Here is a 230,686-nt window from a genome sequence, read left to right as displayed (position 1 = left end):
ATTGGGTTTAGTGTTGCCCTAATTGGTATTAGTATTCAAATACTTTGGGATATTCTTTTACTCAAAGTGATAGCTCCTGAACTCATAGATCAATTAATGAGCTTAAACAAAAATCAGGTACCAAATGAACCCTTAAATGAGAATTACATATCTGATAAAAAAAATAATTTTCTTTTTAACATATCCTTGGTAACTTTTATCGGGAATTCAATCTTAGGGTTCCTTATTTCCTTAATAGGAGGAGCTATCATGCAGAAAAACAGAGATGTTTTTTAATGTATATCCCTATTTATCTATTTATTACCCTAAAACTTACCTGTATTGTATCTAAAAATACCAGTAGACATTAGTGATGAATACTATAAATTTATTATCCATACCTGTAACAATTTACTATATTTGTGTACTTATGGTTTATAATAACCAAAACTATTTTATATATGGAAAATGATAAAGCATCAACCAAGAAAATTATAATCAACTACGGAGTAATTCTGGGGATTCTCTCTGTCTTAATGGGAGTAGTAGTCTATGTTATGGATGGATATGCTAAGCAAAACTGGGTACATTCTGTTATCGGTTTAGCAATTATGGTAGGTGTTACCGTATACGGGATAAAAGCCTATAAAGCTGCTAACGGTGGATTTCTTAAACTTGGTGAAGCCATAAAAATTGGCCTGGGTATTGCTCTTATTGGTGGTATCATAAGCGTTATCTGGACGATTCTGTTAATGAGCGTTATTGAGCCGGATATTGTAAACCAAATGAATGAAGTACAGCGCGAACAAATGATCGAGCGTTTTCCTGATATGCCAGAAGAACAACTAAATCAAAGTCTGGAGATGACTAAGAAATTTACAACTCCATATATGATTTCAGCATTTGCACTAATCTGGAGTTTATTTATAGGATTTATCATTTCCCTATTTGCAGGATTAGCCATGCAAAAGAAACAAGACTTATATTAATATATGAATATATCTGTGGTCATACCACTGCTTAATGAGCAGGAATCACTTAACGAATTATACAATTGGATTGCAAAAGTTATGCAATCCAATTCTTTTTCTTATGAAATTATCTTTATCGATGATGGTAGTACCGATGGATCATGGAATACCATCTCTGCGCTATCCACAAAAGATCCAAATGTAAAAGGAATTCGTTTTTTAAAAAACTTTGGTAAATCCCAGGCACTACACTCAGGATTCAAAGAAGCACAAGGTAATGTAGTGATCACTATGGATGCTGATTTACAGGACAATCCAGAAGAAATCCCAGAATTGTATGATATGATCACCAAAGAAGGATATGATCTTATTTCGGGATGGAAAAAGAAACGATACGATTCTGTTATTGCCAAAAATCTACCTTCAAAATTATTTAATGCAGCAGCCAGAAAAACATCTGGTGTTAAATTACATGATTTTAATTGTGGACTAAAGGCGTATAAAAATATCGTAATAAAAAACATAGATGTACATGGCGAGATGCATCGTTATATCCCGGTACTTGCCAAAAATGCCGGTTTTGCAAAAATCGGTGAGAAAGTAGTGCTACACCAAGCTCGAAAATATGGTAAAACCAAATTCGGGATGAGTCGTTTTATTAACGGTTTCCTAGATTTAATCACCATTTGGTTTATGTCGCGTTTTGGCAAAAGACCCATGCACTTTTTTGGCCTTATCGGTACCTTACTTTTTATCATAGGGTTTTGTTTTTCGTTATACCTGGGAATCGATAAACTTTTTATAGAAACCAAAGGGAGACTTATCGCACAACGCCCCGAGTTTTATGTAGCGTTAACCTCTATGATTTTAGGAACACAGTTCTTTCTGGCAGGGTTTCTAGGTGAAATTATCCTAACCAGTAAACGAAACAAAGAGCGATATAGCATTGCAGAAAAGATACATCTTTAATGTACCCTATTCATCTTCCAGATATAAAAAGTTAAGATGAATTAAATATCGAAGCAGTTTATGCGTATTTCAAAACTTTTTTCCCAAAATTAAATAGTATTTTTGCTCTAAAATCACAAGCATGCAAATCACAGATTCTGATATAAACCTAAGAGTTGACGAGTGGTTAACTCCGGTTTTTGATACCGCTACTCAAAAAGAAATTAAAAATTTACAGGATAACAATTCAGAAGAATTAAAAGAGAGTTTTTATAAAGATCTCGAATTTGGTACCGGAGGTATGCGTGGTATCATGGGCGTGGGAACCAATCGAATCAATAAATACACCCTGGGAAAAAGTACACAAGGGTTAAGTAATTATATGATCCAGCAATTTCCGGGAGAACAACCCAAAGCAGTAATCGCTTATGATTGTAGACACAATAGTGATACGCTTGCGCAAGTAGTTGCAGATGTGTTTTCTGCTAATGGAATTAAAGTCTATTTATTCTCTAGCCTTCGCCCTACCCCAGAATTATCTTTTGCCGTACGAGAATTAGGATGTCATTGTGGTATTGTACTTACTGCAAGTCATAATCCACCAGAATATAATGGCTACAAAGTATACTGGCAGGATGGCGGACAATTAGTTCCACCGCAGGATGGTGAGATTATTTCAGAAATAAATGCATTAAAATATTCAGATATTCAATTTGATACGAATCCTGATCTTATTCAAAAAATAGATCAGGAAATCGATACTGTTTTTATTGAACAAAGTGTAAAAAACGGAAGTTTTGCAGCTACCCAGGAAGCAAAAGACAATACAACCATTGTTTTTACTTCGTTACACGGTACTTCTATTACTGCTGTACCCGAGACTCTTGAAAAAGCAGGATACAAAAATGTACATATCGTAAAAGAACAGGCAGAACCCGATGGTAATTTTCCTACCGTAAAATCTCCTAACCCAGAAGAACCAGAAGCCTTAGCTATGGCTATGGAACTTGCTACCAAAGTTGATGCAGATATTGTAATCGGTACTGATCCTGATTGTGATCGATTAGGAATAGCTGTACGTAATGATCAGGGGGAATTACAGTTACTTAACGGAAACCAAACTATGATTGTAATGACCTGGTTTTTATTAGAAAACTATAAAAAACAAGGGTTTACAGGTAATGAATTTATTGCCTCTACCATAGTATCGACTCCGATGATGCAAAGTCTAGCCCAGGCCTACGGTGTAGAATACAAAGAAGTACTCACCGGTTTTAAATGGATAGCCAAATTAATCAAAGATTTCCCCGAGCAACACTTTATTGGTGGTGGCGAAGAAAGTTTTGGATTTATGGTTGGGGATTTTGTTAGAGATAAAGATGCCGTAACGTCTACCTTACTCGCTTGCGAGATTGTTGCTTTTGCGAAAGCTAATGGTAGTTCTTTTTATAGTACTTTATTAGATTTATATACAAAACATGGTTTTTATAAGGAGCATTTGGTTTCATTAGTAAAAAAAGGAATCGATGGTGCTGCAGAGATTAAGCAAACTATGGTGGATTTAAGAAATAATCCTCCAGAATCTCTAAATGAAGAAAAAGTAGTACTGATCGAGGATTATCAAACTGGTATTGCCAAAAACGTTCAGGATCATACCGAACATAGTATTGATATCCCAAAATCAAATGTTTTAATATTCTATACCGAAGCGGGAAGTAAAATTGCTGCCAGGCCAAGTGGTACAGAGCCGAAGATAAAATTTTATATCAGTGTACAGGAATCACTTCATACAAGTGAAGACTTTACTGCTGTGCAACAACAATTGGATGGTAAAATTGAAGCCATCAAAAAAGACTTACAATTAACTTAAACAACAGTGATAGCTGTTCAGTATATTTTTAATGAATTATTTTAAACAAATTCTTCGCTTTGCGAAACCCTATAAAGTATATGCTATATTAAATATAATTTCTAATATTTTTTATGCCCTTTTCGGAACACTATCTATGGTGTCTTTATTTCCTATGTTAAAGGTTCTTTTTGACAAAACTGAAAGGATTAGGGTTAAACCAAAATGGGAAGGCATATTAAAAGCTAAGGAATATGGTGAAGATTACCTTAATTATTTTGTAACACAAAAAGCCGATGAAGGTAATGAAGACGTTCTAATTTTTATGGTTGTCCTTGTGATTAGCATGTTCTTTCTTAAAAATATTTTTAATTATCTGGCAATGTATTTTATTACATTCCTAAGAAATGGTGTTTTAAAAGATGTACGTAATGAATTATACAAAAAGACAGTAGAATTACCACTGTCATATTTTTCAGAAAAAAGAAAGGGAGATACTATGGCGAGAATATCTACAGATGTTTTAGAAATACAACATTCCTTTTTATCTATATTAGAACTTATCGTAAGAGAACCTTTGATGATTCTATTTACGATATTGACCATGCTATTGATAAGTTTAAAACTTACCATTTTTGTCTTTATTTTTATTCCAATATCGGGTTTTTTGATTTCCTTAATTGGAAAGAAGTTGAAAAAACACTCTGATAAAGTACAACAGGAACAAGGTTTTTTTCTTTCTATTGTCGAGGAAACTCTTGGTGGATTAAAAGTAATTAAAGGGTTTAATGCTGAAAAAATATTTGGAAAAAAGTTCCAGGAGTCTACTTCTCGTTTCTATAATTTTTCGAATACGCTACTTAACAGGCAAAATCTTGCATCTCCAACAAGTGAATTTTTGGGTATAACTGTTATCTCTATTTTATTATGGTATGGAGGGCAAATGGTACTGGTCGAAAAATCTTTGGATCCAGGGCTTTTTATTGTGTATATGGGTCTTGCCTATAATATTCTTACGCCAGCAAAAGCCATTTCTAAGGCGAGTTATGGAGTAAAAAGAGGTAATGCAGCAGCAGAACGTGTACTCGAAATATTAAACACAACCTCTCCTCTACAAGATCATCCTGATGCAAAAGAGAAAAAAGAGTTTACCACTGATATTACTCTAGAGAATATCTCATTTAAATATGAAGATGAGTATGTGCTAAATGATTTTTCTTTAAAAGTACCTAAAGGTAGTTCTGTTGCACTAGTTGGTCAGTCTGGTAGTGGTAAATCCACTATCGCCAATCTGGTTACTCGTTTTTATGATGTAAATAAAGGAAACATAAAAATAGACGGTGTAGATATCAAAGATCTCACCAAACACTCCCTAAGAGATCTCATGGGATTGGTTACCCAGGATTCTATTTTATTTAACGAGTCTATAAAGAACAATTTACTGGTTGGAGATCCAACTGCATCTGACGAAGAAATTATAAAAGCCTTAAAAATTGCTAATGCCTGGGAATTTGTAAAAGATTTACCGGCTGGTATTGAAACCAATATAGGAGATAGCGGTAATAAAATTAGTGGCGGACAAAAGCAACGGTTATCTATAGCGCGTGCTGTATTAAAAAACCCTCCGATTATGATTTTGGATGAAGCAACCTCTGCTTTAGATACCGAAAGTGAACGTTTGGTACAATCTGCATTAGAGAACATGATGAGAAATAGAACAAGTATTGTAATTGCTCATAGGTTATCTACAATACAAAATTCAGATTTAATCGTTGTAATGCAAAAAGGAAAAATTGTTGAACAAGGAACACATGATGAGCTTATCTCTAAAGATGGTATTTATCAAAAGTTGGTTAATATGCAATCATTAGAATAGGTAAACCCTCGATAATAGCTACTATATAAATAAAAAAGAGTGCTTTCGCACTCTTTTTCTTCACACAAATCATCTTAATTTAGGGGCTTATTCTAAAATTAAAACTCACTCTTATTAATATCTTCCATCTTGGGGGGAATGGAAAGACTAACTTTCTTAAATTATGATGTAAATATAATACAAAAATCCGGTACACACAAATAAAAATTGAATTTTATCTATAAAAAACACTTTTTATCAGCATAAATCAAAAATTATAATAGCTTTTTGTAGTACAAAACCTACAATATTACTCATTAAATAAACAACAAATTTCCTTTAAGTAAAGGTTATCGAAAATATGAAACATAAAAAAGAGTGCTTTCGCACTCTTTCTCTTCACATAAATCATCTTAATTTAGGGGCTTATTCTAAAATTAAAACTCACTTTTATAAAAACTTTCATCTTGGGGGAAATGAAAGAACTCAATCATTATTACACTGTAAAGATAGCAATTATTTTTAATCTACCAAACAAAAAATGCATTTTATCTAACAATAGTGCTTTTTAGCATTGCTAAACAAACAAATATATCAACTTTGTAGTATTTAACCTACATATGTTAATTTGTAACAAAAAAATATAGAACAGAAAAAAGAGTGCTTTCGCACTCTTTCTCTTCACACAAATCATCTTAATTTAGGGGCTTACTCTAAAATTAAAACTCACTTTTATAAAAACTTTCATCTTGGGGGAAATGAAAGAACTCAATCATTATTACACTGTAAAGATAGTAATTATTTTTAATCCACCAAATAAAAAATGCATTTTAGCTAATAATTACGCTTTTTAGCTTTAAAAAGTTATCAATTATCATATTTTTGTAATCTTTTACTTACAAGTAAAAATTTTACCTATTTTGAAATAAAAAAGTATAAAACATAAAAAAGAGTGCTTTCGCACTCTTTCTCTTCACACAAATCATCTTAATTTAGGGGCTTACTCTAAAATTAAAACTCACTTTTATAAAAACTTTCATCTTGGGGGAAATGAAAGAACTCAATTATTAATTACACTGTAAAGATAGTAATTATTTTCAGATCACCAAACAAAAAATGCTTTTTATCTATAAAAAAAGTAAATAATCATGTTTATTAACATTTATTCCTACAAATTCTTACAAAAATATTATATCATCCTAATTAAACCTTTTTTATGTACATTAGTCATATAGTAGTATGTAAGATCAAATAATTGATCTTTTCAATAAAACTAATTTTACTTTTGAACACTCAGGAAGAACAAGACCTACTCATTGCCTTACAATCAGAAGAGCATATCAATATCGCTTTTGGTAAGCTTGTTGCTATATATCAACAGCGGCTTTATTGGCATATCAGGAATATGGTAAAAAATCATGATGACACAGATGATATATTACAGAATGTGTTTATTAAAGTATATAAGAATATAAAAAAATTTAAAGGAGATAGTAAATTATACTCATGGCTATATCGCATAGCGACAAATGAGTCTATTACTTTTCTTAATCAAAAAGCTAAAAAATATAATATTAGCAATGAAGAGTTAAGTTTACAATTAATTCAGAATCTCGAAGCAGATGTATATTATGAAGGAGATCAGATACAACTAATGTTGCAAAAGGCAATAGCTACCCTACCACAAAAACAACAACAGGTTTTTAATATGAAATATTTTCAGGAACTTAAATATCGGGAGATGTCAGAAATTCTAGAAACCAGTGAAGGAGCATTAAAAGCATCATATCATTTAGCTTCAAAAAAAATTGAAGAATTTTTAAAAAAAGATTAAACCTTTTTATATAAAAAAAGTCTTACTATCAGTGAAAAAAGATAAATCACATAAAAACAACGACGGCTTTAAAGTACCAAAAGGCTATTTTGAAAGTTTTGAAAACAAACTTTTTGAAAAAATAACTTCTGATACCGATAGCCAACTGAGTTCTAAAATGGATTCGGGTTTTAAAGTTCCCAAAGACTATTTTACGACTCTGGAAGATACTATATTGCAAAAAATTGATGATGATAAACCCAAAGGGAAACTTATCTCATTACGAACCAGAAGGAATATTTTGTACTTCTCTGGTATTGCCGCAATGATTGCTATTGTCATATCTATATCCATACCTAAAGAATCAAAAGTAAATTTCGATACTATTGAAGTTGCAGACATACATGCTTATTTTAATGAAGAAGATATTGAATTAAGTACTACAGAAATAGCAGCGCTATTAGATGATGATATTACATATTCTGAAACATTCGAAAAAGAATTAATCGATGATGAAACTTTATTAGAATATCTATCAGAAGAGGATTTAGATGATGATATTATATTTACAGAATAAAATAAACACATGAAAAAGATAGTTTTACTTATTTGCTTTACCTGTTTTTCTATAGGTGCTTTTGCTCAACATGGGTCAAGAGAAAAAATAAAGGCATTTAAAATCGCATATATTACTGAAAAATTAGATTTAACCAGTAAAGAAGCACAACAATTCTGGCCCGTTTATAATGCACATGAAGAGACCGTTGGAAAACTTAGACGCCGAGAGCGTAAATTAATTAGAAGTATAAAAGAAGCCAACGATAACCCTAACGGTTTAAGTGATAAGCAAGCCGAGGATGCTATAAACAGTTTTCTGGAGGTAGAAGAACAGAAATCGCAATCCCGAAAAAAATTAATCGTCGGTTTAAAGAAAGTCATGTCGAGTAAGAAAATTCTAAAGCTCATAAAAGCAGAAGCAGATTTTCACAAACGTATGCTGGCAAGAATTAAAGAACGAAGAAAAAGACACTAAAATTATTATAAGAAAACAGAAAAAGAGGTTGTTATAAATCTCTTTTTTTATTTAAAAACCAGTTTGGCAATTCTTCCTTTGCCTGCCGCTATAGCAACACTATCATTTATAAATCTTACCGTATAAAAGCCTTCTTTACTTAATTCTTTCCAGCTTCCTCCTAGATCATTCGAAATCGATATTCCTGTAAATCCAACAGCTACCATTTCTTTACCACCACCATTAGGTATATATCGTATACAACTCTTATACCCTGCTCCACTACCATCTGATACTAATTCCCAGGTTTTTCCTCCATCTTTTGTAATCGCCTTATTTGCCTCATTACCTTCTGGAGCTGTATAATCTCCTCCATAAACAAAACCGTTATTCTCGTCATAAAAATCAATAGAATACGCTCCCGTAGTTTCTTTTCCCTGAATGATAGGAGTATCATAAACCTCCCATGTTTTTCCTTTATCAGGAGAGAAAAACACCCTTGACTTCATCCCTCCGGTTGCAATCCATGTCTTATCGCCTATAATTGCAATGTTTCCATTACTAGCAGCAAATGCCGCTTCTCCAACAAAAGTTTTAGGTAGATCTTCGCAAGAAATCTTTTTCCAGGTGTCTCCCCCATCTCTTGTAATAAGTATAGACAAACACGTATCTGTAGGGTCTCCCATTGCAATTCCTTCGTTAACATTCCAAAATGCAATTGCATCATAGAACGCCTTTTCGTGCATTTCGGTATATACTATTTTCTCCTCTTTACTCTCTCTATCTATTTTTCTTAATCGTGCAGGAGAACTTACTCCTAAACTAAAAAACGACTTATCGGTAAAACCAACAGCGCGTTGTTCTGCAATCCAGTTTTTCTTTTTTTCTATAGTATCAGTTTCCGAAAACTCGATAATAGTCTTCTTTTTTGTAGCTAGATTTATAAAACCATATCCTTTATTATAACCAAAACCAATCAAAGTATCATTATATATAGCTAAAGCTCGTATACTTATAGAATCTTTTAAAATAGTTTCTATTTCAACTTTAGAAAAATGATGAGTAACCACTTTCTCTTCTGTAGTGCAAAAAACAAAAGTCAAAACAAATAATAAGGCATAGATTAGTTTCATAGGTTCTGATATCAATAATTATAGTCAAATATAATAGTATTTGATCACAAAGGTCTACCTTTGCACACCTTAAAAAATAATACAATGCGTTTACATAGAAATCTTGTCTTTGCTGTTATAGATGGATTACACGAAATATTTAATGAAGGAAGCTATGCAGATAAAGTGGTTCAGAAATTACTGAAACGAGATAAAAGATGGGGATCACGTGATCGTAGTTTTATTGCCGAGACCGTATATGAAATTGTACGATGGAAACGCCTATATACCGAAATAGCTGAAGTAAAAGAACCTTTCTCTAGGGAAAACTTATGGAGAGTCTTTGCCGTATGGGCTACACTAAGAGGGATTTCTTTACCCGATTGGAAACAAATTGCCCCCACACCTACTCGTCGTATCAAAGGACGTTTTGATGAATTAAGTAAAATAAGAAAATTTAAAGAATCTATTCCCGATTGGATGGATCAATTGGGAGAACAGGAACTAGGTAAACTATGGGATAAAGAAATTACTGCACTTAATGAGCAGGCTCCTGTAATTCTGCGTGCAAATACTTTAAAAACATCAAGAGAAAAACTTAGAAGTCTGCTAGAAGACGAAAAGATCGATACCGAATTTATTAAAGGATATCCAGACGCACTTAGGCTGATCGAAAGAACTAATGTATTTACTACAGAAGCATTCAAAAATGGATTATTTGAAGTACAAGATGCTTCTTCTCAGTTGGTAGCTGATTTTCTAGAAGTACAACCAGGGCAACGCGTTGTAGATACCTGTGCAGGTGCTGGTGGTAAAAGCCTCCATTTAGCAGCATTGATGCAAAATAAAGGGCAGGTTATTGCTATGGATATTTATGGTAACAAACTTAAAGAGCTTAAAAGAAGAGCTCGTAGAGATGGTGCACACAATATCGAAACCCGAGTGATCGAAAGCACAAAAGACATCAAAAAATTACATGGTAAAGCAGATCGCGTTCTTATCGATGCTCCTTGTAGTGGTTTGGGAGTTTTGCGACGAAATCCTGATGCCAAATGGAAATTACAACCAGAATTTTTAGATAAAATCAAACATACACAGGCCGAAATACTTGAGAGTTATTCTAAAATGGTAAAGCCAGGAGGAAAATTAGTGTATGCTACCTGTTCTATTTTACCTTCTGAGAATCAGGACCAGGTAAAGAATTTCCTTTCTAAAGAAACAGGAAATGATTTCACCTTAATCAAAGACAAGAAAGTACTTTCTCATAAATCAGGATATGACGGGTTCTATATGGCATTGCTTCAGAAGAAGTAATTTAACACATTACTACTAAAACCTTTACCACCTCAGAAAACTAGGAAAACTGTTTCACTGAAAACAGTGTGATATTCAGATGCTTTACGTATCATCTTTGCATTATATATACAATGCAAATGAAAAGTATCAATACACAAATTATAGTTGCTTTATGCACTCATTTATATGTCATATATTCTGCATGGTCAACATTTCAGACTTCCAGTAGTTTTATCATATTTGGGCTTCCAAAATTTGGAGCTAATATGTTCTTAATAGGTTGTGTTATGTTTTTCCCTATAGTTTTAATAGGGATTTATGGTTCTCAGAAGCTACTTAATACAATAAACAAAAACAAACTTCTGAATAATCAAAAACCTACCAAAGCATACCGCATGAACCCAGAAAAAGCATCAGGACTATTTTTATCTTCCGTACTACTAATTAGCATATATTATTTCTATTCGATTTCAATCTTATTACCAATAATAATAATCCTTGCTATTTCTTTTATCTTTAAGGTAGCCCAAGTACCAATTATAATCTATCCAGAATACATAGAAATAAAACTTAATTCATTCGGTCTTTCAAAATTCATAAAAAAAAGCCAAATCAGTACTTTAGACAAAAATAAAGAATATCTACGTCTTACTTTTTTAAATTCGCAAAACACTGAGCAATCCATAACATTTCAAAATCAAATACTTAACAAAGAAGATCTCAACCATTTTATTGAAGAAATAGAAAAATCTATTAAACAAAATAGAGCAAAATCATCGTAAGTAGGTTATTATAAAGATGATGTAGAGAATTCTAAACTATTATAATAATGAAAAAAACATTCATAATTCTGATTGCAACAGTTTTAGCATTATCATCCTGTAATACGCTTGATGAAACAAAACGTATTCAAAAAAACAACGAAAAGTATGAAATCATCACCACGCTTAATTATTATAAAAATGGAAGGCAAGTTCAAATAACGACAATTAAAGGAATCAATATTGATAATGCTATAAAACATCCTAATATTGATTATGATTCGGTTACTAAAAATCTTCAGGTTGTAAAAAAATATCGAGTACCCATAAAAGAAGATAAAAGGTAGTAAATAAAGTGAGTTTGATATAACGAAATTCACTTAATATATTTTCCCCCTACTGCAATTGTTCAAAATTCGGTGAATAACTCTGGGATTCTATCTTAGTTTTTTACCAAATTTTAGTAAGAAAGTAGTAAATTTGCAGCTTAATAAAAATCAACACAAATAATCGAAGTATGATTCATTTCTTCGGAAACCAAAACGAGAAAGTATTTGCAGTTCAAACCGCCAATGAAATCTCCCCTGAAACCATAAAAAAATTAACATGGTTATTTGGCAACCAACCTCAACTATCTGCGGCGTCTATTGACGCTTTTTTTGTTGGTCCTCGTGCCGCAATGATTACTCCATGGAGTACCAATGCCGTAGAGATCACTCAGAATATGGGTATAGAAGGAATTATACGAATAGAAGAATTTAATGGTGTTACAAAAGATTATACCGATTTTGATCCTATGCTCTCTCAAAAGTATAGCAAATTAGATCAGGATATCTATACCATAGATATAGAACCAGAATCGATTATAGAAATTGATGACATTGCTGCCTATAATATTGCCGAAGGTTTAGCGCTTAGTGATGACGAGGTTGAATACCTCGAAGGAGTGAGTAAAAAAATAGGGAGACAACTTACAGACTCAGAAGTTTTTGGATTTTCGCAAGTAAATTCTGAACACTGCCGTCATAAAATATTTAACGGGACTTTTGTGATTGATGGAGAAGAACAACCTACTTCACTTTTTAAATTAATCAAAAAGACATCAGAGACACATCCAAACGACATTGTTTCTGCTTATAAAGATAATGTAGCCTTTATAAAAGGGCCAAAAGTTACTCAGTTTGCCCCAAAAACTGCTGATAAGCCTGATTTTTATCAGGAAACCGAATTTAATAGTGTGATTTCGCTTAAAGCGGAAACACATAATTTCCCTACTACTGTAGAACCATTTAATGGAGCTGCAACAGGATCTGGAGGAGAAATCAGGGATCGTCTTGCCGGAGGAAAAGGATCTTTACCTCTTGCCGGAACCGCTGTATATATGACCTCATATTCGCGATTACAAGATAATCGACCATGGGAGAAAGCAATGGTAGAAAGAGATTGGCTATATCAAACTCCTATGGATATTTTGATAAAAGCCTCTAATGGAGCTTCTGATTTTGGAAATAAATTTGGGCAACCCCTTATCACAGGATCTGTACTTACTTTTGAGCATGAAGAAAACGCCCGAAAACTTGGTTTCGACAAAGTAATCATGCAGGCAGGCGGTATTGGATATGGTAAAGCCGAACAAGCTATCAAAGCCACTCCAGAAAAAGGAGATAAAATTGTAATCCTGGGAGGAGAAAATTATCGAATTGGTATGGGAGGTGCAGCCGTATCTTCTGCAGATACAGGAGAATTTAGTAGCGGTATCGAATTAAATGCGATACAGCGCTCTAATCCAGAAATGCAAAAGCGTGCTTCTAATGCAATTAGAGGTATGGTAGAAAGTGAAGAAAATACGATTGTATCAATACATGATCATGGTGCAGGAGGCCATCTTAACTGTCTTTCTGAATTGGTAGAAGAAACCGGAGGAAAAATCGATTTGGATAAACTACCTGTAGGTGATCCCACATTATCTGCAAAAGAAATTATCGGTAACGAATCCCAGGAACGTATGGGATTAGTGATCGGTCAACAAAATATAGATACGCTACAACGTATTGCAGAGCGCGAACGCTCACCCATGTATGAAGTAGGAGATGTTACCGGAGATCACCGTTTTACCTTTCAATCCAAGACCAAAGGAGATAAACCAATGGACCTGGCATTAGAAGATATGTTTGGTAGTTCTCCTAAAACCATAATGAACGACAAGACCATTGATCGTAAATATGATAACATTTCCTATAGTAAAGAAAATTTTGAAAACTACCTCAAACAAGTACTGCAGTTAGAAGCTGTTGCCTGTAAAGATTGGTTAACCAATAAGGTAGATCGGTGTGTAGGAGGAAAAGTTGCAAAACAACAATGTGCAGGGCCATTACAATTACCTTTAAATAATTGCGGAGTCATGGCTCTTGATTATAATGGTAAAGAAGGTATTGCAACTAGCATTGGGCACTCTCCCATCTCAGGGCTTATTGATCCAGAAGCTGGTAGTAAAAATTCTATTGCAGAAGCATTGACCAATATCATATGGGCTCCATTACATGAAGGTTTGAAATCTGTTTCTTTATCTGCAAACTGGATGTGGCCTTGCAAAAATGAAGGTGAAGATGCCAGATTATATAAAGCCGTAAAAGCAATTTCAGATTTTGCTATTGATTTAGGAATTAATGTGCCTACAGGTAAAGATTCACTATCGATGAAGCAAAAATATGCAAATGAAGAAGTTATAGCTCCCGGAACCGTAGTGATATCTGCAGCCGCACATTGTAACGACATCACCAGAGTTATTGAACCGGTTTTACAAAAAAATGGTGGTGACATCTATTATATCAATTTATCTAAAGATGAATTTAAACTTGGCGGCTCTTCTTTTGGTCAAATTGTAAATGCTATCGGAAACGAAGCTCCTACAATTATTGATAATGAATATTTTGCAACAGTATTCAATACCATTCAAAAACTAATTTCTTTAGATTTTATTTCAGCTGGGCACGATGTCAGTTCGGGTGGACTAATAACTACATTATTAGAGTTATGTTTTGCAGATCGTAACCTGGGAGCTGAGCTTGATCTTACCAAAATTGGGGAATCTGATTCTATCAAATTATTGTTTGCAGAAAATTCGGGAATCGTTTTTCAGAGTGCTTCAAATTCAGATATCGAATCTATACTCTCTAAAAACAATATTGAGTTTTTCAATATCGGTACGATAAAAGAAGAAGCTTCTTTAAGTATCAAAAATCAAAATGACTCCTTTGATCTTCCAATAGAAGAATTAAGAAATACTTGGTATACAACTTCTTTCTTATTAGATCAAAAACAAACTGCAAATGATTTAGCAAAAGATCGGTTCGAAAATTATGCGAACCAACCATTACAGTATTCTTTTCCAAAACACTTTGATGGTAAACGACCTTTGATTTCTAGTGAGCTTAAAAGACCAAAAGCAGCTATCATACGTGAAAAAGGAAGTAATTCTGAACGTGAAATGGCAAATGCCATGTATCTAGCTGGTTTTGATGTAAAGGATGTGCATATGACCGATTTGATTTCTGGTCGTGAAACATTAGAAGATATTCAGTTTATTGGAGCCGTAGGAGGCTTTTCTAATAGTGATGTTTTGGGATCTGCCAAAGGGTGGGCAGGTGCCTTTTTATATAACGAAAAAGCAAATACAGCCTTAAAAAATTTCTTCAAAAGAGAAGACACTTTATCTGTGGGTATTTGTAACGGTTGCCAGTTATTTATGGAACTAGAGGTTATTAATCCAGAACATAAAAAACATGGTAAACTAACCTATAATGATTCTCATAAGCATGAGAGTAATTTTACTTCTGTAAAAGTACAGGATAATAACTCTGTAATGCTATCTACTTTGGCAGGAAGTACACTGGGAGTATGGATTTCTCATGGCGAAGGAAAATTTGATTTACCTCTATCCGAAGATCAATATAACATTGTAGCAAAATATGGATATGAAGGATATCCCTCTAACCCTAACGGATCAGATTATAATACAGCTATGATGACAGATAAAACAGGTCGCCATTTGGTAATGATGCCTCATATTGAACGTTCGATCTTTCAATGGAACTGGGCTAACTATCCACAGAATAGACACGATGAAGTGTCCCCTTGGATCGAAGCCTTTGTAAATGCCCGAAAATGGTTAGAGAAAAGTGCTTCTGAATGAAAAACAGAAAAGCGCTCTTAGTAATTGATATGCAAAAGGGTTCTTTTACCTCTCAAACTCCACGATATGATACAAAAGGAGTTGTAAGTAGGATTAATACACTTGCGCAACTATTTAGAGCCTCTGATTTCCCTGTGTTTTTTGTTCAACACGATGGTACTAAAATGAATGAGTTTATACCAAATACAGTAGAGTGGGAATTACTAGATGATTTAGAAACTGAGACAACAGACATTTTTCTAAACAAGTATGCAAATGATATATTTTATAAATCTAAGCTTCAATCAAAATTAAACGACTTAAATATTAATGAGTTATTTATTACAGGTTGTGCAACCGATTTTTGTGTAGAATCTACTGTCCAATTTGCTTTAACAAAAGATTACAACATAACTGTAATAGCAGATGGTCATACGACTGGAGATCGCCCCCATTTGAGAGCTAAAAAAGTAATTGAGCATTATAATTGGGTTTGGCAAAATATGATTCTGACCAATGGAAAAATAGAAGTTAAAAATTTTGAGCAGATAAAAGACGAACTAATAAGACATTAAGTTTGTTTTTCTATAAATTGTTAACGTTGTTTTTAAGCTTTTAAACAATAAGTATTTTATTAAAAACGATAAAATATTGAGAAGTTAACAAATTACAGCCTCTTTTTTTTATATCTTAGAGTTGTGTATTATAAGATTTTTTATAATTTGCGAAACTATGCACGCATAATAGTTCTTTAAAGTTCTTAGGTAATGTTGTATTCTAAATTTGTTTATCTATAAATTTAATTATCCAATCACCTTAAAAACAACCATCTATAAAGAGCTTTAGAAGGCTACAAAAATTATTTTTAAACAACTTATGACAAAAATTACGAGATTATTTGATTTCCCACACTATCAATTAGAAAAATTTAATTTAGACAAGGCTTTAATAACTAAATATAATGGTGAATGGATTGCCACTTCTACTAAGGAATATGTAGAAAAAGCAAATCAAATTAGCCGTGGTTTGTTACGATTAGGAGTAAAACCCAATGATAAAATAGCAATTATATCTTCTAATAACAGAACAGAATGGAATATCACCGATATTGGTGTCCTTCAAATTGGAGCGCAAGATGTTCCTATTTACCCTACAATTTCTCAAGAAGATTATGAATACGTTTTAAATCATTCTGAATCAACGTACTGTTTTGTCTCTGATGAAGAAGTATTTGAAAAGGTTAAAAATATTAAGGCTAACGTACCTTCATTAAAAGAAGTCTATTCTTATGATGATATTTCGGGCTGCAAAAGCTGGAATGAAATTCTTGAATTAGGTAAAGACGATAGCAATCAATCAGAAGTAGAAGAAATTATGGCTTCTGTAAAAGAAGATGATCTTGCTACCTTAATATATACTTCAGGAACTACAGGAAGACCTAAAGGAGTTATGCTTAGTCATAAAAATGTAGTAAGCAATTCGATAAATAGTTCTTCCAGATTCCCTATCGTAGATGGAGAAACTAAAGCCTTAAGTTTTCTTCCCGTATGCCACATTTATGAAAGAATGTTAATGTATTTGTATCAATACCGTGGTGTGAGTATTTATTTTGCAGAATCTTTAGAAACTATTAGTGATAACCTAAAAGAGGTTAAACCCGAGGTTATGACTGCGGTACCTAGATTACTAGAAAAAGTATATGATAAAATTATCGCCAAAGGAGCTGATCTCACAGGGATTAAAAAGAAATTATTCTTTTGGGCAGTAGACCTGGGATTAAAATACGAACCCTATGGAGCAAATGGTTGGTGGTATGAGAAAAAATTAGGTCTTGCCCGAAAACTTATTTTTAGTAAATGGCAAGAAGCTCTGGGAGGTAATTTAAAACTAATTGCTTCTGGTAGTGCTGCACTACAACCAAGACTTGCACGAATATTTAATGCGGCAGGAATGGGAGTTATGGAAGGATATGGTCTTACCGAAACGTCACCTGTAATTTCTGTAAACGAAACAGGAAACAGAGGAATGAAAATAGGCACTGTAGGAAGAATGATCCCTGATACCGAAGTAAAAATAGCAGAAGATGGTGAGATTTTGGTAAAAGGTCCTCAAGTAATGTTAGGATATTATAAAGATGAAGAAAAAACCAAAGAGGTATTAAAAAATGGGTATTTCCATACCGGAGATATTGGCGAAGTTGATAGTGATGGTTTTTTGCGTATTACCGATCGTAAAAAAGAAATGTTTAAAACTTCTGGAGGTAAATATGTCGCTCCGCAATTAATAGAAAATGCCATGAAACAATCTCGTTTTATCGAGCAAATAATGGTAATTGGTGAAGGAGAGAAAATGCCTGCAGCATTTATACAACCTAACTTCGAATTTTTAAAAGAGTGGGCAGAGCGTAAAGGTATACAAATAGGCAACTCTATGTCAGAAGCCCTTAAAAATCAATCAATTATTGATCGTTACCAGGAAGAAGTCGACGAGCATAATAAAAAGTTCGGAAAATGGGAACGTGTGAAACGATTCGAACTTACATCGGATGAATGGAGTATTGATGCGGGTCACCTCACTCCTACTATGAAATTAAAAAGAAAAGTAATAAAAGAAAAATACAAAGATCTTTATTCTAAAATTTATGGCTAATTCAATTAACTGATTACAACGCAAAACATATGTAAGCTTTAACTGTTAATCAGTAAACTCCTCATTTTATGGGGAGTTTTTTTATTAATTCAACAAAAAAGTGTAAATTACATCAACTTTTCTCAATTTTTTACTTTATTTATTATGCACGCATAATAAATTTCCTTACCTTTACATTTATAATAATTTTTTTGAATGAGAGAAAAGACAATCGATTATGCACTTAGAGCCACTTGGATGGCGGTCGCTAAGATGTATAATGAAGAAGCCAGCAAAAAAGGAAGTACAATGGCTACTGGATTTGCATTACTAAGCATAGATCCAGAAAGCGGTACACCTTCAACTTCACTAGGTCCCAAAATGGGAATGGAAGCTACAAGTTTATCACGCACTTTGAAAACCATGGAAGAAAAAGGATTGATTTTCAGAAAGAAAAATCCTCAGGATGGGCGCGGTGTATTGATCTACCTCACTCCATTTGGCGTAGAAATGAGAAATTTCTCTAAAGAAGTCGTTTTTACTTTTGATACTATGGTAAGAAAACATGTCCCACAAGAGAAGTTAGACATTTTCTTAGAGGTGTTTCAAACCATAAATGATCTGATATCATCTAAAAAAATTTACTCAAAACAAGAATCTATAAAACCTTAACAACTCGAAGTTAAAAAATGAAAAGAATCATTAAAAAAGTTGCAGTTATCGGTTCAGGAATCATGGGATCCGGTATTGCATGTCATTTCGCTAATATTGGTGTCGAAGTACTATTACTAGATATAGTACCTAGAGAACTTAACGACAAAGAAAAAGCGAAAGGCCTTACTCTTGACAACAAAGTGGTGCGTAATCGATTAGTAAATGATTCACTTACCGCTGCTCTTAAATCTAAACCCTCTCCTATATACCATCAAAAATTTGCAAATCGAATCACTACAGGAAACCTGGAAGATGATATCGCAAAAGTTGCAGATGTAGATTGGATTATAGAAGTTGTTGTAGAAAGATTAGATATCAAAAAAATAGTTTTTGAGAATCTTGAAAAACACAGAACACCAGGTACATTAATTACTTCTAATACCTCTGGTATTCCTATTCATTTTATGAGTGAAGGAAGAAGTGAAGATTTCCAAAAACATTTCTGCGGAACTCATTTCTTTAACCCTGCTCGTTATCTTAAACTATTCGAAATCATTCCTGGTCCAAATACTTCTCAGGAAGTTTTGGATTTCCTTAATGGTTATGGAGAACAATACCTGGGAAAAACATCTGTAGTTGCAAAAGATACTCCTGCTTTTATTGGTAATAGAATAGGAATCTTTAGTATTATGAGTTTATTCCATATGGTAAAAGAAATGGGATTAACCATAGAAGAAGTTGATAAACTTACTGGTCCTGTAATCGGTCGTCCAAAATCGGCTACATTCCGTACAGTAGATGTGGTAGGTCTCGATACCTTAGTTCATGTGGCTAATGGTATTGCCGATAATTGCCCAGATGACGAACGTCATGAATTATTCAAACTTCCGGATTTCATCAACTCTATGATGGAAAACAAATGGTTAGGAAGTAAAACCAAGCAAGGGTTTTATAAAAAGAATGTTGGTGCCGACGGAAAAAGAGAAATCCTGTCTTTGGATTTAGATACGTTAGAATATAGAGAAAAGAAAAGAGCCTCTTTTGCTACGCTTGAAATGACAAAAACTATAGATAAAGTAGTTGATCGTTTTAAAGTATTAGTATCGGGTAAAGATAAAGCTGGAGAGTTCTATCGTAAAAATTTATCTGCATTATTCGCATATGTATCTAATCGTATTCCTGAAATTACAGATGATTTATATAAAATCGATGATGCAATGAAAGCTGGTTTTGGATGGGAGCATGGTCCTTTTCAGATCTGGGATGCTGTCGGAGTAGAAAAAGGAATCGAAATGATGCGTGCAGAAGGTTATGAACCTGCTTCATGGGTACTAGATATGATCGCCTCGGGAAGTACTTCCTTTTATACCATAAATAACGGAGCTACATTTTTCTATGATATTCCTAAAAAAGAACAAGTAAAAGTACCAGGACAAGATGCATTTATCATTCTGGATAATATTCGCAAATCTTCAGAAGTATTTAAAAATAGTGGAGTTGTAGTAGAAGATCTTGGTGATGGAATCCTAAATGTAGAATTTCAAAGTAAGATGAACACTATTGGTGGTGATGTGTTAGCTGGACTAAACAAAGCTATCGATATTGCCGAAAAAGATTTCCAAGGATTGGTTGTTGGTAATCAGGCTGCAAATTTCTCTGTAGGTGCAAATATCGGAATGATATTTATGATGGCTGTTGAGCAAGAATATGATGAGCTTAATATGGCAATTAAGTACTTTCAGGATTCTATGATGCGCATGCGTTATTCTGCGATCCCAACAATTGCTGCTCCTCATGGTATGACGCTTGGTGGCGGATGTGAGCTTTCTATGCATGCAGATAAAGTAGTTGCTGCTGCAGAAACATATATAGGGCTAGTAGAATTTGGTGTTGGTGTTATCCCCGGTGGTGGTGGATCCAAAGAAATGGCATTAAGAGCCTCAGATACTTTTAAGAAAAATGATGTAGAACTTAATGTACTACAAGAGCACTTCTTAACTATTGGTATGGCCAAAGTATCTACTTCTGCTTATGAAGCATACGATACCAACATCCTTCAAAAAGGAAAAGATATTGTAGTCGTTAATAAAGATCGCCAAATCGCTACAGCAAAAGCACATGCAAAATTAATGGCAGAACAAGGGTATACACAACCTGTAAAACGTAAGGATGTAAAAGTCTTGGGGAAACAAGCATTAGGTATGTTCTTGGTAGGAACTGACTCTATGGAAGCTAGTAAATATATTTCTGAGCATGATCATAAAATAGCTAACAAGCTAGGATATGTAATGGCTGGTGGAGACTTATCTGAACCAACATTGGTTACAGAGCAATACTTATTGGATCTGGAACGTGAAGCTTTCTTGTCACTTTGTACAGAACGTAAGACTCTTGAGCGTATCGAGCATATGCTTAAGAAAGGAAAACCTCTAAGAAACTAGAAAAAGAAAACAATGAAAACAGCATATATAGTAAAAGCATATAGAACAGCCGTAGGAAAAGCTCCTCGTGGGGTGTTCAGGTTTAAAAGAACAGATGAATTGGCAGCCGAAACCATAGCACATATGATGAAAGAGCTTCCTAACCTTGACAAAGCACGTATCGACGATGTAATCGTTGGTAATGCCATGCCCGAAGGGTCTCAAGGGTTAAATATGGCACGTTTAATCTCGTTAATGGGATTAAATTCTGTTGATGTTCCCGGAGTAACAGTAAATAGATTTTGTTCATCAGGAATAGAAACTATTGGTATTGCAACAGCCAAAATACAATCTGGAATGGCAGATTGCATTATTGCAGGTGGAGCAGAAAGCATGAGCGCAGTTCCTATGACAGGATATAAGACAGAACTTAATTATGACTTAGCCAAATCAGGGCATGAAGATTATTACTGGGGAATGGGTAATACTGCAGAAGCAGTTGCTCATCAATTTAAAGTATCTCGGGAAGATCAAGATGAATTTGCATACAACTCTCATATGAAGGCCTTAAAAGCACAAGCAGAAGAGCGTTTTCAGGATCAAATAGTTCCTATTAATGTAGAACAAATCTACGTTGATGAAAATGGAAAAAAAGCTACAAAATCATATACTGTATCTAAAGATGAAGGACCTCGTGCAGGAACCAGTAAAGAAGTGCTAGGTAAACTTAGACCTGTATTCGAAGCTGGAGGAAGCGTAACTGCTGGTAATTCTTCGCAAATGAGTGATGGTGCTGCTTTTGTGATGGTCATGAGTGAAGAAATGGTTAAAGAACTAAACCTTGAACCTATTGCAAGGCTTGTTAATTATGCCGCTGCCGGTGTAGAACCAAGAATCATGGGTATCGGACCAGTAAAAGCAATTCCGAAAGCTTTAAAACAAGCCGGATTAAAACAAGATGATATAGAACTGATAGAGCTTAATGAAGCCTTTGCTTCACAATCTCTTGCAGTAATGAGAGAATTAGGTCTTAATCAGGATATCGTAAATGTTAATGGAGGTGCAATTGCATTAGGACACCCACTAGGATGTACGGGAGCAAAACTTTCGGTTCAATTATTTGACGAAATGCGTAAACGCGATATGAAAGGTAAATACGGAATGGTAACCATGTGTGTAGGTACAGGACAAGGTGCTGCCGGTATTTATGAATTTTTAAATTAAAATTAGAATTGAGATCTAAGTATTAAAAAATTACATTTTTAATTGGCCTCGATACTAACTACTAAAACCTTACTAAAAAAATGAGTGATAAAACTATAAATAAAGATATTCTTAGAGGAGGACAATTCCTTGTTAAAGAAACTAAATGTGAAGATGTATTTACTCCAGAAGATTTTTCTGAGGAGCAAAGAATGATGCGTGATAGCGCTAGAGAGTTTGTAGACCGTGAGCTATGGGCTCATTGGGAGCGATTCGAAAGTAAAGACTATGCATATACAGAAGAGTGTATGCGTAAAGCTGGTGAACTTGGACTTTTAGGAGTTTCTGTACCCGAAGCATATGATGGTTTAGGAATGGGATTTGTATCTACAATGTTAGTTTGCGATTATATCTCTGGAGCTACTGGATCATTTAGTACTGCTTTTGGAGCTCATACTGGTATCGGTACCATGCCAATCACCTTGTATGGAAATGAAGAGCAAAAGAAAAAATATGTTCCTAAGCTTGCTACCGGTGAGTGGTTTGGAGCATACTGCTTAACAGAACCAGGTGCAGGATCAGATGCCAATTCTGGTAAAACAAAAGCTGTTCTTTCTGAGGATGGAACGCATTACTCGATTTCTGGTCAGAAAATGTGGATATCTAATGCCGGTTTCTGTAGTTTATTTATTGTTTTTGCTCGTATTGAAGACGATAAAAATATTACAGGATTTATTGTAGAAAATGATCCATCTAATGGGATTTCTCTCGGTGATGAAGAAAAGAAGTTAGGTATTCATTCCTCTTCTACTCGCCAAGTATTCTTTAGCGATACCAAAGTACCGGTAGAAAACATGCTATCAGAAAGAGGTAATGGGTTTAAAATTGCAATGAACGCATTAAATGTAGGCCGTATCAAACTTGCTGCTGCCTGTCTTGATGCGCAACGTCGTGTGATTGGCGAAGCTACCAAATACGCTAATGAACGTATCCAGTTCAAAACACCTATTATGAATTTTGGAGCTATTAAAGCTAAAATAGCAGAAATGGCGACCAATACATATGCCGATGAATCTGCTAGTTACAGAGCTGCAAAAAATATTGAAGATAGAATTGCTATCCGTCAAGCGGAAGGAAACACACATCAGGAAGCAGAACTAAAAGGTGTCGAAGAATATGCAATTGAGTGCTCTATTCTTAAAGTTGCCGTTTCTGAAGATGTACAAAGTTGTACTGATGAAGGTGTACAGATTTTTGGTGGTATGGGATTCTCTGCAGATACCCCAATGGAATCTGCATGGAGAGATGCTCGTATCTCCCGTATCTATGAAGGTACCAATGAGATCAACCGTATGCTTGCTGTAGGAATGTTAGTAAAGAAAGCAATGAAAGGTCATGTAGATCTTCTTGGACCTGCCATGAAAGTTGCAGATGAACTTACCGGGATCCCATCTTTTGATACTCCTGATTACTCAGTTTTATTTTCTGAAGAAAAAGAAATTATAGCTAAGCTAAAGAAAGTATTTTTGATGGTAGCAGGAGCTGCTGTTCAAAAATTTGGACCACAACTTGAGGATCACCAACAGTTATTACTAGCTGCTTCAGACATTTTAATTGAAATTTACATGGCAGAATCTGCAATCTTACGTACCGAGAAAAATGCAAAACGTTTTGGTGAAGAAGCTCAGGAAACTCAAATAGCAATGTCTCAATTATACTTATACAATGCGGTAGATATCATTATCAGAAAAGGAAAAGAAGGAATAGTTTCTTTTGCAGAAGGAGATGAACAACGAATGATGCTAATGGGACTTAAGCGTTTTACTAAATATGCGAATCAACCAAATGTAGTTGCATTAAGAACCAAAATTGCCGATAAAATTGCCAAAGAAAACGGATATTTTATTGGATAGTCAATTAAAATAAAAGAACACAAAACATTGTAATGTGTTTAATTTTATCATAAGAAACCGCCTTTTAAATAATTAGAAGGCGGTTTTTATATTTCCAAATTTAGCCTTGTTTTTAATTCTAGCTTTCCTTTTCCTGTTACCAAAATCTCTCTTGAATCTTTCTTTCTTCGTATCCAATCATTTTGCAACATCATCGTAAGAAAAGAAGCACCAAGTGCACCTGCCAAGTGATGTCTACGCTCACTCCAATCCAGACACAGATGAGCAAAAGATCGTTTTTGTAGCATTATATCATCGACATCAATACCAACATTTTGAAACCAACTCTTTCCTGTAGAAGTAACTTTATACATTCTTTCTACAATTTCTAACATCCCTTTATCAAGTAAAGCATCTGTAATTTTTACTCCAATTTCTCCTGCCAAATGATCATAACAGGTTCTGGCATATGTAATACCGTTAAGTTCTGGCTTTTTAGTTCTGGTATATTCATCGTTAATAGATACTAGCCCTGCCATAGATTCAATAACTTGAGCTACTTCTGAAGTCGCATACCTATAATACCGATGTCTTCCTTGTTTTTCTACTAGTAATATTTTAGCCTGAATTAATTTTTTTAAATGATTACTGGCTGATTGTGCAGAAATATTTGCACATATCGACAGCTCAAGAGCTGTATATGCTCTACCATCTAATAAACACCATAGCATGACAGATCGAGATTTATCCCCTAATAAAGAGGCGATCTCAGCAAATTTATTTTCAAACTCTTCCATTACCTATTATCACAATATGATCTGGTTTCAATACATAAAACTAATGCAATACTATTTGCGCCATGAATTTACTATAATATAACCGATATCATCATTTTTAATCCCATATTTTAGGCCTATTTACTCCAAGTGTTCTCAAATAATCAAGCATCTGTCCCATATGCACTGCTTCATGAAAAACAATTCTATTTAGATAGTCACCAAGTTTTTTGCTCTGCCCTACCTCTGTTCTTTCTATTCTTATGCTTTCGAGATCTGCCTCTGTTAACTCCTCTATCATATCAAGAAAATTCTTTCTATAACTCTTTGCTATCTCTAGCTCAAACTCCAGATCCTCATACTTCATTCCTTCCCATGGTGAATGGTAATCACCTAAGTTTCCTCTGTTGTCAATTATCTTATGAAATAAATGTTCGGTTTCTAACACATGTCTAATCATTTCGATAACAGAGAAAGCATTTTCATCTGGTTTCCAATCAAAATATTCTTCTGGTATTCCTTTCCATAATTTAACACTTCGCCTTCTTGTCTCTCTACAGTTTAACAAAATAATTTCTATCGAATTCATAATATGTGTTTTTAATATATTCCTCTACTCCAATTCTCTGAAACAACTTTGCCTTTTTCATAATCATCTACAACTAATATTAACTGATTATCGTGATCACTATATTGTGTTATTATATTAATATCATTTTTTTCCATCAAACGGCAAATTTTTCCTAACTGCCCAGGTACTTCCTGATCTAATTTTTGAATTAGCACTTTATTAATTGCAAAAACTTCGACACCAAAAGATTCTAATATTTTCTTTCCTTTTTCTGCATCATCTACCAAAAAATTGGCCACCCCTATATTGTTATGCACAAAAACACCTCCTCCTTCGAGGCTCACTCCTGCATTTCCTAAAACCTCTCCCATTTCTGCCAAAGCTCCTGGTTTATTGTCTAATTTGATTGCTAAATTTCTCATACTTTAATTTGATATTAGTTTAATTTGAATATTTGCTATAATAGAGTTCGCGATATAGCAATTAGAATGTGCCAGATTATGCATTTGCTCTATAGTTTTTATTGAAGGAGAGTTTCCTTTAAAAATCACCTTAGGAGATAATGTAATCGTCGTAATTGCTTTTTTTCCTTTTATTTCTTTTAACAATCCTACAGGATGATCTTCATAATGCTCTATAACGTATTTTTTCTTCGAAGCAATAGAAAGAAAAAATAGCATATGACAGCTCGAAACAGATGCTAAAAACGCTTCTTCAGGATCTACAGCAGATGCATCAGACATTGGAGTAGGAATTATGCCTGGAGAAGAAGAAGCTAGTACTTCTGCACCTCCATCAAAATGCCAGGCATGCACCCTGCTATATTTCCCATCTTTAAATATTTCATGTTGATTTTTCTTCCAAAATATTCTTGCCGAGTGTTTCATTCTACTTATTGGTTTCTGTGTAACGCAAAAGTAAAACAGCTATATATTTTTTATTTCATTCTAAAATGAAGTATGAAATTTTAATCTATAATTTCAAAAACAAGAGACATGACATGCATATTAACTTTTTAAAAGAAAATATTTTCTTATTGTATCTTTAGCAAGGTATACTACTAACACGATTAAACATGAAAACAACAATATTTTTTCTTCCTAAACAATAATAATCAAAAGCTCCTTTTATTATTTAGTACCTAAATTCTGTCTATATATCTTTTATGTCATTCTTTTAATACTAAGCAAAACCTAGTATTTTATTTTAAAATAAGGTATTAAGCTTTATTGAATCACTCATTAAAATCAAAACTCAACTTAATCCACCTTTTAACGTCATATGAATATAAAATATCTATTTCTGGTTATCCCGTAATCTACTGTTAGAAATACAAATGATTATTACTTATTTATATGCTACAACTAATTTTTAAATTTTGTTCACTACATTTATCATGATTATGTCACTAAATCTCATTATGAAAAGAATACTTTTATTATTCATTTTATTATTTATACTAAGCTGTAAAAAAAACCTTCCTAACTCGACTAACGACGAACTGGCAATCCTAGATCAAAAAGATTTACGAAAACAGAACGTTAAAATTGATCATCAAATCAGAAAAGTTAAAAAAGCAGTAATTGTTCCTAAGCTAGATGGCATAATGAATGACCCTATATGGAAAGAAGCTACCTGGTATGGTTTTGATCAAAAATGGTTAGGGGCACCTTATACCTTTAATGATTTTTTTGGAAGATACAAAGTGGTCTGGACTCCAGAAGCCTTATATGTATTAGTCGAAATCAAGGATGATGTTTTATTTGATCAAAACAAAGATCCGCTAAGTTTATGGTGGGATGATGATTGTGTAGAAATTTTTATTGACGCAGATAACTCTGGTGGGGATCATCAATATTCTAATAATGCATTTGCATATCATGTGGCATTAGATGGAAATGTGGTGGATCTGGATAAACATAAAAAACCTTTACTATATAATAATCATGTTAGTTCTAAACGTGTTACTAATGGTGATGTATCGGTATGGGAGTTTGAGATTATTGTATATGATGATACTTATGAAGAAGGAAAAGTTAATGACCCGATGATCCTAAAAAAAGATCAGAAACTAGGTTTCGCTATTGCTTATAATGATAATGATGGCAGCAAAGAAAGAGAAAATTTTATTGGTTCTGTTTTTATCCCGGGAGAAGAAAAAAACCTGGGATGGATTAATGCCGATATTTTTGGCACAATCATTTTAGAAGAATAACGTATTGAAATCAAAATTCTACATACTCCCGGTGATTATCATTTCGCAGTTTTTTTGTACTTCGCTATGGTTTGCTGGTAATGCTGTTATCGATGACCTTGCCTCTCAGTTTAATGTGGGATTTAATATCCTGGGGTATCTTTTATCTTTTGTGCAATTCGGGTTTATTGTAGGAACACTTACGTTTGCTTTATTAACATTAGCCGATCGGTTTTCTCCTTCTCGTATATTTATGATTTGTGCTTTTCTAGGAGGACTAAGTAACCTATCATTGCTTATTCCGGACATCACAGTTTTTAATTTACTTACAGCAAGATTTGGTACTGGTTTTTTCCTTGCCGGAATATACCCCATTGGTATGAAAATAGCTTCTGATTACTATAAAGATGGGCTCGGTAAAGCGCTTGGATATCTTGTAGGTGCTTTGGTGTTAGGAACAGCTTTTCCTCACTTAATTAATCAATTTTCCTGGAGTAGTGATTATAAAGCAGTAATTATTAGTACATCTATTTTAGCATTTGTTGGAGGATCAGCAATGTGGTTTTTGGTTCCGGATGGCCCATACAGAAAACTTGTTTCTAAGCTTCAGCTTGGGATAGTTACACAACTTTTTAACATCCCCAGTTTTAAAAAAGCTGCTTTTGGATATTTTGGGCATATGTGGGAACTCTATGCCTTTTGGGGATTTATCCCTATTATCCTTAAAACGTATTCTCGCTTACAATCTATACAACTACCAGTGCCATTTTGGTCTTTTATCATTATAGGCGTTGGTTTTATTTCTTGTATTCTGGGTGGTTTTATTTCATTAAAAACCGGGAGCAGAAAAGTAGCATATAATTCATTATTAATTTCCGGAATATTTTGCCTTGCTTCTCCCCTGCTTTTCCTATTACCACCCGAATTATTTTTAATTGCCTTATGTATTTGGGGAATGTTAGTCATTTCCGATTCTCCTCAATTCTCAACAATGGTAGCTGCCGCTGTACCTCCAGAATTAAGAGGTACTGCTCTTACAATTATCAATTGTATTGGATTTGCTATTACTATAATTAGTATTCAGCTATTATCTTTTTTAGCAGGAAAATTAGACAACACTATGCTTTACGTATTTTTAAGTATAGGGCCAATTTTAGGAATATATACGTTAAGAAAATAAGTATCTTAAGTACTAATGGGGTTGGGAGTATTCTTTTTAAGAAGAAATTTTCTAGTCAACAGGCTCTAGGGCTTCCTTAATTCTTGACATAGCTTTTGACATTTGAGCTTCAACAGTTTTTATCGAAATATCTAATTGTTCAGCTACTTCTTTATACTTAAATCCCTGAATTTTATTTAAAACAAATACCTCTTTACATTTTGGAGGAAGTTTTTCGATTTCGGCCTGAACAAGGTTTATTTTATTCTTGATAAAATCAGTATCCTCCTCTACAAAAACATCTAAAGTGTTTTTTTGTATTTGTTCTATATAACTTAACTCTTTTTTATTTTTATTATAAGTATCTATCAATTCATAATAACATGCTTTGTATAAATAACTCTTAATAGAAGTATTAATATTTAATTTTTTTTTATTCTTCCAAATCTTAAGCATTACGTTCTGAACAACGTCTTCTGCCTGTTGTTTATTCCTTGATAAACTATAGATATAGGAGCACAATTCGTTATAGTGCATTTCATACAAATGCCTGTATACAAATTCATTACCTTCCTTAAGTTCCTTTATTTGGGTCTCGTTCTTTATAATACTCTTTTTTTAACTCATTTTTAAACCCTCTCACAAAATAATTAACAAAAACTTTACATAAATAATAAAAAAAATAGTTTCAGAAGTAAGGGTTTTTTATTTTTTTCAAGTCTTAACTATAAATAAGCCAATAATTCGCATGAAAAAAAATAAAGATTTGGATATAAATCAAATACTTAAATACCTAAATAATGAGATGTCCGAACGAGAACTCACCGAGTTCAAAAAACTATTGAATGATGAAGAAAATTTAAACGAATTTAAAAAATATATTATCACCGATCATTACATCCAATTAGGTAAAAATGATTTTGATAACCAAAAAGCAGCATCATCATTCCAAAAACATATACAAAGTACAAAATCTCGTACTAAAATCCGCAAAAATAGAATCAATAATTATTTAAAATATGCTGCAGTTTTTGTAGGGCTTATAATTGGCAGTACTTTATACTACAACAATACTTTTTTTGATACTGATTCTACACTAAACGAAGTAACATTACAGTTAAGTGATGGCAGTCTTGAAACCATACAAGAGAATGAGTTATTTAAAGAAATTAAAAATAATGATGGTACTGTAGTAGGGGTTCAGGAAAAAGGTAAAATAGTATATCACAACGAAAAAAATAACATCGCAGAAGTTAAACCAAAGATCAATACGTTAAAAGTTCCTTATGGAAGGAAATTTAAGTTAGAATTATCTGATGGTACAACGGTTCATGTTAATGCAGGTTCTACATTAAAATTTCCTGTGCATTTTGTTGCCGGGCATGTTCGTGAAGTAGAATTATCTGGTGAAGCCTATTTTGAAGTTGCTAGAAATGAAGAAGCTCCGTTCGTAGTATCTACCAATGGTATTAAAACTGAAGTTTTAGGAACAAAATTTAATGTCTCTTCTTATGCAGATGATTCGTTTTCTGAAGTTGTTTTGGTAGAAGGTAGTGTAGGTGTATTTAAAAACAAAGAACGTTTTAATAAAGATACCGATCAAATACTTAAGCCAAATCAAAAGGCTAGTCTTTTAAAAACAGGACAGAATTTGGATATTTCTACAGTAAAAACAGAAAATTATACTGCTTGGGTTGATGGGATATTACTCTTTAAAAATGAAAGTTTTGAGAATATCATTAAGAAACTTGAGAGGTCTTATGACAAAAAGATAACAATTAATTATCAAAAAATAAAGAAAGAAAAATTTACAGGTCAGTTCGATGTAGAAAATATAGAAGATGTGCTAAAAACGTTTAAAAGCAACACCTTCTTTAATTTCACCATCAAAGAAAATGAAATAATTATTAACCCCTAAAGCAAAAAAAGTATGTTTCCAAAATGACTAGAAAACAAAAAAATCGAGAAATGCTGCAACATCTCCCGATTTAGAGTAAGCGTAATTTAACAATGGTTCAATCATTAAATCATATTAAAAATATGAAAATAATTAGACAAAACCACACAAATGGTGTGGCAAAATTAATATTTAATTTGAAAATGAGGCTAACAATACTATTAATTATATTGTCTCTATTTAGAATAAATGCAAATACGTATTCTCAAAACACCAAGATTTCACTAGATGTGAAAAACTTTACAATTGAGAGAGTATTTGATTTAATACAGCAAAAAACTGAATTTAAAGTATTTTTTAAAGATGCCGAAGTAAATACTAAAAGAAAGGTATCCTTTAAAGCTTCTAACAAAAGAGTAGAATATATTTTAGATAAAATATTTAGAAATACTAATGTTTCTTATAAAATAGTAGATAAGCAAATCGTATTGGTAAAAAAAGAAACTAATTCTAATATACCAACAATCAAAAAACGACAGTCTGCACTTGTTAAACCTCAAAAAGGTTTTGAAATTAGCGGGCAGGTAGTTGATAAAAACGGTCTCCCCATCCCCGGGTCTACTGTATCTATTCAAGGAACTACTCAAGGAGTAGTTACAGACTTTGATGGAAATTTCACGATGCGAGTTTCGGTATCAGATATACTTAAAATCGAAAACATAGGTTTCGAAACTCAAACTATTACGATTACAGATAAGAATACAACAACATTTAATATCGTATTAAAAGAAAACGTTGAAGGTCTCGAAGAAATAGTAATAACTGGTTATCAAAATATCCAGAAGAAATTTTTTACTGGAGCAGCTCAATCTTTGAAAGCCGAAGAAATAAAATTAGAAGGTGTACCAGATATTTCTAGATCTTTAGAGGGGCGTGCTGCAGGTGTTACCATACAAAATGTTACTGGAACTTTTGGTGCTACCCCTAGAATAACAATTAGAGGATCTTCATCTATTCTTGGAGACACCAAACCTATTTGGATTATCGATGGTGCTATACAAGAAGAAATAGTAAATGTATCATTAAATGATCTTGTTTCGGGAGACTCAAGTACGTTATTAAGTTCTGCTGTCGCAGGATTAAACGGTTCTGATATTGCTAGTATTGAAATCTTAAAAGATGCTTCTGCAACAGCATTATATGGTGCAAGAGCACTAAATGGTGTAGTAGTAATTACTACAAAATCAGGAAAGAGAAATGAAAAAACAAAGGTTAGCTACTCTGCAGAATATGCTGTAAGATCAAGACCAACCTATTCTCAATTTGATTTACTTAATTCTCAAGAAACTGTTTCTATCTATAGAGAACTAGAATCTAAAGGATATTTAAGTCTTGCATCAAGTTTACAAGGAAGATTTGGTGGTATTTATAACCAAATGTATAGAGCTATTAATAATTTTAATCCAGAAACTAACTCTTTTCAACTTGCAAATACTCCTGAAGCCAGAGCTCAATTTTTGCAACAATATGAATTAGCCAATACAGATTGGTTTAAAGAATTATTTAGAGAAAGTTTAACTCAGAATCATTCTATAAGTTTTTCTGGAGGTGGTGAAAGTTCTTCTCATTATTCTTCTATAGGATATTTTACTGATCCGGGATGGACAATCGCCGATCGTGTAAGAAGACTTACAGGAAATATCAGAAATACATACTACCTGGGAGACAGATATAAAGTAACTACTTTGGTACAAGGGTCTTATAGAGATCAGAATGCACCAGGTGCATTTGACAGGTTGTCTGATGTAGTTAATGGTGGGTTTGACAGAGATTTTGATATTAATCCTTTTAGTTATGCACTTAATACCAGTCGTGCACTTAGACCAAGAGATAATAATGGTGACCTAGAATATTTCAGATATAACTGGGCTCCATTTAATATTCTAAATGAAATTGAGAACAACACTACAGAATTAACGGTACTTGATTTAAAAGTTCAAGGAGAGCTTGAAGCCAAAATCAATGATAATTTAAAATATAACTTTTTAGGTACGGCAAGATATGCTACTTCTGCAAATGAACATAAAGCAACAGAAAACTCTAACGTTGCTGGAGCATACAGAGCTAATGAAACTACGATTGTTGAAAATGCAAATACTTTTCTATTCCAAGATCCGGATCAACCTAATTCAAGACCACAAGTAGTATTACCATTTGGGGGTATTTATACAAGAAGAGACAATAAGATTATCTCTTATAATTTCAGAAACACATTAGACTACACAAAAAACATAAGTGAAAGAAGTGATATTAGAGTATATCTAGGTCAGGAATATAGATTTACCAATAGAGAAGAAAGTTTTAGTCGAGGATTTGGATATCAATTCGATAAAGGTGGTACTCCATTCACAGATCCTAATATAATAGATAAAATAATATTAGATGGTGGTAACTATTTTGGTTTAGAACAGACCAGAGAAAGAGGAGCTACTTTCTTTGCTACGGCAACATATTCTTTTGATGATAAGTACGTTTTAAATGTAACAGGTAACTATGAAGGATCAAACAGAGCTGGTAAATCATCTAATGCAAGATGGTTACCAACATATAACATTGGTGCTAAATGGAATATTGATCAAGAGCCCGTTATTCAAAGAATAGATTGGATTTCAAAACTTGCATTGAGACCAAGTTATGGGTTAGTTGGATTACTTGCCGATAATGTAAGTAATAACTTGGCAATTTTCAGAAATGTGGTTACGGATCGTTTAAATCCTAATACACGTGAGAATGCTATAAACATTGCTGCTTTACAAAACACAGAATTAACCTGGGAAAAGACATTCGAACTTAACCTTGGTTTAGAAGCTGGTTTCTTTAATAATAGAATTTCTCTTGTTACAGATGTATATTTTAGAAAAGGAGAAGATCTAATCGATGAAATCAGAACCTCAGGGATTGGTGGACAATCGGTTAAGCTTGCCAATAATGCATCCATGAATACTAACGGTATAGAATTTCAATTAAATACACAAAACATTGTTAGTCCTAATTTTAAATGGGAAACAACAATTAATGTTGCGTATTTTGATCAGGAAATCACCGAATTACAACAAAGACCAAATGTGTTTGACTTAGTATCAAATACAGGAGGTAATGCAATTGGTTTTCCTAGAGGATCTTTATTTTCATTCCAATTTGACAAACTAGATGATAGAGGGTTACCAACTTATGTTTTTAATGATGATAGAGACCCTATCTCTGGTGTTGATTTCCAGGAAGTAGAAGACATTCAGGAATATCTTAAATTCGAAGGATCTGTTGAACCAAACTTAACAGGTGGATTTGCCAACAATTTTACTTATAAGAACTGGGATTTAAGTTTCTTTCTTACATTCTCTGCAGGAAACAAAATTAGATTAGACCCTTACTACTCATCTTTTTATAGTGACCTATCGGTTTTCCCAACAGAATTCACGAACAGATGGTTATTTCCAGGAGATGAAAACACTACCAATATCCCAGTTATACCGTCAAGAAGATTGGTAAATGAGGTTGGAACTAATGAAATCGCAAGAGCGTATAATGCATATAATTTCTCTACAGAAAGAATTGCTGATGGAGATTTCATAAGAATGAAGAATATTTCTTTATCCTATACTTTTCCTAAAGACGCTATTGATAGAATCGGATTATCAAATCTAAAAATGACGTTTCAGTCAACAAACCCTTTCTTAATTTATTCAGATGACGCATTAAACGGTCAGGATCCCGAATTCTTTAGAGCAGGAGGTGTTGCTTACCCAATTGCTAAACAATATACTGTATCATTAAATCTTGGATTTTAAAAAGAAATGATTATGAAAACAAACATCAAATTAATTGGTATAAGTCTATTAACATTATTTATGATATCTTCTTGTGAGGATTCATTAGATGAAATACCAGATAATAGAACACAAATTGATACTGCCGAAAAAATTGCAGAATTAATTACACTTGCTTACCCAGCAGGTACCTACGCACCTTTTTTAGCCCCAATGACTGATAATGCAGATGATAAAGGACCTACAGCAAATGAACAAAGAGTAAATACAGAAATGTATTTCTGGAGAGATGTAAATGATAACAATACAGATTTCCCAACTGATTATTGGAATGAGTGTTATGAAGCCATTTCGCAAGCTAATCACGCATTACAAGCTATCGAAGAGTTAGGAGGTGGTAGCGAGTTAGATTATCTAAAAGGAGAAGCTTTAATAGCTAGAGCATATACTCATTTTATGTTAGTGAATATTTGGTCTAAAACCTATGACCCTTCAACTGCAGGATCTGATTTAGGAATTCCTTATGTAACTGAACCAGAAAATATAGTAATTAAGGACTATACACGAGGAACTGTAAAAGAGGTTTATGAAAAAATCGAAGCCGATATCGTAGCAGGATTACCTTTAGTTACTAATTCTTATGATATTCCTAAATTTCATTTTACTAAAAGTGCAGCAAATGCTTTTGCTTCAAGATTCTATTTATTCAAAGGAGATTGGGAAAAAGTTGTACAATATAGTAACGAAGTATTAGGTGATGCTCCTGCAGATCTTTTAAGAGATTGGAATGGTAAATATAGAGGTTTTACTTTTGCTCAGATAGGTAATGAATATTCTTCGACAGCAGAGGTTGCAAACCTACTACTTGTATCAGGAAATTCACTATATGCAAGAAATTATGCAGGTTCCAGATATCAATTATCATCAGATTTAGCAACTAGCCTTTTCTTTAGTGGTTCTCAGGTTAATGGTAAAGGATGGGGGTACCGAGTATTTGGTAATGACTTATTCTTAAACCTTCCTAAATATGTTGAATATTTCAGAACAACCAATGCAGCTGCAAATATTGGATTTGCTTTTGTAAACTCTGTACTTCTTACTACAGACGAAGTCTTATTAAACAGAGCAGAAGCATATACTATGCTTGGTCAAACTGGTAATGCCGTAAACGATCTTAATGCTTTTTTATCTAAAAAAGTCAGAGATTATGATGCCGCTACCGATGTATTAACAGTAGATCAACTTAATACTATACATGCTGTTGCCGAAGGTATCTATACTCCTTTTTATACTATCGATACAGAAAAACTAGCCTTAATAAATGGTATTGTAGAATACAGAAGAAGAGAATTTCAGAATGAAGGATTACGTTGGTTTGACATAAAAAGATTTAATCTATCAGTCATTCATGAAGATTTCTTTGACAACGAAAGCATTCTTACTAAAACGGATAACAGAAAACAATTACAGATCCCTGTAGATGCGCAAAGTTTTGGTTTGCAACAAAATCCTAGATAATATTAAATAATTTTAAGAACATATAATTATGAAAAAAATAATAAAATGGATAACCATAGTTGCAATCACAGTAATAGTTATAAATTGCGACAAAGGTGATAGTATTGGGCCTTCTCAAATCAATACAGAAGCTCCACAGTTATCTAGTCTTGATTCTTGGATAAAAGAAAATTTTATTTCTCCTTATAATATAGCTATCCAATATAAGTGGAATGAAAATGAAGTGGATCTAAATAGATTTTTGTACCCTCCTACAGAAGAAAACGTTCAACCACTATTAGAAGTTGTTAAAGCTGTATGGATAGATCCGTATACACAATTGGGAGGAGAAGACTTTATTAAAAATATTTCTCCAAGACAATTCACTCTCGTTGGTGGTTTCAATTTTAATCAAACGGGAACAATTACTCTGGGTATTGCAGAAGCAGGAACTAAGATTACACTATTTAATGTTGATCAATTAGATTTAACAGATCTTACACTTACTAGAAGATACTTTAAAACTATTCAGCATGAATATGCACATATTTTAAATCAAACTAAACCATATGACCCTGATTATGGGCAAGTAAACCCACAGAATTATACCGCTCAATGGTTTAACAGGAGTATAGCAGAAGCCAGAGAATTAGGGTATATAACTGATTACGCTTCAAGTTCAGATACAGAGGATTTTGCAGAAATGGTAGCAACTATACTAACCACTTCAAAAACTGAATTTGATGCCATTGTTGATGGTATTACAAGTGCAGAAGGTAAAGCTTCTATAAGAACGAAAGAGCAATTTGTTGTTAAATATTTTAGTGATGAATTTAACATTGACTTATATGAGCTACAAGAATTGGTAAATCAAAATACCTTAGACATTGTTAATTAATAAAATAAAGAAAATGGTTATAAAAGCATTAAATAAAATATGGTTTTGGTCATTACTACTGATTTTTTTCTCTTGTAGCAATGATGACAATGAGGTATTATTCGAAGGAACACCAAGTAGTAGAATTGAACAGCGTGTAACAGAACTTCAAAATTTACTTTTGGCATCTCCTGATGGATATAAAGCTGTTTATTTCACGAAGAATGATGAATATGGTGGATTTACTTTTTATATGAAATTTAATAGTAATGGTACCGTAGAGATGACTTCTGATTTTGATTCAGAAACCGCAATTACTTCTAGTAGATATGAAGTTAAGATGGGATCTACTACAGAATTAGTTTTTTCTTCGCGTAATCACATTCATAAGGTATCGGATAGTAATATCCAAGGTCTTATCGGATCTGGATTTGAAGGAAATTCAAATTTCCAGTATATTAAAAATGAAGGTGGAAAAATTACATTTAAAGAACCTCGACATGATGCAATTTTAGTTTTCGAACCTGTAACTGCAGCAGAATGGGATAATGTTAATATTTCTTTGGGAAGAAGAGCTAGTCTTTTACCAACAATTACTACTTCAGTTTTTCAGGGGTTAACTATCGAAGATGGTTCTGGTAAAACATTTTATACGTTTAACTATGATAGTTTACGTCTTTTTGCTAATTCTCAAAACCAAGCTGACGATGGTACGGTTACAGAAGTCGCTTACGGTATAGCATATACACCAGAAGGACTTGTTGTTAGCCCTGCAATAGAAATAGGCGGAAATACATACGAAAACTTTGTTTTTGATACTGTATCAGAATCTTATATTTCTGGAGTAGATGGAAGTAAAGCAACAATTGGATTTATTAATCAACCTCCATTTATTAATAATGATATTTTCGATATCGGAACTGAATTCACAGATTTTGTATATATTCCAAGAGTATTTCCTCCTGATACTAGAACTTCTCTTGCATTTCAAGCATTGACAGAACAAGTTACTACCAACCTTGCAAATGGTGGTCTCGGTATCTTCATATTTGATCGATTAGAATTGAGATCAACTCGTACCGGTGATGCTAGAGATACTCAAATTTGGATAGGTTTTAGAAGAACAACAGATGATGCTTTATTCTGGGGTATCTACGACTATACATCATCAATAGTAGATAAGAAATTAGTACTGACATTTGTTGGAGTGAACGAGCCTGATACTTTTGGTAACTTTGCGTTCTTCCAACCTTTTGCTCAGCCATTATTAGACTTTTTTGGTAATCCTGAGGGTCTTTATTATGAAACAACTGGTAATTTCCAGAATTTCTCAAATAAAGCAGGAACATTTACCAGCGCGGCAGATCCTACATTAAGAGTGTATACTTTCTGGCGTAATCCATAAAATAAATACTCAACTTACGTTTAGATTCTCCGTGTATGGAATCTAATCTTATTAACAATATACACAATAAACTATTGTTCCCTCAATAGCCTTTCTAACTCAACTTTCGAAAACCCGGAGCATTTGCTCTGGGTTTTTTGATTAATTTCATTTTTTCTAAATACCAAGTATAGAATATCATTCTTATATTAAACTCATCCATCTTTTGGGTTTTAAATAAAAATTAAGCCTTTTTTAGTTCTGTTGCCCTGAACACTCGGGATTGAATTGCATAGCAGAACTACAGAAAGGAAAAAGGCAAAAACAGGACCGGAAACAACATTTTTTCAGCAAATCGAAAAAGCATAAATGAGTTCATTAACATTTACTTAAGAATAACGTCAATATTTCAATGTATTTTAGAAAACAAAAACAATGAAACACACAATTGTTCTTTTAGTATTACTCGCTGCAATCCCTGCTTTCTCACAAACCGACACCGAAGTATATCTTTTTGATATCATCAAAAAAGGAGAAACAATCAAACTTAACAACCAAAGAAACATATCTAACAACAAAGGATATGATAATCAACCTTCTATCTTTAATGATACCATGGTTTTGTTTTCCTCTACACGCAATAAACAAACAGATATAGCTGTATATAATAGTAAAAAAGCTAAAGTAGATTGGATTACAGAAACCAAAAATGGTAGTGAATACTCTCCTACTAAAATCCCAGGAAAAAATGAAATTTCTTCTATTCGTCTTGATCAAGATGGCAAACAACTCCTGTATCGTTATGATTATAAAACCGGAGAGTCTAAAGTTCTATTAGAAGGACTTAAAGTAGGGTATCATACCTGGTTTAATCAAGATATATTGGTTTCATCGGTACTCGAAGATAATGCAATGTCATTGGTAGTATCTAATATAAAAGAAAATACCAATCATACTTTTCAAAAAAAAGTAGGAAGATCGTTGCATAAAATACCAAATTCAAACCTAATTAGCTATATCAGTAAAGAAAACAAAAATTGGGAAATTAAATCGATTGATCCTATAACCGGAGCTACCAAAAAAATCATAAATACAATATCAGGATCCGAAGATCTGTGTTGGTTACCAGATGGTACTATCCTGATGGGGAAACAAAACCAGATTTTTAAGTTCAATCCAAAAACAGATTCTGGCTGGAAGACCTTTTATACTTTTATGGATAAAGAAATTGGTCATATTTCAAGAATAGCGACAAATACCACCGGAAACATGCTCACTGTAGTATCAGATGTATCTCCCGAACATATTGTTCAAAAACAATTAGACGCCTATAATGCCAGAGATATAGATGCTTTTTTAGCTACATATAATGACAATGTATTAATTTATGACTATCCAAATACAGTACGGTATAAAGGTAAAGAAGCTATGCGCCCATATTATGACAAAAAATTTAAGAATCAACCTAATTTATTTTGTGAAATAAAGCATCGTATTGTATTTGGTAACAAAGTAATCGACGAAGAATATGTTACTTATAGCGATCGAAAAGTAAGAGTTATTTCTATATATGAAATTAAAAACGGAAAGATTGCAAAAGTAACTTTTATTAAACCTCAATATGATAATGATCTTGAAAAAAGTACTTTAAACATTGTTGATAAACAACTCGATGCATACAACACCAGAGATATTGATGCTTTTGTTGCTACATATACCGAAGATATAAAAGTCTATAATTTCCCTTATGAATTCTTATATGAGGGTCATAAAAAAATCAAAGAGGGATATGCCAATTTCTTTAATAGCACACCTGATCTTAATTGCAAAATCAAAAACAGGATTGTTATGGGCAATGTCGTTATTGATGAAGAATTTCTAACCATCAATAAACAACACTATAGTGCTGTAGCGATTTATGAGGTAAATAATGAGAAAATAACTAAGGTTATTTTTATTCAGTGATATACCATCATCTTATAAATTTGTTAAGAGATCATCATTACTTGACTCTTTTCTTTACATTAGGCGATCAAATTCACACAAATGAAAACATTTTTTACCGCTACCTTACTTCTATTATCTACCATTTTAATTGCACAAACAGATCAACGTATTTATGATATCATTAATGCAGTCTCTGCAGATAGAATTGAAACTGATATCAAAAAATTAGCAAATTTCGGAACTCGCAATACATTTAGTGATACTATTTCTCAGACACGAGGTATTGGAGCAGCCCGAAGGTGGATCAAAACAGAATTTGAGAAAATCTCTACCGATTGTAAAAACTGTTTAGATGTATTTTATCAAAAAGATTTTGTAACCAAAGATATGGGATCCAGAGTACCTCATGATGCCTGGGTGGTAAATGTAGTAGCTGTACAAAAAGGAACAAAGTATCCTAACCGCTACATTATTATGAGTGGAGATATCGATTCTCGAGCCAGTGATACTATGGATTTTACTACCGATGCTCCCGGTGCAAATGATAATGCTAGCGGGATGGCAGGAACCATTGAAGCTGCAAGGGTATTATCAAAATACACTTTTGAGAACAGTATTATTTATGTTGGATTGTCTGGAGAAGAACAAGGTCTCTTTGGTGGTGGTGGATTAGCAAAATATGCTAAAAACAAAGGCTGGGACATTATAGGAATCCTTAATAATGATATGATTGGAAATATTAAAGGAGTAGACGGGGTTATCGATAATCGTGCGTTTAGAATATTTTCTGAACCTACCAATCTTACCGATGACGAAAAAACGGTAAGACGTAGACGTTTTTATGGTGGAGAGGTCGATGGAATTTCACGTCAATTGGCCCGATATGTGCATAAAAATGTAAAAGCCTATATGCCAGAGATGAACCCAATGATGATTTATCGATTAGATCGCTTTGGTCGTGGTGGGCATCACAGACCTTTTAATGATTTAGGCTACGCCGGAATTCGAATTATGGAAGCACATGAAAATTACACACAACAACATCAAAATATTCGTGAAGAAAACGGAATCAAATACGGAGATGTTGTAGAACATGTTAACTTTGATTATGCTGCAAAACTTACCGCAGTTAATGCTATAAATTTAGCAAGTATTGCCTGGGCTCCTCCTGCCCCATCCGAAGTAAAAATAGGCGGTATTGTAGAGCCTTCGGCAAAATTTAAATGGAAAAAAGCCAATGACTCAAATATTAAAGGTTACAAAATATACTGGCGAGATACCACTTCTCCTACCTGGAATCATAGCCGTTTTGTAGGAAATGTAGACAATTTTGTTCTAAATGGCATTGTTATTGACAATTTCTTCTTCGGAATAGCCACTGTCGGAATAAACGGTCATGAGAGTCCGGTTGTATTTCCATCAGAAACTTTTAGATAAATTACAGAAAAGAGTCTGCTAATAATTTCGAAACTAATACAAAAATGATTATTATGCGAATTCTACTGATCTAACAGTTAGACATTAGTATAATTATCGAGAAATAAACATACCATAGATGAAGACATTCTATACTATAGCCTTTAGCATTTTAAGCTTTACCCTACTATCTGCGCAAGAGTCACAATTTACCAGGCAAGATTCATTACGAGGATCGATAACTCCAGAAAGAGCATGGTGGGATTTAACCTATTACCATCTTGATATTGCTGTAGATCCCGATAAAAAAACTATTTCAGGAAAAAATACAATTCATTATAAAGTGTTGAAAGAGCATAACGTAATGCAAATCGATCTGCAACCACCTTTAAAAATAGAAAAAGTACTTCAGGATAATAAACCGTTACAAGTAACATCTGAAGGAAATGCTCATTTTATAACACTAGCAACAGCGCAAAAAGAAAATAGCAAAAATGCAATAGAAGTATACTATAGTGGTAAACCTCGTGAAGCCGTTCGGGCACCATGGGATGGTGGTATTTCATGGAAAAAAGATCAAAATGGGAAACATTTTGTAGCTTCCTCTTGCCAGGGATTAGGAGCTAGCGTTTGGTGGCCCAACAAAGATCATATGTATGATGAAGTAGATAGTTTACTAATTAGTGTTAATGTACCATCTACCCTTATGAATGTATCTAATGGCCGATTGCGTAAAACAGAAAAACATGACAATGATACTAAAACATATCATTGGTTCGTAAGTAATCCAATTAATAACTACGGTGTAAATATCAATATCGGAGATTATGTGCATTTTGGAGAACAATATGAAGGTGAAAAAGGTAAACTCGATATGGATTATTATGTATTAAGAGACAACCTGGAAAAAGCGAAAAAACAATTTAAAGATGCCCCAAAGATGATGAAAGCCTTTGAGCATTGGTTTGGCCCCTATCCATTTTATGAAGATAGCTTTAAACTGGTAGAAGTACCTTATCTAGGGATGGAACATCAAAGCTCTGTCACTTATGGAAACAAATATATAAATGGATACCTTGGTAATGATCTTTCTGGATCAGGATGGGGATTAAAATTTGATTTTATCATTATTCACGAATCTGGTCACGAATGGTTTGCTAATAACATCACCTATAAGGATGCTGCAGATATGTGGATTCATGAAGGTTTTACAGCGTATTCTGAAAGTCTTTTTCTTGATTATCATTATGGAAAAAAGGCCGCTGCAGAATATGTAATAGGTACCAGAAAAAAAATCCAAAATGATTCTCCAATCATCGGTACATATAATGTAAATAATGAAGGATCAAGTGATATGTATCTTAAGGGATCAAACATGTTACACACACTACGTCAACTTATAGAAGATGATGAAAAATGGAGATCTGTTCTTAGAGGGCTTAATGATACATTTTATCATAAAACAGTGACAACAAAACAGATCGAAGATTATATTAGCAAACAAACCAACATCGATTTAACTCAGTTTTTTGATCAATATCTAAGAACCGTAAAAGTACCCGTTCTCGAATATAATTTTAAAGACGGCAAATTAAAATATCGTTATAGCAATATCGTAGATAAATTTGATATGCCCGTACGTCTCTTTATAGATGATAATCCAGAATGGATACAGCCTAATGCCAATTGGCAGACAAAAGATCTTAAAGGAAATAAACTTACTGTAGATCCTAATTTTTATGTAAACATAAAAGAACTATAGTAATATAAAATGGCATCTTATCTTATTCCGTTTACCGCTGCTTTTATATTAGGTGTATCTAAATCGGGACTCAAAGGAATGGGGATTGTGGTCGTAACTCTAATGGCATTGGCACATGGTGCAAAAGCATCTACAGGAATACTACTACCTCTTCTAATTTTTGCAGACGTTTTGGCTGTACTCTATTATAACCGACATGCCCGTTGGAAATATCTCTTCCAATTTCTCCCATGGATGATTGGTGGAGTTCTAATAGCTGTTTTTGTAGGAAAAGATCTTCCTGAATATATATTTAAGAAAGGAATGGCCGTGATTATCATTAGTAGTGTTATCATTATGTTTTTTTGGGAACGATACGATAAGAAAAATATCCCTAATAAGCTTTGGTTTATTGGCAGTACTGGATTTGCAGCAGGTTTTACTACAATGATCGGGAACCTGGCAGGAGCCTTTACCAATATCTTTTTTATGGCAACTCGAATACCAAAAAATGAGTTTATTGGCACTGCAGCCTGGCTTTTTTTTATAATTAACCTATTTAAACTACCTTTTCATATTTTTAGTTGGAATACCATAAATACAAAGTCGTTAACCGTGGATTTATATTTAGTTCCAGGAGTTGTATTAGGATTCATTATTGGACTTAAAGTAGTAAAGCAATTTAAAGATCACCAATACCGAAAATTTATTTTAATCATGACAGCAATTGGAGGGTTAGTTATTTTATTCAAATAATTACAAGTGATATCAAATGATTTCTGGTGTAATTGTTTAAATACTTTAGGTTAAAACTTGGCAAAAATCACTGTTTTATTCAATAGCTACCAAAATGTAATTTCTTTTGAATATTTTTAGCCTTTATAAAAGTTTCAAAAAACGAAATTTACAATGTTTCCAGAACTACAAACCGAAAGATTATTCCTAAGACAATTAAAAGAAAGTGATGATCAAGTGATTCTCTTTTTACGATCTAATGAAATCGTTAATACATTTGTAAAAAGACCTAAAACAAATACAATTGAAGAAGCTATCAATTTCATCAACAAAATTAATAAAGGTATTGATGAGCAAAATTGGTTATTTTGGGGAATAACAGTAAAAGATAAACCCAAACTTATCGGTACTATCTGTCTGTGGAATTTCTCTGAAAACAAAAAAACAGCAGAAGTAGGGTATGATTTACACCCAAATTTTTATAGACAAGGGATTATGAATGAAGCACTAGTAAGTATCCTAGATTATGGGTTTAAAACTTTAGAACTAGATACTATAGAAGCGTTTACTCATAAAAACAATGAAGCTTCAAAAAAGCTACTCATAAGAAACAATTTCAATCATATTGAAGATAGAATAGATAGTGATAATCCAGATAATATTATTTTTTCTATTTCTAGTGATAAATAACATAAAAATACTCCTTAAAAAGTAAGCCAAAACTAGAAAAACTGATTTTGATATATCAAATGTTATTAAAATCAATAAGATCAAAAAAAGTAAAAAATGAGACTCTTAATAATAGTGAGTACCATAGCGGTTAGTATTATCATCATTCTTATTGTTCTTCTAAATAAGCGAAAACCAATATCCAATTGTATTCTTTATGAAAACTATATTTTAATAAGAGATTCACCATATTCTGATGCCCTAAGCGATTATGAAATTATAAAAGAAGAAGATAGTCTTAGATTTAGAACCAAGGAAGGTTACTCCTTATTTATCTTAAAAGTAAATTCTGAAGGGAACCAGGACGTAAAATTAATAGGGCTTGCCAGTTATGGGGCAAGAAATGTTGAATTTAATCGATACATATGTAATTTGGTTGATCAAATCAACAACAAAACAAATACCAATTAAACGCATAGTTCATACTTAGAGTTAGCAGTTTTTAATTGAAGTATCTCTACACTACCAATTTTCGCAATTTTATCTTCAAATAAAAGTACACATACGGTATATGTACCTTTCGTCCCCTATTATTCTTCATTTCCCAGATGATAGCATATACATTTGTCTTGTGAAAAAAATTCATTAATTAAAATTGAAAAACTATATGAAGCTTTTAAAAATCTCATTATTAACACTCTTTTTGACTGTTAATTTTACATCTCTGAATGCGCAATCAAAGACAATATCATATACCCTAAAAAAAGGGCACGTATTTGATATCATTTTTATAAATACCAAACCCGACACTAAACAAAAACTACAGAATTACTTTAAAACTGCATTTCCTGTTGCCGAAAAAATGGGGTACCATAGGTTACCTGGCGTTGCTATAAAAGGAAGTCCGACTCAAGGCAATTATCATCCCGAAAGTATGATTTTTGGATATTGGGATACCCTTAATGGGCGAGAGAAATTCTTACAGGATATTCAAAAAACAATGCCAGATTTTCATGAAGAGAGAAGAAATATCTGGTCTACATTTGGTCTTACTTATTACGAATTAAAACAAGATCTTTCTTTTAGTATTAATCCTGAGAAATTTAATATGGTTACTGCGTATTGGCATAAAGACAAGTCGTCTTTTCAAAAATTTAAACAAAGATGGATACAAAAAATGAAAAAAGCAGGCGGTCAAACACAAGTTGAATTTACAGAAGGTGCGTCTCCTTTTGGGTATAACTACAATCCAGATTATTTGGTGATTACTACCTGGGAAAACAAGGCCGCTTTTGAACAATTTTATAAAGAAAATCTAAAAATGGATCATAGTTCGGTGAAACATGTGAACCAATTTCAGATTTAGTAACTATTTTAGACCTATAAAAAGCAGGTTATTAAATAACCTGCTTAATACATCATTATGCAAACACTTTTAAATCAACTCGTATATTTTGGTTATTTCCAGAGTTTATTTTTACTCTGTATTTATTTTTTTTCGCCAAAAAACAGAAAAAACATTAATGGATATGTTGCTTTTTTGGTTTTGGTTCTTATGATTGGTTTATCGGGCCGAGTACTTTATATATCAGATATCTTTGGTAAAAACTTTCGGTTGATTGCATTTTCTGAGTTTGCAACACTCCTATTTGGATCCACAATTTACTTGTTTACCAAATCTTCATTATTAAACAAACGTTTTTCATATCAGGATTTGTTACACTACCTCCCTGGGATTTTCTATATCATCTTTGTTGTTTTTATGTTTATGCTTCCTACAGACGAAGTTATTGGAGCAAGAATTAAAAGTGGAGAATTATTTCGTACCATAACTATTTTTATTGGTATTGGTCTATTATTCAACATTACATATTGGGTAATGAGTCTTCAGTTATTTCTTTCTTTTAGGAAAGGGTTGCGCGATGAATTAAGTTACACCGTAAAGACACAGTTTTTCCTTAATTTTCTGATTGCAATTGGTATTTGCTTACTATGCTGGGTTATTGTGTATTTCATTAGTATTTTTGGATTTGAAACCATAGAAAGGACAGCAAGAGAAACAATTTGGTTAAGTATTGCATTAATCATTCTTTTTATTGCTTATTACGGTATGATTTCTCCTAACCTATTTAAAATCATCCCTGTCGGGGCTCAAAAAAAGTATGCGCAATCCAAATTATCTAAATCAGATCTAGATCAATTGCAAGCCAAATTAGATCAGTTAATGGTAGAGAAAAAACCGTATCTCAATAGAAAATTATTAAAAGCAGAACTTGCTGACATGCTGGGAGTAAGCAGTCCAGAAATAGCCCGATTATTGAACGAAAATATCGGCATGAATTTCTTTGAATATATTAATTATCATCGAATTAAAGAATTTGTAGAATTAGCACAAACAGATAAAGCAAAAAACTTCACTTTTTTCGGGCTGGCCCAGGAAGCTGGTTTTAATTCTAAAACTACATTTAATAAGTCTTTCAAAAAATTGATGGGAACGTCTCCAAAAGAATATTTTACTTCTCAGCAATAAAAAATAATATTTATTGCTCGTTAACATTTAAGAAAATTTTCAAATTAAATTATTAGATATCATATATTTTTAGAAGTGAAAATAAAAGGTCTTCATCATGAAATATATACTTAAAATTGTTTTGGTATCTGGTATTAGTTTATTGACGTATCAAACAAATGCACAATCCAAACAAGATTCTCTGGATATTAAACAAGTAGCTTTGGATTATCTAGAAGCCCAACACAATGTAAACCCCAAGCAATTTGAACGCGCTGCCCATCCTAGAATGGTAAAAAGGACTTTTTGGAAAAACAAAGCTACAAACAAAGAATACCTTCGAGAAACATTTACTGATTTTATGGTAATTCTCTCAGAGTTTTATAATAGTAACGGAGATAAGTTTCCCAAAAAACCAAAAAAAGAGGTTATTATATTAGATGTTTTTGACAAGACAGCTTCTGTAAAACTTATTGCCGATGAGTGGATTGATTATATGCATATTGTAAAAATAAACGGCACATGGAAAATTGTAAATGTCCTTTGGCAATTTAACGATTCGTCCAAACATTAATTACAACACCTTCTCTTATAGACAGTTCCTATCCAATAGCTTTAGCTATTCTATACTTTATTAGCTTGATTCTAACAAGTTATTTTTATTCGTTTTTATTTTTTTATCCCATGTGTAACAATTCACAACTTTCTGCATCAAAGGGGAAAATCAAAATAGAAATACAATAAAAATAAAGACATGAAAACATTTAGAATTACCTTATTAGTGCTAATTATTATAAACTTAGGATTTAGTCAAACATCAGCTATCAAAACTGAAATAGTTGGGCAAGGAAATCCTGTATTATTTTTACCTGGTTTTACCACTCCTGGATCGATATGGAACGAAACCGTTGAACATTTAACTACAAAAAGTGAAGCTCATCTTATTTCTTATGCTGGTTTTAATGGCAACCAGCCTATTGCGATGCCATGGTATGATACTATTAAAAAAGAATTGATCGTATATATCAAAAACAAAAATCTAACCAATGTAACTATTATAGGACATAGTATGGGTGGAAACTTAGCTATTGATCTTGCTGCAGCACTACCCGATACAATTACCCGGTTAGTTATTGTAGATTCTATCCCGTGTATGCGAGAATTAATGATGCCAGGAGTACCAGAAAGTCAAATACAATACGATAGCCCATATAACAAGCAAATGCTACAGGCAGAAGATACACAGTTTAAACAGACTGCTACCATGATGGCACAAAACATGACCAATAATAAAGATAAAGTAGATACTCTAATTAATTGGATTATGGAAGCTGATCGCGAAACCTATGTATATGGATATACCGATTTATTAAAACTGGATTTAAGAAAAATTCTAAACAAGGTAACTGCAAAAACTTTAATTCTGGGAGCATCATTTCCTTCTGTAGAGGTTGCAAAATCTAATTATGAAAAACAATATGCTACTTTAGCAAACAAATCTATCAAGATGGCTTCAAACAGTAAACACTTTATTATGTTTGATCAACCCCAATGGTTTTATACAACAGTAAACGCTTTCCTAGCAAATGAGTAAAAAAAATCAACAACTTTTTGAGACTGTATATCGTCAGTGTTACCCTATGGTTCAGCAAATGTGTCTCGGTTTTATGAAAGGAGATATAGATATGGCTAATGACCTTTCGCAAGAAGTATTCATTAATATCTGGAATGCTCTCGAAAACTTTAAAGGGCAATCTACTCATAAAACCTGGGTGTATAGAATCACGGTAAATACATGCTTGCAATACATAAGAAAAGAAAAAAATAAAAAGAGATTATCCTTTGATAAAATAGAACATGTACTGGTTGATGAGTCACAAAACCAAGATGCAGAACAAGAACAAGGATTGTATATAGCCATAGGCCAATTAGAAGAACTGGATAGGTTAATCATTATGATGGTGTTAGAAGGACAGGACTATGAAACTATATCACATGTTTTAGGTATTAAACCCACCAATGTTAGGGTGAAAATTCACAGAATAAAGAAACGACTTAAAAAAATATTAGATCATGAGTAATGAATTTGACGAATTGCAACGTAAGTGGCAAAAAAGAAAAAAAGATATTGAGAGTAATTCTGGAGTACTAGAAGAGACATTATCTTCTATTACTTCGAAGAAAAATTCTAATATCCGTTTTCACTACGGAAATATCATAATACTATCAATCACATTAATAGGAATATCTACCTTTTTCTATTATATAGCTCCAGTAAAAGAAATACTAAGTAGAATTGGAGTAGCGCTAATGATAGGAGGATTACTACTACGAATACTAATCGAATGTATTAGTGTCTTAAAATCAAAAAAGATCGATGTAATAGACAATGTCTTAAAAACAACCAATAATACAATAGCATTTTATAAGTTTAGAAAACGTATTCATGGGCCAATCACTATAACCATCATAGCATTGTACACTATTGGTTTTTATATGATCACTCCAGAATTTAGCTTATACTTTACTACATGGCAAATGGTAATGATCGACATTTCCTATGTTATTGGTGCTATTATCTTTATTAAGTTCGTTAGAAGTAGTATTCAAAAAGAAATACGAACCCTTTTAGAAATTATTGAGCTAAAAAATAAAATTATTGAAGAAAACGAAGCATAAAAGCCTTCTCTTTGCCCATTTAATAATATATAAATAATACTATTTATTAGTATTTTAGCTTAAAATCAGATTATCAAAAATATCATTTTTGTCATACCACCCAAAGTTCATTTATTAGATATTAATGGTCCAGCACATATCTTTTATGAAGCCAAAGAATATGGGGCTGATATCGATCTTCATTTTGTTACCATAAACAATGAAGAAGAAATAGAGAGCAGTGCTGGGCTGTATTTTGCTAAGCTTTCTAATTTTGAGAAATTTGAATTAACAGAGGGTGATTTTATTTTTATCCCTGGGATAGAATTTCAATTACTTTCTGATTCTGAATTTATACAAAAAAGTAAAGCATTTTTTGATTGGTTACATATTCAATATTCTAACGGAGTCAATATCTGTTCTGTATGTACGGGAAGTTTTTTACTTGCAGAATCAGGATTATTAGATGGGCATAAATGTACAACGCATTGGAAATATTTTAAAGAATTCACTAATAAGTTTCGCAAAGTTGATCTGGTTAATAATAGATTATTTGTTGTAGATAATCGTTTGTATTCTAGTGCAGGAGTCAGTTCTGGTATTGATCTTTCTTTATTTATTATCGAGCAATTATATGGCCCTAAGTTTGCTACAGATATAGCCAAAGAAGTAGTTATATATTTTCGTCGTAGCGAATCTGACCCTCAACTGAGTGTTTTCTTACAATATCGAAATCATCTGGACACTCGGATTCATGATGCCCAAGATTATATGACAAAACACCTCCATACTTCATTCACCCTAGAAAATATGGCTGATTATGTACATATGAGTAGTCGTAATCTTACGCGACTCTTTAAAAAAACAACGGGGATTACTATTGGTGCCTATCTCGAAAAACTTAGAATAGATAAAGCCATACATCTTTTGGCCGATGGTAATAAAGTTAGCTATGTTGCCAACCAATGTGGATTAAAAAGTACGAACCAATTAAGAGCCTTACTTAAAAAACATAAAGGTGTATTGCCTGTTAACTTCACATATATATAATATATCTGTCCTAATACTGCGCACACTTGTCCTTTTAAGGCACATAAAAGACATTTAATTTTGAAGAATTAATCATTACTCAAAAAAGAATGCAAAAGTTACTATTATTATTGTTGTTGATCAATATATCAGCTATATCACAATCTTCAGTAAATTCTAATGAAATTTATGTATGTCCTCCTTGCAATAGTAGTTGCGACACTTTAAAATTTAGCAAACCTGGAACCTGCCACCATTGTAATATGAAACTTACTACAAAAAAGGAACTTCAAAAACTAGCCAACAAAAAAATGACAATTGCCTTCTATTTACAACCTGGTATAGAAGTATTAGATTTTGCTGGACCTATGGAAGTATTTGCATATGCAAATTTTGAAGTTTTTACCGTTTCTAAAACCAAAGAACCTATTATCTCTCAGGGAATCCTGAAAATACTCCCGGATTACAGTATAGCCAATAGCCCTAATGCAGATATACTTGCTTTTTTTGGAGGAAACTCTTCCAGTGCTTTTAATGATCCGAAAGTAATTGAATGGATAAAAACACAACAAAACATCGAATACCATTTCTCGGTATGTACAGGAGTATTTGCATTAGCAAAAGCCGGAGTTCTTGATGGTAAATCAGCAACCACTTTTCATAACGCGTTGAATGGATTAGAAAGTAATTACCCAAATATAACAGTGATAAAAGATGCCCGATTTGTTGATAACGGACAAGTAATCACCACAGCTGGTATTTCTGCAGGTATTGATGGTGCCTTACATTTGGTAGCAAAACTTCAAGGGTTTAATGAAGCACGAAGAATAGCATACCATATGGAGTATGATAAGTGGGTACCAGGAGAAGGGGTAATTTTATCAGAAGATGATCCTTATAAAAATTATAGTGACAGAACAATTCTGGAAGCATACACCGGAACTTATGAATATCTGGATGGGGCTAAAGTAAAATTAAAAATCAACCCTAGAGAAAAAGCTCTTTATGCCATAGTAGATGATAGAAACTATCCGATTTTTCATGTACAAAATAATATTTTTAAGAACCTGGCTAATCATAAGATCACATTTATAAAGGATAAAAATAAAAAAGTTACAGGATACACATCTTCACAACATCCAAAAACAATATTTCATAAACTAAGTAATTAATACCAATCTATCTAACAGCACAGTTTAAAATCTCCCTTGTTCAACTTTTATTTCAATTTATAACGCAAAACTGTAACAATCTTTAAACAATAGTATCTTTAAAAAAGATGATGCTCTTTAGCCTCATCTTTTTTAAGGAATATAGCTATTTATTCACTTTTTAAATCAATCATTATGGATTTGCGTTTTAATTCTCTTACAGATACCATTCATCATCAATCCAACGAACGTCCAAATATTTCAAAAAGAGTAGTGTATATAGCACTACTCTTTTTTGTGTTTTTCAATACTGTATATAGTAATTCGATTGACATAAAAACAAAATTAGAAAATTTAATAGAGATGTCTAATGGTGCTATCGCATATGCATACCCTGTATCTTCTATAACTATTGATGGGAATACCCAAGATTGGCCAAAAGATTTTACTCGTTATCCTATCAATAAACTACCATATGGTGGTGGGCCTAAAGACAAAAATGATTTTGATGCTTATTTTCAGGTAGGATATAACCTCTCTGAAAAAGCGCTTTACATTATTGTTGTAATAACAGACGACTCTCATATTGTAGATACTACCGATGCATCAGAGTGGAATACACAAGATACCTTTAATTTCTATATCGACGAGCAACACTCTCCCGATGGCTCTGGTGTAGATTTATATCAGTATAGCGAAAATTATAAAGACACCAATAATCAATCTATAAGCTGGGATCCTACAAAGAAAAATACGAATTGGGATGCTATAGAGATCAAGTCCAAACGAAATAAAAACACCACTATTTATGAATGTAAAGTAAAACTGAATAGTACCATAACTACAGGTAAATCTATTGGAATCGATCATGTGTTCATAGATAAAGATGCCGACGATGATCAAAACTCTAATTCTTTTATTGCCTGGGGAAATAGTGGCGGTAAAAGTAGTGCCCCAGGAAGACTTGGTGATGTAATATTGATGAAAGAAAAAGAAAAAACAGGTACAATCAGTGGAAAATTAAAATGGAAAAATAGCGCTATAAAAGGCTATCCTAACCGAATTCGATTTACATCTACTCATAACCCTGCCCTTTGGACGCAAACCTCAGTAGATTCAACTGGAAATTACACCTTAGATCTCCCCTCTGGTGAGTATATCATTTCACCAGCATCAGGTTTATTTTACCAAGATGAAAGTCAATTTAGAGACAAAGAGCTTTTTAGAATACATACAAAAGATGCCAATATCAAAGTCACAGCGGTAGCAAATAAAAACATCACAGCGCCAACATTAGAATTATCTACTATTTCTAATCCAGATATAATCCCAAACAAAGGAGTTTTACACAATTTTGATATCAAAAAAGCTTCTATAATCGATACGTTTATTAAAACATATCAGGAACATTATCAAATCCCCGGAGTATCCCTTGCATTGATTAAAAATGGTAAAGTCGTCTATCATCAAACCTACGGAGTAAAGAACACACTCACAAAAAAGAAAGTAGATCACAATACCTTATTCGAAGCAGCTTCGATTACCAAACCTGTTTTTGGTTTTGCTGTAATGCGATTAGTAGAACGTGGTATTATTGATCTTGATAAACCATTATATGAATATTTGCCATTTGAAGCCATTGCTCATGATGATCGCTATAAACTTATAACAGCCCGACATGTAATGTCTCACAAAACAGGATTTCCAAACTGGGCTTGGATGAACGAAGATGGAAAGATTGATATTAAATTTACACCAGGTACCAAATATCAATATTCTGGCGAAGGTTTTGAATACTTAAAAAGAGTAGTTACCAAAGTAACAGGTAAGGATATCAATACTATACTAAAAGAAGAAGTACTTACACCATTAGGATTAGAAAACACCTATTTCTCTAAAAATGAATACCTGGTCAAAGTAGTATCTAATGGTCATTTTGATAACCTGCCATCACAGGCTTCATTACCAGAAAATCCGGGTATGGCCTGGAGTATGCATACAGAAGCTAAAACATTTACCAATTTCTTATTAGGATTACAGAACAAAAAAGGGCTAAAACCAGAAACCTATAAAGAAATGTTCAAAATACAAACCAGAATTCCTAAAGATAAAGAAGATCCTGTTCCAGAAGGATGGGAAAACTATTTTGGATTAAGTATCCATATGCAAAAAACACCATTTGGTCCTAGTTTTGGACATGGAGGTAATAATGGTGATTTTAGATGTGAAGCTATACTGTATAGTGATCTCAATATGGGATATGTTGTATTCACCAATAGTAATACAGGGGATAGTCTTAATACTGCTTTATTAGAGTTTTTAATTACTGGTAAGCAAAAGAAAGAGTAATAGTCAACTTTCCTATACACTACTAAAGCCCAAAAAACAATCAAGACAGGGAAGTTTTTTGGGCTTTTTCTTGCCTGTAATTCTCCTAACCATACTCACAACTTAGAAATTATAATTACCTTGGTGCTTATATTTAACGATTGTGCATAATACACAAGAAATGGAAGTAAGTAATATCATTAAACCTATTCAGGCATATTCAAACGCTTTAAGAAAAATTTATCCCGATTTAAACTCTGATGAAATACATTTTATAAGCAGTAAAGTTACAGTTACCAAGTTAAAGGCTAAAAAACTATATTTAACAGCTGGAGAAATTCAAGAAAGTTTAGGTTTTGCCTTTAAAGGTTTATTACGAAGTTTCTATATCAATGATAAGGGAGAAGAAATAACAATTTCTTTCATAAAAGAGAATAATTATGCAACAGATTATGGTGCTTTTATCAGTCAAACTCCTTCTAAGTATTACATTCAAACCTTAGAATCATGTTTATTAGTAAATGTTCCATTTACTTTAATACAAGAATGTTATTCTAAATATAAAAATTTCGAAAAATACGGTAGATTGATTGCTGAAAAACATTTAAATAGAAGACAAAATAGGATTGAAAGTTTTTTATTTGAGAATGCTGAGCAAAGATATATTAACTTTATTTCACAAAATAAAGACATTCTAAATCGTATTTCACTTACACATCTTTCTTCTTTTTTAGGCATTAAACGACAAACATTAACCCGAATTAGAAAAAGATTAACTCAATTTAATATTGACACAAATGTGTCATGTAATAAATTCTAAAATGATAGATTTTTGTAAGGTTATCAATAACCTATCAAATGAATTTAAAAAAAGCACTTAACATCTTACAGAAGATATCTCCAAGATTAACTGCACAAATAGCATTTAATTTTATTTCAAAACCCAAAAACAGGAAAATAAGAGCATTTGAAAAATCGATATTAGAAATTGCTACGGAAAGCATAATTCGGTTTAAAAAATTTAATATTAAGACCTATACATGGGGAAACGGAAATAAGAAAGCATTATTGATACATGGATGGGGAGGAAGAGCTTCTAATTTTGGAGCAATCATTCCTGAATTGACAAAAAACGGATACCAAGTTATAAGTTTTGATGGCCCTTGTCATGGAGCCAGTACAAAGAAGAAAACAAGTTTTTTTGAAATGTCTGATGTCGTAAAATTGTTTTTAGAAAAAGACAAATACGATTTAATAATTACACATTCAATGGGTTCTGTACTTGCCTTTACAGCTATGAGTACATTAAAATATAAAATAAACCAAATGATTATATTAACGACCCCTAGCAGGTTTTTAGAATTTATTGGACTTGCTGTTATTCAATTTGGTTTAACAACTGAGACCACTAAATTATTGATTAATAAAATAAAAAAAACGACAACAAAGTACGACCCTGTAACATTTAAAGTCGGTACTGTTATTAAAGATATAGAAATGAAAGATGTAACATTCATTCATGATAAATATGATAAAATAATCCCAATAGAAAAAACTAAATCGGTAAGTTCCTTATTTAAGAACTCTAAATTTATTGAAATAGAAGGGACTGGACATTTTAAAATGCTTTGGTCTAAAAAAGTAATTAAAATTATTGAACAACAAATTCTAAGTTACAATACACAACAAATATAATTAGTTAATACAGGGTGATTTTAAGGTAGATTTAAACTCTATTTTTTAACCTATTCATAATAAAAAACAATACATGAGAAAAATTGGAATACTCGGTCTTGGTGCAATAGGTTCTGTAATGTCACGGATATTAGTAGCACATCCCGAAAACGAAATATTCTATTATACCAGAACCCCTAAATCAAAAATCAAAATACAATTTCAAGATGAAAAAATAGAAATACCTATCAATTCTAAAAAAGAAAGATCAGAAGAACTAGATTGGTTACTTATATGCTTAAAAGAATATCATTTTGACACTGCTAATGATAAATTGGCACAATTAATTGGAACGAATACTAAAGTAGCTGTTATAAGAAACGGTATAGAATTAAAAGCACCTATTACGCCTTTTACCACAGATAAAAATATTTTGGAATGTATGATTGATTGTCCAACTCAACCTATAGAGGATAATTATTACTTACAATTTTCAAAACCAACACTTAAAGTCCAAAAAAGTGAATTAGCAAAACGATTTAGAGAGCTTTTCACCAAAAATGATGTGCAAATAATAGAAGTACTAGATTACAAAACTGAAAATTGGAAAAAATTAATAGAAAGTTCTGCACTGGGATCCATACTATGCTTAACCGGAAGAACATGTTCTGTTTTCGAAAATCAGGAAATCGTTGATCTCTTTAAAAATCTATTGAGAGAAGGAATTGAAGTAGCAAAGTCCGATGGGGCTATGATTGAAAGTAGTTTCGAGCCTGAAATATTACATAAAATAGCTACGTACTCTAAAACAAAAGGAAGCTCAATGCTATCAGATCGATTATTCGGAAACATCATAGAAGTTAATGCAAAAAACGGAGCGATTGAAAAGGTGGCTCTAAAAAATAAAATTGCGACACCAATTAACGATACTATTTGTAAATTACTCAGGCAAATAAATCAGAATTAATACCTAAAATAAATGAGTAAAATTGCTATACAAGGAATACAATTTGATAAAAAGTCCTCTTTTCAACAAGGTCCAGGACTTGCTCCCCCATTAATTAGAGAAGCATTACACTGTGGTTCGCTTAATTTATTTACCGAAAACGGAATCACAATCGAAGATTCCCGAATAACCGATAAAGGAGATTTTGATATTTCAGATTATTTTGAGATAGAGACCATAACTTCAAATCATTTAGCATCTGAAACAAAAGTTTTTACCTTGGGAGGGGATCATTCTATTACATTTCCTATTATTAAAGCATATCATAAAAAATATCCGAAATTAGATATTTTACATATCGACGCGCATTCTGATTTGTATGATAACTTTGAAGGTGACAAATACTCCCATGCTTGTCCTTTTGCAAGAATTATGGAAAATGGATTCGCCGCCAGGTTAGTTCAGGTGGGGATTAGAACATTAAATACCCATCAGGCAGAACAGGCAGAAAAATTTAATGTCGAAATTCATCAAATGAAAAACCTCGATGTAAACAAAATATCTCAATTTGATAATCCCATATATATCTCACTGGATATGGATGGTTTTGACCCGGCTTATGCGCCTGGAGTTTCGCATCATGAACCAGGAGGTCTATCATCTAGACAAGTAATTGATTTAATTCACAATATAAAAGGCGAAATTGTTGGTGCCGATATCGTAGAATACAATCCTAATAGGGATTTTCAGAATATGACAGCATTTCTGGCTGCCAAAATGATGAAAGAAATTTTAGGAAAAATGTTATAAAAATAATGTCGTAGAAAACAATTTCCAAACACTATCAAGAAGTTATCAACGTAATGATTTCACTGAAAACAAGGTACTATAAATTACTCATGATATCTATCTTTGATTCAAAGATGTTTGTAGTAATCAAGAAGTATATCAATTATTAATGTGAGAACGCATGAAAAAAATAGTTTTAATTCTTTTAGTATCCTTACCATTATTTTCTTTTTCGCAGAACGACTTAGATAAAATTCTGGTCGGTAATCACTATCTGTCTGTTCAATGGATTTCATGGGATTATTTTGGAACTACCAAAATCGAAAAAACGGATAAAGACAATGTGTACACAATAGAAGGCCATCAAAATAGCAAAGAAAATAGTGATTTCTTAAAAATTAAAGGTACCATTACTCCTGCCTCTGCAAAGCACCTTGTATTTAATGGGACTATTGAGACCCAGGTAGATTTTATAAACAACGGAAAACCTTGTAAAAGAGAAGGAGAATTCAATTTTAAAGTAAAGGGAAATAGAAAATACTGGAGACTCCAGGAAATGAGTAATCCTTGTAGTGAAGTAACTGATTATGTAGATATTTATTTTATTCAAAAAAAATGATATCCTACAAAATTTCACTTACCAAAACAAACATTTAGGAGCTATATTTCTAATTTTTATCTACTTAAATATTTTTTTTTCTATCTTTGTATAGATAGAAATACAGTAACAGTATGTTACACTCTTGTTTTTTAGCTTAAGGAAGAACATCGGAAAAGCAAGTGAATTTCTTACGGAAAACCTCCGTATACCTTAATCAACAAAAGTTGGTTTGGTGTACGGAGGTTTTTTTATTACATCTGGTATTAATTAACATATTACTATTATGAAAAAAGTTATCATCGCATTTGTGGCAATTATTATTATTTCTGTTGCCACTTTGTATTTCTTTCCTCAAATTTTATATACCACATCTTTTGGGCAAAAGATATTGATGAAAATGGAAGGCGATCAAGTAGCAGAATTCTATTTTAAAGAAAACCAAACTACAAAAGACACCCTATATATGAATGGTGTTATTTATTCTAATACGCTACATGATATTAAAGAAGTTCTGTTCGAAAATCCAAAAGTAACCACGTTGGTAATGGAGGAAGTTCCGGGATCTATAGACGATGAAATAAATCTTCTGGCTTCTCGTGAAATCAGGAAGCATCATATAAACACTTACATCCCCGAAAACGGAATGGTAGCTTCTGGCGGAACAGATATGTTTTTGGCTGGAGAAAAACGAAATATTCACGCTACAGCTAAACTGGGTGTGCATTCCTGGTCGGGAGAAGATAGTGTAGCACTAGATTTCCCTAAAGATCATCAAGAGCATAAAAAATATGTAGACTACTATATCGAAATGAATATTCCTACAGCTTTTTATTGGTATACATTAGAAGCAGCTCCTGCGGATAGTATTCACTGGATGACAGCTAACGAAATAAAAAAATATGATGTAGTAACGGATTCGGGAATAGAAACAACCGAATTATTAGATATTCAAAAACAAATATCATCAGATCAGTATTTGGGAAGAGGTACAGGAAATAATCAAAAAGCTCAAGATTTTATCAGGTCGTATTTTAAAAATATCGGTTTAGAAAAATTAGATCCCGATTACGATTCTCACTTTACTTTTAAAGATAGAAAAGCCAAAAAAGAGAGAGCAGGTACTAATTTTATAGGTTATGTAAAAGGAAAAACATATCCCAAGAAATATATTGTTATTGGTGCGCATTATGATCATCTTGGTATTATAAACGATACGATATACAATGGTGCAGATGATAATGCATCTGGTACTTCTGCCCTATTGATCTTAGCTAAATATTTTTCTAAAAACCAACCTCAGCATTCTATTCTTTTTGCTGCTTTTGATGCCGAAGAATTAGGGCTATTTGGTTCTAAACATTTTGTAGATAACCCACCGATTTTATTATCCGATATCAAACTCAATATCAATATGGATATGATTAGCCGTAATCCTAAAAACGAAATATATGTGGTTGGTACATACCCTTATCCACAGTTTAAACCTATAATCGAAAGTATTGCAAAAGATAGCCCGTTAACCGTTTCTTATGGGCATGATGATCCAGAGGATAAAACCAAAGACTATTGGATGTTTTCTTCTGACAATGGTCCTTTTTTCAGGAAAGGAATCCCTAATATCACTTTTAGTGAAGAAGACCACCCAGGTTATCACCAGGCAACCGATGATATCGAAGATACAAATCCAGAATACTATAAAAATGTAGCAAAATTAATCCAGAAATCTATTGAAGCGATAGATCAAAATTTTCCAAATTCAAAGTAATGATACATGCTACAGACATAATCGATGCTTACAAAATTAGCAAGCCTGATTTGAATAGAACACCTATGGCACATTCTCCGGAGTTAAGCAAAATATCTGGAGCAAATGTCTTTCTTAAAATGGAATTTTTGCAATACACGGGATCGTTTAAAATACGAGGGGTTCTTACTAAAATACGTAGTTTAGACAAAAGTATTTTTGACAAAACTTTTGTTGCAGCATCTACCGGAAATCATGCTGCAGCATTTGGGTATGCCTCAGAAAAATTTGGATTCAAAGGTGTTTTATTCCTTCCAAAGAAAACAAGTGACGCAAAAATAAAAGCTCTTGAGCAATATGGGATGAGAGTTATTTTCTATGGTGAAAATAGTCTGGAAACTGAGGAAAAAGCAACAGCCTATGCAAAAGACATCAACGGTGTTTTAATTCACCCCTATAATGACCTAGAAATTATTAAAGGGCAAGGTACTATCGCTGTTGAAATAGAAGAACAAGTACCAGAAGTAGATACTATTTTAACTCCTGTTGGTGGTGGTGGACTGGCATCTGGGGTAAGTACTTACTTTAGTACTAATGATAATGTTTCAGTCATTGGTTGTCAACCCAAAAATGCATCAGAAATGTATTTGTCCATAAAACAAAATGGTATCGTTCCTCCCAGTACTTTATCCACTATCGCAGATGCATCTGCTGGCGGAATTGAAAATAATGCCATCACTTATGATATTTGTAAAAAACACTTGTCGGGTTTTGAGATCATTGAAGAAGAAGATATTAAAAAAGCTGTGGCTTTTATGCTGAAATATCATAAAGTAGAAATTGAACCTACCGCTGCTTTGCCGGTAGCAGCACTATTACAAAACAAAGCGTATCATGGCAAAAATGTAGTTCTGGTACTAACAGGAAAAAAAATAGATAATCAATTATTAACTCAAATAATGGTAAAGTATGGCGACTATTATTAATCTAAAAGATATTAAAGAAAGTATACAATCATTAGATGTAGTTGCAGCTATGAAAGAAGGTTTTATACACTATAGTAATGAAAAAACGGTGGTTCCGCCTGTAGGTGAATTATTATTTGAAGATCCTCCCGGGGATGTACATATTAAATATGGATATATAAAAAATGATGATTTTTATGTCATCAAAATTGCTTCTGGTTTTTATAATAATTCAAAATTAGGGATCGCTTCCAGCCAGGGAATGATGCTCATATTTAGTCAGAAAACAGGGCAACCAGTAGCTATTTTATTAGATGAAGGATATCTTACTGATATTCGTACTGCAGCAGCAGGTGCTCTGGCAGCCACATATTTTGCTCCTGAAAAAATAAATGCTATTGGTATTATAGGTACCGGGATCCAGGCAAAACTACAGTTGCAATTCCTGCAGAAAAACAATCCTTGTAAAACCGTGTGGGTATGGGGAAGAACACCCGAAAATGCAGAGAAGTTTAGCACAGAATTGAGTACTGATTTTGATATTCATATTGCCAAAACTCCTGCAGAAGTAGCAAAAAACAGTACTTTAATTGTTACTACTACTCCATCTGAAGTCGCACTGCTTGACGCAAAAGATATCTTACCAGGTACTCATATCACAGCAGTAGGCTCTGACACTTCAGACAAACAAGAACTTGATAGTGAAGTGCTTCAAAAAGCAGATATCGTTATTGCAGATAGTATTCCGCAAAGTAAAAGTAGAGGCGAAATATATCGGGCTGTTAAAGATGGAGCAATTTCCGAAGAAAAAATCGTGGAGCTTGGTAGTGCAATTCAAGACCCTGCCTTACAACGCACCGATGATCAACAAATAACAATAGTAGACCTTACAGGAGTTGCAGTACAAGATATAATGATTGCAAAAGCTGTTTATAAAACATACATGAATATCAAAATATAAATAGAATGAATATTCCAATTTTTGAGCTCGAAAGAGTACAATCCTTATTTGAAAACACAGTAGATTATAATCTAACAGAAAGTGGTTTTCATCCCTACACTCTTAATGAGCTATTAGAGAAAGACCAGATAGATACACTTACCAATACTGTTTTAGGGTATGGGCAAACTAACGGTTCTATCCCATTGCGTAAAAGAATTAGTGCGATGTATAATGGCGCTAATGAGGAGAATGTATTGGTTACCAATGGCTCTTCTGAAGCGAATTTTATTGCTTGTCATACTCTGCTAGAAAAAGGAGATGAAGTGGTTATGATGGTCCCCAACTATATGCAGATCTGGGGTATTGCCGAAGAAATGGGGTGTATCCCCAAGGCATTTCATTTGCGTGAAGAAAACAAATGGAGGCCCGATATCGAAGAATTAAAATCTCTTGTCACTTCAAAAACAAAAATGATTGCGCTATGTAATCCCAATAACCCAACAGGATACACACTTTCTTCTGAAGAAATGCAGGAAATTGTAGCTATCGCAAAGCGTGTAGATGCCTGGGTATATTGTGATGAAGTATATCGTGGAGCCGAATTAAACGGAGAAATCATAGAAAGTTTTATTGGGATGTATGACAAAGTTATGGTTAACGGTGGACTATCTAAAGCCTATGCCCTACCCGGATTACGTTTAGGGTGGTTAATAGGTCCCGAAACACTGATTGCAGATACATGGGCATATCATGATTATACCTCTATTACTGCGGGCATAATGAGTCATTATATTGGTGAGATCGCATTAAGACCCGAAAAACGTATAGAAATACTAACTCGAAACAGAACCATGCTTAATGAAAACTTAATAGTAGTAAAGCAATGGCTCGATCAATATGGGGATTTATTTGAATATGTACCCCCAAAGAGTGGCGGAATGTTATTTATAAAATACAATTTAGATATTAATTCTACCGAACTGGCAGAATGGTTACGTACAGAAAAAAGTGTATTTATTTTGGCAGGAGATTGTTATGGGATGGACCATCATTTCAGAATAGGGATTGGAGAACGCAAAGAATATATCCTGGCGGGTTTAGAACGCGTTAAACAAGCTCTAAAAGAACGGTTTAATTTATCATAGCAGTCTGCCTGTCATAATTTTAAGCATTAAAATAATCAAAACAGGCTGTCTAAAAAGACAGCCTGTTTAATAAGGGTAATTTTTGTTTACATCAAATTTAGACTACTCTTATCTTACAAAGTAGTTTTTAGGTCCACTTGATTGAGTGGTGCATCCATTTTTAGATACAGAAAGGGTAACGGTAGATCCTCCTTTACGTAGCAAAACACTTCTTCCTGTTTTATAAGTGGCACGGCCGTTATGAACAACTTTCCACTTATACGTGTACTTGGTATCATAATTCTTGGCATCAAGAACAGAATTAAAAATTTGCTCTATCATTGTATGTCCACTGCTTGGGCATGGTGTTGAAGAATGATCTGGGGGAATAGCAACAAACTTTCTATGACTTGCCATGATACTATTATTTTCCATATATGTATAATAAATATTTCCCTCATTTTTATTGACTCTTTTGATTGTTACCTTTTGTTCTTCGTCAGACCCTACAATTTCAAAACAGCCGTCTACTAACCAAAAAAGAAAATTAGGGTGGTATCCTTCTGCAATTATATCAACACCTACTTCCGGAATAGTTTGTCCATTTTCAACAATAACTTTACCTGGTACGTATTTTAGAATTTTCCATAATTTAGAAGACTTGTTAACTGCAACATTTGTAGCTTTATTATTCTCATTTCCTTTATTTAAAACGGTTTCTGAAGGAACTTCCTTCATTTCTTGATCATATATATCAAGATTGCTATCTTCTTTTTCACAACTACCAATAAAGATGGTTAGCATTAGAATTGAAGCAATTTTAAAAATTGTTTTTTTCATGATTTGTTGTTTTATGAATTAGATGTGTAATTGTAAATAATTAGAATGCTCAATACAGGAGATAGCAAGCCATGGCTATACTGCATTAGGAATATCTAATTACTAATCAATTATTGAAATCAAAAATGTAGCTGTTTGAAGGTTTTAAAATACTTTCTTTACTGTGAAATAATACGTATATCGTTAGTATATTTATTAAAAGTTAGAAATTTAAACTACTCTACCTATTTGGATAGAATTGAGATTTTTTCATAAGCTTTTATAATAAAAAAGAGGTCTGAAAATGGTGTTTTCAATGTCAAGCAGAGCCCTTCGATAAACTAAGACTGACAATTTAGTCCTTGAATTACCTTTTCAGAAGCCTCTTTTTATTTTTTTAAACCGATCTCTGGTATTAATTATTAGGATTAGCATCGATAAAAAAGTTTTTTCGAACACTTGTTTGTGTAGCACAATCCTTCTTGGATACCGTAAGGGTTACATCCGAACTTCCAATACGTAATGTAATAGCCCTTCCTGTTTCATAATACGTATTTCCTCTATTAACGATAGTCCACTTGTAGGCATAATATCCCTTATAACTCTCTGCATAAAGGGTTCTTCTTCCTGTTCGTTTCATTTTGGTATGCTCACTAGTAGGGCATGGAGCTGTAGGGTCTGTGATATCAGGATAAATAAAAGCATCAAAAGTAAGAACAGAATAGCCGCCATTGCTGGTAATAAAAAAAAGCTTGCCTTCGTTCTTATTGATTCTTTTAACCCGTACTGTTCTTTTATTATGGGTATTATCAATAATTTTAAAACCTCCGGTAGCCTCCCAGACTCCATCACAATTTGCCTCGGCAATTGTGATCGTATTTACATAAGGATATACTTTTCGGGTCCTAAAATCCATCCACATAGGACCTTCATATCTTTTAATACTCCAGTTATGACAACTATTAGCTGCTTTTGTAGCAGATTTATCTATTGTAGAAGTCTCTACAGATATATTTTTTGATTCTCCTTCAAGACCATCAAGAGTACTATCATCTGTCTCGCAACTACTAATAAAAGTTGCCAGCATTACCATAGTGATTACTTTAAAAATTGTTTTTTTCATGATTTGTTGTTTTATGAATTAGATGTGTAATTGTAAATAATTAGGATACTCGATACAAAGCATAGTAAGTCATGGTCATATTACATTAGGTATACCTATTCTGTATGCTTATGACTCAAAGTTGAAGACAAGTCTACTGCCTAATTACCTTCCTATGTTCACATAAAAGTTTTGAGTTCTGGTTTGGGTAGTACAACCATCCTGGACAATCGTAAGCGTAACATTAAAATTTCCATAACCTTGTAGTCTGATACTACTTCCCGTTCCATGGTATGTATTTCCTTTATTAACTACTGTCCAGTTATATGTATATCTATCATCATAATTACTGGCCGCAGCATATTTAGAAAAACTTTGCCTCATTTTGGTATGTTCACTAGTAGGACATGGTGGTGGCGGTGGCGGTGGCGATACTACAGGAATCGCAATAAAATCATGTCCAACACTATTAAACCCTCCTTCAGCTCTTCTCACAGAATGTGTAATTGAGCCTTTTTCTTTATTTGTTCTTAGAAATCGTGACCCTACCTGCTTAAAACATCCTGAAGCCTTCCAAAACCCAAAAGGATTATTTGCTCTTACCTTTACATAAGTTCCTATATGAGGTACATACTCTCCATTAATTACATCATAAGGACCGTCAAATCCTGTAACTTTAAAGAAAGGATCATCATCAGAGGGTCTCATCTTCGTAGTAGTAGAGTTATCGATTATCATCTCTTTTGATTGCTCCTGGGTAGTATCAAGAGTACCGTCATCGGTTTCACAGCTACTCATAAAAATAGCTAGTGTTAAAACAGAAAGCGTTTTAAAAATTGTTTTTTTCATGACTTATTATTTAAAAGTTAAATGTATGATTGTAAATAACTTAATACAGGATACTGAGTACTATAAATACTCAGTATCCTATAGGTATACTTTATGTATGTCTATAATCTAAAACATGACTATTTTTCATGCAATTGCCTACCTTCCAATATTCACATAAAAATTTTGAGTTCTAGTTTGCGTAGTACAACCATCTTGAGCAATAGTAAGAGTGACATTAAAGTTTCCAAAACCTCGTAGTCTTACATTTCTTCCTGTTTCGGTATATGTATTTCCTTTGTTAACAACTGTCCAGTTATATGTGTACCTCTCATCATAATTAATAGCAGCAGCATATTTAGAAAAACTTTGTCTCATTTTGGTATGCTCACTGGTAGGACATGGTACTGGATCAGGTATTGCAGATAAACCATAGGTAGCTATATCTGATTTCAATACTATATTTCCGTTTTCATTTACATGCTCCGTGTAAAAAAAGAAAACAATAGCATCTTCTTTAGTTACTCTTTTAAGTCGGACACTTTGGGAGGATCTTTTTACAATTTCATATCCACCTAATTTAACATCCCAGGTTCCATAAAAATGACCTGATGGAATTTTAACTCCAGAAATATTTACATAAGAACCTATTTTAGGTATTCGTACTCCATCTACTGTATCATAGGGACCATCAATACTAGTAACTAATAAAAAAACATTACTCGAACTCTTTGTTTCTAAATTGTTATTTTCTTCATTTTTTTTGCTAGAAGATGTATTCTCTAATTTTGATTCTATACCATCATCGGTTTCGCAACTACTAATAAAGATTGCCAAAGTTAGAATAGTGATTACTTTAAAAATTGTTTTTTTCATTGTTTATTTTTAAGAATTAATGTGTGATTGTGAATAATTGAATGTACAATCCAAAGCACAGTAAGCCCTGATCATACCGTATTAGGCGCCTAAATACTATCAATTATTTGATCCAAAAGTAGTAGCCGTACCCAGTATACACTACCCTGTTTTCAGTGAAACAGTTTTTATTTATGTAGTCTACCCAGTGTAGTTTTTTGGATCGGTAACAAGCTGTTTTTCCTCTTAAAAAGAAGCACTATTATTTACAAATCATGAATATAAATTTTCGGTATACTTATATACAGAACCTGTATTAAGTAGTACCACAGATTCATTATCTTTTATCCAGTGAGTTTGCTTCAATTTTTTATAGGCAGCCCATACTGCAGAGCCTTCAGGAGAAATAAATAACCCTTCTGTTTTTGCAAATTCCTGCATCCCTTCTTTTATTTCATGATCAGAAATAGAAATGGCTGTTCCGTTACTTTCATATAATGTTTTCATGATCAATCGATCTCCAAACGGTTTTGGCACCCTTAACCCATTCGCTATCGTTGGAGCGGGATTCTCATATTTTGGCACATGATCCATTTCATTGTGAAAAGAGGTAATAATAGGATTACATCCATCTCCTTGAACAGCTACCATTCGGGTAGGAATATGATCTATCCATTGTAGAGCTTTCATTTCAAGAAAGGCTTTCCAGATTCCTATTAATCCGGTACCTCCCCCTGTAGGGTATAGGATTACATCTGGTAATTCCCACTGTAACTGCTCTGCAATTTCATACCCCATTGTTTTTTTCCCTTCTAGTCTAAAAGGCTCTTGCAATGTAGATACGTCAAACCAGGATCCATCATTTTTTGATCTCATCATACTGGCAGCATCTCCAATATTTCCTTTTACCTTAGTAACATTAGCTCCCATGATTTCACAATCTAGTTGGAACGTTTTAGGGGTTTCTTCAGGCATAAAAATATGAGCTTTGATTCCTGCTTTAGCACAATACGCGCTAAGAGCGCTTCCTGCATTTCCGGCAGTAGGAATACACATTGCTGTAATCCCATGTTCTTTTGCTTTACTTACTGCCATACTAATCCCTCGAGCTTTAAAAGAACCTGTAGGGTTACCAGATTCGTCCTTAAGCAATAATTGATATTGGTTATAGGTAGATTCGAGTTTTGATAATACCAGAAGAGGTGTAAACCCTTCTCCCAGGCTAATGCGGTTCTCTTCTTTTTCTACAGGTAACAGCTCATGATACCGCCACATAGTTGCCGGCCTATCTTGTAAATCATTTTTAGAAAAGTGGTTACGTAAATTATAATGCGCAACCAGAGGTTGATTATCTTTTAAGCAAAAGCTATGTACTTCGTTCTTATCATAAATTTCTCCGCAGTGATCACATCGAAGATAGGAGTATTCATTAGTAAGCATAATATATTGATTTTTACCATATAAAAATAGGCTGCAACGGGGATACTTCAAAAAGGATTAATTCCCGAATAGCTATGTTTTCCACTTTATACACGGGATAACCAAATAACAGCCATCGAATCAATTGTTTGCTAAGAATATTTAAAATTTATCTATGATATAAACAAAAAAGAGTGCCGGTTTCATTGTTAGATTAAGGTTTTTTCCTCCTCGTTTTTCAATGTACAACATTAAGTTCATTTCTTAATTTAGATTAAGAATATTGAACTCTTTGCTTTCTAATTTTGCTTCAAATATTGATTAAATAAAAACCAATGGAAACAAATTGTGAAGTAATTTTAAAATCAAAAGTCAAAAATTCTATGGTAAATAATCTCATGAATTTTCTTACAGAGAATCTACCTAATGTAAGAGGGTTTAATGGATGTTTATCGGTGAAAATACTTTTTGACAAAGAGACTAATGAAATGGTATTTTATGAGGAATGGCTAAGTAAAAGTCACCATACAGATTATATAACTTTTATTTCTAATAATGGAATCATGGCAAAGCTCTCTGCTTTTTTAATAGAAGCTCCAGAGATTAAATATTATCATAAACTAACTATATAATAGTGAAATCCAGAAAACATATTGGATCATAGTTGGTATATACAATGGGGTTCGCGCCTGTACCAAATGCATATTCCTATAGGTGTTCTTGAGTTAAGAAACATAATAACAACCTAATGTATTCTTACTTATAGAACACCTTGATGTATCAGAAATCTCCTCTTTACTGCAATATTTTTTTATGGTAAAAATTGAGTATTTAATTTCTTAACCTGTAAACGGTAAAAGAGATAAGCTTATCGCCAGAAGATTGTTAGACATATGAAAAAACAATGGATACTTAAAACCAAAAGATACTCTTATATATCCATAAATTAATGCGCTCATTAATTGAGGTAAGGTAAGAATCGGAAGCAAAAGAATATTTGTCCAGTTTAACTCATACTTTGTAATATGTATCCAGGCAAAACACACGCAAGAGATATAATATATACTTCTAAAATGTGTTCTCCAGAAATTAGCCAATCTCTCTTTTATCGATGTACTATTAACTACAGGATACAAGAATATTCCTAATGCAATTGCGATAACTACTCGTATCATAAAGCTTTCGTCTATCGCACTTATTTTTGTTTGAAAAACAATTTTGGTCAATACGTAGTATGAAAATACACTGGATGATAGCGCAATATAAATGGGTTTAAATTTTAAGGAAAGCCTAAAAGCAACTTCTTCTACAAGAGGGAGAATTATCCCACCGACTACTAATAAGACCAATGGAGAAAAACGTTCTAACATATTTGCCTTTTGTACGTTCTCTGGGTCATATACGAAAGCAAAAAACAAAATTACAGGAATCAATAATATGAATTTTAAAAAGTACAGCCCAATGGTATCATATATTTTATGGGTTACAGATTTTTCCAGTTTTTTTTTCATACTTCGGCTTTTTTATAAATCCGATGAATTCGTTAAACAATGTAAAATAGTATTTGGGCTTAATTAATGGATATCTCATGTTCTTATCTTTAACTAGAAGACGAGAGATATGGTTATTTGTAACATAGAGTAGGTACTACGATTTGTAGTTTAGTTTTACGAAATACAATATCCTACTCTTTTGGATATCCTATTAGGTAAATTTTTTCTGACTTTCCTTCTATAACCTCTTTTTTCCAGATATAGGTATCCTCCTTAATGCCTTGTAAAAGCTCATCGAGATCTTCTAATCGATATATTCTCCCGCTGGTAATTACAGCATCCCACGCAAAGCACAAAGGAATTACAGGGATTATATAGGTAAAAATAAGCTGTCTGATCGTTAAAGGTCGCACCAATGGCGTGATAAAAAGGCATAAAACGGCACTAAGAGGGATAAAGAGCCACCATAGCAGGAACGGAAATTTTTTATTGATTTCCATAATACAAATCGGTTGCTTTTTGCTTTGTACAGCTGTTAAAATACTTTTGGCCTGGTCTGGTCTCATATGATGAAAACTACCTACCATTGTAAATATCCCTTGTATCGAATCATCAATATGCGTAGCATCAAGAGGAGTCGTTCTATACCTTATATAATCGCTACTACTATTTATTCGTTTAGCAGCTTCTAAGTTGGGATATAAGTCTGATAAAACCAATTCGACATCTTCAAGATGATGTTGATTTCTCAATAGTGCTATTGTATCGAGCATGGGTCCCCCACTACCCGAGCATAAATCAATAATTTTTTTGGTCTTGGTACGCTTAATAAGATCAACAAGCAGCATAGCCATATCCTCACTCGTGCCAAACTTTTTATGCATTACCACAATTAACCTGGTCATACAGATTCTAATCCAATTAGGAAACCATGGTAAGTCTTCGAATTCAAATAGGTGTATTCTCTTCATTTTATCAAAAGGATTAGGAAAAATAAGGCAAGTAACATATCAGAATAATAGTTCTTTTTTAAGATCCAAGAACAAAATTATAGATTTAACGAACACAAAGTTTTGATCCAAATCAAATTCTTACTTCGACGCTCTAATTCTACTTAATGTTTCTTGTGTGATCCCCAAAAAAGAAGCAACATCTCCCAGAGGAACACGAGATTCTATTTTTGGGTGTAGATCAATCAAACTATCATAACGTTGTTGCACCGTTCTAAACTGTAGAGAAGCTATGCGTTCTCTAAGTTGGTAGATTACTTTGGATAAGATAAGCCGGTACAGATGCTCGAAGTCGTGATATTTTTTACATAAAGCCTCTAAATCATCATGGGCTAATGCTACCAGAGTACTGTCTTCTAATACTTCTATAGTATGAGAGCTGGGTCGGCCGTGTATAGGATCGGTTGTTGATGGGATAAAATCGTTTTCTAATGCAAACCAATCGGTTATTTTTTTATCATCAGACCTATAATAGGCTTTGAGTGCGCCTTGTATGATATAATAGAATTTATATGAATATGCACCTTCTTTTACCAGTATATCTCTTTTCTTATACTCAACAATTTTTATTTTTTCGGACCAATCATAAATAGCTTCGGCACTAATTTCACCATACTCTTCTGTTATCTTTTTAAATATATCTTCTATCATAAAAATCAATCGTTTTTGAGTAACATTTACAGCGGTAAATATGCAAAAACTTGCTTACATAGCTTATGGCTTTGGTGCAAATTTTCTAAAAACCTAATCACCTCTACCTCATCGAATTAAACTTTTATCTCACTCCTGCGGGTTCCCGTAAAAATATCTAAAAAGGGAATAGTAGTTTAGTGCCTACAATATACCTACGGTATATTGTATAGCTACATCAAGAAAACAAGGGATTAAAAAAATGAATAAATTAAGCCGTAAAATCAGAGAAATTTCTGAAGACAAGAATATCGAACGAGAAAAAATAGTACAAGGATTATTAGAGCATCTCGAAGTAAAATATAACCTTAAAGATCATCACGAAGAAGACCAGTACATTATTAAAGGCATTCAAAAAAAGATTATTAGTGTATTACTACAAGAGCCAAATCAAAAGAAGCAATTAAATCAAACGGTAAAATATAATGATGTCTTTGATCTAGACAGAATAGAAATGAGCCTACTAAACGATGCCTGGAACGAATTAGAAGCCCGCGATGAGGTATATGCCGAAGCCTACGAGATTGGATTAACCGATAGCGGTATTAGAAAACATAGGCAAGAAACTATAGTGTAAAAGACACAAGCATACGTTTACAAATAATTATAAGTAATTACAAATGGTTGTATAGTTACTAGAGGTAACTATATATCTTTGTTGTAAACTATTCAAATTGACAAATTAATGCCTGAAAAATCAATAGTAACGGATTCTTCTAAATCCACAAGTAAAACGGACAACATAATTACTCAATTAAAAAACGGTTTATCCAAAATAGGTGATATTGGAACCAATACGAAGGATAAATTTGTTAATTATGTAAAAGATATTTTTGACGTTTTACCATTAATTGAAAAAGCCGGATTTAGAACGAACCGGTTAATTGTTGGCATATCAATACCTCCATCCGTTGAAATCCATTTTAGTCGAGTTACTGAATTTGATGAAGGTTATATCCAAGAGCTATTAGACGAATATTCGGACAAAAAAATGTTCAAATTGATCCTGAAAGGATTATTGATGTCGAATGAGTTTCAATCTAAAATTTCGACTGAGGATTTAATTTTTAGTGAGACTTGCATTGAGATTTCTATACCCCCAAAGATTAGTATTAAATATTTAAACAAGGAAATCGCTAGTATAAATAAAATCGAAACTGAATTTAATTAAAACAGTTTACAACACGATATATATAATCATAGTTGATAAGTGATTAATCGATGGGTTCTGGTATATTTATGATGGTGCGGTGATTTTAAAGCTGAATAAAGTATAAAATCTGCGCAGAAGTGTCCAAGGTTAGGTAACAATTTGCACAGCTACGACACATATATTAAACGTTGAACTGTAAGTCGCAAAAAATGTCCCCGATAGCGTGGATTTGTAATCCGTGAAACACAAGGAAACATCAAAAAGTATGCTGCCTAATTTATATGAATTTTATTTGTTTTTATCCATAGAATGCGCTATCAGCATTAGTTTAAAAAAGCTGTCAAATTGAGTGATTTTTCATAGTGACCTCTCGATTTTAGCCTGTCTTGAACTAAGTCGAAGGGCTCGAGATGACGTGGAGAAAAATTGTATCGGAATTAGGCTTTTACTTTGTCTTTTTTCTTAATAACCATGACATCTTCATAGCTAATGAAGCATATGCAGCTCCGATTCTCAATTCCCTCTTATAAGGGGTTACTTTAGCTTCTATACGCGTTGGTGATTTTGACTCCCAAACGATCTTTTCTGGGCTTGCTATTTCATATAATTGAAGTACTACTTCTATTTTTGATGGTTGTGAAAAACCTACATTATATCCAGGATAAACCCACAATGTTTGAATATGTAAATTATATTTTGCGTTGGGATTGTTTCTTGAGATTGTAATTTTTCTTTTTTTAGGTATTGCATAGTTCAAGTTTTCGATAAATAATGGTGCATATACGGTATCCCTATCCGCAAACCAAGAACCTTCAAATTTTTCACCCGATCCAGGGTTATGCTTTTCTCTTAGTTGTACCTTATCTTTTATAAAATCTGCCTCTGAGGGGTAGCCATGCACGTTCATATTATCATACCCAAAGGTAACCGATAGTTCTTTTTCTCCAGCTAATACAGAAATATCTCCAGAAGCTGTTTTTATTTTCTGACTTAAAGCAGGTATCGTACAAAAAATAAATAGAATGATACTAAGTGAGTTTCTCATGTCCTTTATCGAATTAAGCCAACAAACTTAATAATTACACTATAAATTCAAGTAGAAAATACAACTTTTTGTTTCCCAATAATTCCATAACTCCTGTTTTTGAGTTTGTTTATATTTGATGATGTCCACCAGATAGCGCGGATTTGTAATCCGCGAATCATAAGGAAATACCAAAACAGCCGCTTATAATGTGATTGTTTTTTGTTAAAGTACATTTAGATCGATTTAGATCATAACATTTATTTAAACAAACATGTTCTTTAAAGAATTTTAGTTGAAAAAAAATGATTTTTGTCGTTAATAAATCTATTACTGATTAAAAAGTTTTAAATTACTTAAATGTTAACTACAGGCCTTATCCTAATTCTTGCATCCCTTGGTTTAGCGCAGGGGGTTTTCTTAAGTATATATTTAATTACCCTTAAGAATAACCATAGAAAGTCTAATATTTTTCTAGGACTCTTTTTATTAGGTCTTACTATTAGAATTGGTAAATCGGTATTAAATTATTATATGCCATTAGAGAATTGGCAAAATAATATTGGAGTTTCTGGTATTCTATTTGCAGCCCCTTCTCTTTGGCTGTATGGAATTACTCTTTTTGAGAAGAATAAAGAAATTACCTATACGTACTACATCCATTTCGCGCCTTTTGCTTTGTTTCTTTTTTTGATCCCATTTATACCCAGAAATGGAAATTTTGAATCGTTCTGGAACTACGGAATTGTGGTTTTTCATTTGCTTTTTTATCTGATACTATCATGGTCATATTTACAAAAAAATAGTTCGAATGCATCCGACAGTATTGTAAAATGGTATCGTAATATATTAATTGGCTCTACATTAATTTGGCTACACTATGTAGGAAACCTTTTCGATTTTAGAATGTATTATATAAGAGGACCGATATTTTATTCCTTACTAATTTATGCGTTTAGCTATCTTTTTTTAAATAGACATAAGTTTAATCTCCAAAAATATGATAGTTCGCGTTTAGACAAAAGTAGCTCTAGAGCATTGTTTCAAAGCATTAAGAAACTCTTTGAAAAGGAACATGTTTTTCTAAATGATACTATTACACTAAAAATTGTTGCTGAAAAATTAGATGTAAGAGCACGGGAAATTTCACAAGCCATAAACGAAAACACTCAACAAAATTTTTACGAGTTTGTAAATCAGTATCGCATTGAAAAAGCTGAAGCCCTATTAAAAGATGCCGAATACTTAAATGAAAAAATTGCAACTATTGCCTACGAATCTGGTTTTGGTAATGTGACTTCTTTTAATATTGCTTTCAAGAAAAAAACGGGACATACCCCTTCAGCCTATAGAAAACAGTAAAAACTTCTATTTTTCGTTAACAGGTACATGCATTTTAAAGTATTTCTATCATTTATTACAGAATATTGTATTGAACTCATCTTGAGTAGTGGTTTTAAGCCGAAAAGTTTGGCTTTTGTACCATAGTAAAGTTAATTTTTTTTCACCGTAGCTAAGGCTATGCTGAAAAAAAATAGCAAAATGTGAATTTTGCAGGCAAAAGCATTACCCAAGATAAGTTCATTGTATAATATTCAATACATGAACAGAAAAAAATTTATATATGGATCGCTTTTAGGAATTGGAACAGCTGTTACGATACCTACTTATCTACTTTTAAAAGCACAGAAAAGTAGTTCAAGCCAACAAAAAAAAGAATCGAATCAATTAGAAGAAAAATTAGTAAAAGATTTTGTTGTTGCCGGACATTCAAAATTAGGACTGGTTAAGGAAATGCTTAATGAATATCCAAATTTAATTTACACCTCTTACGATTGGGGTAATGGTGACTTTGAAGAAGCAATAGAAGGAGCAGCTCATTTAGGGAATAAGGAGATTGTAAACTATTTAATCTCTAAAGGCGCAAGAGCTAATCTTTTTGCTCTTACCATGCTAGGAAGAACAGAATTAGTAACACCAGTTTTGGATGCTTATCCCGAATTACTTTTTGCCAAAGGGCCACATGGGCTTACTTTACTACATCATGCTCAAGTTGGAGAATCTTTAGAATTGATAGATTATTTTAAAAATAAAGGTTTAACAGAGCGAATAATTAAAATCAGATAATATTTAAACCCGTTAAAGAATGAAAAAAAATTTAATGATCCTGTTTGTTTTACTAGTTAACTGTTCGGTTTCTAATAATAAATTGACACCAGTAGAGCGAGATTTCGCAATCAACGAATTAAATAACTCTAAAGGTAATTTATTAGACATATTAGATGGATTAAGTGAAGCACAGCTCAATTTTAAAATTAATGAATCGTCCTGGTCAATACTACAATGTACAGAACACATTACGATTTTAGAAAATGAAGTATTTGAAATACTTAAAGAGTCTTTAGAACTTCCTTCGGATCCCGAAAGGCGGAAAGACTTAAAATTCACTGATAAAGAATTAATAGCACATGTACACAATCGTGCAGAAAAAACAAAAACCCAAGAAGATTTTGAACCCATAGGAAAGTATGGTAATCACAAAGCAACTATTGCAGAATTTAAAGCAAAAAGAGAACAACACATCAATTATATAAAGACAACAGAAGATGACTTAAGAAACCATTTTGCCAACTTTGGAAGCATCGATCTTTACCAGGTTTTTCTCTACATGTCTTCACATACCGGTCGCCATATTGCGCAAATTAAAGAGATAAAAAACGATAAAAAATTCCCTAAAAATTAAAATACTTTATCATGAAAAAAACGACGATTATTTATTCACCCCTACTATTATTGTTAGCACTTCTTTTAATAACAAGATGTGGTACTGAAACTGAAAAAAACGCAGTAGATTCAAATCCAACCGAACAATTTGAATCAAATTTGACGCCTCTGGAAATAGTAAATGAAAGAATGAGGCTTTTTAATGCCCATAATTATGATGAATTTATAAAGCTGTACCATAAAAATGTAAAAGTGTTAACCTACCCAGATAAATTAATGGGAACCGGTTCAGATCGGCTAGCATCTATCTTTAAAACAGATTTCGAAAATAAATCGGTGTCGGTTAAAATAGAAAATCAAATCGTCAATGGCCCTTATGTTATAAATCATGAGATAGTTACCAATGATGGAAAACCGACTAAATATGTTTCTATTTATAAAATAGAGAAGGGATTGATAACTAACGTAAGTTTTGTTAGAGAGTTTTAATCGTAAGCACTATAAACATTAATCAAAAACCAGCTACACAAAACTATAATAACCCAAAAAGCTATCCCTCCAGATAGCTTTTATAATATTAAAAAAATCAAAAACTAAGAAGCTTCTAATTGTTCTAATCCTTGTCATAAGATTTTTAGGTCTAATAGTGCTTGCTTTTCTTGGGTATCAAAATCATAACCCGAAGCGTTATCTGGTGTAATTGTTTTATCGCAATTACCCCTTATCGAGATGCTTCTACCCCTTAAAGACATCCTTCGAAGCGTTACCGAAGTCCTTCGAAGGCTTCTTTTATGGCTTCGAACCCCAAAAGGGATCGCTTTTACCTCTCCTGCCAAGCCCTCTAGGCCATATGATATCAGCTCGAACCCTGATCGCATCCCTTCGAAGCGTTAATATATCAGCTCGAAGCATTAAAATATCAGCTCGAACCATCTTTTAATGGGGATACCCCCATGTCGACAAGGGGGTACCCCCTTGTTGAGAAGGGGTAGGCTATCATCCTAAAACTGCCTTTTAAAACACCATTTGTTTTTTGCAATGGATGGAAAATAAAATTTCTTAGCTTTGGACAAATAAACTAAGCATAACACTTTGTAAACTCTATTGATCAAATAGTTTGCTCTAGCTATCACTACACAAACACAATTTAATCAACACTGCTAAGGCTGAGTTTGCTACGCGTTGGTAACAAGCAAAAATTGAGATGAATACACTAAATCCATCAATTAAACATCACTTATTAGTAGGAATATTTATTGGTCTTTGGGGGTTTGTTTTTGCTTTTTTTGTAAGACCATTTGATGATGGAACAATAGGTTTAACAGGATGGATTAGAATAAGTATTGGATTTAACTTTATTGCATTTTTGGTATATGGATGCTTAAGTGTTATTCAAAAATATATTTATGATAAAACGAAGAAATGGTCTTTGAGTTATGAAATAGGAGCTATTGTTTTTTATCAAGTACTATATACTATAGGAACATTTATTTTTTATAAAAGTCCGTTATTGAATGGAAATTATACTTTTTTTGAATTCAATACTATCATTACTTTAAGAATCGCTTTGGTAGCGCTTCCTGTTGTTGTTATAGCCAGAAGGTATTTAATCAAATTAATACCTATAAAAGAAGATATAGTAACGATTAAAGGAGAGAATAAGTTAGACATATTAAAAATTAGAAAATCAGAATTAATTTGTATTTCTAATGCACAGAATTATGTTGAGATTTTTTACCTAAAAAATAATGTACTGCATTCTAAACTAATTCGCTCTTCTTTAAAAGCACTACAAGAAGACTTAGATTTTATGTTTCAGGTACACCGTTCACATCTAATTAATCCAGTGCATTTTAAATCCTGGAAGGATCAAAACACCATATATTTAACCGAAATAGAGCTTCCTGTTTCTAAAAGTTATAAGAAACAATTATTATCCTTATAACTTTCTGTACCTGAAATCAACCGTTTTATAACAGTACTAATTATCGTTATTTTTTTTGTACCTAAAAATGATGGTTTTATACCTAAACCCTAAAAACACTATAGTTTACGAGTGACTCAATTTACTTTTGTGGCATAATCAATACCATAAAAAACAAATGAAAATAGTAAACAATAAACTCAGTAAATTAACATTTTTAGTAACACTACTATTAGTACTCCTTATTTCAAATGGTAGTTACACCATATTTTTTGCTCCGTGGATTTCGATCACTATGTTACTTTATGCAGTTCGTCAGCTCTCTGTTATTAAAGGCTTTTTGTTAGCGTGTGTGTTGTTAGTAATTGCAACTCTATTTCAGAATTCTGAGATTCTTCCATTTCCCTTTCTCATGTATGCCCTTATAATGGCTCCCTACGGATTAATAGCCACAATACCCTATCTTATAGATTCATTTTTTTCAAAAAATCGGAACACGTTTTTACATACACTAATCTTCCCTACAGCATTAGTTCTTGTAGAATATGTAAGTAGTCAATTTCTACCCTATGGCAGTTGGGGGCACATAGCCTATACACAACAATCACAAAATGTTTTATTACAGTCGGTTTCTGTTTTTGGAATGGGGTATATTACTTTTTTGATAGGCTGGTTTGCTTCCATAATCAATTGGATACTAATTCAGGAGTTACAATGGGTAAAAGTTAAAAAAGGGATTTTGATATATAGTGTGACTATCGGACTAACGCTAGGATATGGTGGTTATCGTTTACTATTTCAAAAACCTAACGCCGAGACCATCAGAATAGCTTCTATTTCTGCCATGGATAACTTACGAATCTACGATAACGATTTTTATGGTCTTAATTTGGAAGGTGGTAAAGAAAAATTTAAAAAACAGGCTTTCGATTTAAATCATAACTTATTAGATAGAAGTTTAAAAGAAGCCAAGGCGGGAGCAAAAATAGTGTTTTGGGCAGAAGGGAATGCTCTTGTTTTAAAAGAAGATGAAAACGAAATATATGAATCTGCTAGTTTAATGGCTAAGGAAAATGAAATATATCTTGGCGCAGCCGTTGCCGTTATTGATCCTACTAACGATAAACCTTTAGAAAACAAATTTGTTCTATTTGACCCAAATGGTAAAACGACTATCGATTATTGGAAAGTGATTCCTGTTCCTGGTGGGGAAGCCACTATGAGTAATATAAAAGGTTCTACCATTCAAAAATCAAAAACGCCTTATGGAACAATTGGATCAGCGATTTGTTTTGATATGGATTTTCCTGAATATTTAAAACAAGCTAAAGGGACAGATATCATGTTAGTACCAAGTAATGATTGGAAAGGCATTGACCCCATTCATACCAATATGGCAAAATTTAGAGCCATAGAACAAGGTTTTAACCTGGTGCGCCAAACAAGTTTTGGATTATCAGCTGGCTTTAATTATACAGGAAAAACACTTAGTGAAATGGATCATTTTACAGCTAATAGTAAGGTGCTCATAACGCAACTACCAACAAAAGGAACTACGACTATGTATTCTCTTATAGGTGATATTTTTATTTATTATTGCTTACTAATGTTTATTGTAGTAATAATTAAACTAAAAAGATTGTCCATAGTAAAAAGAAAGGAAAAGAGTTAGACTAAGAAAAAGTAAATTACCCTATCGAGTAGCCCAACGCAATGTATAATCAACGCGTTGAGGCTCTCGCAATTCTGTTAAGGATTTAAATATCACAGTATCCTTAAAGATTTACTAATTTAGCTACTTATATAAAAGAAATGTAATGACAAGAATTGAATTCATAAAATTTCTTGAAGAGTTTAAAACCGATTTTGATAACAATCAATCTGAATGGGAAAATAGTAATCTTTCTGATTTTTTAGAAAGTATGATTGCGTACACAGAAGACATTCAGGGCTTTTATGATAATATGGAAATGAATATTGATGCAGACCAACCAACTTGGGAAAACTTTATGCATATTTTAAAAGGTGCTTCGGTTTATGAATGATGATTAATGGACATAAACTTTAAAATTGAAGAAAACTATGCAGTCCAATTAAATGGAATTCATATTGACTTGCATAATAATTTTGAATTCAAAGAAATATTAGAGTTAGATAACACTGTTCGAATTGTATTTATCAAATCACATGGAGATTGGGTTCATGAAAATGAGTACAATAAACTCACTTTTATTCATCAAAATGTCAATTTCCAAAATTCAATTGATGGAGATAATCATAAATTTCCACAAGACGAAAACATAATAAGTGTAATTACATTTTTTCCCAAATCGATGCGTGAAATAAATGATGGAACTATGGAGCGTTCTATACCAAATGAAAATGATGATATTATTTATCTTTTTGAAAACGGAAAAATGTTTCGGTTAAATTGTGAACGGATCGAATTAATCGCAGAAAAGTAAAAACGAGCACATAATATTATACTTTATAAAACCAGAGTAATTTAGTACTGAATTTTATCTGTTTAATAGGGATGAAAAAAATGTAGTACGATTGATCGATTTAAGTCTATTTACCTTACTCTTATTCATATATTTGGTATTTTGAATAATTAATAATTGAAATGGAAAATCTAATCGGGGCTTTTGTTTTTTTAATAGTAGGTGGTGGATTTTTATATGCTGGGTATTATATCCGAAATTCAAACCTTAGAATTGAAACCAACGGAATTAAAACAAAAGCAGAAATAGTTGACTTTATTAAAGAACGTAGTGAAGATATTGATGGATATTCTAGTGTATATCATTTTCCGATTGTAAGGTTTACTGACATAAATGGAATAGAAACAACACAAAAATTGAACTCTAGTTCAGATCCAAAACGGATTAATCAGTTGATTGATATTATATACTTAAAAAAAGGTAATCAATACGAAATAATGATGAATAGTGAGTTTTGGAAAAACTATTTTCCAATGATTTTTATAATAGGCGGGGTTTTATCTTCTGGAATCGGAATGGTGTGGTTGATTATCAAAATCTAGTAAAACCACCAATTATAAATGAAAAATAAAATTCTTGAAATTAAACAAATTACCTCCTCCGAAACTTTACCAATTCGACATAAAGTTATGTGGCCAAATAAACCGATAGCATATGTAGAATTGCCAAATGATAAACATGCGAGGCATTTTGGTTTATTTGTAAATGGAGAAATAACATCAATAATATCCTTATTCGTAGAGAGAAATGAAGTGCAATTTAGAAAATTCGCAACATTAATTGAATTTCAAGGATTAGGATATGGAACAATTCTATTAAAAAATATAATAGATTTAATAAAGAAAGAAGGCATTAAAAAATTATGGTGTAATGCTCGAATAGAAAAATCAAAATTCTATGAGAGATTTGGCTTAAAACCTACAGATAAAAAATTTAAGAAAGGTGGAATTGAATATGTAATCATGGAAAAAACTTTTACAGAAAATGCAATATCATAAAGCTTGTATTTATTGAAGTGATTTAAAAAAGGACAAACAAGAAATAAATGATCATAAAAAAAGTAGTAATCAGACTATTTGTATCCGGAGTGTTGTTAAGTTGCAATTCGGTTAAAAAAGAAACCATTTCGGATGATACCTATTCTGACATAATAATTGTTGGAGCGATGAAAAATGTGATGTGGAAAGGAGAGTTGAGTAGCAGTATTGACCTTGACACCATTTCGAACAAAAAAGGACTTTACGGACTTGGACCTGAAAGTTATCTCACAGGTGAACTACTGATTAATAACGGACAAAACTACGTTTCTAAAGTAACTTCTGATTCTACTATGGTAGTTGAAAAAAGGTTTAATGTTTCAGCACCTTTCTTTGTTTATGCAAATATAAACGAATGGGATGAAATTGAATTACCTTCAAATATTACAACAACCCAGGACCTAGAGAAGTTTATTGACGAGAGAACAACCGAAAACAAACGACCATTTGCTTTCAAGCTAATTGGAAATGTTTCAAAGGCAATCATTCACGTTCAAAACCTGCCTGAAGGCACAAAAGTTTCTTCACCAGATGAAGCTCACCAAGGACAGACAAATTATGAACTAAAAAACGAAGAGACCGAAATTGTTGGATTTTTCTCGACCAAGCATAAAGGAGTTTTTACACATCACGATTCATATCTACATATGCACTTAATTACAAAAGATAAAAGTAAAATGGGGCATTTAGACAAACTAGAAATTGAAAATATGAAATTGTATCTACCAAAAAAATAAAATACATACTTAAAATGGCTATTAATAATTACTTGTTCTTCTTCTTTCTAAAAATTCTTGAACCCAAATACTACATTTATGAATAAGGAAGAAATCATAGATCTGATTAGCGAGAAGTATTCTCCTTTAACTTCGGCATGTAAATTAGAATTCTCTAATCATTCTAAAATATTAAATCTTAAAAAAGGAGATGCAATAGTAAAGGAAGGACAATATTCTGATAAGGCCTTTTTTATTGTAAGTGGTTGTGCCAGGGCTTATTATTTAAATGACGGAAAAGATATTACCGATTGGTTTGCTTTTGAAAAGGATTTTATTTGTGCTATCAATAGTTTTTTTCAAAACATTCCGAGTCCACATTATATAGAAGTACTAGAAGATACTATACTATTAGAAGTCTCTAGAGATAGTACTTTAAAATTATCTGATAAGCATCACGATTTTGAGCGATTAAGTAAAACAGTTGCGACTATGACAATGCTAAAACTTCAGGCACGAATTGTTTCTATTCAGTTTCAATCTGCCGAACAAAAATACCAAAGCCTTTTATCTGCTTATCCAAATATTACCCAAAGAATAGCATTAACACATATTGCATCCTTCCTGGGAATAACTCTTGAAACGTTGAGTAGAATACGAAAACTTAATAGCAAAATTTGATCTATATCAAATGATAACTAATAATTTGAACTGACCTTTGTATACATCTAAGGTGAAACAAATTCATATCATTAGAAGAACTTGGTAGGTTAAAAAAATAGGGGATTTACTGGTAATACAAAATAATGGCAAATAATATATCAATCATTGGAGGAGGAATAGGAGGATTTGTAACAGCGCTATCCTTTGATAAATTAAATATTCCCTATACATTATACGAAAGAGCAGCGTCTTTAAAAGTAGTAGGAGCCGGAATATGGTTATCACCAAATGCACTACAAGTATTAGAGTGGATTAATCCTGAGTTATTAAAAGAAATTCGAGATTCTGGAAATAGTTTCAACCGAATTTTAGTAGCTGATCACAAATTAAAACCAATATCCAACTCTGACCAGAAGTTTGTTCAAGAAAAATTTGGATACACTACAATGGCAATTCATAGAGGAAAACTACAGCAAATTTTATACAAATACGTAAAGCAGGAAAATATAGAACTTAATAAAACCTTCAAAGAATATTTCCAAAATAGTGACAAATCCCTAAAAGTTAATTTTACAGACGGGACTTCAATTCAAACCAGATCCATTATTGGTGCAGACGGTATTAATTCTGGTGTAAGAAAACAATTATTTCCTAATAGTAAAATAAGGTATACCGGGCAAACTTGCTGGAGAGGGGTTTCTGATTATAATTTAAATAGCGAACTACAATCGGTTGGTTTTACGTTATGGGGGCAAAAGTTTCAATTCGGAATATCTAAAATATCTGAAGGAAAAGTATATTGGTTTGCCGTAAAATTAAGCGAACCTAATTTGCAGGATGATAGAGAAAACCTAAAGGACAAATTAACGAATATGTTTTCGGGGTATCATCCCCTCGTTAATGACTTGATTAAAAATACATCAATCGACAAAATCATTAGAGGCGACCTTTCGGATTTAGAGCTGCTACAAAAATGGAATACACAAAATATTTGCCTTATTGGTGATGCAGCACATAGTATGACTCCTGATTTGGGACAAGGTGGTGCTCAAGCAATCGAAGATGCTTTTTATATAGTTAACTTCATTAAAAAATCTAGTAGCTTAGAAACTGCTTACAATGATTTTTACACGTATAGAAAATCGAAAGTCGAAAAATTAGTTAAGCAATCCAGGATTACATCAAAAATTGCAATAACAAATCGATTTAATGAAATCATTAGAAATTTTATCCTAAAATATACACCAGAAAAGTTTATGCAAAAGCAAATGGTTGAATTGTACCAACTAGATAAGACTATTGTCGAAAATCGAAAAAATTAAAAGACAGAAAATATGTTAAAGCTGGGAGGATATTTAAATATAGGAATAGCAATTACTCACTTAATCGCCTTGTTTTGGATCGAAAAGGTTTTTAGGGTTTTTGGAATTGATGAAAAAATGGCAGAATTGTCACAAATTCATTTTTCTATCCCATACGTAGCAACTCTTCTGGTTACAACAGTGTTTTTTGTATTTGGGTTATATGGGCTTTCTGCCGGTAATACATTTAAGAAACTTCCATTTTTAAAAATTGGCGTATTTCTAATAGCAGGAATTTATCTATTACGCGGTATTTCAGAGTTGTTTTTTTCTATGCTGAATGGTTTTTTTCCTACTATGGGAATTTTGGCAACACTAATAGGGTTTCTATATTTTTTTGGTGGATTAAAAAAATGGAAGATGAAAAGGGAATGAACAACTCAAAATTTGAAATAAATGCTGTAACAAATAGTATTATTGAAATACTAATTATGAAAACAATAAAAATAGATAGTATGATTAGAAAAAAATCATTAATGCTATTATCAATGGGGTTACTGGTAATTGCATTCACGCAAATATTTTCGCATTATATAGAATTATCTGATCTGGCTAAAGGCTCATTTATAGGAATAGGAATACTACTAATCACACTATTTATTGGTAAATTTAAATCGGTACGCTCTAATTAGAAGAGGTAACAAGAGGTGACTTGATCATCTATCAAGTCAACTAAATTTGTAGATATAAAAAGCCCCCCTAATCCAAAAAAATAAGAGATCATGCTGAAATATAAGATAGATACTGAATAATCAATTGATACAGCTATGTTTTTCTTACTTAAACACATACATTTACATTAGGCTTCATTAAGAAAAAAAGCAAAAATGGAACAGTTAATCGATTTAAATACAGAAAACATATCGACAGAGCATATTTGCTGCGCAATATCTGATAAGAAATGTTCTGATAGTTATCAGGCCAAAAAAGATTGGTTGACTAAAGAATTCAATAACGGATATGTATTTAGGCGAATTAATGAAAGAGCGAAAGTATTTATAGAATACGGCCCCGCAGAAAATGCCTGGATTCCAATTAAAGCATCTAATTACCTGAATATTAATTGCTTTTGGGTGTCTGGAAAATTCAAAAAGAATGGATATGGAAAAGAACTCTTAAAAACAGCAATTGACGACGCCAAGAGTCAAGGAAAAGATGGGTTAGTCACCGTTGTAGGTACTAAGAAGTTTCATTTTATGAGTGATACAAAATGGTTTCTAAAGCAAGGGTTTGAGGAGATTGAAAGAATTTCGAGTGGATTTAGTCTTTTAGCAAAAAAAATAAATCCGAAAGCCGAATTGCCAAAATTTAATGAATCTGTAAAAAGCGGAGAATGTTCTGAAAAAAATGGAATTGTAGTTTATTATTCTAATCGTTGCCCTTTTGCAGAGTTTCACGCAAAAAACTCTCTGATCGAAACTGCAAAAAAAAGAAAAATTCCATTAAAAATAATTAAATTAGAAACCATGAAACAGGCTCAATCTGCTCCAAGTCCGGCAACCATTTTTAGCCTTTTCTATAATGGGAAATTTATGACAACAGATATTAGTGTTTGTATGGACACACGATATGATAAAGTAATGAGCAAAATTTTAAAATAAAAAACGCTTTGTAACAGTGATCATAATTAATACAGTTTTGGTAATTAATCATAAGTTTAATGCTTTAAACGCTATACATCAAATCTTTTGATTTATAATTGATTTTATTTTATGATAAAACTTGAAGAAATAACAACTACTCCAACATTTACAAATCAATTAGAGAATAAGATACTATACGCTAAGCACCATGATGATATTTCTATATCATATGCCTCTACATATTCTTTAAAGTATGTTATCGAAGGAACTAAATACTATAATTTCGACAATCAAGACATTAAGATTACAAAAAATCAATATCTAATTATAAATAATAATAGCTGCATTACTACCGAAGCAAAAAAAGGGACAAAAGGATTATCTTTCTTTTTATCCCCAAAACTAATCAGTGAAATATACAAATACCACACTAATGATACATCACAACTTGAATTTCTTGAAGTGACTCAGAAAAAATCAAATAATGAAGTAGGGTTTTTATTGGATAAAATCACTAATCTCTATGAGCATAACCTACTCGATTTTAATCGACAAATGGAGAATTTATTCATTCGTATCTCTGAGGCAATTGTACAAGAACAAGCTAATATTGATACCGGGTTTGCAACATTAAAAATAGTAAAACACAATACAAAAAAAGAACTGTTTAAATTAATTTCGGTAACCAAAGAATATTTAAATGATAGTATTAGTGAAGATATCTCGCTAGAGAGTATGAGTAGAGATATTGGTATCAGCAAGTATTATTTACACCGATTATTCACCGAAATTAACGGGACTACGCCGTTGGGATATTTAACTACTATTCGTTTAGCAAAAGCAAAGCATAGATTACGATATTCTAAAGATTCTATTTTTGAAATTGCCATCGAATGTGGTTTTGATAATACGTCTTACTTCTCTAACCTATTTAAAAAACACACAGGCTCTACTCCTACTCAATACAGAAAAAATTTATAAAATCCGCAAGATTTTATAAATCCATCATACAATGCATATCTATTTTTGTTCTCATTAAAACAAAAGTTTATGTATGAAAAAATAGCACATATAACCGATTTGCATTTAGATGAAGAATACCCATTAAAAAATGGCATACTGGCTAGAAAAAAATTCGACAGTATTGTAAAGGATATAGAAGATAAAAAGATTACCAGGATTGTTTGTACAGGAGACATTGGCGAAAACAAAGGAATCCCATATTTCTTCGAACAACTTAAAACTAAGGCCTTATCAATTACTTTGGGGAATCATGATACGTTTTCTGAAATTTCAAAATATTATAACAAAGGTGCTGATTACGATTCAGAAAAATTATACAGCAGCACTATAACAGAGTATTACAAATTCATATACTTAGATTCCTCAGAAGGAATAATTGATGAGAAACAATTGTTATGGCTTGAAAAAGAACTTATTTCGACAACCCCGATTATCATTTTTGTACATCATCCCATTATTGGTCTTAATTTGAAAGTTGATGAAATTGGAAAACTTAAAAACAGAGCGAGTGTAATCTCTCTATTAGAGAATCGCCCAAATAAGATTACAATTTTTTGTGGGCACTATCATATGGAGAGTACTGTACTTCATAAAAATATTACGCAACACATTACTCCTGCTGTTTCTTATCAAGTAGAAAAAACTCTAAATACTATAGAAATCAATACTACTGTTTTTGGTTACAGGATTATCGAAATAGATAAATACAACACATCATCAAAAATTCGACTATTACACAATGCAAACTAAAAAACAATCTTTTATAGAAAGTCTAGCTAATGTAAGTATTGGTTTTTTTATCACCATGATTTCACTGCATATCATATTTCCAATATTGGGCATAGAAAACAATTCTGGTAAAAATATAATCTTAACTATTTACTTAACTGTTTTAAGCATTTTAAGGAATTATGTACTAAGGCGATATTTTAATCGAAAACAAACACATCATTAAATCTACACCATTTCTTCATTCACAAAAACAAAACAGAAAACCTAATGAATGTAATAGTATAATAGTACTTGTTGACAATTATCAAGTAGATTTTATTCTATATATTATTTCTTTGTATACTTGTATAAACAGGTTACACCTTATACATTGGCATCTAATCTAAATACGACAAGAAAACTATGGTTTTTCGACAGGTTATCAATAAAATGGTCGTGCATCCTAAACGGCTTTTTCTAATCGATGGTTTAGGAGCACTACTTTCTGCTTTTTTATTAGGAGTTGTTTTGGTAAAACTCGAAAGCATTTTCGGGATCCCTGCAAAAGCACTTTACATTCTTGCTTTTTTTCCTTGTATTTTTGCACTCTATGATTTGTATTGCTATCTAAAGGTTAAGAAAAACCAGAGATATTTCTTAACTGCTATTGCTTTGATGAATCTTATATATTGCTTTATTTCAATAGGTGTAGCATTTCAACATTACCAGAAAATAACTGCTTTTGGTTGGGGATATATTATAGTAGAAATCATTATTTTAATTGTACTAATAAATATTGAATTAAAAACAGCATCTAAACTAACTTCTACGTAGCACTCTTTACTACATACTCATTTAGTTAGAATAATTTTTGGCAACAATGCCTTTTAACATCTGCGGCAATTAAGCAACACTTTCTGTTTCTACTTTCTTATTTCGCAGTCCCATAATCAATAACCATAAGCATAATGACATCTCTCCCAGGTCTGCAGGTATAGTTATGTTTTGTAATACTACCGACTCGCTATCCGGGAAAAGGAAATATCTGATCACATCGATCTGATCACCAATACATCCAAGTATCAACAACACCCCAATAATCTTTGGAGCAAGACCAGATTTAAAAATCATATATCCAAGTGGAAACAAATACAACCCATAAAATATCTGTGAAATAACATAACCATTGGTATGTAGTTTTAGAAAGAACGTAACCAAACCGTTTATCTGATCGGTAGTAAATCCTACCATATAATCAGCTCCACTAGTTAGTAACAAAGGTGCTATCATTGCAAGCATTGTAACACATAATATCGCCACAGAGATCATAACCGACGACACCATAAGTCTGGATAGCTCTTTATTAACATGCTTAAACACTCTATCTAAAACTAATGGATAGAAGAAAAATGCAAGAATCATCACCAAATCACTAACAATTCCTAGTCGATATAACCACCCATTATTAGCGATATTAGCTGCAGTCGCAGCAGGATCATCGGTTACAAAAATCTTTTGGCGAACAAAAAATTCTGCAAACATGCCAGCGGCTATGATGATAAGAAATATTAATCCTGCAATTCTTCCTGTTTTTTGATTTGAATTCATTACGATACGTTTTTTGATGTATTAGTGTCGACGATCCATAACAGGTTTTGTTACAATAGCATCTCGAAATATACTGTGACATAGCGTTTTGACAAGCTCAGAGCAGACCTGTCGAAACACTTTTTTTATATGCTACGCTTCAAAAAAGTGCCTGATGCAATAATTACACTTATGATAAAAGAAAGATAAGTTTAAGATATTTTTATAGCCGTTACACATATTGCTTTGCTATAATCTTTATTATTTTTGATCAGCTATAAGAAACCATACCCGCATTCACTACAAAATACAAATGATCATGATCCAAAAAACAATATTGGCCGTTTTAGTAACCCTTTTTAGTTATACTGCATTTGCTACCCCTACCAAAGTCATGGTAAGAGCAAAAGCAAAAGATGCAAAATTTATAGGTAACTCTATTGGGGGTGCTTATATCATTATACGTAATCAGCTTACAGGTGAAATTCTTTCACAAGGTAAAACCAGTGGTGGTACAGGAAATACAACCCTGATCATGAAAACACCGCGAAAACGAAATGTAAGGATTACAGACAATAAGACCTCGGGATTTCTAGCAGAATTAGATATATCGGAACCTGTTTTTGTAACCATAGAGGTATTTGCTCCTGTAAATAAAAAGCAAGCTACAGTAAACGCATCAACAGCGTTATGGATAATTCCTGGAAAAGATATTTTGGGAGACGGAATTGTAATCGAGATTCCAGGTTTTGTAGTTGATATTTTGGCGCCAAGAACACATCAGTTTATCTCATTAAAAACTCTTGACAAAAAAAGTATTGCCGTGCAATCTAATATTGTAATGATGTGTGGTTGTACTATTAGTGATGGTGGCCTTTGGGATGCCAATCTAATAGAAGTAAAAGGAATCCTAAAAAAAGACGGTGCCAAAATTGATGAAATAGATCTTATGGTCAATTCACCCAACCTGTTTGAAGGTACAATCAATATAGACACTACAGGAAGTTATGAGCTTGTCGTATATGCCTATCACCCAGTTACCGGAAACACAGGAGTTGATAAAGTAAATTATATTATAACTCCATAATGAATCTCTAAGCTTTTTAATTTTGAAAGTGATACTTTGTGTTCTATATAAATTACTTTGAAACTACTTTAAACCGTAAAACTGTTTTTAACTTTTCGGCGGGTACTTTTCTAAAATCAGATAGGTAAATTTCTCTATGTACTTTAGAAGGTCTGTAGAGATGTTCTTTTTCAGCAAATTCTTCCATCACCTTAAAACTTTCAGGTTCATTGTCATAACTTCCCAAATGCATCATTTGTATACACTTGCCTTCTGTTATCTTCTCAAATCTTACTTTTTCTAATAATACATGAGGTTTCTTTTTTTTGGTTTGATCAATCATGTATTTCGCTAATTCATCATCAACAAAGTTGGGTTGCCTGATCATTAATTTAAAAACCAGGTCATCTTTATCAATAGTACCTTTGTATGTAACCTTTGCTGCTTCATTAATATCCCAAATCCCTTCTAACGGATAAACTGTATAATCAAAATATCCTTTGGGTATAGTTTCTTGTTTTTTTAATCCCATTTTTATCGCGTATGAAATCGCATACAGTATACCAATATACTCTGAAAAGAATTCATTATTAGGATTGCCTTCTCCCTCGATAGTAAGAAAATTATATTCGGGAATTTTAATAATTTCGGGGGTGTTTTTGGGTATATACACTCCTTTTTCTTTTTTTCTCCATTCGTGCTTCATCATGTACTCTCTTTTAGTATACGATTTACAAATTAAACTAACCGTAACCAACAGTTTTCTAATCGTATAAAACAAAAATAAAATACAATGATGACAACCCTATGTCAACAGTATTTATATATTATCGTATTTTATGTATTCTCTTCTCTAGCTTTTTTAAGAACAGATTCAATAAACTCCTTTGCCATAGTCTCCTTCAATTTGGCATATACTTTTTGATCTTGGTTTGCTTTTTTGGCTATTTCGAGTTTAATTTTTTGGTATGCTTCTCTTTCGTTTGCATTCTTTATCAAATAATCCCTGAACATTAAATGTCTTTGTAATTCTTTACTATGAAGCGGACAAACATAAAGGTGATGTGTGATAAAATCTAATATGGTATGCTTGGTATCTGTTTTTTTTCGCTTAAAAGCTTCTCTTTCTTTTATTCCCTGATCTCCATTGTGATAATACCCCAGTTCTTCTAATCCTCTTTGTATTGTTTCAAAAGCCACGTTTTTACCGTAGACAATATCGATATCAATAATAGGTTTTGCCGCTAAGTCTTTAACTGCAGTACTGCCAACATGTTCGATAGTAATTTCTGTATTCCGAAGCGCCTCTTTAATCACTTCTTTAATACTATTAAAATCATGAATCCAACCGGGTTGATAGTTTTGTATTAGCATTTCTTTTGTATTGTACATACTACACCGCTAAAATACTGAAACAAGATGCTATCGAATTCATAAAAAGTACTTATTCCTTTTTGTCTGAAACAAATAATACTCTAAACGGTTTTCGCTTTAGCCATTTTTCTGCTCCTTTTTTCACATCCTCCCTGGTTAGTTGTAATTGCTCTTCGAGTCTCTTAACATAAAATCCTGGGTCTTCTGTAAACAAAAAGCTTTCTCCCAACAGTTCTGTCCTACTCCATTGAAAACCTAGTCGTTGTTGCATTTCTTTTATGTCACTAATTTCACCTTGCTTGGCATTTATTAGTTCTGCTTCTATAACTCCAGTTTCTATAAATTCGTTTACTTTATCCAAAACAAGGTGTTCTATTTGTGTGCTATCTTTTACAGAAGTAAAAGTAGTACGTATTGCAAACTGTCCTGCAAACTCATACATATCTGTAGAAACCGTATTTTTTATAAATGATTTTGGAAAACGACTTTTGTCTTTAAGTCGAATATCGAGTATGCTCGCTATAAGTTTTAAAGTACCATCATCACGAGATCCCCATTTGGGTACTGCCCAGGAAAACACCATTGTTTGTATAGTGTCTTTGGGATGAGGAGCTTTCATTGTTATATTGGCTTCTACATGCTTTGTGGGTTTAATGATCTTATGATCTTTTTCTTTTGAAGGAAGGCTCCTGAAATATGTCTCTATTTGTTTTTTAGCATCTTCTACATCAAAATTACCTACCAGAAAGAGCACTGTGTTATCTGCATATACAATTTTGTTATATCGTTCTTTAAATTCTTTTAATTTGAAGTTCTTGTTATTTTCGATTAACCCATACCCACTACTACCATAAGGATGGTTTTTACCAAAGGTACCTGTATAAATCGCCATTCCTCCTGGTGCGCTCCATTGTGGGTTTCTGGCATTTCTATCAATTTCAGACAGTACTCTTTTTCTTTGAAATTCTACTCGTTTTTCTGTAATACGACCTGTGCCTGCTTTTAATCGTCCAGCTGTCATTGCTAAAGCAAGGCCTAAGCCTTTTGGCTTTACTTTTACATAAAAACGAGTATAATCCTTCTTAACCTGAGCATTGCTCCCTGTTCGATAGGTTTTCAATTGCGCACGTTTAAGGCTATCCATTATACCAAAAGGCATCACATGTTCAAAAAAATGAGCAAAACCATACTGATTGGGTCTATCCATACTAATTCCCTTGCGAAGCCAAAATTCTACAGAAACATCTTCGACATTAGAATCGGGTTGTAATACAACATCAAGCCCGTTTTTTAATGTATACTGTTCGTAGTTTAATAACAGTGTATCTGTCTGACCATATGAACTTAAGGCAGTCACAATATGAAAAAGCAATGCACAAAAAAATGCTTTGGATTGTTTTCTTGACATAATTGAAAGTTTTATATATAGATTAAAAACTTTCAATTATGTTACACTAAGCCAGATAGTGGTTTAATACCACTGCTCTACTACTTTCGAAATTTCAACTTTTGCGTTTGAAATAATGGCATCTACTTTTTCTGGATATTGAGCTACTCCAAAAGCAGAAATTTGCTCAGAAGGAATCCCGATAAATTCAAAATTCCTTTTAATAGTTGGAGAAAAATATTCCTGGACTGTTTCTTCTGAGTAATCTCCCCCAGCCACTGCTAATATTAATGCTTTTTTTCCTTCACAAAGCCCTTTAAAACTACCATCTTCGGTAATTTCAAATGTTTTATCAGTAACTACTACAGTATCTACCCAGGCTTTTACTGTAGCTGGTAAAGAGAAATTATACATAGGAGAAGCCAATACAATATGATCTGCATCTAATACCTGTTGGATTAATTGAAAATGATTAGAAAGTCTTTTCTTTTCTTCAGCTGTATATTCTGGTTGCCCTCCATAAAGGATTAAATTTAGATTATCATCAAGCAATAAATCTGGTGGTGAAGCTACTAAATCTAAAAATGTAATTTCTGTTTTACCATCGGCTAGTTTAATAAATTCATCCACCAATTGCTTTGTATAAGATCCCTTTCTTGGCGCGTAGCTTACTACTAATGTTTTTTTCATTGTATATTTTTTTATATCATGTTTACTTATCAGTCCAAACTGCTAGTTTATTTCCGCTAGGGTCAATAAATTCAAATCGACTTCCTCCAGGAAAGGAAAATACTTCCTTAGATATTTTTCCACCATTTTTTTGCACATTTTCTAAAGCATGTGATAAGTCATTATGATATAAAACGACTAGAGTACCTCCTGTACTAATTTTTTCTACTTTGGCAAATCCTCCATCAATTCCCGCTTGGTGGAAGTCACAATACTGATCTCCATAATCTGTAAAAGTCCAACCAAAAGTGTTGCCATAGAATTTTTTGATTTCATTTAAATCTAATGCTTGTAATTCTATAAAGTTGATTTTATTATTCTTCATTTCTACTTCTATTTATTTTGAAGTAAAAGTAAAGTAGAGGAATGACAACCCTATGTCAGTATACATTCTGACATGGAAATTTTAATACACTACTTAAAAATATTTTTTTTAGATCTTAAAAATCGTTCAGGATAAAAAACAAGTTGTATCAAATTGTATTCTAATTGATTAAAATTAAATTTTTTCCCATCTACCTCGAATGAAGAGAAGGGATACCAGCGTAAATTTGTTCTTAAAATTAAATACTCTTCAGATTTTCCGGGAACGATATCCCATCCAATAGTGACTCCTGGTTCAACTTTACTAAATGTTAGTTTTTTGCTTCCCTCATCTGTAATTTCCGAATATTTGATATGATCATAAGCTACATTTAAACCGATAAAGGGTGCAAAACCAGTATAATCGGTTAAGAATTTGGCTGTTTCTAATGCGATAGAAGTTTTCTTAATAGTTTGCCTGGTTCCATATGCTTGTTGTTCAAATTTTGGATTTCTAAACGATACTGCGGTAAACATATTAGCAGTATTAAACTGATATCCCAAAGCAATATCAAAATACCCATCAGATGCCTGTTTTTTATTTAAGTATGGGTGCTCACTATCGTTATATTCAGACGTTGCAAGAGAAAAAGAAACAGAGGGTCCGACGGCAGCAAAAAAATCACCAAAACTTGAAGCATTCAAACCCAGACGTGAAACTTCTGGATAACTGTTCCATCTTTTATTAATAGTAGGGTCTCCATTATCTTTGGTAAGATCCATAGCATAGAGTAGTCCTAGTTGTAAACTAAAATTGGGGGTTTTTATTTTTTGGAATTCCGTTTTGGATATGGGATAATTCCATACGTTATCAGGATAATAATTGACTCCTAATCTGGCAGTAAAGTTTTTATATCCATACAATACTCCGGCATCGGCAGTCCATGTAAAGTTTTTTTCAAGTTTAGGCTGATCTTCATCTGGTCTTACAATCTGTTTAAAATCTAACGCAGACCAACCAACACCAACATAAGGTCTGAGTCTATTTTCTCGATATGCCCATGGCAAAAACCGGGCGCCTGTAACGGTATATTGTGTAAATTCTACATCTGTTTCTTCATTCGATTTAAGATTAAATTGTTTTAAAGGAAAGGATACGTAGAATTCTGCATGCCCCCAGAAATGGAAGCCACCCCAATATAAGGTTGTATTTAGAGTTTCTGGGTGTTTAAAACTAATAAGTTCATTTCCCGAGAGTCGTTTCCCTGTAAATGATGGGAGCAAGTTTCCGCCCAATTCAAAATAGGTTTTGGCAAAATCTAATCTTTTTTTATCTGTAGTAGGTGGTATATCTCCTTGTGCCAATACATTAAATGAATAGAACAGGACGAAAGTCATTAGAAAAATTTGTCTCATGTTTTGGTATTATGTTTATGAAAATAATACCGCAAAAATGGATAACAAACGATATTGCGACAATAGTGAATTTGTACTAAATAGCAGGTTATTCTAAATATCATACAAAAGTATGATACCCGTATTAGAGACGAAAAACAAATGTAATCAATTAGATAACAATGAAATAAGCTCTATTCTGTTATTTATTTTACATTTTCTGTAAATATTAGAAACATGTGTTTTTACAGTAGGAATTGATATAAATAGCTGTTCTGATATATGCTTATATGTATTTCCTTTAATAAGAAGTAAAGCAATTTCCTTTTCTCTATTGGTCAAGGAATAATTAATTAGGTTTTGCTCTTTCACCGTGTTTTTGGGTTTAAAAAGAGACAGGCGTTCTATATCACTCCATAATTTGCTTCCTGCAAGTACAATAAAAATCAAAGGAAGTGTAAATCCTATTTTTGTGTTTATGCCATTTAGGTCTACGGCATAATTGGTTAATAAAGAAAGTGGAATCATAACTAGGACGGCAATAGCAATATACCGTTCCATTTTTTCACGATGTACTATGTTTACTTTTGGTTTGGTTGTTCTTATCAGAATCATAGATAAAACAACAGAAATCCCTAAAAATAGTGCAACTACATACTGCAAAATATTTAATATATTAATAAAATGACCCGCAATAATAAGTATGGCTAGCACCCCAGAAAAGGCTATTAATACCTTTTTAAAAATAGGTTTTATGGTATGACGTCTCTCTTCCAGAATATGCAAAGGGGTAGTAAGCGCAACCAATATCATCGCCAATAAAATAAAAATATTAGTATTGTCAGAATGGTCGAAAGGTTTAAAAAAATAGGTGACCGTTAGCGCAACAATTAGTAAAAGCAATGAAATCGTAAAGTATATTGTTTCGAGCGTTTCAATATTTTTTGTATAGCAAATAATTTCCAAAAATAATGCAATGATAATTAGGGAATATGCCAAAATCAACAATATGATTTCTAATACTTCCATTCGCTATATATTTTATACATAGATATTCTTATCATTCAAAAAAGCTAATCTTCTCTGATTACAATCAGATTATTGGTATACAAATCTAACAGATTTTTTGATAGATTGTATAGTATTGATTACGTATTAGTTTTCAAAACAATAATAACAATACTATTACGACTTAAGATCAATTTCTTTTAAGTTTTCAATCTTGTTTCTCGAAAGAAAATCATCTATGGTTTCAAAATGCTCAATTACTCTTTTGTCTTTAAACTCAAATACCTTTTGCGACAAACCTTGTAAAAAGTCACGATCATGAGAAACTAAAATTAAGGTACCATCAAAATTTAATAAAGCTTCCTTTAATACATCTTTTGATTTTAAATCTAGGTGATTGGTAGGTTCATCGAGAATTAAAAGGTTAACAGGTTCTAAAAGTAACTTAACCATTGCCAGCCGTGTTCGTTCTCCGCCTGAAAGGACACTTACTTTTTTATCGATATCATCGCCACCAAACATAAACTGTCCTAAAATATTTTTGATCTGTGTTCGTACTTCTCCTTCTGCTACCTCATCAACTGTCTGAAATACGGTAAGATTCTGATCTAATAATGCTGCTTGATTTTGAGCAAAATATCCTACTTTAACATTATGCCCCAGATCACAAGTTCCTTCGTATTCAATCTCTCCCATAATCGCTTTGATCATCGTAGATTTACCTTCGCCATTACGTCCTACAAAAGATACTTTTTCTCCTCTGGAAATTGATAAATTTGCATTTTTAAACACTACATGTTCATCATAGCTTTTTGATAAATCTTTTGCTATTACAGGATAATCTCCCGATCGAACTGATGCGGGGAATCTGAGTTTTAAAGATGAAGTATCAATCTCATCAATTTCGATAATCTGTAACTTCTCTAACATGCGTTCCCGCGAATTTACCTGATTGGTTTTTGAGTACGTACCTTTAAATCGTTCGATAAATGTTTTGGTATCTGCAATAAATTTTTGTTGCTCCTGGTATGCTTTTATTTGATTCGCTCTTCTTTCTTCTCGTAGTTGCAGGTAATGCGAATAATTTGCCTTATAATCATAGATTCTTCCCATTGTCACCTCAATAGTCCTATTGGTGATCGTATCGATAAACGTTTTATCATGAGAGATAACGATAACCGCCTTGGCTTTATTAATCAAAAAGTCCTCTAGCCAGATTACAGATTCTATATCTACATGATTGGTTGGCTCATCCAAAAGGATTAAGTCTGGTTTCTGTAATAAGATTTTGGCAAGTTCTATACGCATTCTCCACCCGCCGCTAAACTCACTGGTAGGTCGTGTAAAATCTTCTCTCTTAAACCCTAGTCCTTTTAGTGCTTTCTCTACTTCGGCATCATAATTTACCTCTTCTACAGCATAAAACTTCTCTCCCAGATCGGTTACCTTCTCGATAATTGCCATATATTCGCTGGATTCATAATCAGTACGCGTTTCGAGTTCTTTATTTAATCGATCCATTTCCTTCTGCATTCCCAAAATATCGCCAAAAGCTTTTAATGCTTCTTCAAATACAGTACAGTCATCATCTGTTAATAGATGTTGTGGTAAATATGCTATCACTGCCTCTTTGGGACACCTAACATGCCCTTTGTTTGCCTTCTGCACTCCAGCAATAATTTTCATCATAGTGGATTTACCTGCGCCATTCTTACCCATTAGGGCAATTTTATCATTTTCATTAATAACAAAAGAAACATTACTAAATAATGTTTCGCCACTAAACTCTACAGCAATTCCGTCTACAGAAATCATATCTTCTAATTTAAGAATGCAAAACTAAAAAAAAGCAGGGCATCATAAAGGAATCTGATTATATTTTGAATATATATTGTATTGCAAAAAATTATTACCTTGAAAACGTAATTTTATCAAGGTCTTTTTTTATGTCTGACAAACCCGAATTATACTTTAAAAATGATCAGGAATGGCGTTCCTGGCTTCATAAAAATCACCACCAATCTCAGGGAGTATATCTTATACTTTATAAAGTAGAAAGCAAACAACCAAGTATGCGGTGGGAAGAAGCTGTAAAAGTAGCATTATGTTATGGTTGGATAGATTCTACCGTAAAAAGGCTAGATGATCAGCGTCGCAGGCAATATTTCTGCCCTCGTAAGCCCAAAAGTGTTTGGAGCAAAGTCAATAAAACCTACATCATAGATCTTATTAAAAATGATTTGATGCATCAAAGTGGTTTGGTAAGTATCGAAATAGCTAAAAATAATGGTTCATGGATTGCTCTTGATGATGTAGAAAATGGGATCATTCCCAAAGATTTACAACATGCCTTTGATCAAAATCCTTTAGCTTTTGAAAACTATCAAAACTTTGCACAAAGCTACCGTAAAAGTTACCTCTACTGGATTAATCAAGCCAAACGACAGGAAACCCGTGATAAACGTATTGTAAAAATTATTAAATTCTGTGAAGCGAATATAAAATCCCGGGATAATTGGTAGCAAAATTTTATAAATAGTGCAAAAATCACTTCACTAAATAAAAAGAAAAACACTATCTATAAGTAATAAATCACTCAACATCAATATATTCCAAAATTAACATCTATTTCCCTTAACATCACTTTAAGATATTTTGTATGATAAATCCTTATTTTCGGATCTTATAAATCACTCATCATGCACAAACATATTGTCACTACCCTGATTATCGGGATATTTTTAATCTTCAATACTCAAGCTCAAAAAGATAAAAAAAACAAAAAAGAAGAAGAAAAATGGGATGTTTCTAATCCCAAAGGGGAATTTAATTATAAAGATCATACGTTTACCACAGATCAGGGTACCTGGATGAATCTGGATGTTAGTCCCGATGGTAATACTATTGTTTTTGACCTTTTGGGAGATATCTATAGTATCCCTGTTTCTGGCGGAAAAGCAAAAGTATTACGTACAGGAATCCCCTTTGAGGTACAACCTCGTTTTAGTCCTGATGGTAAAAAAATCTCTTTTACCAGTGATGCCGGTGGAGGCGATAATATTTGGGTGATGAATAGTGATGGTAGTAAGCCTAAACAAATTACCAAAGAAAAGTTTAGATTACTAAACAATGCTACCTGGATGCCCGATGGCAATTATCTGGTAGCAAGAAAACACTTTACTTCTCAGCGTTCTTTGGGTGCAGGTGAAATGTGGCAGTATCATATTACAGGAGGTTCTGGATTACAGTTAACCAAAAGAAAAAATGACCAACAAGATGTTAATGAACCTCATATTTCTCCTGATGGTAAATATATGTACTATGCAGAGGATATGTATCCTGGTGGTTTTTTTCAGTATAATAAAGACCCAAACAAACAGATTTATGCTATTAAGAGATATGAATTCGAAACAGGAAAAACGATTACAGTTACTGGTGGACCGGGAGGTGCAGCACGACCACAAGTATCCAGAGATGGTAAAAAACTTGCTTTTGTAAAAAGAGTTCGTACCAAAACGGTATTGTATATTCATAATCTCGAAACCGGTGAAGAATGGCCAATCTATGATAAACTAAACAAAGACCAACAGGAGGCCTGGGCGATTTTTGGGATCTATCCCAATTTTAGTTGGATGCCTAACAACAAAGAAATCATATTCTGGGCTGGTGGAAAAATCAATAAAATTAATGTAGAGAATCAACAAGTGACTAATATCCCGTTTACGGTAGATGCTACTATCAAAATTGCTGAAACTTTGCATTTTAACACTCCGGTTTCTCCCGAAAAGTTTACCTCCAAAGTAATTCGTAATGCAGTTACTTCTCCAGATGGTAAAACAGTAGTGTTTAGTGCTCTTGGACATTTATGGAGAAAAAGCCTACCCAAAGGGAAACCACAACGTCTTACTACGCAATCTTCTGACTTTGAGTTTGAGCCCAGCTTCTCTAGAGATGGCCAACATATCGTATATGTCACCTGGAATGATGAAAACCTGGGAGCAATACATAAAATTTCTGCTTCAGGCGGTACTTCTACCAAGTTAACTACAAAAAAAGGAATTTATAGAACTCCGGTATTTAATACTACCAATAATTTAATCACTTTCAGAAAAGAAAATGGAAACAGTGATCAAGGTCTAAGTTTTACTAAAAATACTGGTATTTATACCATGTCGTCTTCTGGCACCAATGCTAAACTACTAACAGAAGAAGGAGAATATCCTATGTTTTCTAAAGACGGAAAGCGTATCTTTTATCAAACAGGAGGTACGTACTTTGGAAACCTTACTAAGGAGTTAAAATCTGTTGATCTTAATGGAAAAGATAAAAAGACACACATAAAATCTAAATATGCTAACCGATTAGTACCTAGTCCTGATAACAAATGGATTGCTTTTACCAATCTGCAAAAAGCATATATTGCTCCACTCGTACTTAATGGTAAAGAAATAGACCTGGATAATAACTCTAAAGCCGTACCAGTATCTCAAGTCTCTAAAGATGCGGGAATTAACCTTCATTGGTCCAGAGATAGTAAAAAAATAATATGGACTCTTGGAGATGAGTACTTCTCTAACGAGGTTAAAGATCGCTTTACATTTTTGCCTAACTCTCCAGAGAAATTAGGAAAAGTAACCGCAACAGGGATCAAAATCGGTTTAGAGGCAAAAACAGATGTGCCACAAGGTAGAATTGCATTCACCAATGCCCGAATAATAACGATGGAAGGTGACCAGATAATTGAAGAGGGGACTATCGTTATTAAAGATAACCGTATTGAAAAAATCGGAACTACTTCTGAAATATCTGTACCCAGTGATACAAAGATATATGATGTAAAAGGTAAGACAATTATGCCCGGTATTGTAGATGCACACGCACATGTGGGAGGGTTTAGATACGGTCTAACGACTCAAAAACATTGGCAGTTATATGCCAATCTAGCTTTTGGAGTAACCACATCTCACGATCCTTCTGCTAATACTGAATCTATTTTCACCATGTCTGAGATGATTAAAAGCGGTGAGATGGTAGGGCCTCGCCTCTACTCTACAGGAATTATTTTATACGGAGCAGATGGAGATTTTAAAGCAGTGATCAATAAACTGGAAGATGCTCGATCTTCTATAAGAAGAACTAAAGCGTTTGGCGCTAAATCTGTGAAGAGTTATAATCAACCACGTAGAGATCAGCGGCAACAAGTGATACAGGCGGCTAGAGAACTTCAAATTAATGTAGTGCCCGAAGGAGGATCAACTTTTTATCATAATATGAGTATGATTATGGATGGCCATACAGGAGTTGAACATAATATTCCCGTTGCCCCGGTTTATAAAGATGTAAATGAACTTTGGAAAACCAGTAATACAGGATATACGCCTACACTAATTGTAAATTATGGCGGGATGAATGGGGAGTACTACTTCTATCAAAAAGATAAGGTTTGGGAAAATGAAAAATTGCTTAAATATACCCCGAGAGCTATTATCGATGCTCGCTCAAGACATAGAACTATGGTTCCTGATGAAGAATATGAAAATGGACATATCCTGGTCTCGAAAACATGTAAAGCATTAACCGATGCAGGAGTTAAAGTAAATCTGGGAGCGCATGGACAATTACAAGGTCTGGGAGCGCATTGGGAGTTATGGTTACTTCAGCAAGGAGGAATGACTAATATAGAAGCACTAAGAGCTGCAACCCTAAATGGCGCAGAATATATCGGTGCAGGAAATGATATTGGTTCATTAAAAGAAGGAAAACTAGCCGATCTTATCGTTCTTGATAAAAATCCTTTAGAAAATATCAGAAATACAGAAACTGTAAAATATACTATGGTAAACGGACGCTTATATGATACCGATACCATGAATGAAATTGGTAACACAACCAAAACACGAACTAAATTCTGGTGGGAGAATGCTAATTATAGTCAAGCTTTCCCATGGCATAAAGAAGCACAAAGCTTTATGAAACCAGGATGTGGATGTCACTTAGGACATAATTAGATCTATAACCCTTGCAAGGACTTAAAAGATCAGCAACTAAATTTTAAAACTCATGTGATGAGAACATATCTTTTCATACTACTTACAGCACTGGTTACCTCTTGCGCTCAACCCCAAAAACAAGTGAGTACAACTGCAATTCTGATAACAGATGCCACTATTGTAGATGTAAGTAATGGTACTACTATTGAAAAACAACAGATTGTAATCGATTCTGGAAAAATAAAAAAGATCACTAGTGATGTAGAAAATCCAGAAGGGTATACTACAAAGATCAATGCCCAAGGGAAATACATCATTCCTGGCTTAGCAGAAATGCATGCACATATCCCACAACCTTCTACATCAAAAGAACGTATCGAGGAGGTTTTGTTTTTATACCTTTCTAATGGAATAACAACAATACGAGGTATGCTCGGTGATCCTTATCACCTAAAATTAAGACAACGTGCAGAAACAGGTGATATCTTGAGTCCCAGAATTTTTACTTCTAGCCCATCTCTTAACGGAAATTCTCTAAAGACGAAAAAAGAAGCTATTGCCAAAGTAACGGCTTATCAAAAAGAAGGATATGATTTTTTAAAAATCCATCCTGGTATTACGATAGAAGTGTTTGATCAATTGGTAAAAACTGCCAACGAAGTTGGTATTCCTTTTTCTGGACATGTTCCTGTTGATGTTGGTATACGACATGCAATACAAAGTAAATATGCCTCTATTGATCACATCGATGGTTTTTTAGAAGGGCTGGTTCCCGAATCTGAAAATGTAAACCCGGGAGATAACGGCTTTTTTGGATACAATTTCACCCCGCTGGCAGATGAGTCCAAAATTGATGAATTGGTACAACTTGCAAAAGACAATAATACCTGGATTGTTCCTACTCAAAGTTTATTTGAAAGATGGTTTGCTCCTGTAACTGCCGATGAGTTATTGAAAGATCCCGAAATGAAATATATGCCCACCTCTACCTTACAAAATTGGAAACAACGAAAAGGTCAATATACCAAAGAGAATCCCAATTTTAATAAAGAACAATGGCAACAATTTAATACTATAAGAAGAACATTACTAAAAAAATTACACGATAGTGGACATCAAATATTATTAGGTTCTGATGCTCCGCAATTATTTAATGTTCCCGGGTTCTCAATTCATCACGAAATCGACGGAATGATAGCAGCTGGATTAACACCGTTAGATGTACTGCAATCAGGAACAATGAATCCTGCACTGTTTTTTGGTAAGGAAGATACATTTGGACAAATCAAAGAAGGGTTGGATGCCGATATTGTTATACTGGATGCAAATCCACTAGAAAATAGTAAAGCCTTAAAACAGGTTTCTGGTGTACTGATTAGAGGGCAATGGTTGCCCAAAGAAACCATAGATCAAAAATTGCAGGAAATTGCTCAGAATGCTAGTAAAAATTAAAAATACTAATTACTATACCATAAAAATGAAAAATATATTTTCTTTATTCATTACAATGTTTGTTATTTCGCTTTACGCGGAAGCACAAAACGTTAAAGTTCCTATTGATACCACTATAGTAACTAATCATACAACCACGATAAAAGGAAAAGCTATTGCATACAAAGCAACGGTGGGGTTTCAACCAATTTGGGATGAAACAGGAGTACCTATAGCTTCTTTATGTTATACCTATTACAAAAGATCTGGTATCAAAAATGATGAAAATCGACCTTTACTCATTTCATTTAATGGCGGTCCAGGATCAGCTTCAGTTTGGATGCACATTGCTTATACAGGGCCTCGTATTCTTAAGATCGATAATGAAGGGTTTCCTGTACAGCCTTATGGAATTAAAGCTAATCCAAATTCGGTATTGGATGTAGCAGATATTGTTTTTGTAAACCCTGTAAACACCGGGTATTCTAGAATGATCCCCGGAAAAGACGGAAAAATGCCTGACAAAAAGTTATTCTTTGGGGTAAAAGCAGATGTAAAATACCTGGCCGATTGGATCAATACCTTTGTAACCCGAAATAATCGTTGGCGATCTCCAAAATACCTTATCGGAGAAAGCTATGGAACCACACGAGTTTCTGGTTTGGCTCTCGAGCTTCAAAATCGCCAATGGATGTATCTTAACGGAGTGATATTGGTCTCTCCTACCGAAATAGGCTTCAAATTTGATGGTCCTGTAGAGGTAGCAAATCGATTACCCTATTTTGCAGCGGCAGCATGGTATCATAAGATGTTACCTCCAGAACTTCAGAGCAAAGATTTACTCGAAGTACTTCCAGAAGTAGAAAACTATACCATTAATGAACTGCTTCCGGCAATTGTAAAAAGTGGATATCTGGATGCTACCAAAAAAGAAGAAGTTATTAATAAGATGGCATACTACTCTGGTCTTTCTAAAAAAACAATACGACAGCATAATCTTGAAGTACCAAAATCATATTTCTGGAAAGATCTTTTACGAGATAAAGAAGGATATACGATTGGCCGATTGGATTCTCGATATAAAGGGATGGATATAAAGGATGCAGGAGATAATCCTGATTATAATAGTGAACTAACTTCCTGGCTTCATTCTTTTACACCTGCTATCAACTATTATTACAGTCAGGAATTAAAATTTAAAACCGATTTAAAATACAATATGTTTGGCCCTGTTAGACCTTGGGATAGAACTAAAGGTAATAATACAGGCAAAAACCTAAGAAGAGCTATGGCTATGAATGCTAATCTTCATACGATGATCCAATCGGGTTATTATGATGGTGCTACTACTTATTTTAATGCTAAATATGTAATGTGGCAGCTTAATGCAAATGGGAAACTGAAAGATCGTCTAAGTTTTAAAGGATATCGCAGTGGTCACATGATGTACCTTCGTAATGAAGATCTGATTAAAGCGAATGATGATATTAGAGCATTTATTGCCAAATCATCTGTTAATATAAATAAGGGATCAAAATATTAAACTTATAAAGATTACTAATTTTCGCCTTAGCTAAGAAAATTCGAAACAAAATAGAGGATATATGGTTTTTCATACACCCTCTTTTTGTTTTATACTATTTATAATAGAATACACCCTCCTCGTCTGTCACAACGACCAGGGATACATAAACTTTGATTATTATCCATAGTACAACCGTCTCCACTTGAACAACATTTAATAGTTGGTGGTAACGATGGTCCCGAACCTTTAATATGTAACTGTTGATTTTTACTTAGTTTTCGAACTCCTGCTAAATTTAAAATGTTTTTCATTGTATAAAATATTTAATAATTAATAAATCGAATATTGGTTTTTGTAACTCGAACTATACCCAGCTTATCTAATAGTTTTGTCTCAAAGTATCTTCGATTAAGTCTATAGACAAATCCATTTATGGTATAGTTGAAAATGTTTTTCTTTTATTTCGGGTAATATTCTAATAAATTTCATAACATGGATAGTATATTATTATCATTAGATTTACAGCTACTTATAATATCAATTATTTAGATCAAACATAACTAGTATAGATTTCAACTACTACCCTATTTTCAGTGAAACAAAAAATCAACCTGATCTTTAATTAAAAAATGTTTAGTTATACTATGGAGTGTATTGAAAAATCAAAGATTTTTCATTTTAAAATATCTTCAACAGCTACAATTTGGCGAATAAAATATAAGCAAATAGGCAAAATGATGTTTTAATTTGTAACTGTATAACTCCACAAAACAATTCTAAAAATTAGGTAAATGCTTATTGAAAGTTTTACTATTAAACAGTATCTTTAAAATAAAGCATCTCTAATCAAAAAAACGATGGTACTACGACTTATTTTAGTGTTAATTATGTAATGTGGCAGCTTAACGCCAATGGAAAAGTGAAAGATCACCTAAGTTTTAAAAGGATATCGTAGTAATCGTATAATGTACCTTCGTAATGAAGATCTGTTTAAAGCGACTGATGATATTAGAGCATGTATTACTGAATCATTTGTTAATATAAATAAAGGATTAAAATATTAAGCTTATGGCTGCAATTATTAAAATCAAACCGTTAGGCTTCCCGTGGGAAACCAGTGACCCATTTTTATTCTGTGCATATCACGAGGACCAATATCCAAAAGGAAACAGAGAATTAGGCCCCGATGCGTCGTTAGAAGGGCGTAATATCGGTCAGGATTTTACGCTTAAAGATGGATGGCGAATGTATCATGGCACCAAAATTCCTGGTTTTCCGGCACATCCGCATCGAGGTTTTGAAACGGTTACAATTGTTCAAAAAGGATTGGTGGATCACTCTGATTCACTTGGCGCTGCAGGACGTTTTGGTAACGGTGATGTACAATGGATGACTGCTGGTAAAGGCGTACAACATTCTGAAATGTTCCCTTTGTTGCATACCGAAAAAGAAAATCCTTTTTTATTATTTCAGATTTGGCTCAACCTTCCGAGAGATAAGAAAATGGTAGAACCACATTTTAAAATGTTATGGAGTGAAGAAGTTCCTAAAATAAAGAAACAGGATGAATTCGGGCATGATACCGAGATTACCTTAATTGCCGGAAAATTAGATGATACAACAGCTCCCTCTTCTGCTCCTGATTCCTGGGCAGCAGATCCTCTTAATGAAATAGCGATATGGACTATCAAAATGGGTGCTAATGCAACATTTAACTTTCCTACAGCTTCTAAGGGTGTAAACAGATCGTTATATTTTTTTAAAGGAACCGAAGTTACTAGTGAAGGGTATACTATTCCTGTACATCATGAAATTATTCTAAACGCAGATCAGGAATTTACTATGAAAAATGGTAATACAGAAGCTCATATATTACTATTACAAGGAAAGCCTATCAATGAACCTGTAGTAAAACATGGCCCATTTGTTATGAATAGCCAGATAGAAATTAGGGAAGCTATACAAGAGTATCAACAAACAGAATTTGGAGGTTGGCCCTGGGATAGTCATGATCATGTGCATTCCCCTTCTAAAGGCAGGTTCGCTTTATATCCCGACGGTACAGAAATAAAAAAGTAACATATCTTATCTTAATAGTTGGGTAAATAATGCTTATCTTTAATTCTAACATATGTTAACAACATCATTATCATCACCTTAGAAGATTTGATTTAAATGCGTAATCGAAAAACATTTCTTTTACCCCTTTTGTTTTTTCTGTGTTCAATTTTATTTTTTTCTTGCTCAAAAGAAAAAATAGTAACGAACGCTGAAGCGGATTGGTTAAAACAAAATGATTCTATTACAATTGCTTTATTTCCGTACTATCCTCCGTATCAATTTATAAACAACAATACTGCTATTGAAGGTATTTTTATTGAGTATTTTAACCTCATTGAAGATAAAATAGATCATAAATTTAAAAGAAGGTATTATTCTAATTGGTCAGAACTGGTAAAGGATGCTAAGAGTAAAAAGATTGATATGATTCTGGAAGCCCAACAAACCTGGGATCGTAGTCAATATCTAAATTTTTATACCGAATTCTTTAACACTCCTTTTGTTCTTGTAGCTTCAAAAGATACTCCCGATGGACTTACCATAAAAGATTTTAGCACTAAAACTATAACAGTTCCTCTTGGGTATTCTTCAGAAGAATATTTAAGAAAAAAGCATCCCGAAATCAAACTCAAACCCTATCTCAACGAAAGTATGGCACTACAAATGGTGCAGACAGGAAAACACGATGCATATTTTGGTCCAAAAACTGTAGCTAATTTTTTAATAAAGTCTAAAAACTTCGACAATCTTAAAATCATAGTCGAGACTAAATATTCCTATATTCCTAGTATTGCTGTAGACAAAGACAATACTGTTTTAAATAGAATCATTCAAAAGACAATTAACAATATTTCTGATAGCGAAAAACAAAATATTGTAGAAAACTGGCTTTACATTAAAACAAAACCATTTTATAAAAATCCTAATTTTTTGATTCCTTTTGTCTTTTTTATATTGCTAGGTTTACTCATTGTTTTAGGGATCAACTTTTATTTGGGTTACACCGTAAAACACAGAACAAAAGCACTTAGAATAGCAAAAGATAATGCCGAAAAGGATAATCAATTAAAAACAGCATTTATTCATAATATATCTCATGAAATTCGAACACCAATGAATGGTATTATTGGTTTTTCGAGACTTCTTAAAGAATCTAGCACAACAGATAACCAAAAAGCAAAATACACCGAAATTATAGTTAATAGCAGTAAACAATTAATTAATAGTATGGATAACATACTCGAAATTTCAAAACTACAAACTAAACAGGTTATTCTTACTCAGGAAGAAACTGATCTATACGAAGTTTTTGACATTGTTTTTTCAACTTTCGAAATAATAGCAAAGAAAAAAGGGATTTCTCTTATACTTAATAATAACCTGTTAGAGGATCAACGTTATGTGCGTATTGACAAATCTAAGCTTATCAAAATTATAACTAGTCTAGCTAAAAATGCAGTTAAATACACTCAAAGAGGAGCGGTACTTATTTCGGTTATGTTACAAGCAGATCTTTTGGTCATTAATGTACGGGACTCTGGAATAGGAATTGATCCTAAGAATCAACAGCTTATATTTAAGAGTTTTGCTCAATCAGAAAATCAAATATCAAGAAAATATGGAGGATTAGGGTTGGGACTTACTATAGCCAAAGAGTACACTAACCTGATGAAAGGTGAGTTATCTTTTTCTTCTATTCCGGACAAAGGATCTACATTTCGAGTCGAGTTGCCCTATCGCCCAATTACCTTTTCTAATCCTCTTAATACAATATCCCCTATATTATACAAGGACACAAAAACCAGACAACATACCATCCTGATTGCAGAAGATGGTGACGTTAATTTTTTGGTTCTCAAAACAATCTTACTAAAAATAGAAAACTATCAATTTACCATTCATCGTGCTAAAAATGGAAAAGAAGCAGTCACATTTTGTAAAGAAAACAGTACCATTAGCCTGGTGTTTATGGATATGAAGATGCCAGAAATGGATGGATATGATGCTACAAAACTGATAAAAAAATTACATCCAGAACTTCCTGTGATTGCACAAACAGCCTATGCTAACAAAGAAGATATACTAAATGTTTTTGCTGCTGGATGCGATGATTTTATAGCAAAACCTGTTGATCCAGAAATTTTAAAAAAAGTTGTCCATAAATATTTATCTGTGTATTCTTTCTAAGAGAAATACAATGCCTTAGGATATAAAAGTTTATGATTTATGAATTTATATTAATTCACTTTGTTCTATAAATAAGCCTGGTGTTTCTTGAAAGTGTTACTATTAAATAGTATCTTTATTAATAAGGAGCAAGAAAAGTAAGGGATAACTAGTAAAAAGCTATGGCAAAAAAATTACTATATATTTTCTGTTTCTTTAGTATATGGATAGGATTTTTTTCTTGTTCGAAATCTACAGTCTTAAGTGACAAAGAGAAAGATTGGCTACAAAACAATGATAGTATTTCTGTTGGGCTTTTTCCATATTATGCCCCATATCAATTCATTAATGAGAATGAAGAAATAGACGGTATCTTAATCGATTATCTCTCCCTTATCGAAAAGAAAACAAATCACAAATTTCAACGAAAACTGTATACTAATTGGGAACAACTTCTAAATGATGCAAAAAATAACAAAATTGAAATCATTTTAGAAATTCAACAAACCAATAAAAGAGATGCTTACCTTAATTTCTACTCACAACTCTTCGAATCTAGTCATACTATTGTAACTCAAAAAGATATCGATTATGGTACACATCTAAAAGATTATAATGATAAAATAATTACGGTTCCTAAAGATTATGCGATATATGAGATCTTAAAAGAGTATGAAAAAGATCTCAACATTTCTACAGAAATAGATGATTTAAGTTGTTTAAAAAAAGTTAGTTCTGGAAAATATCATGCCTATATTGGGCCGAAAGCAGTAGCCAATTATCTTATAAAAACTGAAAATCTAGATAATCTTAAAATTGTTTCAGAAACTCAATATACATACGCTCCAAGTCTTGCGGTTCAAAAAAGTAATGTTATGCTTAGCAATATTATTGCTAAGACGACAAATAGTATTACTGATCGCGAAAAGGAAATTATTTTTGACAATTGGCTATATAATGCCGTCGTTCCTTTTTATAAAAAAGCAAACTTCTGGATTACGCTTACCGGGATTATTCTATTGTCGTTAGTTGTTATTCTTCTTCTTAACCGCTATCTTAAATACTTAATTAAACAAAAAACAAAAGAATTAAAAATTGCTAAAGAACGAGCCGAAGAGAGTAATAAATTAAAAACTGCATTTATTCATAATATTTCTCATGAAGTACGTACGCCCATGAATGGTATTATTGGTTTTTCTGAATTACTTAATGATCCACAAATTACATCGGATCAACAAAAAGAATATTCAAAAATTATTATAAATAGTAGTAATCAATTAATCAACATTATCGATGATATCATCGAAATTTCAAAATTAGAGACTAATCAGGTCGAAGTTCGTTTTGAAGAAATAAATATTAATGAGACGTTACAAAAACTATTTTCCGATTTTCAGAGTAAAGCGATTAGCAAAAATATTGCAATATACCTCAATAATAAGTTAACAGATGATCAGGGAATCATACTTATGGATAAATTAAAAATCCACAAGATTTTACAAAACCTTATTGATAATGCAATTAAATTTACGACCAAAGGTATGATAGAAATTTCTTGCGAAATTGAAAATAGCTCTTTGGTGATTACCATAATAGATACGGGAATCGGCATTAAACCCGAAGATCAGGAACTAATATTTAGAAACTTCTCACAATCTGAAAAAGAAGCTACAAAAAGCTATGATGGCCTTGGATTAGGTTTATCAATTGCCCAGAAAAATGCCAATTTAATCGGTGGTAATGTTACCTTTGTTTCAATGGTTAATAAAGGTTCAATTTTTACATTAACTGTACCATACCATCCCATTGTTAATTCTGTGATATCTGATACTCCTTTGGAGAAAGAAAAGGCTCCGGATATTCCTATAAAACAAGTTATTTTAATTGTAGAGGACGGAGATGTAAATTTTTTATTCCTTAAAACGATATTACTTAAAATGAAAGGATATAAATTTGTAATTCATCGTGCAGAAAATGGCAAGAAAGCAGTAGAGATTTGCAAAAAAAATGAACATATAGATTTAATTCTCATGGATATAAGAATGCCTGTAATGGATGGGTATACAGCTACAAGAAAGATAAAGAAAATGAGGCCCGGATTACCTATTGTAGCGCAAACGGCGTATTCTACAGAAGAAGATATCCAAAAAGCATTAGATGCAGGATGCGATGATTTTGTTTCTAAACCCGTAGATAGAAAAATACTGAAACCTATCATTAATAAATACTTTTCAGTTTTTTCAAAATCAAAATTTACCTAAAGTCTAAATGTCAATCAAAAATGAATATCTAGGGTTTTTAAATAGTAAAACCTTATGGACCGACAAAACTCTTTTGGGATTATCTCCTTTTAATATCGAAGAAATACTAGAAAACGATGCTTTACCCGATGAAACAGAAATTAATATTCGGGATAATGAAGTATTAGGTAAGCGTATAGAGTTTTTTTTTGAATATGGTATTACCAATACTGACCAGTACGAGATTATAGCAAAGAATATTCAGGTATACCAGGATAAAATAACAATCGGAGAATTAGATTTTCTAGTAAAAGATCATAGAACTAATAACACTTTACATATTGAAGTTGTATACAAATTTTATTTGTATGATCCATTAATTAAAGGTGAACTTCAGCAATGGATTGGCCCAAATCGCAAAGATACTTTACTTCAAAAAATAGAAAAGCTGAAGATAAAACAATTGCCTTTACTCTACAGAGAAGAAACCTTGTCTATTCTTGAAGATATAGATATAGATTCAAAAAGTATTCATCAACAGGTATGTTATATGGCCAATCTTTTTGTTCCTCTTTCTATGAAAAATAAGTTGTTCCCTATTATAAACAATCAATGTATTGTTGGTTTTTGGTTAAGATCAGAAGCTTTTACTTCAGAACAATATGGTAATTCTTATTTTAATATTCCGAAGAAAAAAAATTGGGTTACCGATCCAAAATATAGTGACGCCTGGTTTTCTTTTACTGCTATAAAAGAACAGGTACGGGTATCATTATCACAAAAAAAATCTCCATTACTTTGGATGAAAAGTAATGAAGATTCTTATGACCGTTTTTTTGTCGTTTGGTGGTGAAACGTAAACTAAATTAGAGCTTTATCTTTTGTAAAATATTTTAGAAATATTGCTTTCTAAAGAATCTATATATTGTAATTTAATAATATATGCTCCTTTGGATAAATTAGAAACATCTAGTAGTTTTTGATTTTTATAGTCCACTATTTTTTCACCGTATATATTATAAATAGTTATAACAAAGTCCTTATCTAAAACATAGTTTTCTATCTGTAATTGATCTTTAGCAGGATTAGGAAATATTTTCACATCCAATGTTTTCTTCATGTCATTTTGAGTAGAAGACGATACGGTGGTATTTTGACAATATGCTGCATCTTGATAAGGTACAATCGAAATAGTTTTATATACTGGTTTCTTATAATAGTCTGTTATTTTAGCAGCTAACCATTGATCATCATCTCCATTCGTACCAATAGGGGCTATCCCAGTAGTAGATCCTCCACCCCATAAAATTGTAAAGACATTCATATCCGCCAATTTTTGCATGTTAGATGTACTCCAATCATACCCATTATCGTTACCCAAATGTTCCCCAATATTTTTGGCAGCATAATGTGGTTGTGTTAACACTATCTTTTTTAAATCTGGATGTATCTTATTAAGATCTGTTCCTATTCTTTTATCTCCCAAAAAAAAACGGTGCCGAAGCCGAAGAATGATTAGCAATATCAAAATTGATAATATTCTCATCTGCAGTTGGCATATGTCCTCCAGGGATTTGCCATAGCATTATAGGAGCATTTCCTATTCGTTCTGCTATTTCTTTACAAAAAATCAAATATTTGTCCCAATGTTTTGCTGTCCATGCATAACTATCTATAGAAACTGGCCCGAAGCAATCCCGTTCATATCTATCAAAGGCTATAAAATCTGGTTTCCAATCTCCTGTATATAGTTCTAAATCATTCATAAAATCTGCTATCTCTGTAGCTTCACTTACCGGATCATTATATTCATTTGCATTTTTATATACCCAACGAGCAGATCCTGCAGACCAAACATTTTGTTGGTATCCAAATGGAATTTTACATTCTCCCACATGATGAATTAAAAAGTTTATTGATTGAAAATAACCTTTTAAATTATCTGAAAAAGAAGGAATGTTATCGATACTTAAATTTTCATCTTTAAAAGCTTTCTTAATGTCTTGATTTACATCAACCTTTATTGTTCTTATATTGTGGTCATTCCCAAAAACTACATCTTGTTGAATAGCTCCTATTAGATCTGGACTTATTACAAAAGCACCGGGATTAGGGTGATCTGCATCTTCATAACTTAGCATTACTTTAATCTCTTGAATCAAATTTCTATAGTGAAAATATAAATTTTGATGCTCGGTCATATCTTTTATAGCTTCTCCTGATCCTCCTCCACTAGCATTAGCAGTATAATGAACCATTACCGGGAGTATGTTTTTCCCTTCTTGATTAGTTTCTAATCGTCGTGCTTGCTTAATTGTATTAATGGTAGCTGTCATATCAGGTATCTTACCTCTGTCTCCAGCACCATCAATACCAGAATATTTAAACAAAACACTTAAAGGAGCTTTTTTTAAACCTTCATCAATGGCAGAAGCAGCGCTAGTTATAGTACCATGTGATAGATATTTAGGAAAGCCTTTTACCGTAAATTCTTTTATGGGGTAACTTACAAAGGAAACGTCTAATTGATTAGGTTTACCAACCGATATGGTTAAATTATCATCATATCTTGGCATATATATAATATCTTTATCTGTATCAGTATAAGAAGAGATGGTTACAGAATAGCTTCCTTCCATAACTTTAGTAATCGTATTGCTACCTTCTACAATTTTTTCGTTTTTAGTGACATTATTTATGTCTTTATTTTTTAAATCAATTGTTGTAGAAACTCCATTAGGAAGTCCATTTACATTAACAATTAGATTTTCTGTTTTTATAGTCGATTTAGTATACGGTACAGAAATTGTCTTATTAGTATCTGACGGTAAAAAAGATAACGGGGATGTCTTAGAATATTTACTTTTATAAACCGTACTACCAGAAATAAAATCATTTGCCCATATTTGATATTGTTTATTAATTCTCAATAAACCAGTATTCGTAGTAGTAATGGTTTTGGTTACCTGGGTATCAAAATCATTATTTTTATAAGTAACCTCAACAGTATTAGAATCATTATTCGTTACAGTAGTAATTACGTTTACAAATAATGAAGGATCTCCATTTTCTGGATAGAATCGAACAGCATCTGCCAAACTCTCATAAGACGATGTTACTGTTTTTAGATTAATTTTGGCTTTAAAGCTTTCGTTAGAAGATAACTTATAATCTACCCAAGATTCGTCTGAAAGTTCTATATCAATAGTATTACGATATCGATCACCATTTGGAGAAGATTTCATACTTACAGTTTTTGGATAAGACATACCTCCATTAGGAACAAAGTTTACCAAACCAGGTATTGCATCTGATAGAAATTGAACTTTAGAGTTTTTAACACTGATATCATTTTGACCAGTGTTTTTTACTTCAATAACAAGGTATACGTCTCCCCATGACTGTGGCGAAAAATCCATTTTTAATTGGTGTTCTGTTGTTTCTCCACTATAGTTTCGGACAAACGTTTGTGAATAAACAAAAAAGTTAACCAGCAAAAATGTGGTAAGTAAAAATTTGAGTTTGTGTCTCATAATGTTAAGTTTTAAAAGTGTAAACATTTATATATTATTTATGAATACTTAACAAGATATAAATAGGTAAGAATGATATAAAAAAAAATATCTAAGTAGCATAAAACAACACATTATCAGGCTATTTTTACTGAAAAAAAGAATTCCTTTCAAAAAAAATAACATTCTTTTTTTAGAATGCTATTTTTTTTACATTATTATTTATTTGTCTGATTTAACTTTTTTGAAATAATTTTAAAACTATAATCCACTTATATAACTCCCATAAAGATCATTAAAATGAAATCCTTCTGACAATCTATGTTTACTTAGTTTTTTAAACTCTACCAATCCCCACAATAAGAATTCCATCATAAAATAACTTTCTTCTGTACTCATTTCGGGATGATATTCATTAATCAGATTTTTAAGTGGCGTAATGGCATTTAGTTTTTCTTTATACTCTTTATCCGATATATCATCTAGTAATTCGAATCCGCTCTCTTCAAAAAACCAATTTATTAGGTTTTGATATGGGCTTTCATAGCCTTCTTTTTCTAGTTTTTCGATTTTCGGAAAGTATTCGGGAAATAAAGTCTTGATAGCATCAGCAATTAAGGAATTTGCTACAGAAGCAGCTCCCTCCTGCTCTCCTTCATATACCAATTCTACTTTACCGGTAATAGCAGGAATAACCCCGGTAAAATCGCTTAATCGCAATACTGTTTGATCATCACCAGATCGTAAGGCTCTGTATTCTGCCATACTTAACAAATTTTCATAAGCAGTAATACTCATCCTGGCACTTATACCACTTTTATGATCAATAAACTCACTTTCTCTAGCCTGAAAACTAATTTGTTCTAATAAGTCCTTTGCTATCTCTGGTACACAAACCAAATCGGCTTGCCTCGAATCTAATTTAGCCTCCTGCTGGGTAATTGTTTTTGCTATTGCTACAGTTTTGGGATAGTGAGTAAGAATCTGTGAGCCTATTCTATCTTTTAAAGGTGTTACAATGCTTCCGCGATTCGTATAATCCTCTGGGTTTGCTGTAAACACAAATTGTATATCTAATGGTAATCGAAGCTTAAATCCTCTAATCTGGATATCACCTTCTTGTAAAATATTAAATAATGCAACTTGTATACGAGCTTGTAAATCTGGTAATTCATTAATAACAAAAATACTTCGGTTTGCTCTTGGGATCATCCCAAAATGAATCACACGATCATCTGCATAGCTTAATTTTAGATTAGCGGCTTTAATTGGATCTACATCTCCTATTATATCTGCTACAGTAACATCTGGAGTTGCTAATTTTTCTGCAAAACGTTCTGATCGATGCAACCAACTAATGGGTGTGTCGTCTCCTTTTTCTTCTATCAAGTTAGTAGCATATCTAGAAATAGGATGAAACGGATCATCATTAATTTCTGAACCCTCTACCACAGGAACCCATTCATCCAGCAGGTTTATCATTTGTCTTGCCAAACGAGTTTTTGCCTGCCCCCTTAACCCTAATAAATTAATATTATGCCTAGAAAGAATTGCTCTTTCTAATTCGGGAATCACCGTATTTTCATATCCATGAATACCAGTAAAAGTATCTTTGTTATTACTAATCTTAGTTCTTAGATTGTTTCTTAATTCATCTTTTATCGATATACTTTTATATCCCGATTTTTTTAACTGGCCTAATGTCTTTATATCTAAAACTTTCATTTTTTTCTTTTCGTTCTTACAATTACTTTTAAAATCAAAACGAGTTTATCCTCGTATTCTTTTTTTTCTATTTGTTTCATAATCTTCAAAAATCATTTCACCTAAACCATTAAGACCGGTATAAAATGCTTTTCCTTGATTCGCATAGGTAAACTCTCTTACAAACTGCATTAAATAAGGGTCTTGCGCAATCATAAAAGTCGTTATGGGGATATGTAACTTCCTGGCTTGTTGAGCCATCATATAACATTTGCTTACAATATACCTGTCTAATCCATTACTATTTTTATAGTATTGCCCATCTGGCATTCTTAAACAACTGGGTTTACCATCGGTAATCATAAAAATCTGCTTGTTTGTATTACGTTTTCTTCGCAACATATCCATAGCCAACTGTAAACCTGCTACGGTATTCGTATGATATGGTCCTACCTGTAAGTAAGGCAAATCTTTGATCGCAATTGGCCATGCATCATTACCAAAAACCAATATATCCAATGTATCTTTAGGATATTTGGTAATAATAAGCTCTGCAAGTGCCATTGCAACTTTCTTGGCAGGAGTTATACGATCCTCACCATATAGAATCATACTGTGACTAATATCAATCATTAGTACTGTACTCATTTGTGCTTTATACTGGGTTTCTTCGACTACAAGGTCATCTTCGGTAAGATTTAAATCACCAATACCATGATTGATTTGCGCATTTTTAAGGCTTTCTGTTATTGATATTTGCTCTAACGAATCTCCATACTGATAATTACGAAACTCCCCAGAGTGTTCATCTCCTTTACCAATATAATTTGTTCTGTGATTACCTGCTCCGCTTCGTTTTAGCTTTCCAAAAATTTGATCCAATGCCCTTTTGCGAATTGCCTGTTCGGTTTTGGCTGTAATAGACATCCCTCCTTTACCATCTGGTTTTATCTCTTCTCGAATGTACCCCTTCTTTTTTAAATCCTCTACAAAATCATCTAGCGTGTAATTCTCATCGGTAAGCTGATATTCTTTATCCAATTCTCTCATCCAGTCTAAAGCCTCATCAAGATCTCCTGAAGTATGAGTGATAACTTCCTGAAAAATATCAAAAAGCTTATCAAACAGAGATTGTTCTGGCGCCTCAAAGATTTTGAATGCAAAGCCTTTTCTAAATACTTTCTTTTCTTTTTTCATTAGATAAAGTTAGTATAATTTATAAAAGATAAGAACTTATTATCTATCGAAGAAATGAGAATTAACATTTATTTTTGACAACATTTATTAGAAAACAACTTCTTGTATTATAACAAAGTACAAACAATTGTTATCTTTGAAAAGAAGGTAGCTATGCTATACCATTAATTTGATCACACAATTATATCATACTCACTCATGAAAAAATCTATTATACTCTCGTTACTTTTTCTTTTTACAATCTCTATTTCGGCACAGGATGATGTCGAAAAAGTAAAATCTACTGTTTCTAAAAGTGAAATTGAAGGGCATATTTATTTTCTGGCTTCAGATGAACTAAAAGGTAGGCAAACCGGAAGTCCCGAAAACAAAATTGCTGCGCAATATCTTGCCAATATGCTACGAGGATATGGAGTAAAACCAATTCCCGAGACCACCAGTTATCTTCAAAATGTGGAGCTGGAGAAAACGTCTGGAGCTACAAAGACCGAATTTAAAACAGGAGCTTTAGTTCTTAATAAAATAGCTACAGTAGCATCGGGAAATGCCAATTATAAAGGAAAAGCCGTTTTCTTAAATTACGGTCTAGAAGAAGATTATAATACTATTGATGTAAAAGGGAAATATGTAATTACTATTATAGGAACTAAAGACAACAAAAATATCAGGCCAGCTTTTTCTACAGCTAAAGAAAAGAATACTCTCGCCAAACAAAAAGGTGCCATAGGTATTATTGAGGTTTCTAATTTTGATGACCCAACGTGGATGAGATTAGAGCACTATTTAAATGGTGAAAAAATGATTGTTGCAGATCAAAAAGAAGATGCAGACAGCTTTTCTCATACATGGATAAATGACAAAAATGAAGATATTAGTAAACTATTTACTACAAATAAAGAGATTGATATCGAATTTACTATTGAGGGAATTAAAAAAAGTGCGGTTACTTCGCAAAACGTCATTGGTTATGTAGAAGGTACTGATCCCAAACTTAAAAATGAATACATCATTTATTCTGCTCATTACGATCATGTGGGTATCGGTAAAGCTGTTGAAAATGATTCGATATACAATGGAGCCAGAGATAATGCAGTAGGTACCGTTACTGTACTTTCTGCGGCAGAAAATATTGCAAAATACCCAACCAAAAGATCGGCGCTTTTTATCCTATTTACAGGAGAAGAGAAAGGGCTATTAGGAAGTAAGTGGTATGTAGACCACCCTGTAATTCCTTTACACCAAATGGTATATTGCTTTAATAGTGATAATGGAGGTTATAATGACACAACACTGGCAACGATTATTGGTTTAAGCAGAACAACTGCACAAAAGGATATTGAAGACGCTGCTACCAAATTTGGACTAAAAGCCATTGATGATCCTGCTCCCGAACAAGGATTATTTGATCGATCTGATAATGTACACTTTGCTGCAAAAGGGATTCCTGCACCTACTTTTAGTATGGGATTCACTGCTTTTGACGAAGAAATCACAAAGTACTACCACCAGGTTACCGACAATCCCGATACTTTAGATTACGACTATTTATTTAAGTTTTTTCAGTCCTATGTTTTAGCCTGCAGAAACATTGCTAACAATGAAACAACTCCTTTTTGGATAGAAGGAGATAAATATTATGAGGCTGGTAAAAAACTATACAAGAAATGAGAATAAAGTAATCACCGTATTAAAACTACGGAAATTGATTTTTTATAACAATAAAAGGTAGAAAAGCAAAATTTTAAGAGAAATTATCATTTTTTTAACATAATAATATCATAAAAAAGGTATTTAAGCGTTAATTTTACAATACCCCTTTTTAAGATAATTGTTAAGCACTATACAAATACTTATGACAATACACGTAAACCCAACGTAATTGCATATTATTCAGTGATATAGTATGTAATTCACAAAATCGTTAGATTATGAAAAATTACATACTCTCTTTTTTAGTATTTTTCTCTTTTTTAGTATTTCCTAATAGTAGTATTGAAGCGTCTTCATACGAAATTACTATTGATCAAAGTCAAAACCCTCGTGATCGTAAACTTTCTACAGAAGAAGTTAAAGAAAGAGGACTTGATCTTTTGGCGAATCAAATTGTCGAAAACATTGATGAAATTGATTTACGGAAAACGGCAAGATCTGCGATTTTCGAAACATCCTATGGGTTTAGATGGAAGATGGTAAATTTACATACTGGTAAAATAATTATTGTAAAAGTTGATAAAAACTTTCATCTAATTTCTGCACGAAATAGTGACAAATCAAAGGTTATGATACCTTAACAAAACCCATTTATACAATACATCCTTTTTCTTTCTGCCATATTCTCTTTTATAGAATTTATGCAGACCAACCTAACTATTACCCTATACTCCCGAAGTAATATTTCTACGCTTTAGGGTAAAGATTTAATTCTTTTATCTATACTTTTATCAATCATTTACTAAACCTATGATTTCTTAACAACAGCATCGCATGAATGTAAGTATTAAAAAAATAGGAGCTATATCTGGCCCTGCAATTTTTTTTCTTGTACTATTTTTTTTTCACCCCGAGGGTTTAAGTAAAGAAGCCAATGCAATACTAGCTAGTACTTTATGGATTGCTATATGGTGGATTACCGAGGCTATTCCTATTGCTGCCACTTCGCTATTGCCCATTGTTTTATTTCCGTTATCTGGTGGTTTAGATATTAAAACGACAACTGCAGCATTTGGCAATCATAATATCTTCTTATATGCAGGCGGGTTTATATTGGCTATTGGGATAGAGAGATGGAATCTACATAAACGTATCGCATTAAGCATTATAAATATTATTGGTACCAATGTTAAAACCATGATTCTTGGTTTTATGATTGCTACAGCATTTTTATCGATGTGGATTTCTAACACTGCGACATCTGTAATGATGTTACCTATTGGTATAGCAATAATTACTCAACTTACCGATAATCCAAACACTATCGAAGATGAAAATAAAATCTTCGGAAAAGCGCTAATGCTCGCTATAGCATATAGTGCATCTATTGGAGGAGTTGCTTCACTTATAGGAACTCCTACTAATCTTATTCTAGCTGGGATTGTTAAAGAAATTTATGGTTTTGAGATCACATTTACCAATTGGATTGTTATAGGTTTGCCTATCTCACTAATAATGTTATTCATCTGTTGGCGTTATTTGGTTCAAATCGCATTTTCTTTTAAACAGAAAGAATTTCCTGGGGGGAAAAATGAGGTAAAAAGACAACTGAAAGAATTAGGCAAGATATCTTTTGAAGAAAAACTGGTACTCGCCGTATTTATATGCACTGCTTTTGCCTGGATTACAAGGTCATTTTTATTACAGCCTATTTTTTCGGCTATAGACGATACTATAATTGCCATTACTGCAGCATTACTTCTTTTTCTTCTACCCAGTCGAGAAAAAGGAAAACCATTAATGAACTGGCAATCGGCAGTAAAGTTACCATGGGGTGTACTTTTACTATTTGGTGGTGGTCTTGCTTTGGCGTCTGGTTTTAAAGAATCGGGATTAGCACTATGGATCGGTACACAAATGACATTATTGCAAGGAGTTTATTTGATTACTCTTTTGGCTTTTATTGTTACTGCGGTAAATTTCTTAACCGAAATCACATCAAATGTTGCTACTACTTCAATGTTATTACCTGTTTTGGCATCAATGGCGCTATCACTTGATGTGCATCCATTTATTCTTATGGTAGGTGCTACAATTGCAGCATCATGTGCGTTCATGCTTCCCGTAGCTACTCCACCTAACGCAGTGGTATTTGGTTCGGGCTATTTGACCATTCCTGATATGATGAAAAAAGGATTTTGGTTAAACATTATATCTATTATCTTAATTATAGTAATCACTTACTATCTACTTCCCTATTTCTGGGATTTTGAACCTTCCTCTTTTCCAAAGGAATTTAAAAAAATATAACTATCACTTATGATACAAGTATCTTTTTTATAGTTTCATAATCCTCCATATATTCCCAGTATACAACTCTATCATATGCATATTTTATTAAAATATACTTTTCGCTGATCGATAAAATTCTCTTAACCGCTACTATTTTTTTTGAAGCCTCTTCTACTTCTACTTCTTCTGTAATTTCTCGATTTCGAGCATCAAAGCCATGAAGGATTGTATGATTCTTAAGTGTGAGTTCTATATATTTCATTATAAATACGATTTTTAATCTTTCAAATTTACCCCATTTTACCTTAACACGGCTTTAAGACTTTAGCATATTCATTTTATTTACTTTAGACTTTTCAAAACCAACCCATTAGAACGTGTTAAAAATATTCTTCTTTCTTTCTGGTCTTCTTTACAGTATTTCTGGTATTTCACAAGAAAATATAACACTTACCTATACAGGTAATATGGGGGTTCTTATATCGGATCATCAATCTTCTGTACTAATCGATGGTCTGCACACAAAATATGGAGATGATTATCTATTTCCTTCTAAAGAGGTAGTTCATAAAATCAATACCAGATTTAAACCTAATGTTATTTTATTCACACACTACCATGGGGATCATTTTAGTGCCTCGTTATCACGGGAGTATTTAGTCTTAAACAAAAAAGCTGTCCTTTTTGGAGCAAATCAAATCACTAAGAATTTCTCTGATTTTGAAGATCGAGTAGTTACAATTACAACAAAAGACTATACCAAACAAACTATAGATATTGGTAAAGTAACGGTTACAGGACTCAAAATAAATCATGCTGGTAAAAGGCATGTTGCTGTAGAGAATGTAGGATACATTATTAAAATAAACAATAAGAAATTTCTGCATGTAGGAGATACCAACTGGCTCGAAGAAATCGAATTGTTTAATACGCTACAATTACATGGTGCCAGTATCGACGTTGCTATTCTGCCGTATTGGATGCTTTTACAAGATGATGCATCAATATTGATTAAAAAATATATCAATCCGAAAAAGGTAATCGCTACCCATATTTCGCCCAAAATAAAAAAGAAAGAGCTTTTAGATTTAAAAAACAGATATCCCGATATATATTTTCTCACAACATTAGAACAACAAATACAACTATAATTAATTCACAACCAAAAAAATGAAAAAACGAATATTTTTACTGTTACTACTAGGTGTGATTTCTACATTATCTGCACAGAAATTCACTATGGATCTTATTAAAGATAACACTCCGCGTAATATAGGTCCTGGAGGAATGAGTGGTCGTGTCACTGCTATAGATGTGGTAACTACCAATCCTGATATTATATATGCGGGAACCGCTTCTGGTGGACTCTGGAAATCTACTTCTGGAGGGATCAAATGGGCTCCTATTTTTAATAATGAAGCTACTGCTTCTATTGGAGCCGTGGCTATCCAACAATCAAATCCATCGGTAATCTGGGTAGGTACAGGAGAAGGAAATCCTAGAAATAGTCTTAATGGTGGATATGGTATTTATAGATCTCTGGATGGTGGTAAAAATTGGAAACTTATGGGGTTAGAGAAAACCCGTCACATACATAAAGTAATCATTGATCCTACTAATCCTGATATCGTTTATGTTGCAGCAATTGGATCTCCCTGGGGGGAGCATCCAGAAAGAGGAGTTTTTAAAACTACCGATGGAGGTACTACCTGGACCAAAATTCTATTTAATAACAATAAAACCGGAGCTGCAGATCTAGTCATGGATCCTACAAATCCTAACAAGTTAATAGTTGCTATGTGGGAACATAAGCGTGACCCATGGTTTTTTAATTCGGGAGGAGAAGGTTCTGGTCTTTACATCACTCATGATGGAGGGAAGAACTGGGAAGAACGTACTGATAAAGACGGGCTTCCAAAAGGTAATTTAGGTAGAATAGGATTAGCAATAGCACCTAATAAACCTAATATTGTATATGCATTGGTCGAGGCCAAAAAGAATGCACTATACAAATCAACAGACGGAGGGTTTAAATGGAAAAAAATTAATGATAAAAAAGATATCGGTAATCGTCCTTTTTATTACTCTGATATATTCGTAGACCCACAAAATGAGAATCGAGTATATTCTGTATTTACCTATGTAAATGTTTCTGAAGATGGTGGTAAAAACTTTACACAGTTGATGCCTGCTTATGGTGTTGATAATGGAGTACACCCAGATCATCATGCATGGTGGATTCACCCTAATGATGGGAGTTATATGATTGATGGTAATGATGGGGGACTAAACATCACTCGTGATGGAGGTAAATCCTGGCGTTTTATAGGAAATCTTCCTGTCGCACAATTTTATCATATTAATGTAGACAACGAATTTCCTTATAATGTATACGGAGGTATGCAGGATAATGGTAGCTGGAGAGGTCCTGCTTATGTATGGAAAGCACAAGGAATCAGAAACTCATACTGGCAGGAAATATCATTTGGTGATGGGTTTGATGTTGTACCCGATAAAGATGACTCTAGATATGGATGGACGATGAGTCAGCAAGGATATGTAAGCCGCTATGATTGGATGACGGGTAACAATTATACGGTGCGCCCTACTCACCCCGATCCTAAAGTAAAATTGCGTTTTAACTGGAATGCAGCAATCAATATTGATCCATTTGATAATAGTACAATCTATTTCGGAAGTCAGTTTGTACACAAGAGTACAGATAAGGGACTTACCTGGAAAGTGATATCTCCCGATCTTTCGACAAACAATCCCGAGAAGTTAAAACAAGCAGAAAGCGGTGGATTAACAATGGATGCTACAGGTGCAGAAAATCACTGTACTGTTTTGGTTGTTGAGCCTTCGCCGCTAGAGCAAAATATGCTTTGGGCAAGTACCGATGACGGCCGAGTACATATCACTCAAAACGGAGGAACAAACTGGACCGATGTATCTAATAATATAAAAGAATTACCAAAAGGAAGCTGGATTGTACAAATCAAAGCCTCAAACAAAAAGAAAGGAGAAGCTCTTTTGGTCGCTAATGATTACAGAAGATTTAACTATACACCATATGCGTTTAGAACTACGGATTACGGTAAGACCTGGAAACGTATTGTTAACCAGAATGACGTAAAAAGTTATACGCTTAGTATTGTTGAAGATCCTATAGAAAAAAACCTATTATTTCTGGGTACAGATGATGGATTGTATATTTCTCTTAATGCAGGAAACAGTTGGACAAAATGGACCAAAGGTTTTCCTACCGTATCGGTAAAAGATTTGGTAATACAACCTAGAGAGCATGATCTGGTTATTGGTACTTTTGGTAGAGCTGCCTGGGTATTAGATGATATACGACCACTAAGAGCATTGGCAAAAAACAGCACTATTTTAAGTCAGAAATTACATCTTTTTGATCCTCCTACAGCATATCAAGCTGCTTATCAACAACCTACAGGTAGTCGTTTTGGAGGAGATGCCCTATATAATGGTGAAAATCGTGACTATGGAGCTCTTATTTCATATTATCTTAAAGTAGAAGAAAAGAAAAAAGAAGAACCTAGCAAAGAAGAAGATAAAAAGGAAGGCAATGAAGATGAGTCTGATAGTGAGAAAGAAGAAGCCAAGGTAAAATGGGATTCTATTCATCTTAAAATCTATGATGGTGATCGTTTGATCAGAACCTTAAAAGAAAAGACCCCCGATTCTACAGGGTTTCATAAAACAAAATGGTTTATGAATGAAAAAGGTGTTGATCGACCTTCGCGAAAAATCCAAAAACAAGATAGAGAACCCGGTGGTGTTGGTGTAAAACCAGGGAAATATAAACTGGTACTAGAATATGGGGATCAAAAATCTGAAACTATGATCGAGGTTAAATCTGATCCTAGATTACAAATATCCCAGAAGAATATCAATGAAATTTATGCCGCTTCAAAAAACATGGAAAAAATGAGGCAATCGGCAGCAGATGCTGTAAAACAACTGGTAGAGAGTAAGGATATAGCTTCAAAATACCAGAAAGAGCTTAAAAAATTAGATAAAAAGAAATATAAAGATCAGATTAAATTATCTAAAGATATTTCTAAAAAAATCGATAGTGTAATTGCTATCTATCTTGGTAAGGAAGATAAGCGTCAGGGAATCACTCGTAATCCAGAAGTAACGGTGATGCAACGTATGGGTACAGCAGGATGGTATGTAGGTAGCCGTCAAAACGGACTAACTTCTACAGAAAACACCTTGATAAAACAAGCTAAAGATGCGTTACAAGATGCACTGGTAAAAACCAACGAATTTTTTATAAACGATTGGAAACCATATCGCGAAGCTATTGAGAAGCTAGATGCCTCTCCTTTTAAAGAAATTAAGAATTTTAGTTTAGAATAATAACAGATAAATAAAACACTCATGAAAAAACTATTCACACTTAGTATGGGGCTGCTCCTCTTCTACTCTTGTAAGCAAGAAAAAAAAGAGGAAATCGCTCAGCCTATCAAAATCGACCAGTATTCGATAGAACAATTTATGGATAATGAAAATGCATTTTCGAATGGATTTTCTGCAGATAAATCCAAGGTGCTTATGACAAGCAACCGTTCTGGAATCTATAATATGTATACTGTTGCTACCAATGGTGGTGAACTTATACCTGTAACCAAATCTGATAGTGCTTCGGTTTTTGGGTTATCATATTTCCCCGAGGATGATAGAATCTTATTCAGAATGGATGGTAATGGTGATGAAATACATAAACTCTTTATCAAAGACAGTTCGGGTATCAAACGTCTGACTCCCGAAAAGAATGTAAGAGCCTCGTTTAGAGGATGGGCCAAAGATGGCAAAAGTTTCTTTTATGCCACTAACGAGCGAGATCCTAAATATATGGATCATTATGAGATGGATATTGCTGATTTTACATCCAAGTTAATTTATCAGAATACCGATGGGATGGATTTTGGCGGAATGTCTGAAGACAGAAAGTATATAGCGCTTTCTAAGTCTATCAATACTAATGATAATGATCTTTATCTATTGAATACCGAAACCAAAGAAAAAGTTAAGATTAACGATAACTTAAGCGGAAACTCACCAGAGGATTTTTCTCCAGATGGTAAATCATTCTATTATACTACCGATGATAATGCAGAATTTAGTTACTTAATGAAGTATAATCTTGAAGATGGTAGTAAAGAAAAGGTTTTAGAAAAAAACTGGGATATTTCTGGTTTTTACTTCACCCAAAACGGAAAATACCAGGTAATGTTTACCAATGAAGATGCTAAGACGGTTATGGAGGTAAAAGAAGTAGCCACAGGTAATACTATTGATTTCCCTTCTATAGAAAATCAACAAATTAATAGGGCACGTTTTTCGAGAGATGAATCTATGGCATTACTTAGCGTTGGAGGGTCAAATACGCCTACCAATTCATACTCTTATGATCTTGCAACCAAAAAATACCATAAGCTAACAGATGTTTTAAATAAAGATATCAATCCAGATCATTTGGTTACTTCAGAAGTAGTTCGTTTTAAATCTTTTGATGGATTAGATATTCCTGCTATATATTATAAGCCTAAACAAGCAACTGTTGATCATAAAGTTCCTGCATTAGTTTGGGTTCATGGCGGCCCCGGAGGACAATCCAGACAAGGATTTAGTTCTGTAATTCAATACCTGGTAAATCATGGATACGCTGTATTAGCTGTTAATAACAGAGGTAGTAGTGGTTATGGTAAGACTTTTTTCAAAATGGATGATCGAAATCATGGGGATAAAGATCTAAAAGATTGTGTTGCAGGAAAAGACTGGCTGGCAAAACAAGATATCGTAGACGCCGATAAAATAGGAATCATTGGTGGTTCTTATGGAGGTTATATGACTATGGCAGCCCTTACTTATACTCCAGAAGAATTTAAGGTTGGTGTAAATATTTTTGGAGTTACAAATTGGTTAAGAACATTAAAAAGTATTCCGCCATGGTGGGAATCTTTTAAAGAAGCGTTGTACACAGAAATGGGAGATCCAAATACCGCTGATTCTGTTCGTTTACGACAAATTTCTCCACTTTTTCACACTGAAAAAGTTACAAAACCATTGATTGTTCTTCAAGGAGCCAAAGATCCCAGAGTTTTAAAAGTAGAATCTGATGAAATTGTAGAAGGAGTTAAGAAAAGTGGTGTTCCTGTAGAATATGTATTATTCGAGGATGAAGGACATGGATTTGTAAAAAAAGAAAATCAAATCGAAGCCTATGGTAGAATTTTGAAGTTCTTAGATAAATATTTAAAAAGCGCAGGTACCGAAATGATTAATGACGGTAAAACCGAATCTACTAAGATTGATTCGGAGTCCTAAAAAAGAGTCTAAAAATTTTATATCATAAAGAGAGGCTGAATCTTAAGTTAACAACAAAGAATTCGGCCTCTTTTATTATTCTTGATAGTCATGGTAACAATAGCGTTACAAACTATCTTTTATCTTTTGTAACTCTGGATGATTTTGATCGATCTCTATTCCTTTCAAACAAAACTTTTCTGCATTTTCTCTATCACCGTTATCTAAGTAATAACGGCTCAAAATAGCAAAGTTTACTGCTGATTCTTCTATTTGGATACAATCCTTCATAACCTCTATTGCTTTTTCCAGGTTCCCTCTACTGGCGAGTATACCACTATATCCCCGCATTCCATTTGTATATTCTGGATCTACTAGATAAGAGATTTGAAAAAAAGCTTCACCTCTATCTAAATAGTTATTGGTTGCCTGCGAAATCATTCCTATGTTATTGTAGGGATTAGGATTTGTATAATCTGCTTGTATTGCCTTACAAAAATTTTGGACAGCTGCATCGAAGTTACCTTCACCAAAAAAGCCGTTTCCTTCCTGCTTCAATTGTTCTGAAAGTTGACGATTAGTTTCACTTTTGATAATCTCTAAAGCTTCAAAATTATCGGCAACAGTGGTAAGTTTAACATTATCTTTTTCTACATTGAGTACTACAACCGGCATTTGGTCAAATTCTCTGGTATTCGTCGTATTCAAAAATAAAACGCCTTCGTGTTCGCCAAAAGGGCCTTTTTCTGCTCCTTTTCCGATATACGCAAACGGAATTAATCCATTATCATCCCAAAACCAAAATGAAGATATATCTTTTCTAAGGAGTTCATCTTGCCCATCTACCCAGGTAATATCTAATGAACCGGGATTATATCCACAAAGTTCACAGGTGTGAGTAGATAACTGATACCTCAGCGTTTTACTCATAGACAGGTAATCAAAAACAAAAATTGGAATCTCTCCCTTTAATTTTGAAGAAACATTGCAACCCGAAAGGTTAATCTGATGTAACCCAATATGCTCACGTATCGTTTTCATTTTATAGTTTATTTTAAGAATTTAATTTTAATACTTATAACCCGTTGTATATTTCATTTATAAGTGATATTGTCCGCCTGGTACATACAGTGCAATCCATTTTAAGGTATAATAATATCACATCTTATAATTGTATTGCAAATCATTTTTCACCAATCTGGAGTTCCTGTTAACCCTTCAACTTTTACTTTTACATACGAATTGTTAGTAAGTGTGTTTTTCCTGTCGTACGACTCATCGTCATTAGTAACTCCTACTGAAAATGATGATATTGAATTTTCATGTATTTCACACCTAAACTGATCAAAACTTCCGCAATCAGCTGCCATTCCATAACGATTTACCGAAAAATATTCTAAGAACAGAATTCCATCTTCTATCTTATAGTAGCCAACATACCCAATTTTCAAATCATTATAATGTTCAAGATTTCTTTCTGTTGGTGACAAATACGTCATCAAGAACCTACCGTTTTTAAAAAATCGAAGAAAAGTAATGCCTTCGTTTGTATTATTACAATCCAAATATATTTTTTCATCGCTGTTATAGGATCTGTAGCAAGATTGATATACACAATCTGTTTTAATATGATCACTCTCTTTAAGGTAATAAGGATTTTGCCCTAGCTTAAATTTATTTTTAGCCGGTCTTACTGCTCCGCTTTCTGTAAAAAAATACTTTTTTATAATAATATTACAAGGCACCCTACAACTATTTAATACAGATAGCACTATTAAAAGACTTGTAACTTTTGCTATTTTTTTCCAACTCATTTCTACATCTTTCACATCTAGCGATCATAGTTGCAACTCAATGTTATGAATGTACAGAACTCGTTTATCTAGATCTCTATTATCATTATAATAATTATCAACAAACCTATCTGTTTTTTATGTTTATCACTACCCGTTTTTCAGGGATATTTTATAATTATTCTTATTATCATATTATTTCTCGGTAAATAGATCACAAAAAAAAGGCTGCCCGTACGGGCAGCCTTTAATTAGGGCCAATTTTATTACTGTTAAAAAAATTATTTTACAAAAATCTTTTGAGTAAGTGTTTTACTATCGGTAGTAACTTGTACAAAATAGATACCCGTAGATAACTTACTAATATCTACTGTTTTTCTTACTACATTTCCTCCCGGAGGCGTTTTAAGATCTAAGATTTCTAATGTTCTTCCGTTTATATCCTTGATACTGATTTGAGAAGAAGATTTCGCATTACTAATTTCAAGATTTAAAAGATCTTTTGCTGGATTAGGGAATGCTTTTAATTGCAATCCTCCTGCTGGTCCATCTCCTTTGAAAGCAGAACTAAATGATCCTCCACAAGCACCTAAGTTGGTCCATCCTGTAGCGGTTCTTTCATATAGATACCCATTATACGTCACACGGTCACCCACATTATATACAGTACCAGAAGAATATGGTGCTACTCCTGCACAAGGATCGGTTGTTGTAGTACATGGTCCTAAATTAGTCCATCCTGTAGCGGTTCTTTCATACAAAGATCCATTATAGGTTACCCGATCACCAACATTATAGTTAACATTTGGAGACCAAGGCGCTACACCATCACAATTACCACCGCCACTACTACAATTTCCTGAAGAATTATAGGTAGTTTGACCACAAGTCATTGTAAAGTTATCTACTGTGTCTCCTCCCGAAGCTTTTTTGGCTTGCCATGCACTTCCTACTGTAGTATTTGCATTATATGAACCTCCGGCATTGGCAGATCCCTGTAAAGAATTGTTCTGGAAATACTGTAAGGTACAATCTGTATTATTGGTAAATGTTACCGATATAGCATCTCCTGTATTACATCCACCACCATCACAAGATTGTAAACAACTTGATCCTGCAATATAATTGCGGATTACATTAGCAGGTTGTGAACCAAATCCTTTATTGAAATTTACTCCAACACTGGTTTGCGGACAATAACTCATGATAGTTCCTCCTCCGGCAGGGTTTCCTGGTAATGCACAGTTTCCTTCTGTTCTACCGGCACAACCATCTATTGCAGTATTATTACCATTCCATACACATGCATGTGTATGTCGTGATCCTACATTATGTCCTACCTCATGAGATATTAAGAATACATCAAAAGAATAGGTAGGTATATTTTGATAGCTACCTTTGATACCAGAAACTGCAGCTTTTCTTGATGAGTTACACAGTGTTCCGATTCCTCCGGCTAGTCCTCCTCCAAAACTATAATTTACCATATGACCTAAATCTCCATTAAGACCATTTTGGTTTTTATAGCTGATATAGCTATCCAGACTGTTATTGCTAAAAGGCTGATTAGAGGTCCAGGCTTTGGTACCCGATAATTTAAGAGAAATCTGATCATTGGCATATAGCGCTGCTACTTGATTAAATACAGCTTCGATATAATTAGAAGCTGCCTGAGCGCCTCCCTTATCACTTACAATATCTGTACATATATCAAAGAATATTTTTACACATTTTGCAGCTGCTTTACTTTGTGGGTTATCAGCTAATTCTTCAATAGTGTATCCTCCTTTTTCTATATCATCTTCTACCTGGCAAGAAAAATCATATAAATAACTAATTTCCTTATCTTTATAGAGGATATGGCTCTTACTATTTTTCACTGGTCCAACTACCAAATTACCGTTCTGACCATCGATACTAATAAAACCAGATACCTTATCTTCATAAAAACTTAGAGCTACCAGAGAGTTAGACTGGCCTTTTACTACACCACGATAGTGCGCTATGTTATCACGAGAAAGCATCTTGCCCGAAGGCATGTCTATAGCCGAAAAATCGTCTGTTCTAATGCTTACTTTAACAAGGTCTAGTGACATTGCTGCTTTCTGCCCCGGAATACTTAAGTTCATCGTATTCGGGAAATTACCTTGTAAAGATTTCATCTTACTTTGATCTAAAGAAAGCAATACATAGTCCTTAAGTTGTTTCGGAATTTGTAAATTACTTTTTTTAGCAGTTGCGGTAAAAAGTTCGGTGTTTTCAAAATTTGAGCCCGATGATTTTTGCTGGGCTACTAGTTCACTGGGTTTTTGTGGTTGAGTTTGTGCAAAGCTCATTACCGTAAAAAAGGCAATGGCGATTGTTAATATACGTTTCATTTTTTTGGTTTTAAGATTTTGAACCTTTACTTAGTTATGATTCTGGCCCCATAAACCGTCCTCAGTAAAAATTCAAAATAGTTTGTGTGTCACTAAGTTACAAACTTAAAACCATCCCAAAAAGGTTACAAAGCATTATTTACAAATTGCATTAACATATTATATTTAATACCTTCTTTGCTTATGGTAAACCCTTTGCGAAGTATATTATTTTTTAAAATACAGTAATGTATTGATATTATAATACTCCCAATCAGCTCTATCTTTAATAAGGTCAACCAGGATATCTTTATGGCCTGCACCATAAATGACTAAAACTCTATCCTTAGGAGTAACAATTCTATTAAGGTTAGTAAAGATCTTTAAATTTCTAAAGTACCATTTTGCAACCACATCGGTACCCATATAATTATCCCCTTTACCAAAAGAAATCAGGTGTTTCAGGTAAAATTTTTGATTGTAATTTTTATCAAAATCTTCAGAATTGGCAAATCTTACAATGTCTAAAACAGAGCCTTTGGATATGGATTCTACATCCTTTTGCATACTACTAATTAGCGCTTTAAACTCGGCTAATTGTACATCTTGATTATTTTGTTCTGCATAGACGATAACAGGAGCTGTATCAAACTCTGTATGTGCATCTATAGGATACAATTTATTATGCCCCATTTGTTTTGCCAAGGGGTAAGATACCTGGACGGTTTCGCTAGACATTCTCCACTTATCTTCTTCACTTATTTCTTTTTCTAATACTCCATTTAGATACTTGGTATAATAAATCTGGCTCCATAAGATCTCCCCTAAAGACGATTCTATAGCAATCTTGGTTGGTTTAAACTTAGCGATCAAATTAATAAGTTCTTTTAATTCTGCCTGTCTTTTATTAGAATGAATATTACCCATATCCATATTTACTTCATCGGCTCCCGGGTTATGTAAATGCATCATACCCAAAACACTAATAACAGGTTTTTGATCCTGAGCTTTACAGGATAAACATAGGGCAAATACAGTAATTAAAATTAAAATGAGGTTACGCATAATGGTATTATTTTTAAGGTATTGAATTAAGTGTATTGTAACCGGAGTTCAACATAAGAAAATCACTATTCTCGATACAATCTTCCAACCTGTACTGAGCCATGTCGAAGTATCAGACCACTCGAATTGACATCATTTTCTTACCTCGAACTCTGGTGTGCACTAGTTTTTGTTTGGGGTTACTCTTTTGTCTATCGGTAGAATGAGTTGATAATCATACCCATCGATCAAACTCTTCATCTTATGGTAATCACCATTTACCGGTAATCTTATACGCCCTTCTCTAATGTCACTACGTATGGTTTCTAAATCAATAATGGTCCATTGATCCCGTTTTGCCAGGCTCATAAAATCTCGCAGACGTTTATAGTAAGAAGCGTATTTTTCTAAGTAATCTAATTCTTCTCCTTTTTCATTAGTATAAAAACGGTGCCATGTATTTATGATAGTGGCTTTACCACCCCGTTCTTTGGCAAGTTGAGTAACCAGATCTCCCAGGTCATAGCAACCATTCGTTAAAATTTTTGAAGCATGTAGATTTCCGAATTTCAGGAATACTTTAGGATTTGATTCTGCTTGTAATGCTTTGTTGTAATGTGTTAAAAAGTTATTACGCATATAGCTTATGCGGTCTGCATGCGAATCTTCTCGCCAACGAGTATAAATATCCCAACTAATTTCTAAGTCTTTAATTATCTTTTTGGTGTTCTCATTTCCGCGAAAGCGATTTAAATATTGTTGCACAGCAGGTTCTTTTTGGATTTCTTCAAAAAGCTTAATTTCTGCACCTGGTACATTATCTTTTGTATACCAGGAGGCAATAATTTTAGAAGCCTGTTCCTTTTCTGATTTGATAATAGCATAGTCTGGAGTATCGGTAACAAAAGTGAGTAGCTCATCCACAAAAAATAATGTAGATGAGTAGTACTCTTGATCGAGTCCCCAGATGTTCATATTACGTTCGCGAATTGCCTGAAGAAAATAGGCATCTTCTAGACCATCAAAGAAAGGGATCGGAATTTGATGATCTTCTTCGAGAGCATATTGTGTGATAAACTGTTTGAGGTTCTTTACTGTAGCTGATGGCGGTGTAGTAAGGGTCACCAATTTTTTTGCCGAGTACGGACCTACTTCAAAAGCGGTATGATTAAATCCAGCTTCGTGTAACATGGGGATGAGTTTTGTAATCAATTGCGAGGTAGCTTTTGATCCGTGGCGTTCTCCAAACATCACAAACTGTGATTTAGAAATAATACGCTCTAGTATTGCACGGCCTTCTCCAACAATAGCAGTATCTGCAACTGTAAAATACGCTGTCTTTGTAGCGATATACGATGCATCTATAACGGGTGTCGGACTTATTTTCTCTGCTTTGGCCGCAACAGTATCTACTGGTTTCTCTTTACAAGAAAAGAATAGTAACAGTACAATAGTACCTAGGGTAATAAGTGATTTCATTGTTTTTCGATTTTAAAGCAAAAAAAGACGATACTGGTATAACAGATCACAGGTTTACACTTCTCTGGATATCTACCTGACAAAAAAGGGATAACAGCACTATTTAATATTTGGTTGTATGGTTTACCGGTTTTGTATAAAGAAAAAGGCCTTTGTAACCAGAAACGTATAGATTACATATTCAAAATATTATTTTTGAATCATGATCGTATTTAAATACCGTTGGAGATACCATATGCTGCTTGGCGTGCTAATTATTATAATGGATATCTACGGAGATTATATCTACAAGCAGAAAACAAGTTGGGCAGACTATTTTGAATACCCTATATTCTTATTCGGAATCACAATGTATATTACTTTTTTCAGCATTTATGTGATTAATTATAAAGTATTATGCCCGCTTATGCTGTCGCGAAAACGTATTGTACAATACTGCCTTGGTATAATTCTATTGGCGTTTCTATATGCAGGCATTCGCTATTTGTTAGAAGAAGTGATACTCTATTCTATTACCGGGTTTCATAATTACGGAGATAACTTTCGTCATTTTGGGTATTATGTATTTGACAACTCGTACTATGCCTCTAAAAGTTTGTTGTTTAGTACGGCCATATATCTTTTTTTTCGATTTGTAGATCATAAAGAAGCAATCCATCAATTAAAAATCGAAAATAAAAAGGCCGAATTAAGGTTACTTAAATCGCAATTAGGGCCGCATTTCCTTTTTAATACACTCAACAGCTTTTACTCAGAATTACTTATAGAAAGTCAGCCTAAAATTGCAGCAGATATTCACAGACTTTCAGATTTATTACGATTTGTGACCTATGAGACCCAACAGGATAAAATACTATTGAAAAAGGATCTTAAGTTTATTGCAGATTATATTTACTTTTTTCAAAAGCGTTATGAAGATAATCTGGCAGTAGATTACCAGGTAAATGGTACTATAACAGATCAAGAAATACCTGCCATGTTATTGATTCATTTTATCGAGAATGTTTTTAAACACGGGATTGTTAATGATACCTCTTCCAGAGCAAATATTACCATTACCATTCATCCAAATGCTATTGAAATCAGCACTATAAACAAAATTGCTACTTCAGAAAAATATGTAGACCAAGGAATAGGATATGCAAGTATTCATAAGAGGTTAACTGCTCTTTTCAAAAATGATTTCGTAGTATACCGTAAAGAAGAAAAGCCTTATTTTGAGGCCTATTTAAAAATACCATTATGAATACATCATTACGTTGCCTTATTGTAGATGATGAACCGCCTGCGATACGTTTGTTAGAAAATTATGTAGAAAAAGTTTCTTTTTTAGAGTGTATTGCTAGTACTACAAAAGCTCTCGAGGCACTAAAACATATCGAAAGTGATGCTATTGATTTAGTTTTTCTAGACATTCAGATGCCAGATTTATCTGGTATTCAATTATCAAAAATCATCAAAGATAAAGTACAGATTATTTTTACTACGGCCTATCCGCAATTTGCTATAGAAGGATATGACCTCAATGCCGTGGATTATTTACTAAAACCTTTCGAATTTGATCGTTTTTACCAGGCCGTTCTTAAGGTGAAACAAAAAGAAGAGTTTTCTCATACTACTACAGCTACAAAGGAATACGTATTTATCAAAACAGACGGTAAAAACAACTATGAAAAAGTGTATCTAAACGACATCCTATATATAGAAGGGTTAAAAAACTATGTAGCGATTCATTTATTAAATAATCAAATTATTACCTATAGCACTTTAAAACATATAGAAAGCACCCTCCCTTCTACTACCTTTATTAAGGTACATAAATCCTACATCGTTTCTATCAATCACATTATCAAGACAGATTCTCTTCATGTTTATATTCATAATAAAACATTACCGATAAGTGATACCTATCGCAAAGCTTTTTTTGAAATGATTAGCAAAAGAAAGTTATAAAGGATAATAGTTTATTTTAAATTTGTGCCAGTTTTCACATTAAATTAGATTTTCAACAGAATTACTTTATTAATTTTGGAAAAAACTCAAAAACGTATTCTACATTATGAACACAAAGATCTTATTTCTCTTTCTATTAGTATTTGCAACATTTAATTTTTCTAATGCCCAGGACAATGGCGAAAATGAGTTGGGAGCCTGGTACATGTATTTTGGGACAAATCGTGTAAGTGATAAACTTAGTATCCATTCTGAAGCGCAATTTCGATTTTATGAAGTTGCTTCAAGTTTTAATCAATTACTACTAAGAACAGGATTAAATTACCATATGAGCGATAAAGCAATAGCCACTCTGGGATACGGATTTATTAGCACCGATGGTACATTTGAAGATACTCCTGGTGAAGAAAACACAAATGAGCATCGAATCTTCGAACAGTTTATTTTGACGAATACTGTAGGAAAATTTAAATTCGAACATCGATACCGTCTCGAACAACGATTTATCAGTACGCAGAATGATGATTTTACCGAGCATAGAGCACGATATCGTTTACAACTCACTTACCCAATTAATCAAAAATGGTTTCTAAATGTTTATGACGAAGTATTTATCAATCTACAAGAGCCCATTTTTGGTCAAAATAGATTATACGGTGCTGTAGGGTATAATGTAAAATCTAATTTTAGCATACAGCTGGGATATCTCAAAAATCATTTTACCGGTGTTAATTATGATCGATTACAGTTAGGAGTAATCTATAATACTGACTTTAGAAAAAAGGAAAAAAACTAATGCAGATTTCAAAAGATAATACTCCGGCATTATTGCTAATAGATATTCAGAAAGGGTTTGAAGATACTGCGTATTGGGGTGGAGAGCGTAACAATCCTGATGCAGAAACCAATATGGGAAAGCTCCTAGTATTTTGGAGGACCCATGATCTTCCTGTATTTCATGTAAAACACTGCTCTACTACCCCTGCTTCTCCCCTGGCCAAAGGTAATGTAGGTAATGATTTTATGGATTTTAATACTCCGCTAGCACATGAACCCATTATCGAAAAGGATGTGAATAGTGCTTTTATAGGAACTGATCTTAAAGAACAATTAGAGCACAACAATATAGATACGCTGGTTATTATAGGATTAACTACAGATCACTGTGTATCGACCACTACCAGGATGGCTGGTAATTTTGGATTTAAAACTTATTTGATTGAAGATGCTGTTGCTACTTTTAATAAGACAGGTGCTAATGGACAAGAATATAGTGCACAATTAATCCATGATACTGCAATAGCAAGTTTAAAAGATGAATTCGCTACAATTGTATCTACAGAAACACTTCTTAATGTTCTAAGTTAAGCTAAAAACCTGTGTGATGTCTAAACACAATTATGAAAATAAACTTGCAATACTACAAGCGATCCCATCTGCAAATATTAAGATCGCCAATATCTTAATAGATGTATATCTTTAGGAAGCTGAAGATTTATATCTATGGGTACAGGAGGATAAAGAAGATTTTCTTAACATCAACTTTGATTGGCAGCGTTATGTAGGTGATCTCACAAAACGTACAGGAGCGTTACGATATGCGTAATCCTTATGGATAAGAAGAAAAAACGGCCAGGAAGAATTTCAAACAGAATGGAAACAAAAACTCCCGATAGCATATGAGTTACGTAAAGAGGTATTAGCCGGTTTTAGGTATACATTTCGTAATCATAAAGAACTTATAAGTGCTATTAGAGATATTGCTAAAGGAAAAAGCTATGCAGATTTGATACAGGATCTTAATAGTCTTAGTGTTTTGGGAAAATCTAATATACCCAAGCTAAAAAGTATAAATTTTGATCTACAGAAATTAGATCATGCCGAACAACTTTCTAGAGAGATGGCATAACTACTCGCCCAGGTAAATAGTGCCATAAAACAGAGCAGTGATGTTGTAAAAATAAGAAACCAGTCATATACGCATTTAAAAGAAGCTGTAGACGAAATACGAGATACCGGCAAGTATATTTTAAAAGCAATCCGGATCGATTTATAGGATATATTAGCTCATACAGAAAAGTATGATATACTATTCTCATTGATCCCCGCAATAGATGTGTTGATCTCCATAGTTTATTTAAAAGTTACCATTAACAAATAAATTATCACCATATAAGACACAACAACCAACACTATGATGATACTAAAATATCATATGATTTTTATTAAGTATAATCTGGTGATTATAATATAATTTATAGTGATTCTTAAATATATAATTGTGGGGTATATTTTTAATTAAAACAAAATGGTTGATGTATGGTTATATATATGTTTTTGTTTCAGATATTTCGTGATATCTTTACTGTATAATACATACAAATATTTACAAACGATTATAAATAAGTACAAACGGGTATATGTGTACTATTGCATATATAACGTTGTTGTAACACATTAAAGAAAATGGGGAAATCACTAATAATCGTTCTACTTCTGATTTTTAATCTGTCATTCGGACAAGAAAAAAACGATCCGACGGAATTATTAATTGCGGAATTTAAATCGGAAATGAAAAAAGAAAATATTTCGGATTTTTTTATGGTCAAACACATAACTTATGGAACTGTTCGAATCATTGATTTAAAAGACCCAAACAGTTGCAATGAAAACGGATATTATTTTACGATGTACGGATTTTGGAAAAGCGGAAACGATACGTGGATAAAAAAGTATGATAATTGTGGTGGGTTCAATTGCACAAAACTATCGGGATCAAAAATTATGGATTTCTATAAATCAAATTTTACCAAATTAAAAAACCAAGAAGTACAGAGGTATAAAATGAAACCTGACAGTATTGCGAACGGAAAAACATACTCGTTCTCTTCTTCGCAAAGTCACTCACCATTAAGATACTATTGGTTTTATCAAGACTCAACTGAATTTGATAAAAATTTTGACAAATACGACTTGACAACAAAACCAGATAATGACAATATAAATCACAAATCAAATAATAATCTTGCGATTATAAAACTCAATGTAATTTGTGAGGAGTTTATTGATCACTTAAATGAGAATAAATTGTTTAATCGACTGAAATGAAAACGTGCTACAATCGAGTAGTCCGATAACGCGGATTTGTAACCCCGATGGCGTGGATTTATAATCCATGAAACATACCAGAATATCAAAACAATCACTTATTGTGACTGTTTTTTTTGTTAAAGTACATCTATAATAATCCAGTTATAGATGTGATTATTTTTTATTTTTTTTGTTCTGCTAAAAATTATCCAGATTTAGATCATAAATTAGAAATTGTTGTTTTAAATTTATTTTAAATTTTAAAAGCATGGATTATAAATCCACGCTATCAGAATAGGAATATTTGTATAGTGTATACGAAAAATAATAAAAACACGTACTGAAAAGACATGGAAGCTATTATTACAGTTGTTGGTTTTTTGGGAGCAGGAAAAACCACATTATTAAAACACTTGATGATCGGTTATATTGACAAAGGTTGGAAGCCTTTTATTATTCTTAATGATTATGAAAATGCAAATCTTGATGCCCAACAATTTATCGAGCAAATAGAACCTAAACAAGTTAGGGCACTTAGTGGTAGTTGTATTTGTTGTAGTGGCATAAATGAACTTAGAGATTTTGTCAATAGAATTCCTAAGCGAACTAATGGAATTACGCTTATCGAAGCTAACGGTACTTCTGATGCCTGTTCACTCATGAGCTTTCTTGGAGTTGGTCTCAACGATCGGTTTCTACCACCTGTTCAAATATCGGTTGTTGATGTTAAAAATTGGCAAAAAAGAGGAGAACATAATGAACTTGAAGCAAATCAGATTCAGGTATCTTCTTTGATTGTATTAACGCATATTGAAAATATACCATTGGACAGGCTAACCTTTGTAGTTAAAGAATTACATAAACTCAACCCATTAGCAGAAATCATAAACATGGATAAGATTGATGTTTCACTTATTCCTAAACTCTCCCCATCTAAAAACAATGCTCAAAAGTTTGAACATCTTAAAACGCATTGGTCTTCCTGCTCTACTGATCTGCCAAGTTTACCGAATTCAAATTGCATTTATGATATTTGTAATACACTTCCAAAGAGTATTCTACGTGTGAAAGGCTGTACTCAAATTGGAAATGAAGAAGGGTACACCTATTTTGAACGAACTCCAAATGGTGAAGTACATGTTAGACCGTTTAATGGAGTCCCAATAACAGGATCAAAACTTCTAACTATAGGCCCTGGGAGTGAACCTAAACTACTTGAAAAAGCAATCAAAATGAGCCTATTACAACAGAATGAAAATGAATTTAAACACGCTACAACAAAATATAAACCTTATTAAAAAAGGTTTGTACAAGTCGTTAGCTTAAGCCAATAATTATAAACAAAGAAGCTTATAGTAAAGATATGTTGAAAACCAAAATAGGAATTATTACAGTTAGCGATAGAGCTAGTGCTGGGGTTTATGAAGATGAGAGTGGAAAAGCAATTATAGATACTCTAAATGAATATTTGAATTCTGAATGGACAGATTTGCACGAAATTATTCCAGATGAACAAGATTTGATAGAAAAAACAATCATTGATATGGTTGATAATCAAAATTGCTGTTTAGTAATTACGACAGGAGGTACAGGTCCTTCTAAAAGAGATGTCACACCAGAAGCTACCGAAGCCGTATGTGATCGCATGATGCCTGGATTTGGAGAGCTTATGAGATCAGAATCATTAAAATATGTACCTACTGCTATCCTCTCAAGACAAACTGCCGGCCTAAGAAAATCAAGTTTAATAATTAATCTTCCTGGAAAACCAAAATCAATAAGAGAGTGTTTGAGTGCCGTTTTTCCAGCTGTTCCATATTGTATAGATTTAATGGATGGACCATTTTTAGAATGTAATGAAGATATTATAAAGCCATTTAGACCAAAGAATAAGATAAAAACCAACAGTTAACACTGTGTAAACGCAATGCCTTTTTTGTGTTTTGAGGAAAGATTATTTTTAAAGTGATTCAAAAGTTGACAAAATAAACTGAAGTTAAACCTAAAAAAATGTCAAAGTACTTACTTAATTGCTTTTTACTTGTATTACCCTTATTTATATGGAATATAGCTTTTTATAGATATCTTCCCAAAGGCTATACATCTAAAGATATTTGGGATGACATTCCATTTTGGCTAAATATAACTGAAAATATTCTAAGAATAATCATCTTCCTTCTCCCACTATTAATGATACTTTCTTTTCAAACTAAAACTCAAAAAATAGGATTAGTAGTTTACTTAGGTGCTCTTCTAATTTATTTTTTATCTTGGATTTTACAGATTTACTTTAGTGATAGTTTATGGAGTAGAAGTTTAATAGGGTTTATGGCTCCTGCATATACAACCATCTTTATTTTTATTGGAATTGCAATGATTGGTACACAATCAATTATTCCTATTCCAAGGATAAGTTTGATTTATATTTTAGCATCTATACTTTTTGCTTCAATTCATACGTACCATTCATATTTAGCATACATAAATCTACAACAGCATATTTAGTGATTGTTGTTTTACATTTATTTTGAATTTTAAAAGCACGGATTGCAAATCTATGCTATCCATGTATAACAACGCAATCCTATTACAACCCGATGACTAAGAATTATACCCTAGAACTAGAATAAACTATATTATGACTTTGATAAAATTTTCAATTTTTCAAAAACAATAACCTTATACGTAGCACTCACAGGGACTTCATTATTTTCAATTAATACATATGTTCTGGTTGCTTTTGTAACTCTATCTAAATTGGAAATGTATGATTTATGTGTGCGTTGGAAATTTTCAGATAATAAGGTAGTGATATTAGTAAGTGTTTCAGAGATCAGATACATTCTTGAATCTGTAAAAATTTTCAAATAATTCCCAAAACTTTGAATGTACAGAATTGATTTAAACGAAATATTAACGGGCATTCCATCATGTTTTATTTGAAGTTCTTCATTTCCACTATTTTTTTTCGGTTCAATTATTTTTGAAGTTGAAACTTTGTTTATTGCTTTCAAAAAGCGTTCAATTTTTACAGGTTTCAATAAATAATCTACCACTCCATAATTATAACTTTCTAATGCATACTCAGAATAAGCCGTAGTTAAAATAACTTTAGGTGGGTTTATCATAGAACGTAAAATTTCCATGCCATTAAGTTCTGGCATTTCTATATCAAGAAAAATGAGATCAACTTCATTTTGCTGAGTGAAATTAACAAATTCAAGTGGATTCCCCGTACTTAATACTAATTCAAAGTTGTCAATTTTAGAGCAATAATCTTCTAACACTTTACGTGCTAGTATTTCATCATCTATGATACCAATTTTAATCATTAACTATTTTTTTACTATTGAAGCTGTTAAATCGATAGACAAATTTACACGATATAGTTTTTCTACATCATCAATTTTTAATACGTAAGAATTAGGATATAATAGATTTAAACGTCTTCTCACATTTTCAAGACCCAGTCCTTCTCTTTTGGATGCAGGAACCATACGAGGCTTAGAATTAACTACACAAAAATAGAGGGTGGTGTTTTTTATAGAGACAGAAACATCAATTGTACTGTGTTCATTCGTACTTTGTGCGCCATGTTTCACAGCATTTTCAACAAATGGGATGAGTAGCATTGGAGCAATCCTTAACTCTAATAAATTTCCACTAATTAAAAATTCAATAGTACAACGTTTACTTAGTCTTTTTTCTTCAAGTAACAAATAATTTTCTATAAACTCCAACTCTTCTTTTAATAAAACGGTGTTTTTTTTAGAACTCTCTAATTGATACCTCATTAATTCTGAGAGCTGCATTACAACATCAGGAGTTTCTGGCGATTGCTGTCTAGCTAGTGAATAAATACTATTTAATGAATTAAACAAAAAATGAGGATTCACCTGCTCTTTTAAATAGGTAAGCTCCATTTCTTTTTGCAATTTTTCTTTCTCCTCATTTTCTTTTTGGATGATCATGTTTCTTCTTAAGAAAAAAACAGCCATACCAGCTCCTGTTGTATAAAGAAGAAAGAAGAATATTTTAGAAGTGCCAGACCAATTATTTGTTCTTAAGTAGGAAAAAATAAGTAAACTCCCTATGAGTAGTATTCCATATATAAAATACCTTTTCTTATCTAGGAAAAAAGGAATAAGAATAAAATGATTTACCCAAATGAAACCCATAATCATAAAAGTATAATTAAGTCCATGTGCGTAAAATAAATAACTAGTCTCAAAATTATCTTTAAAAAACAAATTACTCAATGTTTCAAGCATAAAAACCAGCAAGAAGGCTCCTATATTAATGAGTATGGTATTCTTTATGGACCTATTAAACATATATGTTTTTCTTAAAAGGGTATAAAGATACTATCTATACCCAGCAGTTACTATAATTTCTTACAAAAGCTATATATCAATGATGAAATGATTTTGTCATTTAACTTTTGCGTTTATCATATTTATGTTGTTAAACATAAGTTATACGATAATTTAGTATTGCAAGTAATAAAAATAGAGTAAATATGAAAATTACTAAATTATTAACATTAATATGTATTATAGTGTTAAACACTGTCTTTGCTCAGGAAAAGGCAGAAAACGACCCTGATGAACCAGTAGTTACCTTAGGCGAAATATCTTCACTTCAGTCAAAAGTGTTAAACAAAACTATTCCACTATCAATCCATTTACCTGAGAACTACGATAGTTCCAGGAAAAGCTATCCCGTGCTGTATATGTTGGGTTCAGATTACCGAGCTCGGTTCGCCATGTTAGCTTCTACACTAGACTACATGGGCGAGGGACAAATTCCTGAGATGATACTTATTGGAATAGATTTACCCGAAGGAAATCGTATTTTGTTGCCAACAAGGGAAAATCAAGACACAACAATTCCGGATAATTATATTAATTTTTTTGAGACAGAGCTGATGCCGCACGTTGATAATAAATACCGGACAGCTCCATTCAGAGTCCTTTTTGGCGGTTCTAACAGTGGCTTTTTCACTGTTTACACGCTACTCAACAACCCCCTTCTGTTTAATGGCTACTTTGCAAGTAGTCCATCCCTTATGGTTATACCAGAAGTGCTTCAACAAAAAATAAAATCAGGTTCGTTAAAAACGCTTTCGAAAAACAGATTTCTACACATCATTTACAGCGATGATGAGGGATTAACAAATCACGTTTCTGAATTCACTCGTGTTTTAACTGAGAATAAACCAGAAAGTTTTACCTATAAAGTGGATGAATTGGAGAACCAGGGTCATGTACCAGCGATGGATTTCACACTGTTTCTTCTTACGTTATATCCCGACTTCAATCCCTTCAATCCCGGTGAAAATCTGGAATCATTGGATAAAGTAACACAACATTTCGATAGGTTATCAAAACGATACGGGTATGAAATCAAGACACCTATATCGGTCATATTTAACCTTGGTTTTCACACGATACGAAGTAAGAATTTAATTGCCGCAGAAGAAATCTTTCAATATTCCTTAGAAGTGTACCCTGAAGGGAAGGAATCTTATTTCGGAATGGGTCTTGTGCGCAAAGCTCAAGGTCAGCTAGAAAGTGCTAGGGTCATGTTCGAAAAAGCACTGACAATTGATCCGGATTTTTCACTTGCTAAAAGATGGCTTCAAAGACTCAAAAATTAAAATCTGGATTTGCTCATCAAAGATCTACTGGGTGAGCACTCAGGTTTTTGAGCACCTCAGATCCGAAGAAGATCTATAGAAGCATCAAACTCCTTAACGACTGAACATAAATGAAATCAAAAGAAGAATTTCTTAAAAAAGTATTAGTAATGAAAAAAAGTGTACAATCTTCCTTCTCATCATTTTTTTTCAATCCTGTGCAAAAAAATCAAATATTGATACTACAGTAGATTTAATTAAAAAAGTAGAAAATGGTCTCACAACTCGGGTATACATCAATAAGATGTTTAAAGCCACTTCGCTTTTATATCTTTGTACTTTGTTCTTCCAATAGGGATAAGTTCTCCATTTTTTAACTCGGCCATATATTTGCTGCCGGATTTTACGACAATTTCCTTTATTTCAGACATCTTCATTAAGTATGATTTATGAATACGTTCAAAAGTAGGCGATAACAGTTGTTCTAGCTTTTCGAGCGATTTATCATGTAATTCTTTTTTTCCATTTGCAAGAAAGAGTTCGGTATAGACACCAGCTCCTTTTATGTAAAGCAAATCTTCAATAGGTATGAGCTGTATCCTGTGTCTTCCTTTTACAGCTAAATATTTGATTTTATTTTCTGGTTTTTCTTTTGTGATAGTCCGATTGAAAGCCTGCTTCAACCGATCTCTGTTAAATGGTTTAGGTACAAAATCTAAAACCCCATATTCAAAAGCAGTAATTGCCTGATCTTTGTAGGCGGAAATAACTATTGTATGAAAGGATTGAGAAACTACTGTAGTAAGCAGATCAAAACCATTCTCACCATTAAGATTCAGATCCAGAAGAACGAGATCCAATGAATGAGTTTCAATATACGCCAATGCCTTGTGGAGTCTGTTAATATGGGTTAGCGATTGTAAGGCATCGCCAAAAATATCACGTGTCATTCGTTCAATTCTTTTGGCTATTCTTGATTCATCTTCAACGATTAAAATGTTCATATTCTCAGGAATAAATTTTTAAGGTGTTTTTCCAACCATGATTTGTTGGTTCAGAGGTAAAACCCCATTTCGAATGATAACTCTCTGTAAGTCGAGCCTTTATGTATTTCAGTCCTGTACCTTCTTCTCCATTATTTGTTGCTCGCTCCTCAACAGCAGCAAACGTTAAAAATGTATAACACTTATAATGGCTATTCGATTCAAAAATAAGTTTAAATTTAATACTATTATCTTCTAGAGGTAAACTGTGTGTAATTCCATTTTCCAGTAGGGTGTGAAGAATTGCAGGAGGTATTTTTTGCTCAGCGTCTATGCCTTCATCTTCCCAGGAATAGTTTATTTCTTTCCGGTACTCCATAATCTCAAGATGCGTAAGACATAGTTCTATTTCTTGTGAAATGGGGATCAATGTTTGATTTTCTATCTGGTTAAAAAGATCAAATTCTTTGGCTAACGCTTCTATAAACAAAACTCCTTTCTGAGGTGCTTCTTCCACCCAATCTATCAATGATGTCAAGGTGTTCATTAAAAAATGAGGTTGAATATTCTTTTTAAGTAGTTCTAGGCGCAAGCGCGTGGATTGAACTAAAGAATTTTCATAAGCCAGGCGTTGTTCTTTGATTCTGAGAGAGAGTAAATAAAACATACCCAGAAGGATAAGACTGAAACCTGCAAATAGGCTTTTGTTAAAGGGAGTGACAAAACCTATAGGCACGGATAGTAGAAGGGTCAACAGTACGAGACGAGCACCTTTCATCTTTTTATAAACCCCAAACACCACAATTCCAAATGAAAAAACCCACATGCTCAAAGCCATATTATTGGTAGTTAATTCGATGACATGTTTTGATAGGAAAAAGAATAATAGAACGCCCGTATAAATAGTCAGTAGTAATTTTCGTTTGGGGAAAGGAAACTGCATTGAAAAATAGAACGGAATCAAAAAAGAGATTCCGAACATTAGAAAACTTATGATCTGAAGACGTATGACATGAAGACTGTAATGAATCGGTACATATGCTTTACTGAACTCCGTCAAGATCAGAATAAAAAAGAGAAAACAGCTAATGCTGAAAATTAGTGTGGTATATTCCTTTTTATCGCTTAGAAACAGAAACAGAAAATAGAAAGAGGCGATAAGAAAGGCTCCTGCAAAAAGATGCATATAGGAAGATTCTATCAACCGGTCGATTAATATATCATCATAATAGTCTATCTCTAGCACCTTTATTCTTGTATGATCTGGAAAATAATAAAGACTTGATCGTAGTGCCAATAGATGTTCTCCCTCTTCTGTTAGATGAGTAGGAATACTAAAAGTAACCCACATTTTACCTTCAGGGCCAAGTATTGCTTCTTGTCCGGGGTTACCATTTTTCCCAATCAATACTCCATCCCAAAAAACCTCATACTCTCCATAGGCATGTAACTGAATACCATATGGGTGTAATGATTCCGAGGTCTTTAAAATATCAATTTTAGTTCTGGACCAGAAAACCTTACCATCTGGCACTAATCTTATGCGTTTTCTCCAGTCCTGATCATTCAAGTTCTTCGAAGCCCATTCTTGTTGATCTCCAACCTGCAATACAGTCTCGTATTTCTTGTAAATAGAACTTTGAGAGCAAGAGGTCACAAGTAGCAATACTAGAAGAAAACAAGGCAAAAATCTCAAGTTCATTTTGAAGTGGTTTTACAGATCTAAGCTAATCATTATCAGATAATTTCTTTGAGTAGTTCATTAATACATAGAGCAGTTGGCAAATTTTGCATTGAATTCATGAGAGAAAAATACAACTTTTGTACGATAAAAAACCATGAAAAATACATTGACACTGACAAAAGAGTCTATTCCAAATCACTTTGTATCCTGATAGTTGCAAAAAAAAATTGACTTAACCTGAAGAGACGCTCTAAATATACAAAAGGAAGAAAATATGAAAACTAATAATTTGAAACAAGTAAAAACCTTAACCTTTGTGACTTTGTTACTTGGCTTGATTGCTTTTTGTCAGGAAAGTGACAAATCAAAATCTTGTACAATTGGTTATACATCATTATCATCAGGCATTATAGAAATTTATCAAAAAAATACTGAAGGTAAATCAAATATTAAAAGTACAAATGAGAAAGGTGGCTACCTAGCTTGGTCTCCTGATGGAAAACGTATTGCTTTTTATGCAAAATATGATGACAAAAAGACTTGGTCTATTCATACAATGAATAGTGATGGCACGAATAGAAAACGATTAACTCATGCAAAAAATAAATGGGATAATGCTCCTGATTGGTCTCCAGATGGAACAAAAATTGTTTTTGCAAGAGAGTATAAAGATGCTGAAGGGGTTTGGCATCCCGAAATTTGGATCATGAATTCAGATGGTAGTGAACAAACTCAAATAAAGTCACTAAAAGGGAGTAACCCTTATTTTACTCCAGACGGTAAAATTGTCTTTTCTTGGGAATTCGAAGATAAGAGTAGTGCTATAAGTATAGCAGACATTGATGGAAAAAATATCATTCAGCTAACACATAATGGTGCTAAAGAATGGCATCCAGATGTTTCTGCTGATGGTAAGCAAATTGCCTTTATGTCTGATAGAGATGGAAACTTTGAAATTTATGTCATGGATATAAATGGCTCTAATCAAAAGCGATTGACATATAATGATGTTCGTGATTCTATGCCATCCTGGTCACCTGATGGTTCTCAACTAATCTTTATTTCAAAAACGGATGGAATATCTACGATTTATAGTATGAATAAGGATGGCTCTTCAGTAAAAAAAATTATATCCAATGGAGGACAGGCTGCATGGTTAAAAATCATTAAATAAACAGCTGTTAAGATTTTATAAATATGAAAAATAGTATCACAATTCTCTTTATCCTAATTCTTTTTCAATCCTGTGCAGAAGAATCAAATACTGATACTACCATTGATTTAATTAAAAAGGTAGAAACTGGTCTTACAACTCGGGTACATATAGTCGGTGATTCAACATGGTCTATAGAAGAACGTATGAAACACTATGGCATTCCGGGTGTGAGTATTGCGGTAATACATAATGGTAAAGTTGCCTGGGCAAAAGGATACGGTGTAATGGATACCAAAAGCAAAGTTCCTGTGACTGATAAAACACTATTCCAGGTATCAACAATTGGTATGTCTTTAACTGCATATGGTGCATTACGTCTTGTAGACCAAAATAAAGTAACTTTAAGTGAAGATATTAACAGTTATTTAAAATCCTGGAAATTGCCTGATAGTGAATTTACCAAAGAAGAGAAAGTCACCATAAAAAACCTTTTGAGTCATTCTGCTGGAATAAACGTGCACGATTTTCAAGGATATAGTAAAAGTTCTCCTGTACCCACACTTATAGAAATATTAAATGGAGCTTCCCCAGCCAATTCAAATCCAATCATCGTAGATAAAGCACTTAATGAAAATCTTTGGATTTCAGCTGGTGGCTATACGATCATTCAACAAATGATGATGGATGTTGAAGGTAAAAAATTCCCAGAGCTAATGAATGAATTAGTGCTCCAGCCTTTAGAAATGAACAACAGTAGGTTTAATCAATCTCTTAGCCCAGAGCAATTACCGATAGCAGCAACGGGTTATTTACGAGATGGTTCTATGGTAAAAGGTAAAAGACATATCTATCCAGAATTGGCTTCAAACGGATTATGGACAACTGCAGAGGATCTTGCAAAATTTGTAGTCAACATACAACAAAACCTAAAAGATGAGAGTAACAAAGGATTATCAAAAGATATGACAGAATTAATGCTTACACCATCTGCAAAAAATCGTTATGGACAATATGGACTGGGCTTTTCAATTTACAATAAGAAGGATGAAGTCTACTTTGAACACCACGGATGGAGTACAGGGTTTTATAGTAGAATGACGGCTCATAGAGACAATGGATATGGTGTAGTTGTGTTAACCAATACCCCTCTTCCATCTTTTGTTTTTGAAGTGTTTCGTTCTGTTGCCCTTGCTTATGAATGGGATAATTATTTCCCTGTACATAAAAAAATGGAAATTGAACAGTCTTTAGTAGATGAAATTACTGGTAGATATCTGGCCAATGGTAGGATTGTAGAAGTTTTTCAAAAGGACAATCAACTGTTCTATAAAAATATCCTTGACGTAGAAGCAGAAGAACTAGTCAAAGTCTCAGATAGTAGTTTTGTTAGAAGAAATTCTAGTCGACTTATGCAATTCAAGCCAAATTCTGAAAATGAAACGCTCAATTTACTTTATATTAATAGTAGCGATGGAACAATAGCTTCAACTTTTGTTAAGATGAATTCTGATAAAAAAGAACCAGTAGAATTCCTTCTTGAAGGTGACTTTGACAAAGCACTTAATGTATATAGGGCCTTAAAAGAACATGACCCAACTTATCCTACAGTTACTGAAGACTATTTGAATGATCTGGGATATAGTTTTTTCCGTGAGGATAGAATGACATTAGCACAAGATGTTTTTAAAGTGAATATGATGCTCTACCCAGATAGTTTCAAAGTATACGAAAGTTATGCAGAAGCCTGTGTGAAAATTGGAGAAATTGATCTGGCAATTTTAAATTATACTAAATCACTTGAATTAAACCCTCAAAATAACGGTACCAGACATAAGCTTAACGAATTACAAAAAAGTGAATGAAACCAACTTTAATCTAATTTAATAGTGATTTACGGCTAGTGTTAAACATGGATTATGCTATAGTTTTATCCAACATTTGATTTATGTAAAGCCAAAAGCCACTTAGTAATCAATCTTTCAATAAAAAAATTATTAATATGAAATACAGTATCTCAGTTCTCTTCATCCTAATTCTTTTTCAATCATGTGCAGAAGAATCAAATACTGATACTACCATTGATTTAGTTAAAAAGGTAGAAACTGGTCTCACAACTCGGGTATACATAGCCGGTGATTCGACATGGTCTATAGAAGAACGTATGGAACACTATGGCATTCCGGGTGTGAGTATTGCAGTCATACATAATGGTGAAATTGCATGGACAAAAGGGTACGGTGTGATGGATAAGGAAAGTCAAACCCCGGTAACGACACAAACACTTTTCCAAGCATCAGCATTGAGTATTCCTGTAACGGCATATGGCGCATTACGTCTTGTAGAACAAAATAAAGTAGGCTTAGATGAAAATATTAACAGCTCCTTAAAATCTTGGAAAGTACCGGAAAATGAATTTACTAAAGAAAAGAAAGTAACAATAAGAAATCTTTTAAATCATTCTGCTGGAATATATCCTCGTAGAATAGGAGGATATAGATATAATATAAATGAAAAAACTCCAACACTTGTAGAGATACTAAATGGAATTTATCCAGCTAAAAACGAGCCAATTACCGTAAATAAAGAGCCTGGTGAAAGTATTCGTTTTGAATATGAACACTATGTGCCTATTCAACAAATGATGCTGGATGTTGAGGGGGAAACATTCCCAGAGATCATGCATGAACTCGTGTTACAGCCCTTAGAAATGAAAAACAGTACGTTTAACCAATCGCTTATCACAGAGCAGTTAACGAAGGTAGCAACAGGTTATTTGCAAGATGGTTCTATGGTAAAAGGTAGAAGAAATATCTATCCTGCAATGGCTTCATTTGGATTATTGACAACTCCCGAGGACTATGCAAAATTTATAACCAATATACAGCAAACCCTAAAAGGTAAGAATACTAAAGGATTATCAAAAGATATGACAGCATTAATGGGTACACCATATGGAGTGCGTAATTCTGGTTGGTCATTTACATGGGGGTTAGGGTTTCAACTTCTTAATAAAAACGATGAAATCTACTTAAGGCATCATGGATGGAATAGAGGTTTTTATGCTGAGATTGTGGCTCATAGAGACAAAGGTTATGGCGTGGTAGTGTTCACTAATTCCACTTTTCCAGCTTTCAATGCTGAAGTGATTCGCGCTGTAGCCCTGGCATATGATTGGGATAATTATGTTCCGGTACATAAAAAAATAGAAATTGAACAATCTTTAGTCGATAAAATTACTGGTAGATATCTGGCCAATGGCAGGATTCTAGAAATTTTTAAAAAGGACAATCAACTGCTCTATAAAAATATACTTGATGTAAAAGCAGAAGAACTAGTCAAAGTCTCGGATAGCATTTTTGTTAAAAGAAATTCTAGTCGACTTATGCAATTCAAGCCAAATTCTGAAAATAAAACGCTCAATTTACTTTATCTTAATAGAAACGATGGAACCATAGCTTCAACTTTTGTTAAGATGAATACAGGTAAAAAAGAACCCGTAGAATTCCTTCTTGAAGGTGACTTTGACAAAGCACTTAATGCATATAGGGCCTTAAAAGAACATGACCCAACTTATCCTACAGTTACTGAAGGCTATCTAAATGATCTAGGCTATAGTTTTTTCCATAAGGATAGAATGAAATTATCACAAGATGTTTTCAAAGTGAATATGATGCTCTATCCAGATAGTTATAAAGTATACGACAGTTATGCAGAAGCCTGCGCAAAAATTGGAGAAATTGATATGGCAATTTTAAATTATACTAAATCACTTGAATTAAATCCTCAAAATAACCATGCCAGGCATGAGCTTAATGAACTACAAAAAAGTGAATGAAGCCAACTTTAATCTAATATATATATACGATCTACACCTACAAATCTTCATAATTTCTTTATAAAAGCGGTATATCAATGACGAAATGGTTTTATCATTTAATTGTTGTGTTTATCCTATTTAAGGTATTAAACATGGATTATGCTATATTTTTATTCAACATATAATTAAAGTAAAGCCTTTTAATAATCAATCATTCAATAAAAAAATCATTATATGAAAAATATGATCTCGGTTCTTTTAACCATAATTCTTTTTCAATCCTGTGCAGAAGAATCAAATACCGATACTACAATTGATATCATTAAAAAGGTAGAAATTGGTCTCACAACTCGGGTATACATAGCCGGTGATTCGACATGGTCTATAGAAGAACGTATGAAACACTATGGCATTCCGGGTGTGAGTATTGCAGTCATACATAATGGTGAAATTGCTTGGGCAAAGGGTTACGGTGTCGTGGATAAAGAAAGTAAAATTCCTGTAACAAAAGAAACGCTTTTTCAGGCAGCAGCAACTAGTATGCCGGTAACAGCCTACGGTGCATTACGTCTTGTAGAACAAAATAAATTAGACTTAGATGAAAATGTCAACAGTTATCTAACATCCTGGAAAGTACCAGAAAATGAATTTACCAAAGAAAAGAAAGTTACTATAAAAAACCTTTTGAATCACTCTGCTGGAATACATCCGCGTGGAACGGGATCATACAATATAAATGAAAAAACCCCAACACTTTTAGAGATTTTAAACGGGATTTCTCCAGCTAAAAATGAGCCCATTACAGTAAATAAAGAGCCTGGCGAAAGTGTTCGTTTTGCATATGCAAGCTATGTGCCTATTCAGCAAATGATACTAGATGTTGAAGGGAAAACATTCCCAGATGTTATGAATGAATTAGTGCTTAAACCCTTAGAAATGAACAACAGTACGTTTAACTTATCACTTACTACAGAGCAATTAACTAAGGTAGCAACAGGTTATTTAAAAGATGGTTCTAAGGTAAAAGGAGGAAGAAAGATTGATCCTGCATTGGCTTCAACTGGATTATGGACAACTGCCGAGGACTATGCAAAATTTATAACCAACGTACAGCAAACCCTAAAAGGTAAGCGTACCAAAGGATTATCAAAAGATCTGACAGCACTAATGGGGACACCATATGGAGTGCGTAATTCTAGTTGGTCATTTACATTGGGCTTAGGGTTTCAACTTTTTAATAGAAATGATGAAATCTATTTAAGACATCACGGATGGAATACAGGTTTTTATGCAGAGATTATGGCTCATAGAGATAAAGGGTATGGTGTGGTAGTGTTCACTAATTCTACTTTTCCGGAGTTTAATGCAGAAGTGATGCGCTCTGTAGCCCTGGCGTATGATTGGGATAAGTTTGTTCCAATACATAAAAAAATAGAAGTTGAACAGTCTTTAGTCGATAAAATTACTGGTAGATATATCTCCAATGGTAGGATTGTTCAAGTTTTTCAAAAGGACAATCAACTCCTCTATAAAAATATACTTGACCTAGAAGCTGAGGAACTAGTCAAAGTATCAGATAGTAGTTTTGTTAGAAGAAATTCTAGTCGACTTATGCAATTCAAACCTGATACTGAAAATGAAACAGTGAATTTACTTTACCTAAATAGAAACGATGGAGCAATAACTTCAACTTTTATTAAGATGAATATTGATAAAAAAGAACCAGTAGAATTCCTTCTTGAAGGTGATTTTGACAAGGCACTTAATGCATATAGGGCCTTAAAAGAACATGACCCAACTTATCTTACAGTTACTCAAAACTATTTAAATGATCTAGGCTATGATTTTTTCCATGAGGATAGAATGAAATTATCACAAGATGTTTTCAAAGTGAATATGATGCTCTATCCAGATAGTTATAAAGTATACGATAGTTATGCAGAAGCTTGTATGAAAACCGGAGAAACTGATCTGGCAATTTTAAATTATACTAAATCACTTGAATTAAATCCTCAAAATAACGGTACCAGACATAAGCTTACCGAATTACAAAAAAGTGAATGAAACTATTAAAAAGGAAGGAAAAATGGTAACTAATAATTTGAAACAAGTAAAAACTATAAAAACAACAACAGGACTATTACTTTTAATGCTTCTTTTTCTTTCATGTAAAAACGAGCCAAAAAAGAACTCTAATGTCTTAAGCACTACAAGTCCAAAATATGAAACGTATAATTATTCCGGATTTACAAAAGAAGAAATTTATGCATTCCATAAACGTATTTACGAAGGAGGCAATTGGACCGAATACGGCGATTTGGAACGGTATTTTTATTTAAACTTCTCCCAAATAAAGGAACACTCACGCATACTTAGATCAGATACACCAAAAATTCTTGAAGAAGCGCCAAGAGATGATGTAAAAAATTTTATTACCACAACAGATTTAAAAAAAGGAGGTGGGTTATCATTAAATGACTATGTGCAGCAAGTAGAAGTTAATGGGTTAATTATAATTCATAAAGGAAAAATCGTCTTTGAGGGCTATCCGAGAATGTTCCCAACCGATTTGCATATTAATATGGTAATAACCCAAGTCTTTGTGAGTACTTCAATTGCAATTTTGGAAGATAGAGGTTTAATCGATACTAGCAAACTTATTGATTACTATTTTGATGCTCTTAAGGGTTCAGGTTGGGAAGGTGTTTCAGTAATTGATATTCTTTCTATGAGTTCCGGAATAGATCGTGTCCCATTGGAGACCTATGAGGTAAGTTTTGACCCAATTAAAGATTTAGCTACTGCGAAATCAATCAAGCCTTCAGGAACGGAGTACCAATGGTCGAATGCTGATGCTATGGTATTAACGCTACTAATCGAAAAAATTAGTGGTCTTACCTTTCAAGATTTTGTGGAACAGGAAATATGGAGAAAGATAGGATCAGAATATAGTGCCCTTTTAGGAACCAATACTAATGGGACCTCTATTTCATATGCCGATGGTATGTCAACAACACTTCGAGACCTTGCTAGATTTGGTTTTGCTTTTACCCCTAGTGGTAGAAAGGGTGCCAATCCAATAATTTCTGATGCACATTTATCAAAAATTCGGAATGTAAATAAAAACCTCAATAAGTCACGGGATCCAAAAGAAAAGAAATATAGCAGTTATCAATGGGCTGCAGTATACGAGGATGGCGATTTTTATAAAGGTGCACATGGAGGTCAAGGGCTTTATATATCACCTTCGAAAGATTTGGTTATTGCATATTTCGGAACTGCCAATACTGATCGTCAAAGCAATCAACTTCATGTCATTTCTCGACAGCTTTCCAAATCTGGACTGTTTGATCTTGAATAAAATGATCTACAAAGGATACAGTACATCAAATATCTAGACCTTAAAAAATATTTATAAATCATGAAAAACAAAACAGGACTACTACTTTTAATTCTTCTTGTACTAACACAAAATAGCTTTGCTCAACAAAAAGATAACCTCGCTCCAGAAGCTACAGCTGCCGAAGCCACACTCTCATTCAGAGATATTCCTGAACTCAAAAAAGCCTTTATCGATGTAGCGCCAACCGATAAAAAAGACGGTATCCGCGTGGGTAAATTAGGCATCGATGGTGGCAATAAAGCGATGATTCTTACCCTAGCGCAAGAGATCGCCGACCATAAATATGGTAATTTCGACAGCTTTCTTATTGCCCATAAGGGTAAGCTAATCTTTGAATCCTATTATTCACGTGGTCGTATCAATCTACCGCACCCACAAGCATCAGCGACTAAAGCTTACACCAGTTTGGCACTCGGTCGTGCTATCCAGTTGGGGTATCTGTCCATGGCCGATCTAGACAAACCGTTAGTTAGCTTTCTCAAAGACCTGGACTCAACAAAATTTGTTGAGGGTGCAGAAAAAATCACGCTACACAAGGCGTTGACTATGCGTTCTGGTATCCGCATCAGTAAAGAACAGAGAGAGGAATTTGAGAAAACCCCAACTATGTTAAAAGGCCAGGGACAAGTTCAGGCTTACCTCGAGCATAGTGCGCCTATTACTGCAGATTCTCAGAGTTTTAAATATCAATTCGATCCAATATTGGTGATGCAAGTCATTGACGCCGTCGTGCCAGGCACTGCTAAAGATTTTATCAAAAATGAACTTCTTGATAAAATGGGCATCACGAATTATGGCTGGGAGACAAGTGTTAGTGGCCTGCCAAGCTCGGGAAGTCGCTCGAGCATGACATCACGCGATATGGTCAAATGGGGCACCTTGGTCATCAATAAAGGTAAATGGAATGGCGAACAGCTTGTTCCAGAAACTTTTATTGCAAGATCTACCAGTAAAATTGTCAATCAAAGTGATGAGTATGATGACACTACCAGTGGTGTTTCCGACACGGCTTATGGCTATTTCTGGTGGCAGGCCGATTTTTCCACAGGCGATAAAAGCTACCTCAGTAAATCGGCTAGAGGCGGTAGCGGACAAAATATCTATGTAATCGAAGCGCTTGATCTCGTTGTTGTGACCACTACTCATCGTCCTGTTGATAGCTCAGTATCACTAACAGCGACAAGAGTTCTCCCAGCTTTTATTAAAAAATAGAAAACATGAAAACAATGAAATTATTAATATTGACATTAGCTATATCGTTTCATATTGCCTTTGCTCAAGAAAATATGGAAAACGATCCTAGTTTTCCACTCTTAGAGGGACCCTATCTTGGGCAAAATCCACCTGGCTTAACACCTGAAGTTTTCGCTCCTGGAATTGTTTCGACAGAGCATCGTGACCTTAGCGCTTTCTTCACACCCGACATGAAAGAGTTCTATTTTACTAGGAAAGATGTCAAAAATAAAAAATGGCTGTTAGTTGTTTTTAAATCCGAAAATAACCGATGGAGCGAGTCTGTGGTGGGCCCCAGGGTAGGTCGACCCATCTTAGCTCCCGATGGTAAAACCATGCACTTGGGTAGCAAATATATGGAGCGTACCGAGACTGGTTGGTCAGCCGTGAAAAGTCTTGGCCCCATGTTTGACAGGGAAGACTGGGGTATTATGCGCTTGTCGGCATCCACCAAAGGCACCTTTGTTTTTGACGATTATAAAAACAACGATGTAATCCGCATATCAACGCTCAAGGACGGCAAACGCCAAGTGCCAAAGAAGATGGGGCCAGTGGTCAACACAGGAAAATGGACAGCCCATCCCTTCATTGCGCCAGATGAGTCCTATTTAATCTGGGATAGTGAAAAAGACAGTGGATATGGTGATTCTGACCTGTATATCAGTTTTCGACAGCAAGATGGTTCTTGGGGAGTAGCAATCAATATGGGAGATAAAATTAATACTAGTTCTTGGGAATCTGGAGGATACGTAACTCCAGACGGAAAATATTTTTTCTTTAATAGAGCAGACACAGATGGGGATATATTTTGGGTAGATGCTCAGGTTATTGAGAATCTTAGACCCAAATAGGACGGAACGTATAGAGAACAGATTGAAAAAGGTAACGATTTACCTTTTGAATGAAGTGCCTGTTGATGTTGCTGGAAGTAGACCTTTTTAGTAGGACAAAGCATTGCTTTGGGCCAGACGAAGCGCAGATACCAGCTGGCGGGTTGAAATTATAAATTGCAAACACAAAGAAAGAAAACATGAAAACAATGAAATTATTTATATTGACACTAGCTATATCGCTTCATACTGCCTTTGCTCAAGGTAATAAGGAAAACGCTTCTAGCTTTCCAGTATTTGAAGATCGTTATTTTGGTCAAAAACCACCGGGATTAACACCTGAATTATTTGCTCCTAAAATTCTTTCTCCAGAAGGGCTTTTTGAAGGTGGCAGGTTTTCGCAAGATATGAAGGAATTCTATTTCACTAGGAAAAATGGGAAATATGAAAAACGCACATTTTTTGTTATTCGATATGAAAATAATAGTTGGGGGAACGAATCTGAAACCGAACTAAAATGGCCAAGATTCTCTGAGGATGGCAATACGATGTACGTTGGTAAGGAGTATAGAAAACGGACAGACACTGGTTGGTCAGAGCCCAAAAGTACAGGTGAATTTTTAAAAGACCAAGCACATGGTTGGTCTATTTCATCCAATGGAACTTATTATTATGCTGTATATAAAAAAGAAGACATGAACATAAACGGCTCTCTTTATTATTGTCCATTTGTAGACGGCAAGTATGAAAATCCAGTAAGAATGAATGCCGATATTAATACAGGGGAATACATAGCTCATCCCTTTATTGCGCCAGATGAATCTTATTTAATTTGGGATGTTAGACGAGAAGGTGGATATGGGCAAGCAGATCTCTATATCAGTTTTAAACAAAAAGATAAAGAGAACTCTTGGTCACCTTCAATGAATATGGGGCAAGCGATTAATAGTGAAATGCAAGAAAGCTCACCCATGGTGACACAAGATGGGAAATACTTATTTTTTACTAGAGGAGAATGGATAGAAAAGGAAGATGGAAGAACTTATTATGTAGGTAAAAGACATTGGGTTGATGCTAAGGTTATAGAGAATCTAAGACCCAAATAGGGCAGAACGTATAGAAAATAATAAAAACCATGAAAAACAAAACAATAATGAAAAAAAGAAGAGTTATTTTATTTCTACTAATAGGATTCATTTTTTCAGGAGTATATGCTCAAAAAATAGAATGGAAGGAAAAGGCAAAGCTTCCTCAACCTATGAGAGGAGCAGCAGTAAGCTGCAATAATAATATCTATTTTATGGAGGCACATTCTAAAATTTCGGGAGTTTATGAATATAATGTCGTTGAGGATACGTGGAAGAAAACAACAAATATGATTACTCGGGGATGGAATGTAAATTTAGTAGAAATAGATGGATTAATTTATGCTATTGGAGGAGCAGGAGGAGCAGGAAAACCTCTAGACAGACTAGAAGCCTATAATCCTTTAAACAACACATGGAATGTATTGGCGCCAATGCCAACAGGAAGACAACACAACACTTCATGCGTAGTTAATGATAAAATCTATGTTATGGGCGGAATAGCTAAGTCTAGCAGGACAAATAAAATCGTAAAAACCGAAAATAACGAAGTTTATAATCCAAAATCAAATTCATGGCAAACCTTATCCCCTCTACCTACGCCTTGTGGAGATCCAATAATTTCTGCTGTCCGGAACAATATTTATGTGCTTTGTGGCGATGTTTTATGGAAGTATGATACACTTTCTGATACATGGGAAACGAAAAAGAATTGTCCTGTTTGGATTTCTATTTTGCTTGGTAGTGCGGTTATAAATGATAAAATTATTTTCCCCGGTGGACAAAACAAAGATGAAAAAGCCGTTTCAAGTGTATATATTTATGATACAACAAACAATACATGGATTAAATCAACCAATTTACCCAAACCAATACAGATAGGAGGTATTACTACACTCAATGGTAAGATTTATATGATTGGAGGGAATGATACTGATTTTAACAAATATGATACTGTATATGAAGGAACATTGGTCGATTAAGAGCCAGCAACTGACAAAGAACTCTGTTAAAAAATAGATAAAATCTTGATAATCAATTAAAAAAAAGAATATGAAATATGTAAAAATCTTATCCATTTTTTTGACTTTACTACTGGTATTGGGTATCTACACAGGTTATTGAGAATCTTAGACCCAAATAGAGCAGAACGTATAGAGGACAGATTGAAAAAGGTAACGATTTACCTTTTGAATGAAGTGCCTATTGATGTTGCTAGAAGTAAACCTTTTTAGTAGGGCAAAGCATTGCTTTGGGCCAGACGAAGCGCAGATAACAGCTGGCGGGTTGAAATTATAAATTGCAAACACAAAGAAAGAAAAGATAAAGACAATGAAATCATTAATATTGATATTGACATTGGCTATATCGCTTCATACTGCGTTGCTCAAAAGAATATTGAAATGATACACAAAGGGTAGAAAACTCTTATTTAGAATTGCCTCGAATACAGGTGACTCCCATCAAGGAGACTATGACTGGGAGGCAATATGAACTGTATAAAAACAAAAAATAACGGGCGACAACACCATTTATATGATCATACCAGTTAAGCGATAACTCAAAGGTTCTTGTATATTTGCTACGGCGCATAGATTTGTCGACAGCAAGGCAACATTTTGCCCTGCTATGACAAATAGTTAACGTTAGCTAAAAGCAAAAGAAAAATTATGGTAAAAAAAAGATCTATAACATTCTTAATTTTTTTAATCATTTTTGCACAAGGATATTCGCAAAAGATTGAAACATTAAAACAGAAAATTGAGGATATTATAAATTCTAAAAATGCAGTAGTTGGAGTTGCAATCAATGGAATGGAAACTAAAGACTCGTTAAGCATCAATGGACAAAGACACTTCCCAATGCAAAGCGTATTTAAGTTTCCAATTGCATTAACTATTTTATCTGAAATAGATAAAGGCAACCTTTCTCTCGAGCAAAAAATTGATATCAAGAAAAGTGAGTTATTGCCTGGACTATGGAGTCCCATACGAAAAAAATATCCAGAAGGAGCTACACTTACCATAGCAGAAATTATAAAATATACAGTTGCTTTAAGTGATAATGCAGGCTGTGATGTACTACTAAAACTTCTTGGCGAACCTCAAGCTGTTGAACATTATTTTTCTAAGCTCGGTTTTAAAGATTTTTCTGTAAAAATAAACGAAGAAACCATGCAAAATAATTGGGATCTACAGTTTTTAAACTGGACAACACCAAAAGAAGCGAACAAGATCCTGGCAACATTTTATAAAAACAATAACAATCTACTTTCTAAAGAAGGCCATGAATTTGTGTGGAGTGTAATGAAAGGAACCAAAACAGGTAAGAACAGATTAAGAGGGCAATTACCTAAAGAAACAATAGTAGCGCATAAAACAGGCTGGTCGGGAGTACATAAAGAAACAGGGATAACTGCCGCAGTAAACAACATTGGAATTGTTTTTCTTCCTAATGGAAAATACTTTATCATAAGTGTTTTTGTCACAGAATCAGTAGAAAACTTTGAAACTAATGAGAAAATGGTATCTGATATTTCGAAAGCAGCCTGGGATTATTTTATAAACCAATAACTATAGGTTTTCCTACTTATCTTACTCAAATATTTGTAATAATATCTCGATGGTATGGATTTGCACTTTAAATGTATCATTGGGTTCATAAAATCTTTTTTCATAAAGCAATACCCATTGCCCGGGAGAGACTTCCTCTACTTCTGATCGATAAAAAAGCATCTATGATGTTATTCATAAAAACAAATTCTACACATTTTATTTTCTTTTATCGTATTTTATCAACCAATTATCGATCTTAATTTGTTATTTTTTATTTTTTTGATAGGAAATTTCTCTCCATTTAACTACTTTGGTTGTCGTTAACATTACCAATTTATGCAGGTTTTTAAATAAAAGACTAACAACCAACAACATACCTTCAAAATCGAATGGAAGTTATCACTATACTCCCTTACAATCAAACACCTAATAGAAGTATACAAGGCATTCTGCAAAAAATAGTTTTCAGATTTCGAGGTAAACCCCATAAAACTACCCCACATAATAAATTAAATATAAATAGCTTATGAAACACAAAAAAAACATGCTACGGGCAGTGTTTCTCCTTTTAGGACTAGGAGGACTACATGCGCAAGAAAGTCTAATCCCAGCAGGTGGTGAAACTACCGGTACAGGAGGCTCTGCTAGTTACAGCCTGGGACAAATCGTTTATTCTACTCATACTGGAAACGACAAAAGTGTAACCCAGGGGGTACAACAACCCTATGAAATTTACAGCATTAGTGATAATGATGAAAATGACGAAACTATAAGCATTACATATTCAGCTTATCCCAATCCCACAACAGACATACTTAACCTACAAGTGCAAAATACCTCAGAAGCGTTGAGTTATCAATTGTATGATTCGCATGGTAAAGTGGTAGCAAGCAATACAATTGCTACAACAACTACCGCTATCAATACCAGTAGCCTACCCAATGCGACTTATTTTATGGAAATATTAATGGGAGATAGAGAAGTAACAAAATTTAAAATAATAAAGAATTAATAACAACCAAAGTATGAAGAAAAAAATTACTCTATTAATTGGAATTGTATTAACTACAATATCATGGGCTCAAAGTCCAGAAAAAATGAGTTATCAGGCCGTAGTAAGAGATGCCGATAACGCTCTTGTAACCCAAAAACCAGTAGGTATGCAAATTAGTATTTTGCAAGGTAGTGTAAGCGGAACCGCCGTATATACAGAAACACATACCCCCTCGACAAATGTTAATGGTTTGGTAAGTTTAGAAATTGGTACAGGAGCTACTTCAGACGATTTTTCTACCATCAATTGGAGCGGTGGCCCCTATTTTATAAAAACTGAGACAGATCCGGAAGGAGGAACCAATTATACCATTACCGGTACAAGTCAACTAATGAGTGTGCCTTATGCTTTGCATGCTAAAACAGCAGAAAATGTAACCGGTACCCTAAACGAAACAGACCCAACTTTTACTGCCTGGGACAAATCTACAGGAATTACTATCACAGAAAGTCAAATTTCTGATTTAAGTGATAGCTCTACAACTAACGAATTAAATACTAGTGTTGCTCTTAACGGGACAAATCTCGAAATCACAGATGCAGGAGGAACAATTACAACCGATCTATCTAGCCTGACAACTATAGCCTTAGAGCGACAACTATTTAAAACCAGTGGTACATTTACAGTACCTTCAGACGTGACCTCAATTAGGGTAACCATGATTGGCGGTGGTGGATCTGGTGGTTCTCGAGGCCCGGGAGGAGAGTTTGGAGCTGGTGGTGAAGCAGGAAACTATGTAAGAAATCAAATCGTAGCCGTTACACCAGGAGCTACATTAGCAGTTACTGTAGGTACTGGTGGGGTTCCCGCTACTTGTTCGATCCCATGGACCAATGGTTGTCCAGGAAACCCAGGAGGTACCAGTTCTGTTGGTTCATTAGTAACTGCAACAGGTGGTGCCGGTGGTTGTGGTAGTTGTCTATCGGGCTCAGACGATAAAAGCGGTAAGATTGGGCCATTTGGTGTTTTTGGATCAGGAAGTGATGGTGTTGACGTATTTGAGGTCAATTCTGCAGCAGGTAATCCTGGTATGGTATTAATAGAATATTATTTCTGGTAGGATTTTATTCTTTTAACAAACCTATATAAAACAAATGGGCAATAGAATACTATAAGATTACTAAGAGTATTCTATTGCCCTATTCACTCTAACTGAACGTTGTTTGGTATTGTAAAGTTACTAGTTTATGCCATCGAGTAAATAAAAAATAATTAGTAATTTGTATAGTCCATTTTCTCTCCCTTCGAGATACAAATGTACCATATAAAAGACATTATCAGTACTATGGCTAAAATAAGAGATCCAAAAATGGATACAAAAGATAAGATTGCAATTGTCGGCGGAGGAATCGGAGGCTTAACAATGGCTCTAACTCTAAAAAAGAATAACCAGGATTTTAAACTCTTCGAAAAATCTAATGAATTTAAAGAAGTCGGAGCAGGCATCGGACTTGCATCTAATGCCCTAAAAATATTTGACAAACTTAATATAGGTGAAGAATTAAGAACAAAAGGGCATTTGTTAAAAAGAACAATACTTGCCACCAAAAAATTAAAAATTCTAAAAACAGTTCCTTTCCCAGAAGAGGTTTATTGCATTCACAGAGCATCAATCATAGACGTTATCTCCAGCAAATTAGATCAAAACTCGTATGAGCTAGGCAAAGAAGTTAAAAGTATTGAAAACGAAGAAAGCGTAAAGATTACATTTAAGGATCATACCGCTATAGAATTTGATACTTTAATTGCTTCTGATGGAATTAACTCTACGATTAGAAAGTCTATTTTTCCCGAAATTAGAATAAGACATACCCATCAAATAATTTGGAGAGGAATTACTGATTTTGATATTAACTCTGATCTAAAACACACGTATTATGAGCTTTTTGAAGGAACATTACGGTTCTTATTCTTACCGTTAAACGATACCAAAATATTCTGGTTAGCTGTACAGGAAAAAAAGAATTTTAATAAAGGTGTGTCGACATCTTTAAAATCGTATCTATTAGAAACCTATCAAAATTTTGCTCCTATAGTGTTGGATATGCTAAACAAAACAACCGAAAGTGATATCCTTCAAAATGAACTGGTAGATATAAATCCTAGTTATAAAAACTGGTTTAAAAACAATACTGTTTTTATTGGTGATGCTATTCATGCTACTACACCAAATCTTGCACAGGGAGCTTGCCAAGCTATCGAAGATGCATACACTTTGGGGCTTTGTCTTAAAAACAATACCAATACTGCTTTTTCTGAATACCAAAACATAAGATCTAAAAAAGTTAAATATATTGTGAAACAATCCTGGAAAATTGGTAAAATGTCAATGACAAATACTAGTTTTCAAAAAAAACTACTCCTTTTATTATTGAGACTTCTTCCCAAAAAACAATATCAAAAAAGATTTAATCGCATAATCAACATTGAATATTTAGGTACATTAGAGCATATTGCCAGTGGTAATACCAAACCAATCGAAGACATTTAAAATTACAATAGAAGTACACCGATAGCTTTACTACATGCTATAATCATAATTTTATAGATCTATACCATTAAAATCATCCCTTTTTTACAACTATTCGTCACAAACCAGAGGTATATCATGACGCATATATTTTTATTCTGCATATTTGGCGGTATCTTTATTGTATAGCATCACACTAAAACAAATATTTACAAACGTTTATAAATACGTATAAGTAGGTATATGTGTACTATTGCGCATATAACATTGTTGGCAACAAGTATCCGACTTAAAAAACACTCTTTTGAAAATCAGAAAGAAAAAAGAAGACATACGAAAACAGATACTATTGAAAATTAAATATTATCGACATTCTAGAGGAATCAGGTTTTTCGATAATTCAAACAATTTACTTGAAGAGAAATTAAAGCTTGAAAGTAATGAATTAGAAGTCGTTTTAATAAAATTTAGTAGAAAAGAAAAAATATTATTGACTACCAAAAACATCTATTATTTAGACAAAAATAATGTTCAAAAGATAATTGGAGAAAATATCGACCGATTTGATTATATGGAATTTATTAATGGAGAAAAGATAATAGAAGAAAAGTCAAGATTAAAAATATTTTTTTTAAGACTTAAGATGAACTTTAGAATTGGAACTTATAGAATTATCGAAAAGAATAACTCATTTGTAGAATTAAAAATATGGAAGACAAATTCTGCGGACTGCTTAAATGGTGGAATTAAGAAATTGAAATTTGTTGGAACTAAATACGAAGCAATATAAACCAGTTGCTAACAATGGCTATAATTAATACGGGTTTGGCTGTTTAAGATATAAAGTTGGCATATCAGCTAAGTCCGCCAAATCTTTTGATTTGGCTTTAAAATGAAAAAATAAAAACAAAATAAAAAGTTTTGGCTAAGTCCTTAATCGGAAATTAATTGCTTTTTAATCCCGTACTAATCATAGCCGAGACGTTAGCAGTAAGCACCCAAATATTATGTTGATATTTTATATAATCATTGCAATTTTCATAGCTTGGATTTGGGTTAACTATTTTTTATTAATTGATATTTATGAAAAAGATTACCATTATATTTTTAACTCTTTTTATTAGTTGTCAAAATGATGATGGTCCTAATATTGATGAAAATAAAGAATTTTTAGTTAGTAAAGTTTTTGATTATCAAAATAGATTCTTGGCAGAATATATTTATAACGAAGAAAACCAATTGACAAGAAGAATTTTTATTGATCCAGAAACAGGAAATTCTTCTGACTTAATATTTAATTACATTAATAACAAAGTAAATGAAGTTAAATATATAGACTATACTTTTCCTGAATTTAGTAACAGTATACTTATCTATTATAATGATTTAAATAGAATTATCAGAAGTGAAGTATTAAAAAATGGAAATATTCTAAGTCATGTTAACTATGAATATTATTCAAATGGGCGATTGAAACACCTTTTTCCGGATAATTCTTCTCCTTTAAATTTATATGAATATGATAACAATGGTAATGTACACAAAGTAACTCATTATTATACAGACCCAACAACTGGTAATATTTCAGAGGAAATTAGTAGATATTCATACGACATTAATAAAAAGCCGTCCTTTAATTTAGACTACATTATTCAAATTGATTTAATACCAAAAATGGGAGGTATTGGAATATTGGAAAGAAATATTTCGTCTAATAATATGACTATTTATGATAATGGTAAAACAAAATTAAGTTACATCTATAATGAAAATGGTTTGCCAATTTCTATATTAACCGAATGGGAAAATGTTACTACTCAAGAGCCGATGCTTTTAAAAATAGAGTATATAGAAAAATAGTACTGTTACTAACAAAGGATAACTAATTGCTGTGGTCATTGTGTACTTACAAAGTTAAGTGCTAGCCTACTCAACTACTCATAGTCGAGACGTTACAAACAAGCTAAAAAAATGATGAACGTATTTTTATATCTACTTATAAGTACATTAACATTTGGACCCAATGTTAACAAAATGAAGACTGAATCCAATGAACAAGAAAAAAATTGCTTGCTAGCAAAGTATTTTAATACTATTGCAGATTATATTAAAGTCCAGGGCGAACAAATAAAACTTTCAAAAAGATTACTTTCTGACAAAGAATCTTTGTCACTGGAGATTTCGATAAGTAATAGGTATCTTGAACTTGAAGAGTATCAAGATTACAAACGGATTATTGTAATAAATAAAAGTGAAAACCATAAAATCTCTGCTTATTTCGTATCAAACGAAAATAATAAAATCCTAATTTCAGCTTATTATTCAAGATTTGATATTGAAGAGGATATAAAAACTAGAACTGAAGACTGGTGCAATGTTATTTCTGAGTTCACCCGAAAACAATGATCCAGTTATAACAAGGTACAAACGGTATTAAAAATGCAGTAAAACACAGTTTAGCGAAATCATTGAAGCAAATTTAACTCTAATGAAAAAATTAAGCAAAGAACTTTACGATACAATAAAGTGGGGCAAAAGTGATAACCACTTAAAGAAAGTACAATCCTTAATTCATGATGGTGCAGATGTAAACTATAAAACATCAAAAAAAGCTTGGAGCATGCTACACTGGTGTGTGTATGATAATATTCCTAATATTTTAGAGTGTTTAGCAAGTAATGAAGCCATGATTAATGAGAATAATAATAAGTATAATTATGCCCCCATACATCTTCTACCAAAAAGAGCAAAAAATACTAGGTGTGTTGAAATACTTGTAAAACATGGGGCAAATATTAATATTGAAGATAAGGAGGGTTTAACAGCTCTACAGCATTTACTGCACCCAAACACTGGGAAAAATGACCAATCAGAAAAGTACATGCTACAAGCAGAATACTTAATTAAGAATGGTGCCATCACAAACCCAACCAATGGGACGTATCATCCGATTATTGGGGCTGTTGGGATTGAGGCTGAAGTTCTGGTGAGAATGATATTAAATAATATCCCTCCTAAAGATATATTTATTGAAGCCCAACAATACGCTATAGATTTGGGGCTTTTGAATATTTCGGAATTATTTAACCTTGAAAAACAATAAAATTAAAGATAGCTCCCTATTTGCAGATACTGTTTTGACTCTATCTTTAATAATAATTGATTCACATAAAAATCAAGGTTCTTAAGATTTGACAGTCTTTACTGGAGTTGAAACCACAATTAAATTAGAATATGAATAAAATTCCTGAAATAACTTCAAAAGATAAGATTCGTCCGCCTGATATTTTATCCGATAATTTGTTATATATAGGTCATTTTGGGTTCAATACAAAAACAAAAAAGGTTAAAATCATTAAAAGATTAGACAAAAAATGTCATCAATTGGTCTCATTCAAAATAATGACGAATGGCTGTGCTACTCATTATTCATGTAATTCGGATTGTTTGATTGATATATTGGGGAAGAATAAAGTTGAAGATAAATTAATCAAATGGCTCGATGAAACACAGATTACTGTATCAGGAGATTCTGGTTTACTGATTAGTGAATACAATGAAAGTTTATTTTTCAATGATAAAAACTATAGGCTGAAAGGATCTGAAATTGATTGTAAAGGACAAAAATCTAAAGATGGAGAATTTTGGATCGATGTATACGACTCTTATCATTTTCCTGGAATCAATTTTTTTATCAAAATACAAGAAATTGATCATGATAAAGAAAGTATTAAGCTAATGATTAAAGGCAGGACCGAATTTTATCCTATAGCATTCTCTGGGTGGATTCCTTTAGAATATATAGATCCTGAAATTTGGATTGAAGACTTTTTCAAGAATTTAGCATCAGAGAATAATCCAACATATAACAACTACTTTTTTTCTGGAAACCAAATCGAATTATGGCCTGGTTGGAATAATTATCCAGGAAAGTATGAAGAACGAATTAAGCAAATTTCTATTTATTTTGGTTGGGAAGCAAAATTGATTCCAAACTCACCAGCTCCTCAGGATAGATGGTATTTTAGTAAAATATAACATTTCATAACGCATACTAAAGCGTATTGCAACAAACTATGTACAAACTGTTAGACATACTATAGAAAATAAATGAGATGAAAAAAAATTTAAAAAAAAATAAATTTAAGCCTTGGGGAAAAGATTACCTCTATGAAGTAGGTATAAAAAAAATATACATTAGTTTTAAATCTAAAAACAAAAAGCAGCTTGAACTTCTTAGTGAAAAGTATTCAGATTTTCCTGAAGATATAAATAACTTTTACTCAAAACACAATGGTATAACCTATACTCTACAAGGAAGGTCTAGAAATATTGATGAGGCCAAAATTTGCTCGCTTAATGAAATGTTTGATAAATTCAAAGAAGAAGCTACTCCTTTTCCTGATAACTTAAATCTTTCAAAATACAATGATGATTTCGATCTACAAGATTATTATTTAAAGAAAGAAAATCCTTTTTTTGGGAAACTATATTCTCCAGAGGATTTTGAGGGTTTTAATACTTTAGAAGAAGTAAAAAAAGCAAACATACTTAGAAGAGTAAAGAAGATTGCTCCTATCTTTGGTTATGATGATGATATCGTTATTGATTTGAAAAGCAAAAATAAAAATGGATATCAAATGTATCTTTTATCTGGGAGAAGTGGGACTGGAGAGGGTATATATCCTATGAGTATTGATTTTGTAGAATTTATTCATTATTTCCTTTTATTTGGATTTGTTGGGCATTGGTATATTGCATTTATTCCTAAAGCTAGCTTTTCTAAAAAGTATCTAAAAATAAATAAACATATAAAAGAGCTTGAAAAACATTTTTCCGAAAGCCCAATACATAGAGAAAGATTAAATAATATAATTTTAAAATTTAATAAATTTAAATAAGTAAATAACTATGCTTAACAAAACCTAAACCACATTAAAACGCTGTTTAGCCAAACGTTATGTGCACCCTCATAGCTCTCAAAAGCCTTTAGTACTATGCTAACGTAGATTGAGAAAAATGAGTGGAAAACAAAAAAATAAATAGCTAATTTTCAACATCAAAAATTGACGCTAGTCAGAATCAATTAGAATAAATAAGAACATTTTATCTACTTTTAAATAAACTTGAAGTTTTAAGGTAAAATAATTAGATATAACAGAATAATATGGCTCTTAAATTTTATGAAAATCTAGAAATTAAACTCTACAAAGCAAAAAAGAACAATCTCTTAGAACTTGGTTTCAGATATATGATCCCAATGGAAAAGAAATCTCTTCTTAGCCGATTATCTATGTTTGATAAAAGTTTTCAGGAAATGTATAATAAAACTAATGGTTTAGAAATAAACTGGAAAGCCAATAATATTGAACAAGCTTATGGAAATCTTGAATTTATTGATTTTGAAACTATTGTCGGAAGTTGGGAAGGACAAGTCTTTGAACGAGACGATTTAGAATTTAATGAGCTCTTGGAGTTTTATCATCCATTTGACAATGTTTCACCTGAATTTAGTTGTGGATTCATTATTGACAATGAAACAGGAACTTGGGAGTCAATTTATACCCATACTTGGGGAGAACGATCAACCAAAAGTTTGGATATAAATTTTGAGGGATATATCACAATGTTATATGAATCAAGAGCCTACAAAAACTGGCCATTGATTTTACTGGATATTCAATATGAAAGTTTTGAAAGTGATTTGATTAAGGATTTTAAATCTCATATGCCTCAATTATTTCCTGATTTTGATTGGAATAACTATCTGGAAAAATATAACTCATTAAGATTATCTAAAAATAAATAAAAAGCACATAACAAAGTGTCCAAAATAATTAATTGATTATAGACTACTTACGAGCAAACCCCCGCAACTAACCATATACAAACACGTTGTGTGCAATACGAGAAACTCTCGAACAAAATGAATAAAATGACATACTTAATCATTGGAATTATAGTAATCGGAGTGATTTTCTTCTTGACAAGAAAAACAAAATCTGAACCAAATCAAGATGAATTCTTCATATCTACTGCATCTCAAAGTGCAGACAGAATTGAAAAGCTAGGTCTTAATAAATCTTCTGAAGATATGTCTCACATATTGGACGAAAAACAACTTCAAATTCCTGAAATTGAAAATAAAGAAGAGGAAGTCGAGTATAAAGCTGATTCGAGTAGAGAATGGATTATTGACCTAGTAATACCAAGCGGAAAAATAATCAAACAGGAGAAATTATATGAGTTATTTGATTTAGAATGGCGAACAAATTTTTCTTCAACAATATTCGGACATTCTCCAGAAGATAACAGATGGACTTATGCTCTTGCAGGAGGAACACCAGAAACATATGACCAAATTCAAATCGCAATTAGTCTTCTTGACGTTTTCAATGAAGAAAACCCGAATTACGACCATAAAAAATTAGAAAAATATATTCATGAATTAAAGAAAAGACTTGAAAAGCACTCATTGGATTTTGAGATTAAGGAAACAGAATCCAAAGAATCAGCAATTGAAAAAAGTAAGCAGTTAATAAAACTAAATGGTTTATTTGACAAAGACATTCTTATTGGACTGCAAAACCAAAGCACGTATGATGGTAGAGAAGTTTGGGATGTTTTACAAAGTTTAGGTCTTAATTGGGGAGATGGAGATTTATTTCACTGGAATAATAGTTCAGAATATGCGTCTGACCAACACTTTAGCGTTTGGACTTCAACCGAACCTGGTTACTTCCTTCCTGAACAAATAAAAAACGGAAAGATGAATCCTACTAATTTAGTATTTGGTTTTTCTATTCCGAGAAGTGCAGACCCAATGAATGTTTATAGAGTTTTAATTAATTCAATAAAATACTGTCAAACAAGATTAGGTGGGCAAATCATAAATAGAAACGGAGAACCTTTTAATGAACAATTAGAATTAATACAATTGGCTGAATTAATAAAAAAAATGACTGATAACGGAATAATTCCGGGTTCTGACAATTCACTAACGCTGTATTAAGGAAATAAGTACTGCACACAACACAGTGCCCTATAATTAATACAAAATCTTGTGCTTAATCGAGAATTCCCTTAACTTTATGCAGTTCGCAAAGTTTTTAATTTACAACTGATTCAATTTTGTGGTTCCAGTCTTTAAGTGGGCTTTAAAAATGAACATAATACCAAAAAACTCATAAACAATTTCAACATAAATGAATAGGCTGTATTCTGATTTAGCAAAAGTTTATGAAGCAATGTATGCTACTTTTATTGATTATAAAGGTGAATATGAGTTTTATAGTGAAGTACTTAGGAAATATAACAAAAAAAGCCTTTTAGAAATAGGTAGCGGAACTGGGAACCTGACAACATATTTTAAAAAAAATGGATTTGAATATTTGGGCTTTGATTTAAATGAAGAAATGCTGGAGATAGCCAAAATAAAAAACCCTGATTGTATATATATAAAAGGAGATATGCGTTCTTTTAAACTTGAAAAACCAGTGGAAAGCATAATAATGACAGGAAGGACTATTAGTTATCTACTCAGCAATCAAGATGTAGATTCTACCTTAAAAAGCATTCATAATAATTTAGAAAAAGGAGGGGTATTTTGTTTTGATTTTATTGATGCTAATAAATTCATACCAGAAATTTCTGAAGGAAAAGAAATAACACACGAAGCAAGTTATGATAACATGTACTATGTTCGAAAAAGTAAATGGAACCTAAATTTAAAACAAGGAATGGATTTTATTTGGGAATCAAATTATTATAAAAAAGAAGGAAAGAAATTAATTAAAATCGGAAAAGACAATTCGATAATACGAACTTTTACCATAAATGAAATTGAAATATTTCTTCAAATAAATAATTTTGAAATCAGAAAAATTATTAAGAAAAAATCATATGCTTTTCCGACTTATGTTATTATTGCTCATAAAAAATAGAGTTTCCTATTTATTTTCCTTTCAAGAAAGAAGTACAGGCAACAAAATGTTGAATAGAATAGTGTAACTACACCCGTAGAGTGTATCATCCTAATTATCAACATTAAACTCATCGAAGATATTTGAAAACAAAAGCATAGAGATGCTACGGCAGGCTTAGTATAACAAGAAATAGATTAATTTAGTTAAAGAATCAGCTAAAAAAATTAATAATGTAGATGATTACTTCAAATTCCGTTTTATTTACTATTATATCTGTTTTTGCTCTTCAGGCCATAGTATTAAGTGTGCTTATTTTTTTAAAACGCCCCAGAACTTTAGCCCACAAGTTTTTAGCAATGTTAACTTTTTTTTACGCCATAATGGCGTTAAACATAGTTCTGGTTAATATTTTAAAAGATAATGACATGCTTGGGGTTTTTAGGTATATTCAACTAGAAATGCTATACGGTATTGGTCCTGCATTATATTTTTATACTAAAAGTGTAACTACCCCATCTTTTAAATTTTCTAGAAAAGATGCTATTCATTTTCTACCACTTATATTAGAATTTATCTTTTATAGAACATCTATATACAGAAATGGCGCAGATGGATTGTATTCTACCCCTATGCCAACTGTTAGTTATGCATATTTGACCGAGCAATGGATAGGAGTCATTTCAATTATTAGCTATAGCATTATCTCTTTAAGATTACTTTATAAACATCAAAATTTACTAAAGGAATATTATTCCAAATTAGATAAGCGTTCACACAATTGGTTAAAAACTCCAATAATTATTTATGCTTCCTTTTTTATTTTATGGAATATAATTACAGAAATAGATCGATTTATTTTTGATAGAAATTTAAAAGAGTATTATTTTCTTCCCACATTTGTAGGATTGGCCATACTATGCAGCTGGATAGGTTTTAAGGGATATTTAAGAAAATATAAATCATCTTTGGATTTAGAAGTAATAAAAAAAATACCAAATAAACAATTAGTAGAAAAAGACCAGCAGTTTGTACAAAAATTGGAAGAGTTAATGCAACATAAAAAGCCTTACTTAAATCCTGACCTAAATTTAACTAAGCTCTCTGAATTGTTACAAATGAAACCTAAGCAAGTTTCATTAAAAATTAATCAAAACTGTTCTCAAAATTTTTATGATTTGGTTAACTCTTATCGTATTGTAGCATTTATAGAACGTTTAAAATCTTCAGATCAAAATAAACTATCGTTATTAGGGCTTGCTTATGAATGTGGTTTTAATTCAAAGTCTACTTTTAATCTTGTTTTCAAGAAAACAACCCAACTAACTCCAAGTCAATATCTTAAAAAACTAAAAAATGAGTCCGAAAAGAAGCATTAGGACGATTAGAGTTTTCTTGAGCCTTAGTTTTGCAGCTTGAATTAGTAATACATTCGTAAAATTAAGATTTTTGGTTCCTCCCTTACAAGGAGAAATTTAAAATCTTTTTAAAAAGCTTCTAAATACAAAACTAAATGAAATCAATTTATCTAATAGTTCTTTTATCACTGTACTTTTTTACTACTTTTGGTCAAACTAAATTCTCAAAAAATCAAGTTTTAGAAGATCTAAGAGTATTAAAAAAATCTTTAGAAGACACCCATTTTAACTTATATGCATACACAACTAAAAAAGATTTTGAGGTAACATACAACAATGTTAAGAACAAAATTAAGAAAGACTCTTTAAACTTTTTAGAAGCTACAAATTTATTTCAACAAGTTGTTTCAAAAATCAATAATGGACATACAAGAATACCATTTCCGGTTCAATCCTATATGAGATATGCTAAATCTGGCGGAACAATTTTTCCTCTTGAAGTTGCTTTTGAAAATGGAAAGACATTAGTTAGAAAAGATTGGTCTGTAAATAAAACTATTAAAATTGGTACAGAGTTATTAAGTATTAATGGTCTTAAAATAGAAGAGGTGTTAGAAAAGATTTATCCACAAATTTCGGCAGAGCGATCTTATTTTAAAAACGCTCAAATTGAATTCTTAACATTACCCAGATATTATTGGCGAGTTTTTGGGGGAGTCGATAAATTTGAAATCAAAATTTGTCAAAATGGCCGTATTGAAAATCATACACTTAAATCCATAAAAACCATCGATGATTTTGAGATGAAAAGAGAAGACATCATAAACCGCAAAAGGTCGTTTAGATTCATGCCTAATGTTTCTTATATCAATCCTGGAAACTTTGGTGGCAATGAAGACAAATATCGTCGGTTTATCGATTCGGCCTTTGTTGAAATCAATGCAAAGCAATCTAAAAACCTCGTTATAGATTTAAGAAACAACCCAGGTGGAGATGATTCATTTAGTGACTATTTGGTGTCCTATATTGCAGACAAACCTTTCAAATGGTCTTCTCGCTTTCAGCTTAAAACCAGTAAATTACTAAAAGAACACGTGCAGCAGACCAAAGACACAACTAAAGCTTTTTGGAAATCGGTGTTTCAACACAAAAATGGTAAAATTTACGATTATGATTTTGATCTATACGAGCCTCAACCTAAGTCAAAAAGATTTAAGGGTAATATTTATGTGTTAGTAAATCGGCAATCGTATTCACAATCTACCGTAACCGCCGCTCAAATACAAGATTATGGCTTTGGAACAATCGTAGGTGAAGAAACAGGAGAATATGCTAACCTCTACGCCTCAATTTTTAGTTATAAACTACCTAAAACTGGTATAAAAGTAGATATCCCCAAAGGTCGAATTGAACGTGTTAGTGGCGAAAATAAAGATCAAGGTGTGATCCCAGAAATCAAAATTAAAGACCATTTATTGGATGAAGACGACGAAATATTAGAAGAATTGCTAAAAATAATCGATAAAAATTAAAATAAAGAAGAAATCAAAAGGCAACACTATTTATAGTAATTGAAGGGATTAGAATTTAATCGAAATTTGATCTTTTATACATTACATTTTACTTATAGAACTGTTAAGCCATTAATTATCAATCCAAACCTATCGAAGTACACTTAAATAAATATTTTCAAACATCTCTGATAGGTCTGGATTGATCAATTTTAGTTATTAGAAAAGAATATTAAATTCTTATCGTATCCCTTCTATTCTTAATTCTCCTTTTGCATTAGGGACAACATCAAATAGAATCTGTTCTACCCCATTTTTAGTTTCAACACCTAGAGCTAATTCATTCTCATTCACCGTGATTTGTACGATATTTCCTCCTTTAAGATCTTCATGCAATTGTTTAAACATTGCTACATGTTTCTCTATTGAAAAAGATTTTTTAAACATTGGAGTCATTCTGTTTTCTATAAAAGATTTCCAGATACCCTGATTATTTTGATTCATTATCTTCATAAATTCATTTACTAATTGATCTGCCATTTCTCCGGTTATTGTTCCCTTTGATTGTTCATTAACAGTAGGATTGAAATCAGGTTTTAAAAGTATTCCTGCAATCTGAGAAGTAATATTTTCGAATTTGCGTTGCACGGCATTCGTCATTATAACAATGGTGATATCTTCATCAAGATAACGCCACATATCGGCAAAGAAAATTCCATTACCTCCATTATGAGCAATCAATTCGGTATTACGGGGTGTAGGGAAAATAGCCCATCCATATCCATAATATGATCCTGCCCCCTCTCCTTCTTCAATATGTTTACTATAGTACTTGGTTTTTGTTGTAGCGTCCAGAATTTTATCTCCTAGCAATGCCTGGTGCCATTTATACATATCTTGTGTAGTAGATAGTACTCCTCCATTTGCTTTTAAGTGCCAGTATGGCCCATCTACATCCCATTTTTTATCTGTAGGCTTTCCCCAATGGTTATTTTTGCGATATCCAACTGCTATATCTTTAAACAAAGGTTTTTTATATCCGGTTTGGTGCATCCCAGAGGGTTTCCATAAGTGTTTCATCAAATACTCTTCATAAGACATTCCCGAAACTTTCTCAATGATAATACCTAAGAAACTATACCCCACATTAGAATATGTAAACTTGGTTCCTGGTCTGAATACTAATTTTCTTTTAAAAGCTTCTGCGATAAACTCTTGAGTAGAGGTACCTTCATAATCATCTCCTATTGCTGATTGAAATCCAGAAGAATGTGTAAGTAAATGATGTAAGGTGATATCTTTTTTATCATCGGGTACATTAGTTATATATTTAGAAAGGTTGTCTTCAACAGAAAGTTTACCCTGCATTTCTAATTTTAAAATAGCAGCTCCCGTAAATTGCTTGGTGATCGAACCAATATCGAAAACTGTTTCAGGGGTACTTTTGATTTTGCTTTTTCGATTAGCATATCCATATCCTTTTTCTAGAAGTACTTTTCCTTTCTGAGCGACCAAAATACTTCCAGAAAATCCTGATTTTTCTAATTCATTGAGATAGTCTGATAATTTTTCTTTACTAGTTACAGTAGCACTACTAACTACCTCCTGTGCTATTGTCGGTTCTTGTTTACAGGATAGTAGAAAACTTATCAGTACTATCATTTTAAATACATGTTTCATCTGTTCTTTTTTTAATGATTTTGAATGACAATATTAAAAGGGTTATCAGTAGTTTACAACAAAATGTTACCTAGGTAAAAACTAAGTTATATATATCAAAACTCAGGTTATCAAACGTATTCCTACCTTATTTTTTTGTTTTGTACCATAAATTAAGAGTATATCACTTTTACAGAATTGGTTCAACAATTATCTATACATTTGAATTGTGAGTATACAACAAATAACTTTACAACGATGGATCGAGGTTTTCCTGAATATTCTATTCTGGATTGCTTCTATTGCCATTTTACTATTGACCACAGAGGTAGGAATAGTTGAAAATACAGTAGAAGATGTAGATGGAGTCGTTATACAGGAAACCATAGAAATGGGGATTTTTATTCTCCCCAATTTTATAGGAATGATAAGCATTATTCCTTTCTTTTATATCGTTACTTTTTACTTAACTCCAAGATACTATTCGTCTAAAAAGTACCTGGTTTTTTCTAGTTTACTCCTTTTAGGTTTAGCTGATCTTCTGTTAATTGAGTTGGGAGTTGTATATCTTCAGAATACGACGTTTCACACTATGATGATACGATTTTTTATATTTTATAACCTCTTTTTTATTATTGCTGCAGTGGTCTATGGAATGATAAGACATCAACTAAAAATGGAAACGCATCAACAAGCTTTAGAAAAAGAAAAGATCAGTGCCGAATTGCAATTGATGCAATCACAGATCAATCCACACTTTATGTTTAATGCATTAAACAATTTATTAGCGATATCAGAACGTTCAGAAAATGCCGAGACTTCTTCAGGGATAACAAAACTATCTGATCTTTTACGCTTTATGATTTATGATACTCAAGCAGAACAAGTATTACTTTCAAAAGAAATTGAATTTATAGAAAACTATATTGCTCTTCAAAAATTAAAATATAGTACAGAAGATCCTTTTGAAATTTCATTGATTACAGAAACAAATGATGAAGACCCAAAAATTGCGCCTACCCTGTTAATTCCATTTGTCGAGAATGCGTTTAAACATGGTCTTGATATCCAGACCAAATCTTTTATTCGTATCAAACTCGAGTTTAAAGATAACCTACTACATTTTGAAGTTAAAAACTCAAAACATCATCTTAAAAAAACCGAATTCGAAAAAAAATACTCTGGTATCGGTTTAGAAAATGTAAAAAAACGCTTGAACCTAATCTATCCTAATCAATATAGTTTGGATATCAAAGAAGATGAGCATATCTTTTATATACTATTAAAAATTAATCTTACTATATGATTACCACTGTAATTATAGATGATGAACCTAATGCTATAGAGCTATTACAAGGTTATATCAAAAAGTTATCTTTTGTAGAATGCATTCGTAGTTTTAGAAATCCTATTGAAGCATTGGTATTTTTAAAAGAGTGCGATGTAGATTTAATATTTCTGGATATTAATATGCCTCAATTATCGGGGATTTCTTTTATAAAAACACTAGAAAAATCTCCTAAAATTATATTAACCACAGCGTATTCTGAGTATGCCGTAGAGAGTTATGAATATCAGGTTGCTGATTATTTATTAAAACCCATTTCATTTGAACGTTTTCTGAAAGCAGTACTTAAAATTAAAGATACTATTGAAGAACCAAAATCAGAAGAAGTAGCTAATGACATCATCTATATAAAAAGTGGCCAACAACAATTTAAAACCAATATCGATGATATTTTATATCTTCAAAAAGATGGTAATTATATAAGCTATATGACTAAAGATAAAAATATTCTCGCCAGGCAATCAATTAAAAATGCCCTGGATGAATTAGGAAATAAGTTTATCCAGATTCATAAATCAACAATTATTAATGTAAATCATATTTCGGCTTTTGATTCTCATTCGGTAACAATTAATGGTACTAAATTATCAATCGGACAATCCTATAAAGTAGCCTTTCAAAGCTATGTGAAATCTACATAAACACAAACTAATCTCTCTATACAACTTATAGTTTTTAACAATTGAAAGGTCTTTGATCAAAACTACTTCAGTTCAAAACGGTAAAAGGGATATACCGAATTCGTTTATTATACAAAATAAGGTAAGGGATAATACTAAATTCTTACTTTTGGAAATAAGAACTATATCTTAAGGACGTGAAAAAAATTATATCTAGTATAAAAAGTATGTATGCTGTAAGCGATGCTTCTATAGCCACTTTAACCAGTAAAATGACAAAACTACATCTTCCTAAAAAGCATGTACTTATTAAAAGTGGGATCGTTGATAAGAATTATTATTTCATAGAAAAAGGGTTGACTCGTTCTTATTGTATTATTGATGGAGAAGAAGCTACTACCTGGTTTAGTAAAGAAGGAGAATTAGCATTTTCTATGTTAAGTTGTTACGAAAATAAACCGGGATTCGAATATGTAGATTTATTAGAAGATTCTATTATATACGCTATTCCCGTACATGAATTAAACTTATTATACAAAACCAATATTGAAATTGCGAATTGGTCCAGAATAGCACATCAAAAAGCATTTCTTGATCTAGAATTACGACACATTGCCCTGGCTACACAGTCTGCCAAAGAACGTTATGATACTTTTACTAAAGAGAAATCTGACTTATTTAAACGTGTAAAGCTAGGCTATATCGCCTCTTTTTTGGGAGTTACTCAAGTTACTTTAAGTAGATTAAGAGCTAAACAACATTTTTTAACATAGGTAAAAAATATTCTTCTCAAACAAAGCTAATTTTGTACGGTCATTATTTAATTTAAGAAAACATGCCTATGACCGAAAAAGAAAAAATGTTGGCTGGTGAATCCTATGATACGAGAGATCCAGAATTAATCGAAATGTATCATAATGCAAGAAAATTAATGCAGGTATACAATGCTCTGGATTCTACAGATACTGAAGGTAAAAAACAAACACTATCAGATTTATTAGGCCATATTGGAGATGGTGCATGGATCGAATCACCTTTTTTTTGTGATTATGGAGTACATATTTCTGTGGGAGAAAACACAGTAATAAATACCAATTGCATGTTTATCGATGATAATACAATAACCATTGGAAAAAATGGATTAATTGCACCTTTTGTTCAGATATATACTGCAAAGCATCCTGTAAAAGCTTCTGATAGAATACAAAAATCTGGTAATGCTCCCTTCACCACATTAACGAGTCCTGTAAAAATTGGAGATAATGTATGGATCGGTGGAAACAGCGTTATATTACCCGGAGTTACTATCGGTGACAATGTTACCATAGGAGCAGGTTCTGTAGTAACCAAAGATATTCCTGATAATACATTAGCTTTTGGAAATCCATGTGCAATCATAAAAACCATATAAAATGAACTTTTTACAATCTATACCAGAATCAGTATTTGAAATTATCGGTTTTTCTATTGGTTTTTTTGTTTGCGTTATAACTGCTATTCAAATTATTAAAGAATATAAATCAAAGCAATCTAGTAGTCTTTCACCTGGCTATGTTATGGGTTGGCTATTTGTGTATTCATTTTGGGCTATCTATGGCCTTCGATTTGAAGCAATCGCTTTATGGACAACCAATAGCCTCGCATTATTCTTGCAAATCGGTTTATGTATCATAGTTTTTAAGAAAAATAAAAAAAATAAGTATGTCTAAAATAAAGATAGGAATCATAGGCTATGGCAACTGGGTCAAAGATGCTTATATACCTGCTCTTACATATGATGGCAGGGCCAATATCGTTGCCATCTCTGCAAAAAGTGATACTACCATCGCGGCTATCAAATCACAATTTGGAGATACCATAGATATATATAACAATTACGAAGATTTACTACATTCGCCTTCGATCGATGCCATAATGATTGCTGTACCTGATGCCTTGCATGGTAAAATTGTGATGAAAGCCTTAGATTCTGGCAAAGCTATCTTTTATGAACCTCCTATTGGGCATACCAGAGATTTGATCCCCAAAGTGCTAAAAAAGTTAGTAAATGCTTCACAAATCACACATGCCGATTTAGAACTAGGGCTTATTCCTGTTATAGCAAAAGCTGCAGAACTCATAAAAAATGAAGCTATTGGAAAAATCCAAACTGCAACTATTGATTTAAGATCTAATTGGGGACCAGAACCTGATCAGGATATAACAAATATCAATCGCTTATCACTCTGGTATGTTCATGTCCTTAACATAGTACTAAATGCCACTCCAAACCGGGTTCTTATTATGGATGGTTATGGAACCAATGGAAGAAGACAAAGTCGAAGTTCTGGTTTTTTTGATTATAACGGTATTTGGGGTGAGCTAAAAGTTAATATAGATAGTGTAGATAAACTGGTAATTACGGTAGAGATTATTGGCAGTAAAGGAGATATCCAAATAGATATTTTAACAGGAGAACTGAAATTAAGAACTAAAGAAACATCTTTAATAGAATATTTCCCTGCATTGCAGCCTTATGCAGATTGGCCTGGAATGAGAGAATCGATTACTCATTTTTTAGATGCAATAGAAAGTGGGAATCCTAGTTTTGCAAATGCACATCTGGTCGCAGAGTTACAAGCCATAGGAATGGCTTCTGAAGAATCTAAAGATACAGGAAACTGGGCTGTAGTAAAAAGCATGGTACCTTAGTGATATTATATTCTCTTTTACTTTTCTGAGATCACTAAAAATTAATTTGTAGCAGTGTTTTATTTAAAAATCTTTACCCAGATATTCTGTTGGCGTCATCGAAGTTACTTTTTTAAATGCTCTGTAAAAACTGGTTTTACTACTAAATCCACACTCTTCTCCTATAGCTTGAACTGATATTTTCTGTAGTGCACCAGATTGCAGCATCTTTTTAGCCTTTTTAATACGATGATGATTCATAATTTCATAAAAATTAGAATTCATTTTCTCACTCAATACTTGTGAGATATGATGAGATGGTACATCAATAGTCTTTGACAAATCTGCTATTTTAAAGTTAGGTATTACATACCAGTCTTCATTTTCAAAAAAAGCCTGTATTTGTTGTTGTATTTCTCGTGATCGTGTTTCAGATAATGGTGATGTTTTATATTTTTTCCCTTCCAATACCGGAAGAATTTGCTTTATATCCACGATCCAATACCCTAATAATAATATGGTTATCGACATTAGTCCAGAAAGAATAATCTCTGCCGTTATTGCAGAAGCACCTGTAAGTAAAAAACCTGTTTGTAATATGATTTCGGTAAAAGCCAAAATCGTAAGCAATACACCAAATCGTTTTAGTAAAATGCTATTCTTTTTGTCCTTTTTATATATCATTACTAAAGTTACTACCGAATATATCAACAATAAAATCAAATGTAAACTTGCCTGCAACCAATCAGAAAAGGCTACTGCACCACCAGGTAAAATATCGTAATAATATTGTATGATTTCTTGTTTTTCTTTTGAACTTCCTAAATACCTGGGAAAAAGAAGTATTAACATTATTAAAAAAGGTAAAATATGAATCACGTCTATTTTCTTTAACTTAAAAGAAGAATCTGCATAACTCCTCACGAATAGATAAAAACAGGGGCCTACCAAAAATAACAATGGATATCCAATTCCTAACATATGTGGCCATTGCCTAATCAATTGAGTAGTAAACAATAAGTAAGTAAATAAATGCTGTATGAGACCAAAAAGAGTTATGGCCAGAAAATATCTCGATTGTTTAAGTGAGATACTTTTTAGAATTACCAAAATAACAAAACCACCAACGAGAATAACCCCTCCTAACAGAAAAGTAATCATAAATGCAAAAGACTCTATACTATTCATAGTATAAAAATAGTACTACTTAATTAAATGAAAAACCGAATCAGGCAGAATATATAACGGATGAGTTTCAATTAATTGAGCGCACCCTATTTTCAAGGCTTTCCATGATTTTCTTAGGTACTTTTATAATGTAAAAACAATTAAAAAAATAGATATGATACGTAAAATTTTAAAAGGAATAGCTTTATTTCTGGTACTTGATATTGTTATTATACTGGTATATGGTTTTGTTCAATATCCAAAGGCCAAAGGTGTACAGCACTTTACTGCCGAGCGAATCATTAACGCTCCCAAAGATCAAGTTTGGGAAATAATTTCTGATGTGGGTGGCTATCACGAAGTAACAGCCCCCAATATTAATCATGTAGAGATTGTTGAAGGAGAAGGTTTAGGGATGAAACGTGTTTGTAGTGCACCCGATGGAAGTAGTTGGGAAGAAACTTGTACATTATGGAATCCTGGTAAAGAGTTTCAGTTTGTTGTGAATACTCAAAAAGAAGATTACCCTTTTCCTCTAAAATCATTATCCGGTTCCTGGAAATTAGAAGCAATAAGCACTATGCAAACCCGTCTCTTTCTGGATTTTGCTTACGAATTCAAAAGCCCTTTTCTAAGTGGATATTTTTTATCAATGGGAACAGAGCAAGCAGAAAAAGACACCGAATTTTTATTAAACAACTGGCAGAAATTAGCTGAAAAATAAAACCAAAAAGCAATATTATGAAAGCATATATCACAATACTTATATTTTTAATATCCACCCATACTATATTTTCTCAACAAAAAATTCCAGATTGGTTTGTTAAAAATATGGAGCAATCCATTGGGAGTTGGATTACTGATAATAAAACCTATAAAAGTAACAATGAACCCTTTGATCAATACGGTATGGATTGGGAATGGGGAATCGGAAAACAAAGTATCACTGGTAAACTCTACGGATTAATTAAAGGGAAAAAACAAGGAATCTTTTGGGAGTTTCGTCAATATTGGGATTTTACCAAAAACCAGGGTATTGTTGTTCAATATGGAAGTGATGGTACAGTAGGAATCGGCCCTATGACTCTAAAAGAAGAAAATCAAACCGAAATGATTCAGGAATTTACAAATCCTAATGGTAATAAAAATATTCACAAGCATCTTTCCAGTTTAAAAGAAGGTGAACTTATCACCACTTCATTCGACATTCAACCCAACAAAACATGGAAAAAAAGAAGGTCGTACATTTGGCATGTAACCAAAAACAAAAGAATCATGGATCTCGGTATTTTTTCAATTTCATTAGCAGTAAAGGATATTAAAATTTCTAAAGACTTTTATGAAAAACTAGGTTTTACAATGATCGATGGCAATTTGGATCAAAAATGGGCTATCCTTAAAAACGGAGAATCGAAAATTGGTTTGTTTCAGGGAATGTTTCCTAAAAATACGCTTACTTTTAATTCCGAAAATGCTCGTGACATTCATAAAAAGGTAAATGGAAAAGGAATTACAGTTACAATGTCTAATGGTATAGATAAGAACGAGGGACCTGCATCTTTTATGATTACCGATCCTGATGGAAATCCTATTTTAGTTGATCAGCATTAAAAAAGTATAAATCAAAAAACCTGTCAGCCTACGAATTCATGACAGGTTTAAATTATTAGTACTTAAAATGTTATTTTAAAGCAAAAAATTCGACCTTTAGTACAAACTATCATTAATATGAGTCTTTCTAAAGTTACTTTTATCAATGCCGAAGGTCAAGTACTATCTGGGCGTTTAGAGCTTCCTGCCGATCAGCATCCACATAATTTTGCATTATTTGCGCATTGTTTTACTTGTAATAAAAACTTAGGCGCGGTACGAAATATAAGTCGAGGACTTATTTCTAAAGGGTTTGGTGTATTGAGATTTGATTTTACCGGACTTGGAGAAAGTGAAGGTGATTTTGAGGATACTAACTTTTCTGGTAATGTTGAAGATCTAGTAGCCGCAGCACATTTTTTAGCAAAAGAGTATAAAGCTCCTTCCTTGCTTGTCGGGCATTCTCTTGGTGGTGCCGCTTCAATATTTGCAGCAGCAAAAATAGATAGTATCAAAGCGGTAGCAACTATTGGGGCTCCTTCTAATCCAAAACATGTTGCTCATCTACTAAAAAGCGGTTTAGAAGAAATTCAAATAAACGGAAAAGCCACAATCAACCTAAGCGGAAGAGATTTTACAATAAAAAAACAATTTTTAGATGACCTGGAAACCAAATCACTCCCTGTGATTGCTAAAAACTTAAATAAAGCGCTTTTGGTTATGCATTCTCCTCAAGACACTACTGTAAGCGTAAAAAATGCTGAAGAAATTTATCATGCAGCAAAACATCCAAAAAGTTTTATAACACTAGATGGAGCAGATCACTTACTAATGCGAAAAGAAGATTCTGTATATGCAGGAAATGTTATTGCCGAATGGTCATCACGATATATTGAGATTCCTGAAGAACCAAAACTTAAAAGCCAACATCATGTAGTTGCCAGTTTGGGAAATGCTGAAGGATATACAACACAAATGAAAGTGGGTAACCATTATATGATTGCAGATGAACCAGAAAGTGTAGGAGGCCATGATTTTGGGCCATCACCATATGAGTATGTATCAGCCGGATTATCGGCTTGTACAGCTATGACTATAAAAATGTATGTTGCCAGAAAAGGATGGGATTTGCAGCATGTAGAAGTACATACCAGTTATAGCAAATCTCATATGATAGATTGTGAAAACTGTGAAGATCCAACAGCAAAAATCGATACTTTCGAAAGAGAAATAAAGATTGAAGGAAATCTTGACGAAAAACAAATTACCAGAATCCTACAAATCGCAGATAAATGTCCGGTGCATAAAACATTGCATAGCGAAACGCAGGTCATTACCACTTTAATTTAAAGATCAATATCTTTAAATACATCTATAAAACAAAAAAAGACCGTTCTGTCGAACGGTCTTTAGTATTACTCTACAAATCAGTTATTCAATAATAAAACGTTTTATTGTATCTTTTTCTTTCTTTTCAGAATTTTGGATTCTAAGTATATACATACCAGCGCCCAAGCGATCAAGATTGATAAAACCATTATTATTAAGCCTTCCTTCTCCAACTACTTGTCCCATAATATTTATAACAGAATACGATGTATTTGATATTTCTTTACTAGGAACAAACACTCGAAGTAAGTTTCCTTTCTTCAATGGGTTTGGTGCGATTCTAATGGTTGATACATCACCTTCATCTTCATCACCCAGGATAGGTGTCATATTTCCAAATCCTGCAACCATTTCTGCTGCTAATGCTCCGCCACAAGATCCTTCATAAATCTTCACATTAGAGAATATTGAGTTATTTCCGCTTCCTGCGTCGTTATCATTGATAAATACTAAACGATCCATGCTACCTGTATAAAAGTCACCCACAGGAATAACATATTTCTTGGTTCCGCTAGCATAATTATCAAAATTAGTTACTCCATAATTTTGAGTTCCATGTACTTTAAAATATCTAGAAGAGGTCAATGAATTATCATTTTCAAAACCAACTGCGTGGATTTCGCCTTGAGAAGTACTGCTAAAATCAAACTCTATTACTGTATTTGCTGTAACAGTATAGTTAAGGCTAATATATTTCCAGGTATTATTCTGCATCGATAATCCAGCTCCACCACTTACGATTGAGAAATTACCTGCACTATCTTGATTAGAGAATGCTGTGATTGTAAAATCATTAAAATTCAATGCATCACACACTGGAGGGTTTGTTGTACCATTTTGAATACTCACCGCATCTATCGCGATATCACTTTGCCAACCACTAGTACCACTACCTGTAACTACATTAAATCGTAATTGTACACTTGTGTTACCTGCATATGCTGATAGATCAACATCTGCTGTATTCCAACCGGTACCCTGAGCACCTGTCTTAGAGAATACGCTTGTCCAGTTTCCTGTATTATCGGTTCTCGCTTCGACTACCAAAGTATTTATGGCACTTCCTACCATATGGTATTGGAATCCAAGTTTAGGAGTTGTTAAACTACTAAAGTTTAAACAAGGAGAATTTAAAATAGCTCTTTTATTAGGATATCCTGTTCCGTTACCAGAAGCTTCAACATACAGGTAGAATGTACCATCTGCAGCACTACTTGGTCCTGTTCCTGTAGAAGGAGTGGTTCCAGAGTTTCTTGTCCAGTTTAAGTCATCTCCAGATGTTGCTTGTGCCCATTGCCCTAAATTAGTTTCGAAACTTTCTGAAAAAGGAAATGAAGTCACATCACCAGAACAATTACCAGGCCCTGGACCTGGGTCATCACAAGGATTAACAAAAGAAACCGTTTGATCTGAATTAGTATTAGAACCACCGTTATTATTTTCGTTAGCATCTTGCCCTACTCCACGTGCTGCAAATGCTTTCCAAATCAAACATTTATATTTTTCATTATACAGATCTTTATCTGCCTGAAGAATTCCATCTCTACCCGAAACAAATCCTGGGTTATTAGCTGTATTCTTTAATCCTTCGATAACAAGGGCCATAGCAATATTATTCCCACCAGTTCCATTATAAAAATCGGCATCAAAACCTTCCTGATCAATTAAAGCCCAGGTCATATCCCAAAGAATTGTTGCAAATGCATAACCAACTCCGTGCGGTACACGAAGATTATTTATATCTCCGTAATCTGTACTATTAATAGATGTATCTGTAGAATATCGGGTTGGTCGAATTCCGTTTCCAGAAGTTGGTTGACCCAGCGCATAAGTCCCAACACCTCTTCCATCTGTCCCTACATCACCTGCTTTCATGGTCAATATTAACCCAAAAAAGTCAGACCATCCTTCACCCATTTGTTCAGATCCTCCTAAAACATTAGAAGAAGGTCCTCCTACCAATCGAGTAGAAATACCATGTCCATACTCATGAGCTATAATTCCATTATCAAAATCTCCATCTCTCTTAGGGTTTGTTTTATTCCATAAGAACATTTGCATTCTTGGGTTGCTTCCATCTGGCGGAGTACCAAAATTTGCATTATTGATACAATTAGTTCTTGGATCATTACAAGTAACACTACCATCTTGAGCATCTGCATTTACAGAATCACTTCCTGCTCCTCCTTTACCATAGTTATTTTCCTGAAAATTTCCACTAGCTTCATTAAAACCATATTGGTAGAATACATCATGTATGATATTATTCCAGTAAAATAAATTAGTTATAGCTGCATCTCTATAATTACTTGGATCCTGATTAAGATTTAATGGAAAATCAAAGTCAAGGCTTGATCCTCCACTAGGAGAAGAACCCGTACCATTATTGCCGTTAATATCATCCTGTGCCCATACATTATTACCTCTTGTAATGGTGTGTTCTGCTCCGTTACTTCCGTTAGTATCATGCCATCCGAAAGGAGATGCTGTAGCATTTGCCGGATTTGTAACTATAGAACGACTACCATGTATGGGACTTTCTACCGGCATTGCAAGTACATTATATGAATCTGGTGCCAAAGCTGCCGTTGGTGCTTCTGCAGCTGTTACCAGTGGCTTAGTATCAAAAAGTACAGATTCATCATTATGTGATTTATGATCAGCACCTTCGAAAGTACATTTTACTACCCAGTTATCTTCATATATAATTTCACCTGTAGCAGCATCTACAAAACTATTCCACCAGTTATGTCCGTTTTTCTCATAGAGAGTCACATTCCAGCTTAGGCGTAATTCATTATTGTATAGTTTATATACTTTTCTAACCTGAATAGGTTCGTTATCACCTGTAATTCCAGAATCCATGAATTGCGAAACATCGTTTCCATTAGATTTACTTACAGTTTTAGATAATCTTTTAGCAGAAGGCAAGTTATGCGCTCGTATAACGGCATTTATTGCCGAAATTTCTGTAGAAGATGTTTTGGTAGAAGTTACTTTTGATTTTACTCCTTTAATAAATTGATCAATTTCATAAGTAATTTTACCATTTTTAACCGTTAACTTATATGCTCCATCAACAATAGAAATCCCATTATAAAGTTGATTAACATATACATGTGTAATACCAGGTTTTAATGAAGGAACCTCATCTGTTATTCTCCATTCTGAAAAATCAGTATTGAACGTTTTTGAGGATTCATTTTTAGCAATATCACTAAAGTGATTTCGAACGAGAGCGTTCGAGTTCTGTGCAAGAATTGTTTGTCCTATTAATAATAATAGAATGACAAACGAGTAACCATTTTTCATAAAATAAAATTTTGAGTTTGTGTCCTATAAAATTAACAAAAAATTAAAGCATCTATAAAAACAAATGAGAATACCTCATCAAACACCCAAAATTTAACAATTATATTGAAATATGTTTAATATCTACAGTATAGTACTTTTTGTTATTCATAATACTTTGCTTAGCTATTATGAATACACGTTCTATGATTAAAATATTTTTTGCCAGAAAAATTACCTAAAAAAAGAGAAGGATATGAATCCCTTTTCGGCATTACGGAAAAAGCGTCGAATTTAGTATCATTTTTTTCTAAAACTAACGTTAGTTATCTTTACTAAATATCAAATTTGACTAACACTATTACAAAAACATTAAACAAGATATTCTAAAAATAAAACAAACTTTGTTTTATTTTTTCGGTAAATTTAAAAGCAATGAAAACTCATATTTTTAAAACTTCACTCTATTCTAGTCATAGCATTATTATACCCAATAAAATTGCACAATACCTTATAGAAGAAGGGCATAAAAGGGTGATTGTAGAAATTACTTTTAATACGGTGTCGGTACAATATCATGCGGCTTTACAAAAATGGAAAAACAATTACCACATTACTTTTAACAAACAAAATCAAAAGAAATTGGGAGTTTTTCCTACAGATTTTTTTGAAGTTACATTACACGAAGACACTACCAAATACGGAGTAGAAATGCCAGAAGAATTTGATGCTGTTTTACAAAGTGACCTGGAAGCTTTTGAGATCTTCGAATCTTTAACCGATGGGAAAAAGCGAAGCTTAATTTACTATATCCTAAAAATAAAAAACTCTCAATCCCGAATTGATAAAGCTCTAATTATTACCGAAAATCTAAAACGAGGTATACGGGATAATAAAGAACTCATAAAAAGAATATAGTTTACCTATTTCATAGTGCTTTGGGATTTCTTATTCAATTTTTTTTGTCATAAACTAAAACTGCATTATATTACGTTTGTAAACGACATACAAATCATAAAATTATGAAAACGTTAAAATTGGTAGTCTTAGCTTTCTTGTCAATAGCTGTATTTGGTTGTAAAGGAGAAAAGAAAGAAGCTACAGATCAGGAGAATACTAAAGAAAATGTAGATACTATTACGGATCAGGAAAAAGAAGAAGAAAATATCACAAAGACTATAGAGTTTGCTCTAGAACCAAAAAGTGATAGTAAGGTTTCGGGTAAAGTTATTTTTACCGAATCTGAAGGTATGGTAAATATGGTAGCAGAATTAACGGGCCTAGATGAAGGAGAGCATGCTATCCATATTCATGAAAAAGCAGATTGTACATCGGCTGATGGTAAATCTACAGGAGGACATTGGAATCCAACTATGGAATCACATGGAAAATGGGGTGCAAAAGAAGGATACCATAAGGGAGATATAGGAAATTTTAAAGCTGATGCAAGTGGTAATGGTAATATCACTTTTGCTACTAATGAATGGTGTATTGGTTGTGATGATGATAAAAAGAATATTGTGGGTAAAGCAATTATCGTACATCAAGGTATAGATGATTTTACTTCTCAACCTTCTGGTGCTGCTGGTAGCAGAGTGAGTTGTGGCGGTATTATACAATAAAAACTTATCTTATAAAACAAAAAGAGGTTATTATATAATAGCCTCTTTTTGTTTTATATATCTTTTTCAATTATAGTTCTAAAAGTTAAATTAATCCGTGGTGTGCTTATCTTTTTTGTAGGAGGCAAACGATGCAACCAATTAGTCTGTGTTGTATCCTTCATTATTAACAAGCTCCCATTTTCTAAAACCAATGCTCTTTTTTCTTTTGTAATTTTATGCTTAAAGGCAAATTTTCGTTCTGCTCCAAAACTTAATGATGCAATTGCTGCTTTCTTTTTAAGATCCTTTTCTGCATCACTATGCCAAGCCATTCCTTCGCTACCTGTATGATACAAATTAAGCAAGCAAGAATTAAATGTTTCACCAGTTTTTTGTTCGATAAGCTCTTTTAACTCTAACAATTCTGGTATCCAGGGGAATGCTAATTTTGTAGTATTTGAGTATGTATATTCAAATGGTTTTTCTCCATACCAAGCTACTTTACGTTTGGTTATGATTCGTTTACCATAAATAATAGCCTCATCATTTTTCCATTCAATATTTTCTAGTAAGCGATTAAAATAATGATTGGCTTGCTGTGATGACATCAATCTCCCATAATAATTTACAATACCATCATGAGGCAATATATTTTTTTCATGATCTATAATATGACTAAACAAATCCATTCTTCCATTTTTTATATTCATCTTTCATACAATGCCCGCAGGGTCTATACCCATGACTCTTTGCTTCATCTTCTGACCAAAAAAATATTCGATTTTCTCGTTTCATTCTCTTTCCCGACCGGCATTTCAAAGTTCCATAAATTTTAAGTTTTCGGTTACCACCAAAGCAAATTTCTTTTTGCTTTATTTTTTTTCGTAAGTCTATATTTCCTATTTCCTTGTGTCGTATCATTTTCTAACTAACCGCATCATGAAAAATTACTCCTAAGGTATATCTCTTACCACTATGTAACTCACTCACTCCATGTTTCATATTTACCCTATAATATCCTTTTGTTCCTTTTACAGGTTTAAAATTAGTTGTAAAAATAAGCATATCTCCTTTTTTAGGTCTTAAAACAATAGCTTTAGACTGGGCTCTTGGAGTTTGTTGTGTTATTACAAATTCTCCCCCTGTATAATCTTTATCTGGTTCGTTTAAAAACAAAACAGTTTGGAGAGGAAAATACACGTCTCCATACATATCCTGATGTAGCGTATTAAACCCTCCTACTCCATATTTCAAAATCAACGGCGTCGGTTTTAGTTGATCATTCGAATGGCATAATGCCTTTAATTCTTGAAGTGTTTTAGGAAAGATCTTATCTATTTTTAATACTTTCATCCATAAATTAGCAATTGGAGTAAGCTTTGGATATATATTTTCTCTAATAGCCTGTACGAGTTCTGGTAGCGGGTAATCAAAATATTTGTACTCTCCCAGGCCAAACCTGTATCGTTCCATCACTACTGTTTTACGATAACCTTTCGGATTATCGTATTGATCTACCATTTTCCTGCATTGATTTTCTGAAAGAAATCCTGGGATAATAGCATATCCTCTTCTATTTATTCTATCGGTTACTATTTGCCAATCTATAGTTTCTATTTTATCTTGTATTTCTTTCACTTTTTTGCGTTTTTACACGTTTTTATTAATACGTTTCTCTGAAACCATAAAACTCTTATTATTATCAGATTCTTAAAACCCGTTTCTTGCGTTGTTATTAATATAAATGTTCTAACACAGCCTAATCCACCTGTATTCTGATACAATTTTGCTATCTTTTGACATGCCGTACAAGATTTGTTTTGATATCAAAAAAAATCATAGAAATTTCATTTTTCTTTACATATTTTAATAACTTTTCAAAATAGCATTTCACCAAAATAAAATTAACTTTGTAATAAATCATTAATCAATGAATCCTTCAACTTCGGGTTGGATCGAAAAATTCTTAAGAGATCTCGATGACGACCCTAATTTGCCTCAATGGTCATTTGATAAGCTATATCTCGATTTAAGACGAGTAGGTTTTATCTATGGTACTTCTGTAGATATTATTGTAGTTAATGATTCTGATATTGTTTATTCTGAAGAAGAAAAAACAAAGATCAATTTATTCGCTGCACTTGTGATTACCTACTATGATACGATCGAAAATGCTAATAAAAATGATTGTATTGAAGCACTTATACAGTTCTATGATTTTTTAGATACCAAAAAATCTATTTTTTCTTTAGGGAATATCCTCTCTGGAAATAAAAGTGAAAAGCTCGAAAAAATTATACATGCCCGTATACAAACCAATGAATCTGTTTTTAAGAAAAACTTTAGTCATCTATTAACAAATGCATTATTATTTATTGATGTATTAGCTTTTGAGTATTTTCTTATACATGATAAGGATCCTTTTGGGTATGCTGCCAAATTAGAGGAAACCTTAACAAATACTGTTTTTCTTGCTCTAAACTCTAAAAAAGAGCAAGATGAATATGACAAGCTTTTGGTTAAGCTATTCTCTTCTTCTGTACGGTATACTAATATTTCTACCGAAGAAGAAGCTAGTTTTGATTATATAGAATTAGATCCATATACCGATGAAATTGAAAAAAAATACATCCTGGACCTTACCAGTTTAGCTGTTTGGAATGATAGAGAAGTAGATACTGGAGAGCAGAGTTTTATGCTAGCTCTTGGTACAGAGCTTGAGCTACCTCATACGGTAATAGCAGAATCGATTGATTTGGTACAATCGTTTATTAATGAACATAAAGAAGATATTTCATTTTTTAATTACTCGAATCCTGCATTACATTTTTACCAGCAAACCTCGCGAACGGTAAGTATATTGATATTAAGGAATAAAAAAAGATTAATTAAAGAAATCTCTGAAAGTAAAGATCTAATGATTTTATTAGGGCAATCTACTATGCGGGATTTATCTAAGGAAGAAAAACAACAAGTAAAAAAACAACTACTCGATATCTGTAAAACGATACCTTCTTTAGCTATTTTTATTCTACCGGGTGGAAGTTTATTATTGCCCTTACTGGTTAAATTTATTCCTCAGCTATTACCATCTGCATTTAATGAGAATAAATAATCATATCTCTAGTTTTTTAAGTTCCCCATAATTCCTTTTCAACCTTCGGGTAAAAATTCCATAAATAACTCTATAGAATAATGCTATTACCCCTATAAATGCTGAAGTAACCAATAAAGTAACTACTACAATTAACCATACTGGCAATTGATTTTCGGCAGAGCTATTCTGAAATGTTTCTGTAAATATAAGCGCATAACTCATAGTAGCAATCATCGCTAATGCAAAAAAGCTAATATTTACCCAGATATATCGTTTTACCGTTCTTCTGGTTTTTATAATATTTTCCATTAATACTTTAGCAGAATCGGTAACTTTTATTTTCTTATAGTTGATATAAAAACGAGTAATAAAGTATAGCAAAATACCGTAAGAAACAATTGAAGCTATTAAGGAGTACGACCCCATATCTACCTTTTCTACTTCTGCCGTATACATTCCGTTTAGTCTAAATAAGACATCCAAAGAAGCCCATAATAGAAATTCTAAAATACTAATGATAAAAATCCATCTTACAATAGAAGAAGATTTCTTTAGTATCATTTTATATATTTCTTTATAAGACAACTTGGGAAGCACATCTTCCTGCTTCTTCCAGTCTTTCTTTAATAGTTCTAATTCATCCATAGGGTTACGGATTTAATATTTTTTTCAACTTCGTTTTTACTCTATTCATCTTTACTCGGGCATTTACCTCGCTAATACCCATGGTATCAGCTATTTCTCTATATGATTTATCTTCAAGATATAAGAAAACCAAAGCTTTCTCTATATCATTTAATTGTTTTACTGCTGCATACATTAGTTTAAGTTGCTGCTCGACTTCATCGTCATATTCTTCAGCTTTTATCTTAAAATTCATCGTATCAAGATCTGCAGTCTTAATACTTCTTTTGGATCTTCTGTATAATGTTATAGCCGTATTTAATGCAACTCTATACATCCAGGTACTGAATTTTGCATCCCCTCTAAACTTAGGATATGCTTTCCAAAGTTGAATCGTTATTTCCTGAAACAAATCATTATGTGAATCTGGATCACTGGTATATATTCTACATACCTTGTGCACAATATTCTGATTTTGCTCAAGATTGGTTACAAAACTATGTTCTAATTCTTTATTCACTTTGGTCGGTTACTTCTTATATGTAGTCAAGAAAACGTTTATGTTACAAATAAAAATAAAAGTATGATAATTTTAATCATAAATCCAAGTATTCTGTAGGGTATATAATTTTATCACTTTATCTTTGTAATACAACATATATCTTATGAATATTCCACATACCAATTTACCCAGATTAGTCGTAATTGGCGGGGGTTTTGCCGGGGTTGCATTAGCAAGAAAAATGGTTAAAGAAGATGTACAACTGGTCTTACTAGACAGACATAACTACCACACTTTTCAACCACTTCTTTATCAAGTATCTACATCATCATTAGAGCCAGATTCTATTGCATATCCACTTCGTAAAATTGTTAAAAGAGGTAAAAATACTTTTTTTAGAATGGCAGAAGTAACGGCTATTGATCCAGATATTCAAAATATACATACCAATATCGGTAGCATTTCTTATGATTATCTTGTTATTGCTACGGGTGCACGAACCAATTTTTTTGGAAATACTACTATAGAAAATAATGCAATGCGAATGAAAAATCTACCGCAAGCATTAAATCTACGTAGTTTAATGCTTGAGAATCTTGAGCAGGCAGTAATTACCACAGATCCAGAAGAAAGAAAAGAATTGTTGCGTTTTGTACTTGCCGGTGCTGGTCCAACAGGGGTTGAACTAGCGGGAGGGATTGCAGAATTAAAATTAAATGTGCTTCCCAGAGATTATCCCGATATGGATTTTGATGATATGGAAATTCATTTGATAGAAGGTGCACCTCGCGTACTCCCTCCTATGAGCGAACATGCATCGGAAAAAGCGGCTAAATTCTTAAAAAAACTAGGAGTACATATTCATACCAACACGCAGGTACAACATTATGAAAATAATATAGTAAGTACTAATACTGATTTATCTCTTAAAACTGCTACTTTTATATGGTCTGCTGGTGTGACTGGGGCTCCTGTATCGGGAATAGATGCAAAATCCCTTATACCAAGAGCCAATCGATACAAAGTAAATGAATTCAATCAGGTCGATGGGTATAAAAATATTTTTGCTATTGGTGATATCTCTGTAATGGAAACCAAAAAATATCCCAAAGGGCATCCAATGGTCGCACAACCAGCGATACAGCAAGGAAGCCATCTTGCCAAAAACTTAAAACGCTACCTTAGAGGTAAAGACATGATCCCTTTTAAATATTTTGACAAAGGATCTATGGCTACCATTGGTCGTAATAAAGCTGTAGTCGATATCGGAAAATTTAAATTCGGAGGGTTCTTTGCCTGGTTTATATGGATGTTTATTCATTTATGGTTCCTGGTAGGTTTCAGAAATCGATTTGTTACCTTTTTTAATTGGGTATATAATTATATTAATTATGATAAGGCAGCAAGATTAATTGTTAGACCTTTTAAGAATAAGGAAAATACTATAGAACGTGTGTAGTGCTGTCTTACTGAAGTATGTCACAAAAATGATATACGATGTTCTGTAAATTTTAATGCTTTACCAGAACAAAAACACTTCAATTTTCTGAATAGTAATTTCTTCCCCACACACTCCATCTTTCAGCAGATAAAGTGTTATGCGTTTTTTCATTGCATAAATACAAAGAAGTAGAAAATGCAATAAACAAGTCTATCAAATATAATATCGTTAGCAAATAATATAACCCAATAAGGTAACTTACTTTTATCGCCTATAGAAAGCCATTGAGCCATACAAAAAAACATCTCGACGAATTCTTCAGGAATCTTACTGCTTATAAAAGTAATTTGGATTTGTAGCAATATCGGCATACCTGTTCTAAGTTCGAGATATTCATTATAAAAGCTTATCCAATACTCTTTTTCATAAAACAGAATGGTGATACAGAAGTTCATATGACTTCGCAATACTACCAACATCCTAAAACCTGAAGACCATGAAAAGAATATTACTTTTTATTACTATCCTATTGTGCGTAGAAGTGATGGCACAAAACACAAACAGCACTGATTTTTGGCAAAAAGATAAAATCATGCATAGTGTTGGATCTTTTGGTATAAGTACTATTACTTATACATATTTATCGATTCATCCAAAACATAAAAACCTTCCCGAATTGCAAAAACGATTAATTTCTCTTTCTACCACTATAATTATAGGTAGTTTAAAGGAAGTTGTTGATAGCACATCATCAAATCATTACGCATCTTGGGGTGATATGGGAGCAAATGCTATAGGAGCATTAACTTTTCAAGCTGTTGTAACCATTCCTTTAAATTTTAATACAAAACATAAAAGAAAAAAACAACATTACAATTAATCCTTAAAATTCTACAGTTCGGTAAAATTCAATTTCAGTTTTTGTATAGATAGACCATTTTTGACCTCACAATCAAAAAACTATTATATACATGAAACTAGCACTAACCATTGCCTTTATCACAATTCTATTCTCTGCAAACGCCCAAACGGCTATTACAGGAAATGTGACTGATGCCTCAGGAATCCCGATCGAAGGAGCAAATGTTTATCTAGACGGAACTTATGATGGAGGATCCTCTGATAAAAATGGAGCTTTTTCTTTCTCTACTTCAGAAACAGGGCCTCAAACCTTACTGGTTTCTTTTCTTTCTTTTGAAACGTATACGATGTTAACCGACGTCTCTGAAATGAATAACCTAAAAATTACACTAAGAGAAGATGTAAATTCTTTAGGTAGTGTAGTTCTTAATGCCGGAACATTTTCTGCCGGGGATAACAGCAAAGCCTCTGTTCTCTCTCCTTTAGACATTGTTACTACAGCAGGTGCTGCAGGGGATTACATTGGTGCTTTTCAGACATTACCAGGAACATCTACAGTTGCCGAAGACGGTAGACTTTTTGTACGTGGTGGAGATGCTAATGAAACTAATATCTATATCGATGGACTTAGAGTTTTTCAGCCCTTTGCAGCAACCACAAATAATATCCCTACTCGCGGGAGGTTTTCGCCTTTTCTTTTTAAAGGCACTAACTTTTCTACCGGAGGGTATTCTGCAGAATATGGCGATGCTTTATCAAGTGTTTTATTATTAAATACTATCGATGAACCCGATCAGGAAAAAACAGACTTATCTTTTATAAGTGTTGGTCTTGGTGTAGGAAATACACAAAAGTGGAAAAAGAACTCGCTAAGTATTAATGCTTTTTACCTCAACCTAAAACCATATCAGGAAATTATATCACAACGAGTAGATTGGAAAAAACCGTACGAATCACTATCAGGAGAAGCGGTATACCGCCATACATTTGAAAAAGGACTTTTAAAAGTATACGGGGGTTTAAACTATGCCGAATTTGATCTTGTTCAAGAAGATATCAATACGCCAGAAGGAGTTAATTTTGGACTTAAAAACAGGAATTTATATCTCAATACCTCGTATAAAGGAAGCCTGGGTAACGATTGGACTATCACAACTGGTACTAGTTTTGCGAATGATCATAACGACATTAAAATTGTAAATACCAATGTTGATAATAATGAGAACAGTTTTCATTTTAAATTGAAATTAAGAAAGAGATTTAGCAATCGTTTTAAATTAAATTTTGGTGCAGAACAATATGTAACTACATTTTCAGAACATGTTTCTGTTCCTGATGCCGATACTTTCAAAAGTTCGTTTGATAACAATAGTACTGCAGCTTTTACTGAAGCTAATGTGTTCTTTAGCAAAAAACTAGCAATGCAAGTAGGAGTTCGCGGAGTTCATAATACGGCACTAGAGTACACCAAGATCTCACCCAGAGCTTCTTTAGCTTATAAAACGTCATCAAAATCTCAGATATCATTAGCATATGGTGATTTTTACCAGGCACCTCAACAAGATGTTTTAAAATATAATGAAACTCTGGAGCCCGAAAAATCATCGCATTATATTTTTAATTACCTGTATCAAAATAATCGAAGAACTTTTAGAGCCGAAGCCTATTACAAATCTTATGAAGAACTCGTTAAGTTTGACACAGATCGCCCGGAGTTTACCAGTTTGTATTCTAATAATGGAAGCGGTTATGCTGCTGGACTAGATATCTTCTGGAGAGATAACAAATCTATCAAGAATCTCGAGTATTGGGCCAGTTACTCTTATCTCGATACTAAAAGAGATTACAAAAATTATCCTAATAAAGCGACTCCAAATTTTGCAGCAAAACACAACCTGTCTCTGGTTACTAAATACTGGATCGAAGATTGGAAATCATTAATGAGTGCCACCTATAATTTTGCATCTGGCAGACCCTATAACGATCCTAATCAATCTGTATTTCAAAATGAAAAGACAAAAACTTATAATTCAATCAACTTTAGTTGGGCATATCTTATCAGCCAACAAAAAATCCTATACTTCTCGGTTTCTAATGTACTAGGGTTTGATAATGTTTTTAACTATCAATATGCAAATACACCCAATGTCGATGGAAACTTCTCCAGACGTGCTATAAGACCTAATGCAGATCGCTTTTTTATTGTTGGTTTTTTCTGGACTATAAGTGATAATAAAACCGATAATCAATTAGATAATCTTTAAAACTTGGTAAAACTATAATCTATACTATTATGAAAACTTTAAAATTTACAGTTATTCTATTGCTTATGTTATGCATAAAAACAGGGATTGCTCAAGAACCAGGACATTCTCTTACCGTTATTGTCACTAATATAGAATCTAACCAGGGTACGATACAAGTAGGACTTTATAATACTAAAGGTAATTTCTTGAATGAAATATACCAATCTATTAGTACAAAAGCTAAAACCGGAAGTGTTGAAGTTGTTTTCAAAAATGTTCCTAAAGGAGAATATGCTATTTCATTATATCATGATACAGATGGCAACCAGAAACTTAACACCTTTCTTAGCATCCCTACAGAACCTTATGGAGTTAGTAATAATGCAAAAGGAAGATTTGGACCACCACAATGGGAAGATGCTAAGTTCTCTATTTCTGATAAAGAAATCGTACAATCTATCAAGTTGTAATGGTATTTACATTTCATCCATTAAAAAATACACTTCGGTCATAATTACTTTAAAAAGATCAGTTTACTAATGATCTTTACACTATAAATTAAAAACTAAACCATCATGAAAACAATAGTTATTATACTTGCTTTTTTTACCATTACTGCAACCAATGCCCAATCATCATATGAAAAAGGAATGACTAAAGCTTTTGAATTATGGGGAGATAAAAACCCAGACGAGGCTATCAATCTTTTTGAACGTATTGCGAAAGCTGAAAAAGAAAACTGGCTACCGTATTACTATGCCGCCCAAGTTCATATTATTACTACTTTTAGTATAAAAGATGCAGAAGCTATAGAATCCAGATTAAAAAAGGCCCAGGATTATCTTAATGAAGCAAAAACATATGCGAGTGACAATGCCGAAATATTAATCATGGAAGCATTGCTTAACACAGCGTATGTTGCATACAATCCCTCGGTATATGGGATGACATTGTCTGCCAAAGTTGAACAATTATACCAAAAGGCAAAGGTATTAGAACCCAAAAATCCCAGAGCGACTTTATACCACGCCGAATGGAAAATGGGAGGGGCAAAATTCTTCGGCAAAGACCCAAAAGTCTTTTGTCCTGAGATAGAAAAAGCTATCTTGTATTTTGAAAACGAATCACATGATATTCCATTCTATCCAAAATGGGGTAAAGATCAGGTAAAACGTGTTCAGGAAAACTGTAAAGGATAATTTTGAAATCAAAAATTAACCCTTGATCATATTAAAATAAAAAGAGGTATACATGAATGATTTAAAAAGAATAGCCATTATTTCCCTAGTGGTCTCTGTAATAGTCGCATTGGTAACTTTATTAGTAAATGGATTTAATTTTGACCGAATCCTTACTGTAAAATGGTGGACTATCGCCTATATGTATTGCTTCATTTTAACATACCTTAATTCTTTTTATTTTAATGTTTTGAATAATAAATTTGAATGGAAAAACAAGGGACTACAAAGGGTTCTAATTGGAGCCGGAGGTTCTATCATCATAACAATGGTAGGGTATGCAATATGCCAGTTTGTTGTTGCTGTAGTCATACTTAAAACCCAAACAAGCTCAGAATTTATTATTGATCAGTCTTTTAAAGATTACCTGTTTCCGTTATTACTAACAGTTATCATTTCTCTATTCTTTCATACGGTATACTTCTATAAAGCATTACAGGAGACAAAAGTTACCGAGCAAAAGATTATAGCGGGAACTGTTTCTGCAAAGTTTGCAGCATTAAAGAATCAATTAGATCCTCATTTTTTGTTTAACAGCCTTAATGTATTGACCTCTCTAATTGAGGAAAATCCAAAAATGGCACAAAAATTTACAACATCATTATCAAAAGTATATCGATATGTTTTAGAGCAAAAAGATAAAGAATTGGTCACTGTGGACGAAGAATTAAAATTTGCTCGAACGTATATGACTTTAATACAATTACGCTTTGAAGACAGTATTATTTTTGAGATTCCTGAGCAAGCATTAAATCCTGAAGCCAGAGTAGTACCACTATCATTACAAATTTTACTTGAGAATACTGTAAAACACAATATAGTGATGCCAGAGAACCCGCTGCATATCAAAATCTATGAAAAAGATAATTTTCTAATCGTTGAAAATAATCTTCAACCCAAAGAGGTCATAAAACAAAGCAGTGGCGTAGGCTTAGGAAATGTACAACAACGATACGCACTATTAACGAAAAGAAAATTTTCGGTGTATAAAACGGAAGATGCTTTTATTGCAGAGCTTCCAATATTAACAAAACAAATAAAATCAGCAGATATGACAATTTCAGAAAATATAGAACACACAAAAAGCATAAAATATAAAAGAGCAAAAGAACGTGTACAAAAGATCAAAGAATTTTATGGTAATCTGATTTCTTATGTAATCGTTATCCCTTGCCTGGCTGTACTAAATTATAAAACAACAGGATTTGGTATTCCCTGGGTTATATTTCCTATTGTGGGTTGGGGTATCGGACTCATCTTTCATTATTCAGAAGCTTATGGATATCACCCAGTATTAGGAAAGGATTGGGAAGAGAAAAAAATTAGAAAATATATGAACGAATCAAATGACAGCTATCATGAATGATTATAACGAAGAAAAAGCTTACGAAAAAGCAAAGAAAAGACTTGATGAAGAAAAAGGATTCTATTCTCACCTTGTAGTATATATTGTAATCAATATTGCTCTATTCTTTTTCATGTCTAAGTTGATAATATTTGTTGATGCTAATAATGATGATCCAGGGTTTAGAAACTGGAAATTCTGGAATACCATTTTAACTCCTGTAGTATGGGGAATAGCATTACTCGGACATGGATTATGGGTATTTAGAGAGAAGTTCTTCCTGAAAAAATTCTTTAAAAAATCTATTTTCAGCAAAGATTGGGAAGAACGTAAAATAAAAGAATTTATGGATAAGGATAAGTTTTAGACTCTTTTAAAACAATATCAATAAACTTAAAAACTAATTATCATGAAAGATTTCAATAAAGAAAAAAGATATGAACGAGCAAAAGAGCGAGTAGAAGAATTAAAAAAATTCTATAATAACTTATTCTCTTATGTTATCATTATTGGATTTTTAGCTGGATTAAATTATTATCAAAATGAATGGCGATATGCCTGGTTTTTATGGGCTGCATTCGGTTGGGGAATTGGTTTAGCTTTTCATGCAGTTAAAGCCTACAAAATAAATCCTATGTTTGATAAAGACTGGGAAGAACGTAAGATTAGAGAATATATGGACGAGGAACAAGACCAGGAACAACAACGTTGGGAATAAAAATGATAGTTCAAAGTGTGAAATCAGGAGTGCTATACATTAAGGATACATTCTTTACCTCTTTAAAACTATAAAACTAACTAATTATAAAAGAATGAACATAATAATTATTGAAGATGAAAAACCTGCAGCCAGACGTCTTAACAGAATGCTTGGTGAGTTAAATATAAAAGTACATACTATGTTACATTCTGTACAAGAATCTATAGAATGGTTTAGTACAAATGAACATCCCGATCTAATTTTTCTGGATATTCAACTTAGTGATGGGTTATCTTTTGAAATATTTGATGCAATTACCATAAAAAGCTCTATTATATTTACAACTGCTTATGATGAATATGCGCTTAAAGCTTTTAAATTGAATAGTATCGATTACCTATTAAAACCAATAGACGATGAAGAGTTAGAAGTTGCTGTACAAAAATACAAGGAACAATTACCACAAAAACAACAGCTTCAGGTAGATTTTGAAGATATTAAAAAACTGCTCATAAACCCTATGGACCGTACGTATAAAAAGCGGTTTACAACCAAGGTTGGGCAGCATCTAAAAATATTTTCGGTAGAAGATATCGAATGCTTTTATTCTGAAAATAAAGGAACATATCTGCATACAACAGATAATAGAAATTATCTGATCGACACCACTCTAGAGTCTCTTGAAGATGAACTAAATCCACAGCAATTTTTTAGAGCAAGCAGAAAGTTTTACATCAATATAAATGCGATACAAGATATTATATCGTATACCAATTCGAGATTACAAATCAAACTTAATCATTTTAACGAACAAGAAATTATCGTAGCGAGAGAACGGGTAAAGGATTTTAAATTATGGTTAGAATGATAAAGACTAAGAATAGTAATTCCCCTTGGCTTAAATCCTATCTGTAATCAGAAATCTACAAATTGATCTATCAGCCTCTCCTGGTAAAGGCATCAGTACCATTATCTACCTCACCAGGAGAACATTTTGTTTTTAAATATTTTGTAAAACAAAAAGCAATCCGCTAAATTATTTCTTGGCTAATTAAAGAAACAACCATATTATATTCTATACCTCTTTTCATTTTTGACCATTATGAGTATGTGATATAAATATTCTGGAAAAATAAAAGTATTACTTACTTTTGATAATACACATTCTATCATAATGACAACCCACTATAAACCTTTATTAGGCAAATACCTTATTTTTCCTTTATTTATTCTTGTATTCAACTCCTTTTGTATTTCTGCTCAAGAAAATGATATTCAAGATGCTATAGCATATATTAAACAAGCTGGGTTATTTTACGACAACGAAGATTATGAAAAAAGCATGTCCTATTATGATAAAGCGGAACAAATAGTTAAAAAAGTACACCATGATTCTTTATTATCTATTATATATGCTAGAAAAGGTCATATACATCTTAGAGATGGAAAAAACAAAGATGCACTTGATGCCTATTCAAAAGCATTAGATATTACAGAATTAACAGGGTATAAAGAAATTGAAATTAAGGCTAATTCGGGGCTCATTGTTATTCTCAAAAGAATGAACAGATTAGACAAAGCTTTAAAAATTGCACGTCACTCACTTAAATTAATTCCGAAAACTAATCTTCATAGAAAAGGAGCTCACGCTAGTATTTTGATTCTTACTAGCGAGGTATATTTAGATAGGGAACAATATGATTCTACATTATATTATATAGAAAAAGGACTAGATATAAGCAAAGAGTTAGGGTATAAAGAAGCTATTTTGGACTTATATATAAAAAAAGGAATGGTATATTATTACCAAAAAAAGTATGATACATCTTTAGATTTTTTATTTAAAGCAAAAGACATTCTATCTCAACAAGAAATTAACAACAAGACCTATCCCATAATCAATACCAATTATTTCATTGCAAGTTGTTATTATCAGCAAGAATTTTATGATAAAGCAATTAGCGTATTAACAAATAGTATAAACAACTTTGCAGAAAATGATTCTCTAAAACCTCCCGCGATTAGATCTCATTTACTGCTAGCTCATTGTTACAATGAAAAAAAAGAACATGAAAAAGCAAATCTGTGGAGTAACAAATATGTTAAGCTAAATGAATCTTATCAAAAAGATAAGGATCAAACAGTGGATATTATTCACGAAAAAGAAACGAATAGACTTCAAAAAGAAATAGTAACTCTTAAGGCAAAGCAAACCAAAGATAAGCAAGCGAAAAACCTAATATTCTGGATTCTTTTAATCACGTTAACGACACTAACTTGTATCGTTTTTATGTATATCAAAAAACAACGATCTAATAAAGCTTTGTTTAATAAATTAATGAAAGAAATTAACGATTTAGAATCTATTAAACAAACTACTATCAACAAGAAAGAATCCTCTAAAGAAATCATTATTGACGATCAGAAAATCAATGAGATCATTAAAGGCCTAGAAAAATTAGAAGTTCAAGAATACTTTTTAAAGTTAGAATGTAATTTACGGTCCATGGCAAAAAAGTTAAAAACCAATACCACATATTTATCCAAAATAATAAATATTCACAAAGAAAAAAACTTTACCGATTACATCAATGACCTTAGAATTGAATATGTCCTAAAAAGATTAAAAAATGATAAAAAATTCAGGTCATTTTCTATTCAATCTATTGCAGCAGAAATTGGATATAAAAGTAGCTACTCGCTGGTGAAACATTTTAAAGCAAAAACAGGCATCAACCCGTCCTATTATATTAAGAGTTTGGATAAGCAGTATTTAGACCCAGAAATTAGTATATAACTCATGGCTATTTTAAACAATTTAGCCATAAGTAATTGTTATAAAACCTTAGAATAAAATATATTTCTAACGAAATACATTTTTCTTAACTCTTATATACTTAAGAAAAAGGTTTATAACTAACTAAATCATCTTAAGAATGAAAAAAGACAGAACACAAAAAATCAATCTCAAAAAGTTAACAATAGCAAGGATTTCTGTAGATTCTATGAAAAAAATAGAAGGTGGAACTAGTGTTTTAACAAGTGAGATTGCAGAAGTAAACGGAGTGATTATCGATTATTGTTATCACGAAAAGTAAATATTATTTTTCAAAATATGTATGACCCTGCCAATGTGCAGGTTTTTTTATGGCTATTTTGTTTAAAATGGTCATACTTCATTTTTAATCCCCCTAATTGCTACATACTTTAGTTTCAGAATCAAAATATCCACAGTGATTAATTTTGATAAAGGGGCAGCCGAAAACCTTATCTAACAGAGTAGGTAATTAAAACTTATCATCATGTTTAATAACATTTTAGATTTAAAAGGAGCAACTCAATTAAGCAAAAACGAACAACAAACAATCAAAGCTGGCACATACTATGGCGATCAATGTCTTAGACTTTGTAGTGGTCATTGCTCTTTTGGACGTTGTTTTGAGCAGTTAGACTAAATATTACTTCCCCTAAGGTTAATCCTTAGGGCTTTTTTTGTTGTATTTCTAATTTAAAACACTAAAAATGATTCTTAAAATTTTAAAAGTAAACGGAGTTACGATACTTAAAAAACAGCATCAGAAATCGATTCATGGTGGTACTTCTGGATGTCAAAATGTAGCAAGAAAATGTACAGAGGATAGTGATTGCTGTTCAGGAAGTTGTGGAGTAGAAAGAATTATCAATGGAAACATAGTTACACTTTCTATATGTTCATTTACCTAAATACCTGGTTCTATTTTTTAAACAACCAGTAAAGATTAAAAAAACAAGAAGTTATCAGGAAAATAGACAGAAAACTGCAACTGTCTTAAAATGTTTGCTACTATAAAACAACTAATTTTTAACAAAATGAAAAAAATAATGCAATTAAAAGGGGCTCAAATTTTAAATAAAAAAGAGCAAAAATCTATTAATGGAGGTAACACAGGTATGCGTTGTTATAATCATGCTGATTGTAGTGTTTTAAATTCGATACCAGGTTTTGAGCATGAAGAATTCTTTTGTTTCTGGGGAATGTGCCAAATAGCCTAGTAGATTTTTTCATATATATTGAATTAACATTAAAAAGTCAAAAGATCGAATGATCTCTTGGCTTTTTTTGAGAGAAGGAACGTAATAAACTACTAAAAAGGTTAATATTCCCACTGTCTTTTCTTATTTAGTTCTTCCTCGGCTTCTAATTCTTCCTTCGGAATTACTTTAAGAAAAGATGGATGCTGTTCTATAGCAAACTCTAATTTACTTACGATATCATCGATAGAATCATTTTCATAATCAATATCCAATGGTTTTTTTATCACCATAGATTGTAATATTCCTCGTTTTTTAATGCGAATACCTTTTTTATCAAAAGATCTTCTAAAACCGTCTATTACAATAGGAATTACTATTGGTTTATATTTTCTGATAATATGAGCAGTTCCTTTACGAATAGGCTTAAAAGGTTTTGTAGTTCCCTGCGGAAATGTAATCACCCACCCATCATCTAATGCTCTAGAAATATTAGTAATGTCACTCATTTTTACCTGGCGATTCACATCTTTTCCTTTCTCTCTCCAGGTACGCTCTACAGTTATAGCTCCGGCATACGCAAGAATTCTTGCTAATAATCCGGCTCTCATTGTTTCTTTTGCAGCAACATAATATAGATTAAGCTTGGGCTGCCATAAATACCCTACATTCTTAATAGAGTCTGTACGACCACTTAAGCTTGCATTAAAAACATGAAACATTGCTACTACATCAGCAAAATAAGTTTGATGATTAGAAACAAATAACACATTATTATCAGGAAGGTTTTTAAAAATTTCGCTTCCTTCAATTTGTAATTCATTAAAACCTCTATAACGACTATGCGTTAACCCACCCATAATACGGATAAGCCATTTTTTAAAAAATAATATATGTCCAAATGGATTTCTTTTAAATAATCCCATATGTAGAAAACCGGTTGTATTAGGAATGCCAAATATACAAAATCATAATGCTATTGACGTCTTTAAAAGCATTTTAAGCTCACTTAACATCATTGCAGTTGCTCCCCAGACCACGTAACCATTTAGTTCAAAGGAAGGTACCTCTATATTCTTTGCATAAGAAGTAGTTAATTTTTTAAAAACAACATTATCTTCGTTAAGAAGTTCTGTTAGCGGAACCTCAATCACTTTTGCAACTTCTTCTTTCTGGCGAATAAAATTGGGTCTTCTGTCAGAAAATCCTAAAAACGGATGTACCCAAAAATTAGAAGGAGGGATATATACTTTTGTTAGGGATTTAATTATAGTAACAGTATTAGGCTGTACTCCCACCTCTTCATGAGTTTCTCGTAGTGCTGTCTCTGTATAGTTTACATCATACATCTCTACTTTTCCTCCTGGCAATGCAATCTGTCCCGAATGTACTCCTTCGTATTCGGGTCGTAAAATCAGTACAAGATGAGTTATGGTATCCTTTGGGTAAAAAAACATCATCACTGCAGCATTTCTAGGGCTTCTCTCTTCAATTTTAAGATGATTCAATGCTTTCATACGAGCTTCTGGAGCCATAATAAAATGGGAAGATTCTCCCGGTACTGACATTTTTTCTATTTTTGGGATTAAATTCTTAAATGTTTCAAATGTCATTTACCAAATCAATTTTATGCTTTTGCGTATCTATTTTCATATTCTCTAGTTGTGAAGATACACATTCTAAGAAAAATAAACAGGATGTAAAAACAAATACAGATTCAATTTCTGTAAATGACAAAAAGGGAAAAGAAGATACCACAGCAGCGCAAAAAGAAAAGAAATCTAATAACGAAAATAAAGATACTGAAGAAGAGCCATTTAGACTCACTAATGATAATCTAGAGGAATTCCTGACTAATTATGGAAAAGAAAACCCAGAGACATTAGTTAATATAAAAACTATACATGGTGATATTCATATCAAATTATACAAAAAGACACTTATTCATAGAGCAAATTTTATTTACCTGGTAAAGCAGAAATATTTTGATGAAACTTTTTTCTATCGTGTTGCCAAAGGTTTTGTGATCCAGGGAGGTAATAGTGATCGCCAACAAATGGCAAACAAACGTCATGAAATTGGAGACTATACCATTCCGCAAGAACCCGTAAAAGGCTTAAGACACACCAGAGGAGCTGTTGCTTTATCCAAACAATGGGTAGATAATCCATCAAATCGTTCAACTCCATTCGAATTCTTTATTGTAATTGCTAAAAACGGAGCTTTTCACCTGGATGGAGAACATACGATTTTTGGGAAAGTTGTAAAGGGAATGGATGTGGCCGATAAAATCTCTAATGTTCCTACAGATGGTAGCGAATGGCCAAAAGAAAATATTTTCATAAAAGCAGAAGTGATTAAGTAATACTGGTTATTGTATAAAACAAAGAAAAAAGCGGACCTAAGTCCGCTTATAAAATTTAGCATGGTGCAGCGATAGTTTCACATTGACATGTGTTATGCGTTCCCACAGCCCATTTTACACGTTCTTTATAAGGTCCCATAGGGTGTGCCAACCCTCCTTTTACCTGTGCAATGGTCTTTTTACTTAATTCTAGTTTTTTAAAATTCATTTTTTTCATGTTATAAAAGTTTTATGATTTATACTATCATATCAACATGGACAAAAATTGTTACCCTAAAAAAGAAACTTTTTTTATAAAAACCGAAGAGAAGGAATAAAACAAAGAAAAAAGTTATTTTGCTGTATTTAGGATAATTTAAAACCTAAAAGATTCATTTCCAAGTCTATTTCTGGTTATTGAAAAGAAAAAAGCCCTTTGAAAGGGCTTTTTAAAGTAAATTTTAAATACTTCTTTTATGATTATTGCTTGTTAGCATTATCATCTTAGAAAGCAGGGCCACAGCCACTATAATTCAGACATTTTACAAACTTCTCATCATTTGTAGGATGTTGTTCATCGCACGCACCAAATATTATACTACAATCTGTTCTCATTCTTCCACCTGATATATTTTTTAGGCTACCTCTAGTCAGTGATTTAACACCATTAATTTCTAAAATAGATTTTAACATGATTATTGTTTTAAGAATTAATTTGTCTGTATTTTTTTTAAGTCGCTTACGACTTTACGACTCTTTTCGCGAAAATATTTTATGACATCATAAAATGTTATGTCCTATAAAGGTAATGTAACAGTATACTTTATTGAAAGGTGTAGTACTTAGCATTTATAAATCTTAACCTATCAATTTATAAATGTTACCTTATATTTTAATTAGATGCTTATCGGTAATTCAAGGAAAAATTGGCTCCTAGAAAAAGAAATCATTTTTATAAAAGCTGAAGGGATAAAGAACTAGTACAATATACTCTAAGAGTTTTATTGCTTATATCTACTATCAAAAATTATAACTTCTGCGTATAATAATTATAATCTGCGATTACTCTATCTACAAATTGCAATGGTTTTTCTTGCGGAGTAACATCCATCAAAGCACTTACTTTTTTAGAAAGCTCGAGAATGATATTATGATCTGCATCTCGCCTGGCTTCTGTATAGATAGTTTTTATTTTACGAATCTCTGCATCACTAAAAACAGTAACCTGAGGGTACACGGCTACATAATCTTCTGGGATATCAACTAATATCGTTTGGTTAAATCGTACACGTTGCCGCTCACTAATCACAGTTGTACCTGCTGCCATATCTCCAAGGCGTTGTCCTTTACCGTTCAACAAAATAGAAACAACGGCAACACCACCAAATGCCAAAGTAATATCTAATAAACGAAGTAACCATCGCACCAAGTAATTCGAAAAAGCAGGTCGTGCTCCATCCATACGGGCCACTTTTATTTTCATCGTTGCTTTACCTGGAGTTTTACCGTCCCAAAATGTTTCCCATAATATAAAGTATAAGAACGGTGGTAAACTTAAAATTAACCAAAAAGCCCACTCATCTCCATAATCTAGACTTAATGCACCAATCATAAATATAGTGATGATAAAATACGCTATGATAATCAAAAGATCAATAAGATACGCTAGAATACGCTCTCCTATCCCAGCAGCATTTTGCTGTATACTAACATTTTGAGCAGTTTCTATTTGAAAATTATCCATTAATTATGTTTCTTTGAGCCTCTTAATCTTCGATACATGCGTGAGGCGGCTTTTGTGAGGCAAAATAAAGATAAATGGTTAAAATTTGAAAGTGTTCTGGTTAATAATACTCAAATAACTCCAGATGAGCTTTCTAATTTATATATCGAGATAACTGATCACCTTAGTTATGCTCAGACATTTTATCCTAATAGTCAAACTCTTAATTATTTAAATGGTTTAGCATCTAGTGCTCATCAAAAAATCTATAAAACAAAAAAAGAGAAAAAAAATCGATTGTATTCTTTTTGGGTTAAAGAATTTCCTATAGAATTCTATCAATATCAAAAACACTTACTCATCGCATTTCTAATTTCTGTTTTGTTTACGGCTATAGGAGCATATTCTTCTGCTACCGACGGAGCTTTTGTAAGATCAATCTTAGGTGATGCTTATGTAAATATGACCTTAGAAAATATTGCTAACGAAGATCCCATGGCAGTATACAAACAAATGGGAGAAACCAATATGTTTTTGGGGATAACTTTAAATAATATCAAAGTAGCTCTTAATTGCTTTATTCTAGGAGTACTATTCGGGATAGGAACTATATATATGCTTATGCAAAATTTTATAATGCTAGGTTCTTTTCAGTATTTTTTCTACGAGAAAGGATTGCTTTGGGAAAGTGCTCGCACAATATGGATTCATGGTACGATTGAAATCTCTGTGATTATTATTGCTGGATGTGCAGGCCTGGTTGTAGGAAACTCTATTTTATTTCCAAAAACGTATACTCGACTTACTTCTTTTGTTAAAGGAATTAAAGCTGGGTTAAAAATTGTGATTAGCACAGTTCCCTTTTTTATATTAGCAGGGTTTTTAGAAGGCTTTGTCACCAGGCATACAGAAATGCCTGATTGGCTGGCTATTTTAATCATATCAGGGTCGCTAGCTCTAATCTTGTTTTATTATGTAATTTACCCCAGACAACTTTATAACAGACTAAAAAATGAATAACGACTACATAGAATTTAAGAAAAAAAGAGAATTAGGAGATATCCTAACAGATACTTTTGCTTTTATACGACAAAATGGTAAATCATTACTATCTGTTTTGTTAAAAACTTCGGGAATCCCTTTTATATTACTCTTACTTGCTTCTGCCTATTATGCACATTCTTCTGCGAATATTTTTGATCCGGTGAGTATTAGGAATGGCGGAATGTATAATTCGGGAACCCTTATTATTGCTCTTTTTTCAATGTTGGCAACGTTACTCGTATTTTATGCATTACTTTTTGGTACTGTTTTACACTATATTAAAAACTATATAGAAAACAAAGGTAATGTCGACCTTGAGATTGTATTGCATGGCGTAAAAAAAGATTTTGGAAATATCATCGGATTAGGAATTCTTTCGGGATTAATTACCTTTTTTGGTTTTATGCTTTGTGCTATTCCTGGTATTTATTTGTATGTCCCTATGAGCTTGGTTTTTTCAATTCTGGTATTTCGGGGTACTAGTATTTCTGATGCGATTAATGATAGTTTCCTACTCATAAAAAACGAATGGTGGATTACCTTTGCCACACTTTTTGTTATTGCTATCCTTATAGGAGTAATAGGCTTTGTATTTTCTATTCCAGCATTAATCTATACCTTTACAAAAACATTTACTGCAGCTTCAGAAGGATCTTTGGCTGATCCATCTACTATGGTTGATTGGGTTTTTATCGCCTTAAATACCTTATCATCAGCAGCTCAATATATACTATATATTATCACCGCAATTTCTACTGCATTTATATATTATAATTTGAATGAAAGAAAACACGCTACAGGCGCATTAGAACAAATTGATTCTTTAGGTAAATCAGAATAAATTGAAAATTCTTTACTACGTCTTATTTTTTCTACCACTCTTCTTATCAGCAAGAGTTCAGGATAGTACTGCAATATCCGATCCCCAGGAGTTAGTTTATGATCTCGACTCTCAGCAAAAAGCACCACAGTTTGATAACCCGAAAATAGAGGAGTTTAAAACACAAGATGATTTTAATTATACCGAATATCAAGAACCTGATAACTGGTGGACGCAGTTTAAAAACTGGCTAGCTCAACTCTGGAATCGATTTATCTCGTGGCTGTTTGGCACAGAAGAAGTAACCGGGTTTTGGGCTGTAGTTTTTAGACTTCTCCCCTATCTTTTAATTATAGGTGTGCTATTTTTATTAGGCTGGTTGTTTATGAAGGTAAATCCTTCAGATATGCTTCTTGAAAAACAACTTGCCCCACAGATAGAACTTACAGAAGATGAAGATATTATTCAAAATCAAGATATTCAACAATTGATTGATCAGGCCTTGCAGCATAAAAATTATAGATTAGCAATTCGGTATTATTATCTATTTGTACTAAAAAAGTTATCCGATGTAGAACGAATTCAATGGGAAGCTCAAAAAACTAATACTGATTATATCAAGGAGTTAGCAGACGATTCGGTACAACGTCAATTTAAATCTATCACCAAATTATACGATTTTATCTGGTACGGTAGCTTTGAGGTTAATGAAAAATTATACCAGAAAGCTGAAAAAGAATTTGTTTCAATAACCCATCTTATCCAACGTTAATGTGATGACCAAAAGTTCTAAAATATTAATCATCATCATTATAGGAGCCATTGGTTTACTCACCTATATTGAAGCTAGTGAACCCGAACCTGTAAACTGGTATCCAAGTTATGCCAAAACAGATAAAATTCCCTTGGGTTCTTTTGTTTCTTACAATTTAATAAAAGAATCTTTTGATACTCAAGGGTTACAGGATATAAACCAACCACCTTATGAATTTCTCAAGGATAATGATAGTGTATCAGGAACATATTTTTTTATTAATGGATCGATCAACTTTGATAAAAATGAGCTAAATACCCTATTAAAATGGGTTGAAAACGGGAACACATTATTTGTATCGGCAAAAACTATAGAAAATCGATTATTAGACACTCTTAATATTGAGACCGATAATCTTATATCTATAGATAACATATCTACTAAGCCTCTTGTTGAGTTGGTTAATAAAGAGCTTAAAACACAGTCCCCCTTTTTGTATGATCAAGATATTTATAATCCGTATTTTAATGAATTAGATACGATAAATGCCACTATTTTAGGAGTTACACAATTATATAATGATACATTAAAGGTCAAAGATCCAAAAGTAAATTATATACAACAATCTTTTGGTAAAGGGAAAATTCTATTACATACTTTTCCCGAGGCCTTTGGGAATTATTTTATGCTAACAGACAAGAATTATCAATATACTCAAAACCTTTTGGCGTATATAAATCCCAATCAAAAATTACTATGGGATAATTATTATAAATCAGGAAAAACATTTTATACCTCTCCACTTTTCTTACTTTTAAATAATCGCTACCTCAAATGGGCATACTACTTTGTGCTTATTGGAGTAGTCCTTTTTGTAATTTTTGAAGGAAAACGAAAACAACGTAGTATTCCGATTATAGAACCTTTAAAAAATCAGACTTTATCTTTTACAAAGACGATTAGTGGAATGTATTTTGAAAAAGGGAAACATAAAGAAATTGCTACTAAACAAAACCTCTTATTTTTGGATTATGTACGTAACGTGCTTAGAATCCCTACAAATGAACTCAATGAAAAAACAATAATAGATATTGCAGCCAGAAGCAATAATAGTATAGAGGATACCAAAATATTATTTAAATATTTTGATGAACTGAATAAAAAAGTAAAAATCGAAAAAGAAGATTTATTAAAGCTTTATGAATTAATAAACATATTCAAAAGCCGATCTTAAAAAACGATATATCATTTAAACGAATCATAAATGGAAAACGAAGAAATTAAAAATAACACAAACCCGGAGCAAGCTCCTGAGACAGCCTCTCAAGAGCAAAATCTAAGTTTTCAGAACAGGATAGATCTTAGTGAATTACAACAATCTGTAGAAAAATTAAAGGTAGAACTGGCAAAGGTAATTGTAGGACAGCAGGATTTTATCGAGTTATTAATTGTATCCCTGTTGTCTAATGGTCATGTTTTAATCGAAGGAGTACCTGGAATCGCAAAAACAGTAACTGCCAAACTATTTGCAAAAACATTAAAAACAGATTTTAATCGAATTCAATTCACTCCTGATCTTATGCCAAGTGATGTATTAGGGACTTCTGTACTTAATATGAAAACAAGTGACTTTGAATTTAAAAAAGGGCCTATTTTTTCTAATATGGTTCTTATTGATGAAATTAATCGTGCTCCCGCCAAAACTCAGGCAGCTTTGTTTGAAGTAATGGAAGAAAGGCAAGTAACTATAGATGGTATTCGATATCCTATGGATCCTCCTTTTATGGTATTAGCAACTCAAAACCCAGTAGAACAAGAAGGAACTTATGCTTTACCAGAAGCACAATTAGATCGATTTTTATTTAAAATCAAGGTAGATTACCCTACTTTTGAAGACGAGGTAAATATCTTAAAAACCCATCATGAGAGAAAAACAACAAAGCCTTTAGAGATGGTTGATCCGGTAATTACTCCGAAGCAATTACTAGAATTTAAGGCAAAAACACAAGATGTAATCATCGAAGAAAAAATCCTGGGATATATTGCCGAGATTGTAACCAAAACCAGAACTCATCCGCATTTATATTTAGGAGGTTCTCCACGGGCATCAATTGCTGTTATGAATGCCTCAAAAGCTTTTGCTGCAATTAACGGGAGAGATTTTGTTACCCCAGAGGATATAAAAAAATCTCTTTTCCCTGTGTTACGTCATCGTTTGATCTTATCACCAGAACGTGAAATGGAAGGGATGACAACAGAAAATGTTATAGAAATGATCCTGCAATCTGTAGAAATACCACGTTAGTTTTGATCCAATTTTTAAAATCACTATATCTAAGTTCCAGAGTATTTTATATACTCACGCTAATATCAGTATTGTTTTTATTATCATACTGGTTTACTCCAATATATCCAATTGTCTGGTTATTGGTATGGGGATTAATAATTGTTTTTCTGTTTGATATTGTGGTTTTATATAATACTAGAAATGGAATTTATGCCAATAGGATTTTACCAAATAAATTTTCTAATAGTGATTTTAATGCTGTTCCCGTACGAATAAAAAGTAATTATAAATTTACGACCCATGTAGAGGTTATCGATGAGATCCCGGTGCAATTTCAAAAACGTGATTTCCTTAAAAAAGGAAGTATTTCTCCTAAGTCTATTTTAGATTTTGAATACTCATTACGCCCTGTAAAACGAGGAGAGTATGTTTTTGGAAACCTATATGTGTATGCCATGACCAGAATAGGTTTTGCAAAACGTCGTTATAGTTTTGATAAAGCTGCAATGGTAAAAGTATATCCTTCTTTTATCCAGATGAAAAAGTATGATTTTTTGGCTATTGATAATAAATTAACTCAAATTGGACTTAAAAAAATACGACGTATTGGGCATACGATGGAGTTTGAGCAAATCAAAGAATATGTAATCGGTGATGATGTTCGTACTATTAACTGGAAAGCTTCTGCAAAACACGGTAACTTAATGATTAATCAATTTCAGGATGAAAAATCTCAACCTATATATTCTATCATCGATGCTAGTCGTGTTATGAAAATGCCCTTTAAAGAATTAAGTCTTCTGGATTATGCAGTTAATAGTACACTGGCTTTTTCTAATATTGCCTTAAAAAAACATGATAAAGTCGGGATGCTATCTTTTTCTAATACAGTAAATGATTTTTTGCCGTCTAGCGGAAAAAAAACATACATTAATACGATTTCTGAAACACTTTATAATGTTAAGACTCAATTTCTTGATTCTGATTATGGATTGCTATATACACATGTTAAACGACAAATAAACCACAGAAGTTTACTCTTATTATATACTAATTTTGAACATCTATCATCTTTAAAAAGGCAGCTTCCATATTTACGGGCTTTAGCCAAAAAACATGTATTGGTAGTGATCTTCTTTCAGAATACAGAACTTGATCATCTTATTCAACAAAATGCAGAAGATCTACAAACCATTTATGATCAAACTATTGCACAGCAATTTGCATATGACAAAAAAGTAATGGTAAAAGAGTTACAAAAACATGGGATACAAACGGTATTAACTACCCCAGAAAACCTTACTGTTAACACTATTAATAAATACCTTGAGATCAAAGCCAGGGGGTTATTATAATTTTAGAAACATATCTTCTCTACAAAATGTAATATTTTTATATTAATTTTTGATCAGATATTAGATACTAATAAAGAAGGATAACCTCTGAGTTAATCTATAAAAAACTATGACAGAATTTAACAGTTTAGACATATCAGATATTAATCAAATTAAAGAGAGAATTGCCCAAGGAATTGATATTAATATAACCGACTCCTATGGTGAAACTATGCTTCACAAGGCCGCTTATTATGAAGAAATAGATGTTGTAAAATTGCTTATTGAAGAAGGTATCAATATCAATGCAGTAAATAGTAATGGTGCAACCGCACTAATAAAAGCTTCAGACAGAAGTGAAGAAATTAGTCAATATCTAATTGAAAACGGTGCCGATGTTACTCGTAAAGAAGGAAAAGAGTATGATGGATGCTCTGCACTTCACTATGCTGCTCGTAAAGGGTTGCGTAATTTGGTTAAACTACTACTATTAAATGGTGCAAAAGTAGATGAGTTTAGTAACAATAAAGAAACACCTTTTAATGAAGCTATTCATTTTAATCAAATAGAATGTGCTGATATTTTATTAGCAAATGGTGCTAACATCGATAATAGATATGATAGTATGTATCATAAAGATATTGGATCTTTACATTTTGCAATTAATGGCGGGTATGTTTATAGTAAAAATCTGGCAAAATACCTTATAACGAATAATGCAGATGTAATGCTAAAGAATGGCGAAGGAATATCTGTTCTGCATCTTGCTGCACAAGATCAAAATAATGTTTTAACAATCCAATTGCTGAATGCGACTCCCAATATTAATGCTGTCGATGCAAATGGTAAAACCATAATGCATCATGCCGCATTTAACCGAAATATCTCGGTTTTAAAAAAAGTACTCAAAACAAAAGAGATCGATCTAAATATAAAAGATAATGATGGTCATCCTCCTCTATATTATGCAGAAAACGAGAAAAATGCTGCACTTATTATTGCAGCTGGTGCTATTTATGATGATAGTAAAAAAGCATCAGAACTTTTTATGAATCTATATAGTGAATACCTTAACAAAGAAATTATTACTAAAGAATTAATGAAAATTAAATAAGAAATTTATTTCTTTCTCAAATAGAATATATTTGAACCATATACTCCTATAATACACATTAAAAATTTCAAGGTTAATACCAAAACAGTACTCTTAATCAATACAAAAAAAGCTTCTTTAATTAGAATTTGTTTACTACTTATGCAACTACAAAATTACTATTTGCTGTTTTCTATTTTTATAGAATATTCATACCACTAAGAGATATACATTCTTTGTAGCAATCTTAGAAAAAAAACTATATTTACCATGTGAGCAACACTATTTCACTTATTAAATCATACATAATAAAAATGATGATTTTTTGTTTTAGAGATTAAGAAGAAGATACATTTTGATCAAAAATTAAGTTAGTTAAATAGTATGACTTCAAAAATTTAAAAGAAACTTATTAGAATTAACTCATCTAAAAAAACACAAACATGACAATTAAAAAATCAATGATTACAGCTGTTTTGGCTTTAGCAACTTTAGGGGCTTGTACAGAGAAAAAAGAAAAAAAAGAGGAAAATACAGATCCTGCTAAAGTAGAAGCTACTCAAGAATCAACAACAGAGGTTGACGAAGCTGAAAAAGCAAGATTAGATAGTATCCGACAAGTAAAAGAACACGGACACGCACATTAATCTATATTGCAAAATGTTAAAAAACACCAAAACATTCTTTATATTTCTAATCCTTATGCTAGTTTCAATAACCGCAAACGCTACGCATGGTGTTGATGATGAGACGCAGTCTTTCTTATTAGGAAATAAAGGAATTGCTTTTGGTCCGTTTTTATATATCGGTGCAAAACATATGATAACAGGATATGACCACCTACTTTTTCTGGTAGGGGTCATTTTCTTTTTATATAGAACAAAAGAAATACTATTATATGTAAGTTTTTTTACAATCGGTCATAGTTTTACCCTATTACTTGGTGTAATGGCAGATATTAATGTAAATGCATTTTTAATAGACGCCATTATCGCATTATCGATTGTATATAAAGGATTTGATAACCTAGGAGGATTTAAACAATTTTTCAAGAAACAACCCAATACCAAAATAGCGGTATTAATTTTTGGATTATTTCATGGTTTTGGATTAGCGACCAAATTACAAGAATTTAATTTTGATAAAGAAGGGCTTTTTGTAAATCTAATCGGTTTTAATATAGGTGTAGAAATAGGACAGTTTTTAGCCTTAGGATTAGTTCTTATACTTTTAGGAGTTTGGAGAAGGTATAATAGTTACGTTAAATTCTCTAACCTTACCAATATAATTCTTATGGCTGCAGGCTTTTTGTTGTTTGGATTTCAAATGACAGGATATTTCATGACATAACTCTAAATTATGACGACAAGCAATACCCAAATAATGAATAAAAAACAACTTATAAAATCAATTTTTATAGCCTTATTTATTGGTTTTGTTGTACTTATAACTGCAGTTTTGCCTGCAGAATACAATATAGACCCACTAGGTACAGGAAAGTTTTTTGGTTTTAGTCGATTGTATGTAAACGATACTGAAAAAATAAAGACAATCGATACAGAACCAGTATCTCAATTAAATTTCGAGAAACTGAAATTAGAAAAATTAGGTTCTGCGCCAAACGTACCTAAACCCATAGAAGCAAACAATCCACCAGCATCAGAACAATTTACAGAGCAAAATGATACTATTAATGTTACTGTTCCTGCAGGAAAAGGTATAGAATACAAGTTTAAAGCATTAAAGTATGGAAGTATAAAATATGAGTGGAGTACTACTAATGATGCTATTGTTTATATTGATTTTCATGGAGAAGTAAAACAAGAAAGCCCTCCCGAAAATGTATTTTATGAGAGTTATACTTTGGCATATTCTAACAATATGGCAGGAACATTTACGGCTCCTTTTGAAGGTAAACACGGTTGGTATTTCAGAAACAACAACAAAGAAGACATTACCATAACAATACGATTAAAAGGGCAATACAAACTATTTAATAAGTAAAACTGCATATAAATTTCGGGTTCCTAACTACCAGCTTCAACCCACAAAGTATATAACTTTACAGCTCTTTATCCCACATAGTTATTTTAAAACTACATTTCATCCTATAAAAATGACAACTGAGAAATTTCTTATTGTACTCAAATAAAGATTTATAGACTTTTGACTCATCAAAACAAATAACTATAAAACTTTATCATATGAAAACTCTAGCATTATTAGCAGCGCTTTTAGTTTCTAACTTTCTTCTTCACGCTCAAGAAAAAACTAAAGGAGTAACCATTACAGTAACCGTTCCCAATATAACAAGTTCTCAAGGAGAAGTTATTTTCGGGCTTTATGATGAAAATACTTTTATGAAAGCTGCCCCAATCAAAGGTGAAAAAAGTACAATTGTAGATGGTGTAGCAAAAATTACTTTTTCTAATGTTCCCGAAGGAGTATTTGCCATTACATGTTTTCATGATGTGAATGGAAATAATCGAATGGATTTTGAACCTGGCGGAATGCCAAAAGAAGATTATGGTGTGTCTAACAATAATATGAGCTATGGACCACCTATGTGGAGTGAAGCAAAATTTGAAGTGACTTCAGAAAACCTAGAACTAGAAATCAAAATGTAATTAAACATCTATATTCATCAATCAACATCTGACCAACCGGTAAATCAAAAAAGGAACTGTATATAAAATGCAGTTCCTTTTTTTCATTTTAAAAACAATAGATAAAATAAATTTTTAATAATTATTTAATAAATAATATCAATAGCTTTTATATTTTTGTTCCCCAAAACACAGGCCATGACCATAACACAATTAAAATATGTTTTAGCGGTAGCAGAACACAAAAACTTTACGAAGGCTGCAGAAAAAACTTTTGTGACACAACCTACACTAAGTATGCAAATTCAAAAGCTTGAAGAAGAGTTAGATATTCTCATCTTTGATCGTAGTAAAAAACCTATTGAACTTACAGAAGTTGGTAACAAGCTTGTTCAACAAGCAAAAAATATTGTAAATGAAAGTGAACGAATTCAGGATATTGTAGATCAACAAAAGGGTTTCATTGGTGGTGAATTCAAATTAGGGGTTATTCCTACTGTAATGCCTACTCTTTTGCCTATGTTTTTAAACAATTTTATAAAAAAATATCCAAAGGTAAAATTAAAAATAGAGGAGTTACATACAGAAGCTATAATTGAGCGTCTTCTTGATGGTCATCTGGATGCTGCTATTGCGGCAACTCCTTTAGAAAACGAAAACATAAAAGAACGTGTTTTATACTACGAACCATTTGTAGGATATATTCCTTCTACTCATAGACTTAATCAGAAGAAAAAAATTGATATTACTGATCTTGATATCGATGATATGCTTCTTCTTGAGGACGGTCATTGTTTTAGAGATGGGATTATTAACCTCTGTAAGACCAAGAAAAGTTATGAGGAGGATCATTTTCAATTAGAAAGTGGAAGTTTTGAGACACTTGTAAAGCTGGCAAATGAAGGTTTGGGAATGACACTTCTACCCTATTTACATACCTTAGATATAAAAAATGATGAAAAAAGTAATCTTCACTACTTTAATGAGCCTTCTCCTGCACGAGAAGTGAGTTTAATTTTTAATAAAAGTGAACTAAAAATGCAAATTATTGATGCTTTGCATTCTACTATTGCTGGTGTTGTAAAAGGAGCTATTACTTTTCAAAACGTAAAAATCATTAGCCCTATGGCAAAAATAAAAAGCGACTAGAAAGTCGCTTTTTTTTTATGATTTTAAATAGATTAAACAAGATTGTAATTCTGGTTGTTTCACTGTTAATGATTGAATCCAGATTTTTAATTCTTCAATCTCGTGAGGAAGTAGTCTGTTTAGTGCTTTTAAAACTTCCTTAGTAAAAAGATTAACATCAAAACTTACTTTTTTAAGCACAGTTTTTGTGTAATCAAACATTGCTCTAGCCATAAATTAATAGGGGTTTAAAAAATGTTAGGTTTAAACAAGTAATTGTAGGAATAATCTTATAGTTTTTAAAGTTGTTCTAGCTAATATATGTAAATAAAACTAAAAAAACAGTCTTTTGGCGCTTATTTAACACTGTTAAAAACTGTTATCGCCATCTAAAAGATCTCCTAAACCACCTAGAATACTACCTTCGCCTTTACTTTTCCCTCCTCCTCTGGGGGCCAATGCCAATACTCTATTAGCAAGTCTGCTAAATGGTAAAGATTGTATATACACAACTCCTGGACCAGTTAATGTAGCAAAAAACAATCCTTCTCCTCCAAAAATAGTATTCTTAATCCCACCTACAAATTCTATATCATATTGTACTCCCTTAGAAAATCCAATAATACAACCTGTATCTACTTTTAGTTTTTCGCCAGACTGTAGTTCTTTTCTAGATGTAGTCCCACCTGCATGAACAAAGGCCATACCATCGCCCTCTAATTTTTGCATAATAAAACCTTCGCCACCAAATAGTCCTCTACCTAATTTTCTAGAAAACTCTATTCCGACAGAAACTCCTTTGGCCGCACATAAAAATGCATCTTTTTGACAAATAAATTTCCCTCCATAATTAGTTAGATCTACAGGTATAATCTTTCCCGGATATGGAGAAGCAAAACTTACTTTCTTTTTCCCCCCTACCTGATTATAAAAAGCCGTCATAAACAAGCTTTCCCCTGTTAGCAATCGTTTACCAGCTCCAAATATTTTGCCTAGAACTCCAGTATCTTTTGCAGAGCCATCACCAAAAATCGTGTCCATCTTTATGCCATCATCCATCATCATAAAACTTCCTGCTTCTGCAATCACCCCCTCTTGTGGATCTAACTCTATCTCTACATATTGCATTTCTTCACCAATAATTTCGTAGTCGATTTCGTGTGCTGTCATATTTTTTTAATGTTTATAGTATATTGATTAATGAATAGTTTCTATATAAGTAAACGAATTTCATAAAGTGTTACAGTCTACTTATTTTTTTCGCTGTACTATTTTACTTTTCATTCTTCACTTTAACTGTCCATTCAAAATTAAATGTAGAAACTTCAATCCCATCTTGATTTGTTCCTATTGATTTCATCCATACCGTTTGTCCTTCACCGGTTTCAATAGTTTTTCTAATTGCATCAGCTACCAAATCTCCTTCTGTACACACAAAAGTAATTCTACCAACAGCCTTTTTGGTATATGTTGCATTATTGCTTGCCACCAGCATTGATATCTTTTTTCCACTGTCTCTTATATACCCTGTTACCAAGGCCCCAGTAGTTAATTCTGCCGCCATTCCCTGAACTGCCCAAAACATAGATTTAAAAGGATTTTGGTTTATCCATCGATGTTTTACACTAACAGTACAGCTTGTTCTATCTATATTTTTAACCCTTACACCACATAGCCAGGCAGAGGGTAACTTAAATAGTAAGAATGCATTAAGTTTTCTAGGAGTAATATCCATGAGTTTTATTTTTAGTTCTCACAATATAGGCAAAAGAAATAGTCAAGAAAAGGGCTTTAAATCTTAAATTTATGTTAAAATATGGTACTATGTTTTGCATAATACCTTTTTTTAACCATATATTTGCATAAGAAACTATTATATACTTTTACAATGTCAATCAAAAATCACAAAAATATCGCAACGTTTATGCATTTAGGTGCATTCTCAAAATACTTTATTCCTTTTGGGAATTACATAGTTCCGATACTACTATGGACTACCAATAAGGATAAATCAGATTTTATAGATGATCATGGTAAGGAAGCCATCAATTTTCAATTAAGTATTCTATTATATACTGTAATACTGGGAATATTTTCTTTTCCGTTTTTTATCTTTCATGTCTTTGGAGATGCAACAATTACAGATTTGTTTCATTTTAATGATATATCAATCAACTTTTCTGATGCAGGAGGATTTAGAACTCTTATAGGAGCATCATTTATTGGGATTATAGCACTAATCGGTTTTTTTCTGGAAATAATTTTTGTTATCACTGCCGCTTTAAAAGCGAATAAAGGCGAAAGTTACAGATACCCATTATCTATACGATTTATAAAATAATATAATGAAACAAATAATTAACATAAAATATATTTTGATAACCGCTCTTGCTGTTCTGTTGTCCTTCTTTTTTCATGAATTGGCACATTTACTTACAGGAAAGTTATTAGGATATCCAATGAAGATGACACTTAATTCGGCTTTCTTAGCAGAAGGAGAATATACATCAGTATGGCACGAATATTTGGTAAGCGCAGCAGGACCTATTTTTACTATACTAACAGCATTTGTGTTTTTTTATGTGATCAGAAATACAAAAAACACATATTGGTATCCATTTTTATTCTTTGCATTTTCATTCAGGTTAATGGCCATGATTGTATCAATTTTTAACCCTAATGATGAAGCCAGAATAAGCCAATGGCTTGGACTCGGGCAATGGATATTACCGTTAATTGTATGTTTCACTTTATTTTTTCTTGTTATAAAAACGTCAAAAGAACAGGGATATAGTCTAAAATTTAACCTAATCAATTATATTTTGACCTCTGTTTTTATTGCCGGTGTAGTGCTCTCTGATCAATATTTTTTAAAATAATCATCAATCATCAAATACCAAACATCAATCAAAAAATGAACAGTTTAACTTTTAAAAATTAGTTTTATGAAGATCGAAAACACAAAAGCGCAAATGCGCAAAGGTGTTCTGGAATATTGCATACTTTCTATCCTTAAGGACGATGATGCCTATGTAGCTGAAATTTTAGAGACCCTTAAAGACGCAAAGATGCTTGTGGTAGAAGGCACGATATATCCCCTATTAACTAGACTCAAAAACGCTGGATTACTGAGTTATCGCTGGGAAGAATCTACATCAGGGCCACCACGAAAATATTACGGACTCACAGAAACAGGAAAATTGTTTCTTAGCGAATTAAATACCACTTGGGACGAATTACGGAATGCTGTAAATCTGGTAACCAAACAAAAAAAGAAGTAAAATGAATAAGACAGTTAATATAAATTTAGCAGGCATATTTTTTCATATAGACGAAAACGCTTACTTAAAACTGCAACGCTATCTCAGCGCTATAAAACGCTCATTTACCGATTCGCAAGGGAGAGATGAGATTATATCTGATATAGAAGCCAGAATAGCAGAATTGTTCAGTGAAAAAATAAAGGATGAACGACAGGTTATCGGAAACAAAGAAGTAGAAGAAGTAATTGCTGTAATGGGGCAACCAGAAGATTATAGATTAGATGAAGAAATCTTTGAGGATGAACCAAACACATCATATCAAAAAACGAAAACATCAAGACAGTTATTTAGAGATACTACAAGCTCTTATGTTGGAGGAGTAAGCTCTGGCTTAAGTCACTATCTGGGGATTGAACCAATTTGGATTAGATTAGCCTGGGTATTGTTTACTATTTTTTCTAGTGGAGCTTTTGTTCTAATCTATATCGCATTTTGGATTTTTGTACCAGAAGCAAAAACAACAGCTGATTTTTTGGCAATGAAAGGTGAAGCTGTTAATATCAGTAACATCGAAAAGAAAATTAAAGAAGGGTTTGATGGTGTAGCCGATACTGTAAAAAATGTAGATTATCAAAAATATAGTAGCAAGGTAAAAAGCAGTTCTACTACTTTTTTTGAAGCTTTAGGTGATGTATTACTATTCTTCTTAAAGATTTTTGTGAAATTTATAGGTGTGATTCTTATTATAGTGGCCGGAGTTACTCTTATTAGTTTATTTGTTGGTCTGTTTACCATAGGAACATTTGGATTTATGGATGCTCCCTGGGTAGAATATATTGAAGTAGGCAGTCACCCCGAAGTTCCACTATGGCTAGTATCATTAGTAACATTTTTTGCGGTAGGAATACCTTTTTTCTTCCTGTTTATTCTTGGTCTAAAAATTCTGATAAAAAACCTAAAATCTATCGGAACACCAGCCAAATTAGGTTTATTAGGAGTATGGATATTTTCTCTTATCGGATTAGGTATTCTTGGAGTTAGACAAGCTACACTCGAAGCTTATGATGCAGAAGTGATTATGGAACAAAAAGTACTTCCTATCACAAGCAACGATACGCTAACCATAAAAATGGAAGGAAATAACAGATATACCAAACATCTATATCATAGAAATGATTATAAAATAAAAAGAGATGAACAAGGAAATCGAGTAATCGTTATCCAGGATATAGAAATATATTTAAAAGCTTCAAAAAGAGATTCGACAGTACGAATTACCATAGAAAAAAATGCAGAAGGAAGATCATATGAAGAAGCTTCAAAAAGAGCCAAAGAACTTAAATACGGATATGAAGTACATGGTAATACACTCTTATTAGATGGATACGCAATTACTGATTATGCTAACAAATACAGAGATCAGGAAATAAAAGTAACCCTAACATTACCAGAAGGAATTACCGTATATGCAAATGATAACACTTCTGGATTTAATAACTCATGGAAATACGATGATTATATCTCTATTGATGGTAAAGAAGGAGAATACATCAAATTAGTTGATGGAAAATTCGAATGTGAAGAATGCCCAGAAGACGAGAACGATTGGGAATATAACGAATGGGATGATGATGATGGAGTAAACATAAATATAAATTCTGAAGATAAAGACTTTAAACTAAAAATAGGAGAAGACGGGGTAGAATTAAATAATGAACCCGTAAAAGTAAAAATAGACGAGAACGGAATAGAAATAAAAACCGAAAATTAAATCAATCTGCTTCTGGCAGACTAATCAAAAAACGAACAGTTAAACATATCAAAACAAACAATTATGACTACACTAGCCAAAATTATCATAACCTTTTGCTTATCAGCTTTATGCTGCTCTTGTAATGTTGTCTTTAACGGGGTTAAAGGCCAGGGAGAAGTAATTAGAAAAGAAAGAACCATCAACGAAGACTTTAACGCAATAAAAGCAAGTAGAGGTTTAGATGTTATTCTGGTAGACGATTCTGATCAAAAAGTAATCGTAGAAGCCAATAAAAACTTACACGATCATATCGAAGTATATGTAGAAGGCAATACGCTATACGTTACTTCTGATGAAAACATATACTTTGCTGACGAAAAAAATGTATTTGTGTCCTATGACAAGATCAATAAAGTTCATGTTAATAGTGGTGCGAGTGTCTCTTCTAGTGAACCTGTAGTTCAAAAAGAACTTGATCTTAGTGCTACTAGTGGTGCAGATATTAAATTGAAAGTAAAAGCAGAAACAATAACGACTTCTGTTACCAGTGGAGCCATGATGAATTTAACCGGAAAAGTAAACAATCATAAAGCAAATGCTACCAGTGGTGCAGATATTCGAGCAGAAGATTTGTTAAGTTTAGTATCCGAAGCAAAAGCAACAAGTGGTGCTTCTATTAAAATCCACGCAAAAAATGAGTTTACCGGGAAAGCAACAAGTGGTGCAGATGTTGTTTACTACGGAAATCCAGAAAAAGTATCTGAAACAGATAACTCTGGTGGAGATGTTAGAGGCCATTAAGAGCTAACAACCCAATCAATAATCAACCAAAACTAAGCTGTCTGAGAAAGCACACTAACCAACCAATGCTTTCCAGGCAGTTTTTTTATGTCCCCCCTGTTTCTTTTAAATCTAGTTAAAAATACTTCCTCTCTTCTTATAGAGTATAAAAATACAAGAAAGTGTCCTGATTTTTTGAAAATCAAAAAATCAGGACACTTCATAATTTGACAGTATTAAGTTTACATCCAGTATTAACAAACTTAAAAATCACAAAAATGAAGCATTTAAATGTTACAAAAATCATACTTATTGTATGTTTCACACTTGTTATTGTTTCCTGTCAAGAAGATATGGATATCCAAGAGGATACTATAACAAATGAAATCTCGGAAATTGAAGAAACTGATTTGGCAACCTTCAATTTTTCTAACGGAATTAGTTTGACCATGAGTAAAGGATATGAAGAATCAGAACCTTATATATCTGGTCTAGAATCTGGTACTAATGACACAAAGATGTTTATTGATTTTAAAAATAACTCTATGCTCAAGGTGTACTTATCCCTTACTCCAGAAGGCACTCCTGTACCTAAAGCTTTACTAGATTTTGCAAGTTCTGATGAA

General features: G+C 32.8%; 222 protein-coding genes (2 of these 222 cut by a window edge). 165 read left to right on the top strand and 57 right to left on the bottom strand.

Annotated elements, in window-relative coordinates; translation table 11 throughout:
• From NNH57_RS03175 to NNH57_RS03140, 8 genes are all read left to right on the top strand, one after another.
• Positions 1–276: the 3' portion of a DUF4199 domain-containing protein gene (locus NNH57_RS03175; protein ID WP_108808673.1), read on the top strand. The gene continues 231 nt to the left of window position 1, outside the view; only the last 276 of its 507 coding nucleotides appear in the window; its start codon lies off the left edge, out of view; its stop codon occupies positions 274–276.
• A 164-nt stretch (positions 277–440) separates the two neighbouring features.
• On the top strand, positions 441–968 hold the full coding sequence (locus NNH57_RS03170) for a DUF4199 domain-containing protein (RefSeq protein WP_108808672.1): 528 nt from the start codon (positions 441–443) through the stop codon (positions 966–968).
• Between the two features lie 3 nt (positions 969–971).
• Positions 972–1,919, top strand: a complete 948-nt coding sequence (locus NNH57_RS03165) for a glycosyltransferase family 2 protein (protein ID WP_074410130.1) — start codon at positions 972–974, stop codon at positions 1,917–1,919.
• Positions 1,920–2,040: 121 nt separating this feature from the next.
• Positions 2,041–3,768: a phospho-sugar mutase gene (locus NNH57_RS03160; protein WP_108808671.1), complete on the top strand. Its 1,728-nt coding sequence runs from the start codon at positions 2,041–2,043 to the stop codon at positions 3,766–3,768.
• A gap of 31 nt (positions 3,769–3,799) precedes the next feature.
• Entirely contained in the window at positions 3,800–5,623 is a 1,824-nt protein-coding gene (locus tag NNH57_RS03155) for an ABC transporter ATP-binding protein (protein ID WP_108808670.1), read from the top strand.
• A 1,264-nt stretch (positions 5,624–6,887) separates the two neighbouring features.
• A complete protein-coding gene (locus NNH57_RS03150; protein ID WP_074410127.1) occupies positions 6,888–7,436 on the top strand; it encodes an RNA polymerase sigma factor in 549 nt (182 codons plus the stop codon).
• 31 nt (positions 7,437–7,467) lie between these two features.
• The gene (locus tag NNH57_RS03145; RefSeq protein ID WP_108808669.1) at positions 7,468–7,992 is read left to right on the top strand and encodes a hypothetical protein; all 525 of its coding nucleotides are present in this window, start codon (positions 7,468–7,470) and stop codon (positions 7,990–7,992) included.
• A gap of 9 nt (positions 7,993–8,001) precedes the next feature.
• Positions 8,002–8,448, top strand: a complete 447-nt coding sequence (locus NNH57_RS03140; protein ID WP_108808668.1) for a sensor of ECF-type sigma factor — start codon at positions 8,002–8,004, stop codon at positions 8,446–8,448.
• Between the two features lie 47 nt (positions 8,449–8,495).
• Here NNH57_RS03140 and NNH57_RS03135 read toward each other — a convergent pair whose 3' ends face one another.
• Positions 8,496–9,560, bottom strand: a complete 1,065-nt coding sequence (locus tag NNH57_RS03135; protein WP_108808783.1) for a WD40/YVTN/BNR-like repeat-containing protein — start codon at positions 9,558–9,560, stop codon at positions 8,496–8,498.
• A gap of 84 nt (positions 9,561–9,644) precedes the next feature.
• Between NNH57_RS03135 and NNH57_RS03130 the strand changes: the two genes are divergently transcribed.
• From NNH57_RS03130 to NNH57_RS03085, 10 genes are all read left to right on the top strand, one after another.
• Positions 9,645–10,853 (top strand): RsmB/NOP family class I SAM-dependent RNA methyltransferase, encoded by a 1,209-nt coding sequence (locus tag NNH57_RS03130; RefSeq protein WP_074410123.1) that lies wholly within the window; start codon positions 9,645–9,647, stop codon positions 10,851–10,853.
• A gap of 119 nt (positions 10,854–10,972) precedes the next feature.
• On the top strand, positions 10,973–11,617 hold the full coding sequence (locus NNH57_RS03125) for a hypothetical protein (protein WP_074410122.1): 645 nt from the start codon (positions 10,973–10,975) through the stop codon (positions 11,615–11,617).
• Between the two features lie 47 nt (positions 11,618–11,664).
• The gene (locus NNH57_RS03120) at positions 11,665–11,943 is read left to right on the top strand and encodes a hypothetical protein (protein WP_074410121.1); all 279 of its coding nucleotides are present in this window, start codon (positions 11,665–11,667) and stop codon (positions 11,941–11,943) included.
• Positions 11,944–12,113: 170 nt separating this feature from the next.
• Positions 12,114–15,788 carry a phosphoribosylformylglycinamidine synthase gene (gene purL, locus NNH57_RS03115; RefSeq protein ID WP_108808667.1) on the top strand — a complete coding sequence of 1,225 codons (3,675 nt, stop codon included), beginning with the start codon at positions 12,114–12,116 and terminating at the stop codon, positions 15,786–15,788.
• Positions 15,785–16,342, top strand: coding sequence for an isochorismatase family protein (locus NNH57_RS03110; protein ID WP_108808666.1), 558 nt, complete (start codon positions 15,785–15,787; stop codon positions 16,340–16,342). Before purL ends, NNH57_RS03110 begins: the two co-directional genes overlap by 4 nt.
• A gap of 301 nt (positions 16,343–16,643) precedes the next feature.
• Complete coding sequence (locus tag NNH57_RS03105) at positions 16,644–18,416, top strand: AMP-dependent synthetase/ligase (RefSeq protein WP_074410118.1); 1,773 nt, start codon at positions 16,644–16,646, stop codon at positions 18,414–18,416.
• A gap of 195 nt (positions 18,417–18,611) precedes the next feature.
• Positions 18,612–19,067, top strand: coding sequence for a MarR family winged helix-turn-helix transcriptional regulator (locus tag NNH57_RS03100; protein WP_074410117.1), 456 nt, complete (start codon positions 18,612–18,614; stop codon positions 19,065–19,067).
• 17 nt (positions 19,068–19,084) lie between these two features.
• The gene (locus NNH57_RS03095; RefSeq protein WP_074410116.1) at positions 19,085–21,490 is read left to right on the top strand and encodes a 3-hydroxyacyl-CoA dehydrogenase/enoyl-CoA hydratase family protein; all 2,406 of its coding nucleotides are present in this window, start codon (positions 19,085–19,087) and stop codon (positions 21,488–21,490) included.
• Positions 21,491–21,502: 12 nt separating this feature from the next.
• Positions 21,503–22,693, top strand: coding sequence for an acetyl-CoA C-acyltransferase (locus tag NNH57_RS03090; RefSeq protein WP_074410115.1), 1,191 nt, complete (start codon positions 21,503–21,505; stop codon positions 22,691–22,693).
• Positions 22,694–22,773: 80 nt separating this feature from the next.
• Positions 22,774–24,585, top strand: coding sequence for an acyl-CoA dehydrogenase family protein (locus NNH57_RS03085; RefSeq protein WP_074410114.1), 1,812 nt, complete (start codon positions 22,774–22,776; stop codon positions 24,583–24,585).
• 86 nt (positions 24,586–24,671) lie between these two features.
• Here the strand turns inward: NNH57_RS03085 and NNH57_RS03080 are convergent, their stop codons facing one another.
• The 4 genes from NNH57_RS03080 to NNH57_RS03065 all read right to left on the bottom strand — a co-directional run bounded on the left by NNH57_RS03080 (position 24,672) and on the right by NNH57_RS03065 (position 26,798).
• Positions 24,672–25,361 carry an ArsR/SmtB family transcription factor gene (locus tag NNH57_RS03080; protein ID WP_074410113.1) on the bottom strand — a complete coding sequence of 230 codons (690 nt, stop codon included), beginning with the start codon at positions 25,359–25,361 and terminating at the stop codon, positions 24,672–24,674.
• A 97-nt stretch (positions 25,362–25,458) separates the two neighbouring features.
• A complete protein-coding gene (locus tag NNH57_RS03075) occupies positions 25,459–25,929 on the bottom strand; it encodes a DinB family protein (protein WP_074410112.1) in 471 nt (156 codons plus the stop codon).
• An 11-nt stretch (positions 25,930–25,940) separates the two neighbouring features.
• On the bottom strand, positions 25,941–26,333 hold the full coding sequence (locus NNH57_RS03070; RefSeq protein WP_074410111.1) for an amino acid-binding ACT domain-containing protein: 393 nt from the start codon (positions 26,331–26,333) through the stop codon (positions 25,941–25,943).
• 3 nt (positions 26,334–26,336) lie between these two features.
• Positions 26,337–26,798, bottom strand: coding sequence for an OsmC family protein (locus NNH57_RS03065; RefSeq protein WP_108808665.1), 462 nt, complete (start codon positions 26,796–26,798; stop codon positions 26,337–26,339).
• 533 nt (positions 26,799–27,331) lie between these two features.
• Here NNH57_RS03065 and NNH57_RS03060 point away from each other — a divergent pair.
• Positions 27,332–28,126: a sugar-binding protein gene (locus tag NNH57_RS03060; RefSeq protein WP_082995036.1), complete on the top strand. Its 795-nt coding sequence runs from the start codon at positions 27,332–27,334 to the stop codon at positions 28,124–28,126.
• A gap of 4 nt (positions 28,127–28,130) precedes the next feature.
• The gene (locus NNH57_RS03055) at positions 28,131–29,285 is read left to right on the top strand and encodes an MFS transporter (RefSeq protein ID WP_074410109.1); all 1,155 of its coding nucleotides are present in this window, start codon (positions 28,131–28,133) and stop codon (positions 29,283–29,285) included.
• Between the two features lie 51 nt (positions 29,286–29,336).
• Here NNH57_RS03055 and NNH57_RS03050 read toward each other — a convergent pair whose 3' ends face one another.
• The gene (locus NNH57_RS03050) at positions 29,337–29,810 is read right to left on the bottom strand and encodes an RNA polymerase sigma factor (protein WP_255412073.1); all 474 of its coding nucleotides are present in this window, start codon (positions 29,808–29,810) and stop codon (positions 29,337–29,339) included.
• 202 nt (positions 29,811–30,012) lie between these two features.
• Between NNH57_RS03050 and NNH57_RS03045 the strand changes: the two genes are divergently transcribed.
• The 29 genes from NNH57_RS03045 (at position 30,013) to NNH57_RS02905 (ending at position 63,736) form a co-directional block, all read left to right on the top strand.
• Positions 30,013–31,182, top strand: coding sequence for a FecR family protein (locus tag NNH57_RS03045; RefSeq protein ID WP_074410107.1), 1,170 nt, complete (start codon positions 30,013–30,015; stop codon positions 31,180–31,182).
• A gap of 122 nt (positions 31,183–31,304) precedes the next feature.
• Positions 31,305–35,009 carry a SusC/RagA family TonB-linked outer membrane protein gene (locus tag NNH57_RS03040; RefSeq protein WP_234423411.1) on the top strand — a complete coding sequence of 1,235 codons (3,705 nt, stop codon included), beginning with the start codon at positions 31,305–31,307 and terminating at the stop codon, positions 35,007–35,009.
• A 12-nt stretch (positions 35,010–35,021) separates the two neighbouring features.
• Complete coding sequence (locus NNH57_RS03035) at positions 35,022–36,506, top strand: RagB/SusD family nutrient uptake outer membrane protein (protein WP_108808664.1); 1,485 nt, start codon at positions 35,022–35,024, stop codon at positions 36,504–36,506.
• Positions 36,507–36,534: 28 nt separating this feature from the next.
• Positions 36,535–37,383 (top strand): zinc-binding metallopeptidase, encoded by an 849-nt coding sequence (locus tag NNH57_RS03030; RefSeq protein WP_074410105.1) that lies wholly within the window; start codon positions 36,535–36,537, stop codon positions 37,381–37,383.
• Positions 37,384–37,396: 13 nt separating this feature from the next.
• The gene (locus NNH57_RS03025; RefSeq protein ID WP_074410104.1) at positions 37,397–38,767 is read left to right on the top strand and encodes a DUF4302 domain-containing protein; all 1,371 of its coding nucleotides are present in this window, start codon (positions 37,397–37,399) and stop codon (positions 38,765–38,767) included.
• Between the two features lie 414 nt (positions 38,768–39,181).
• Positions 39,182–40,711, top strand: coding sequence for a nuclear transport factor 2 family protein (locus NNH57_RS03020; protein WP_074410103.1), 1,530 nt, complete (start codon positions 39,182–39,184; stop codon positions 40,709–40,711).
• A gap of 81 nt (positions 40,712–40,792) precedes the next feature.
• Positions 40,793–42,130, top strand: coding sequence for a M28 family metallopeptidase (locus NNH57_RS03015; protein WP_108808662.1), 1,338 nt, complete (start codon positions 40,793–40,795; stop codon positions 42,128–42,130).
• A gap of 118 nt (positions 42,131–42,248) precedes the next feature.
• Positions 42,249–43,871, top strand: coding sequence for a M1 family metallopeptidase (locus NNH57_RS03010; protein WP_108808661.1), 1,623 nt, complete (start codon positions 42,249–42,251; stop codon positions 43,869–43,871).
• 9 nt (positions 43,872–43,880) lie between these two features.
• Positions 43,881–44,606: a sulfite exporter TauE/SafE family protein gene (locus NNH57_RS03005; RefSeq protein ID WP_074410100.1), complete on the top strand. Its 726-nt coding sequence runs from the start codon at positions 43,881–43,883 to the stop codon at positions 44,604–44,606.
• 153 nt (positions 44,607–44,759) lie between these two features.
• Positions 44,760–45,275: a GNAT family N-acetyltransferase gene (locus tag NNH57_RS03000; protein WP_074410099.1), complete on the top strand. Its 516-nt coding sequence runs from the start codon at positions 44,760–44,762 to the stop codon at positions 45,273–45,275.
• 96 nt (positions 45,276–45,371) lie between these two features.
• A complete protein-coding gene (locus NNH57_RS02995; RefSeq protein ID WP_074410098.1) occupies positions 45,372–45,725 on the top strand; it encodes a hypothetical protein in 354 nt (117 codons plus the stop codon).
• Positions 45,726–45,921: 196 nt separating this feature from the next.
• Positions 45,922–46,620, top strand: coding sequence for a hypothetical protein (locus NNH57_RS02990; RefSeq protein ID WP_074410097.1), 699 nt, complete (start codon positions 45,922–45,924; stop codon positions 46,618–46,620).
• 57 nt (positions 46,621–46,677) lie between these two features.
• Positions 46,678–47,784: an AraC family transcriptional regulator gene (locus NNH57_RS02985; RefSeq protein ID WP_074410096.1), complete on the top strand. Its 1,107-nt coding sequence runs from the start codon at positions 46,678–46,680 to the stop codon at positions 47,782–47,784.
• Positions 47,785–47,881: 97 nt separating this feature from the next.
• Positions 47,882–48,337, top strand: a complete 456-nt coding sequence (locus NNH57_RS02980; protein WP_074410095.1) for a nuclear transport factor 2 family protein — start codon at positions 47,882–47,884, stop codon at positions 48,335–48,337.
• A 180-nt stretch (positions 48,338–48,517) separates the two neighbouring features.
• Complete coding sequence (locus tag NNH57_RS02975) at positions 48,518–49,357, top strand: alpha/beta fold hydrolase (RefSeq protein WP_074410094.1); 840 nt, start codon at positions 48,518–48,520, stop codon at positions 49,355–49,357.
• On the top strand, positions 49,350–49,844 hold the full coding sequence (locus NNH57_RS02970; RefSeq protein ID WP_074410093.1) for an RNA polymerase sigma factor: 495 nt from the start codon (positions 49,350–49,352) through the stop codon (positions 49,842–49,844). The genes NNH57_RS02975 and NNH57_RS02970 overlap by 8 nt, the downstream gene beginning before the upstream one ends.
• On the top strand, positions 49,837–50,442 hold the full coding sequence (locus NNH57_RS02965) for a hypothetical protein (protein ID WP_074410092.1): 606 nt from the start codon (positions 49,837–49,839) through the stop codon (positions 50,440–50,442). Before NNH57_RS02970 ends, NNH57_RS02965 begins: the two co-directional genes overlap by 8 nt.
• A gap of 69 nt (positions 50,443–50,511) precedes the next feature.
• Entirely contained in the window at positions 50,512–51,471 is a 960-nt protein-coding gene (locus tag NNH57_RS26445) for a GlxA family transcriptional regulator (RefSeq protein WP_306345577.1), read from the top strand.
• An 89-nt stretch (positions 51,472–51,560) separates the two neighbouring features.
• Positions 51,561–52,622: a DJ-1/PfpI family protein gene (locus NNH57_RS02955; RefSeq protein WP_082995033.1), complete on the top strand. Its 1,062-nt coding sequence runs from the start codon at positions 51,561–51,563 to the stop codon at positions 52,620–52,622.
• A 174-nt stretch (positions 52,623–52,796) separates the two neighbouring features.
• Positions 52,797–54,950 carry a serine hydrolase gene (locus NNH57_RS02950; RefSeq protein WP_108808660.1) on the top strand — a complete coding sequence of 718 codons (2,154 nt, stop codon included), beginning with the start codon at positions 52,797–52,799 and terminating at the stop codon, positions 54,948–54,950.
• Positions 54,951–55,110: 160 nt separating this feature from the next.
• Entirely contained in the window at positions 55,111–55,749 is a 639-nt protein-coding gene (locus NNH57_RS02945) for a Crp/Fnr family transcriptional regulator (RefSeq protein WP_074410089.1), read from the top strand.
• A gap of 38 nt (positions 55,750–55,787) precedes the next feature.
• Positions 55,788–56,624 carry an alpha/beta fold hydrolase gene (locus tag NNH57_RS02940; protein WP_074410088.1) on the top strand — a complete coding sequence of 279 codons (837 nt, stop codon included), beginning with the start codon at positions 55,788–55,790 and terminating at the stop codon, positions 56,622–56,624.
• 73 nt (positions 56,625–56,697) lie between these two features.
• The gene (locus NNH57_RS02935; RefSeq protein ID WP_074410087.1) at positions 56,698–57,570 is read left to right on the top strand and encodes a ketopantoate reductase C-terminal domain-containing protein; all 873 of its coding nucleotides are present in this window, start codon (positions 56,698–56,700) and stop codon (positions 57,568–57,570) included.
• A 12-nt stretch (positions 57,571–57,582) separates the two neighbouring features.
• Complete coding sequence (gene speB, locus NNH57_RS02930) at positions 57,583–58,359, top strand: agmatinase (RefSeq protein WP_074410086.1); 777 nt, start codon at positions 57,583–57,585, stop codon at positions 58,357–58,359.
• A gap of 160 nt (positions 58,360–58,519) precedes the next feature.
• Complete coding sequence (locus tag NNH57_RS02925; RefSeq protein WP_074410085.1) at positions 58,520–58,957, top strand: hypothetical protein; 438 nt, start codon at positions 58,520–58,522, stop codon at positions 58,955–58,957.
• A 265-nt stretch (positions 58,958–59,222) separates the two neighbouring features.
• On the top strand, positions 59,223–60,704 hold the full coding sequence (locus tag NNH57_RS02920; RefSeq protein ID WP_108808659.1) for a M28 family peptidase: 1,482 nt from the start codon (positions 59,223–59,225) through the stop codon (positions 60,702–60,704).
• Positions 60,704–61,669, top strand: coding sequence for a threonine ammonia-lyase (locus tag NNH57_RS02915; protein WP_108808658.1), 966 nt, complete (start codon positions 60,704–60,706; stop codon positions 61,667–61,669). The genes NNH57_RS02920 and NNH57_RS02915 overlap by 1 nt, the downstream gene beginning before the upstream one ends.
• Entirely contained in the window at positions 61,653–62,609 is a 957-nt protein-coding gene (locus NNH57_RS02910) for a Rossmann-fold NAD(P)-binding domain-containing protein (protein WP_108808657.1), read from the top strand. The genes NNH57_RS02915 and NNH57_RS02910 overlap by 17 nt, the downstream gene beginning before the upstream one ends.
• Before the next feature lie 5 nt (positions 62,610–62,614).
• Positions 62,615–63,736 (top strand): aminotransferase class I/II-fold pyridoxal phosphate-dependent enzyme, encoded by a 1,122-nt coding sequence (locus NNH57_RS02905; protein ID WP_108808656.1) that lies wholly within the window; start codon positions 62,615–62,617, stop codon positions 63,734–63,736.
• Between the two features lie 108 nt (positions 63,737–63,844).
• Here the strand turns inward: NNH57_RS02905 and NNH57_RS02900 are convergent, their stop codons facing one another.
• The 5 genes from NNH57_RS02900 to NNH57_RS02880 form a co-directional block, all read right to left on the bottom strand.
• On the bottom strand, positions 63,845–64,555 hold the full coding sequence (locus NNH57_RS02900) for a hypothetical protein (RefSeq protein WP_108808655.1): 711 nt from the start codon (positions 64,553–64,555) through the stop codon (positions 63,845–63,847).
• Between the two features lie 394 nt (positions 64,556–64,949).
• Positions 64,950–65,657: a hypothetical protein gene (locus NNH57_RS02895; RefSeq protein WP_108808654.1), complete on the bottom strand. Its 708-nt coding sequence runs from the start codon at positions 65,655–65,657 to the stop codon at positions 64,950–64,952.
• A gap of 144 nt (positions 65,658–65,801) precedes the next feature.
• Positions 65,802–66,485 (bottom strand): hypothetical protein, encoded by a 684-nt coding sequence (locus NNH57_RS02890; protein WP_108808653.1) that lies wholly within the window; start codon positions 66,483–66,485, stop codon positions 65,802–65,804.
• A gap of 138 nt (positions 66,486–66,623) precedes the next feature.
• Entirely contained in the window at positions 66,624–67,340 is a 717-nt protein-coding gene (locus NNH57_RS02885; RefSeq protein ID WP_074410078.1) for a hypothetical protein, read from the bottom strand.
• A 252-nt stretch (positions 67,341–67,592) separates the two neighbouring features.
• On the bottom strand, positions 67,593–68,759 hold the full coding sequence (locus tag NNH57_RS02880) for a threonine synthase (RefSeq protein WP_074410077.1): 1,167 nt from the start codon (positions 68,757–68,759) through the stop codon (positions 67,593–67,595).
• 314 nt (positions 68,760–69,073) lie between these two features.
• Between NNH57_RS02880 and NNH57_RS02875 the strand changes: the two genes are divergently transcribed.
• Entirely contained in the window at positions 69,074–69,370 is a 297-nt protein-coding gene (locus NNH57_RS02875; RefSeq protein WP_108808652.1) for a putative quinol monooxygenase, read from the top strand.
• 207 nt (positions 69,371–69,577) lie between these two features.
• On the opposite strand, the gene NNH57_RS02870 is transcribed toward NNH57_RS02875, so the two are convergent.
• The 3 genes from NNH57_RS02870 to NNH57_RS02860 all read right to left on the bottom strand — a co-directional run bounded on the left by NNH57_RS02870 (position 69,578) and on the right by NNH57_RS02860 (position 71,892).
• Positions 69,578–70,249 (bottom strand): hypothetical protein, encoded by a 672-nt coding sequence (locus NNH57_RS02870; RefSeq protein ID WP_254504093.1) that lies wholly within the window; start codon positions 70,247–70,249, stop codon positions 69,578–69,580.
• A 173-nt stretch (positions 70,250–70,422) separates the two neighbouring features.
• Complete coding sequence (locus tag NNH57_RS02865; protein ID WP_108808651.1) at positions 70,423–71,202, bottom strand: class I SAM-dependent methyltransferase; 780 nt, start codon at positions 71,200–71,202, stop codon at positions 70,423–70,425.
• 120 nt (positions 71,203–71,322) lie between these two features.
• Positions 71,323–71,892, bottom strand: a complete 570-nt coding sequence (locus tag NNH57_RS02860) for a Crp/Fnr family transcriptional regulator (protein ID WP_108808650.1) — start codon at positions 71,890–71,892, stop codon at positions 71,323–71,325.
• A 241-nt stretch (positions 71,893–72,133) separates the two neighbouring features.
• Between NNH57_RS02860 and NNH57_RS02855 the strand changes: the two genes are divergently transcribed.
• On the top strand, positions 72,134–72,508 hold the full coding sequence (locus NNH57_RS02855) for a hypothetical protein (RefSeq protein ID WP_074410073.1): 375 nt from the start codon (positions 72,134–72,136) through the stop codon (positions 72,506–72,508).
• Positions 72,509–72,616: 108 nt separating this feature from the next.
• Positions 72,617–73,102, top strand: a complete 486-nt coding sequence (locus NNH57_RS02850) for a hypothetical protein (protein ID WP_074410072.1) — start codon at positions 72,617–72,619, stop codon at positions 73,100–73,102.
• 427 nt (positions 73,103–73,529) lie between these two features.
• On the opposite strand, the gene NNH57_RS02845 is transcribed toward NNH57_RS02850, so the two are convergent.
• Positions 73,530–74,129: a hypothetical protein gene (locus tag NNH57_RS02845; RefSeq protein WP_074410071.1), complete on the bottom strand. Its 600-nt coding sequence runs from the start codon at positions 74,127–74,129 to the stop codon at positions 73,530–73,532.
• 339 nt (positions 74,130–74,468) lie between these two features.
• Here NNH57_RS02845 and NNH57_RS02840 point away from each other — a divergent pair, with 339 nt between their 5' ends.
• The 4 genes from NNH57_RS02840 (at position 74,469) to NNH57_RS02825 (ending at position 77,321) form a co-directional block, all read left to right on the top strand.
• Entirely contained in the window at positions 74,469–75,470 is a 1,002-nt protein-coding gene (locus tag NNH57_RS02840) for a helix-turn-helix domain-containing protein (protein WP_074407711.1), read from the top strand.
• 240 nt (positions 75,471–75,710) lie between these two features.
• Complete coding sequence (locus NNH57_RS02835) at positions 75,711–76,235, top strand: hypothetical protein (RefSeq protein ID WP_082994852.1); 525 nt, start codon at positions 75,711–75,713, stop codon at positions 76,233–76,235.
• 19 nt (positions 76,236–76,254) lie between these two features.
• On the top strand, positions 76,255–76,851 hold the full coding sequence (locus NNH57_RS02830) for a DinB family protein (RefSeq protein WP_074407712.1): 597 nt from the start codon (positions 76,255–76,257) through the stop codon (positions 76,849–76,851).
• 11 nt (positions 76,852–76,862) lie between these two features.
• Positions 76,863–77,321, top strand: a complete 459-nt coding sequence (locus NNH57_RS02825) for a nuclear transport factor 2 family protein (protein WP_074407713.1) — start codon at positions 76,863–76,865, stop codon at positions 77,319–77,321.
• Positions 77,322–77,455: 134 nt separating this feature from the next.
• Here NNH57_RS02825 and NNH57_RS02820 read toward each other — a convergent pair whose 3' ends face one another.
• The gene (locus NNH57_RS02820) at positions 77,456–77,710 is read right to left on the bottom strand and encodes a hypothetical protein (RefSeq protein WP_074407714.1); all 255 of its coding nucleotides are present in this window, start codon (positions 77,708–77,710) and stop codon (positions 77,456–77,458) included.
• A gap of 326 nt (positions 77,711–78,036) precedes the next feature.
• Here NNH57_RS02820 and NNH57_RS02815 point away from each other — a divergent pair, with 326 nt between their 5' ends.
• The 16 genes from NNH57_RS02815 (at position 78,037) to NNH57_RS02745 (ending at position 89,188) form a co-directional block, all read left to right on the top strand.
• Entirely contained in the window at positions 78,037–78,777 is a 741-nt protein-coding gene (locus NNH57_RS02815) for a LytTR family DNA-binding domain-containing protein (protein ID WP_074407715.1), read from the top strand.
• A gap of 157 nt (positions 78,778–78,934) precedes the next feature.
• Positions 78,935–80,428 (top strand): nitrilase-related carbon-nitrogen hydrolase, encoded by a 1,494-nt coding sequence (locus NNH57_RS02810; RefSeq protein ID WP_074407716.1) that lies wholly within the window; start codon positions 78,935–78,937, stop codon positions 80,426–80,428.
• A 145-nt stretch (positions 80,429–80,573) separates the two neighbouring features.
• Positions 80,574–80,801 (top strand): DUF7660 family protein, encoded by a 228-nt coding sequence (locus NNH57_RS02805; RefSeq protein ID WP_074407717.1) that lies wholly within the window; start codon positions 80,574–80,576, stop codon positions 80,799–80,801.
• A gap of 6 nt (positions 80,802–80,807) precedes the next feature.
• Complete coding sequence (locus NNH57_RS02800) at positions 80,808–81,221, top strand: hypothetical protein (protein ID WP_074407718.1); 414 nt, start codon at positions 80,808–80,810, stop codon at positions 81,219–81,221.
• Positions 81,222–81,382: 161 nt separating this feature from the next.
• The gene (locus tag NNH57_RS02795) at positions 81,383–81,802 is read left to right on the top strand and encodes a hypothetical protein (RefSeq protein ID WP_108808649.1); all 420 of its coding nucleotides are present in this window, start codon (positions 81,383–81,385) and stop codon (positions 81,800–81,802) included.
• A gap of 18 nt (positions 81,803–81,820) precedes the next feature.
• Positions 81,821–82,258, top strand: a complete 438-nt coding sequence (locus NNH57_RS02790; protein ID WP_074407720.1) for a GNAT family N-acetyltransferase — start codon at positions 81,821–81,823, stop codon at positions 82,256–82,258.
• Between the two features lie 47 nt (positions 82,259–82,305).
• Positions 82,306–83,034 (top strand): acetolactate decarboxylase, encoded by a 729-nt coding sequence (locus NNH57_RS02785; protein WP_234423410.1) that lies wholly within the window; start codon positions 82,306–82,308, stop codon positions 83,032–83,034.
• A 78-nt stretch (positions 83,035–83,112) separates the two neighbouring features.
• Positions 83,113–83,694 carry a Crp/Fnr family transcriptional regulator gene (locus NNH57_RS02780; protein ID WP_074407721.1) on the top strand — a complete coding sequence of 194 codons (582 nt, stop codon included), beginning with the start codon at positions 83,113–83,115 and terminating at the stop codon, positions 83,692–83,694.
• Positions 83,695–83,819: 125 nt separating this feature from the next.
• Positions 83,820–84,998, top strand: coding sequence for an FAD-dependent monooxygenase (locus NNH57_RS02775; RefSeq protein WP_108808648.1), 1,179 nt, complete (start codon positions 83,820–83,822; stop codon positions 84,996–84,998).
• Between the two features lie 12 nt (positions 84,999–85,010).
• Complete coding sequence (locus NNH57_RS02770) at positions 85,011–85,412, top strand: hypothetical protein (protein WP_108808647.1); 402 nt, start codon at positions 85,011–85,013, stop codon at positions 85,410–85,412.
• A complete protein-coding gene (locus tag NNH57_RS02765) occupies positions 85,391–85,669 on the top strand; it encodes a hypothetical protein (RefSeq protein WP_108808646.1) in 279 nt (92 codons plus the stop codon). The genes NNH57_RS02770 and NNH57_RS02765 overlap by 22 nt, the downstream gene beginning before the upstream one ends.
• Positions 85,670–85,864: 195 nt before the next feature.
• Positions 85,865–86,638 (top strand): N-acetyltransferase, encoded by a 774-nt coding sequence (locus NNH57_RS02760; RefSeq protein WP_108808645.1) that lies wholly within the window; start codon positions 85,865–85,867, stop codon positions 86,636–86,638.
• 111 nt (positions 86,639–86,749) lie between these two features.
• Complete coding sequence (locus tag NNH57_RS02755; protein WP_108808644.1) at positions 86,750–87,601, top strand: helix-turn-helix domain-containing protein; 852 nt, start codon at positions 86,750–86,752, stop codon at positions 87,599–87,601.
• Positions 87,602–87,670: 69 nt separating this feature from the next.
• A complete protein-coding gene (locus NNH57_RS02750; RefSeq protein ID WP_108808643.1) occupies positions 87,671–88,393 on the top strand; it encodes a metallophosphoesterase family protein in 723 nt (240 codons plus the stop codon).
• Positions 88,383–88,598 carry a DUF7220 family protein gene (locus NNH57_RS26580; protein ID WP_074407726.1) on the top strand — a complete coding sequence of 72 codons (216 nt, stop codon included), beginning with the start codon at positions 88,383–88,385 and terminating at the stop codon, positions 88,596–88,598. Before NNH57_RS02750 ends, NNH57_RS26580 begins: the two co-directional genes overlap by 11 nt.
• A gap of 179 nt (positions 88,599–88,777) precedes the next feature.
• A complete protein-coding gene (locus tag NNH57_RS02745) occupies positions 88,778–89,188 on the top strand; it encodes a hypothetical protein (RefSeq protein WP_108808642.1) in 411 nt (136 codons plus the stop codon).
• Positions 89,189–89,257: 69 nt separating this feature from the next.
• Here the strand turns inward: NNH57_RS02745 and NNH57_RS02740 are convergent, their stop codons facing one another.
• Positions 89,258–89,962, bottom strand: a complete 705-nt coding sequence (locus NNH57_RS02740; RefSeq protein WP_074407728.1) for a DUF4386 domain-containing protein — start codon at positions 89,960–89,962, stop codon at positions 89,258–89,260.
• A 298-nt stretch (positions 89,963–90,260) separates the two neighbouring features.
• Here NNH57_RS02740 and NNH57_RS02735 point away from each other — a divergent pair, with 298 nt between their 5' ends.
• Positions 90,261–91,028 carry a hypothetical protein gene (locus tag NNH57_RS02735; protein ID WP_074407729.1) on the top strand — a complete coding sequence of 256 codons (768 nt, stop codon included), beginning with the start codon at positions 90,261–90,263 and terminating at the stop codon, positions 91,026–91,028.
• 52 nt (positions 91,029–91,080) lie between these two features.
• Here NNH57_RS02735 and NNH57_RS02730 read toward each other — a convergent pair whose 3' ends face one another.
• The 8 genes from NNH57_RS02730 to NNH57_RS02695 form a co-directional block, all read right to left on the bottom strand.
• Positions 91,081–91,716 carry a GyrI-like domain-containing protein gene (locus tag NNH57_RS02730; protein ID WP_074407730.1) on the bottom strand — a complete coding sequence of 212 codons (636 nt, stop codon included), beginning with the start codon at positions 91,714–91,716 and terminating at the stop codon, positions 91,081–91,083.
• 128 nt (positions 91,717–91,844) lie between these two features.
• Positions 91,845–92,381, bottom strand: a complete 537-nt coding sequence (locus NNH57_RS02725; RefSeq protein WP_159099291.1) for a GrpB family protein — start codon at positions 92,379–92,381, stop codon at positions 91,845–91,847.
• A 70-nt stretch (positions 92,382–92,451) separates the two neighbouring features.
• Positions 92,452–93,789, bottom strand: coding sequence for a M16 family metallopeptidase (locus NNH57_RS02720; RefSeq protein WP_074407732.1), 1,338 nt, complete (start codon positions 93,787–93,789; stop codon positions 92,452–92,454).
• Between the two features lie 63 nt (positions 93,790–93,852).
• A complete protein-coding gene (locus tag NNH57_RS02715; protein WP_074407733.1) occupies positions 93,853–94,458 on the bottom strand; it encodes an FMN-dependent NADH-azoreductase in 606 nt (201 codons plus the stop codon).
• Between the two features lie 22 nt (positions 94,459–94,480).
• Complete coding sequence (locus NNH57_RS02710) at positions 94,481–94,822, bottom strand: VOC family protein (protein WP_074407734.1); 342 nt, start codon at positions 94,820–94,822, stop codon at positions 94,481–94,483.
• A gap of 89 nt (positions 94,823–94,911) precedes the next feature.
• Positions 94,912–96,216: a hypothetical protein gene (locus NNH57_RS02705; RefSeq protein WP_074407735.1), complete on the bottom strand. Its 1,305-nt coding sequence runs from the start codon at positions 96,214–96,216 to the stop codon at positions 94,912–94,914.
• A 147-nt stretch (positions 96,217–96,363) separates the two neighbouring features.
• The gene (locus NNH57_RS02700; RefSeq protein ID WP_074407736.1) at positions 96,364–97,224 is read right to left on the bottom strand and encodes a response regulator transcription factor; all 861 of its coding nucleotides are present in this window, start codon (positions 97,222–97,224) and stop codon (positions 96,364–96,366) included.
• A gap of 156 nt (positions 97,225–97,380) precedes the next feature.
• Positions 97,381–99,018 carry an ABC-F family ATP-binding cassette domain-containing protein gene (locus tag NNH57_RS02695; RefSeq protein WP_074407737.1) on the bottom strand — a complete coding sequence of 546 codons (1,638 nt, stop codon included), beginning with the start codon at positions 99,016–99,018 and terminating at the stop codon, positions 97,381–97,383.
• 131 nt (positions 99,019–99,149) lie between these two features.
• Between NNH57_RS02695 and NNH57_RS02690 the strand changes: the two genes are divergently transcribed.
• The 4 genes from NNH57_RS02690 (at position 99,150) to NNH57_RS02675 (ending at position 106,167) form a co-directional block, all read left to right on the top strand.
• Entirely contained in the window at positions 99,150–99,725 is a 576-nt protein-coding gene (locus tag NNH57_RS02690) for a YdeI/OmpD-associated family protein (protein WP_074407738.1), read from the top strand.
• A gap of 177 nt (positions 99,726–99,902) precedes the next feature.
• Positions 99,903–103,211 (top strand): amidohydrolase family protein, encoded by a 3,309-nt coding sequence (locus NNH57_RS02685; RefSeq protein ID WP_108808640.1) that lies wholly within the window; start codon positions 99,903–99,905, stop codon positions 103,209–103,211.
• A gap of 57 nt (positions 103,212–103,268) precedes the next feature.
• The gene (locus NNH57_RS02680; RefSeq protein ID WP_108808639.1) at positions 103,269–104,645 is read left to right on the top strand and encodes an amidohydrolase family protein; all 1,377 of its coding nucleotides are present in this window, start codon (positions 103,269–103,271) and stop codon (positions 104,643–104,645) included.
• 25 nt (positions 104,646–104,670) lie between these two features.
• Positions 104,671–106,167 carry a S10 family peptidase gene (locus NNH57_RS02675; RefSeq protein WP_074408547.1) on the top strand — a complete coding sequence of 499 codons (1,497 nt, stop codon included), beginning with the start codon at positions 104,671–104,673 and terminating at the stop codon, positions 106,165–106,167.
• Positions 106,168–106,265: 98 nt separating this feature from the next.
• On the opposite strand, the gene NNH57_RS02670 is transcribed toward NNH57_RS02675, so the two are convergent.
• Complete coding sequence (locus tag NNH57_RS02670) at positions 106,266–106,460, bottom strand: hypothetical protein (protein ID WP_132065872.1); 195 nt, start codon at positions 106,458–106,460, stop codon at positions 106,266–106,268.
• A 757-nt stretch (positions 106,461–107,217) separates the two neighbouring features.
• Here NNH57_RS02670 and NNH57_RS02665 point away from each other — a divergent pair.
• The 4 genes from NNH57_RS02665 (at position 107,218) to NNH57_RS02650 (ending at position 113,469) form a co-directional block, all read left to right on the top strand.
• Positions 107,218–108,228: a pirin family protein gene (locus NNH57_RS02665; protein ID WP_074407741.1), complete on the top strand. Its 1,011-nt coding sequence runs from the start codon at positions 107,218–107,220 to the stop codon at positions 108,226–108,228.
• Between the two features lie 96 nt (positions 108,229–108,324).
• On the top strand, positions 108,325–110,397 hold the full coding sequence (locus tag NNH57_RS02660) for a response regulator (protein WP_082994853.1): 2,073 nt from the start codon (positions 108,325–108,327) through the stop codon (positions 110,395–110,397).
• A gap of 161 nt (positions 110,398–110,558) precedes the next feature.
• Entirely contained in the window at positions 110,559–112,637 is a 2,079-nt protein-coding gene (locus NNH57_RS02655; RefSeq protein ID WP_108808638.1) for a response regulator, read from the top strand.
• A gap of 7 nt (positions 112,638–112,644) precedes the next feature.
• Complete coding sequence (locus tag NNH57_RS02650; protein ID WP_108808637.1) at positions 112,645–113,469, top strand: DUF1853 family protein; 825 nt, start codon at positions 112,645–112,647, stop codon at positions 113,467–113,469.
• Positions 113,470–113,490: 21 nt separating this feature from the next.
• Here NNH57_RS02650 and NNH57_RS02645 read toward each other — a convergent pair whose 3' ends face one another.
• The 4 genes from NNH57_RS02645 to NNH57_RS02630 all read right to left on the bottom strand — a co-directional run bounded on the left by NNH57_RS02645 (position 113,491) and on the right by NNH57_RS02630 (position 119,029).
• Positions 113,491–114,162: a T9SS type A sorting domain-containing protein gene (locus tag NNH57_RS02645; protein ID WP_254504091.1), complete on the bottom strand. Its 672-nt coding sequence runs from the start codon at positions 114,160–114,162 to the stop codon at positions 113,491–113,493.
• Complete coding sequence (locus NNH57_RS02640) at positions 114,092–116,149, bottom strand: hypothetical protein (RefSeq protein ID WP_254504089.1); 2,058 nt, start codon at positions 116,147–116,149, stop codon at positions 114,092–114,094. Before NNH57_RS02640 ends, NNH57_RS02645 begins: the two co-directional genes overlap by 71 nt.
• A gap of 240 nt (positions 116,150–116,389) precedes the next feature.
• Positions 116,390–117,853 carry a sigma 54-interacting transcriptional regulator gene (locus NNH57_RS02635; protein ID WP_074407745.1) on the bottom strand — a complete coding sequence of 488 codons (1,464 nt, stop codon included), beginning with the start codon at positions 117,851–117,853 and terminating at the stop codon, positions 116,390–116,392.
• Positions 117,854–117,898: 45 nt separating this feature from the next.
• Positions 117,899–119,029 carry a vWA domain-containing protein gene (locus NNH57_RS02630; RefSeq protein ID WP_074407746.1) on the bottom strand — a complete coding sequence of 377 codons (1,131 nt, stop codon included), beginning with the start codon at positions 119,027–119,029 and terminating at the stop codon, positions 117,899–117,901.
• A gap of 198 nt (positions 119,030–119,227) precedes the next feature.
• Here NNH57_RS02630 and NNH57_RS02625 point away from each other — a divergent pair, with 198 nt between their 5' ends.
• From NNH57_RS02625 to NNH57_RS02615, 3 genes are all read left to right on the top strand, one after another.
• Positions 119,228–120,697 (top strand): M28 family peptidase, encoded by a 1,470-nt coding sequence (locus NNH57_RS02625; RefSeq protein ID WP_074407747.1) that lies wholly within the window; start codon positions 119,228–119,230, stop codon positions 120,695–120,697.
• Positions 120,698–120,957: 260 nt separating this feature from the next.
• The gene (locus NNH57_RS02620) at positions 120,958–121,320 is read left to right on the top strand and encodes a hypothetical protein (RefSeq protein WP_074407748.1); all 363 of its coding nucleotides are present in this window, start codon (positions 120,958–120,960) and stop codon (positions 121,318–121,320) included.
• A 193-nt stretch (positions 121,321–121,513) separates the two neighbouring features.
• Entirely contained in the window at positions 121,514–122,989 is a 1,476-nt protein-coding gene (locus tag NNH57_RS02615; protein WP_074407749.1) for an SLC13 family permease, read from the top strand.
• 7 nt (positions 122,990–122,996) lie between these two features.
• Here the strand turns inward: NNH57_RS02615 and NNH57_RS02610 are convergent, their stop codons facing one another.
• A complete protein-coding gene (locus tag NNH57_RS02610; RefSeq protein ID WP_074407750.1) occupies positions 122,997–123,233 on the bottom strand; it encodes a hypothetical protein in 237 nt (78 codons plus the stop codon).
• A 115-nt stretch (positions 123,234–123,348) separates the two neighbouring features.
• Here NNH57_RS02610 and NNH57_RS02605 point away from each other — a divergent pair, with 115 nt between their 5' ends.
• From NNH57_RS02605 to NNH57_RS02595, 3 genes are read left to right on the top strand one after another with little or no spacing between them, the layout of a single operon-like run.
• Positions 123,349–124,122, top strand: a complete 774-nt coding sequence (locus NNH57_RS02605) for an MBL fold metallo-hydrolase (protein ID WP_108808635.1) — start codon at positions 123,349–123,351, stop codon at positions 124,120–124,122.
• A 19-nt stretch (positions 124,123–124,141) separates the two neighbouring features.
• Positions 124,142–127,363: a VPS10 domain-containing protein gene (locus NNH57_RS02600; protein ID WP_108808634.1), complete on the top strand. Its 3,222-nt coding sequence runs from the start codon at positions 124,142–124,144 to the stop codon at positions 127,361–127,363.
• Between the two features lie 21 nt (positions 127,364–127,384).
• Positions 127,385–129,334 carry a S9 family peptidase gene (locus NNH57_RS02595; protein ID WP_074407753.1) on the top strand — a complete coding sequence of 650 codons (1,950 nt, stop codon included), beginning with the start codon at positions 127,385–127,387 and terminating at the stop codon, positions 129,332–129,334.
• 105 nt (positions 129,335–129,439) lie between these two features.
• Here the strand turns inward: NNH57_RS02595 and NNH57_RS02590 are convergent, their stop codons facing one another.
• From NNH57_RS02590 to NNH57_RS02570, 5 genes are all read right to left on the bottom strand, one after another.
• On the bottom strand, positions 129,440–130,354 hold the full coding sequence (locus NNH57_RS02590) for a tetratricopeptide repeat protein (protein WP_074407754.1): 915 nt from the start codon (positions 130,352–130,354) through the stop codon (positions 129,440–129,442).
• 149 nt (positions 130,355–130,503) lie between these two features.
• Entirely contained in the window at positions 130,504–131,127 is a 624-nt protein-coding gene (locus tag NNH57_RS02585; RefSeq protein WP_132065870.1) for a hypothetical protein, read from the bottom strand.
• 260 nt (positions 131,128–131,387) lie between these two features.
• Positions 131,388–133,484, bottom strand: coding sequence for a M12 family metallo-peptidase (locus NNH57_RS02580; RefSeq protein WP_108808632.1), 2,097 nt, complete (start codon positions 133,482–133,484; stop codon positions 131,388–131,390).
• A 207-nt stretch (positions 133,485–133,691) separates the two neighbouring features.
• Positions 133,692–134,528 carry a DUF5694 domain-containing protein gene (locus NNH57_RS02575; RefSeq protein ID WP_108808631.1) on the bottom strand — a complete coding sequence of 279 codons (837 nt, stop codon included), beginning with the start codon at positions 134,526–134,528 and terminating at the stop codon, positions 133,692–133,694.
• A 162-nt stretch (positions 134,529–134,690) separates the two neighbouring features.
• The gene (locus NNH57_RS02570; protein WP_108808630.1) at positions 134,691–135,986 is read right to left on the bottom strand and encodes a hypothetical protein; all 1,296 of its coding nucleotides are present in this window, start codon (positions 135,984–135,986) and stop codon (positions 134,691–134,693) included.
• Between the two features lie 202 nt (positions 135,987–136,188).
• Here NNH57_RS02570 and NNH57_RS02565 point away from each other — a divergent pair, with 202 nt between their 5' ends.
• The 8 genes from NNH57_RS02565 (at position 136,189) to NNH57_RS02530 (ending at position 143,534) form a co-directional block, all read left to right on the top strand.
• A complete protein-coding gene (locus NNH57_RS02565; protein WP_108808629.1) occupies positions 136,189–137,232 on the top strand; it encodes a sensor histidine kinase in 1,044 nt (347 codons plus the stop codon).
• On the top strand, positions 137,229–137,939 hold the full coding sequence (locus tag NNH57_RS02560) for a LytR/AlgR family response regulator transcription factor (protein WP_108808628.1): 711 nt from the start codon (positions 137,229–137,231) through the stop codon (positions 137,937–137,939). The genes NNH57_RS02565 and NNH57_RS02560 overlap by 4 nt, the downstream gene beginning before the upstream one ends.
• 106 nt (positions 137,940–138,045) lie before the next feature.
• Positions 138,046–138,735 carry a DUF2490 domain-containing protein gene (locus NNH57_RS02555; protein WP_108808627.1) on the top strand — a complete coding sequence of 230 codons (690 nt, stop codon included), beginning with the start codon at positions 138,046–138,048 and terminating at the stop codon, positions 138,733–138,735.
• On the top strand, positions 138,735–139,307 hold the full coding sequence (locus tag NNH57_RS02550; RefSeq protein ID WP_074407762.1) for a cysteine hydrolase family protein: 573 nt from the start codon (positions 138,735–138,737) through the stop codon (positions 139,305–139,307). Before NNH57_RS02555 ends, NNH57_RS02550 begins: the two co-directional genes overlap by 1 nt.
• A 1,203-nt stretch (positions 139,308–140,510) precedes the next feature.
• The gene (locus tag NNH57_RS02545; protein WP_132065868.1) at positions 140,511–141,047 is read left to right on the top strand and encodes a hypothetical protein; all 537 of its coding nucleotides are present in this window, start codon (positions 140,511–140,513) and stop codon (positions 141,045–141,047) included.
• 332 nt (positions 141,048–141,379) lie between these two features.
• Complete coding sequence (locus tag NNH57_RS02540; protein WP_074407764.1) at positions 141,380–142,327, top strand: GTP-binding protein; 948 nt, start codon at positions 141,380–141,382, stop codon at positions 142,325–142,327.
• Positions 142,328–142,392: 65 nt separating this feature from the next.
• The gene (gene mog / locus NNH57_RS02535) at positions 142,393–142,941 is read left to right on the top strand and encodes a molybdopterin adenylyltransferase (protein ID WP_108808625.1); all 549 of its coding nucleotides are present in this window, start codon (positions 142,393–142,395) and stop codon (positions 142,939–142,941) included.
• 98 nt (positions 142,942–143,039) lie between these two features.
• Positions 143,040–143,534, top strand: a complete 495-nt coding sequence (locus NNH57_RS02530) for a hypothetical protein (protein ID WP_074407766.1) — start codon at positions 143,040–143,042, stop codon at positions 143,532–143,534.
• A gap of 131 nt (positions 143,535–143,665) precedes the next feature.
• Here the strand turns inward: NNH57_RS02530 and NNH57_RS02525 are convergent, their stop codons facing one another.
• Together NNH57_RS02525 and NNH57_RS02520 are read right to left on the bottom strand one after the other, a co-directional pair.
• Complete coding sequence (locus tag NNH57_RS02525; RefSeq protein ID WP_074407767.1) at positions 143,666–144,361, bottom strand: LytR/AlgR family response regulator transcription factor; 696 nt, start codon at positions 144,359–144,361, stop codon at positions 143,666–143,668.
• A 3-nt stretch (positions 144,362–144,364) separates the two neighbouring features.
• On the bottom strand, positions 144,365–145,363 hold the full coding sequence (locus NNH57_RS02520) for a sensor histidine kinase (protein WP_108808624.1): 999 nt from the start codon (positions 145,361–145,363) through the stop codon (positions 144,365–144,367).
• A gap of 185 nt (positions 145,364–145,548) precedes the next feature.
• On the opposite strand from NNH57_RS02520, the gene NNH57_RS02515 reads away from it, so the two are divergent.
• Positions 145,549–146,688 (top strand): alpha/beta hydrolase-fold protein, encoded by a 1,140-nt coding sequence (locus tag NNH57_RS02515; RefSeq protein ID WP_108808623.1) that lies wholly within the window; start codon positions 145,549–145,551, stop codon positions 146,686–146,688.
• A 287-nt stretch (positions 146,689–146,975) separates the two neighbouring features.
• Here the strand turns inward: NNH57_RS02515 and NNH57_RS02510 are convergent, their stop codons facing one another.
• Both NNH57_RS02510 and NNH57_RS02505 read right to left on the bottom strand, forming a co-directional pair.
• Complete coding sequence (locus NNH57_RS02510) at positions 146,976–147,671, bottom strand: LytR/AlgR family response regulator transcription factor (protein ID WP_108808622.1); 696 nt, start codon at positions 147,669–147,671, stop codon at positions 146,976–146,978.
• Positions 147,672–147,675: 4 nt separating this feature from the next.
• Positions 147,676–149,352: a histidine kinase gene (locus NNH57_RS02505; protein WP_108808621.1), complete on the bottom strand. Its 1,677-nt coding sequence runs from the start codon at positions 149,350–149,352 to the stop codon at positions 147,676–147,678.
• Between the two features lie 256 nt (positions 149,353–149,608).
• Between NNH57_RS02505 and NNH57_RS02500 the strand changes: the two genes are divergently transcribed.
• The 10 genes from NNH57_RS02500 (at position 149,609) to bla (ending at position 163,431) form a co-directional block, all read left to right on the top strand.
• Positions 149,609–150,508, top strand: a complete 900-nt coding sequence (locus NNH57_RS02500; protein ID WP_108808620.1) for a DUF5050 domain-containing protein — start codon at positions 149,609–149,611, stop codon at positions 150,506–150,508.
• Between the two features lie 23 nt (positions 150,509–150,531).
• Positions 150,532–152,352, top strand: a complete 1,821-nt coding sequence (locus tag NNH57_RS02495; protein WP_108808619.1) for a serine hydrolase domain-containing protein — start codon at positions 150,532–150,534, stop codon at positions 152,350–152,352.
• 137 nt (positions 152,353–152,489) lie between these two features.
• Positions 152,490–154,325: a serine hydrolase domain-containing protein gene (locus NNH57_RS02490; protein WP_108808618.1), complete on the top strand. Its 1,836-nt coding sequence runs from the start codon at positions 152,490–152,492 to the stop codon at positions 154,323–154,325.
• 216 nt (positions 154,326–154,541) lie between these two features.
• Positions 154,542–156,371, top strand: coding sequence for a serine hydrolase (locus NNH57_RS02485; protein WP_108808617.1), 1,830 nt, complete (start codon positions 154,542–154,544; stop codon positions 156,369–156,371).
• Complete coding sequence (locus NNH57_RS02480; protein WP_074407775.1) at positions 156,364–157,668, top strand: serine hydrolase domain-containing protein; 1,305 nt, start codon at positions 156,364–156,366, stop codon at positions 157,666–157,668. The genes NNH57_RS02485 and NNH57_RS02480 overlap by 8 nt, the downstream gene beginning before the upstream one ends.
• A 60-nt stretch (positions 157,669–157,728) precedes the next feature.
• Positions 157,729–158,922: a serine hydrolase domain-containing protein gene (locus NNH57_RS02475; RefSeq protein WP_108808616.1), complete on the top strand. Its 1,194-nt coding sequence runs from the start codon at positions 157,729–157,731 to the stop codon at positions 158,920–158,922.
• A gap of 5 nt (positions 158,923–158,927) precedes the next feature.
• Entirely contained in the window at positions 158,928–159,794 is an 867-nt protein-coding gene (locus NNH57_RS02470) for a TolB-like translocation protein (protein ID WP_108808615.1), read from the top strand.
• Between the two features lie 203 nt (positions 159,795–159,997).
• The gene (locus tag NNH57_RS02465; protein WP_199915434.1) at positions 159,998–160,879 is read left to right on the top strand and encodes a hypothetical protein; all 882 of its coding nucleotides are present in this window, start codon (positions 159,998–160,000) and stop codon (positions 160,877–160,879) included.
• 47 nt (positions 160,880–160,926) lie between these two features.
• On the top strand, positions 160,927–161,841 hold the full coding sequence (locus NNH57_RS02460) for a Kelch repeat-containing protein (RefSeq protein ID WP_159099288.1): 915 nt from the start codon (positions 160,927–160,929) through the stop codon (positions 161,839–161,841).
• Between the two features lie 684 nt (positions 161,842–162,525).
• Entirely contained in the window at positions 162,526–163,431 is a 906-nt protein-coding gene (bla, locus tag NNH57_RS02455) for a class A beta-lactamase, subclass A2 (RefSeq protein ID WP_373419390.1), read from the top strand.
• 21 nt (positions 163,432–163,452) lie between these two features.
• Here the strand turns inward: bla and NNH57_RS02450 are convergent, their stop codons facing one another.
• On the bottom strand, positions 163,453–163,593 hold the full coding sequence (locus NNH57_RS02450) for a hypothetical protein (protein WP_159099287.1): 141 nt from the start codon (positions 163,591–163,593) through the stop codon (positions 163,453–163,455).
• A gap of 346 nt (positions 163,594–163,939) precedes the next feature.
• Here NNH57_RS02450 and NNH57_RS02445 point away from each other — a divergent pair, with 346 nt between their 5' ends.
• From NNH57_RS02445 to NNH57_RS02380, 14 genes are all read left to right on the top strand, one after another.
• Positions 163,940–164,425, top strand: a complete 486-nt coding sequence (locus tag NNH57_RS02445) for a T9SS type A sorting domain-containing protein (protein ID WP_074407781.1) — start codon at positions 163,940–163,942, stop codon at positions 164,423–164,425.
• A 13-nt stretch (positions 164,426–164,438) separates the two neighbouring features.
• Positions 164,439–165,527, top strand: coding sequence for a glycine-rich domain-containing protein (locus NNH57_RS02440; protein ID WP_108808613.1), 1,089 nt, complete (start codon positions 164,439–164,441; stop codon positions 165,525–165,527).
• Between the two features lie 225 nt (positions 165,528–165,752).
• Positions 165,753–166,958 carry an FAD-dependent monooxygenase gene (locus NNH57_RS02435; protein ID WP_159099286.1) on the top strand — a complete coding sequence of 402 codons (1,206 nt, stop codon included), beginning with the start codon at positions 165,753–165,755 and terminating at the stop codon, positions 166,956–166,958.
• A gap of 283 nt (positions 166,959–167,241) precedes the next feature.
• Positions 167,242–167,727, top strand: a complete 486-nt coding sequence (locus tag NNH57_RS02430; RefSeq protein ID WP_074407784.1) for a hypothetical protein — start codon at positions 167,242–167,244, stop codon at positions 167,725–167,727.
• Between the two features lie 293 nt (positions 167,728–168,020).
• Positions 168,021–168,797 (top strand): hypothetical protein, encoded by a 777-nt coding sequence (locus NNH57_RS02425; RefSeq protein ID WP_108808611.1) that lies wholly within the window; start codon positions 168,021–168,023, stop codon positions 168,795–168,797.
• Between the two features lie 174 nt (positions 168,798–168,971).
• Positions 168,972–169,343: a hypothetical protein gene (locus tag NNH57_RS02420; RefSeq protein ID WP_132066226.1), complete on the top strand. Its 372-nt coding sequence runs from the start codon at positions 168,972–168,974 to the stop codon at positions 169,341–169,343.
• 82 nt (positions 169,344–169,425) lie between these two features.
• Complete coding sequence (locus tag NNH57_RS02415) at positions 169,426–170,040, top strand: ankyrin repeat domain-containing protein (RefSeq protein WP_074407787.1); 615 nt, start codon at positions 169,426–169,428, stop codon at positions 170,038–170,040.
• 131 nt (positions 170,041–170,171) lie between these two features.
• Complete coding sequence (locus NNH57_RS02410; protein ID WP_108808609.1) at positions 170,172–170,975, top strand: hypothetical protein; 804 nt, start codon at positions 170,172–170,174, stop codon at positions 170,973–170,975.
• Positions 170,976–171,052: 77 nt separating this feature from the next.
• Positions 171,053–171,838, top strand: coding sequence for a hypothetical protein (locus tag NNH57_RS02405; RefSeq protein ID WP_108808608.1), 786 nt, complete (start codon positions 171,053–171,055; stop codon positions 171,836–171,838).
• 266 nt (positions 171,839–172,104) lie between these two features.
• Positions 172,105–172,746 carry a hypothetical protein gene (locus NNH57_RS02400; RefSeq protein WP_108808607.1) on the top strand — a complete coding sequence of 214 codons (642 nt, stop codon included), beginning with the start codon at positions 172,105–172,107 and terminating at the stop codon, positions 172,744–172,746.
• A 285-nt stretch (positions 172,747–173,031) separates the two neighbouring features.
• Positions 173,032–173,949 carry a cell division protein ZipA C-terminal FtsZ-binding domain-containing protein gene (locus tag NNH57_RS02395; protein ID WP_165944078.1) on the top strand — a complete coding sequence of 306 codons (918 nt, stop codon included), beginning with the start codon at positions 173,032–173,034 and terminating at the stop codon, positions 173,947–173,949.
• A 193-nt stretch (positions 173,950–174,142) separates the two neighbouring features.
• A complete protein-coding gene (locus NNH57_RS02390) occupies positions 174,143–174,880 on the top strand; it encodes a class I SAM-dependent DNA methyltransferase (RefSeq protein WP_108808605.1) in 738 nt (245 codons plus the stop codon).
• A gap of 218 nt (positions 174,881–175,098) precedes the next feature.
• Entirely contained in the window at positions 175,099–176,238 is a 1,140-nt protein-coding gene (locus NNH57_RS02385; RefSeq protein ID WP_108808604.1) for a helix-turn-helix domain-containing protein, read from the top strand.
• A gap of 134 nt (positions 176,239–176,372) precedes the next feature.
• On the top strand, positions 176,373–177,749 hold the full coding sequence (locus NNH57_RS02380) for a S41 family peptidase (RefSeq protein WP_108808603.1): 1,377 nt from the start codon (positions 176,373–176,375) through the stop codon (positions 177,747–177,749).
• A gap of 219 nt (positions 177,750–177,968) precedes the next feature.
• On the opposite strand, the gene NNH57_RS02375 is transcribed toward NNH57_RS02380, so the two are convergent.
• Positions 177,969–179,408 carry a serine hydrolase domain-containing protein gene (locus NNH57_RS02375; protein ID WP_108808602.1) on the bottom strand — a complete coding sequence of 480 codons (1,440 nt, stop codon included), beginning with the start codon at positions 179,406–179,408 and terminating at the stop codon, positions 177,969–177,971.
• 208 nt (positions 179,409–179,616) lie between these two features.
• On the opposite strand from NNH57_RS02375, the gene NNH57_RS02370 reads away from it, so the two are divergent.
• The 6 genes from NNH57_RS02370 (at position 179,617) to NNH57_RS02345 (ending at position 184,046) form a co-directional block, all read left to right on the top strand.
• Positions 179,617–180,693, top strand: a complete 1,077-nt coding sequence (locus tag NNH57_RS02370) for a sensor histidine kinase (protein WP_108808601.1) — start codon at positions 179,617–179,619, stop codon at positions 180,691–180,693.
• A complete protein-coding gene (locus NNH57_RS02365) occupies positions 180,690–181,376 on the top strand; it encodes a LytR/AlgR family response regulator transcription factor (RefSeq protein ID WP_074407799.1) in 687 nt (228 codons plus the stop codon). The genes NNH57_RS02370 and NNH57_RS02365 overlap by 4 nt, the downstream gene beginning before the upstream one ends.
• A gap of 176 nt (positions 181,377–181,552) precedes the next feature.
• On the top strand, positions 181,553–182,128 hold the full coding sequence (locus NNH57_RS02360) for a Crp/Fnr family transcriptional regulator (protein WP_074407800.1): 576 nt from the start codon (positions 181,553–181,555) through the stop codon (positions 182,126–182,128).
• A gap of 68 nt (positions 182,129–182,196) precedes the next feature.
• A complete protein-coding gene (locus NNH57_RS02355; protein WP_108808779.1) occupies positions 182,197–182,766 on the top strand; it encodes a sugar O-acetyltransferase in 570 nt (189 codons plus the stop codon).
• 1 nt (position 182,767) lies between these two features.
• A complete protein-coding gene (locus NNH57_RS02350) occupies positions 182,768–183,064 on the top strand; it encodes a SemiSWEET family transporter (RefSeq protein ID WP_074407802.1) in 297 nt (98 codons plus the stop codon).
• Positions 183,057–184,046 carry a Gfo/Idh/MocA family protein gene (locus NNH57_RS02345; RefSeq protein ID WP_074407803.1) on the top strand — a complete coding sequence of 330 codons (990 nt, stop codon included), beginning with the start codon at positions 183,057–183,059 and terminating at the stop codon, positions 184,044–184,046. Before NNH57_RS02350 ends, NNH57_RS02345 begins: the two co-directional genes overlap by 8 nt.
• A gap of 63 nt (positions 184,047–184,109) precedes the next feature.
• Here NNH57_RS02345 and NNH57_RS02340 read toward each other — a convergent pair whose 3' ends face one another.
• A complete protein-coding gene (locus NNH57_RS02340) occupies positions 184,110–185,213 on the bottom strand; it encodes a helix-turn-helix domain-containing protein (RefSeq protein WP_074407804.1) in 1,104 nt (367 codons plus the stop codon).
• Positions 185,214–185,367: 154 nt separating this feature from the next.
• On the opposite strand from NNH57_RS02340, the gene NNH57_RS02335 reads away from it, so the two are divergent.
• The 3 genes from NNH57_RS02335 (at position 185,368) to NNH57_RS02325 (ending at position 188,132) form a co-directional block, all read left to right on the top strand.
• On the top strand, positions 185,368–185,916 hold the full coding sequence (locus tag NNH57_RS02335) for a type II toxin-antitoxin system RatA family toxin (RefSeq protein ID WP_108808600.1): 549 nt from the start codon (positions 185,368–185,370) through the stop codon (positions 185,914–185,916).
• A gap of 17 nt (positions 185,917–185,933) precedes the next feature.
• Positions 185,934–186,803, top strand: coding sequence for a VOC family protein (locus tag NNH57_RS26505; protein ID WP_306345557.1), 870 nt, complete (start codon positions 185,934–185,936; stop codon positions 186,801–186,803).
• A 117-nt stretch (positions 186,804–186,920) separates the two neighbouring features.
• Entirely contained in the window at positions 186,921–188,132 is a 1,212-nt protein-coding gene (locus NNH57_RS02325) for a bifunctional alpha/beta hydrolase/OsmC family protein (protein ID WP_108808599.1), read from the top strand.
• A gap of 81 nt (positions 188,133–188,213) precedes the next feature.
• Here NNH57_RS02325 and NNH57_RS02320 read toward each other — a convergent pair whose 3' ends face one another.
• Positions 188,214–191,483 (bottom strand): M36 family metallopeptidase, encoded by a 3,270-nt coding sequence (locus NNH57_RS02320; RefSeq protein ID WP_108808598.1) that lies wholly within the window; start codon positions 191,481–191,483, stop codon positions 188,214–188,216.
• 414 nt (positions 191,484–191,897) lie between these two features.
• Here NNH57_RS02320 and NNH57_RS02315 point away from each other — a divergent pair, with 414 nt between their 5' ends.
• On the top strand, positions 191,898–192,380 hold the full coding sequence (locus tag NNH57_RS02315; protein ID WP_108808597.1) for a YdeI/OmpD-associated family protein: 483 nt from the start codon (positions 191,898–191,900) through the stop codon (positions 192,378–192,380).
• 104 nt (positions 192,381–192,484) lie between these two features.
• A complete protein-coding gene (locus NNH57_RS02310) occupies positions 192,485–193,084 on the top strand; it encodes a superoxide dismutase family protein (RefSeq protein ID WP_108808596.1) in 600 nt (199 codons plus the stop codon).
• 53 nt (positions 193,085–193,137) lie between these two features.
• Here NNH57_RS02310 and NNH57_RS02305 read toward each other — a convergent pair whose 3' ends face one another.
• The 3 genes from NNH57_RS02305 to NNH57_RS02295 are packed head-to-tail and all read right to left on the bottom strand — an operon-like array spanning position 193,138 to position 194,695.
• On the bottom strand, positions 193,138–193,755 hold the full coding sequence (locus NNH57_RS02305) for an alpha-ketoglutarate-dependent dioxygenase AlkB family protein (protein ID WP_108808778.1): 618 nt from the start codon (positions 193,753–193,755) through the stop codon (positions 193,138–193,140).
• Positions 193,742–193,987 (bottom strand): Ada metal-binding domain-containing protein, encoded by a 246-nt coding sequence (locus NNH57_RS02300; RefSeq protein WP_074407810.1) that lies wholly within the window; start codon positions 193,985–193,987, stop codon positions 193,742–193,744. Before NNH57_RS02300 ends, NNH57_RS02305 begins: the two co-directional genes overlap by 14 nt.
• A gap of 3 nt (positions 193,988–193,990) precedes the next feature.
• Positions 193,991–194,695 (bottom strand): 2OG-Fe(II) oxygenase, encoded by a 705-nt coding sequence (locus tag NNH57_RS02295; RefSeq protein WP_408608269.1) that lies wholly within the window; start codon positions 194,693–194,695, stop codon positions 193,991–193,993.
• 301 nt (positions 194,696–194,996) lie between these two features.
• Here NNH57_RS02295 and NNH57_RS02290 point away from each other — a divergent pair, with 301 nt between their 5' ends.
• Positions 194,997–196,181 carry an LETM1-related biofilm-associated protein gene (locus NNH57_RS02290; RefSeq protein ID WP_074407812.1) on the top strand — a complete coding sequence of 395 codons (1,185 nt, stop codon included), beginning with the start codon at positions 194,997–194,999 and terminating at the stop codon, positions 196,179–196,181.
• Here NNH57_RS02290 and NNH57_RS02285 read toward each other — a convergent pair whose 3' ends face one another.
• Both NNH57_RS02285 and NNH57_RS02280 read right to left on the bottom strand, forming a co-directional pair.
• Positions 196,182–196,808 (bottom strand): hypothetical protein, encoded by a 627-nt coding sequence (locus NNH57_RS02285; RefSeq protein ID WP_108808594.1) that lies wholly within the window; start codon positions 196,806–196,808, stop codon positions 196,182–196,184.
• A 4-nt stretch (positions 196,809–196,812) separates the two neighbouring features.
• Complete coding sequence (locus NNH57_RS02280) at positions 196,813–197,307, bottom strand: RNA polymerase sigma factor (RefSeq protein WP_025664694.1); 495 nt, start codon at positions 197,305–197,307, stop codon at positions 196,813–196,815.
• Between the two features lie 145 nt (positions 197,308–197,452).
• On the opposite strand from NNH57_RS02280, the gene NNH57_RS02275 reads away from it, so the two are divergent.
• The 14 genes from NNH57_RS02275 to NNH57_RS02210 all read left to right on the top strand — a co-directional run bounded on the left by NNH57_RS02275 (position 197,453) and on the right by NNH57_RS02210 (position 209,152).
• A complete protein-coding gene (locus NNH57_RS02275; RefSeq protein WP_108808593.1) occupies positions 197,453–198,748 on the top strand; it encodes an NAD(P)/FAD-dependent oxidoreductase in 1,296 nt (431 codons plus the stop codon).
• A gap of 478 nt (positions 198,749–199,226) precedes the next feature.
• Complete coding sequence (locus tag NNH57_RS02270) at positions 199,227–199,610, top strand: YfiM family lipoprotein (RefSeq protein WP_234423408.1); 384 nt, start codon at positions 199,227–199,229, stop codon at positions 199,608–199,610.
• Positions 199,611–199,701: 91 nt separating this feature from the next.
• The gene (locus tag NNH57_RS02265) at positions 199,702–201,855 is read left to right on the top strand and encodes a TonB-dependent receptor (protein ID WP_108808592.1); all 2,154 of its coding nucleotides are present in this window, start codon (positions 199,702–199,704) and stop codon (positions 201,853–201,855) included.
• Between the two features lie 29 nt (positions 201,856–201,884).
• Positions 201,885–202,307, top strand: coding sequence for a DUF2141 domain-containing protein (locus NNH57_RS02260; RefSeq protein WP_108808591.1), 423 nt, complete (start codon positions 201,885–201,887; stop codon positions 202,305–202,307).
• Between the two features lie 105 nt (positions 202,308–202,412).
• Entirely contained in the window at positions 202,413–203,036 is a 624-nt protein-coding gene (locus tag NNH57_RS02255) for a hypothetical protein (protein WP_074407818.1), read from the top strand.
• 52 nt (positions 203,037–203,088) lie between these two features.
• Positions 203,089–204,441, top strand: a complete 1,353-nt coding sequence (locus NNH57_RS02250; protein WP_108808590.1) for a 2TM domain-containing protein — start codon at positions 203,089–203,091, stop codon at positions 204,439–204,441.
• Positions 204,434–204,787, top strand: coding sequence for a 2TM domain-containing protein (locus tag NNH57_RS02245; protein WP_074407820.1), 354 nt, complete (start codon positions 204,434–204,436; stop codon positions 204,785–204,787). The genes NNH57_RS02250 and NNH57_RS02245 overlap by 8 nt, the downstream gene beginning before the upstream one ends.
• Before the next feature lie 42 nt (positions 204,788–204,829).
• On the top strand, positions 204,830–205,138 hold the full coding sequence (locus tag NNH57_RS02240) for a 2TM domain-containing protein (protein WP_074407821.1): 309 nt from the start codon (positions 204,830–204,832) through the stop codon (positions 205,136–205,138).
• Positions 205,139–205,232: 94 nt separating this feature from the next.
• Positions 205,233–205,988: a LytR/AlgR family response regulator transcription factor gene (locus tag NNH57_RS02235; RefSeq protein WP_074407822.1), complete on the top strand. Its 756-nt coding sequence runs from the start codon at positions 205,233–205,235 to the stop codon at positions 205,986–205,988.
• 306 nt (positions 205,989–206,294) lie between these two features.
• Positions 206,295–207,917 (top strand): AraC family transcriptional regulator, encoded by a 1,623-nt coding sequence (locus NNH57_RS02230; protein WP_074407823.1) that lies wholly within the window; start codon positions 206,295–206,297, stop codon positions 207,915–207,917.
• A gap of 139 nt (positions 207,918–208,056) precedes the next feature.
• Entirely contained in the window at positions 208,057–208,218 is a 162-nt protein-coding gene (locus NNH57_RS02225) for a hypothetical protein (protein ID WP_159099284.1), read from the top strand.
• A 204-nt stretch (positions 208,219–208,422) separates the two neighbouring features.
• On the top strand, positions 208,423–208,575 hold the full coding sequence (locus tag NNH57_RS02220) for a hypothetical protein (RefSeq protein ID WP_159099283.1): 153 nt from the start codon (positions 208,423–208,425) through the stop codon (positions 208,573–208,575).
• A 67-nt stretch (positions 208,576–208,642) separates the two neighbouring features.
• The gene (locus NNH57_RS02215; RefSeq protein ID WP_074407824.1) at positions 208,643–208,843 is read left to right on the top strand and encodes a hypothetical protein; all 201 of its coding nucleotides are present in this window, start codon (positions 208,643–208,645) and stop codon (positions 208,841–208,843) included.
• 126 nt (positions 208,844–208,969) lie between these two features.
• Positions 208,970–209,152, top strand: coding sequence for a hypothetical protein (locus tag NNH57_RS02210; RefSeq protein WP_132066203.1), 183 nt, complete (start codon positions 208,970–208,972; stop codon positions 209,150–209,152).
• 101 nt (positions 209,153–209,253) lie between these two features.
• On the opposite strand, the gene NNH57_RS02205 is transcribed toward NNH57_RS02210, so the two are convergent.
• Together NNH57_RS02205 and NNH57_RS02200 are read right to left on the bottom strand one after the other, a co-directional pair.
• The gene (locus tag NNH57_RS02205) at positions 209,254–210,057 is read right to left on the bottom strand and encodes a lysophospholipid acyltransferase family protein (protein WP_074407826.1); all 804 of its coding nucleotides are present in this window, start codon (positions 210,055–210,057) and stop codon (positions 209,254–209,256) included.
• 42 nt (positions 210,058–210,099) lie between these two features.
• Positions 210,100–210,744: an NUDIX hydrolase gene (locus tag NNH57_RS02200; protein WP_074407827.1), complete on the bottom strand. Its 645-nt coding sequence runs from the start codon at positions 210,742–210,744 to the stop codon at positions 210,100–210,102.
• On the opposite strand from NNH57_RS02200, the gene NNH57_RS02195 reads away from it, so the two are divergent.
• The gene (locus NNH57_RS02195) at positions 210,738–211,496 is read left to right on the top strand and encodes a peptidylprolyl isomerase (protein ID WP_074407828.1); all 759 of its coding nucleotides are present in this window, start codon (positions 210,738–210,740) and stop codon (positions 211,494–211,496) included. The two genes, NNH57_RS02200 and NNH57_RS02195, sit on opposite strands and share 7 nt — an antisense overlap.
• A 55-nt stretch (positions 211,497–211,551) precedes the next feature.
• On the opposite strand, the gene NNH57_RS02190 is transcribed toward NNH57_RS02195, so the two are convergent.
• From NNH57_RS02190 to NNH57_RS02180, 3 genes are all read right to left on the bottom strand, one after another.
• Entirely contained in the window at positions 211,552–211,713 is a 162-nt protein-coding gene (locus NNH57_RS02190) for a hypothetical protein (protein ID WP_159099282.1), read from the bottom strand.
• A 266-nt stretch (positions 211,714–211,979) separates the two neighbouring features.
• Positions 211,980–212,168 (bottom strand): hypothetical protein, encoded by a 189-nt coding sequence (locus NNH57_RS02185; protein ID WP_074407829.1) that lies wholly within the window; start codon positions 212,166–212,168, stop codon positions 211,980–211,982.
• 334 nt (positions 212,169–212,502) lie between these two features.
• Positions 212,503–213,219 carry an RDD family protein gene (locus tag NNH57_RS02180; protein ID WP_074407834.1) on the bottom strand — a complete coding sequence of 239 codons (717 nt, stop codon included), beginning with the start codon at positions 213,217–213,219 and terminating at the stop codon, positions 212,503–212,505.
• Positions 213,220–213,255: 36 nt separating this feature from the next.
• Between NNH57_RS02180 and NNH57_RS02175 the strand changes: the two genes are divergently transcribed.
• From NNH57_RS02175 to NNH57_RS02120, 12 genes are all read left to right on the top strand, one after another.
• Positions 213,256–214,218, top strand: a complete 963-nt coding sequence (locus NNH57_RS02175) for a stage II sporulation protein M (protein ID WP_108808589.1) — start codon at positions 213,256–213,258, stop codon at positions 214,216–214,218.
• The gene (locus NNH57_RS02170; protein WP_074407836.1) at positions 214,211–215,083 is read left to right on the top strand and encodes a hypothetical protein; all 873 of its coding nucleotides are present in this window, start codon (positions 214,211–214,213) and stop codon (positions 215,081–215,083) included. The genes NNH57_RS02175 and NNH57_RS02170 overlap by 8 nt, the downstream gene beginning before the upstream one ends.
• A gap of 1 nt (position 215,084) precedes the next feature.
• Positions 215,085–215,834, top strand: coding sequence for a hypothetical protein (locus tag NNH57_RS02165; protein WP_074407837.1), 750 nt, complete (start codon positions 215,085–215,087; stop codon positions 215,832–215,834).
• A 4-nt stretch (positions 215,835–215,838) separates the two neighbouring features.
• Positions 215,839–217,050 carry a DUF4350 domain-containing protein gene (locus NNH57_RS02160; RefSeq protein WP_108808588.1) on the top strand — a complete coding sequence of 404 codons (1,212 nt, stop codon included), beginning with the start codon at positions 215,839–215,841 and terminating at the stop codon, positions 217,048–217,050.
• Positions 217,051–217,080: 30 nt separating this feature from the next.
• Positions 217,081–218,121, top strand: coding sequence for an AAA family ATPase (locus NNH57_RS02155; RefSeq protein ID WP_108808587.1), 1,041 nt, complete (start codon positions 217,081–217,083; stop codon positions 218,119–218,121).
• A gap of 5 nt (positions 218,122–218,126) precedes the next feature.
• Complete coding sequence (locus NNH57_RS02150) at positions 218,127–219,458, top strand: DUF58 domain-containing protein (protein ID WP_108808777.1); 1,332 nt, start codon at positions 218,127–218,129, stop codon at positions 219,456–219,458.
• Between the two features lie 109 nt (positions 219,459–219,567).
• Complete coding sequence (locus tag NNH57_RS02145; protein ID WP_108808586.1) at positions 219,568–220,551, top strand: ankyrin repeat domain-containing protein; 984 nt, start codon at positions 219,568–219,570, stop codon at positions 220,549–220,551.
• Positions 220,552–220,973: 422 nt separating this feature from the next.
• Complete coding sequence (locus tag NNH57_RS02140) at positions 220,974–221,177, top strand: hypothetical protein (RefSeq protein WP_074407841.1); 204 nt, start codon at positions 220,974–220,976, stop codon at positions 221,175–221,177.
• Positions 221,178–221,232: 55 nt separating this feature from the next.
• Positions 221,233–221,880, top strand: a complete 648-nt coding sequence (locus NNH57_RS02135; RefSeq protein ID WP_234423407.1) for a HupE/UreJ family protein — start codon at positions 221,233–221,235, stop codon at positions 221,878–221,880.
• Positions 221,881–221,913: 33 nt separating this feature from the next.
• Positions 221,914–222,534: a hypothetical protein gene (locus NNH57_RS02130; protein WP_243721276.1), complete on the top strand. Its 621-nt coding sequence runs from the start codon at positions 221,914–221,916 to the stop codon at positions 222,532–222,534.
• 200 nt (positions 222,535–222,734) lie between these two features.
• On the top strand, positions 222,735–223,157 hold the full coding sequence (locus NNH57_RS02125) for a DUF2141 domain-containing protein (RefSeq protein ID WP_108808584.1): 423 nt from the start codon (positions 222,735–222,737) through the stop codon (positions 223,155–223,157).
• 177 nt (positions 223,158–223,334) lie between these two features.
• Positions 223,335–224,285, top strand: coding sequence for a LysR substrate-binding domain-containing protein (locus NNH57_RS02120; RefSeq protein WP_074407845.1), 951 nt, complete (start codon positions 223,335–223,337; stop codon positions 224,283–224,285).
• A gap of 15 nt (positions 224,286–224,300) precedes the next feature.
• Here the strand turns inward: NNH57_RS02120 and NNH57_RS02115 are convergent, their stop codons facing one another.
• From NNH57_RS02115 to NNH57_RS02105, 3 genes are all read right to left on the bottom strand, one after another.
• Positions 224,301–224,498, bottom strand: a complete 198-nt coding sequence (locus NNH57_RS02115) for a hypothetical protein (protein WP_025664664.1) — start codon at positions 224,496–224,498, stop codon at positions 224,301–224,303.
• 135 nt (positions 224,499–224,633) lie between these two features.
• Complete coding sequence (locus tag NNH57_RS02110) at positions 224,634–225,434, bottom strand: TIGR00266 family protein (protein WP_074407846.1); 801 nt, start codon at positions 225,432–225,434, stop codon at positions 224,634–224,636.
• A 103-nt stretch (positions 225,435–225,537) separates the two neighbouring features.
• Complete coding sequence (locus NNH57_RS02105; RefSeq protein WP_024770271.1) at positions 225,538–225,999, bottom strand: DUF4442 domain-containing protein; 462 nt, start codon at positions 225,997–225,999, stop codon at positions 225,538–225,540.
• Between the two features lie 153 nt (positions 226,000–226,152).
• Here NNH57_RS02105 and NNH57_RS02100 point away from each other — a divergent pair, with 153 nt between their 5' ends.
• The 6 genes from NNH57_RS02100 to NNH57_RS02075 form a co-directional block, all read left to right on the top strand.
• Positions 226,153–226,605, top strand: coding sequence for a DUF4870 domain-containing protein (locus NNH57_RS02100; protein ID WP_074407847.1), 453 nt, complete (start codon positions 226,153–226,155; stop codon positions 226,603–226,605).
• A gap of 4 nt (positions 226,606–226,609) precedes the next feature.
• Positions 226,610–227,143 (top strand): zinc metalloprotease, encoded by a 534-nt coding sequence (locus tag NNH57_RS02095; protein ID WP_074407848.1) that lies wholly within the window; start codon positions 226,610–226,612, stop codon positions 227,141–227,143.
• A gap of 66 nt (positions 227,144–227,209) precedes the next feature.
• Positions 227,210–227,545, top strand: coding sequence for a PadR family transcriptional regulator (locus NNH57_RS02090; RefSeq protein WP_025664659.1), 336 nt, complete (start codon positions 227,210–227,212; stop codon positions 227,543–227,545).
• Between the two features lies 1 nt (position 227,546).
• Complete coding sequence (locus tag NNH57_RS02085; RefSeq protein ID WP_074407849.1) at positions 227,547–229,298, top strand: PspC domain-containing protein; 1,752 nt, start codon at positions 227,547–227,549, stop codon at positions 229,296–229,298.
• A 63-nt stretch (positions 229,299–229,361) separates the two neighbouring features.
• Positions 229,362–230,081 (top strand): head GIN domain-containing protein, encoded by a 720-nt coding sequence (locus NNH57_RS02080; protein ID WP_074407850.1) that lies wholly within the window; start codon positions 229,362–229,364, stop codon positions 230,079–230,081.
• A gap of 257 nt (positions 230,082–230,338) precedes the next feature.
• Positions 230,339–230,686: the beginning of a hypothetical protein gene (locus tag NNH57_RS02075; RefSeq protein ID WP_132066068.1), read on the top strand. Its footprint extends 423 nt past the window's final position; the window shows 348 of its 771 coding nt (coding positions 1–348); it begins with the start codon at positions 230,339–230,341; its stop codon lies off the right edge, out of view.

This window comes from Aquimarina spinulae, from assembly GCF_943373825.1.
Classification (GTDB): domain Bacteria; phylum Bacteroidota; class Bacteroidia; order Flavobacteriales; family Flavobacteriaceae; genus Aquimarina; species Aquimarina spinulae.
The sequence above is the reverse complement of the archived record's forward strand: the minus strand, read 5'-3'. Positions and strand labels throughout refer to the sequence as shown.

Excerpts from the sequence above, each read along its gene's own strand:
- NNH57_RS02375 (WP_108808602.1), bottom strand. The coding sequence starts at position 179,408 with ATGAAACATGTATTTAAAATGATAGTACTGATAAGTTTTCTACTATCC.
- NNH57_RS02110 (WP_074407846.1), bottom strand. The coding sequence starts at position 225,434 with ATGACAGCACACGAAATCGACTACGAAATTATTGGTGAAGAAATGCAA.
- NNH57_RS02115 (WP_025664664.1), bottom strand. The coding sequence starts at position 224,498 with ATGGCTAGAGCAATGTTTGATTACACAAAAACTGTGCTTAAAAAAGTA.
- NNH57_RS02245 (WP_074407820.1), top strand. The coding sequence starts at position 204,434 with ATGAATGATTATAACGAAGAAAAAGCTTACGAAAAAGCAAAGAAAAGA.
- NNH57_RS02610 (WP_074407750.1), bottom strand. The coding sequence starts at position 123,233 with ATGAAATATATAGAACTCACACTTAAGAATCATACAATCCTTCATGGC.
- NNH57_RS02460 (WP_159099288.1), top strand. The coding sequence starts at position 160,927 with ATGAAAAAAAGAAGAGTTATTTTATTTCTACTAATAGGATTCATTTTT.
- NNH57_RS02755 (WP_108808644.1), top strand. The coding sequence starts at position 86,750 with ATGATAAAACTTGAAGAAATAACAACTACTCCAACATTTACAAATCAA.
- NNH57_RS02750 (WP_108808643.1), top strand. The coding sequence starts at position 87,671 with ATGTATGAAAAAATAGCACATATAACCGATTTGCATTTAGATGAAGAA.
- NNH57_RS02565 (WP_108808629.1), top strand. The coding sequence starts at position 136,189 with ATGATCGTATTTAAATACCGTTGGAGATACCATATGCTGCTTGGCGTG.
- NNH57_RS02255 (WP_074407818.1), top strand. The coding sequence starts at position 202,413 with ATGAAAACAATAGTTATTATACTTGCTTTTTTTACCATTACTGCAACC.
- NNH57_RS02645 (WP_254504091.1), bottom strand. The coding sequence starts at position 114,162 with ATGAGAATATTATCAATTTTGATATTGCTAATCATTCTTCGGCTTCGG.
- NNH57_RS02425 (WP_108808611.1), top strand. The coding sequence starts at position 168,021 with ATGAAAAAGATTACCATTATATTTTTAACTCTTTTTATTAGTTGTCAA.
- NNH57_RS03025 (WP_074410104.1), top strand. The coding sequence starts at position 37,397 with ATGGTTATAAAAGCATTAAATAAAATATGGTTTTGGTCATTACTACTG.
- NNH57_RS02795 (WP_108808649.1), top strand. The coding sequence starts at position 81,383 with ATGGAAAATCTAATCGGGGCTTTTGTTTTTTTAATAGTAGGTGGTGGA.
- NNH57_RS02560 (WP_108808628.1), top strand. The coding sequence starts at position 137,229 with ATGAATACATCATTACGTTGCCTTATTGTAGATGATGAACCGCCTGCG.
- NNH57_RS02980 (WP_074410095.1), top strand. The coding sequence starts at position 47,882 with ATGAAATATATACTTAAAATTGTTTTGGTATCTGGTATTAGTTTATTG.
- NNH57_RS03045 (WP_074410107.1), top strand. The coding sequence starts at position 30,013 with ATGAAAAAAAATAAAGATTTGGATATAAATCAAATACTTAAATACCTA.
- NNH57_RS02620 (WP_074407748.1), top strand. The coding sequence starts at position 120,958 with ATGAAAAATTACATACTCTCTTTTTTAGTATTTTTCTCTTTTTTAGTA.
- NNH57_RS02630 (WP_074407746.1), bottom strand. The coding sequence starts at position 119,029 with ATGAAAAAAGAAAAGAAAGTATTTAGAAAAGGCTTTGCATTCAAAATC.
- NNH57_RS02740 (WP_074407728.1), bottom strand. The coding sequence starts at position 89,962 with ATGAATTCAAATCAAAAAACAGGAAGAATTGCAGGATTAATATTTCTT.
- NNH57_RS02780 (WP_074407721.1), top strand. The coding sequence starts at position 83,113 with ATGAATAAGGAAGAAATCATAGATCTGATTAGCGAGAAGTATTCTCCT.
- NNH57_RS02265 (WP_108808592.1), top strand. The coding sequence starts at position 199,702 with ATGAAACTAGCACTAACCATTGCCTTTATCACAATTCTATTCTCTGCA.
- NNH57_RS02895 (WP_108808654.1), bottom strand. The coding sequence starts at position 65,657 with ATGAAAAAAACAATTTTTAAAGTAATCACTATGGTAATGCTGGCAACT.
- NNH57_RS02180 (WP_074407834.1), bottom strand. The coding sequence starts at position 213,219 with ATGGATAATTTTCAAATAGAAACTGCTCAAAATGTTAGTATACAGCAA.
- NNH57_RS02095 (WP_074407848.1), top strand. The coding sequence starts at position 226,610 with ATGAAACAAATAATTAACATAAAATATATTTTGATAACCGCTCTTGCT.
- NNH57_RS02915 (WP_108808658.1), top strand. The coding sequence starts at position 60,704 with ATGATACATGCTACAGACATAATCGATGCTTACAAAATTAGCAAGCCT.
- NNH57_RS02940 (WP_074410088.1), top strand. The coding sequence starts at position 55,788 with ATGAATTTAAAAAAAGCACTTAACATCTTACAGAAGATATCTCCAAGA.
- NNH57_RS02910 (WP_108808657.1), top strand. The coding sequence starts at position 61,653 with ATGGCGACTATTATTAATCTAAAAGATATTAAAGAAAGTATACAATCA.
- NNH57_RS02725 (WP_159099291.1), bottom strand. The coding sequence starts at position 92,381 with ATGCTAATACAAAACTATCAACCCGGTTGGATTCATGATTTTAATAGT.
- NNH57_RS02495 (WP_108808619.1), top strand. The coding sequence starts at position 150,532 with ATGAAAAATAGTATCACAATTCTCTTTATCCTAATTCTTTTTCAATCC.
- NNH57_RS02765 (WP_108808646.1), top strand. The coding sequence starts at position 85,391 with ATGGAAGATGAAAAGGGAATGAACAACTCAAAATTTGAAATAAATGCT.
- NNH57_RS02545 (WP_132065868.1), top strand. The coding sequence starts at position 140,511 with ATGAAAAAAGAAAATATTTCGGATTTTTTTATGGTCAAACACATAACT.
- NNH57_RS02470 (WP_108808615.1), top strand. The coding sequence starts at position 158,928 with ATGAAAACAATGAAATTATTAATATTGACATTAGCTATATCGTTTCAT.
- NNH57_RS02585 (WP_132065870.1), bottom strand. The coding sequence starts at position 131,127 with ATGAGTTGGAAAAAAATAGCAAAAGTTACAAGTCTTTTAATAGTGCTA.
- NNH57_RS02860 (WP_108808650.1), bottom strand. The coding sequence starts at position 71,892 with ATGATAGAAGATATATTTAAAAAGATAACAGAAGAGTATGGTGAAATT.
- NNH57_RS26580 (WP_074407726.1), top strand. The coding sequence starts at position 88,383 with ATGCAAACTAAAAAACAATCTTTTATAGAAAGTCTAGCTAATGTAAGT.
- NNH57_RS02880 (WP_074410077.1), bottom strand. The coding sequence starts at position 68,759 with ATGCTTACTAATGAATACTCCTATCTTCGATGTGATCACTGCGGAGAA.
- NNH57_RS02270 (WP_234423408.1), top strand. The coding sequence starts at position 199,227 with ATGAAAAGAATATTACTTTTTATTACTATCCTATTGTGCGTAGAAGTG.
- NNH57_RS02670 (WP_132065872.1), bottom strand. The coding sequence starts at position 106,460 with ATGAAAAACATTTTAAATTTAGCAGGAGTTCGAAAACTAAGTAAAAAT.
- NNH57_RS02080 (WP_074407850.1), top strand. The coding sequence starts at position 229,362 with ATGACTACACTAGCCAAAATTATCATAACCTTTTGCTTATCAGCTTTA.
- NNH57_RS02285 (WP_108808594.1), bottom strand. The coding sequence starts at position 196,808 with ATGGATGAATTAGAACTATTAAAGAAAGACTGGAAGAAGCAGGAAGAT.
- NNH57_RS02970 (WP_074410093.1), top strand. The coding sequence starts at position 49,350 with ATGAGTAAAAAAAATCAACAACTTTTTGAGACTGTATATCGTCAGTGT.
- NNH57_RS03105 (WP_074410118.1), top strand. The coding sequence starts at position 16,644 with ATGACAAAAATTACGAGATTATTTGATTTCCCACACTATCAATTAGAA.
- NNH57_RS02945 (WP_074410089.1), top strand. The coding sequence starts at position 55,111 with ATGGAAGTAAGTAATATCATTAAACCTATTCAGGCATATTCAAACGCT.
- NNH57_RS03030 (WP_074410105.1), top strand. The coding sequence starts at position 36,535 with ATGAAAAAAATAATAAAATGGATAACCATAGTTGCAATCACAGTAATA.
- NNH57_RS03120 (WP_074410121.1), top strand. The coding sequence starts at position 11,665 with ATGAAAAAAACATTCATAATTCTGATTGCAACAGTTTTAGCATTATCA.
- NNH57_RS02125 (WP_108808584.1), top strand. The coding sequence starts at position 222,735 with ATGAAAACTCTAGCATTATTAGCAGCGCTTTTAGTTTCTAACTTTCTT.
- NNH57_RS02160 (WP_108808588.1), top strand. The coding sequence starts at position 215,839 with ATGACCAAAAGTTCTAAAATATTAATCATCATCATTATAGGAGCCATT.
- NNH57_RS02680 (WP_108808639.1), top strand. The coding sequence starts at position 103,269 with ATGAGAACATATCTTTTCATACTACTTACAGCACTGGTTACCTCTTGC.
- NNH57_RS02450 (WP_159099287.1), bottom strand. The coding sequence starts at position 163,593 with ATGCTTTTTTATCGATCAGAAGTAGAGGAAGTCTCTCCCGGGCAATGG.
- NNH57_RS02890 (WP_108808653.1), bottom strand. The coding sequence starts at position 66,485 with ATGAAAAAAACAATTTTTAAAACGCTTTCTGTTTTAACACTAGCTATT.
- NNH57_RS02665 (WP_074407741.1), top strand. The coding sequence starts at position 107,218 with ATGGCTGCAATTATTAAAATCAAACCGTTAGGCTTCCCGTGGGAAACC.
- NNH57_RS03000 (WP_074410099.1), top strand. The coding sequence starts at position 44,760 with ATGTTTCCAGAACTACAAACCGAAAGATTATTCCTAAGACAATTAAAA.
- NNH57_RS02380 (WP_108808603.1), top strand. The coding sequence starts at position 176,373 with ATGAAATCAATTTATCTAATAGTTCTTTTATCACTGTACTTTTTTACT.
- NNH57_RS02100 (WP_074407847.1), top strand. The coding sequence starts at position 226,153 with ATGTCAATCAAAAATCACAAAAATATCGCAACGTTTATGCATTTAGGT.
- NNH57_RS02920 (WP_108808659.1), top strand. The coding sequence starts at position 59,223 with ATGAAAAAAGTTATCATCGCATTTGTGGCAATTATTATTATTTCTGTT.
- NNH57_RS02315 (WP_108808597.1), top strand. The coding sequence starts at position 191,898 with ATGAAAACTCATATTTTTAAAACTTCACTCTATTCTAGTCATAGCATT.
- NNH57_RS02705 (WP_074407735.1), bottom strand. The coding sequence starts at position 96,216 with ATGAGACAAATTTTTCTAATGACTTTCGTCCTGTTCTATTCATTTAAT.
- NNH57_RS02225 (WP_159099284.1), top strand. The coding sequence starts at position 208,057 with ATGAAAAAAGACAGAACACAAAAAATCAATCTCAAAAAGTTAACAATA.
- NNH57_RS02365 (WP_074407799.1), top strand. The coding sequence starts at position 180,690 with ATGATTACCACTGTAATTATAGATGATGAACCTAATGCTATAGAGCTA.
- NNH57_RS02615 (WP_074407749.1), top strand. The coding sequence starts at position 121,514 with ATGAATGTAAGTATTAAAAAAATAGGAGCTATATCTGGCCCTGCAATT.
- NNH57_RS03125 (WP_074410122.1), top strand. The coding sequence starts at position 10,973 with ATGAAAAGTATCAATACACAAATTATAGTTGCTTTATGCACTCATTTA.
- NNH57_RS02135 (WP_234423407.1), top strand. The coding sequence starts at position 221,233 with ATGCTAGTTTCAATAACCGCAAACGCTACGCATGGTGTTGATGATGAG.
- NNH57_RS02835 (WP_082994852.1), top strand. The coding sequence starts at position 75,711 with ATGAACAGAAAAAAATTTATATATGGATCGCTTTTAGGAATTGGAACA.
- NNH57_RS02310 (WP_108808596.1), top strand. The coding sequence starts at position 192,485 with ATGAAAACGTTAAAATTGGTAGTCTTAGCTTTCTTGTCAATAGCTGTA.
- NNH57_RS02580 (WP_108808632.1), bottom strand. The coding sequence starts at position 133,484 with ATGAAACGTATATTAACAATCGCCATTGCCTTTTTTACGGTAATGAGC.
- NNH57_RS02530 (WP_074407766.1), top strand. The coding sequence starts at position 143,040 with ATGTCAAAGTACTTACTTAATTGCTTTTTACTTGTATTACCCTTATTT.
- NNH57_RS02090 (WP_025664659.1), top strand. The coding sequence starts at position 227,210 with ATGAAGATCGAAAACACAAAAGCGCAAATGCGCAAAGGTGTTCTGGAA.
- NNH57_RS02325 (WP_108808599.1), top strand. The coding sequence starts at position 186,921 with ATGAGTCTTTCTAAAGTTACTTTTATCAATGCCGAAGGTCAAGTACTA.
- NNH57_RS02790 (WP_074407720.1), top strand. The coding sequence starts at position 81,821 with ATGAAAAATAAAATTCTTGAAATTAAACAAATTACCTCCTCCGAAACT.
- NNH57_RS02850 (WP_074410072.1), top strand. The coding sequence starts at position 72,617 with ATGCCTGAAAAATCAATAGTAACGGATTCTTCTAAATCCACAAGTAAA.
- NNH57_RS02690 (WP_074407738.1), top strand. The coding sequence starts at position 99,150 with ATGTCTGACAAACCCGAATTATACTTTAAAAATGATCAGGAATGGCGT.
- NNH57_RS02640 (WP_254504089.1), bottom strand. The coding sequence starts at position 116,149 with ATGAGACACAAACTCAAATTTTTACTTACCACATTTTTGCTGGTTAAC.
- NNH57_RS02625 (WP_074407747.1), top strand. The coding sequence starts at position 119,228 with ATGAAAAAATCTATTATACTCTCGTTACTTTTTCTTTTTACAATCTCT.
- NNH57_RS02810 (WP_074407716.1), top strand. The coding sequence starts at position 78,935 with ATGAAAATAGTAAACAATAAACTCAGTAAATTAACATTTTTAGTAACA.
- NNH57_RS02590 (WP_074407754.1), bottom strand. The coding sequence starts at position 130,354 with ATGAAAACGATACGTGAGCATATTGGGTTACATCAGATTAACCTTTCG.
- NNH57_RS02235 (WP_074407822.1), top strand. The coding sequence starts at position 205,233 with ATGAACATAATAATTATTGAAGATGAAAAACCTGCAGCCAGACGTCTT.
- NNH57_RS02170 (WP_074407836.1), top strand. The coding sequence starts at position 214,211 with ATGAATAACGACTACATAGAATTTAAGAAAAAAAGAGAATTAGGAGAT.
- NNH57_RS02600 (WP_108808634.1), top strand. The coding sequence starts at position 124,142 with ATGAAAAAACGAATATTTTTACTGTTACTACTAGGTGTGATTTCTACA.
- NNH57_RS02140 (WP_074407841.1), top strand. The coding sequence starts at position 220,974 with ATGACAATTAAAAAATCAATGATTACAGCTGTTTTGGCTTTAGCAACT.
- NNH57_RS02275 (WP_108808593.1), top strand. The coding sequence starts at position 197,453 with ATGAATATTCCACATACCAATTTACCCAGATTAGTCGTAATTGGCGGG.
- NNH57_RS02635 (WP_074407745.1), bottom strand. The coding sequence starts at position 117,853 with ATGAAAGTTTTAGATATAAAGACATTAGGCCAGTTAAAAAAATCGGGA.
- NNH57_RS02650 (WP_108808637.1), top strand. The coding sequence starts at position 112,645 with ATGTCAATCAAAAATGAATATCTAGGGTTTTTAAATAGTAAAACCTTA.
- NNH57_RS02305 (WP_108808778.1), bottom strand. The coding sequence starts at position 193,755 with ATGGATTTGTTTAGTCATATTATAGATCATGAAAAAAATATATTGCCT.
- NNH57_RS02105 (WP_024770271.1), bottom strand. The coding sequence starts at position 225,999 with ATGGATATTACTCCTAGAAAACTTAATGCATTCTTACTATTTAAGTTA.
- NNH57_RS02550 (WP_074407762.1), top strand. The coding sequence starts at position 138,735 with ATGCAGATTTCAAAAGATAATACTCCGGCATTATTGCTAATAGATATT.
- NNH57_RS02710 (WP_074407734.1), bottom strand. The coding sequence starts at position 94,822 with ATGAAGAATAATAAAATCAACTTTATAGAATTACAAGCATTAGATTTA.
- NNH57_RS02985 (WP_074410096.1), top strand. The coding sequence starts at position 46,678 with ATGCAAACACTTTTAAATCAACTCGTATATTTTGGTTATTTCCAGAGT.
- NNH57_RS02205 (WP_074407826.1), bottom strand. The coding sequence starts at position 210,057 with ATGGGATTATTTAAAAGAAATCCATTTGGACATATATTATTTTTTAAA.
- NNH57_RS02685 (WP_108808640.1), top strand. The coding sequence starts at position 99,903 with ATGCACAAACATATTGTCACTACCCTGATTATCGGGATATTTTTAATC.
- purL (WP_108808667.1), top strand. The coding sequence starts at position 12,114 with ATGATTCATTTCTTCGGAAACCAAAACGAGAAAGTATTTGCAGTTCAA.
- NNH57_RS02500 (WP_108808620.1), top strand. The coding sequence starts at position 149,609 with ATGAAAACTAATAATTTGAAACAAGTAAAAACCTTAACCTTTGTGACT.
- NNH57_RS02155 (WP_108808587.1), top strand. The coding sequence starts at position 217,081 with ATGGAAAACGAAGAAATTAAAAATAACACAAACCCGGAGCAAGCTCCT.
- NNH57_RS03080 (WP_074410113.1), bottom strand. The coding sequence starts at position 25,361 with ATGGAAGAGTTTGAAAATAAATTTGCTGAGATCGCCTCTTTATTAGGG.
- NNH57_RS03140 (WP_108808668.1), top strand. The coding sequence starts at position 8,002 with ATGAAAAAGATAGTTTTACTTATTTGCTTTACCTGTTTTTCTATAGGT.
- NNH57_RS02830 (WP_074407712.1), top strand. The coding sequence starts at position 76,255 with ATGAAAAAAAATTTAATGATCCTGTTTGTTTTACTAGTTAACTGTTCG.
- NNH57_RS02145 (WP_108808586.1), top strand. The coding sequence starts at position 219,568 with ATGACAGAATTTAACAGTTTAGACATATCAGATATTAATCAAATTAAA.
- NNH57_RS02390 (WP_108808605.1), top strand. The coding sequence starts at position 174,143 with ATGAATAGGCTGTATTCTGATTTAGCAAAAGTTTATGAAGCAATGTAT.
- NNH57_RS02695 (WP_074407737.1), bottom strand. The coding sequence starts at position 99,018 with ATGATTTCTGTAGACGGAATTGCTGTAGAGTTTAGTGGCGAAACATTA.
- NNH57_RS02300 (WP_074407810.1), bottom strand. The coding sequence starts at position 193,987 with ATGATACGACACAAGGAAATAGGAAATATAGACTTACGAAAAAAAATA.
- NNH57_RS02540 (WP_074407764.1), top strand. The coding sequence starts at position 141,380 with ATGGAAGCTATTATTACAGTTGTTGGTTTTTTGGGAGCAGGAAAAACC.
- NNH57_RS03035 (WP_108808664.1), top strand. The coding sequence starts at position 35,022 with ATGAAAACAAACATCAAATTAATTGGTATAAGTCTATTAACATTATTT.
- NNH57_RS02900 (WP_108808655.1), bottom strand. The coding sequence starts at position 64,555 with ATGAAAAAAACAATTTTTAAAATTGCTTCAATTCTAATGCTAACCATC.
- speB (WP_074410086.1), top strand. The coding sequence starts at position 57,583 with ATGAGTAAAATTGCTATACAAGGAATACAATTTGATAAAAAGTCCTCT.
- NNH57_RS03010 (WP_108808661.1), top strand. The coding sequence starts at position 42,249 with ATGAAGACATTCTATACTATAGCCTTTAGCATTTTAAGCTTTACCCTA.
- NNH57_RS02785 (WP_234423410.1), top strand. The coding sequence starts at position 82,306 with ATGATCATAAAAAAAGTAGTAATCAGACTATTTGTATCCGGAGTGTTG.
- NNH57_RS02815 (WP_074407715.1), top strand. The coding sequence starts at position 78,037 with ATGAATACACTAAATCCATCAATTAAACATCACTTATTAGTAGGAATA.
- NNH57_RS03160 (WP_108808671.1), top strand. The coding sequence starts at position 2,041 with ATGCAAATCACAGATTCTGATATAAACCTAAGAGTTGACGAGTGGTTA.
- NNH57_RS02525 (WP_074407767.1), bottom strand. The coding sequence starts at position 144,361 with ATGATTAAAATTGGTATCATAGATGATGAAATACTAGCACGTAAAGTG.
- NNH57_RS02130 (WP_243721276.1), top strand. The coding sequence starts at position 221,914 with ATGAATAAAAAACAACTTATAAAATCAATTTTTATAGCCTTATTTATT.
- NNH57_RS02350 (WP_074407802.1), top strand. The coding sequence starts at position 182,768 with ATGAACTTTTTACAATCTATACCAGAATCAGTATTTGAAATTATCGGT.
- NNH57_RS03060 (WP_082995036.1), top strand. The coding sequence starts at position 27,332 with ATGAAAAGAATACTTTTATTATTCATTTTATTATTTATACTAAGCTGT.
- NNH57_RS03085 (WP_074410114.1), top strand. The coding sequence starts at position 22,774 with ATGAGTGATAAAACTATAAATAAAGATATTCTTAGAGGAGGACAATTC.
- NNH57_RS02085 (WP_074407849.1), top strand. The coding sequence starts at position 227,547 with ATGAATAAGACAGTTAATATAAATTTAGCAGGCATATTTTTTCATATA.
- NNH57_RS03100 (WP_074410117.1), top strand. The coding sequence starts at position 18,612 with ATGAGAGAAAAGACAATCGATTATGCACTTAGAGCCACTTGGATGGCG.
- NNH57_RS02200 (WP_074407827.1), bottom strand. The coding sequence starts at position 210,744 with ATGACATTTGAAACATTTAAGAATTTAATCCCAAAAATAGAAAAAATG.
- NNH57_RS02445 (WP_074407781.1), top strand. The coding sequence starts at position 163,940 with ATGAAACACAAAAAAAACATGCTACGGGCAGTGTTTCTCCTTTTAGGA.
- NNH57_RS02335 (WP_108808600.1), top strand. The coding sequence starts at position 185,368 with ATGATACGTAAAATTTTAAAAGGAATAGCTTTATTTCTGGTACTTGAT.
- NNH57_RS02870 (WP_254504093.1), bottom strand. The coding sequence starts at position 70,249 with ATGAAAAAAAAACTGGAAAAATCTGTAACCCATAAAATATATGATACC.
- NNH57_RS03155 (WP_108808670.1), top strand. The coding sequence starts at position 3,800 with ATGAATTATTTTAAACAAATTCTTCGCTTTGCGAAACCCTATAAAGTA.
- NNH57_RS03090 (WP_074410115.1), top strand. The coding sequence starts at position 21,503 with ATGAAAACAGCATATATAGTAAAAGCATATAGAACAGCCGTAGGAAAA.
- NNH57_RS02420 (WP_132066226.1), top strand. The coding sequence starts at position 168,972 with ATGAAGACTGAATCCAATGAACAAGAAAAAAATTGCTTGCTAGCAAAG.
- NNH57_RS02595 (WP_074407753.1), top strand. The coding sequence starts at position 127,385 with ATGAAAAAACTATTCACACTTAGTATGGGGCTGCTCCTCTTCTACTCT.
- NNH57_RS02855 (WP_074410073.1), top strand. The coding sequence starts at position 72,134 with ATGAATAAATTAAGCCGTAAAATCAGAGAAATTTCTGAAGACAAGAAT.
- NNH57_RS02840 (WP_074407711.1), top strand. The coding sequence starts at position 74,469 with ATGTTAACTACAGGCCTTATCCTAATTCTTGCATCCCTTGGTTTAGCG.
- NNH57_RS02925 (WP_074410085.1), top strand. The coding sequence starts at position 58,520 with ATGAAAAAAATAGTTTTAATTCTTTTAGTATCCTTACCATTATTTTCT.
- NNH57_RS02415 (WP_074407787.1), top strand. The coding sequence starts at position 169,426 with ATGAAAAAATTAAGCAAAGAACTTTACGATACAATAAAGTGGGGCAAA.
- NNH57_RS02990 (WP_074410097.1), top strand. The coding sequence starts at position 45,922 with ATGAAGCTTTTAAAAATCTCATTATTAACACTCTTTTTGACTGTTAAT.
- NNH57_RS03110 (WP_108808666.1), top strand. The coding sequence starts at position 15,785 with ATGAAAAACAGAAAAGCGCTCTTAGTAATTGATATGCAAAAGGGTTCT.
- NNH57_RS03020 (WP_074410103.1), top strand. The coding sequence starts at position 39,182 with ATGAAACACACAATTGTTCTTTTAGTATTACTCGCTGCAATCCCTGCT.
- NNH57_RS02395 (WP_165944078.1), top strand. The coding sequence starts at position 173,032 with ATGTCTCACATATTGGACGAAAAACAACTTCAAATTCCTGAAATTGAA.
- NNH57_RS02660 (WP_082994853.1), top strand. The coding sequence starts at position 108,325 with ATGCGTAATCGAAAAACATTTCTTTTACCCCTTTTGTTTTTTCTGTGT.
- NNH57_RS02965 (WP_074410092.1), top strand. The coding sequence starts at position 49,837 with ATGAGTAATGAATTTGACGAATTGCAACGTAAGTGGCAAAAAAGAAAA.
- NNH57_RS02435 (WP_159099286.1), top strand. The coding sequence starts at position 165,753 with ATGGCTAAAATAAGAGATCCAAAAATGGATACAAAAGATAAGATTGCA.
- NNH57_RS02410 (WP_108808609.1), top strand. The coding sequence starts at position 170,172 with ATGAATAAAATTCCTGAAATAACTTCAAAAGATAAGATTCGTCCGCCT.
- NNH57_RS02240 (WP_074407821.1), top strand. The coding sequence starts at position 204,830 with ATGAAAGATTTCAATAAAGAAAAAAGATATGAACGAGCAAAAGAGCGA.
- NNH57_RS03165 (WP_074410130.1), top strand. The coding sequence starts at position 972 with ATGAATATATCTGTGGTCATACCACTGCTTAATGAGCAGGAATCACTT.
- NNH57_RS02675 (WP_074408547.1), top strand. The coding sequence starts at position 104,671 with ATGAAAAATATATTTTCTTTATTCATTACAATGTTTGTTATTTCGCTT.
- NNH57_RS02845 (WP_074410071.1), bottom strand. The coding sequence starts at position 74,129 with ATGAGAAACTCACTTAGTATCATTCTATTTATTTTTTGTACGATACCT.
- NNH57_RS02400 (WP_108808607.1), top strand. The coding sequence starts at position 172,105 with ATGGCTCTTAAATTTTATGAAAATCTAGAAATTAAACTCTACAAAGCA.
- NNH57_RS03170 (WP_108808672.1), top strand. The coding sequence starts at position 441 with ATGGAAAATGATAAAGCATCAACCAAGAAAATTATAATCAACTACGGA.
- NNH57_RS02485 (WP_108808617.1), top strand. The coding sequence starts at position 154,542 with ATGAAAAATATGATCTCGGTTCTTTTAACCATAATTCTTTTTCAATCC.
- NNH57_RS03005 (WP_074410100.1), top strand. The coding sequence starts at position 43,881 with ATGGCATCTTATCTTATTCCGTTTACCGCTGCTTTTATATTAGGTGTA.
- NNH57_RS02260 (WP_108808591.1), top strand. The coding sequence starts at position 201,885 with ATGAAAACTTTAAAATTTACAGTTATTCTATTGCTTATGTTATGCATA.
- NNH57_RS02215 (WP_074407824.1), top strand. The coding sequence starts at position 208,643 with ATGATTCTTAAAATTTTAAAAGTAAACGGAGTTACGATACTTAAAAAA.
- NNH57_RS02290 (WP_074407812.1), top strand. The coding sequence starts at position 194,997 with ATGAATCCTTCAACTTCGGGTTGGATCGAAAAATTCTTAAGAGATCTC.
- NNH57_RS03135 (WP_108808783.1), bottom strand. The coding sequence starts at position 9,560 with ATGAAACTAATCTATGCCTTATTATTTGTTTTGACTTTTGTTTTTTGC.
- NNH57_RS02975 (WP_074410094.1), top strand. The coding sequence starts at position 48,518 with ATGAAAACATTTAGAATTACCTTATTAGTGCTAATTATTATAAACTTA.
- NNH57_RS02805 (WP_074407717.1), top strand. The coding sequence starts at position 80,574 with ATGACAAGAATTGAATTCATAAAATTTCTTGAAGAGTTTAAAACCGAT.
- NNH57_RS02440 (WP_108808613.1), top strand. The coding sequence starts at position 164,439 with ATGAAGAAAAAAATTACTCTATTAATTGGAATTGTATTAACTACAATA.
- NNH57_RS02935 (WP_074410087.1), top strand. The coding sequence starts at position 56,698 with ATGAGAAAAATTGGAATACTCGGTCTTGGTGCAATAGGTTCTGTAATG.
- NNH57_RS02355 (WP_108808779.1), top strand. The coding sequence starts at position 182,197 with ATGACCGAAAAAGAAAAAATGTTGGCTGGTGAATCCTATGATACGAGA.
- NNH57_RS02875 (WP_108808652.1), top strand. The coding sequence starts at position 69,074 with ATGGAAACAAATTGTGAAGTAATTTTAAAATCAAAAGTCAAAAATTCT.
- NNH57_RS02505 (WP_108808621.1), bottom strand. The coding sequence starts at position 149,352 with ATGAACTTGAGATTTTTGCCTTGTTTTCTTCTAGTATTGCTACTTGTG.
- NNH57_RS02175 (WP_108808589.1), top strand. The coding sequence starts at position 213,256 with ATGCGTGAGGCGGCTTTTGTGAGGCAAAATAAAGATAAATGGTTAAAA.
- NNH57_RS02405 (WP_108808608.1), top strand. The coding sequence starts at position 171,053 with ATGAAAAAAAATTTAAAAAAAAATAAATTTAAGCCTTGGGGAAAAGAT.
- NNH57_RS02720 (WP_074407732.1), bottom strand. The coding sequence starts at position 93,789 with ATGTCAAGAAAACAATCCAAAGCATTTTTTTGTGCATTGCTTTTTCAT.
- NNH57_RS02520 (WP_108808624.1), bottom strand. The coding sequence starts at position 145,363 with ATGTTTAATAGGTCCATAAAGAATACCATACTCATTAATATAGGAGCC.
- NNH57_RS02730 (WP_074407730.1), bottom strand. The coding sequence starts at position 91,716 with ATGATGAAGCACGAATGGAGAAAAAAAGAAAAAGGAGTGTATATACCC.
- NNH57_RS02385 (WP_108808604.1), top strand. The coding sequence starts at position 175,099 with ATGATTACTTCAAATTCCGTTTTATTTACTATTATATCTGTTTTTGCT.
- mog (WP_108808625.1), top strand. The coding sequence starts at position 142,393 with ATGTTGAAAACCAAAATAGGAATTATTACAGTTAGCGATAGAGCTAGT.
- NNH57_RS02825 (WP_074407713.1), top strand. The coding sequence starts at position 76,863 with ATGAAAAAAACGACGATTATTTATTCACCCCTACTATTATTGTTAGCA.
- NNH57_RS03040 (WP_234423411.1), top strand. The coding sequence starts at position 31,305 with ATGAAAATAATTAGACAAAACCACACAAATGGTGTGGCAAAATTAATA.
- NNH57_RS02320 (WP_108808598.1), bottom strand. The coding sequence starts at position 191,483 with ATGAAAAATGGTTACTCGTTTGTCATTCTATTATTATTAATAGGACAA.
- NNH57_RS02195 (WP_074407828.1), top strand. The coding sequence starts at position 210,738 with ATGTCATTTACCAAATCAATTTTATGCTTTTGCGTATCTATTTTCATA.
- NNH57_RS02820 (WP_074407714.1), bottom strand. The coding sequence starts at position 77,710 with ATGCGATCAGGGTTCGAGCTGATATCATATGGCCTAGAGGGCTTGGCA.
- NNH57_RS02655 (WP_108808638.1), top strand. The coding sequence starts at position 110,559 with ATGGCAAAAAAATTACTATATATTTTCTGTTTCTTTAGTATATGGATA.
- NNH57_RS02475 (WP_108808616.1), top strand. The coding sequence starts at position 157,729 with ATGAAAAACAAAACAGGACTACTACTTTTAATTCTTCTTGTACTAACA.
- NNH57_RS03015 (WP_108808662.1), top strand. The coding sequence starts at position 40,793 with ATGAAAACATTTTTTACCGCTACCTTACTTCTATTATCTACCATTTTA.
- NNH57_RS02760 (WP_108808645.1), top strand. The coding sequence starts at position 85,865 with ATGGAACAGTTAATCGATTTAAATACAGAAAACATATCGACAGAGCAT.
- NNH57_RS02905 (WP_108808656.1), top strand. The coding sequence starts at position 62,615 with ATGAATATTCCAATTTTTGAGCTCGAAAGAGTACAATCCTTATTTGAA.
- NNH57_RS03130 (WP_074410123.1), top strand. The coding sequence starts at position 9,645 with ATGCGTTTACATAGAAATCTTGTCTTTGCTGTTATAGATGGATTACAC.
- NNH57_RS02735 (WP_074407729.1), top strand. The coding sequence starts at position 90,261 with ATGATCCAAAAAACAATATTGGCCGTTTTAGTAACCCTTTTTAGTTAT.
- NNH57_RS02770 (WP_108808647.1), top strand. The coding sequence starts at position 85,011 with ATGTTAAAGCTGGGAGGATATTTAAATATAGGAATAGCAATTACTCAC.
- NNH57_RS03065 (WP_108808665.1), bottom strand. The coding sequence starts at position 26,798 with ATGAAACACTCGGCAAGAATATTTTGGAAGAAAAATCAACATGAAATA.
- NNH57_RS03095 (WP_074410116.1), top strand. The coding sequence starts at position 19,085 with ATGAAAAGAATCATTAAAAAAGTTGCAGTTATCGGTTCAGGAATCATG.
- NNH57_RS02570 (WP_108808630.1), bottom strand. The coding sequence starts at position 135,986 with ATGAAATCACTTATTACCCTAGGTACTATTGTACTGTTACTATTCTTT.
- NNH57_RS03075 (WP_074410112.1), bottom strand. The coding sequence starts at position 25,929 with ATGAATTCGATAGAAATTATTTTGTTAAACTGTAGAGAGACAAGAAGG.
- NNH57_RS02250 (WP_108808590.1), top strand. The coding sequence starts at position 203,089 with ATGAATGATTTAAAAAGAATAGCCATTATTTCCCTAGTGGTCTCTGTA.
- NNH57_RS02955 (WP_082995033.1), top strand. The coding sequence starts at position 51,561 with ATGCAAAAGTTACTATTATTATTGTTGTTGATCAATATATCAGCTATA.
- NNH57_RS02745 (WP_108808642.1), top strand. The coding sequence starts at position 88,778 with ATGGTTTTTCGACAGGTTATCAATAAAATGGTCGTGCATCCTAAACGG.
- NNH57_RS26505 (WP_306345557.1), top strand. The coding sequence starts at position 185,934 with ATGAAAGCATATATCACAATACTTATATTTTTAATATCCACCCATACT.
- NNH57_RS02510 (WP_108808622.1), bottom strand. The coding sequence starts at position 147,671 with ATGAACATTTTAATCGTTGAAGATGAATCAAGAATAGCCAAAAGAATT.
- NNH57_RS02995 (WP_074410098.1), top strand. The coding sequence starts at position 45,372 with ATGAGACTCTTAATAATAGTGAGTACCATAGCGGTTAGTATTATCATC.
- NNH57_RS02515 (WP_108808623.1), top strand. The coding sequence starts at position 145,549 with ATGAAAATTACTAAATTATTAACATTAATATGTATTATAGTGTTAAAC.
- NNH57_RS02775 (WP_108808648.1), top strand. The coding sequence starts at position 83,820 with ATGGCAAATAATATATCAATCATTGGAGGAGGAATAGGAGGATTTGTA.
- NNH57_RS02490 (WP_108808618.1), top strand. The coding sequence starts at position 152,490 with ATGAAATACAGTATCTCAGTTCTCTTCATCCTAATTCTTTTTCAATCA.
- NNH57_RS02345 (WP_074407803.1), top strand. The coding sequence starts at position 183,057 with ATGTCTAAAATAAAGATAGGAATCATAGGCTATGGCAACTGGGTCAAA.
- NNH57_RS02715 (WP_074407733.1), bottom strand. The coding sequence starts at position 94,458 with ATGAAAAAAACATTAGTAGTAAGCTACGCGCCAAGAAAGGGATCTTAT.
- NNH57_RS02230 (WP_074407823.1), top strand. The coding sequence starts at position 206,295 with ATGACAACCCACTATAAACCTTTATTAGGCAAATACCTTATTTTTCCT.
- NNH57_RS02865 (WP_108808651.1), bottom strand. The coding sequence starts at position 71,202 with ATGAAGAGAATACACCTATTTGAATTCGAAGACTTACCATGGTTTCCT.
- NNH57_RS02885 (WP_074410078.1), bottom strand. The coding sequence starts at position 67,340 with ATGAAAAAAACAATTTTTAAAGTAATCACTATTCTAACTTTGGCAATC.
- NNH57_RS02220 (WP_159099283.1), top strand. The coding sequence starts at position 208,423 with ATGTTTAATAACATTTTAGATTTAAAAGGAGCAACTCAATTAAGCAAA.
- NNH57_RS02575 (WP_108808631.1), bottom strand. The coding sequence starts at position 134,528 with ATGCGTAACCTCATTTTAATTTTAATTACTGTATTTGCCCTATGTTTA.
- NNH57_RS02185 (WP_074407829.1), bottom strand. The coding sequence starts at position 212,168 with ATGTTAAAATCTATTTTAGAAATTAATGGTGTTAAATCACTGACTAGA.
- NNH57_RS02210 (WP_132066203.1), top strand. The coding sequence starts at position 208,970 with ATGAAAAAAATAATGCAATTAAAAGGGGCTCAAATTTTAAATAAAAAA.
- NNH57_RS02190 (WP_159099282.1), bottom strand. The coding sequence starts at position 211,713 with ATGAAAAAAATGAATTTTAAAAAACTAGAATTAAGTAAAAAGACCATT.
- NNH57_RS02800 (WP_074407718.1), top strand. The coding sequence starts at position 80,808 with ATGGACATAAACTTTAAAATTGAAGAAAACTATGCAGTCCAATTAAAT.
- NNH57_RS02120 (WP_074407845.1), top strand. The coding sequence starts at position 223,335 with ATGACCATAACACAATTAAAATATGTTTTAGCGGTAGCAGAACACAAA.
- NNH57_RS02555 (WP_108808627.1), top strand. The coding sequence starts at position 138,046 with ATGAACACAAAGATCTTATTTCTCTTTCTATTAGTATTTGCAACATTT.
- NNH57_RS03070 (WP_074410111.1), bottom strand. The coding sequence starts at position 26,333 with ATGAGAAATTTAGCAATCAAATTAGACAATAAACCAGGAGCTTTGGCA.
- NNH57_RS02340 (WP_074407804.1), bottom strand. The coding sequence starts at position 185,213 with ATGAATAGTATAGAGTCTTTTGCATTTATGATTACTTTTCTGTTAGGA.
- NNH57_RS02700 (WP_074407736.1), bottom strand. The coding sequence starts at position 97,224 with ATGGAAGTATTAGAAATCATATTGTTGATTTTGGCATATTCCCTAATT.
- NNH57_RS02950 (WP_108808660.1), top strand. The coding sequence starts at position 52,797 with ATGGATTTGCGTTTTAATTCTCTTACAGATACCATTCATCATCAATCC.